General features: G+C 44.1%; 152 protein-coding genes and 7 pseudogenes (1 of these 159 only partly in view). 113 read left to right on the plus strand and 46 right to left on the minus strand.

All coding sequences use genetic code 11. The features are described from left to right. From C400_RS0109295 to C400_RS0109310, 4 genes are all read left to right on the plus strand, one after another. On the plus strand, positions 1 to 110 hold the 3' portion of the coding sequence (locus C400_RS0109295; protein ID WP_017426761.1) for an RDD family protein. Its footprint begins 403 nt before the window's first position; the window shows 110 of its 513 coding nt (coding positions 404-513); its start codon lies off the left edge, out of view; the stop codon is at positions 108 to 110. Between the two features lie 58 nt (positions 111 to 168). Further along, positions 169 to 324: a hypothetical protein gene (locus tag C400_RS27600; RefSeq protein ID WP_017426762.1), complete on the plus strand. Its 156-nt coding sequence runs from the start codon at positions 169 to 171 to the stop codon at positions 322 to 324. A gap of 17 nt (positions 325 to 341) precedes the next feature. Next, a complete protein-coding gene (locus C400_RS0109305) occupies positions 342 to 1,118 on the plus strand; it encodes a hypothetical protein (protein ID WP_017426763.1) in 777 nt (258 codons plus the stop codon). A 579-nt stretch (positions 1,119 to 1,697) separates the two neighbouring features. Beyond that, positions 1,698 to 2,630: a DUF2167 domain-containing protein gene (locus C400_RS0109310; protein ID WP_017426764.1), complete on the plus strand. Its 933-nt coding sequence runs from the start codon at positions 1,698 to 1,700 to the stop codon at positions 2,628 to 2,630. Positions 2,631 to 2,775: 145 nt separating this feature from the next. Here the strand turns inward: C400_RS0109310 and C400_RS0109315 are convergent, their stop codons facing one another. Continuing rightward, positions 2,776 to 3,807: a PocR ligand-binding domain-containing protein gene (locus C400_RS0109315; protein WP_026065407.1), complete on the minus strand. Its 1,032-nt coding sequence runs from the start codon at positions 3,805 to 3,807 to the stop codon at positions 2,776 to 2,778. A gap of 189 nt (positions 3,808 to 3,996) precedes the next feature. Between C400_RS0109315 and C400_RS0109320 the strand changes: the two genes are divergently transcribed. The 4 genes from C400_RS0109320 (at position 3,997) to C400_RS0109335 (ending at position 9,369) form a co-directional block, all read left to right on the plus strand. Next, positions 3,997 to 5,130 carry a glycerol dehydrogenase gene (locus C400_RS0109320; RefSeq protein ID WP_016818681.1) on the plus strand — a complete coding sequence of 378 codons (1,134 nt, stop codon included), beginning with the start codon at positions 3,997 to 3,999 and terminating at the stop codon, positions 5,128 to 5,130. Position 5,131: 1 nt separating this feature from the next. Next, complete coding sequence (dhaK, locus tag C400_RS26435) at positions 5,132 to 6,892, plus strand: dihydroxyacetone kinase subunit DhaK (protein ID WP_017426766.1); 1,761 nt, start codon at positions 5,132 to 5,134, stop codon at positions 6,890 to 6,892. Positions 6,893 to 7,056: 164 nt separating this feature from the next. Further along, positions 7,057 to 7,308: a hypothetical protein gene (locus tag C400_RS0109330; protein ID WP_013372537.1), complete on the plus strand. Its 252-nt coding sequence runs from the start codon at positions 7,057 to 7,059 to the stop codon at positions 7,306 to 7,308. A 441-nt stretch (positions 7,309 to 7,749) separates the two neighbouring features. Further along, entirely contained in the window at positions 7,750 to 9,369 is a 1,620-nt protein-coding gene (locus tag C400_RS0109335) for a cellulase family glycosylhydrolase (protein WP_026065408.1), read from the plus strand. A 279-nt stretch (positions 9,370 to 9,648) separates the two neighbouring features. Here C400_RS0109335 and C400_RS0109340 read toward each other — a convergent pair whose 3' ends face one another. Then, positions 9,649 to 10,653, minus strand: a complete 1,005-nt coding sequence (locus tag C400_RS0109340; RefSeq protein ID WP_016818684.1) for an LLM class flavin-dependent oxidoreductase — start codon at positions 10,651 to 10,653, stop codon at positions 9,649 to 9,651. A 153-nt stretch (positions 10,654 to 10,806) separates the two neighbouring features. Between C400_RS0109340 and C400_RS0109345 the strand changes: the two genes are divergently transcribed. Then, the gene (locus C400_RS0109345; RefSeq protein ID WP_016818685.1) at positions 10,807 to 11,130 is read left to right on the plus strand and encodes a DUF3817 domain-containing protein; all 324 of its coding nucleotides are present in this window, start codon (positions 10,807 to 10,809) and stop codon (positions 11,128 to 11,130) included. 140 nt (positions 11,131 to 11,270) lie between these two features. On the opposite strand, the gene C400_RS0109350 is transcribed toward C400_RS0109345, so the two are convergent. Together C400_RS0109350 and C400_RS27605 are read right to left on the minus strand one after the other, a co-directional pair. After that, positions 11,271 to 12,227, minus strand: a complete 957-nt coding sequence (locus tag C400_RS0109350) for an acetylxylan esterase (RefSeq protein WP_016818686.1) — start codon at positions 12,225 to 12,227, stop codon at positions 11,271 to 11,273. A gap of 35 nt (positions 12,228 to 12,262) precedes the next feature. Then, entirely contained in the window at positions 12,263 to 12,526 is a 264-nt protein-coding gene (locus tag C400_RS27605) for a YkgJ family cysteine cluster protein (protein ID WP_200879844.1), read from the minus strand. 297 nt (positions 12,527 to 12,823) lie between these two features. Here C400_RS27605 and C400_RS0109355 point away from each other — a divergent pair, with 297 nt between their 5' ends. Beyond that, positions 12,824 to 13,081, plus strand: a complete 258-nt coding sequence (locus C400_RS0109355; protein ID WP_013372531.1) for a GlsB/YeaQ/YmgE family stress response membrane protein — start codon at positions 12,824 to 12,826, stop codon at positions 13,079 to 13,081. 128 nt (positions 13,082 to 13,209) lie between these two features. Here C400_RS0109355 and C400_RS0109360 read toward each other — a convergent pair whose 3' ends face one another. Then, a complete protein-coding gene (locus C400_RS0109360; protein WP_017426768.1) occupies positions 13,210 to 14,502 on the minus strand; it encodes an MFS transporter in 1,293 nt (430 codons plus the stop codon). A gap of 280 nt (positions 14,503 to 14,782) precedes the next feature. On the opposite strand from C400_RS0109360, the gene C400_RS0109365 reads away from it, so the two are divergent. From C400_RS0109365 to C400_RS0109375, 3 genes are read left to right on the plus strand one after another with little or no spacing between them, the layout of a single operon-like run. Beyond that, positions 14,783 to 15,634: an amino acid ABC transporter substrate-binding protein gene (locus C400_RS0109365; protein ID WP_017426769.1), complete on the plus strand. Its 852-nt coding sequence runs from the start codon at positions 14,783 to 14,785 to the stop codon at positions 15,632 to 15,634. A gap of 17 nt (positions 15,635 to 15,651) precedes the next feature. Continuing rightward, positions 15,652 to 16,320 (plus strand): amino acid ABC transporter permease, encoded by a 669-nt coding sequence (locus C400_RS0109370; protein WP_016818689.1) that lies wholly within the window; start codon positions 15,652 to 15,654, stop codon positions 16,318 to 16,320. Positions 16,321 to 16,334: 14 nt separating this feature from the next. Beyond that, positions 16,335 to 17,087, plus strand: a complete 753-nt coding sequence (locus C400_RS0109375; protein WP_017426770.1) for an amino acid ABC transporter ATP-binding protein — start codon at positions 16,335 to 16,337, stop codon at positions 17,085 to 17,087. Positions 17,088 to 17,170: 83 nt separating this feature from the next. Here the strand turns inward: C400_RS0109375 and C400_RS0109380 are convergent, their stop codons facing one another. The 3 genes from C400_RS0109380 to C400_RS0109390 all read right to left on the minus strand — a co-directional run bounded on the left by C400_RS0109380 (position 17,171) and on the right by C400_RS0109390 (position 21,333). After that, positions 17,171 to 18,334 carry an MFS transporter gene (locus C400_RS0109380; RefSeq protein ID WP_017426771.1) on the minus strand — a complete coding sequence of 388 codons (1,164 nt, stop codon included), beginning with the start codon at positions 18,332 to 18,334 and terminating at the stop codon, positions 17,171 to 17,173. Between the two features lie 258 nt (positions 18,335 to 18,592). After that, positions 18,593 to 19,876, minus strand: a complete 1,284-nt coding sequence (locus C400_RS0109385; protein WP_017426772.1) for an AAA family ATPase — start codon at positions 19,874 to 19,876, stop codon at positions 18,593 to 18,595. Then, positions 19,876 to 21,333, minus strand: a complete 1,458-nt coding sequence (locus tag C400_RS0109390; protein ID WP_017426773.1) for an RtcB family protein — start codon at positions 21,331 to 21,333, stop codon at positions 19,876 to 19,878. The genes C400_RS0109385 and C400_RS0109390 overlap by 1 nt, the downstream gene beginning before the upstream one ends. Positions 21,334 to 21,890: 557 nt before the next feature. Here C400_RS0109390 and C400_RS0109395 point away from each other — a divergent pair. The 5 genes from C400_RS0109395 to C400_RS0109415 all read left to right on the plus strand — a co-directional run bounded on the left by C400_RS0109395 (position 21,891) and on the right by C400_RS0109415 (position 32,759). After that, entirely contained in the window at positions 21,891 to 22,220 is a 330-nt protein-coding gene (locus C400_RS0109395) for an ArsR/SmtB family transcription factor (protein ID WP_016818694.1), read from the plus strand. Positions 22,221 to 22,249: 29 nt separating this feature from the next. Continuing rightward, positions 22,250 to 24,031, plus strand: coding sequence for a SulP family inorganic anion transporter (locus C400_RS0109400; protein ID WP_017426774.1), 1,782 nt, complete (start codon positions 22,250 to 22,252; stop codon positions 24,029 to 24,031). A gap of 514 nt (positions 24,032 to 24,545) precedes the next feature. Further along, positions 24,546 to 26,171 carry a S8 family serine peptidase gene (locus C400_RS0109405; RefSeq protein WP_017426775.1) on the plus strand — a complete coding sequence of 542 codons (1,626 nt, stop codon included), beginning with the start codon at positions 24,546 to 24,548 and terminating at the stop codon, positions 26,169 to 26,171. A 529-nt stretch (positions 26,172 to 26,700) separates the two neighbouring features. Continuing rightward, positions 26,701 to 32,223, plus strand: a complete 5,523-nt coding sequence (locus tag C400_RS0109410) for a S8 family serine peptidase (protein ID WP_017426776.1) — start codon at positions 26,701 to 26,703, stop codon at positions 32,221 to 32,223. 185 nt (positions 32,224 to 32,408) lie between these two features. Beyond that, a complete protein-coding gene (locus C400_RS0109415) occupies positions 32,409 to 32,759 on the plus strand; it encodes a prenylated flavin chaperone LpdD (RefSeq protein ID WP_017426777.1) in 351 nt (116 codons plus the stop codon). Between the two features lie 8 nt (positions 32,760 to 32,767). Here C400_RS0109415 and C400_RS0109420 read toward each other — a convergent pair whose 3' ends face one another. After that, positions 32,768 to 33,355, minus strand: coding sequence for a hypothetical protein (locus C400_RS0109420; protein WP_016818699.1), 588 nt, complete (start codon positions 33,353 to 33,355; stop codon positions 32,768 to 32,770). Between the two features lie 220 nt (positions 33,356 to 33,575). On the opposite strand from C400_RS0109420, the gene C400_RS0109425 reads away from it, so the two are divergent. Continuing rightward, positions 33,576 to 33,947, plus strand: coding sequence for a DUF4190 domain-containing protein (locus C400_RS0109425; RefSeq protein WP_017426778.1), 372 nt, complete (start codon positions 33,576 to 33,578; stop codon positions 33,945 to 33,947). A gap of 93 nt (positions 33,948 to 34,040) precedes the next feature. After that, a pseudogene (locus C400_RS26165) lies at positions 34,041 to 34,235 on the plus strand (hypothetical protein); the annotation flags it as partial. A gap of 144 nt (positions 34,236 to 34,379) precedes the next feature. Here the strand turns inward: C400_RS26165 and C400_RS26695 are convergent. Both C400_RS26695 and fabV read right to left on the minus strand, forming a co-directional pair. Then, entirely contained in the window at positions 34,380 to 34,532 is a 153-nt protein-coding gene (locus tag C400_RS26695; RefSeq protein WP_017426780.1) for a DUF1540 domain-containing protein, read from the minus strand. Positions 34,533 to 34,829: 297 nt separating this feature from the next. Next, positions 34,830 to 36,017, minus strand: a complete 1,188-nt coding sequence (gene fabV, locus C400_RS0109440; RefSeq protein ID WP_017426781.1) for an enoyl-ACP reductase FabV — start codon at positions 36,015 to 36,017, stop codon at positions 34,830 to 34,832. 189 nt (positions 36,018 to 36,206) lie between these two features. On the opposite strand from fabV, the gene C400_RS0109445 reads away from it, so the two are divergent. The 6 genes and pseudogenes from C400_RS0109445 to C400_RS0109465 all read left to right on the plus strand — a co-directional run bounded on the left by C400_RS0109445 (position 36,207) and on the right by C400_RS0109465 (position 47,217). Further along, positions 36,207 to 41,969, plus strand: a complete 5,763-nt coding sequence (locus C400_RS0109445; RefSeq protein ID WP_017426782.1) for a hypothetical protein — start codon at positions 36,207 to 36,209, stop codon at positions 41,967 to 41,969. Further along, on the plus strand, positions 41,855 to 42,982 hold the full coding sequence (locus C400_RS27610) for a WIAG-tail domain (protein WP_232795337.1): 1,128 nt from the start codon (positions 41,855 to 41,857) through the stop codon (positions 42,980 to 42,982). Before C400_RS0109445 ends, C400_RS27610 begins: the two co-directional genes overlap by 115 nt. Before the next feature lie 157 nt (positions 42,983 to 43,139). Beyond that, positions 43,140 to 43,639, plus strand: a pseudogene (locus C400_RS0109450) (hypothetical protein). A 205-nt stretch (positions 43,640 to 43,844) separates the two neighbouring features. Then, a pseudogene (locus C400_RS0109455) lies at positions 43,845 to 44,554 on the plus strand (response regulator transcription factor). 2 nt (positions 44,555 to 44,556) lie between these two features. Then, positions 44,557 to 45,936: a sensor histidine kinase gene (locus C400_RS0109460; protein WP_016821907.1), complete on the plus strand. Its 1,380-nt coding sequence runs from the start codon at positions 44,557 to 44,559 to the stop codon at positions 45,934 to 45,936. A 213-nt stretch (positions 45,937 to 46,149) separates the two neighbouring features. Beyond that, positions 46,150 to 47,217 (plus strand): ABC transporter ATP-binding protein, encoded by a 1,068-nt coding sequence (locus tag C400_RS0109465; protein WP_016821906.1) that lies wholly within the window; start codon positions 46,150 to 46,152, stop codon positions 47,215 to 47,217. A 147-nt stretch (positions 47,218 to 47,364) separates the two neighbouring features. On the opposite strand, the gene C400_RS0109470 is transcribed toward C400_RS0109465, so the two are convergent. Continuing rightward, positions 47,365 to 48,648, minus strand: a complete 1,284-nt coding sequence (locus C400_RS0109470; protein ID WP_016821905.1) for a pectate lyase family protein — start codon at positions 48,646 to 48,648, stop codon at positions 47,365 to 47,367. A 399-nt stretch (positions 48,649 to 49,047) separates the two neighbouring features. On the opposite strand from C400_RS0109470, the gene C400_RS0109480 reads away from it, so the two are divergent. Then, entirely contained in the window at positions 49,048 to 49,785 is a 738-nt protein-coding gene (locus C400_RS0109480) for a cyclase family protein (protein WP_017426786.1), read from the plus strand. Positions 49,786 to 49,908: 123 nt separating this feature from the next. Here C400_RS0109480 and C400_RS0109485 read toward each other — a convergent pair whose 3' ends face one another. Then, a complete protein-coding gene (locus C400_RS0109485; RefSeq protein WP_017426787.1) occupies positions 49,909 to 50,322 on the minus strand; it encodes a DUF4183 domain-containing protein in 414 nt (137 codons plus the stop codon). Between the two features lie 449 nt (positions 50,323 to 50,771). Between C400_RS0109485 and C400_RS28420 the strand changes: the two genes are divergently transcribed. After that, positions 50,772 to 51,359 carry a DUF4183 domain-containing protein gene (locus C400_RS28420; protein WP_017426788.1) on the plus strand — a complete coding sequence of 196 codons (588 nt, stop codon included), beginning with the start codon at positions 50,772 to 50,774 and terminating at the stop codon, positions 51,357 to 51,359. A 39-nt stretch (positions 51,360 to 51,398) separates the two neighbouring features. Here the strand turns inward: C400_RS28420 and C400_RS0109495 are convergent, their stop codons facing one another. After that, positions 51,399 to 52,070, minus strand: coding sequence for an oxidoreductase (locus tag C400_RS0109495; protein WP_081338582.1), 672 nt, complete (start codon positions 52,068 to 52,070; stop codon positions 51,399 to 51,401). Positions 52,071 to 52,315: 245 nt separating this feature from the next. On the opposite strand from C400_RS0109495, the gene C400_RS0109500 reads away from it, so the two are divergent. The 3 genes from C400_RS0109500 (at position 52,316) to nfi (ending at position 54,343) form a co-directional block, all read left to right on the plus strand. Next, entirely contained in the window at positions 52,316 to 52,900 is a 585-nt protein-coding gene (locus tag C400_RS0109500; protein WP_019688249.1) for a TetR/AcrR family transcriptional regulator, read from the plus strand. Positions 52,901 to 52,974: 74 nt separating this feature from the next. Continuing rightward, complete coding sequence (locus C400_RS0109505; protein WP_017426791.1) at positions 52,975 to 53,556, plus strand: NAD(P)H-dependent oxidoreductase; 582 nt, start codon at positions 52,975 to 52,977, stop codon at positions 53,554 to 53,556. Positions 53,557 to 53,638: 82 nt separating this feature from the next. After that, positions 53,639 to 54,343: a deoxyribonuclease V gene (nfi, locus tag C400_RS0109510; RefSeq protein ID WP_017426792.1), complete on the plus strand. Its 705-nt coding sequence runs from the start codon at positions 53,639 to 53,641 to the stop codon at positions 54,341 to 54,343. Positions 54,344 to 54,433: 90 nt separating this feature from the next. On the opposite strand, the gene C400_RS0109515 is transcribed toward nfi, so the two are convergent. Together C400_RS0109515 and C400_RS0109520 are read right to left on the minus strand one after the other, a co-directional pair. After that, positions 54,434 to 54,763 (minus strand): hypothetical protein, encoded by a 330-nt coding sequence (locus tag C400_RS0109515; protein WP_013372497.1) that lies wholly within the window; start codon positions 54,761 to 54,763, stop codon positions 54,434 to 54,436. Positions 54,764 to 55,014: 251 nt separating this feature from the next. Continuing rightward, complete coding sequence (locus tag C400_RS0109520) at positions 55,015 to 56,208, minus strand: glycoside hydrolase family 5 protein (protein ID WP_017426793.1); 1,194 nt, start codon at positions 56,206 to 56,208, stop codon at positions 55,015 to 55,017. A gap of 187 nt (positions 56,209 to 56,395) precedes the next feature. Here C400_RS0109520 and C400_RS26170 point away from each other — a divergent pair, with 187 nt between their 5' ends. The 9 genes from C400_RS26170 (at position 56,396) to C400_RS0109560 (ending at position 64,474) form a co-directional block, all read left to right on the plus strand. After that, a complete protein-coding gene (locus tag C400_RS26170) occupies positions 56,396 to 57,295 on the plus strand; it encodes a PTS transporter subunit IIC (protein ID WP_017426794.1) in 900 nt (299 codons plus the stop codon). Positions 57,296 to 57,370: 75 nt separating this feature from the next. Then, positions 57,371 to 57,511 carry a hypothetical protein gene (locus tag C400_RS27620; protein WP_017426795.1) on the plus strand — a complete coding sequence of 47 codons (141 nt, stop codon included), beginning with the start codon at positions 57,371 to 57,373 and terminating at the stop codon, positions 57,509 to 57,511. Next, positions 57,504 to 57,713, plus strand: a complete 210-nt coding sequence (locus C400_RS27625) for a cupin domain-containing protein (RefSeq protein WP_017426796.1) — start codon at positions 57,504 to 57,506, stop codon at positions 57,711 to 57,713. The genes C400_RS27620 and C400_RS27625 overlap by 8 nt, the downstream gene beginning before the upstream one ends. A gap of 153 nt (positions 57,714 to 57,866) precedes the next feature. Beyond that, positions 57,867 to 58,310, plus strand: a complete 444-nt coding sequence (locus tag C400_RS0109535; RefSeq protein ID WP_016821892.1) for a HEAT repeat domain-containing protein — start codon at positions 57,867 to 57,869, stop codon at positions 58,308 to 58,310. 274 nt (positions 58,311 to 58,584) lie between these two features. After that, positions 58,585 to 60,345 carry a cache domain-containing sensor histidine kinase gene (locus C400_RS0109540; protein ID WP_017426797.1) on the plus strand — a complete coding sequence of 587 codons (1,761 nt, stop codon included), beginning with the start codon at positions 58,585 to 58,587 and terminating at the stop codon, positions 60,343 to 60,345. 2 nt (positions 60,346 to 60,347) lie between these two features. Next, positions 60,348 to 61,148: a response regulator gene (locus C400_RS0109545; protein ID WP_017426798.1), complete on the plus strand. Its 801-nt coding sequence runs from the start codon at positions 60,348 to 60,350 to the stop codon at positions 61,146 to 61,148. Positions 61,149 to 61,284: 136 nt separating this feature from the next. Next, positions 61,285 to 62,628 carry an extracellular solute-binding protein gene (locus C400_RS0109550; protein WP_017426799.1) on the plus strand — a complete coding sequence of 448 codons (1,344 nt, stop codon included), beginning with the start codon at positions 61,285 to 61,287 and terminating at the stop codon, positions 62,626 to 62,628. 26 nt (positions 62,629 to 62,654) lie between these two features. Further along, positions 62,655 to 63,536, plus strand: a complete 882-nt coding sequence (locus C400_RS0109555) for a carbohydrate ABC transporter permease (RefSeq protein WP_017426800.1) — start codon at positions 62,655 to 62,657, stop codon at positions 63,534 to 63,536. Between the two features lie 56 nt (positions 63,537 to 63,592). Further along, positions 63,593 to 64,474, plus strand: coding sequence for a carbohydrate ABC transporter permease (locus C400_RS0109560; RefSeq protein ID WP_017426801.1), 882 nt, complete (start codon positions 63,593 to 63,595; stop codon positions 64,472 to 64,474). Between the two features lie 192 nt (positions 64,475 to 64,666). Here the strand turns inward: C400_RS0109560 and C400_RS0109565 are convergent, their stop codons facing one another. From C400_RS0109565 to C400_RS27630, 3 genes are all read right to left on the minus strand, one after another. Further along, positions 64,667 to 65,089 (minus strand): hypothetical protein, encoded by a 423-nt coding sequence (locus C400_RS0109565; RefSeq protein ID WP_017426802.1) that lies wholly within the window; start codon positions 65,087 to 65,089, stop codon positions 64,667 to 64,669. A gap of 408 nt (positions 65,090 to 65,497) precedes the next feature. Further along, positions 65,498 to 65,863, minus strand: coding sequence for a hypothetical protein (locus C400_RS0109570; RefSeq protein WP_017426803.1), 366 nt, complete (start codon positions 65,861 to 65,863; stop codon positions 65,498 to 65,500). A gap of 15 nt (positions 65,864 to 65,878) precedes the next feature. Then, positions 65,879 to 68,947, minus strand: coding sequence for a contractile injection system protein, VgrG/Pvc8 family (locus C400_RS27630; RefSeq protein WP_017426804.1), 3,069 nt, complete (start codon positions 68,945 to 68,947; stop codon positions 65,879 to 65,881). Positions 68,948 to 69,271: 324 nt separating this feature from the next. Here C400_RS27630 and C400_RS0109580 point away from each other — a divergent pair, with 324 nt between their 5' ends. The 6 genes from C400_RS0109580 to C400_RS0109600 all read left to right on the plus strand — a co-directional run bounded on the left by C400_RS0109580 (position 69,272) and on the right by C400_RS0109600 (position 74,066). Continuing rightward, on the plus strand, positions 69,272 to 70,234 hold the full coding sequence (locus tag C400_RS0109580) for a helix-turn-helix transcriptional regulator (protein WP_017426805.1): 963 nt from the start codon (positions 69,272 to 69,274) through the stop codon (positions 70,232 to 70,234). A gap of 109 nt (positions 70,235 to 70,343) precedes the next feature. Beyond that, a complete protein-coding gene (locus tag C400_RS0109585) occupies positions 70,344 to 70,970 on the plus strand; it encodes a type 1 glutamine amidotransferase family protein (RefSeq protein WP_017426806.1) in 627 nt (208 codons plus the stop codon). A 50-nt stretch (positions 70,971 to 71,020) separates the two neighbouring features. After that, positions 71,021 to 71,545, plus strand: coding sequence for a VOC family protein (locus C400_RS0109590; protein ID WP_017426807.1), 525 nt, complete (start codon positions 71,021 to 71,023; stop codon positions 71,543 to 71,545). A 67-nt stretch (positions 71,546 to 71,612) separates the two neighbouring features. Continuing rightward, entirely contained in the window at positions 71,613 to 72,125 is a 513-nt protein-coding gene (locus C400_RS0109595) for a stalk domain-containing protein (RefSeq protein ID WP_017426808.1), read from the plus strand. Next, complete coding sequence (locus tag C400_RS26700) at positions 72,106 to 72,357, plus strand: hypothetical protein (protein ID WP_128574131.1); 252 nt, start codon at positions 72,106 to 72,108, stop codon at positions 72,355 to 72,357. Before C400_RS0109595 ends, C400_RS26700 begins: the two co-directional genes overlap by 20 nt. Positions 72,358 to 72,560: 203 nt before the next feature. Then, on the plus strand, positions 72,561 to 74,066 hold the full coding sequence (locus C400_RS0109600; protein WP_017426809.1) for an alpha/beta hydrolase family protein: 1,506 nt from the start codon (positions 72,561 to 72,563) through the stop codon (positions 74,064 to 74,066). Positions 74,067 to 74,340: 274 nt separating this feature from the next. Here C400_RS0109600 and C400_RS27635 read toward each other — a convergent pair whose 3' ends face one another. The 8 genes from C400_RS27635 to C400_RS27645 form a co-directional block, all read right to left on the minus strand. Beyond that, complete coding sequence (locus C400_RS27635; protein ID WP_232795340.1) at positions 74,341 to 75,105, minus strand: pyridoxal phosphate-dependent decarboxylase family protein; 765 nt, start codon at positions 75,103 to 75,105, stop codon at positions 74,341 to 74,343. A gap of 1 nt (position 75,106) precedes the next feature. Next, entirely contained in the window at positions 75,107 to 75,769 is a 663-nt protein-coding gene (locus tag C400_RS27640; protein ID WP_232795341.1) for a pyridoxal phosphate-dependent decarboxylase family protein, read from the minus strand. Between the two features lie 620 nt (positions 75,770 to 76,389). Then, a complete protein-coding gene (locus C400_RS0109610; RefSeq protein ID WP_013311396.1) occupies positions 76,390 to 76,749 on the minus strand; it encodes a putative zinc-binding protein in 360 nt (119 codons plus the stop codon). A 258-nt stretch (positions 76,750 to 77,007) separates the two neighbouring features. Then, positions 77,008 to 77,802, minus strand: a complete 795-nt coding sequence (locus C400_RS0109615; protein WP_017426810.1) for a hypothetical protein — start codon at positions 77,800 to 77,802, stop codon at positions 77,008 to 77,010. Positions 77,803 to 78,068: 266 nt separating this feature from the next. Beyond that, complete coding sequence (locus tag C400_RS0109620; protein WP_017426811.1) at positions 78,069 to 78,581, minus strand: hypothetical protein; 513 nt, start codon at positions 78,579 to 78,581, stop codon at positions 78,069 to 78,071. A gap of 268 nt (positions 78,582 to 78,849) precedes the next feature. Then, the gene (locus C400_RS0109625) at positions 78,850 to 79,365 is read right to left on the minus strand and encodes a hypothetical protein (protein ID WP_017426812.1); all 516 of its coding nucleotides are present in this window, start codon (positions 79,363 to 79,365) and stop codon (positions 78,850 to 78,852) included. 356 nt (positions 79,366 to 79,721) lie between these two features. After that, complete coding sequence (locus C400_RS0109630) at positions 79,722 to 80,207, minus strand: hypothetical protein (protein ID WP_017426813.1); 486 nt, start codon at positions 80,205 to 80,207, stop codon at positions 79,722 to 79,724. Positions 80,208 to 80,209: 2 nt separating this feature from the next. Then, complete coding sequence (locus C400_RS27645; protein ID WP_017426814.1) at positions 80,210 to 83,449, minus strand: contractile injection system protein, VgrG/Pvc8 family; 3,240 nt, start codon at positions 83,447 to 83,449, stop codon at positions 80,210 to 80,212. A gap of 459 nt (positions 83,450 to 83,908) precedes the next feature. Here C400_RS27645 and C400_RS28425 point away from each other — a divergent pair, with 459 nt between their 5' ends. Both C400_RS28425 and C400_RS27170 read left to right on the plus strand, forming a co-directional pair. Beyond that, the gene (locus tag C400_RS28425; protein WP_017426815.1) at positions 83,909 to 84,040 is read left to right on the plus strand and encodes a hypothetical protein; all 132 of its coding nucleotides are present in this window, start codon (positions 83,909 to 83,911) and stop codon (positions 84,038 to 84,040) included. A 1-nt stretch (position 84,041) separates the two neighbouring features. Next, positions 84,042 to 84,209, plus strand: a complete 168-nt coding sequence (locus C400_RS27170; RefSeq protein WP_017426816.1) for a hypothetical protein — start codon at positions 84,042 to 84,044, stop codon at positions 84,207 to 84,209. Between the two features lie 173 nt (positions 84,210 to 84,382). On the opposite strand, the pseudogene C400_RS26175 reads toward C400_RS27170, so the two are convergent. Beyond that, positions 84,383 to 84,634: pseudogene (locus tag C400_RS26175) on the minus strand (phenolic acid decarboxylase); the annotation flags it as partial. 200 nt (positions 84,635 to 84,834) lie between these two features. On the opposite strand from C400_RS26175, the gene C400_RS0109655 reads away from it, so the two are divergent. The 3 genes from C400_RS0109655 to C400_RS27655 all read left to right on the plus strand — a co-directional run bounded on the left by C400_RS0109655 (position 84,835) and on the right by C400_RS27655 (position 87,881). Beyond that, positions 84,835 to 87,075 (plus strand): carbohydrate binding domain-containing protein, encoded by a 2,241-nt coding sequence (locus tag C400_RS0109655; protein WP_017426818.1) that lies wholly within the window; start codon positions 84,835 to 84,837, stop codon positions 87,073 to 87,075. Between the two features lie 385 nt (positions 87,076 to 87,460). Then, on the plus strand, positions 87,461 to 87,694 hold the full coding sequence (locus C400_RS27650) for a zinc ribbon domain-containing protein (RefSeq protein WP_226888889.1): 234 nt from the start codon (positions 87,461 to 87,463) through the stop codon (positions 87,692 to 87,694). A gap of 46 nt (positions 87,695 to 87,740) precedes the next feature. Beyond that, positions 87,741 to 87,881: a hypothetical protein gene (locus tag C400_RS27655; RefSeq protein WP_226888888.1), complete on the plus strand. Its 141-nt coding sequence runs from the start codon at positions 87,741 to 87,743 to the stop codon at positions 87,879 to 87,881. Between the two features lie 99 nt (positions 87,882 to 87,980). Here the strand turns inward: C400_RS27655 and C400_RS27660 are convergent, their stop codons facing one another. The 6 genes from C400_RS27660 to C400_RS0109685 form a co-directional block, all read right to left on the minus strand. Continuing rightward, on the minus strand, positions 87,981 to 88,268 hold the full coding sequence (locus C400_RS27660; RefSeq protein ID WP_017426819.1) for a hypothetical protein: 288 nt from the start codon (positions 88,266 to 88,268) through the stop codon (positions 87,981 to 87,983). A gap of 519 nt (positions 88,269 to 88,787) precedes the next feature. Then, positions 88,788 to 89,186 carry a ribonuclease toxin immunity protein CdiI gene (gene cdiI / locus C400_RS0109670; RefSeq protein WP_017426820.1) on the minus strand — a complete coding sequence of 133 codons (399 nt, stop codon included), beginning with the start codon at positions 89,184 to 89,186 and terminating at the stop codon, positions 88,788 to 88,790. Positions 89,187 to 89,198: 12 nt separating this feature from the next. Next, positions 89,199 to 90,146, minus strand: a complete 948-nt coding sequence (locus C400_RS26440; protein ID WP_017426821.1) for a CdiA family toxin C-terminal domain-containing protein — start codon at positions 90,144 to 90,146, stop codon at positions 89,199 to 89,201. After that, the gene (locus C400_RS26190) at positions 90,133 to 92,520 is read right to left on the minus strand and encodes a contractile injection system protein, VgrG/Pvc8 family (protein WP_232795342.1); all 2,388 of its coding nucleotides are present in this window, start codon (positions 92,518 to 92,520) and stop codon (positions 90,133 to 90,135) included. The genes C400_RS26440 and C400_RS26190 overlap by 14 nt, the downstream gene beginning before the upstream one ends. Positions 92,521 to 93,239: 719 nt before the next feature. Further along, on the minus strand, positions 93,240 to 94,091 hold the full coding sequence (locus C400_RS0109680; protein WP_017426822.1) for a copper amine oxidase N-terminal domain-containing protein: 852 nt from the start codon (positions 94,089 to 94,091) through the stop codon (positions 93,240 to 93,242). Positions 94,092 to 94,225: 134 nt separating this feature from the next. Continuing rightward, positions 94,226 to 95,368 carry a hypothetical protein gene (locus tag C400_RS0109685; RefSeq protein WP_017426823.1) on the minus strand — a complete coding sequence of 381 codons (1,143 nt, stop codon included), beginning with the start codon at positions 95,366 to 95,368 and terminating at the stop codon, positions 94,226 to 94,228. Positions 95,369 to 96,226: 858 nt separating this feature from the next. Here C400_RS0109685 and C400_RS0109690 point away from each other — a divergent pair. The 16 genes from C400_RS0109690 (at position 96,227) to C400_RS0109755 (ending at position 111,878) form a co-directional block, all read left to right on the plus strand. Continuing rightward, complete coding sequence (locus C400_RS0109690; protein ID WP_017426824.1) at positions 96,227 to 97,270, plus strand: ankyrin repeat domain-containing protein; 1,044 nt, start codon at positions 96,227 to 96,229, stop codon at positions 97,268 to 97,270. Between the two features lie 48 nt (positions 97,271 to 97,318). Then, complete coding sequence (locus C400_RS0109695) at positions 97,319 to 97,534, plus strand: hypothetical protein (RefSeq protein ID WP_017426825.1); 216 nt, start codon at positions 97,319 to 97,321, stop codon at positions 97,532 to 97,534. A gap of 264 nt (positions 97,535 to 97,798) precedes the next feature. Continuing rightward, positions 97,799 to 98,485 carry a restriction endonuclease gene (locus C400_RS0109700; RefSeq protein WP_017426826.1) on the plus strand — a complete coding sequence of 229 codons (687 nt, stop codon included), beginning with the start codon at positions 97,799 to 97,801 and terminating at the stop codon, positions 98,483 to 98,485. 223 nt (positions 98,486 to 98,708) lie between these two features. Then, the gene (locus tag C400_RS0109705) at positions 98,709 to 99,692 is read left to right on the plus strand and encodes an ABC-three component system protein (RefSeq protein WP_017426827.1); all 984 of its coding nucleotides are present in this window, start codon (positions 98,709 to 98,711) and stop codon (positions 99,690 to 99,692) included. After that, positions 99,679 to 99,906, plus strand: a complete 228-nt coding sequence (locus tag C400_RS0109710) for an ABC-three component system middle component 6 (protein WP_017426828.1) — start codon at positions 99,679 to 99,681, stop codon at positions 99,904 to 99,906. The genes C400_RS0109705 and C400_RS0109710 overlap by 14 nt, the downstream gene beginning before the upstream one ends. Then, positions 99,897 to 100,256 (plus strand): hypothetical protein, encoded by a 360-nt coding sequence (locus C400_RS27665; protein ID WP_049885682.1) that lies wholly within the window; start codon positions 99,897 to 99,899, stop codon positions 100,254 to 100,256. The genes C400_RS0109710 and C400_RS27665 overlap by 10 nt, the downstream gene beginning before the upstream one ends. Next, positions 100,246 to 100,779: a hypothetical protein gene (locus C400_RS27670; protein WP_049885683.1), complete on the plus strand. Its 534-nt coding sequence runs from the start codon at positions 100,246 to 100,248 to the stop codon at positions 100,777 to 100,779. Before C400_RS27665 ends, C400_RS27670 begins: the two co-directional genes overlap by 11 nt. Beyond that, positions 100,772 to 101,536 carry a DUF2326 domain-containing protein gene (locus tag C400_RS27675; RefSeq protein ID WP_049885684.1) on the plus strand — a complete coding sequence of 255 codons (765 nt, stop codon included), beginning with the start codon at positions 100,772 to 100,774 and terminating at the stop codon, positions 101,534 to 101,536. The genes C400_RS27670 and C400_RS27675 overlap by 8 nt, the downstream gene beginning before the upstream one ends. A gap of 241 nt (positions 101,537 to 101,777) precedes the next feature. After that, complete coding sequence (locus C400_RS27680) at positions 101,778 to 103,133, plus strand: hypothetical protein (RefSeq protein ID WP_017426829.1); 1,356 nt, start codon at positions 101,778 to 101,780, stop codon at positions 103,131 to 103,133. Between the two features lie 510 nt (positions 103,134 to 103,643). Then, positions 103,644 to 103,949 carry a hypothetical protein gene (locus tag C400_RS0109725; RefSeq protein ID WP_017426830.1) on the plus strand — a complete coding sequence of 102 codons (306 nt, stop codon included), beginning with the start codon at positions 103,644 to 103,646 and terminating at the stop codon, positions 103,947 to 103,949. A 405-nt stretch (positions 103,950 to 104,354) separates the two neighbouring features. Further along, positions 104,355 to 105,749 carry a TldD/PmbA family protein gene (locus C400_RS0109730; RefSeq protein ID WP_017426831.1) on the plus strand — a complete coding sequence of 465 codons (1,395 nt, stop codon included), beginning with the start codon at positions 104,355 to 104,357 and terminating at the stop codon, positions 105,747 to 105,749. A gap of 3 nt (positions 105,750 to 105,752) precedes the next feature. Then, entirely contained in the window at positions 105,753 to 107,096 is a 1,344-nt protein-coding gene (locus C400_RS0109735) for a TldD/PmbA family protein (protein WP_017426832.1), read from the plus strand. 215 nt (positions 107,097 to 107,311) lie between these two features. After that, positions 107,312 to 108,703: a threonine synthase gene (gene thrC / locus C400_RS0109740; RefSeq protein WP_017426833.1), complete on the plus strand. Its 1,392-nt coding sequence runs from the start codon at positions 107,312 to 107,314 to the stop codon at positions 108,701 to 108,703. Positions 108,704 to 109,121: 418 nt separating this feature from the next. Beyond that, positions 109,122 to 110,498, plus strand: coding sequence for an NADP-specific glutamate dehydrogenase (gene gdhA, locus C400_RS0109745; RefSeq protein ID WP_017426834.1), 1,377 nt, complete (start codon positions 109,122 to 109,124; stop codon positions 110,496 to 110,498). Positions 110,499 to 110,781: 283 nt separating this feature from the next. Continuing rightward, a complete protein-coding gene (locus C400_RS0109750; protein WP_026065410.1) occupies positions 110,782 to 111,174 on the plus strand; it encodes a MarR family winged helix-turn-helix transcriptional regulator in 393 nt (130 codons plus the stop codon). A 50-nt stretch (positions 111,175 to 111,224) separates the two neighbouring features. After that, complete coding sequence (locus C400_RS0109755; RefSeq protein WP_016821829.1) at positions 111,225 to 111,878, plus strand: nitroreductase family protein; 654 nt, start codon at positions 111,225 to 111,227, stop codon at positions 111,876 to 111,878. A gap of 119 nt (positions 111,879 to 111,997) precedes the next feature. Here the strand turns inward: C400_RS0109755 and C400_RS0109760 are convergent, their stop codons facing one another. Both C400_RS0109760 and C400_RS0109765 read right to left on the minus strand, forming a co-directional pair. Continuing rightward, positions 111,998 to 113,161: a VanZ family protein gene (locus C400_RS0109760; RefSeq protein ID WP_017426835.1), complete on the minus strand. Its 1,164-nt coding sequence runs from the start codon at positions 113,159 to 113,161 to the stop codon at positions 111,998 to 112,000. A gap of 7 nt (positions 113,162 to 113,168) precedes the next feature. Further along, positions 113,169 to 114,511 (minus strand): annotated as a pseudogene (locus C400_RS0109765) (amino acid permease). Positions 114,512 to 114,843: 332 nt separating this feature from the next. Here C400_RS0109765 and C400_RS26725 point away from each other — a divergent pair. After that, on the plus strand, positions 114,844 to 116,838 hold the full coding sequence (locus C400_RS26725) for an AraC family transcriptional regulator (RefSeq protein ID WP_017426836.1): 1,995 nt from the start codon (positions 114,844 to 114,846) through the stop codon (positions 116,836 to 116,838). A 170-nt stretch (positions 116,839 to 117,008) separates the two neighbouring features. Here the strand turns inward: C400_RS26725 and C400_RS0109775 are convergent, their stop codons facing one another. After that, complete coding sequence (locus C400_RS0109775; RefSeq protein ID WP_016821825.1) at positions 117,009 to 118,061, minus strand: 2,3-butanediol dehydrogenase; 1,053 nt, start codon at positions 118,059 to 118,061, stop codon at positions 117,009 to 117,011. Between the two features lie 341 nt (positions 118,062 to 118,402). Between C400_RS0109775 and C400_RS0109780 the strand changes: the two genes are divergently transcribed. Next, positions 118,403 to 119,440 (plus strand): LacI family DNA-binding transcriptional regulator, encoded by a 1,038-nt coding sequence (locus C400_RS0109780; RefSeq protein WP_016821824.1) that lies wholly within the window; start codon positions 118,403 to 118,405, stop codon positions 119,438 to 119,440. A gap of 85 nt (positions 119,441 to 119,525) precedes the next feature. Further along, positions 119,526 to 120,170, plus strand: a complete 645-nt coding sequence (locus tag C400_RS0109785; protein WP_016821823.1) for a hypothetical protein — start codon at positions 119,526 to 119,528, stop codon at positions 120,168 to 120,170. 97 nt (positions 120,171 to 120,267) lie between these two features. Here C400_RS0109785 and C400_RS0109790 read toward each other — a convergent pair whose 3' ends face one another. Continuing rightward, entirely contained in the window at positions 120,268 to 121,197 is a 930-nt protein-coding gene (locus C400_RS0109790; protein WP_017426837.1) for an AraC family transcriptional regulator, read from the minus strand. A gap of 258 nt (positions 121,198 to 121,455) precedes the next feature. On the opposite strand from C400_RS0109790, the gene C400_RS0109795 reads away from it, so the two are divergent. The 3 genes from C400_RS0109795 to C400_RS0109805 all read left to right on the plus strand — a co-directional run bounded on the left by C400_RS0109795 (position 121,456) and on the right by C400_RS0109805 (position 123,893). Then, positions 121,456 to 122,193, plus strand: coding sequence for an SDR family oxidoreductase (locus tag C400_RS0109795; protein WP_017426838.1), 738 nt, complete (start codon positions 121,456 to 121,458; stop codon positions 122,191 to 122,193). A gap of 171 nt (positions 122,194 to 122,364) precedes the next feature. After that, complete coding sequence (locus C400_RS0109800; RefSeq protein WP_016821820.1) at positions 122,365 to 122,643, plus strand: ArsR/SmtB family transcription factor; 279 nt, start codon at positions 122,365 to 122,367, stop codon at positions 122,641 to 122,643. A gap of 77 nt (positions 122,644 to 122,720) precedes the next feature. Then, positions 122,721 to 123,893, plus strand: a complete 1,173-nt coding sequence (locus C400_RS0109805) for an MFS transporter (protein WP_017426839.1) — start codon at positions 122,721 to 122,723, stop codon at positions 123,891 to 123,893. A gap of 93 nt (positions 123,894 to 123,986) precedes the next feature. Here C400_RS0109805 and C400_RS0109810 read toward each other — a convergent pair whose 3' ends face one another. Further along, positions 123,987 to 124,796, minus strand: a complete 810-nt coding sequence (locus tag C400_RS0109810; protein WP_017426840.1) for a GNAT family N-acetyltransferase — start codon at positions 124,794 to 124,796, stop codon at positions 123,987 to 123,989. Between the two features lie 90 nt (positions 124,797 to 124,886). Then, the gene (locus tag C400_RS0109815) at positions 124,887 to 125,066 is read right to left on the minus strand and encodes a hypothetical protein (RefSeq protein WP_013311365.1); all 180 of its coding nucleotides are present in this window, start codon (positions 125,064 to 125,066) and stop codon (positions 124,887 to 124,889) included. A gap of 183 nt (positions 125,067 to 125,249) precedes the next feature. Between C400_RS0109815 and C400_RS0109820 the strand changes: the two genes are divergently transcribed. The 6 genes from C400_RS0109820 to C400_RS0109845 all read left to right on the plus strand — a co-directional run bounded on the left by C400_RS0109820 (position 125,250) and on the right by C400_RS0109845 (position 128,554). Next, positions 125,250 to 125,621: a hypothetical protein gene (locus C400_RS0109820; RefSeq protein ID WP_016821817.1), complete on the plus strand. Its 372-nt coding sequence runs from the start codon at positions 125,250 to 125,252 to the stop codon at positions 125,619 to 125,621. 290 nt (positions 125,622 to 125,911) lie between these two features. Next, complete coding sequence (locus C400_RS0109825) at positions 125,912 to 126,151, plus strand: hypothetical protein (RefSeq protein WP_017426841.1); 240 nt, start codon at positions 125,912 to 125,914, stop codon at positions 126,149 to 126,151. Between the two features lie 110 nt (positions 126,152 to 126,261). Next, positions 126,262 to 127,047, plus strand: coding sequence for an isocitrate lyase/PEP mutase family protein (locus C400_RS0109830; protein ID WP_017426842.1), 786 nt, complete (start codon positions 126,262 to 126,264; stop codon positions 127,045 to 127,047). A 137-nt stretch (positions 127,048 to 127,184) separates the two neighbouring features. After that, positions 127,185 to 127,745, plus strand: a complete 561-nt coding sequence (locus C400_RS0109835; protein ID WP_026065412.1) for a bifunctional transcriptional activator/DNA repair enzyme AdaA — start codon at positions 127,185 to 127,187, stop codon at positions 127,743 to 127,745. 22 nt (positions 127,746 to 127,767) lie between these two features. Next, entirely contained in the window at positions 127,768 to 128,253 is a 486-nt protein-coding gene (locus C400_RS0109840) for a methylated-DNA--[protein]-cysteine S-methyltransferase (protein WP_017426844.1), read from the plus strand. A 13-nt stretch (positions 128,254 to 128,266) separates the two neighbouring features. Further along, positions 128,267 to 128,554 carry an antitoxin Xre/MbcA/ParS toxin-binding domain-containing protein gene (locus tag C400_RS0109845; protein ID WP_017426845.1) on the plus strand — a complete coding sequence of 96 codons (288 nt, stop codon included), beginning with the start codon at positions 128,267 to 128,269 and terminating at the stop codon, positions 128,552 to 128,554. Between the two features lie 148 nt (positions 128,555 to 128,702). On the opposite strand, the gene C400_RS0109850 is transcribed toward C400_RS0109845, so the two are convergent. Beyond that, positions 128,703 to 129,260 (minus strand): YdhK family protein, encoded by a 558-nt coding sequence (locus C400_RS0109850; protein WP_017426846.1) that lies wholly within the window; start codon positions 129,258 to 129,260, stop codon positions 128,703 to 128,705. A 271-nt stretch (positions 129,261 to 129,531) separates the two neighbouring features. On the opposite strand from C400_RS0109850, the gene C400_RS0109855 reads away from it, so the two are divergent. After that, positions 129,532 to 130,371, plus strand: coding sequence for a MetQ/NlpA family ABC transporter substrate-binding protein (locus C400_RS0109855; protein ID WP_016821810.1), 840 nt, complete (start codon positions 129,532 to 129,534; stop codon positions 130,369 to 130,371). 68 nt (positions 130,372 to 130,439) lie between these two features. Beyond that, a complete protein-coding gene (locus C400_RS0109860) occupies positions 130,440 to 131,615 on the plus strand; it encodes an aminotransferase class I/II-fold pyridoxal phosphate-dependent enzyme (RefSeq protein ID WP_016821809.1) in 1,176 nt (391 codons plus the stop codon). A 44-nt stretch (positions 131,616 to 131,659) separates the two neighbouring features. Here the strand turns inward: C400_RS0109860 and C400_RS0109865 are convergent, their stop codons facing one another. The 4 genes and pseudogenes from C400_RS0109865 to C400_RS0109880 form a co-directional block, all read right to left on the minus strand. Next, positions 131,660 to 132,145, minus strand: coding sequence for a DUF5381 family protein (locus tag C400_RS0109865; RefSeq protein ID WP_016821808.1), 486 nt, complete (start codon positions 132,143 to 132,145; stop codon positions 131,660 to 131,662). Further along, positions 132,138 to 132,974, minus strand: a complete 837-nt coding sequence (locus tag C400_RS0109870) for a hypothetical protein (protein WP_016821807.1) — start codon at positions 132,972 to 132,974, stop codon at positions 132,138 to 132,140. Before C400_RS0109870 ends, C400_RS0109865 begins: the two co-directional genes overlap by 8 nt. 33 nt (positions 132,975 to 133,007) lie before the next feature. Continuing rightward, positions 133,008 to 134,094 (minus strand): annotated as a pseudogene (locus C400_RS28695) (WXG100 family type VII secretion target). 276 nt (positions 134,095 to 134,370) lie between these two features. Then, positions 134,371 to 135,117 (minus strand): hypothetical protein, encoded by a 747-nt coding sequence (locus C400_RS0109880; protein WP_017426849.1) that lies wholly within the window; start codon positions 135,115 to 135,117, stop codon positions 134,371 to 134,373. A gap of 159 nt (positions 135,118 to 135,276) precedes the next feature. Here C400_RS0109880 and C400_RS0109885 point away from each other — a divergent pair, with 159 nt between their 5' ends. Together C400_RS0109885 and C400_RS0109890 are read left to right on the plus strand one after the other, a co-directional pair. Next, positions 135,277 to 136,203 (plus strand): cell division protein ZipA C-terminal FtsZ-binding domain-containing protein, encoded by a 927-nt coding sequence (locus C400_RS0109885; RefSeq protein WP_017426850.1) that lies wholly within the window; start codon positions 135,277 to 135,279, stop codon positions 136,201 to 136,203. A gap of 20 nt (positions 136,204 to 136,223) precedes the next feature. After that, a complete protein-coding gene (locus C400_RS0109890; RefSeq protein ID WP_017426851.1) occupies positions 136,224 to 136,925 on the plus strand; it encodes a DUF1963 domain-containing protein in 702 nt (233 codons plus the stop codon). 5 nt (positions 136,926 to 136,930) lie between these two features. Here C400_RS0109890 and C400_RS0109895 read toward each other — a convergent pair whose 3' ends face one another. Further along, the gene (locus C400_RS0109895; protein ID WP_017426852.1) at positions 136,931 to 137,662 is read right to left on the minus strand and encodes a hypothetical protein; all 732 of its coding nucleotides are present in this window, start codon (positions 137,660 to 137,662) and stop codon (positions 136,931 to 136,933) included. A gap of 132 nt (positions 137,663 to 137,794) precedes the next feature. On the opposite strand from C400_RS0109895, the gene C400_RS0109900 reads away from it, so the two are divergent. The 30 genes and pseudogenes from C400_RS0109900 to C400_RS0110045 all read left to right on the plus strand — a co-directional run bounded on the left by C400_RS0109900 (position 137,795) and on the right by C400_RS0110045 (position 168,454). Beyond that, complete coding sequence (locus C400_RS0109900) at positions 137,795 to 138,271, plus strand: DUF6097 family protein (RefSeq protein ID WP_017426853.1); 477 nt, start codon at positions 137,795 to 137,797, stop codon at positions 138,269 to 138,271. Between the two features lie 46 nt (positions 138,272 to 138,317). Further along, a complete protein-coding gene (locus tag C400_RS0109905) occupies positions 138,318 to 138,785 on the plus strand; it encodes a hypothetical protein (protein WP_017426854.1) in 468 nt (155 codons plus the stop codon). A 44-nt stretch (positions 138,786 to 138,829) separates the two neighbouring features. Next, the gene (locus C400_RS0109910; protein ID WP_017426855.1) at positions 138,830 to 139,624 is read left to right on the plus strand and encodes a hypothetical protein; all 795 of its coding nucleotides are present in this window, start codon (positions 138,830 to 138,832) and stop codon (positions 139,622 to 139,624) included. Between the two features lie 123 nt (positions 139,625 to 139,747). Beyond that, positions 139,748 to 140,536 (plus strand): YwiC-like family protein, encoded by a 789-nt coding sequence (locus C400_RS0109915; protein ID WP_017426856.1) that lies wholly within the window; start codon positions 139,748 to 139,750, stop codon positions 140,534 to 140,536. A 15-nt stretch (positions 140,537 to 140,551) separates the two neighbouring features. Beyond that, positions 140,552 to 141,658, plus strand: a complete 1,107-nt coding sequence (locus C400_RS0109920; protein ID WP_017426857.1) for a TIGR04053 family radical SAM/SPASM domain-containing protein — start codon at positions 140,552 to 140,554, stop codon at positions 141,656 to 141,658. Continuing rightward, positions 141,651 to 143,084: a protoporphyrinogen oxidase gene (gene hemG / locus C400_RS0109925; RefSeq protein WP_017426858.1), complete on the plus strand. Its 1,434-nt coding sequence runs from the start codon at positions 141,651 to 141,653 to the stop codon at positions 143,082 to 143,084. Before C400_RS0109920 ends, hemG begins: the two co-directional genes overlap by 8 nt. 108 nt (positions 143,085 to 143,192) lie before the next feature. Then, complete coding sequence (locus C400_RS0109930) at positions 143,193 to 143,900, plus strand: DUF542 domain-containing protein (protein WP_017426859.1); 708 nt, start codon at positions 143,193 to 143,195, stop codon at positions 143,898 to 143,900. A gap of 48 nt (positions 143,901 to 143,948) precedes the next feature. Next, entirely contained in the window at positions 143,949 to 144,800 is an 852-nt protein-coding gene (gene modA / locus C400_RS0109935; RefSeq protein WP_017426860.1) for a molybdate ABC transporter substrate-binding protein, read from the plus strand. Then, positions 144,797 to 145,474 carry a molybdate ABC transporter permease subunit gene (gene modB, locus C400_RS0109940; protein WP_016821794.1) on the plus strand — a complete coding sequence of 226 codons (678 nt, stop codon included), beginning with the start codon at positions 144,797 to 144,799 and terminating at the stop codon, positions 145,472 to 145,474. Before modA ends, modB begins: the two co-directional genes overlap by 4 nt. A gap of 199 nt (positions 145,475 to 145,673) precedes the next feature. Further along, positions 145,674 to 149,348, plus strand: a complete 3,675-nt coding sequence (locus tag C400_RS0109945) for a nitrate reductase subunit alpha (RefSeq protein WP_017426861.1) — start codon at positions 145,674 to 145,676, stop codon at positions 149,346 to 149,348. Continuing rightward, positions 149,338 to 150,927: a nitrate reductase subunit beta gene (narH, locus tag C400_RS0109950; protein ID WP_017426862.1), complete on the plus strand. Its 1,590-nt coding sequence runs from the start codon at positions 149,338 to 149,340 to the stop codon at positions 150,925 to 150,927. The genes C400_RS0109945 and narH overlap by 11 nt, the downstream gene beginning before the upstream one ends. Next, positions 150,920 to 151,487: pseudogene (gene narJ, locus C400_RS0109955) on the plus strand (nitrate reductase molybdenum cofactor assembly chaperone). The gene narH and the pseudogene narJ overlap by 8 nt, the downstream one beginning before the upstream one ends. After that, complete coding sequence (gene narI, locus C400_RS0109960; protein ID WP_013372381.1) at positions 151,484 to 152,167, plus strand: respiratory nitrate reductase subunit gamma; 684 nt, start codon at positions 151,484 to 151,486, stop codon at positions 152,165 to 152,167. The pseudogene narJ and the gene narI overlap by 4 nt, the downstream one beginning before the upstream one ends. Positions 152,168 to 152,212: 45 nt before the next feature. Next, positions 152,213 to 152,665: a GAF domain-containing protein gene (locus tag C400_RS0109965; RefSeq protein WP_016821790.1), complete on the plus strand. Its 453-nt coding sequence runs from the start codon at positions 152,213 to 152,215 to the stop codon at positions 152,663 to 152,665. A 1-nt stretch (position 152,666) separates the two neighbouring features. After that, positions 152,667 to 153,731: a PAS domain-containing sensor histidine kinase gene (locus C400_RS0109970; RefSeq protein WP_017426863.1), complete on the plus strand. Its 1,065-nt coding sequence runs from the start codon at positions 152,667 to 152,669 to the stop codon at positions 153,729 to 153,731. A 7-nt stretch (positions 153,732 to 153,738) separates the two neighbouring features. Next, entirely contained in the window at positions 153,739 to 154,386 is a 648-nt protein-coding gene (locus tag C400_RS0109975) for a response regulator transcription factor (protein WP_038978085.1), read from the plus strand. Between the two features lie 207 nt (positions 154,387 to 154,593). Next, entirely contained in the window at positions 154,594 to 155,790 is a 1,197-nt protein-coding gene (locus C400_RS0109980; RefSeq protein ID WP_017426864.1) for a nitrate/nitrite transporter, read from the plus strand. A 108-nt stretch (positions 155,791 to 155,898) separates the two neighbouring features. Further along, the gene (locus tag C400_RS0109985) at positions 155,899 to 156,918 is read left to right on the plus strand and encodes a ThiF family adenylyltransferase (RefSeq protein ID WP_017426865.1); all 1,020 of its coding nucleotides are present in this window, start codon (positions 155,899 to 155,901) and stop codon (positions 156,916 to 156,918) included. Positions 156,919 to 157,004: 86 nt separating this feature from the next. Then, positions 157,005 to 157,448, plus strand: a complete 444-nt coding sequence (locus tag C400_RS0109990; protein ID WP_026065414.1) for a molybdenum cofactor biosynthesis protein MoaE — start codon at positions 157,005 to 157,007, stop codon at positions 157,446 to 157,448. Continuing rightward, positions 157,441 to 157,674, plus strand: coding sequence for a MoaD/ThiS family protein (locus tag C400_RS0109995; RefSeq protein ID WP_016821782.1), 234 nt, complete (start codon positions 157,441 to 157,443; stop codon positions 157,672 to 157,674). Before C400_RS0109990 ends, C400_RS0109995 begins: the two co-directional genes overlap by 8 nt. A gap of 69 nt (positions 157,675 to 157,743) precedes the next feature. Then, complete coding sequence (gene moaA / locus C400_RS0110000; protein WP_017426866.1) at positions 157,744 to 158,760, plus strand: GTP 3',8-cyclase MoaA; 1,017 nt, start codon at positions 157,744 to 157,746, stop codon at positions 158,758 to 158,760. 397 nt (positions 158,761 to 159,157) lie between these two features. Continuing rightward, positions 159,158 to 159,985 (plus strand): BglG family transcription antiterminator LicT, encoded by an 828-nt coding sequence (gene licT, locus C400_RS0110005; protein WP_016821780.1) that lies wholly within the window; start codon positions 159,158 to 159,160, stop codon positions 159,983 to 159,985. Positions 159,986 to 160,101: 116 nt separating this feature from the next. Next, a complete protein-coding gene (locus C400_RS0110010; protein WP_017426867.1) occupies positions 160,102 to 162,018 on the plus strand; it encodes a beta-glucoside-specific PTS transporter subunit IIABC in 1,917 nt (638 codons plus the stop codon). A 28-nt stretch (positions 162,019 to 162,046) separates the two neighbouring features. Beyond that, positions 162,047 to 163,504 (plus strand): glycoside hydrolase family 1 protein, encoded by a 1,458-nt coding sequence (locus tag C400_RS0110015; protein WP_017426868.1) that lies wholly within the window; start codon positions 162,047 to 162,049, stop codon positions 163,502 to 163,504. 227 nt (positions 163,505 to 163,731) lie between these two features. After that, entirely contained in the window at positions 163,732 to 164,568 is an 837-nt protein-coding gene (locus C400_RS0110020) for a methyl-accepting chemotaxis protein (RefSeq protein WP_017426869.1), read from the plus strand. Positions 164,569 to 164,674: 106 nt separating this feature from the next. Further along, the gene (locus tag C400_RS0110025; RefSeq protein WP_206704146.1) at positions 164,675 to 165,025 is read left to right on the plus strand and encodes a hypothetical protein; all 351 of its coding nucleotides are present in this window, start codon (positions 164,675 to 164,677) and stop codon (positions 165,023 to 165,025) included. An 86-nt stretch (positions 165,026 to 165,111) separates the two neighbouring features. Beyond that, entirely contained in the window at positions 165,112 to 165,918 is an 807-nt protein-coding gene (locus C400_RS0110030; protein WP_017426871.1) for an alpha/beta fold hydrolase, read from the plus strand. 24 nt (positions 165,919 to 165,942) lie between these two features. After that, entirely contained in the window at positions 165,943 to 166,926 is a 984-nt protein-coding gene (locus tag C400_RS0110035) for a sensor domain-containing diguanylate cyclase (RefSeq protein WP_017426872.1), read from the plus strand. A 39-nt stretch (positions 166,927 to 166,965) separates the two neighbouring features. Beyond that, the gene (locus tag C400_RS0110040; protein WP_017426873.1) at positions 166,966 to 167,361 is read left to right on the plus strand and encodes a hypothetical protein; all 396 of its coding nucleotides are present in this window, start codon (positions 166,966 to 166,968) and stop codon (positions 167,359 to 167,361) included. Positions 167,362 to 167,491: 130 nt separating this feature from the next. Further along, positions 167,492 to 168,454: a helix-turn-helix domain-containing protein gene (locus tag C400_RS0110045; protein ID WP_017426874.1), complete on the plus strand. Its 963-nt coding sequence runs from the start codon at positions 167,492 to 167,494 to the stop codon at positions 168,452 to 168,454. Positions 168,455 to 168,529 lie beyond the last annotated feature (75 nt).

Here is a 168,529-nt window from a genome sequence, read left to right on the forward strand (position 1 = left end):
CAGCTAGAAAACAGGCTCTTCACGATCTGATTGCACGTACCTATGTTGTGGACAAGCGCGAGTTGAATTATATACTGCGCGAGCAGGCTGGGCGCGGAGCCGGGATGTAAAGTATAAATAGATTCTAAGATGATAATGAATCGTAGTCTTCAATCAGGGGGGAGCATGATGAATATACGCAAATTTTTAGAAAAGAATTTTCGTCGATTTTCTGCATTACTTGGAGTAAGTAAAGCTCCACCCACCACCGATGATGGAGTTATTGTTCCGCCTCCTGCGCCTGGTGTGAATCGGCTATCTGTTCCCTTAAATAAAGAAGAATAGAGAAAGGAGGAAACCCCATGTTAACGCATATCGTTCCAAAGTTTGAAAAAGGTCGCATTCTCAAAACCGAGATGCTGGAAAATCTGCGGGATTACCCCCGTAGCTTTCTGGATATCCGGTATCAGGATTATTCGGATGGTATTATTACCGGAATGAATGTGACCGTCGGGGAACATGCGCTGACCGTAGGCAGAGGCATTGTAAAGCATAAAAATAGATTATACCTGCTGGAGCAAGAGCAGGAAGTTTCATATGTGGCTACGGGGCAGCTATCGGTGTTGAAGCTGCTCTTTTTGGAACAAACCGATCGCCCGGATTTCACCGTGCATCATGCAGATATTGTGCTAGAGGCCGAGGCTGAGATCGGATTGGATGAACTGGAGTTGGGCCGATTCAAACTCAAAGATGGAGCCGTGCTTCGCTCCAATTATCAGGATTTTGCCGATATGGCTACTGAGTTCAATACATGGAGTGATATTCATGTCCCGTTTGCGGGGTTGTATCAAAGTACGTTGCGCCCAGAAACGCTGCGCTATTTTGCATCCGAGCTGCTCAAAAGCGGTACAACCGATCCGATGGATTGTATGTTTGCTATGATGTGCCTGAACCTGGAGGCTGTAGACAGAGAATCTATCCAGCATTATATTGCAAACCGAAGTGGTGTGGAATATAAGGAATATTCACATGCTCAGCTCCATAGGCAGCTAGTGCTGATTTTGGAAGGAGCCGGACGGGGGAAGCGCACAACAGGCCGCTGGCAGGGTGGTGGTGCTGGACGGATGATTGTGGATTAGAACATCAGATAGAGGAGTGGAGTGTTCATCCCCTCTATCTTTACTTCTGTGCTCCAGCATTTGTTAAATCAATCCGGTGTAAGCCTATACATTTTTTAAAATAAAAAAGATGACATATGTATAAAAAACAGGCATAAAGTCACTAAGACTATAGTCGCTTGTTTGGTGAAGTATGCATTCCTTAATCTGCTGAAATTCGACATTTTATAGGCTAGATGGATGTGCTTGAGACTAAGCTTGAGGTCAACAAAGTTGTCATATCAAGGAATACGTCTTTTAAGAAATTATAAGTGAGAGAGACTTGAACGGATAAGTTGCAGCGATTGCGCAATTGTGCTTGTCCATGATGAGTCTTTTTATATCGCTCCTCCATACCTTGTAAAACCAGTCCGATTAGAGTAGAAAATTTGCATACATATGTATAAAAATGAGTATTAAGTCGTGGAAACGCCCTTTGCTACGGTGAATTGACAAAATATAAAGCAGTGGCTAATATGGTTGGGAACACGGGAGATATTGGAATTTATAAAGGGGCAATGAGTTTTGAATAAGAGACTAGATAACAGATGTAACTACAACATGAGATGGGGCCAAACGATTTTGGGAGTGCTGTTGGCGCTTAGTCTGGTGTTACTCAGTGGAGGAAATGCGTGGGCTTCATCCAGTGAACAGTTAAAATGGATTGAGGGTGGCCGAAAGGTAGACCTGGGAAATGTAGCTGCGGTTGATTTAGACTCATCTCTTCTTTTTTTGGATGCGGCTAACACTGCGAAGGTAAGCGAGATGAATCACGAGAAGCCATCTGGCAAGGAAATTGGGAGTATATTTCCGAAGGATGAAAATCAAAATTGGGAAGTTGTTTTTGAATACTATGAACTTGGACATATCAAGGATGATGAAAAAGAAGACATCGATGCAGATGCCATTCTAGATAGTTATAAAGAGGGTACGGAAGAGAGTAACAAGGAAAAAGCGGAAAGTGATCGTCTGTATGTTACAGGCTGGGATGTGGAGCCTTTTTATAATGAAACGACCCATAATTTAACCTGGTCTATGCTGGCGGAGGATGGGAACAAGGAAAAGCTGATTAATTATAATGTTCGTGTGCTCACTCGTCAGGGTTATATCTCTGCCATATTAGTGTCCGATCCTGCACATTTGGACGCGGATAAGAAGTTCTTGAATGAGAAAATATTACCCAAGCTGACAGTCAAATCAGGTGAGCGATACGAAGATTTTAATGCTTCAACGGACAAAATTTCTGAATATGGCCTGACCGGACTGATTTTGGGAGGGGCCGGCTTGGCAGTAGCTAAAAAGGTAGGCTTGTTGGCATTAATCCTTGCTTTTATTAAGGGCGCGGGAGTTAAGGTGCTTGTCCTTATTGGTGCTGCTTGTGTAGGTGTGTTTGGTGTGATAGGCAAGTTTTTTGCCAAATTATTTCGCAAGAAAAAGTCAGAATCTATGCACAATGAAACGAATGCTCAGGATCAGTCAGAAACATTACAGTAGCTCTAAAGAAACACACCATAATATAATTACTAACAAAAAGGTCAGGCAGCCTGATCAGTACACACTGAAGAGGTAGCATGGGCAAGAACATTATGAACAGATGATCATGGTAATGATAGACCTATGAATCATCTGTTTTTTATATTTATCCCTTGTAATACTTTCGGTATACCGCGGGTGTTGTGCCTTCATATTTTTTGAATATTTTAATAAAATACCCTGGCTCATTAAAGCCGAGCTCACTACTGATCTGGGATACAGGGATATCTGTAGCTTCGAGCAGCTGCTTCGCCCATTTCATCTTTAAGCGGGCAAGATAGCTGGAAAAGTTCTCACCCGTTTCCTTCGCAAACAGCCGACTAAAATAACTCGGACTAATGTGACACAAGTCAGCCATGGCTTTTAGAGAGAAAGTTTCACCCTTGTGCTCATAAATATATTCAAAAGCGGGTTTGAGTACAGGATTTCCGCACGGAATATCCTCATCCCCTGAGGAGTTCAGATAGGCATCTGCTAAGATATTATTCATTTCTTTCTTAAGGCTTTCGATATGCTTCAGCGAGTAGCCAGGAAGGATATTAGACAATTGCGGACTGGACTCTATGGCCGAAGCCTTTTCGAACATTTCCGCGAGAAGATTTTTGTTCATCGCTTCTTCAACAATATAATTACACAATAAGGATAACATGTTGGAGATCATCTGAATTTCCTGATAAGTCATCGTCGGCAGATCGGCGTAGTAGTCCTTAAGTTCCTCCCATTTGGAACTGTACAGTTTTTCATTTTTTGACGTGAGGATTTGTTCCAGCTGTAAAGCGTTCGAAGGATCGGCTAGGCGAACCTGACCTGCCATGACGGCGCCAATGTACTTATCGTCGATAATGATTGGTACCGCGATGTCAACGATGTCATAATGACAGAGATAAATATAAGGTTTGTTGGAACGCACCGCTTCAAGTCCACCACGAGAGTCACATTTCTGGCAGTAGGGAAGGAGATTCTCATCTTGGCGAACCTTCTTGCAGAACGATTGACATTGGCTGTGACTAGTTACGGGATTCCCTCTATAATCGACGGTGAGAATGGCTAATTTGGTAACGGATGCTAATGAATCCTGCAACTGCTCCCACTTTTTCAAATCAAAGATTTTCTGGATGCTCAAATGTTCACGTATCAAGATTCCCATCCCTTAATAGTAAATTATCCTGTAAGCAACAACAAAAAAGTACAATTCACATGCTTCAGTGCAAAAAAATACGATTGCAAATTATAATATATTCCTTGATTCCTCCAATGTAAAGTTCACATGGTTCGTTTATAGTTTTAATCAGAACGAAACCAACACCATTAAAGGGAGGAATTATAGATGAGAAAAGCTTTTATCAGCCCAAGCAAATATGTACAAGGTGAAAACGAATTGTTGAATTTGGGTTACTATGTGAGTACCTTTGGCAAATCTGCTTTACTGATCGCGCATCCAGCCGATGTGGAGCGGGTGAAAGATAAGCTTGATTCCACTACGGAAAAGTATAACGTAACCTTTATTGAAAGCGGTTTTATGGGTGAGTGCTCCAGACAAGAAGTGTCTAGACTCCAAGAAATCGCCACTGCGAATGGATGTGATTGCATCGTTGGTCTCGGCGGCGGCAAAGCGATTGACGCGGCGAAATGTGTGGCACAAGGGGAAGCGCTTATCATCTGTCCGACGATTGCTGCGACGGATGCGCCGACAAGTCACTCGGCCGTTCTTTATACTCCAGAAGGCGCATTCGACGATTACGCCTATTTTAAACAAAGCCCGAGTGTCGTATTAGTTGACACCACTGTAATTGCCAATGCACCAACCCGATTCCTCGTATCAGGTATGGGTGATGCACTATCGACATACTTTGAAGCCCGTGCGACCTCTCGCTCTTACTCCAGGGTCAACGCTGGACTGCCTAATGGAGTACGCGAGGGACAGTGTGCGCCAGCCGTAGGTACGAATGCGGCGTTGGCACTTGCAACGTTATGCTATGAAATGCTCTTAAAAGACGGTGCCAAAGCAAAAGCGGCATGCGATGAAAATCATGTTACACAAGCACTCGAAAATATCATTGAAACTAATATTTTACTCTCAGGTCTTGGCTTCGAAAGCGGCGGACTTGCTGCGGCCCATGCGATTCATGATGGACTCACCATTCTGGAAGGCACGCATCACTATTACCATGGAGAAAAAGTCGCGTTCGGTACGATCGCACAGCTGGTGCTCGAAAACGCACCGACGGAAGAATTACATCAGGTACTGGATTTCTGTTTAACCATCGGTTTGCCGGTCTGCTTGGCCGATATCGGTGTCGATCATATCAGCCAGGAAGAACTCATGGAAGTAGCTGCTAAAGCCTGCATTGAGGAGGAATCGATTCATGCCATGCCGTTTCCGATCACGGTAGAGCAGGTTGCAGCGGCAATTGCTGCGGCCGACCGGATCGGCAGCCAGTACAAAGCGGAGGTAAAATAGCATGAAAAAGGTCATCAACCGTACGGAAAATTTGGTTCTTGAGATGTGCAGTGGTATCGCGCTCGCGCATCCCGAGTTGGAATTTCTACCAAAATATAAAGTGCTCAAGAAAAAGGAACTGAACACGGAGAAAGTAACGCTCATCAGCGGTGGTGGCAGCGGACACGAGCCCGCTCACGCCGGCTTTGTCGGCAAGGGGATGCTCGATGCGGCGGTCTGCGGTGATGTTTTTGCCTCTCCTTCGCAAATTCAAGTGTATCAGGCCATCCGAGCAACAGCTGGGAAAAAAGGCACACTGCTGATTATCAAAAACTACAGCGGCGATATCATGAACTTTAGAAACGGCGCTCATCTGGCTGCTGAAGATGGTTTGGAAGTGGACTATGTAAAGATCGAAGACGACATCGCTGTAGAAGACAGTCTATATACGGTCGGACGGCGCGGTGTAGCGGGCACGGTACTTGTGCATAAGATCGCGGGTGCAGCGGCAGAAGAGGGGCGTAGTTTGGCAGAAGTCAAAGCAGTGGCGGAGAAAGCCGCTGCGAATGTACGCAGTATCGGATTTGCATTGACGTCGTGCACCGTGCCGGCGAAGGGCTCGCCAACGTTTGAGCTCGGGCCTGATGAAATCGAATACGGCGTTGGCATTCACGGCGAGCCTGGAATCAGACGCGAGAAGCTGACAGATGCGGATACGCTGGCACGCAGAATGGTAACCGACCTCCTTCGAGACATGCAGATCGAAAACGGATTCAGCGGAGAAATTGCACTGCTAATCAATGGTTTTGGCGGTACGCCTCTGCAAGAACTGTATCTTTTCAATTATGCGGTCACTCGCGAACTAGCAGCGAAGGGAATCAAGATCAATCGATCTTTCGTCAACAATTATATGACAAGTATCGATATGGCGGGCATCTCAGTTTCAATCATGAAGCTGGACGACGAACTGCAAACCTTACTTTCCCATGAAAGCAACACGCCTGCGTTCAAGGTGTCTGGACCTGCTGATCAAGTCGTGTTCACAGATCTATCAACTGTAGCAGACGAAAATCGGCAAGTATCTTTCGAGGTGGAAACCGCCCCTGCTTTTGCAGTTATTGAGGATAACAAGATTACGTTGAACAACCTGATATACCTGGTTGACAAAATGAGCGAGGTTATCATCAAGAATGAGGTGCCTTTCTGCGATCTTGATTCTCATGCAGGCGATGGCGACTTTGGCATGAGTGTTGCCAAGGGGTTCCGTCAGCTGAAACGGGAATGGAGCGACATCCTACACCAAGATTCCTTGACGATGGGAAGCTTTCTCCATTCATGCTCGCTCGTCATCATGGAATACTGCGGTGGGGCTTCGGGTCCGATCTGGGGCTCAGCATTTCGCGCGGCAGCACGATCTGCGGGTGAACGAAGCGAACTGACCATTGCCGAATTCGCGGATATGATGCAGGCTGCGGTGCAAGGCATACAGTCGACAGGTGAACGTTCTTTCGGCAGAGGAGCCGTCGTGGGTGATAAAACGCTTATTGATGCATTAGTGCCATGTGCGGATAGCTGGGTAGAGAGCGCGAAATCAAATGTTGACGTGAAGGAAGCCTTTGTGCGAGGAGCTCAAGCCGCTGTCCTAGGGGCCAAAAAGACAGAAAACATCGTGGCGCGTATGGGACGTGCCGGAGCGGTCGGAGAGAGAAGCCTTGGTTATCCAGACGCGGGGGCTTATGCGCTTGGAGTGATTTTTACGGAGCTTGCTGAATGTTTGAACTAATTCGCTAATTCTTAAAAATTCAAGGTTTGTTCATTGCAATTGGGATGCATTAGGTTTATAATTTCAGACGGATTCAAAAGGCTTATCCCTGGATCCGTGGGAGTTCATCCCATCTGAGCAAGCATACTTGCATGCTCAAATAAGAATTAAGCGAGGGATTTACAATGAAAACCTGCTGCACCATCCAAGTTGACGAAGACAGTTTAGTTATTGATTTGCCAGAAGAAGGAACCACGCTAGAGTCCCTGCTCGGTGATATTGAGAGCTGTGGAGGCAGTGAAGAACCTTGGCTACAACTTATAGACAAGGTGATGGGTAACTCATCTGAGACTGTACTGACAGATCAAGCGACGGATGGCGGCGATATGAACGAAGATCAGGCAACCCAAGAACCTCAAGCTGCCGCTAAGGGGTAATAAGGACATCATACGTTAAGACGATATTGTTAACATTATCCGATCATATACAAGATCATGATAAGACTGCTGTACCGAGCCTAGGCATCGGGAAGCAGTCTTTTTTTAAGTTAAAGAGTTGCAATTGAGACTCTTTTTAACCTGTTAACCAGCCAAAATTGGCCAAATTTTCCAATAGCTAAATGAGACTTTTGTCCCTTCAGTACTCTACAGTAGCCAACTAAGGGGTACATATCCCAAAACCGTGACTTCTTATTCATTTTCTAGCATAAAGTCGAAATGTAACATGTAACTAACTATAATAGTAGTAACATCCATATACAGGTAAGTGACATCGAAGGTTGGACCTGATCCTTTTATTGTATGAAGGAAGGGGCGAAAAAGCGGAGAACAACGTACTGATAAGTCTCATCTACTTTATTAAAAGGAAGGAATGTGTAAATAATGAACAGGCAATGGATCCTGCCAAGGATCGCAAAAAAAGTAGCAGTACTGCTAACAGCAGTGTTGCTATTAACGTTAACGAATGGGTTTAACTGGAATGCGTCAACAGCAGAGGCGGCCGGGACGACCCCTGTGGAACGTTACGGACAACTTTCAGTAAAGAGCGGTAAACTGGTGGATAAAAATGGACAGCCTGTACAGCTCAAGGGCATTAGTTCTCATGGCGTCCAATGGTTTGGAGATCTGGTGAATCAGGACACTATGAAATGGTTGCGGGACGATTGGGGCATTTCCGTGTTTCGAGTTGCGTTGTACACTGAAGAAAACGGTTATATTGCCAATCCTTCATTGAAAAATAAAGTGAAGGAAGCCATTGAGGCAGCACAGAAATTGGGCCTGTACGTCATTATTGACTGGCACATTCTCTCAGATGGCGATCCGAACATTCATAAAAATGAAGCCAAAGCTTTCTTTAATGAATTTTCCACTAAGTATGGTCATTTGCCTAACGTAATCTATGAACTTGCTAATGAGCCGAATGGGAATGTGAACTGGAACAATCAAATTCGACCTTATGCATCCGAGGTATCTCAGGTTATTCGAGCTAAGGACCCGGATAATATTATTATTGTAGGAACAGGTACCTGGAGTCAGGATGTACATGATGCAGCAGACCATCCACTTCCAGACAAAAATACAATGTATACCGTGCATTTCTATGCGGGAACACATGGACAATATTTGCGCGATCGGGTTGATTATGCACTGAACAAGGGTGTAGGCATTTTTGCTACCGAGTGGGGGACAAGCGACGCTTCGGGTAACGGTGGCCCTTTCCTGAATGAATCCAAAGTATGGACTGACTTTCTGGCTAGCCGTAAAATCAGTTGGGCCAATTGGTCGCTTGCTGACAAAAATGAGACCTCGGCTGCGCTGTTGCCTGGCGCCGATCGCAAGGGTGGATGGCCTGATTCACAATTAACAGCTTCCGGCAAATTCGTAAAACAGGCAATTCTGGAAGGCTCCAGCAGTTATGGTGGAGGAGGAAGCAACGGCGGAAATACCGGCGGAAACGGCAACAATGGCGGTAGTAACGATGGTGGAAATAGCGGTGGAAACAATGGTAACGATCACAGTGGAAGTACACCAGGCGGTAATAATGAAGGGATCGTGCTTCAATATCGCACCGATGATACGAATGCCAAGGATAATGCGATCCGACCTCAATTTAATATCAAAAATACGGGTAAAACAGCTGTGAAGCTGAGTGATCTGAAAATTCGCTACTATTATACAGATGAGAGCAAACAAGCTCAGCAGTTTTTTGTAGACTGGGCCAAGATTGGCAACGAAAAGGTAAAAGCGACTTTTGTAACATTGCCAAAGCCGAAGGTCAAGGCAGATAAATATGTAGAAATTTCTTTCACAGATGGAGCAGGAACGATTCAGCCCGGCGGCGAAACCGGGGAAATTCAATCCCGTATTCATGCTGCAAATTGGAGCAACTTTGATGAGACCAACGATTACTCCTATGGTGCTACCCAAACAGCATTCGCGGACTGGGACCATGGCACCGTATATCAGCAAGGTAAGCTGGTATGGGGTATAGAACCCTAGAAATTCAGCCATGACAAACTTGGCTGGAGTGAGTAAAGAGATGGGACTTTTGGTTGCACTCTTTTGAAGAAATGAAGTATAGCTTATGCGCCTTTGGTATATGGATGATGGAACTTTAGAAGTAAACAACTTATACTTCAGTTCCGATGGATATACTACTAAAGTACCATATGACATTCGACTTTTGTGGTATCTATATTACAACAAACCCCCGCTGTTGCCTTTATAGGCAGGCGGGGGTTTTAATGTTAATGAAAATGAGCATCTGTTCATCTGTGTTTATACCAAATTAAAAGCTTTGGCCAGCAGACGGTAGGACTGAACACGTTTATTGAAGTCATGAATGGAAGAAACGACCAGTAATTCATCGGTACGATACTGCTCAGCCAGTCTTAGCAGCTGTTCCTTGCACTGCTCAGGAGTACCAACAACACGCCATGCTGCAGACTGGCGCAGCCGTTCACGATCAAATTCTGTATAGGGATAGGACATGGCTGTTTTCACCGATGGAAGAGAATTCATTTCTTTACCCTGCATGAGTAAAAGGAAATACAAACTAGCACTGGATGCCAGCTGCTCAGCTTCCTCTTCAGTTTCAGCGCAGGCTACCGTAACTGCCGCCATGGAGTGAGGCTTATCTCCTAAAATCGAAGGCATGAATTGCTCGTGGTAACGCGCGGTAGCTTCTACGCCGCCCGGAGTACCGAAAAATTGGGCAAAGGCGTAGGAGGCACCCATCATCGCGGCCAATCTGGCGCTCTCCCCGCTGGAGCCAAGCAACCATAATTCAGGAACGGTTGATATCATCGGGGAGGCATGAAGGCCAGCAAACCGATGATTGTCAGGCACCGAATCATGGAAATAGTCGATTAAATCTAGAATCTGCTGTGGATATTGTTCGACAGCTTGGTATTTCCCTTCCTGCAATGCGCGAGTAGCCAGCGGCAAGCCGCCTGGAGCACGTCCTATTCCCAAGTCAATGCGTCCAGGGTGGAGCGCCTCCAGTAACCGGAAGTTTTCAGCTACTTTATAGGCGCTATAGTGCGGCAGCATAATGCCGCCTGAACCCACACGAATCCGCGATGTGTGAGCAGCCAAATGGGCAATCAATACCTCGGGACTGGAGTGTGCTAGTGTTTTGGACGCATGATGCTCGGATACCCAATAACGGCTGTACCCCAGTTGATCAGCTTCACGCGCTAAATCTGTTGTATTAGACAATGCATCTTGAGCAGAACCGCCTTCAGGAATATGAGACTGGTCCAGTATACCCAGTTTAAGCATTTTACAATCACCTCTTACACAACTGTATCAAACACAACCCATTTGGTCAAAATTCAAAACTGGATAGGTTGGAGTTTGGGCATCTTTTCGTTATAATAAAGGATGCATAAGGGATGAGAGAACATCTCTGCTCATGGAGAGGGGATTACATTTGTGTTAAGAACACCTTTAGGGCGTGTCCGGCTCATGCTCTGGATTCAAGCTATAGCGTATTTGGCGATACTATTCACCCACCAGCCGCTGCAAGCTGCGGGCATGACCCAGGCGGTTATGGTGATTGGTAACATATACCGGGTGAGCTTTCTGTTGCTCCTCGTCGCTTTAATCTATGGAAAAACTGCACTGCATTGGCCTTTACGGCGGCCTCTTTTCATTATGTTTGCATCCTTCATTCCGTTTGGTCTAATGATTATGGATTTTGTTTGGGTGCGAAAATGGACAGGGGATTCGACAGCAGAACAGAGAACTGCATCGTAAACTTTACAGGAGAGGTGCTTCGCTGTGAACTGTCGAGGAGCTTGTCTATGGAAGCGAGATTGGCTCCGATGCAGTAGAAAGAACATTGCGCAGATGGATGCGTGGTGTTCTTTTTTTATGCACCGGAGGAAACCGTTAACTCAATGTAATGCTAAGGTTTGAACTAAAAATTCAGCCGTCTTGCGTCTGTGGAAACCTTCAACCCAATGTCCCGTGAATGGATAAATTTCAATCGTCTTTGGTGATTCAATGCGGTTGTAAGCAGCGAAAATCGTCTCTGGCATACACACTGTATCCTTCAACCCTACAGATACCATGACAGGGATACCAATGCGATGAGCTAGATTCATCACGTCAAAATAACTCAATGTATGTAGTACCTGCTCCAAATGCTCGGGGAAGCGGTTTGCGAATTCGGCAGCTTCTGTCAGTGAACTGGTAGAATTCATCATGCCAAAATCCATATGACACATATTGGGAATATCCGCTACCGTCGTAGCAACTTTATCGCTGAGCGCAGCCACCATTAATGCAAGTCCACCGCCCTGGCTGGCGCCACTGATTGCGATTTTAGCCGAATCGACGTCGGCTTGCTCCGCCGCCCAGTCTACGGCTCTAAGGGCATCGGTTGTAATCGTTTTGTAGTAGCAGGTATCCTTGTCCAATATTCCTTTCGTGACCCAGCCTTTAACGGTTCCGTGAGGGTCATTCCGACGGTCCCCCGTTTCTCCTCCCTGACCACGAACATCTACCGCCAATACAGCAAAACCAAGCATTAGCCAAGATGAATAATCTTCAGGATAGCCCTTTCCGCCTGTGTAGCCATGAAACAGAACGATGCATGGCAGCTTCTGATCTCCTGCAAATCGGGGACGTACATACCAGGCATGCAGAGGCGTATCATCGATCCCCTCAAAAGTGACCCGATAGGCCATCATATGAGGATACGGTGTTTCTACGGGCGTTTTGAATGCACGTACAGGTTTGGCGTGAACTTCTTTCAGTGTTTTGTCCCAAAATAAATTCATATCTTTAGGGGTGGTAAGATCGGGAACGTACTGCTTCAATTCGGCAATTCTTTTTTCAATAACATTCATAATCAAAAATTCTCCTTCATATAGAATGAGTTCTCTTAGGCATTACTCGGTAAAGTGGATTTCTCCAGCTCGCTCAGCAGTTCAAATGCTCTTTCATTAGTGTCTCCGCATGTATCCTTATCCGCATGAAAGCCACTGCATACAGCAGGACGCTCAGATTTTCCAAATAATTGGCAGCGGTAATCAGGCGTGAGTTGAGGGCAAGGAACACCAGCGGGTTTTCCGTCTGGCATGCCGGGAATAGGGGAAGAAATCGTAATGGCAATGCAACATGCAGCACATCCTACTCGACACTCCAGAGGGGGTCACTCCTTAATAATCTGTTATTTTTGTAACCTATGCATGAAGTGACTTCAGTGAAGCCATAATGTGAGGATGGCACAAAAAAAGCAGGAATACAAGGATAAACGGATAGGAGACACACTTTTCACACAAAGAGCATAAATAATCTGGGAGGCACGTAGGATGGTATCAAGCCCCCAAATCAGCGTACCATTGAGTGGTAATATTAACCATTTGGTCTCTGTGTGTTCAAAAGGAGTTCGAGTGGTTAATAATAGAACACAACGATAAAAACTAAAACGAGGTGACGCAAAATGAGTTGGTTATGGGCATTGATTGTTGGTGGTATTATTGGTTGGTTGGCAGGAATTATCGCAGGTCGTGATGTTCCGGGTGGTGTGATTGGTAACATCATCGCTGGTTTTATCGGTGGATGGTTGGGTAGCTTGATTCTGGGAGACTGGGGTCCTGAAATCGGATCGTTCTACATCGTTCCTGCATTAATTGGTGCGATTGTGCTAGTCGTGATTGTGAGCTTGATCTTCCGTTCCGTTGGACGGAGCAGAGGCTAACTTTACGAATTATTGAATAGACCCGTCCCGATGGGGCGCGAGTTAAAAATGGAAAAAAGCTGCTTCCGCAAGGTTCACAAATGAACCTGTGGGAGCAGCTTTTTTTTTGAGATAAAGTTACATAGTTTCTATTGAAATCGTCTGATATGAGGAACAATTAGCACGCCCAGCACGATACACATGCCGATGGTTGCAAACATACCAATGGTGAGGATACCGCCAAGCTTGTCCGCCACGGCACCTACGGCCAGATAGCCGACAGGAAGCAGTGCGAAGGAAAACATCAAATCCAGACTGGCTACACGTCCAAAGGATTCAGCGGGAACTAATTCCTGCAGGCTTGTCTCCCAGATGATCGCAAAAATCATAATACCAAATCCTTCGAGCATCATGCTCATAATCAATCCTGGCATCCAGGTGACTATGGACAACAGCAGTAAGGCAAGACCGCTGACAAAAGCTCCTAAGTAAGCGAGCAGACCGCGGTGTTTCCAATGCTTGCGTGATCCATACACAAAGGCTCCCAACATGGCACCAATGCCACTACTTGCCATTGCGATGCCGTATACGACTGGATTATAGCCATGATGCACCTTGAACAGCCATGGGATGAGCACAGCGATAATACCTGAATAACAGATATTAATGAAAGAAAAGGCGAGTATCGTAATCCATAGCCAAGGATGGCTTTTAAGAATAGCAAAACCTGCTATAAAATCCTTGAGAAAATGTTGTCCACCCTGATCTACCTGTTCTGAACTGGTCTGACGTTTGCCGATGATGGAGGCCAAATGAGCACTTAGCATCCAAAAACAGGCAAATGATACCAGGTAAGCGATAGAATCCAGTCCAAAGCCGACACCGGGAGAGGAAAAGGATACAATAAAGCCTCCTAGCGGAGGACCGAGTAGACGAACAGCTTGTATGCTGATTTGACTTAGCGCATTGGCAGCATTGCGGATGTCCGGTGTAAACACTTGTGCACGTAAGGCTGAATAAGCCGGATTAAAGATACCATCCATCAATCCGTACAACGCAAGCCCAACGAATAGGAACGGCAACTTCATCCCGTCCGTAAACATCAGCACCGAAGCAACGAACATCAGACCAAAGCGGGCGACATTCGTGAACAGAAGGAGGCGAATTCGGTCGATTCTGTCCACGATCATTCCTGCGAAAGGAAGAATAAGTACATTTGGCAGCATATAAACCGTCATCGCCAATCCCATGATGGTGGTGGAGCCTGTCAGAGAATAGATAACCAGTGGCAAAATGACTGTCGTGACGGAGCTTCCTAACATCGCGATCCAATGTCCAAGCCATAAGAGGGTGAACGCTTTGGATTGTTTTAAAGGTGAAGTAAAGGTAGCCCAGGCCGAGTGCCTTCCTTCAGGGGATAAAGTTGTATTTTGGGTATCCATGATCACACTCCGGTAAATATTTCTAATCTGTATATTAAAATCTATTATACGAAATCTCTTATGTAATGGTACACAAAAAAGTTGCTGCGAGGGCAGTGAAGATGAATAGCCAGCCTATGATGGAGTCAACCTAGAATAGCATTAGATGATAAAAAAATATAACTTACCTTTTGGATAGGGATTATTGGATAAAAGCATTGACGTGCGAAAATGAATGATGTACTATTCAATGACCAGCCTGTGCTAGGTTATCAAGAAAAAGGGAAAGAGTGTGGATAACATGAAAAAATTTAGTTTTTTACCGATTGTACTCATCGTGATGGCATTGCTGGTTTCGGCTTGCGGCAACAATGATAAAGGCGCTAGCACGAATGATGCATCTACCGGAGGGAACGGTTCTAATAATGGAAAAGCAGATACAACGGCTGCAGCTACCCTTGAATCTGTAAAAGCGAGTGGCAAGCTGAGAATTGGTACGGAAGGTACCTATGCTCCGTTTACGTACCATGATGCTGCTGGCAAATTGACAGGCTTTGACGTCGATATTGCAACCGAAGTAAGTAAGCGGCTGGGTGTGCAACCAGAATTTATCGAGACACAATGGGACGGAATATTTGCAGGCTTGAACTCCAAGCGGTTTGACGCAGTATTCAATGAAGTGTCCATTACAGATGAGCGTAAGCAAAAATATGATTTCTCCGATCCATATATTGTCTCCAAGGCGGTTCTGATCGTGAGTGATGATAATACGGACATCCAAAAATTTGCTGATTTAAAAGGTAAAAAGGCAGGGCAATCCCTGACTAGCAACCTGACTCAAATCGCAAAAAGCAACGGGGCGGAAATTGTAGCAACCGAAGGATTCAACCAAGCTATTGACCTCCTCACTTCCAAACGTGTAGATGCGACCGTTAACGACGGATTATCCTATCTGGATCTGAAAAAGCAAAAGCCTGATGCTCCAATCAAAAAGGTGGACGAATCTTCGGATGCTTCACACAGCGCAGCAGTATTTAATAAAGGGAGCGAAGATTTGATCAAGGAAGTCAACAAAGCGTTGGCTGATATGAAGGCTGACGGTACGTATCTGAAAATTTCTGAAAAATATTTTGGAGCCGATGTGTCCAAATAATAAAGGATGTCTGTACAATGGATGATCGCCAAATACAAATTATTATGGATTCATTATTGCCTCTGCTAAAAGCAGGGGTTTCTTTTACGATTCCGCTCACACTGATCTCATTTGCTCTGGGACTTGTGCTGGCGCTAATCACTGCACTCGCCCGGTTGTCCAAATGGAGAATACTCAAGCTGATCTTCGGCTTCTATGTATGGGTGATTCGAGGAACTCCATTGCTGGTGCAATTGTATATTATTTTCTACGGTTTACCTTCTGTTGGTATTACACTGGACCCGTTTATTGCTTCAGTGATCGGCTTTACGCTTAGCGTGGGGGCCTATAGCTCTGAAATTATGCGTGCCGCTATTATTTCCATTCAAGAGGGTCAATGGGAGGCGGGATATTCCTTGGGGATGACACGCTGGCAAGTGCTGCGGCGGATTGTGCTTCCTCAAGCTTCCCGTGTATCCGTACCCCCGCTTGCCAACTCATTCATCAGCTTGGTAAAGGATACCTCACTGGCTGCCACCATCACCTATGTGGAAATGTTCAGAACGGCTAATCAGATTGTAGCTACCACCTACGAACCGCTATTAGTATATACCGAGGCTGGAGTTATTTACCTGCTATTTAGCACGATATTGACTGTGCTGCAAAATGATTTGGAAAAGCGTCTCAGCCGTTTTTCCATTAGATAAAGGAGATTGTACCGGTGATCCAAATTCAAAATATACACAAGTCGTTCGGCTCGCTGGAAGTGCTTAAGGGGATTGACGTGACGCTCGATAAGGGAAAAGTGCTTGTGATTATCGGTCCTTCCGGTTCGGGTAAAACAACGCTTTTACGCTGCTTGAATTTGCTAGAGATTCCCGATCAGGGAGAAATTCAGGTAGGTGATATTGTCCTGAATTTTGCGAAAGGAACGAAGCTTCGACAAGAAAACATTTTGGCGCTGCGTAAGCGGACAGGGATGGTATTTCAATCCTACAACCTCTTCCCGCATATGACTGTCGTACAAAATGTGATGGAGGGGCAAGTCACGGTTCAGAAAAAAAGCAAGGACGAAGCGCGCAAACGTGCATTGGAGCTGCTGAAGAAGGTGGGACTGGCTGATAAAGCAGAATCCTATCCGCATCAATTGTCGGGAGGACAGCAACAACGGGTCGGTATTGCCCGGGCAATGGCGGTCGAACCTGAGGTGCTTTTGTTCGACGAGCCCACCTCTGCTCTTGATCCCGAGTTGGTAGGTGAGGTGCTCAAGGTCATAAAGCAATTGGCTGCCGAAGGAATGACGATGGTTATTGTCACCCATGAAATGAAATTTGCGGCAGAGGTTGCGGATCATGTAATCCTGATGGATCAGGGCGTAATCATTGAGCAGGGTACGCCACATCAGGTGCTGGAGCAGCCGACCAGTCCACGGGCCATCCAGTTTTTGAATCGACTGAGTGGGGAAACGGAATAAACTGAATAGAAAGGCAGCTGGAGCCGGGGGTTAAAAATAACGCCCAGGCCAGTAGCTGCCTTTTATCCATCAGTAGTCCTCTTTTATTTCACTTTAATTTTTAATGTAATCAGAAAGGTAATCAAAAGAATACAACAGCCTGTTAGGAATGGAGCGAACATATTCACATCAAATAAAAATCCCGCTAGAGTAGGACCCAAAATATTCCCCACACTCATATAGGCATTATTCATACCAGCTACATATCCTTGCTCATTGCCTGCCATCTTCGACAATTGTGTATTAAGAGCTGGACGAAGCATAGCTGTGGCAAAGAAAATAAGGGAAGTCACAAGAAAGATACTCCAAAAGTCTTTGGCGAAGAGAAATAAAATATAAGCAGCAGAGGTGAAGAGAAGCGAGCCTTTGATCAACCTTTTTTCACCAAACTGCTTGATCATTTTAGCAACAACCAATGCCTGCATACCGACGCCGATCACAGCACCTACAGTTAGAAGGACTGAAATATGTTGCGGTGAGAATTGGAAGCGATTCGTTACATATAAACCAAGAACGGATTCAAAATTAGCGAGTCCAAAAGTCATCACCAGGACAATGACAAAGAACATCGCATATTTTGAATTTAATGATCTTGCATACTGTTTGAAAATAGACTCTCTTTGATGATGAATGGTTGCTCGTGCTGCCTTCATTTGTTCTTTCGATAAACTTTCAGGTAAACAAACGATTGAAAAAATAACTGCAATCATAGCTGCACCTGTTGCTGTATACAGCGGCACTCTCGTTCCATATCCTGCAAGAAGGCCGCCAAGTCCTGGACCAATGACAAATCCAAATGACATCGCTGCCGCTAGCAGGCTATTTCCTTTGGCACGTTCTTCGGTTGTTGTAATATCAGCTACATATGCCATCATGGGTGGAATAATCAGGGCTGCTGCAACTCCTTCCAGAAGTCTTGAGGTGTACAGCATCCACAGCTCATCCCCAATAGCAAACATAAATTTAGCTACAGCAAAAATAATAACACCTACGACGATAAAAACTTTTCTCCCATATCGATCAGACAGCTGTCCAGTTATGGGAGAGAGCAAGAATTGCGTTATGCCATAGGCTGCTACCAATAAACCGATTGCTCGCCCACTGGCACCAAATTCAATGATCAATTCCGGAAGAATAGGGGTAATCAAACCAACGCCTACCATCACAATGAATATATTAATCATGAGAATTACGAGTATTCTTTTCATACAAAAAAACCTCCTTATCCATTAGTTCTGGATAGGAGGCAGACATACGAACAAGAAGATACACTGCTCCCGTCAAAGAAGCAATGCTCTTATCGTTAATACCCAAAAGCCTACACTAATCCTATCCAGAAAATTCGTAAGATTACGTTTTTTCTTTGGAAATAGGATTAGTAGATCATTGGCTTAAGGTCACCCTTTCGGTACTTTATTGTTTATCATCGTAACATAAATTTCATAATGAGGCAATAAAAGGATGGATTAGAAAAACCCAACTCTTCCTTCGGAGACATTTTTTAGCCAGTCCTGCTTGCGGCTTTTATCAAGCTCGCCTCGCATGCCTTTAATAATCAGCTCAATATCGGCTTTTCCTTGCTCATGCCATTCCAGAGCGGTACTGACATACAGTTCTCCGAGCTGAGCTAGGGAGAAGCCGTCCGTCATCGCTGCCGCCTTCTGTGTACCTGTCTCACCTGCAAAAACAAGGAAGTTACGCAGTTTAAGATACGCCAGTCGCAGCGCTTCATCAGGCAAACTGATTTCATAAGCTCGATCGAAGCGGCCTGCCCGGTTCATCAGACCCGGATCGATTTTCTCGGGATAATTGGTCGTTCCGATCAGGAAGATGCCCTCCTTGGATGTAGCGCCGTCGAGCGTATTCAGGAAAAAGGAACGAACCTCCTGAGGCATAGAATCAATGTCCTCAATGACCAGCACCATCGGAGCCAGGCGAGTAGCTGCCTCGAACACCTCTTTGACCGATTCGCTGGTTGTATATTCTGTAATTTGCCAGTAAGCAGCCGGACCCGGTACACTGCTGGCAATTGATTTCACTAGAGTTGTTTTACCGTTGCCCGGATGGCCGTATAGCAGAATCCCACGCTTGTAAGGAATGTTATAAGTCTGATAGAAGGTACGATCTGCTTCAAAAAACTGATCAAGTGATCGGAAGATATCCCGCTTGATTTCCGCCTTCAAAATCACGTCATCCCGTGTAATGGCGCGGGTTATCGGTTCTGCTTGCCGAGAGAGTCCACGGCTTGTATCAGTAAAGACAGTGACACGCTTCATATTTTGCTTGCGTTCACGACCGCGTACGCCTGCGAGGAAGCTTTGCAGCTCCTGATCGCCTATGGCAAATACGTAATCTTCATTGTATACGCCATTTTCACGGAAAAAGGGAACTCGTGCCAGTGCGATCCCCCACTTGGGATAGGCAAATACATTATTACGCATCGACAGATGCACACCATATTCAGGCGTTGGCCCGTCATCGTCATATTGAATGGTGCGTTCCTCCAAACGATCGAAGACCCGTGCCACATGCTCCAGATCAGGGCTGCCTGAACGAATATCCTCCTCCAGCAGATCCCAATATTCAATATTGGGATCATCACTGGCATACAGCTCGTATTTTACGCCATAGCGGTTATAGAGTGCTTCACTAATACCGTCGATCAGACGGGCATAAGCGGCATAACCGGTAATGCGTCCATCTGTTCGTTCGTCAAATTCATAAATAGCTGGGATGTCTATACTCAACATTATTTTGCTCCTTTCAGGGCGGCCAGCGGTCTACATTTGGCTACAACGGCTGCGAGTCCTGCCCCGGTAACACTTTCAATAATATCATCTACATTTTTGTAGGCTTGTGGAGATTCGTCGATAATACTTTCCAGAGATGCCTGGTTGACCACAATTTCGTCGTCTGTCCCTACACCCAGGGCACCTGCAAAATCGTCTACACTTACAAGCCGCTTGGTCGCAGAACGCGAGCGAATACGGCCCGCTCCATGACAAATGGAGTGAAAGTTATCCTGACCGCCCGGTAAACCTACCATAATATAAGAGGCAGTCCCCATTGAGCCGGGGATCAGGGCTGGATGCCCTGTCGCCTGATAAGGCCGCGGATTGTCAGGGTGTCCTGCTGGAAGAGCGCGCGTCGCACCCTTACGATGCACAAATACGCTGCCGTGATCCGGATGTGATTCCTCCCAAGCATAATTGTGCATCAGATCGTACAGCGTACGCAACTCGCACTTTGTACCAAAGACATCGCGGAAGGCTTCTCGCACGGAGTATGCAATCAGATGTCGGTTCACCACAGCATAATTCAGCGCTGAATACATCATATCCACATAATGTGCTGCCTCGGGATGATCCAGCGGTGCGAATACGAGTCTCGGGTCGGAGGTGCCGAGACCGAGACGGCTCATCGCTTTTGCGATGGCAGATGAACTGGACTGACTGACTGCTCCACCCCAAGCACGTGATCCGGAATGAATCATCACAGCCACCTGACCGTCGAACATCCCCCAAGCTTCAGCGACTTCTCTATTTTCTTCCGCAATTTCAATCGCCTGAATTTCGACAAAATGATTGCCTCCACCCAACGTGCCGAGCTGTCGATGAGCCCGGTGCCAAGTACGGTCTTCGACGAGATTCAGCACTTCCTCGTCAAAGGAGAACTTACTGTGCTCTACATGAGTCAGTGAGGTGGATTTCTTAGGAGTGTAGCTATCTGGAATATATTTATTAGGTAAGCCATGCAAACCCTTACGTACAATATGCTCCAGTCGTATATCCGAATAATGTCCGCGTTGGTGGGCTTCCATCGGCAAGTATTTGTCAATTGTCTTAACCAGCTTGCGGCGCAGCTTAATTTCCTTCAAAGCATCCTTGTGCAGATTGGTCAGGTGTACGCGCATGCCGCAGCCAATATCGCTGCCAACGATGGAGGGAGATACATAGCCGTCTTCCATTCCCCATACCGCAGTTGTACCGATGCAGGTTCCGACGCCTACATGTACATCTGGTGTATATCCCATATAGCGGATACCTGGAATTTGTAAATTGTTATTAGCCATCTCGAACACTTTGTAATCCAGTGAGGAGAAGAGTTGCTGCGAAGCGTACACGGTCAGATCCCCTGCCGGAAGCTTCATCAGGTGGCTGTATGGTCCTTCATGAAAAGATGAGTTGGTCGTAGGTTGTATATTCATAATAAATGGGTAGTTCCCTTCTTCATGTAAATTTATAACATCGTATAAAAAGATTCGAAAAAAAACAAAAAAAGCCGCAGACTTGTCGTCTACGGCTTCGTGCACCGAAAGTGTCATTACATTTTATGATCAGTACATCATACAGTACATCATAAAAACATAAATAACCTGTTCTTTCAATAGCATATAAAAATAAAAAAAGCCTGGTTCATCACGCCGTCAGACAGCGTGACATACCCATCATGTCGCCCGAACGGGGCCGATGAGACGAAATTTCGAATATGTGATTGTATCATGCTGACTGATTGTCATTATCGTGTAAAGCTTGGTCATGTCTGTCGGCCCCCTTTTCTTAAAGTTAATTGTTATGTTAATGGAAACCTGTGGAAGCTGTCAACCCTGAAAGATAAAAGTGTGGAAAAATGTGACTATACGCATGGTGAAGTGTGAGTAACATCATAGTTCAATTGACCCAAAACTGTTATTGTACTGAATATTCAAATATTCAGATATTGTTGATCGTTATGAAAACAATCTGTGAGGAGGACGGCGCAGGCATGGAAGGAGATCTCCAGAAGTTTAAGGCTGACTTTTTCAAAGCATTGGCTCACCCTCTGCGCATCCGCATTTTGGAGGTGCTGAGTGAAGGGGAACGGAATGTGAACGAGTTGCAGACTGCGCTCGGTTCCGAAGGTTCTGCCGTATCGCAGCAATTGGCTGTCTTACGGGCTAAAAATTTGGTGAACAGCTTTAAGGAAGGCACAACGGTCGTGTATTCACTACGTGATCCGCTCTTAACGGAGCTGCTAGCGGTGGCGCGGCAGATTTTTGACAATCATTTAGTCGAAGCTATCTCGTTGCTGGAAGGAATACGTAACGAGAAGTAATGCTACTACAGAAAAGAAGGGTTACAGGAATGAAGTGGATAGGAAGGTTCGAAGGCTATAACGCAGGGGCTTTACGAAAGGATCTAATTTCTGGAAGCATTGTAGCGATTGTGGCCATCCCGCTCGGTATGGCGTTCGCCATTGCATCGGGGGTCAAGCCGGAATATGGTCTGTACACAACCATTGTAGCGGGGATTTTGATTTCACTGCTGGGTGGGTCCAAATTTCAGATCGGAGGACCTACAGGTGCGTTTATTCCAATTTTGCTGGCTATTGTCATGCAATACGGCTATGAGAATTTGCTTATAGCAGGGTTTATGGCAGGCATCATACTCATTTTAATGGGTGTTTTAAGGCTGGGGGCATTGATCAAGTTCATTCCTAAGCCCGTAACCATTGGCTTTACAGCCGGGATTGCCGTGACGATCTTCAGTGGTCAGATTGCTAACTTTCTCGGTTTGCGTGGGGTAGAGCGACATGAAACTTTTCTGCCTTCGATGGCAGAGCTCGTCCATCGACTTCCTTCACTCAATGTGTATAGTATCCTGACAGCTTGTATCTGTCTTGCTGCGCTTATTGTGGTGCCCAAAAAATGGCCCAAGATACCTGGATCACTGGTCGGCCTGCTCTTGTCAACGTTGGTGGCAGCTTTGCTTTTTCCAGGGCAGGTGGCTACGATTGGCTCTGCTTATGGCGCAATTCCGGCATCATTGCCTGAGCTGCATATTCCTGTGATGACGTGGGAATTGATCGTGAAGCTGTTGCCGCCAGCACTTGTTATAGCGATGCTGGGTGCTATTGAATCGCTGCTTTCAGCGGTAGTAGCTGACGGGATGACGGGAACCCGGCATAACAGCAATCGCGAATTGGTTGGACAAGGGATTGCTAATTTGCTGACCCCACTGTTTGGCGGCATTCCTGCGACAGGTGCCATTGCCCGTACGGCCACCAATATCCGCAACAACGCGGTTTCTCCTATGTCAGGTATTGTGCATGGGATCGTGGTGCTCCTCATTCTGGTGCTTTTTGCACCTTATGCATCTAATATTCCGTTGGCTAGTATGGCACCGGTATTGATGGTAGTCGCCTGGAATATGAGTGAGCGCAAGCATTTTGCGCACATTCTCAAAACACGGACAGCGGATTCTATTGTGCTGGTCGTCACCTTTTTGCTGACGGTTTTTACGACACTGACAACGGCTGTAGAGGTAGGTCTGATTCTGGCAGTTGTATTGTTCGTCAAACGTATGAGCAGTACACTTTCAGTCGATAAGGTGCTACCTGACCCTTCTGTGAAGCATGAAAAAGTAGGCGCACATATGGTTACAGAGCAGCATGATTGCCCACAGGTGGCTATTTACAATGTGGAAGGCCCCTTATTTTTTGGTGCAGCTTCGACGTTGGAGAACTCAGGTGTAGGGGGACAGACTGGCCACCTGCAAGGGATTTTGTTATTGCGAATGGGAAAGGTCCCTTTTATGGATATGACGGGAGAAGCTAACTTTACCGCATTAATTCACAAGTACCGGAAGTCTGGTGGGACAGTGCTTGTGTCCGGACTCCAGCCCCAACCGCTGGAGTTACTGCGGAAAACCGGATGCTACGACATGATCGGACAAAAGAATTTTTTCGAACATACAGGAGAGGCCCTTACGGCAGCTCTTTCAATGGTGGATCAGGATCGGTGCAAGGGGTGCAGGCAAATGGCTTTTAGAGAATGTACGAGCCTGTGTCGCAGAACCCAGGAAACCAAATCTTCCTTTCCAGAGGGAGCCGTTTCGGTTCCCATACCTGTAAATAGCGGCAGATAGCGCTCTTCTACTTATGCTGCTGAATGCCGAAAAACCTCTTTTATTTTCGGAACAAATGCGAGTTTTCTCGGTGCATTTGGTTGCGGATTATAGAAGAGGTTTTTCACTTCTTCAAGAAAAAAAGGAATAAAATTCAAAAAAAATGCTTGAATATCTGTTTTTATGACACTATACTAGATTCAAAAGATACCAAATGATTCATTCTTTTGTTTTAAATTGTATTTTAATAATATGCTTATCAACCTCCTCGATCACTTCTAGTATCTTACCCTACCCTTTTCTTCATTTTTTTCACTTACTTTCTTCGAGACTTGTCCACAGTTCTGAATTGAATGTCGTTCCTTGCGGTCTGCACCAAAGGTTATTCACCTTAGAATATGACCTATGGATTTCACCCCAGAATCTATATTTTTAAAGGAGGTGAGTACCAGAGGCTATTTGTGAGCTTTTGACGCTGCTGTCGGAAGGTTGTCTTTGAGAATCAAAAAAACCAAGTAAAGGGAGATGAAAAGTATTGATTAAGTCGAAAAATATCAAAAAGACACTGTCGGTCGGTTTTACCGCTATTCTTGCTTTTTCTCTGATTTCTCCGGTGTATGCAGATTCCAGCACAACCTCCTCAGCAGGAGCATCGTCGATTTCCGCCAAGGTTTCAGCCAAGCTGAACCAGCAATTCAGCGCCAGCGAGTATGTCACCTATCTGGTTAAATTAAAAGATCAGGTAGATACGGAGTCTGTTGCCAAGCACGCTTTTCAGAAGGCTTCTGCCGAGCAGATTTCCCCCGCTGCTGCTAAGCTATCTGTACGTACAACGGTTGTAAACTCTCTCATGGATACCGCAGAAAAAACTCAACAATCCGTGGAAGAATACTTAAAGAAGGAAGTCAATAACGGAAACGTCAAAAAATACAAGAGTTACTTTATCGTAAACGCATTTGCGGTAACCAGTACCAAAGAGGTCATGGATAATCTCGCCACCCTACCTGAGATCGACAAAATTTTACCAGATGAAAAGCGCGAGTTGCAAAAGGTAGAAATCGATAAGGATACCCAGCCGATAGGGGAGCAATCAACAGCAGGCCAAACAGTGGCAGATCAAACTACTGTTGACCCGGCTGTGACGGAAGAAAATGCACAAAAATCGGTGCAAGAATCCGTGTATAAAGATGCAGTAACGCCAAGTCGTGTGGAGTGGAATATTTCTAAGATTAAAGCACCACAGGTGTGGGCCAAAGGTATTGATGGCAAAGGCATTGTCGTTGCTAATTTGGATACAGGTGTTGAATATACTCACCCGGCATTGAAAAGAAAATGGCGCGGGCTGAATGCTTCCGGTCAAGTCGTCAATCCAGAGCTGAGCTGGTATGATGCGGTTAATGGAGCATCGCTGCCAACAGATTCCCATGGACATGGTACACATACGATGGGGACAAGCGTTGGCTCAGACAGCAACGGTACGAATCAAATCGGTGTTGCTCCAGGGGCCAAGTGGATTGCCGTACGAGTATTCAATCCAGATACCACAGATTCCATCTTGCTGGATGGTGGGCAGTGGATTCTTGCACCTGTAGATAAAAACGGCAAAAAGCACCCTGAGCTTGCACCGGATGTGGTGAATAATTCTTGGGGCGGTGGACCTGGCCTGGACGAATGGTATCGCCCAGTGACCAAGGCGTGGAGAGCGGCACAAATTTTTCCTGGGTTCTCCGCAGGCAATACAACACTATCAAATCCCGGCGGACCTGGGTCTGTGGCCAATCCGGCAAATCTGCCTGAAGCCTATGCCACAGGAGCCACCGATATCAATAACAAGCTGGCCAGCTTCTCGTTGCGTGGTCCTTCTCCTTATGGCGAAGTGAAGCCAGAAATTTCGGCTCCTGGTGTAAACATTCGTTCCTCTGTACCGGGCGGGGTTTATGAAGGAGGCTGGAATGGCACCTCTATGGCAGGTCCGCATACGGCTGGATTAGCGGCATTGCTGCTTCAGGCTAAACCATCATTAACTGTGGATCAATTGGAGGATGTTATTTCGAAAACCGCAACACCGCTGACAGACAGTCAGTATCCGACTTCACCAAACAACGGCTATGGAAATGGTCTGATCGATGCGCTTGCTGCAGTGAACTCCGTACTTAACTAAAAATAATCAGACAGGTTTAAAAAAAAGATCCCCGAAAATCCCTTTGGGCGGCTCGTACAAGGATGCATGCACCTGCTAACCGTGTGTTGCACTAAGGCGTAGCTGCTAAAAAAGGGTTTTCCTACATAAATGAATATAAAAGTCATAGAATTTCAAGAAAATTGCAAAAAAATGACTTGTATATCTGTTTTGATAACTTTATACTATCCATAATATATGATTATATATCAATTTTTAATATAAAATGTAATGATATAACATGTTTTTTTCCTTCGAAATGCTTCTGCTTTTTCTCCTAGGTATCTACTAATTTCATCGCTTCTCTATTGGGATTGTAAACTCACCTATGAAGTACTGCCATCTATGAACAGCCAAATATCTTTTTGAGCCTCTCTATAATCTATGAAGGAGGTGGTGGCTAACACATCGTATTGCGCAACCCGCGTGTTTGATGTGCAAGGCATGAGGTCTGACTCTTGTACAGGTTATTCCAGAATCATTAAACCTAGTAAAAGGAGTGGAGAAGTAATTGATTAAACTTAGACGTTTCAAGAAACCGTTATCTATTGGACTCTCTTTGCTTATGGCCTTTTCATTTGTTCAACCCGCTTTAGCGAAAAACACACCGGATGGCTCCAAGCTAGAGCTGAAATCAGCCTCGCATAAGGTCACGACCGCGAAGGTATCCGCAAAGCTGACCAAACAGTTTGAGGAGAACAACTATGTTACCTATTTGGTCAAATTAAAAGAACAGGTAGATACGAACAAGGTTTCCAAAAATGCTCTTCAAAAGGCTTCACTTGAGAAAATAACACCTTCCGCTGCCAAAATGGCTGTGCGCAGCCATGTGATCAGCTCTCTACGTGAAACGGCTTCCAGAACCCAATACGGGCTTGAAAGTTATTTGGATAAGGAATCGGAGAGCGGCGGAGTAAAGGAATATAAAAGCTATTTTATAGTCAATGCTTTGGCTGTCACGAGCACCAAGGAGGTGCTGGATCATATCTCGAAGCTGCCTGAGGTCGATAAAATTGTACCGAATGAAACACGTTATCTGCAAAAGGTAACGGTTGATAAGCAGCCAGAGGACACAGGCACCCAAGCGGCTGGAACCGCAACGGCAGCAACAGCAGCAACAGCAGGAACGGCAAAGTCTGACACAGCCCAGAAAGCTGTAGAACCGGAAAAGGGCGATGGCAAAACATCGGCATTGCCCGGTAATACAGGCAAGAACGCTGTGGACCCGTCCACAGTGGAATGGAACATATCCCATATTAACGCACCACAAGTGTGGGAAAAAGGAATCGACGGAACCGGAATCGTGGTCGCCAACCTCGATACAGGCGTTGACTACACGCATCCGGCCCTGCATCGCAAATGGCGTGGTCTGGATGCGGCAGGCAATGTCGTGAATCCAGAGCTGAGCTGGTATGATCCGCATAGTCATGCGGCGCTTCCGGTCGATCAGGAAGACGATTCCCATGGTACGCATACGATGGGCACGATGGTTGGCTCCGAGGAAAATGGAACAAACCGAGTGGGCGTTGCCCCCGGTGCGAAGTGGATTGCGGTGCGGATTTTTAATCCGGAAACGACGGATGCGATTATACTGGACGGCGGTCAATGGCTGCTTGCTCCAAAAGATGCCCAAGGTAATCTTCATCCCGAGCTTGCTCCAGACGTAGTGAACAACTCGTGGGGAGGCGGACCGGGTCTTGATGAATGGTTCCGGCCTGTAGTTCAGGCCTGGCGGGATGCTCAAATCTTCCCCGAATTCTCCGCAGGGAATACCTCCCTCTCCAATCCGGGCGGACCTGGATCGGTAGCCAATCCGGCCAACTACCCAGAATCCTTTGCCACGGGGGCAACCGATATCAATGATAAACTGGGAAGCTTTTCATTGCTGGGACCCTCACCTTACGGTGAGATCAAGCCCGAAGTCTCCGCACCGGGAGTAAATATCCGATCATCTGTAGCCGGTGGCGGTTATAAAGGTGGATATAACGGTACTTCTATGGCGGGTCCTCATGTTGCGGGTCTTGCTGCTCTATTGCTGCAAGCGAATCATTCTCTTACCGTGGATCAGCTGGAGGAAATTCTGGAAAACACAGCTACCCCTCGGACAGATAGTACATATCCTACTTCGCCAAACAATGGGTATGGACATGGCGTCATTAATGCGCTTGATGCAGTCGGATCTGTCATGCAGGGTCTGGGCTCTGTATCCGGTAAAGTCGTAACGGGTGGCGACGATCTGGAAGCGCCTGTTCTTGAGCATACACCGCCTGCAGCTGCATTTGAGGGTATTGATATCCCTTTGACTGCACATGTAACGGACGATGTCGGCGTAACAGCCGTTGAGGCCTTTGCCAAAACAGCGGGTTCGTCAAACTATGTATATATTCCGTTGGAGCGGACCTCTGGAGACAGCAAAGATGGTACATATCAAGCGTCCATTCCAACCTTTTTGGTAGATAGCAAAGGTTTGGAATACTATATCCGTGTAAATGATTTCGGTAATAATGGTTTTGAAACGGAAGTATATAAGGTGAATGTCTCCAAAGGTGTTAAACCAGGCTACACACAAGACTTTGAAAAAGACATTGCTGGTATTAATATCGGGGGTCAGGGTAGTGTTTGGAAATGGGGAACCCCGACAAGCGGCCCTAAAGGCGCACATTCGGGTACAAAGGTCATCGCGACCAATCTCGAAGGCCAATACCAGACCAACTCCAACAGTTATTTTGTGGCCCCTCCAATTGATCTGACTGAGAGTTCCAAAGGGGCACTGGTCAGCTTCAAGCATTGGTACGATCTTGAAAACAATTCTGATTTCGGCAAAGTGTATGTAGCGACCACAAACAATCAGAATGCGTTTGAGCAGGTATTATCGTTTACTGGCACCAGCAATGGCTGGAAAACACAATATCTTGATTTGCGAGCGTTTGCGGGTCAAAAGGTATACCTCCTGTTCAACTTTACTAGTGACAATACAATCGTGAAAGATGGCTGGTATATTGACGATCTCTCCATTCAGGAACCAGACAGCGTTGCCCCTGCTGCCCCTGGTCATTTGACTGCTGAAGCAGATACTGTGGGCAACGTTACACTCGCCTGGGGTGCTTCCTCTGATGAAGATGTGAAGCAGTACAAGGTGTATCGTTCAACCCAGTCCGGTAAAAATTATACTTCCATCGGTACAACCTCTGGGCTGACCTACACGGATACGATCACTGTCGGTGGTGCGACCTATCATTATGCAGTGGCGGCCGAGGATTATAGCGGTAACGAAGGTGTCAAGTCGAACGAGGCTTCACTAAGAGTGGACGTGCCGGATACGCTGTATAGCGATCATTTTGATGGCAGTTCAGACAATGGTTGGACTCATTCCGGGACCAAGGATGAGTGGGAACGCGGCATTCCTAAGGAAGTAGGACCGGAAAGCGCAGTGTCCAAACCGAATGTGTGGGCCACCGATCTCGATAGCAACTATGAGAACGGTGCTGATTTTTCACTGGTTTCTCCAAAAATTAATTTGAATGGTATACGCAACGCTACACTGACCTTCAACCACTGGTTTGAAATTGAAGGCGGCTATGATTACGGATATGTAGAAGTGTCCAAAAACAATGGCGACACGTGGAGTGAGCTGGGTAAGTTCTCGCATAATACAAGTGGTAAAAAATGGGCACCTGTTTATTACAATCTGGACAGCTATACCGGCAATGAGATTCAAGTTCGCTTCCGCTTGAAATCGGATAACAGTGTGAACAAGAATGGCTGGTATATTGACGATTTCCGTGTGCTAGGTGTTCCAGCTTCGACAGTGACCAAGGATATCGTACCTGAGTCCAATATCAAGCTGGAAAAAGCAGAAGAACAATTCCCACTGTACAAAATTACAAGCACTGAAAAGAGTGAATTTCAGGAAAAAGTGAAGCCGGCAGAAGCATCAGTGGATCGTGGACGTGTCGGTCTCGACAGTCTTCCAGCTAGTGCTACGGTTACGGTACTGGAAACCGGACGTTCGGTGAAAACAGACCCAACCACGGGCAAATACAGCTTCACTCATGTAGCGGGTGACTATACGCTGAAGGCCGAAGCCTACGGTTACGTGCCTCAGACGAAAGCAGTTACGATTGAAAATAACAAAGTCATCAGAGCAAACTTTAGTCTCGAGGCTGTCCCACACGGTACGATTCACGGGGTCATCACCGACAAGCAATCTGGTGAACCGATCCAAAAAGCGAAAGTATTGGTGCTGGAGGATGCACGTATTGCTCCTGTAGAGACGAATGAGGCTGGAGAATTTACGCTGGACGTGCTGGAAGGAACATACACATTGTCCATCGCAGCCGAAAATTACTATAGTGACAGTATTTCCGTTACGGCTCCTCCAAACGGCAGTGTAGAAGCGAATGTCACGTTGAAGCCTTTCATCGGTTTTCAAGGAGGCATCGCCTATGATGACGGTACAGGAGAAAATGCCAGAGCCTTTAACGCGGCAGGCAATTCATGGGCAGTGAGAATGACACCTGAGTCGGAAGTGGCACAGGTGACAGGAGCATCACTGTTGTTCTGGAACTCTGCTTTCCCGAATCCGGGAGGAACAGCATTCCAATATTCTGTCTATGACGCCTCCGGTGCAGCAGGAGCACCTGGACGTCTATTGGCTGGTCCATTCGACGGAACAGCTGTACGGGATGAGACACAATGGACGACGGTACAGCTTCCAGAGCCAGTGACGGTTCAAGGCGATTTCTATATTGTATATACACAGTCTGCGGTAGGCACACAGTCGCCGGGCCTTGCTACAGATGAAAACAGCCCCAATGCGCTTCGTAGCTGGCAAGGTGTAAGCGGCACATGGAGCCAATCCCCTGAAGAGGAAGGGAACTACATGATCCGGGCGATCGTCAGATATCCGGTCAACGCTCCAACGATTACAACTCCTACGAAGGCAACGTATACGCAGGAGGATACGATTACCGTAACAGGAACTTCTCCGGCAGAAGGGGCTGATATTCAGCTCTTTAACGGCAAAGAGTTGGCTGGCACAACGAAAGTGAAGGATCGTCAATTCAGTTTGGCGGTCGATCTTCAGCCAGGTGCTAATCCGCTAAGTGTTCAAGCAGCGGTATACGGCAAAGTAACGGATCGTTCCGAGCCGGTGGTTGTAACGCTCGATCAGACTAAACCGGGTCTGATCCTGACTTCGCCTGGTGAGGGAGCACGTACGAACGCAGGTGTGGTCAGTGTAACCGGTACGGTGTATGACGAGTTCCTCAGTGAATTGACGATTAACGGCGAGCCTGCTGAATTCGGAAGCGACGGCAGCTTTAACAAACGTTTGCTTATCAACGAAGGTGAAAACCAAATTACGGTAACGGCCAAAGATCTTGCCGAAAACGAAACGAGTGTTACACGCTCGGTGTATGTCGATACAGCGCTGCCGAAACTTGAAAATATTAGTCCTGCTGAGGATGTACGTATCACTCCAGGGCAGCCGGTACGGGTATCTTTTGACAGTGCATCTGGTTTGGAGGCATCCTTCCATGTGGAGTTGCCCTTTAACCTGTCCACTTTGGCCCGTAATGAAATTCCATTAAATGAAACTTCATCAGGTCACTATGAAGGTATTTATCTCACTTCATCTTCTCTGAACCTGGAAGGCGGAGTCATCGTGATCCGGGTAAGGGATGCGGCGGGGAATGAAGTGGAAACGGAGGCGCCGGGAAGATTGTATGTAACCCATGGTGGAGGAGAGGGGCCTGGTCCGAATCCACCTACATCGAATGAAAAGCCGGTAGCTATTATCCAGGCGAACGACTCAGCCAAGAAGAACAAAAATGTACAATTTACCGCCAAAGCCTCCCGTGATGCAGATGGTGAGATCGTCAGCTACAGTTGGAATTTTGGTGATGGCGATACGGCGGTTGGTTCAAAGGTGAAGCATAAATTCACCACAGCCGGAACGTATACAGTGGAGCTAACAGTGACGGATAATGACGGCGCAAACGGTAAGGCAGTGCATACCATCACGATCCGTTAACAGCAAGTAAGAGTAGGGGATAGAAGATTTTTTAGAATGCATTGCAGGCCCACAGCAAGCCACTGTTAATAGAGGCTGCTGTGGGCCTTTTTGAATTTGTCCAACAGTTCAGGAAGCGATACAATGAATAGTACTCTATAAAGTGAATCGTTTCACAATAATATTTTTTAGCAGGAGAGGATCATATGATTCATTTGAAAAAAGAAAGCGGACGTATCCGTCTTGTACTCGATGCCTATTTTATGGGAGAAGATATCGTTGTGCTCATATCAGGCGGTGATCAGCCTCACTTGGGGACGATTACAGCAGGGGCTAGGCTTGAGCCGATTCAAACCGTGCAATTGCAAAACCACAAGGAATTTTATATTACTGAAGAAATTGCAGTTCGCTTGCGTAAAGAGTTTGCGGGTAACTTCGCCATTTGCTGCGGGACGCATTTGGATCATGCAACCAAGGACGAAATCCGAATGTTGACAGACATGGCTATACAAATGGGAAAAGAGCTCATTGAAGAACTTAAGCAAGTACGCTTGTAGGGACCTTTTTAAGTGAACTCCTGAAAGAGTAGATTGCGATAGGGATATTTACTAAAGGGATACTTAAAGAGCAATGCAAATCCATTATCCTCAATGTCTACAGATTTTAGCGCAGAGGATGGAATTAAACTACGGATCATTACCTGAACTGCACGCTGGTCTTGCCTGTTGATCGCTTTGGCTAAGGCAGAAGCAAAGCATTCATTGCGTGCCAATTCGCGATACAGCGGAAAAACGGCTTTGGCAATGGCGCGATGAACCTTCGGTTCAAATGTAAACTGCACCATACCGGGTGGAATCGTCGTACCGTTCGTATAGTAAAGCATTGGTGGCTGAGCTAAAAAGGAAACAAAGTAGCCGATCCCATTTGTGCCTAAGCCTTGCTTGGCGGCAAATGGCGCTACTGAGCAGAGAAGGGATTTCATCCGATCCAAATTACCCTGAACGACAGCTCGTGACCATTGGACGGCAAAAGCACGTCGGGTCGCAATAGCTTTGTAAAATGGCAGCATGGCGGCGGATATTTTCCGAAGTGTCTCTGCATGTAAACGTTGGTGAGGCGAGCCCTTTCTGCGGGATGTTCCACGATATAACATAGCTCCGTCCTCCTTGGCAGGATGCTCTCATGGAGCGCAATTTATCTGTAATAGGTACAATACTGTATGCCCGGTTATCTCAAAAAGTGCTAAGATGCTATGCTGCTACTTTTTAACGTTCTAATTTGAAAATTGAAATAAGTACTGTCCTGATTTGTAAGATTGTGGTACCCTAGAACTTATATATTGTTATTATAATTATTGGAGTTGAATTAAACAGATGAGTGACTTGTACAAGGAGCCTCGATCTTCCGATCCCTTTCAGGAGTCGAACGATTATAACGCCCCATTTAACCAGCCCCCAGTAGTTCCACCTACAAATAGTAAAGCTGTTGCGTCGATGGTGCTCGGGATTTTATCTGTTGTCATTCCCTATCTTGGGTTGATCATCGGAATTGTAGGTATTATTTTGTCCAGTCTTTCCCTGAAGGAAATTAATCGTCATGGTGAGCAAGGCAGAGGCATGGCTATTGCTGGACTGGTATGTAGTATTATCGGCACACTAATTTATGCACTGATTATCATTTTCTTGGTTATTGTTTTTGTTGTGGCGGCTTCCAGTGGCGACTCGGATATTTTTTCAGACATTTAATGAATTAAAGAATGCTTGAGTCAGACTAACCATTCACGATTTGCCTATTGGATGCTATGATAGAGGGAGTCCAATCAAGGAGAGTGAAGCTGTATGGCACGTACTCAAACACAAAAAGCGTTAAGCAAGGCGAAACGCGCCGGGATCTATTGCGCGGCACAGAGCCGCAAAACGAATGATCATTATGGCGAGATTTCACAGCACACGCGAATGAAGCCGACCAAGCAGGAACAATTACAAAAGGTCAAGCACAAGAAGCGACTCGTTCAGGGTGACGCTTCTTTTTTTTGTCTTAAGCGAAGTCGAAAAACTTCAAGGAAGCTCAAAAAGAACTTGATAATAATTATCATTCTTGTTAGAATCATAAGAAAGAAGGAACCCTGGCAGGGGCTCCTTCATGATAAAGCTATGGTTTGGCTTGAAAACTAAGGACTACTTTGCTTCAAAGGTTTTGCAGTCTGTTTCTTCGGACGTGTGAGTGTTCGCAGGCTTGTTGCTTACAATATAAATGGAGCTTGCGCTGCATTTATTATCCTGAGCCCAGTACGTACATGAGTTGACTTCGCACAGAACGTCTTTTGCCATATTGTTCACCTCCTTATAGGAATGTGATGGGCTGAGCAAATACAATCACAGTCAGTCAAGGTAGGACTTGTCCAGCTGTGTGTACCCTCTTGGTAAGAAGAGGGATTTTGCTATGCCTACTTGTACAATATCAAAACAATTTTAAAATTGCAATGTTTGCGTCATGTTGCAGAGCCAAATAGACACAAGAGTTCCTTTTAATTAAAAAACAAAAGCTGTCCCTATGCAGAACGAAATGTTCTTCTGCCGGAGACAGCTTTTTTATGTTTTTCTAAACGAATGGCGGCACTAAAAGACTTAGCGCACGTTGGGAATATTTACGATGGGATCAATATCAGCATCATAGTCTACACCTTCGAACTCAAAGCCGAACAGCTGGAAAAATTCGCGACGATATCCTTCAAGATCGGATAATTCATAGATATTTTGGGTCGTCAGTTCCTCCCATATGTTTGCAACTTCTGCCTGCACATCCTCGCGCAATTCCCAATCATCAATGCGAATACGACCCTCTTCATCTACAGCAGTTTCTGGGGCGTAAAGACGCTCGGCAAATAGGCGATAGCTCTGTTCTATGCACCCCTCATGCAGCCCTTTCTCCTTCATCACCTTATACAAAGCGGAAATATACAGAGGAACGACAGGGATGGCCGAGCTGGATTGGGTAACGAGTCCTTTGGTGACTGCGACGAAGGCGCGTCCACCTGTGGCTTTCAGCTGGTCGTTCAGTTGGCGTGCTGTCGCCTCCAGATGATCTTTTGCGCTTCCGATACTGCCTTCTCTGTAGATGGCTTGGGTAATATCTGAACCGATATACGAAAAAGAGAAGGTAGTGGCGTTATCAGCGAGTACACCGCCTGCACGCAAAGCGTCAATCCACAATTTCCAATCTTCACCACCCATAACCTCTACAGTCCCCTGTACTTCTTCTTCTGTAGCCGGTTCGAGCGTCACGCTGCTGACTTCACCGGTGTGAAAGTTAACGGTCTTATTCGTATAGGGCTCACCAATAGGTTTGAGCACGGAATTAGACGTTTCGCCTGTGCGGGGATGGGTACGGCGACCTGAAGCAACACTGTAAACCACCAGATCGACTTGTCCCAGTTCTTCACGAATGGCTTCCACCGTTTTGGCTTTGACTTCATCCGAGAAGGCGTCTCCTGTCACGCTTAAAGATTTAAGCCCAGCTTCCTGAGCAGCTTTTTCAAATGCAGCAGAATTGTACCAGCCTGCTGATGCTGTGCGTGTAGCCGTAGCATTGCTAGGACGATATACACCAATTGTATTGGCACGCGCACCGAAAGCGGCCGTAATTCGAGAAGCCAACCCATATCCGGCAGATGCCCCGATCACAAGCACATTACGAGGTCCGTGGATAGCAGGACGGGCTTGTACATAGTCAATTTGCTCCTGAACATGTTGGGCACAGCCCACCGGATGAGCCGTGGTGCAGATAAAGCCACGTGTTCTTGGTTTGATAATCATGTTATTGTAATTCCTCTCTTCTTGTAGCAATCTTCACCCTTACTATTTTAACTTTTAACAATTTTTTTTCAAACGTGGATTTCAGTAAGTATCCTTTTTACCCAAAAGTGTATCCCTGTACAGGGTGGCAAGTGCCTAAGAGTCTGCATATGATGCTGTAACGATAAACATGAGAAGGGAGAGAGCTGCTTGAAGAACAAGAGCCGCAAAACCAACAGAAACAAAAAGCCGCTCTATCGTGTAATTGACCCGGATATGAATGAGTTAAGTATGATACAACGCTCAAAGCCACTGCCTGCGGAGAGGGAGACAGAAGCAAGACTTCATCAAGTTGCTTCTCCGCCTCCCCCAACTACAGAGGAGTCGGAGCTACAGACAGTTGTCGAGCCTGAAGTCGAGGCTCTGCAAGAGAAAGAGATTGAGGTTGCAGAGGTAGAGGAGACTCCAGCTTTGATGGAAGAACCTCCACTGCCAGAGCTAGAACCAGAGCTAGAACTAGATCCAGAACCGGAGCCGGAACCTGAACCAGAGCCAGAACCAGAACCAGATCCAATTGATGTGGAAGAAATTTTGAACAATAAGAAGGCTCCACATGTAAACAATGCTTTCATCTATACAGACGATTTGAGTGATCTCGCTGTGACGGGTGAGAAGATCGCTCCTGCTTCCATAGATTCCAGCAAGCTGAAACAAGAGAGTATTCAAACGGAATCTTTAGCAGATTATGCTGTTCATACCATTAAAATAGCTGACGGTGCTGTGACTGCTTCGAAGATTGCTCCCGACTCCATTACGGTCGAGCATCTGTCGGACGCATCAGTGGCTGGCAGTAAATTGCAGGATCGCTCTATTAGTGGTGAAAAACTTCGGGATGGCAGCATCACTCCAGAAAAGTTGGCGGATAAAATTATTAGCGGCGATCATATTGCCAATGGCTCGATTGAGAGTCGTCACTTCAAGCAATGGATCGTGTCTTCAGATATGCTTCAAGATCAGTCGGTCACCTCAGATAAAATTCGCAGCGGTACGATTCAATCGAACAATTTGGCGAATGAAGCTGTTGATAGCTCCAAGCTGGGTGATCAGTCTGTGACTACCTCCAAACTGCGGGATGGGGCTGTGGATGGAGCTAAAATCCAGGCAGGCAGCATTGAGAGCGCACACCTGACCGAGCATGCCGTTCTTGCCCGGCATCTAGCTCCGGGTTCGATTAATCGCAAGCAGCTATCCAACGGTATTGTAGGCCGAGAACAATTGGAGGAAGGCGTTGTCAGCGGACGTCATCTGGAGTCTGAGGCAGTCACCAGTACGCACATTCAGGCAGGAGCGATTGAAAGAAAGCATCTCAGTCCTGGCTCCATCGGGGAAGAGCAGCTTGGAACGGGCCAAGTGACAGCACGGCATATCGCGGATCGGAGTATTCAATCCAATAAACTGGCAGATCAGTCTGTAGGCTCATTGCAAATTGTCGATCAATCCGTCACTTCATCCAAAATATCGGATCAGAGCATTCTCCCACACAAAATTGCCGATGAGGCGGTACTTACCAGACATATTGCAACAGCAGCCATACAAGGACCCCAAATTTCTCCAGAGGCAGTTTCTTCCGTGCATCTTCAATCCGAAATTATTCGGAAGGATCATATCGCATCAGAGGCGGTTACGGAGCAACATTTGCATTCCGGGGCTGTGACAAGCGAGAAAATAGGGAAGGGTGCAGTTCTGGATCACCATGTGGCGAATCAGGCTATCAAGGAAAATCACATTGCTTCGAGCGCTATTAAGTCTGACAAAATCGCTGACGAGGCGGTTATAGAAACTAAAATTAGCACAGGGGCGGTAACCGGAAATAAAATTGCGTCTCAAGCCGTTACCCACGTACACATTGCAACGGGAGTCATCCGTGAAAACCACCTTGCCGACAATAGTGTGGGCGGAAAGGCGTTACAGGCTCAAGCGGTGGACTCAACTCATTTGGCCCAGAGCTCTGTACAGAGCAAGCATCTTGGGGAAGATAGTGTCGGAACCGCGGCGTTGCAAGAACAGTCCGTTACCGCAGACATACTAGGCGAAGGCGCTGTTCAAACCGCGCATTTGGCCAGCGGTGCGGTATACTCCCACCATTTGCAGGATCATGCCGTTACTTCGTTGAAACTATCGCCGGAAAGTGTGGCTACGGATAAAATTAATGATTTGGCAATTACTGCGCCTAAGTTAGCTGAGGGCAGTGTCACTTCCTCCAAGCTGTCTGCTCGTTCTGTGCAGCCATGGCATATTACAGATAAAGCGGTGCTAAGCAACCATCTGGCTGTTGAGGCAGTGGAGGCGAATCATCTTGCTCCGGAATCCGTCACCTCCAACCATTTGCAGTCTGCTTCGATCCAAACCAAACATCTCGCCCCGGATAGTGTGTCCGGCCATGCCCTTCAGTCGGAAAGCGTCACTTCCGAGAAGTTAGCGGCTCGGGCTGTGCAGGCTTCCAATCTGGCGGAAAACAGCGTGGGACCCGGACATTTGGCTGCACAGGCCGTACACACCAGACATTTGGCCGCAGGAGCAGTAGAGGACACGATATTAGCCCAGAATGCTGTCAAGTCTGAGCATCTTGCAGCAGAATCCATCCAATCCGAGCACTTGCAAAGCGGGATCATTCAGGGAGAACATATTGCATTGCAAGCTATAGCGACTCCGGCCATACAGGATGAAGCGGTTACCTCTGCTAAACTGTCAGAGGAAAGTGTAACCTCCACTAAGCTGTCAGCCCATGCAGTGCAGTCCGGGCATATTATGGATGAAGCTGTACAAAGCAACCACTTGGCTGTGGCAGTTGTGGACTCGACCCACCTGGCATCTGGAGCGGTCACCTCGGTGCACCTACAGGCCTCCTCGGTGCTTACGAGACATTTGGCCCCGGATAGTGTGTCCGGTCGTGCGCTTCAAGCGGAAAGTGTGACCTCGGAAAAGCTGGCAGCCCGCTCGGTACAAGGAATGAACCTTGCAGAAGGCAGTATCGGCCCTTCACATCTATCTGTGCAGTCCGTACACACGCGGCATTTGGCAGCTGGAGCGGTACAGGATAGAGTGCTGGCAGAGGGAGCAGTGAAGTCCGTGCACATTGCCCCGGAATCGATCCAGCCGCACCATCTGCACACTGAAGCCATTCAGGGCGAGCATATCGCATCCCAGGCCATATCGACCGATGCTTTGCAGGATGCGTCCGTTACGTCTGATAAATTGGCGGATGAGGGTGTGACTGCCGCCAAACTGTCGGCCCACTCGGTACAGTCGTGGCACATTACAGACGAAGCGGTGCAAGGAAATCATTTGGCAGAAGAGTCCATCCAGTCGAACCATCTAGCGCCGGAAAGTGTAACCTCAGCCCACTTGCAGTCTTCGTCAGTGCTCACGAGCCATCTGGCCCCGGATAGTGTGTCCGGCCGTGCGCTACAAGCGGAAAGCGTCACCTCGGATAAGTTGGCAGCCCACTCAGTGCAAGGAACGAATCTTGCGGAAGACAGCGTCGGCCCGTCACATTTGTCTGCACAGTCGGTACACGCCCGGCACCTGGCAACAGGTGCAGTACAGGATACAACGCTGGCAAAGGGAGCAGTGAAGTCGGTACACATTACCCCGGGGTCCATCCAGCCGCATCACCTGCACACTGGAAGCATTCAGGGCGAGCATATCGCATCCCAGGCCATATCGACCGATGCTTTGCAGGATGAGTCCGTTACGTCTGATAAATTGGCGGATGAGGGTGTGACTGCCGCCAAGTTGTCGGTCAACTCGGTACAGCCGTGGCACATTACAGATGAAGCGGTGCAAGGAAATCATTTGGCGACAGAAGCCATCCAGTCAAGCCATCTGGCCTCGGAATCCGTTACCTCTCGCCATTTGCAGGCTTCCTCAGTGCTTACGAGCCATTTGGCGCCAGATAGTGTATCCGGTCGTGCACTACAGGCGGAAAGCGTCACCTCAGAAAAGCTGGCAGCACGCTCGGTACAAGGGACGAATCTTGCGGAAGGCAGCATCGGCCCGTCACATTTGTCGGCACAGTCCGTACACAGCCGGCATCTGGTAGCCGGAGCGGTACAGGATAGAGCGTTGGCAGAGGGAGCAGTGAAATCTGTGCATATCGCTCCAGAATCGATCCAGTCGCACCATTTGCACACTGGAAGCATTCAGGGCGAGCATATCGCATCCCAGTCGATATCGACTGATGTTTTACAGGATGAGTCCGTTACGTCTGATAAATTGGCGGATGAGGGTGTGACTGCCGCCAAGCTGTCGGCTCACTCCGTACAGCCGTGGCACATTACAGATGAAGCGGTGCAAGCTAATCATTTGGCAGAAGAGGCCGTTCAGTCGAGCCATCTGGCGCCGGAATCTGTCACCTCAGCTCACTTACAACCTTCGGTGATACTTGCGAGCCATTTGGCACCAGAAAGTGTATCCGGTCTTGCGCTACAAGCGGAAAGCGTCACTTCGGAAAAGCTGGCAGCGCGCTCGGTGCAAGGGACGAATCTTGCGGAAGATAGCGTCGGTCCTTCGCATTTGTCCGCACAGTCGGTACACACTCAGCATTTGGCAGTCGGCGCAGTCCAGGATACAGCGCTAGCCGAGGGGGCAGTGAAGTCGGTACACATTGTCCCGGAATCGATCCAGCGGCATCATCTGCAAACTGGAACCATTCAGAGCGAGCATTTGGCATCCCAGTCGATATCGACCGATGCCTTACAGGATCAGTCCGTTACGTCTGATAAATTGGCGGATGAGGGTGTGACTGCCGCCAAGCTGTCGGCTCACTCGGTACAGCCGTGGCACATTGCGGACGAAGCCGTGCAAGCCAATCATTTGGCACAAGAGACCATCCAGTCGAGCCATCTGTCACCGGAATCTGTTACCTCAGCCCACTTGCAGTCTTCGGCGGTGCTTGCGAGCCATCTGGCTCCGGATAGTGTGTCTAGTCGTGCGCTACAAGCGGAAAGCGTCACCTCAGAGAAGCTGGCAGCCCACTCGGTGCAAGGAACGAATCTTGCGGAAGGCAGCGTCGGCCCGTCACATCTGTCTGCACATTCGGTACACACCCAGCATCTGGCAGACGGTGCAGTCCAGGATACAGCGCTAGCCGAGGGGGCAGTGAAGTCGGTACACATCGCCCCGGAATCGGTCCAGTCGCACCATCTGCCTACTGGAACCATTCGGGGAGAGCATCTGGCATCTCAGTCGATATCGACCGATGCCTTACAGGATGAGTCCGTTACGTCTGATAAATTGGCAGATGAGGTCGTGACAGCTGCCAAAATATCTCCACATTCCGTCCAGCCATGGCACATTACGGATGAAGCCGTGCAAGCCAATCATTTGGCAGAAGAGATCGTTCAGTCGAGCCATCTGGCGCCAGAGTCCGTCACCTCAGCCCACTTGCAGTCTTCGACTGTGCTTGCGAGCCATCTGGCCTCGGATAGTGTGTCTAGTCGTGCGCTACAAGCGGAAAGCGTCACCTCGGAGAAGTTGGCGGTCCACTCGGTACAAGGGGCGAATCTTGCGGAAGGCAGCGTGGGTCCTTCGCATTTGTCCGCACAGTCGGTACACACCCTGCATTTGGCAACTGGCGCAGTACAGGATACAGCGCTGGCAAAAGGTGCAGTGAAGTCCGTGCATATTGCCCCGGAATCGATCCAGTCGCACCATCTGCACACTGGAACCATTCAGGGCGAGCATCTGGCGTCCCAGTCGATATCGACGGATGCCTTACAGGATGAGTCCGTTACGTCCGACAAACTGGCAGATGAAGTTGTGACAGCTGCCAAAATATCTCCACATTCCGTACAGCCATGGCACATTACGGACGAAGCCGTGCAAGCCCATCATTTGGCAGAAGAGACTATCCAGTCGAGCCATCTGGCGCCGGAATCTATCACCTCAGCCACTTGCAGCCTTCGGCAGTGACGATCCAGCATATTGCGCCAGGGAGTGTATCTGTTCACGCGCTCCAGGCAGGTAGCGTGAACGCTGAGAAGCTTGCGCTTCGCGCGGTGCGTGCTTCGAATCTGGCGGAAGCTAGCGTAAGCTCCGTACATTTGACAGAGCATGCCGTGCACTCCCAGCATTTGTCCGATGGGGCGATTCAAGAGTCAGCACTGGCAGAGGGGGCTGTGCAGTCCCGTCACATTTCACCGGATTCTGTTCAATCTGAGCATTTGCAAGCAGGAGCTATTCAGTCACAGCATATCGGCTGGCAGGCGGTGTCAGAGCAAGCTATACAGGATGGAGCAGTGACGTCCGGCAAACTCGCAGATGGAACGGTGGAGTCCCGCCATGTGGCTGAGGAGGCAATTGAAGGTCAGCATATTGCAAAGGAAGTCATTGATTCGCACCACATAAAGCCCGGCTCGGTGACACTGGATCAATTATCCACAGATATTCATCTCTCGGGGCTTTTACCGGAGGAAGGGATCAGTGGCGACAAACTTCAGGCAAACAGTATATCCCGCGGCCATCTGCAGGATCAGGTCGTCAACAGTGAGGTGCTAAGCCCAGAAGCTGTAGGTCCAGAGCATCTACAGGCTGCTGCGGTACAAAGTCATCATGTGGCAGAGCAGAGCATCGAAGGTCATCATCTGGCAGAAGGTTCCGTTGGCTCACGTGAGCTGGAACTGAATGCAGTGACACCGGAACATTTGAGCATCACCCCGGTTCGTACTTGTGCGAACCAGCCTGCATTACAGCAGTTTGGCAGAGCGCCGTTTCTTTTAAAAGGAAGCGAAGGAGAGACGGAAGTAACCATTGTATTTGGGGAGCCATTTGTGAACCCGGACTACACGTTGGTAGCGATGACGAACCATCCTCTCTTTCATGCAACACTGAAATCCCAGACGACTAATGGAGCGGTGATCGTTGTAACCAAGTGGAGTGAAACCGCGCATAACTACGGTATTATTTCCTGGATTGCCATCGGTTAGTGGAGATGATGGTTGCAACACTTATAGCGTGCAGACTCATGTGTTTTCCAGATACAGAGCTGCACGCTTTTTCATATACTTTTCACATATTTGCTCCACAATTATCCCGAATTCTCCTGATAAGCTAAAGATACTTTAAAGGAGAGGTGATTCAATCATGAAAAAATGGACTAAAAATGCAGCAGCCGTATTGACCGTAGTAAGCGTACTGGGAGGAGCAAGCAGCGCATTCGCCGCTACAGCAACCACAACTCCAGCCACCACTGCACCAGCCATCAAAACTCCTGCGGTTACGACTCCTGCTAGCAAAGCACCGTCAAAAGCGCCTGCAACGAAAACACCTGTGGTGAAAGCACCTGTTAAAAAAGCTGCAACAGCTCATAAAGCAACAACCAAAGCAAAAAAAAGCTCCTGCCAAAAAAGCCATTGCGAAAAAAGTGGCAAGCCACAAAGCAAAAGCAGTGAAAGCAAAACACCGCACAGTTAAACATCATGTGAAAAAACATAACGCTGTTCAACACAAGGTAGCAACACATAAAACTCGTGCACAACATGTCGTAGCTAAAAAAGTAACCCATAAAGTTCCAGTAAAAAAAAGCAGTCCCAGCCAAAACTGCTCCAAAGGCAGCAGCTAAAGTAGTAACAACTAAGAAATAAGGTAGAAAATAAGGTAGAAAATAAGGTAGAAAATAAGGTAGAAGTGTAGTTAGCTTTCAGTTCACCTGGCATATACAGCAGCGATTCATGATAAGAAAAGACGGGACCGGGAACGGTATACCCGTCTTTTGTCTATTCTGCTGGGCTTCTGTTAAGCTTAAAGAAAGGATGCTAGCATCCAGAACAACGGCAAGGGGTTAAGGCCATGACAAAAATAGTAGTAGTGGATGACGATGTGTTCATTTTGCAATTAATATCTGAATATTTGAAAAAAGAGTCCTACGAGGTAACTTCCTTTTCCAGTGGGAAAACATTGGTAGAGCATATCCGAACAAACCGTCCAGATTGCCTCGTGCTTGATATTATGATGCCGGGCATTGACGGGCTTTCTCTATTGACTCAGCTTCGTGAGTTTACAGAAATGCCGATCATTATGATCTCCGCGCGCGGAGAGGAAAGTGACCGTATCCACGGGCTGGAATTGGGATGCAGTGATTTTTTGACCAAGCCCTTTAATCCAAGAGAGCTGGTGGGAAGGGTCAAAGCGATGCTGAGACTGAGCAAGCGGGCACGTCTGCATCCGATGACAAGCAAGCAGCAGAGAGCACAAATCTTTGCCATGCAGGCAATCTGTGCATTTTTGCTGACTTTCGTAAAGTTACAGTAGACGGACAAACGTTAAATTTGACCTCACGTGAATTCGACCTGTTGCTGTTTCTTGCGAATCATCTGGAACGGCCTTTTGGTAGAGAGCATTTGATTCAGCAGGTGTGGAGCTATGACTTTATAGGTGATGTGAGAGTCGTAGATGATCTGGTCAAACGTATTCGCAAAAAGTTGGCAGAATACCACTCTACGCTTGTCATTAACACGGTATGGGGATTTGGATATAAAGCAACGGTTCAGGAGATGTAGCCATGCGTACGATGAGAGCCAAAATTCTGCTGTCCCTGTCCATTGCCATGCTGATTACTGTCTGTATTACGGTGGTCTTATTTATTAGGCTCATCGATGACATTCTGGTGAATCAGGCCAAATCCAAGCTTCATGAGCAGGCACGCAAAGCCGTCCACATTATGAGTGACGGAGGCTTTGATCGACTGGATAATGCCGAATTTAACTATGTTATCAAGGGTGTGCTTTTATCTGCCGATTACTTTATTTTAAGCACGGATAACCGCATCATCGACTCCAGCGTCTCTGGGATGGAAGGCAAAAAGATCGAGCATTTGCTTTTGACCCGCCAAGGATTTTTTGCATCGGTTCATCCGTCTGCCCACGATCTGGTTACTACACATGAAGGCGTTGCGGTGCTTCAAGGTAAAAAGGTGTTGTTTACGAATGAAGAACTGCCCGGACAACCTTTCCGCATCTTTGTATACTCACCCTTATCTTCTTTGAGAGCCCTCTATGTACCGTTAATGAGAACTACGTTACTATCGATCGTAGCGAGTTTTCTGGTGATTCTCGTTATTGGTCTGATGATTGTTTCACGTCTGGTGCGTCCACTCAAACGATTGAAAGAGGCGGTAGGCAACTATGAGCCGAATCAGCCACAGGATAGTGAGTTTCCGCAGGCGGACAAAAGCGAAATTGGCGAACTAATAGGCACCTTTCATTCCATGTCCGCCCGCATTCAGCAGCACCACCACAGCCAAATTGAATTTCTGCAAAATGTATCACACGAGCTAAGGACACCGTTAATGTCCATTCAAGGTTATGTATATGCTATTCAGGATCAAGTGGTATCCCAGGACGAGGGACTGAGCATTATTAAAGTGCAATCCCAGCGATTAATTGATATGGTGGAAAAGTTGCTTCAGCTATCGAGGCTGGAGGCGCTGAATGAGGAATGGCCTGTCTCTCTGATTGATCTGAGAAGTATGGCGGAGGACGCTGTTCATCTATTGATGCCGATGGCCAGTGAACGCTCTATCTCGCTTCGAGTGGAGGGAGAGGGTCTGCATGTGGCCGTTCCGGCTGAGCAATTATTTCGCATGATATTGAATTTGCTGCAAAATGCAGTTCGACACACCTCAACGGAGGTTGTCATTCATTTGGAGACGGGGACAACGGCGGAGGTTGTGTGGGTTATGCATGTAGATGATGATGGGAGAGGACTAACCGAGTCTGAAGCAGCCGAGGTGTTTGGAAGATTCTATACAGGATCAAATGGCGTCACGGGACTAGGATTGGCCATCTGCCGTCAAATAGCCTCCCGACTGAATGGAGAACTACTTTGTACACGATCGCCATTAGGTGGTGCACGCTTCAGTTACATTCAACACATGTTATAAATGAGGCAAAAATGGTTAAAAATAATCATTTTTTCGCTTATATATACCACTAACATGACATACCATGAAAGGTTTTTGGTGATATTTTAGATATTGCTTGACTGGCAGGTACTAAAATGAGTAAAATTATTCGTATATACCTTGACTCATGAACGTCGTTTTTTTAGATAGTGGTCAATAATAGTGATGAATAATAAATGAAAGAGTGATGAGATGAACCGCCTTTTGGAAGTGAAGGACTTAACGATATCTTTCAAGACCCGTCAGGGACTAGTGCAGGCCATTCGTGGCGTAAACTTTCATGTCAATAAAGGAGAGACGCTGGCGATTGTCGGTGAATCCGGCTCAGGCAAAAGCGTAACCTCACAAGCTGTTATGAAGCTGATCCCGACCCCTCCAGGTATTTATCAAAAGGGTCAAATTATGTTTGACGGACAAGAGCTGATTAATAAAACGGAAAAGCAGATGCAAAAAATTCGTGGTAAGGAAATTGGCCTGATTTCTCAGGACCCAATGACTTCACTTAACCCGACGATGAAAGTCGGTAAGCAGATCACGGAAGTGCTTTTCAAGCATGAAAAGATATCCAAGGACGCTGCTCGCAAGCGGGGTATTGAGTTGCTGAATCTGGTAGGTATTCCGCATCCTGAACAGCGTTTTAACCAATATCCGCATGAATTTAGTGGCGGTATGCGTCAACGTGTCGTCATTGCGATGGCATTGGCTGCTAATCCGAAACTTCTGATTGCCGATGAGCCGACGACTGCGCTGGACGTAACGATTCAAGCTCAAATTTTGGAACTGATGAAGGATCTTCAGAAAAAGATTGATACTTCTATCATCTTTATTACTCATGACCTCGGTGTTGTGGCGAAGATGGCGGATCGCGTTGCTGTTATGTATGCAGGGCAAATCGTGGAAACAGGTACGGTTAATGAAATTTTCTATAACCCAAAACATCCATATACATGGGGACTCCTTGCTTCCATGCCTAGTTTGGACAGCCATGGTCAGAAGCTGGCTGCCATCCCGGGAACACCACCGGATCTGCTTCACCCACCTGTAGGGGATGCGTTTGCAGCCCGCAGTTCTTATGCCATGAAAATTGACTTTGAGAAAGAGCCTCCGCTCTATCAATTGTCTGATACACACTTTGTGAAATCATGGTTGCTTCATCCAGATGCACCTGCAGTTGAGCCACCAGAAGCGGTGAAGGCTAAACTTCGCAAGCTGGATAACGCATTTGAAAAGCCGGTTTTAGTTGAACAATACGGCAGTTAAAGCAATATATAATTTATAAATAAACAGATGATAAATAAAAAAAAGGCTGTTTCCTCCGTATGGAATAATATTACGGAGGAAACAGCCTTTTTGGTGTAACACCACAGGTTGCATGAGTCTGTGGTGATTTGTATTATGCGGTAGCGCTTACAGCTTGCCGGAACCGGCTTGGGAAGTGACCTCTGCCTTCACGCTGGCGGATGGGGAAATTTTATCGTTCAAGGATGGCTTCCAGCCTACAGAGGAGCTAAGACCCGCGCTGGAGCCTGCGTTTACGGCCTGTCCATTCAGAAGTGTGCCAGTATCTGACAAGGCAGTCCCACCAAAAACAGTCACAATTTTGGCTGCGGATAGTCCCGCAACGTCAATGACATTGTTTTCAGCAAAGATTTTGGAGGATTTGCCTGCGCCCCATATATACAGCGTAGGGTATTCAGAGCGTTTTACATCACCTGTATAGTAATTGTTATAGAGATGGACTTGTCCATAACGTACGCGCGGTGTGCGTTGTACTGTATTCTCATAATAATTGTGATGCAGGGTTACACGTAAAGCCCCTTCATCTGCTGTTTTGCTGTCGCTGTTGCCGATAATGGATGTTTTGTCATGATCGTAAAAGTGATTGTATGAAACGGTAACCAGATCACCCTGGTTAATCACATCGAGCAGTCCATCATGATGTTGGTATTCTTGACCGTAGAAGGTGCCGTTTCCGCTATCGGGGTGAGCCCCGTCATTGAACGTATTGTGATCCACCCATACATGCGTAGCTCCGTTAATGGTAATGCTGTCATATTCTGAATTCCAGTTGCCTGTACTGCCGTCAGTTGGGTCCCACTGCGGGAAATAATCGTAGGCATCCTGAAACTCAATATTACGGATAATGACGTTGTCTGTACCCTTTTTCAGTTGGAAGTTTGCACCATTAATGATAGCATTGTTGCCCAGACCGACAATCGTTGTATTGGATGGGATTTCAATAACGATACGACTAGCTTGATTCTTCTGTGATGCCTTACGTGCGTCTTCCAATGTACCAGAAGGAACCTTTTTACCCCATGTAGACGGATCATACGCCTTGAGATACGCATTGAAATCATACTTAGGGTCTTTGTAATCGTTCAATCCTAGCGCTTTATTATTGTCATCGACATTGGCATTGATTGTACCTTTGACATAAATAATTTTAGGTGTAGTGTTGCTGCTTTTGCCTAACGCATCGACAAGTTGTTTGCGGTTCGTTACGGTGAAAGTATTGGAGGAAGTAGCAGTAGCTCCACCTGTCGTGCCTGTAGAAAAGGCGGCCCAACCGTTTTTGCTGCCAAGTGTCTCCTTGCCAATATCGCTTGCTGCATGAGCAGGTGCACCCATAGGAGCCAGAGTAGCGAACAATAACACGGCTGCGATTCCGAGTGAACATCTCTTTTTCATAAAATACCTCCGTATATTGGATAAATGGAGTAGACGAACGAGGGAGTCCCGGGTGCTCCTGTAGTTTCTACATGTTCTATCATACTTTGTGTACCAGTATTTGTTAATATAATAAAAGTTACATACTAAAATTTTTGTCGAATTTTTAAATAATTCAATAGAGACCTTCTTTTTCCAATCAAAGTGCATATATAAAAATGAAAACGTTAACAATCATAGGAAATGGAAATTGTATATATGATTATATGGAGTTATTTCAGTGAATAAAGATAAAATGGTTTTTCTGATAATGTTAACGATTCCAAGTCAAAAAATGATGAAAAATGACAGGAGAATTATGGATTTTTGTAGTATCCTCAGGTACAATGCTTGTAATAAAGCTGAGGAGGAATCGGCATCATGGCAGAGGATTTAGCAAATGTATTGAAGTTGTTGAAGCAAAAAGAGTGGGTGGACTTGTCCCATGCCTTTTATCCTGAAATTCCCCATTTTCCGGTTTTCGATAACGTTCAGGTGGATACCTTGTTTACCCACGACGATGGCTTTTTTGTAAAACAATACTGCTTTCCAGGGCAGTATGGAACTCATATTGACGCTCCCGTTCATTTTGTGAAGGGGAAACGTTATTTACATGAGCTTTCGTTGAAGGAACTGGTTTTACCGCTGGTTGTCATTGACCGTTCAGCAGCCGTTGCAGCCAATTCCGACTATGAGCTTACGGTCGCGGATATTCTGGATTTTGAAAAAGAGCACGGACGTATTGCCGAACAGTCCTTTGCCGCCTTTCGCAGTGATTGGAGCAAGCGCTGGCCTAATCCAGATGCCTTCTCGAACAAGGACAATGCCGGAGATGCACACTGCCCAGGCTGGTCGCTGGATGCGCTGCGCTTTTTGGTAGAAGAACGGAATGTTGCTGCTATCGGGCATGAAACACTGGATACGGACTCATCTGTAGCTTATCGAAAAGCGGGCAAACTGGTAGGGGAATATTACATATTGGAGCAGGATCGATATCAAGTTGAGGTGCTGACAAATTTGGACAAGCTGCCTCCGACGGGCGCAATCATTTATAATATTGTTCCGAGCATTCAGGATTCACCCGGTTTTCCGGTGCGCTCCTTTGCTATTTTGCCTTAATCTTGAGCTTAAAAGACCGACTCAGATATCGACATCTGAATCGGTCTTTTTCTAGCATATACGGGGTAGTGTACAGCGTGAATGACCATTCAGTCCGGCTTGGTTCAAAATCATTGAAACGCCTTATGTGATAATCGTTACAGTAGGGGCCGAGATGGTAGGCTGAGTGGTGATAGTAGAGGTTGTACCGCTAAAATCTGCTATTTCTATAACAACCGGGACACCGGGTGTAATATCTACGGAGGCAATGACCAGACTTGCTGTGGAGAGGGTGAATAAGGAGCTCTGCTGAATGACTCCGTTAATATAATAATTAGAAGAATCTGTGGCTGTTAATGCCGGTAAAGCAACCACGGGAGCATCGGCGTCATCTACGAAGCTGGCAGCAGGAACAGTTGTTTCTGTTGCTCCGATCATCCCGGCTGTAATGGTTGCAAAAAAACGGGTAGTTGCTGGGGTTATGGTCGTGGTTATAGCACCCCCCGTTGACACTGGAGCCGTGGCTACTGCTGTAAATACAGGTTTTATGATTGGCATAGTTCTCATCTCCTTTCTTTACTGGTATGTGGTATGAGCCATTCGCTGGCTCTTAATCAATAAATGATTTTTCAACCTATTCGGAAACGGCATATGAACCTTTCTATTAATAATAGGGTAAATGGAGAAGGCCCTATTTTACTGCACAAAAAATGAAAGCGAATACTTGAAATCTGCATATTACAAATGCCTAAGACTCTAATGAGAGATGTGCATACAATATATAAGCATGAGAGGAGGAGGTGTATACGGCTGGTATGAGGAGACGCGATGCATCACTAAGAAGGCAAGGAAAGAGAACAGTACATTGCAAGATCAACAAACGAAAAAAGTGTAAGCCCAGGTATCCATTCAAAGGTAAAACAAAAACGGGGTTGCATGCCCAAAAGCATCCAAAGCTAATTATTATACAACGTCGCTTCAGAAATACTCCTGCTAAACGGAAGAGGATGGAGCATACAGGAAAGCAAGGTATGCCCTGTTCAGCAGGTCTTCCAGGTGAAGCCGGGGTGCCAGGAACGCCAGGAGTGCCAGGAGTGCCGGGAGTGCCAGGAGTACCAGGAATACAGGGCCCTGCAGGAACACAGGGAGCACCGGGAGTGCCCGGTCCAACTGGAGCTCAAGGTAGTGCAGGCGCAACAGGTGCACCCGGTCCTACCGGAGCACAGGGCGTAACCGGTCCTACTGGAGCCCAAGGTATAACGGGTCCAACCGGTCCGGCACCTGACATCTCCAATATTGAAATTGTCCCTATGGCTGAGCGGTATTTTTATTTTACTCCTGATCTGATTGAATCTTCAGTCACGATTATGGCGGATCAATTTTCTGTAGATGGTGTGCAAGGAGCTTCTCAGAGGTTTCATGTCGGAAGCAATAGTTATGCTAATCTGTATATTAACGGAATGTTACAAGAAAGAACGTTGTTCAGCTTGACACCTTCATCGCTGACGATTCACCTCGGCGAAGGGGAGACAATTTCCTCCGGCACACCTATTATTGTGGAAATTGTTCAATTTAGTGTGCGATACAGTGCATGACATCGCTCGCGATAAATACTTCAAGTGATGGGCATTATTTTAAAACCAAAAATGGTTATAGGGTGCAGGTCCTTCAATACGAACACCGAGTTGTTCGGCTGCCTGTCTGGGCCAGAATGGATTACGCAGCAGTGCCCGGCCTACCGCAACCAGATCCGCCCGACCATTACGCAAAATTTCCTTGGCTTGAATACCGTGAGTAATCAAGCCTACGGCTGCGGTAGCTATACCAGCAGTCTGACGAAATTCAATGACATCTATTCCAGCTTGCGAAGCCCGTACAGCGGCATCTCTGAAGGCAAGCACAAGATTATGGATTTCTTCTAAAGACAGTGCGGAGGTCGCCCGTTCGCGGTGAGGCAAACCAGAGGCGGATACAGCTGTTTCTTGAGGCAACGAGCCCTTGCGTCCGACATGCCAAAGCTGGAGACCGACTTTAGAGCCTTGGTCATGAATGGCTTGCACCACTTTTTGCAGCGGGGAAATGTGCTCGTCGCTCCATATGCCAAGGCTGCCTGAATCTTTTCCCTGCTGGGTGACTGCATGCACTTCAAGCATGATTAGCCCCACTTGTCCTAGCGCCCGAGCGCCGTAATGCAGCGTATGCCAACCGGTTGCTTTTCCGTCTTCTGCCGCTGAGACGGTACCCATGGGAGACATCATAATCCGATTTTTTAGCTCTACATCGCGTATTTGAAGTGGTTGAAACAGTAAGCTCTATTGGGTTCACTCCTTTTTATTAACGATTCTAACGCCCGCCTTATTTCGGTTACATATGTATTTTATAGGAATAAAATGAGGCAATACACGTATCATTTAACATATTCATGAACATTCACTTATAAAAACATGGTATTTTAGGTTTATTACAATGGATTTTAAATTAAGCACTTAGACAGGATGAGCATGCATAAATATGACTTGCGTTTTAGTTAGTTTTCACTTACTATAATTTTATGAACAAGAAAACACATGTAGACAGCAAAAAGAAAGATATTCTGCAGGCAGCGATGTGCTTATTTGCAACCAAAGGGATTGACGGGATTTCAGTCAAAGAAATTGGAGAGGCTGCCGGTGTGACGGATGCCGCGATTTATAAGCATTTTAAGAGTAAAGATGCAATGGCCTTGGAGGTATTCGGGCAATATTGTAATAGCTACACCACCTTAATTGACTTCTATCGCAAGCAGAGTGGGAGCTTCGTCAGCCGTTTCCATCAACTGGTGGATGAAGTGCTGAATATGCATGATGAGGACCAGTATGGATTGCTTCTACTATCACAGCATCATGAGCTGTATGTTGAAGCAAGCCAGAGCCAGAATGTGCGTCAGCCGCTGGAGGCGTTGACTGAATTCATCGAACAGGGGATTCAACAAGGTGAACTGCCGAAGCAGGATGTTCAGCTATCCGGTGTGCTCATCATTGGAGCCATTACACGCTTGTCCGTGTCCAGCCTGGAAGGGGAACTTCCACAGCTACTGGCTCCATTGGCAGCAGAGGTCAAACAACGTTTAACTGCTTTATTAAGTAAAGGTCAGTAATGACCTTTTCTTTTTAAATATAAAGTTAGTGTTTTCTAACTAAAGTCATAATATGAAGGTAGGAAGTGGCTTATATGTCTAAAAAAATATTGGTGATTCAAGGGAATCCGGTCGATGGTAGTTATGGAGAAGCGCTGGCTCAATCCTATGTAAAAGGAGCGAAGGCTGCAGGAGCAGAGGTTCGTTTGTTGCAGCTATCCGCGTTGGACTTTAATCCAAATCTATTAGGTGGATATCGTAATAAATTGCCGTTGGAACCTGATTTGATCCAAGCACAGGAGTCGATTAAATGGGCAGAACATCTCGTTTTTGTCTTTCCAATCTGGTGGGGCAGCTTGCCTGCATTAATGAAAGGATTCATTGACCGTACCTTTATGCCGGGGTTTGCGTTTAAGTATCAAAAAGGAAAACCCCTGCCTGACAAGCTTCTAAAAGGAAGAACAGCCCGCCTCATTACAACGATGGACGGTCCGCACTGGTACTATCGATTTTTCCAGGGACAGCCTGGGCACCGGATGATGAAGGATTCCACGTTACATTTATGCGGTGTCAAGCCAGTGCGTTCTACGACCATTGATCTTATGAATAAGAGGACAGATCAACAGCGTAACGAATGGCTGAGCAAGGTTGAGCAGCTAGGACGAAGCATGAGCTAGGTTTTCGCCATCTCAATAGCAAACACGCTGATCCATTAACATATAGAGGACATTCGGAAAATTACATTCTAAGAGGATAGAAATGAGGCACAGAAAAATGGAACCAATCATAAATCATGAATGGGATCTAGATGAAAAAGAAGCGGTGAAATTACAGCAGGAGTTATCTTTAAAAGTTACAAAAGAAGATCGATTCCCTGAAATTCAATATGTTGCTGGGGTAGACGTGGCATACAGTGAACAAAGTGATCTCTTAGTTGCGGCCATCGTGATTTTAGATGCTAGCTCATTACAAGTAGTGGAATCCATAGTGGTTGAAGATGCTGTCTATTTTCCCTACATCCCCGGATTGTTTTCATTCAGGGAGCTGCCGCCTATAGTAAAAGCATTGAAGCAAATCAAGACCTCTCCCCAGCTGGTGGTCTGTGATGGACAAGGAATTGCCCATCCTAGACGATTCGGATTAGCCAGTCATTTAGGTGTTATATTTGATATTCCTACAATTGGATGTGGTAAAACGAGGCTATGGGGTGAATTCGAAGAGCCATCTCGAGAACGAGGGGCATGTTCGTTATTAATGGATCATGAGGAGATTATCGGCGGGGCGTTAAGAACCCAGGACAACATTAAACCTTTGTTTGTATCTGTAGGGCATCGTATTTCATTAGAAACGGCCTGCAACTGGATATTAAAGCTTTGTCCACAATATCGCTTACCTGAGACCACTCGACAAGCTGATCAGCTTGTGAGAAAAGCTTTATCACAAATAAACCAGGGGAGTATCTGATCATAATCGCTCTACATAAGGGAAAACACCACAGTGGAGCAACTAGCTCGCATTGTGGTGTTTGGAATAGCTCATGTTTTGCAATCCACGTTATATAAATATCGATGCAACGATTAAAATAAATCCGATCGCTAGACCGGCAGGGCCCCAATAATGCATAGGGATAAAAAACAGACTGTGCTGGGTCCCCATTCGATAGCGTTGTCCTGTTTCCATATCAACGAGCACCTTGTCCGAGTCGGCGTTAAGTGCTTTACCCAAATACCAGATAATAACTCCCGACACAATGAACACAAAAGCCATCGGCAGCCGGGAATCTATGGAGTCAAGCCCAAGAGCGGATACTAAACTGCCGACAATAACGAATAAAATTCCTGGAATAATGATATTTAAAATACCAAAGCCCTTCCAAATAATCACATGAAAACTTCCTTCCTAATTATGTTTACGTTCATGGTGAGTCTCTCGTCGAAATGATTTTCACATCCAACATATGTATTTATCGGTTAAAAGAGAGATTTAGTTTACAATATGACCCATTCATTAGGGAATTTACAATGTGTAAAACTGGAAAATGGAAAAAGCCGTTTCTCCACCTTTTCGTAGTCCCAGCACAAGCTGGACTGAAGGAGGAAAAATCGGCTTTTAATAAATGGATTGAAGTTCTGTGCCTATTCGGCGCTTGCTTTCGCTTGCTCTGCTATGAAATTTACAGGCTTCATAATCCGGCTCAGCATGTCCTGCTTCGGACGATTCCAGGTAACCCAGTCATCTAGCAGCAGACCGCCTGTGTCGCCGCTATTCGGATTCAGGGACCAATACGTAAAGTACAGGTTGTTGGCACCAATATAGTCTACGAGTGCATTTTGCCATTTACCCTCAGGGGAAGACGAATCGACATTGCGACCGCCGAATTCACCAACCAGCACTGGAGCTATGTTTTGCTTACTGATGTAGCCCCAGGTTTGATCCCAAATTGCTGGCAGGTTGGACGGGAAGGTCGAGTCGTTGAACCATGGCTGCGAAGACACACCAGGACCATAGTCATGTGGTGAATATACGACACGGTTCGGCACGTCCAGTACGACAGGATAATTAGCCACACCTGTCAGGTTGCCGCCCCACCAATATTGGCTGTTGTTGCCTTGTACATTATGGTCCACACCTTCTACGAGAATCAGCCAATTTGGATTCACGGACAGAATGGCATTCCCTGCACGCTGCGCCGCGAGACGCCAGTCTGTGGAGACATCGCCTGTTCCCCAGCTTGCCTGACCGTGTGGCTCGTTGTGTAAATCTGCACCGATGACGGTAGGATTGTTTTTATAACGTTCAGCTAACATCTTCCAGTCGCTGATCCAGCGGGACTCAGGATACTGAGAGGTATACCATAGCTCGGATTGTCCACCTGAGCCTGGGCGGTGACGGTCAAGGATAATCTGAATACCGCGTTGTCCAGCTTTTTCGATCAGCTTGTCCATAATTTGAATCGGAGTCAATCCGACCAGATCAGGATTTTTGTAGTAATCAATACTGTCAGCACGGGAGCTGGAATCAAATAACTGATTGCTGTAAGGCAGACGGATGAGATTATAGCCTTCCTTTTTCACCTGATCCAGCATGTCGTCCATTGAGCGGCTCCACAGTCCATGCAAGGTGTAATTAGGGGTTTCCAGGCCGAACCAGTTCAGACCGTTAAATGCGGCCTCTTTCCCGGATTCATCTACAATCTTGTTTCCTTGGGTGTGATAATATCCTTTCACGCTGGCTGCATCTGCCGAAGGTGGAGTGTACCCATACAGTGTAAGGCCCATAACGAGGGAGGCAATGACGAAAAATGTTTTTTTGAACCCTTTTTTCTTCATGATTCTTGCTTCCTCCTTTATATAAATGATATTGTAACCGATTACATTTTCATTTTATGTTCAAATCTTCCATCAAACAAGTTCATAAAATTCGTATATTTTTAAGATTTTGTTCGAAATTATTAGATTTGCAACAAGGTATATTTAGGTTAGGAGTCCAGCATTTATGGGGTAGGGGTATATTTATTTGTCTCTTCACTTGATTCTGTTCATGAGCTTTGCCGCTACAGCCGTTATGAAAGGTCTGGGTCTCAGTTCGCTGACTACAATCATCGTTGGTTCTTTGGTCATTGGGAGCTACATGGCGGTGTTTCCTTACCTGCTCCGGAATGCCAGCAAAAATATTATTAAATCGGATGAATATACAATTGCTCATGCTTCCATGACTTCTTACATTCTCGGTACCTATCTAGGAAAAGTTTTAGGCAATCGTGAACATGACACCGAAAATGTAAAAATAAATGACCGCATCAGTTTTTTGCGTGATCCCAATGTGGCAACGACCTTGACGATGCTGGTGCTTTTGTTGGTATCTGCACTGGTTGCTGGTTCTGATTATGTCAGCAAATTATCTGACGGCAAAGAATACCTCGTCTTTATCCTCGAACAATCAGCTATTTTTGCTGCCGGCTTGTATATCGCAAAAGCAGGTGTTAAGCTGTTCACGGCTGAAATTGTACCCGCTTTCAAAGGCTTCTCCCAAGTGTTTGCACCTGGAGCAATCCCTGGGGTAGATGTTCTGGTACTGTTCGACAAATCACCCAATTCCGCGTTGGTAGGCTTCTTGGTCAGCTTTTTCACAGGTGTTGCCTGCGTCTTTCTTTTCCCGCTTATCGGACTGCCTGTTATTGTACCGGGGATCATGGCCTGTTTTCTCGCTGGCGGTGCAGCCGCGATATTTGGCAATTCTAGCGGTGGTTTTAGAGGGGCAGTCATTTCCAGTTGTCTTAATGGATTTTTGCTCTGTCTGCTGCCGGCTCTCACCTTGCCGCTCTTTTCTTTTTTGGGTGCCGAAGGAGTGACATTCGCCGATCCCGACTTTACTACCCTTTCCGGATTACTTTGGCTTATTTTCCGCTGGTTTTAAACTAAACCGATTTATGAATCTTTAAAAAATAACTCATCTTAAATAGATTGGGTTCTAAATGAGGAGGAATGATTCATGTTTTTTAACGACCAAGATATTCTAATGGATACAGTAGACAGTAATACAACCCGGAAAGTGCTGGCACACAGTGACCAGCTTATGTATGTCAAAGTGATGTTTGCTAAAAGCTCAAACTGGGGAGATCCTGTTGCATAAGCATGTCCATGAACAGGTCACTTATGTATTGAAGGGAAGCTTTAAGTTCATAATCGATCATGGCGAAACCAAGGATGTGCAGATTGTTAAAGAAGGAGACAGCATTCATTTTCCATCTGACACTCTTCATGGCTGCATCCCGCTGGAGGATGACGGAATTCTGCTAGATGCATTTACACCAGCACGTGCGGACTTCTTATAAATCTCCTTACTAAGCAAGGCTCTTATTAAATTGGAATCCGCTACATTTCATTCTGATCTTTTTTAGAAGAAGACCTGCAAGTATGTTATATTTAACAAACGGCAATCGTGATAAACAGCAGTGTAGTGATTTTTAGAAAAGGATGAGATTATTTTGGAAAACAACGAAACTCAGCAGGAATTTGCAGAAGTATATGAGCAGCTTAAGGTGGCTGCAAACCGAACCTCCGATTGGAAAGCGCGTCTAGCTGCGGTGAATGATCTGGGTGCATGGAAGAACCAGCAGACAATTGACTTGCTGACGCACCGAATGAATAATGATATGGTATATGCTGTTCAGGAAGCCGCTTACCACAAGCTTCAGGAATGGGGAGAAAACGTACAGCCGCCTGTGCGCAAAGAGGGTGAGCTTGTTAAGGGGCTGACGAAGATTCTGGTGCGGATTAAAAAAAGCCTGCCAGCCGACCATACCTATAACGATTTTCGCGAGAAGCTGCACAAGATGAGAGTTGATATTTATGACGCATATGAAGGTGACAAGGGTGCTGAATTTGATCAGTGGCTGGAGCAAAAATGGGCTTCGTTATCCACAAGATAATGTCTGAACCCTGTCATTGAATGTAATGCTGAGGATTATTATTGGTAATGCAAACGAAGTCTTAACAAGGATAAGGTGTTATCTTTGTTAAGGCTTTTTTAATATACATCGTTATTACGTGTTATTATCAAACGTAATGATTTCAAAGAGTGCTGGTCGTTTTCATTAATCTCTGCTAAAAAGATGCCAACAAAGGGGAACGATGCGCTAGAATAGAAAATAGAAAGCGCTATCATTATCAACTTTTCTGCAATGATTCAGGGGGAGAAGGCTTATGCGTTCAAGGTTCCAACCATTAAACACGTTGCGTAATCAGATTTTTATCGGCTTTATATTGGTGATGCTCATTATGATGAGTGTGGCGGGGGCGTTCATTTACCTCAATGTCTCTCACCTGCTAAAAGACAGCGCCGAGCGGCATATTGGTCAGACCGCAGTGCAAGCAAGCGGCAGACTGGATGCATTAATCGGCCAGATGGACAGCCTGACGGAACAAGTGGCGAATCATCCATCTGTTCAGCATATTTTGCTGGAGGAGCGCAATGGGGGCAAGGTGACTTTCGGCCAGCGTCAATCGCTACTGCAAGTGATGCATAGCTATCAGGCTTATATGCCGAGCGTTGGCTCGCTGGAGCTGTATACCGCCGAAGGGAAGATGTTGTTTCCAATTAGAGAAGGCAGTCTGGAGGACCGTATCGGACAGGCGGACATTCGGGAAGCAAATGAGATGAAAGGCAGGCTGGTCTGGATCGGCATAGATCCTGAAAACCCCCAGTCGCTGCTGGCGATTCGGCAGGTGAGCCTGGTAGATCGCTGGTTTTCACGCGGAGGATATCTGATTACCCGCATGGACCGAAGTTATTTTGGGCTAAATGGTACGTCAGCGACCAATGAAGAAGCAAATGAGACCATGCTGCTTGTAGATCGTGGAGGCGAGTTGCTATCGGGTGAACCTATGAATCAGACTAATTTGTTAGATGTATTGCACAGCAAGACACAGACGGTTCATATTGGAGAGCGCGAGTATGTGAAGGCAGTTCAGCAATCGGAACGGACAGGATGGTCGCTGCTGATCCTCATTCCAGTTAGCGTCGTCACAGACGGAATTACGGTTTTACGGACGACACTTATTATTTCGGCGTCTCTTGGTGCCGTATTGTTCCTGTTCATGTCTTTTATGTTGTCAACATTGATTACCAGACCGATAGGTCACTTGATTCAGGCCATGCGTCGTTCACGGGAAGGGGCATTGGCCCTGAATCCAGAACCGGCAGCAGCGGTTGAACTACGGGAATTAAATGCAGAGTACAACACGATGATTGTCGATATCAATGAATTGATCCATGTCATTTGCGAGAAGGAGGCTTTACAAAGTCAGACCGAGCTTAAAGCACTGCAAGCGCAGATCAACCCGCATTTTCTTTTTAACACGCTGGATGCTTTTAACTGGTCGCTACAGGAGAAGGGAGAGGAAGAACTTGCCGGGCTGATGGTGTCCATGTCGCGGCTGTTTCGTTATGTGATCGAACCGGCTCACCATGACTCTTGGGTGACACTTGGAGAAGAAATAGCCCAAGTCCGTCGTTATTTGGAACTGATGGAGATGCGTCTGGGCGAACGCCTAAGCTGGCAAATTCATATGCCACCAGAGGCAGCAAGAATTCCGCTTCCTAAGCTGCTGATCCAGCCCATTTTAGAAAATGCAATCTTACATGGTGTCGAAAATCGCATCGGCAATGGCCGTGTTGAAATTCGAATCACTCCTTCGGCGAGGTTGGGCTGGACTAAGATCGAGGTTGTAGATAACGGACCTGGAATGACACAGGAGGAACTTGCAGCTGTGCGTACAGCGTTGATGGAGGGATCTGCTTGTCAGAGCAAGGGAACTGGTATGGGACTGGTTAATGTGCAGCGCAGGCTTGCTCTCTATTATGATAGCGCATCTTATCGAACGGACGGCGTGCTGATCCACAGTGCTGTGCAGGAAGGAACTGTGGTCGCTTTTGAAATTCCTGATGAATACGGGGGGCGGTAGGAATGAGTTTTTCATCCAAGACTATTGTTATTGTGGACGATGAACAAAGAACACGTCAGGGGATACATCAGACACTGGAGCAGTGGGCCTCCGGGAAATACCGAATTATGACATCGGGGAATGGCCTGGAGGCATTACATATGCTGCAAGCGGAGAGGGTTCATCTGCTGATTACAGATGTCCGTTTGCCGGAATTCAGCGGGCTGGATTTAATTCGTTCTCTGGAACGGGAGTCATATCGTCCGGCGATCATTGTGATCTCGGGATATGCGGAATTTGATTATGTCCAGCAGGCGCTTCGTCTCGGAGCCGTTAATTACTTGCTCAAGCCGATTGATAAGCAGGAGCTGCTGAATGCGGTAAATGAGGCGCTTCAGCTGGAAGAGGAGCGGCAGCGCTACAAGAAGCTGGACAAGCTGGCTGACCCTGTTCTGCTGGAGCTTGACCTCCAAACGGCTACGCTTAGCGATCCGGTACGGCAAGCCTTCGCCTATATGGCGGAGCATCTACACGAGCCCATTACGATGGCGCAGACTGCGGCGCATTCACACCTGAATGCGAGCTATTTTAGTGTTTTATTTAAGGAGCAAAGTGGTTTGTCCTTCAGCGAATATCTGCACCGGTTGCGGATTCAACGGGCCAAGGAGTTGCTGCTGCATACCCAGTTGACGATTGCCCAGATCGGTGAGCGCTCAGGCTACCGGACAGATAAATATTTTATTAAAGTATTCAAAGCGACCGAGGGGGTAAGTCCCAGCCGCTATAGGCAGCAGATGCGTAAAGGACCGGAGAATATCGACTGACATATAGGCTGCTCACAACCCAATAAAAGTGGAATTATACCCAATGAGCGTACCCTGTTGGAAGCAGGAATAGAGTGCTAAACTTACAAATGATAACGGTTACAAAAAATATAATTACAATAACGGAGGTCTAACGATGTCCAACAAGTATTCAGTTCGTAAGCGCTCACATCGAAAATGGGTTGCTGGGTTGACCCTGCTGCTGTCATTCATGCTAGTGCTGTCCGGTTGTGGTGTTGGTAAGGATGGTCAAGGCGGTTCCAGTGGAGCAGGGGGCAAGGTTACGCTCAAAATGATGCACCTGTGGCCAGAGGGAAGCTCGGCACAGCAAAGCAAGCTTGTAACTCAGATTATAGATCAATACCAAAAGGATCATCCGAATGTCGTCATTCAGCAGGAAGTGCTGGAAAATGAACAATACAAAAACAAACTCAAAGTGCTATCAGCTTCCAATGAATTGCCAGATATCGGTATCACCTGGGCAGCGGGCTTCATGGAGCCTTACGTTAAAGGCGGATTATTTACGCCGATGGATGACCTGCTGCAAGGTTCCAAGCTGAAGGACAAATTCGTACCGGGAACGACCGATGCCTATGCGCTGGATGGCAAAACGTATGCGCTTCCGATCGAATTGAACATAACACCCATTTATTACAACAAAGCCATATTCCAAAAATACAACTTGAAGGTACCTGCGACATTTGATGAATTTAAGCAGGTGGTGAAAACACTCGTAGATCATGGAGTTGCACCGATTGCATTGGGCAATAAAGATCGCTGGACGGGCTCGCTTTGGTACATGTATCTGGCAGACCGTATAGCAGGTAGCGAAACGCTGAAAAAAGCAATTGACGGCTCAGGATCGTTCGATGATCCTGGTTTAATTCAGGCGGCCTCCGAAATTCAGACGCTGGTGGATATGAATGCCTTTAACAAAGGATTTAACGGCTTGTCCAATGATGAAGGAAAATCCGAGTTTATGAACGACAAAGCGGCGATGTATTTGATGGCTACCTGGGAGTTGCCGAATTTTACGACTAATCCCGAAATTCCACAAGCGTTTAAAGATCAAATTGGCTTCTTTAAATTCCCGATGGTTGCAGGCGGCAAGGGCGACGAGAACAGCTGGGTAGGAGGTCCGGGAGTAGGCTTGTTCGTTTCGGAAAATTCCAAAGTGAAAGAAGAAGCCAAAGCATTCGTTGAATACTTCGTAGAAAAATGGGGAGAGCAATCGGTCACACAGGCAGGCGTTATTCCAGCGACAAAAGTGGATACCTCCAAAGAAAAATTGCCCAAGCTGTATGTCGATCTGCTGAATGGGCTGAACGAAGCCAGCAACATTACATTATTCGCTGATGTTCAGATGAAGCCGAATGCGGCACAGGTGCATTTGAATATGATTCAGGCGTTGTTTGGTAAAGCGGTGACACCGCAGCAATTTGCCGACCAGCATAAGGCTGCCATTGAGAAAGGAAATTGAAATTGACCACCTAAGGAGGTCTGACCGTGGAAAAGGTCATGTCCAATAAGCTCGTCATTGCTCTCTATGTGTTGCCTTCCCTGCTGTTGTTATTCGCCGTGATTTATGTGCCCATCGTACTGACCGGCTATTACGGTCTGAATCAGTGGAATGGAATCGGCGCTATGACTTTCGTAGGGCTGGATAACTATCAACATTTGTTCACAGACGCGGCGTTTTGGCAAAGTGCTTGGCATTCGCTGTTGCTGGCCTTGTTTTCAGGTATCAGTCTGATCGGTTATCTGGTCGTTGCGATGATTTTGTCAGGAAAAATCAAGGGAGCGAACCTGCTGCGGAAAATTTATCTGATTCCCATGCTGCTGTCTTCTGTAGCGATCGCTCAATTGTGGCTCAAAATGTATCACCCGACCAACGGAGTGCTGAATTCTTTGCTGGCGTCAGTCGGAGTTCACAACCCACCCGAGTGGTTAGCTAATCCGTCTCTGGTGCTGCTTGCCTTGTTCATTCCGATTATTTGGCAATATGCAGGCTTTTATATCCTGATCTATTATGCCGGACTGAAAAACATTCCCGAAACGCTGATGGAAGCTGCACGGATCGACGGAGCCAGTGCCTGGCAGATTGCAACTCGTATCAAATTGCCTCTGCTGCGCGAGGTAATTAATGTGACGATCATATTGTCGATTGTCGGCTCGCTCAAATATTTTGACCTGATCTACGTCATGACGGACGGTGGGCCAAACGGAGCCAGTGAAGTGATGGCTTCGTACATGTACCACCAGGCGTTCCGCAGCTTCGATTTCGGATATGGTAGCGCTACAGCCTTTGCTTTGCTGCTCATCTGTCTGGTTGCTACGTGGGTGATTCGCAAGGTGACCGCTACTAGTGATACCATCCAGTATTCATAGGACACTCATGCAATTAGATCAGGGGTAACAAAGGACAGGAAGAGGGAGGAACGGATATGAAAACCCAGGCAGCCGCCAACTATCCGCTTGGAGTCGCTACCCGCGACAAAATGTTAACTCGGGTCGGTTATGCCGCTTTGTATATACTGTTGATCATCTTGGCGGTGACGCAGCTTTTACCACTGGTGTGGCTGATGCTATTCTCGCTTAAAAATAATCAGGAAGTGTTTAATCTTCCACCGTTCGCGTTCCCGTCCCAGCCGCATTGGGAAAACTATATGAATGTGTGGACCAGCGGCAATATCGGGCGGTATTTCTTTAATAGTGTGTGGATTACGGTCATATCTGTGGTGCTGACCGTACTGCTGGCCAGCTTTGTTACGTTTGCCATTACACGTATGCGGTGGAAAGGGAGTCAGCTGGTCCTCGGGCTCTTTATGGTCGGACTCATGATTCCGGTCCATTCCACCTTGATCCCGCTGTTCAGTATGTTTCTCAAACTGCACTTAACAGACACTTCAGTATCCATCATCCTGTCGTATGTCGCTTTTAATCTACCGACCACGATGATGATTTTGCTGGGCTTCTATTACGCCCTGCCCCGTGAAGTGGAAGAAGCGGCCGTTATGGACGGCTGCTCTGTAAACCGGATGTTCTTCCGAATTGTGCTGCCCATGACCACCCCAGTCATGGCAACGACGTCTATTATTAACATGATCTACAACTGGAATGAGTTTATTTTCGTCAATACGTTCATCAGCTCAGACGAAAATAAAACACTGACCGTCGGCGTTCAAAACTTTATCGGACAATATACGACCGATTGGGGAGCTATCGGAGCCACGTTGATGATCAGCATTTTGCCCATTTTGCTCGTGTTCCTCATCATGAGTGACCGGATTGTGGAAGGAATCGCAGCCGGGTCGGTTAAAGGGTAAAGCAAATTCCCCTGATTAGAAGAGCACCCCCTAGTGTGACATTGGAACAAGCCTCTTGGTTTGTCCAATGAATGCTAGAGGGTGCATTTTTGTTGAGTTTAGTTGAGTTGAAGGAAAATGAAGTAGAAAACCCATAATGTTAAGCCTTTTCAGAAAAATTATCCGAATTTATCGACAAACTATTGACATGGCTTATTTGAATCTTTCTAAACTATGATATGGATTCGAAATATTTCCACCAACTTCATCAATTGTTTCTATAATTTCTTTTAAAATTAATTCGTCTATATCCTTATCTTGATTTATTGAATCTTTAATTTTTTGAAAGCAATTTTTTAGTCCGAGGTTTACAGCAATTGAAAGAATGATATCTACATCATCATAAGAGTCAGTATTCCACAACCTGTGAAGCACCTTATCTATACTATTTCCTACCTTGATTTCCAATAATTCGTAGGTCATAACTTGTCTATCTGTTAATTGACTAAGAATTAATAAAAAATCCTTTTTCTCAATTTTACCCGTATCAAATTCATTCAATACGTTTTGAAACATCAACGATAATGTTTCTGTTGGTAATACATCAGGTAAATTCTCAATTTCTTTAAGATTCATTCTTTTGTTTCGCCTCTAATGGAATATGAACTTCATTTAAAGATTAATGTTAGTCCATGTCCTATCGGTTTTTATAAACTTATTTTTGCCCAACTGTCGAATAGATGCTTCATCTTTTGGTAGAATGTATCCTTTTGTTCACCGGAAAATCTTTGATAAAATCATTTCACCACACTTCGAGAAACCAATCTGACATTACACATCTCCCTCCCGTGGTTGGTGTATATTAACTCTGAGGGGAGGAATGGCAAATCATTTAACCTGTGTAAAAAGGCTTATTCCTACAGTCAAGTTGTAAAGAGCATTGAAAGTTTATCAAGTATTGAACTACTAGTGTTTGATTTATTAGTTGTATTGTATGATTCTGCTCTTGGTTTGTTAAACTACAACAGCTAATTATATTGCGTACTACTCATCAGCAATCCACACAGTTTCGTTTAATCTCCAAGAATCAGACAATAATTTGCAAAGCTCTATAAGCAGTTCCTTTGTCTCCACATTTAATTGCTCTGTTTTTATTTCTTGTAGTTGTTTTAAGGCAATTGCTATATCTGGGATCTGCCATGGTCTTTCCCACCAAGGCTCTTCAACATTGTAGTAATATGCCAGATCTGTCCAACCGCTTTCTTCTGGCTTTATTCCCCTCATTATTTCATCAAAGTAACCATCCCAGATTCTTATTACATACTTATCACCATTAGAGAGATGCCTTATAAATTGTATCTCTCCTTCGCCCTCATAACCTTCATAGTATTTACTATTTATTATTTCCATGACTCCATCTCCTTGTTATGGTGCTGGCCAGTGTCCATTTTCCAACATCTTATTTTGTTCTGCTGTCGCAGTACCATTCTTTCTAGCGTTAATAGCAGTTTGCCATTCATGTCTTGGAGTCCATTGATTATCACCAGTTAAAATATGATACGTCCTCTGCTGTCCAGTAGTATTTCCTGGTGTGGTTCGTTCAATAACCCAAGTATTTCCTTGATTTTGAGGCGCTCCAGGTGTTCGCGTATGCCAACGTCCTTCATACTTGTAATAACCGTCTGACCATTTAAACTGTATCTGCTCATACCCAGTCTTTGACTGTATTTTTACTGATGCAGTAGGAGGAATACTTATTGGGGAAGATTGAGAGAGATTTGAGCGTATTCTCGCTTCTCTATCCTGCGCTTTCCAATCTTCTCGTGTTGTCGTTCTTTCATCGGGTTGCGGCTTATAGCCTCTGTTTTCAAGACCTTGTCCGGTCCCCTCCATTTTAGGAGGTTTCTCCTTGGGTTTGCCTGCTTTTGAAGGCATAACTTCTGATGCATTCTCAATAGGCTCGGACGCATTTTTTGTAGTAATGCTTTTTTGATCTATTCGCTGTTGAATTCTCCTCACATTTACTCTTGCGAGCCTAGCGTTCTCAGATGCCTCTTCTTTGCTCATTTTGGAGAATTCATTTTTAAAGGCTCTACCTTCACCACCTCGACCGTCGAGTGCAAACGGCTCTGCTGTTAGGTTTGCATAGCTCATCCATCGTTGTTCTTCTGGTGTGATGCCCTCTTGATTAGATAGAACCAAAAAATCTCCTGGATAGTTTTGTTTCCAGTCATCGTAGTATTTAAAATCTGGATCTCCATTCGCTATACGAACCACCCCGTCCTCAGCACGGTAGCTTCCTAGCGGAATTTCAGGTCTGCGATCACCTTCTAATGAAGCCCAATAGACATAATCACTATAAATTCTCTCATACTCTTCATCTGTAAGCTCTGGTGGCGCAGCTTCTTTTTTCGCTTTAAGGGCTTTAGCTCTAGCTTCTTTTTCTGCTTTGAGAGCAGCTTCAGCCCTTGCTTTTTCTTGTTCTTTATATTCCCTCAGCATTCTATCTTTAACACTTTTAGGTACCTGTTGATAGGCATGAACCATGGTTTTCGATGTTGTCAACAAGTTTTGGATCAACTCTAATCGGCTGCCGGAATGTACTATTTGACGTGCGCTTGTATACACTTTCCCCAGAATCCATTTGCTATAGTAGGCATGTCTCGCTTGCTCATGTTCATACTCAGTAATTAACCCTTGTAATGCTAGACCAGCCAAGTGTTTCAACGGATGAATGCCGTTCCCCTTACCGCCTCCTCCAACGGTAGGGGTCCCTTTGCTCCGAACTGGGATCGCTGCGGTTGCTCTCAGAATCACACCTCCTGCAGGTCCACTTAGCGCTCCTGCAACAACGCCAGCCACTTTTCCCATCACTGGAATGGAGCCTAATAGCTTGGACACCGTACCCATCAAGGCATTCGCCTGTTTAAGCTCTGCTGGACTGGTGACTTTTGCTTTAGGGGTAGAGGCTTGGCTGCTAGATGAATCCTTGGCTGATGCTGCTTCATAGGCTTTGATGCTCATGAGTGGCGGCTCGGGCACAGGAGGGAGGTCAGCCACGAAAACAGGAGCTTTCACCGTACCTTCCTGATAAATCACTGGAGCCTTGGTATCTGTCTCACCATCCAGCACCATGCTGCTGGCTCCGCCTTTTAGATACAGGGCCGTTCCAGCCTCGAGCGAAAGCTCCTGCCCAGCATCAAGCTTCACGTGACCACCCTGAATCTGTACATTCCCGGGACTGTCGATGGTAACGCCGTTACCTTCATGCAGTGTAATGGAAAATTCGCCGGGGGTGGATAGGATCAGTTCATGCTCAGACATTTCTAGGCCACTACCTTGCACATGTTGCCATATCTTCACATTTGGCTGTCCATTGGTGTGGCGTTGTTGTCGCAGTGAATCCGTTACATAGGCATCTTGTTCGCGGTGTGTAGGCAGATACAGTTCCACCTGTTCCCCAACCTCAGGCATATCGTACCAGCCACTATGTTCTTCCGCGACATAACGGGTGGTAACGGGAAACCAGTAGGCTTTGGCAGGATCTTGCTTCGGGTCAATATCCAGTTGCAGCTGTACAAAATCCTGTTGTACCTTCAGTACCGTTCCTGTCAGCGAAATTCCAGTAGCCTGATTGTTTTCATACCGCGCATAGCGGATATCTTGTTCGGCTTGAAGATCATAACGGGTGTGCAGTAAGCCATCTGCTAAGGTTGTCACTGCTCGAACCACGACCAGTTCTTTGCCTTGTCCAATAGGTAACGTGATAAGGTCGCCTAGTGCATAGTATTGCAGGCTTTCGATCATATAGGTGACATACGAGCCAGCACGTTCTCCCGGCTTTTCCGCATCCAACTCATGAAACGTTTTCCGTACTCGATAAAATACATCCCGCTCCACCTTATGCTGCTTGCCTTCTGGCATACCGAAGAAAACCTTGGGCGAGGCTGCGGTTACCTCTGGCACAAGTACGGAACCAAAGCGAGAAGCGAGACGTTTTAAAAACGCCCAATCCGTCTCCTCATATTGTAAAACAAATGTCTCCAGTGTGGCATGGTTGCTTACTGTATCAATGGCATCCCCGTACTGATATTTTCGAACCAGCGCTGTGACCAGATCATCATAAGTACGGTGAATATCTTGATAGGAGCGTCTTTTACGTTTGATATCCATTTGATACGAATGGGAAGCGGCCTCCAGTTCAAATGTATACACGCCTCGCACACAGTGTACGGACATACGTGTAACAATCCCATGGAACAGCCTTCTTAGCGATTGTCCCTGATCATTCAACTGACGAATCACAATCGGCTCTTGATCCATATTTTGACCAATACAAGCTGCTCCCTGTTCTTCAGAGAGCAACCCACTGATATGTAAATAGGCATGATCGTTAATGGCACGTGTTATTTGAAGTTGTTCGATGTGTAATGGCTGAAAGGGACCATAAAAGCGTAGGCTTTCATATCCAATCCCATCTAATAATACGCTCAAGTGAGTTCATGACTCCTTTCTAGATGCGATGGGTATTTCCAAGTAAAGCACGTCATCTATGTAATGTATTACGGGGGTTGTTTGGTATTAAGAAACGAGAGGTGATATTTAATAAACAACCCAGCATATGTATTTATCGGTTAAAAGAGAGAGTTAGTTTACAGAATGACCCATTCATTATGGTATTTACTATGTGTAAATCTGGAATTAGAAGATATGAGAGTGAAGTATAAGATGGAAAAAAGCATATAATAGGTGGTATGAGGGAGTATAAAGTGATATTTATAAAAGATTGAGCTTTAATGAGAGAGGAGGGTTCATATTATGCCAAAAAACGATAATATGCTGGCCATTTTATGGATGCTGAATTCAGGTGTAAAAATGACGGCGAAACAAATATCCGAAAAGTTAGAAATAAATATAAGAACAGTTTATCGGTATATTGATGCTCTATGTGCCAGTGGAGTGCCTATCATATCCGACACGGGTCATCATGGCGGGTATAGCTTGCTGAATAATTTTATTAGAGCACCCTTACTATTTGATATGGAGGAAAAAAAGGCACTCCTTCATGCTGCTGTTTTTGCAAAAGAAGCTGGATCTCCTTTAAGTGAGGCATTAAGCAGTGCGACCTCAAAATTAAAAATGTATTCGAATCAAGAGCAGGAAAGTATACTTAGCCGTCATTTAGCCGGATTTGAAGTGATAAATCGCATGGGAGATCCTTCTCTTCAGCCGATATTGGTAGAATTGGAGCAGGCTGTAGCCAACCAATTCTCTGTCGAAATGGATTATCGCACGAGCCATGAAGAACAACCCAAGAATAGAGTGATCGACCCCTATGGAATGGTGTACTGGAACAACAAATGGTATACTGTTGCATTTTGTCACCTAAGGAATGAGATCCGTAGCTTTCGGGCAGAGCGGATTTTACAGATCAAGCGTACTCCAAGCCTATTTAAGCGTCCTGAGGCTTTTTCGGCTCGTGAGTTTTTTATGCAAAATCTGTTACCTGATTTAGTGGGCAAGGGCGGTTTAATTTCTTTAATGATCGAAGGCAGGTCAGAGGCATTGGATGACTTATGTCTACATTGGTTTTTGGGGCACCATCTGAAAGAGCGAACCGCTAATCAAGCCATCTTTTTGCTTGAGGAAAAATCACTTCATACATATGTCCCTCATTTACTCCTACCCTACGGGAAATCCATTCAGATCATCGAACCACAGAGCTTGAAGGAAAAACTTGTTGCGGTTGCGTCGGAGTTAATGGAATATTATCAACGTTAAAAGCTTCACTGACAGCAGATGTCAGTGAAGCTTTTTTATAATGAGAATAATCATGGATCACTGAGGGTTGGTATCACTTGATCAATTATAAAATAAGGAGAACCTGTGAATGAATAGTACGGTATATCTTTATGTATTTGACACCATGGCAGACTGGGAAATCGGTTACTTAACTGCCGAACTGAACTCAGGAAGATATTATAAAAAGGGGCTGGGCCCATCCAAAATAGTTACCGTGGGAATGGAAAAGACTCCTGTCACTACCATGGGCGGATTGACAATCCTGCCTGACATCAAACTGGATGAGTGCAGCATTAAGAGCACAGATGCATTGATTTTACCTGGTGGAAATACATGGACAGAAACCATTCACCAACCCATCTTAAAAATCGCTGAGAGGTGTTTAGAGGAAGGTATATGGGTTGCTGCGATTTGTGGTGCTACCATCGGACTTGCCCAGGCAGGATTGCTGAATTCACGTTCGCATACAAGCAATGATATGGAATACCTCCAAATGACCTGTCCCACCTACACAGGCGAAAAGTATTACAAAATGGAGTCTGCTGTAACGGATGGAAAACTGATCACTGCATCTGGAACGGCTCCGTTGGAATTCACCGTACATGTTTTGAAAGCTCTGGGTGTGTTTTCTTCTAAAACATTAGAAGCCTGGTATAGTCTAAATAAGACTCGTGCATCCAAACATTACTATGAATTGATGGATTCAATCCAATAAGGTATGAGCATTATATTGAACGGTTAAGAGCATTTAAAGGAGGAGTTAAAATGACTGAAAGCAGAGAATATGTGGGAGTGTCAGGCAAATATACAAAGAATGGAATGCCCAACGGCTTTACATCTATTACCCCGTTTATTACCGTGAAGAATCCTTCGGAAGCGATAGAGTTTTATAAAACAGTTTTCAATGCGAGGGTTAAGGACATTACTGAATATCCTGATGAGAATGGCAATACAATCATTGTTCATGCGGAATTAGATTTTGGAAATGGTTTTTTGCAGCTGGGAGCAGCGAATCCGACATATCAATTGGTCTTGCCTCCAGATGGAGATAATGCGTGTTATTCTTTCGGAATTTACGTTATGAATGTGGATCAGGTCATTGAAAAGGCGGTAGCAAGAGGAGCGAAAGTAAGGGAACCCGTTACAAACTTTGTTTCAGGGGATCGATTCGCAAGTATATTGGATCCTTGTGGAGTAAGGTGGTCTATTATGACCAGAATCGAGGATTTGTCCGAAGAAGAAAGCAGTCGTAGGGTTGCTGAATGGGCCAAAAGCTTTAGTGGAGAATAATAGGATGCTCGGTGTTTTAGCTCCTCAATGAGGGTCTAGTTGATAAAATAGAGAGAGGTAATAAACCATGTTAAAATGCATAATTTTGCCCTTAGCTGTTATCTTTGTGTTCGTTTCTTCTGTCTCAGTTGAGAGCGCGCAGGCGGGATATAAATTTAGTTATAATGTTGAAGTTGCTGTAAATAACAGCGCTTTGACATTAGATCCATTTGGAGAGAAATCCACAAACGAAAATAATAGCATTTTGACAACAGACATCAATCCGTATATAGAGAAATCCACAAACATCGTATATGTCCCTATTAAATTCATATCTGAGGGCTTGGGAGAGTCTGTAACATGGAACAGACCTACACAAAAAGTTACAATTAAATCGAAGAATGGTACAATTGTTCGATTAACCGTGGGTAGCAGAGTTGCGTACGTGAACGATGAAGAAAAGATGATGCCAAGTGCTCCCGTTATGCCAGAATATCCGAATCGGGTTATGGTTCCTCTTAGATTTGTTTCGGAAGTTGTGGGAGCTACAGTAAATACAACGACAGTCAATGGAACACTACATGTTGACATTAAGAAATAGCGGAAGTGATGCTGACCGAGGTAACAGCTTGTACAAAGCTCCTGGATCGTCGCCGGAAAACCAAGCGATTGATCTGGTTCATCCTTCGCAGACGGCCATGGAGCAAATCGCGCAGAGATTGTATGCTGCGATTTCCGTTCATCCTCACCATTCCGACACCGCACAGCGAACAGACCCCGTCGCCGGGGTCTGTTCGCTGTCTCGGTCAATTTCGCCTTTGAATCTTCCATAAACGAAGCAAGAAGCCGAGTTCTGAAAATCATTGTATCGGAGATTGGAGGGATGCAGTCATTTGGATAATTCTTGGCGTTTCTGCGCCATCGTCACGCGACCTTACAAGAGTGTTAGGCAATTGTCATCTAGATCAATGGTATCAACCTAGCTGCTCCTCTATACTAATCCATTGATAGGATTATTTGTTAAGGGGGAGTTGGCGTGAGGTTTTTTGAAATGCTGCTATTCTTTTCAAGTGCTTGTTTGTTGGCACTCCTGTTTATTACCAATCAACGTATCCGAAGATCAGCTTTGCTCCTGGCAAGCGGAGCAAGCTCCATTTTTTTAGTGATACATTTGCTTGTCGAAGGATACAGGGTTCAGCTTTTATTTTTATACGGATTTACGATCCTGATGCTTATGCTTTCGCTTATAGGCGTTTTCTTAAAGCCGAAAGTCGTTCGGACTGCCTCGCGAATCCGTAGGGTGCTGGGCCGCCTTTTCATCGTGATTGGGCTAATCGGAACAGGGTGCTTCCTCTATGTGTTTCCTGTATTCAACTTTCCAGCGCCAACCGGCGAGTTGAAGGTAGGCACGCAAGTCTTTCATTTCATCGATCCAAGCCGGGAGGAGACATTTGGCAAAACTGAGACAGGTAAGAGGGAATTGATGGTTCAGGTCTGGTATCCGACTCAAGCTAGCACCGGCAAGTACGCTCCCTTTATTCCCGATACCAAGCTTTTACGTTATATGGCTGCGAACTATGGCCTTCCTGGATTCACGTTTCAACACCTGAAGTACGTATCCAGTCATGCATATTCGGGAGCCGAAGTCTCTTCGGCACAGACTTCATACCCGCTGATCCTTGCGAATCCCGGCAACGGCTCGTCCAGGTTCCTCCACACGTCGCAAGCCGAAAATCTCGCGAGTCACGGATATATCGTGGCAGTGATCGACCACACCTACAATACATTTGCAACCGAGTTTCCAGACGGTCGAATCACGACCAACACAACCAACGACTTATTCTCACCCGACCATGATTACCGGACGGAAAGCGGAAATCGTGACAAGTTGGGAAAAGTTTTAACCGGCGATGTAGCGTTTACGCTGGACCAATTCGAGCTCATCCAATCGGGGCAGGTTCCAAGTCCCCTAAAAGGGAAGATTGATCTCGGTCATGTCGGGGTGTTCGGCCATTCCATCGGCGGAGCGACGGCCTATGACGCTTCTTACGATCCGCGAATCGCGGTTGGAATAGACTTTGATGGAGGGCTTTATCGACTGCGTGACAGAGAGGGTCTGCGAAAGCCGTTTTTGTTTATCAACTCGGAAAGCTATTTCGAAAAATTAAAAATGGTGATGGATAACCGGGTCTACACGGATGCAGAGCTTAAGCGTAGGGGATCAACAAGAGAGTGGGAGGATCAAGTAACGGAAGATAAAAAGTTGGAGCTTGAACGGATGCGCGAAACGGTCGACGAAGGGGGACGAGTCCTCTATATCGAAAATACGGAGCATTTGAATTTTACCGACGTACAGTTCATTTCTCCGATTTTTAAAATGCTGGGCATTACAGGAAAGATTGCGCCTGAAAGAGCGAACTCCGTTATCAATGCCTATATGCTGGATTTCTTTGATATGTATCTGAAAAATCAAGGCGGAATCTTAATGAAAGGACCGGATAGCCGCTTTCCAGAGGTGAAGTTCGTAACCTCGCTATTATAAATTACGAAACAGGCAACCGATTTTGATGTGCTCCCCTTCAAGTAGACAGGTTTAATAAATAAACTGCTACTTGAAGGGGAGTTTTCCTTTGTCTAAGAAGAACGAATACAATACGATTGAGAAACTAGCCATCATACACATAAAATTTTAAAAATATCTTTTGACCTGCTTCAAAGAGTGACCAAAGAGGGGCGGCGTGCCCCTCTTATTTGTGTGATGCTGAATATTTTTATCTATTTACAGAAAGTGTAGCATTTCATTTCATAATTTTTCATCACAAAAAGGCTTTTGTCTCATTCAATGAGCGTGCTATATTCGATAAAAGCTGAATTGTATTCCTGATTTCATGTTCCGTAGTATCTGGGTGAATTGCACAGATTCGGAGAACCGTTTTTCCATTAAGTTGTGTCGTAAGCACTGTGGCGTACCCGTTCGTCACCATTTCTTGGGAGATCCTTTTATTGAGTGAATCTAATTCCTGGTCGGATAGCCCAGGTGGTGCATATCGAAAATTAACAATCGCTAATTGCGCGGGACATACAATTTCCCAATGATTATGTTTTTTGATTTCATCTTCAGCCCATTCTGCGAGTTGAACTCCATGCTCTATAACTTCACTGACAGCATTCGTGCCTAAAGCTTGCAGTGTCACCCATAGTTTCAGACTTCGAGCAGGCCGGGTTAACTCTGGACCCAAATCCCAATAATTAATATGTTCTTCATCAGTCTCGGCATCCTTCAAATATTCTGGGCGTGTGCTGAAGCAGTTTTTGAGTTGCTGCTTATCTTTGGTTAAAACCACGCTACAGGAATAGGTCTGCATTAACCATTTGTGTGCATCCCAGGTGATACTATCTGAACGCGATATCCCGCTCAAAAGAGACTTATATTTCGAAGAGGCCAAAATCGACGCACCGTAAGCTCCATCCACGTGTAACCAAATATTATGTTTTTCACACAGGTCAGCAATTTCGTTTAACGGATCAATGCTTCCCGTATTGGTTGTACCTCCCGTGGCAATGATCGCAAAAGGCTTCATATCAGCCGCCTGATCCTCCATTACTTTTTTTTTCTAAGGCTGAAACATCCATACGAAAATTTGTATCACTTGGAATCTTTCTGATTTGATCACCACGGAATCCAAGAATGCGTAAACCTTTGGCGACCGATGAATGAGTTTGGTCTGAAACATAAGCAGTTCCAAGGGCATATTCCTGCTCAGATAACTTTGCATTGCGTGCAGCTGCCAAAGCGGTCAAATTGGACAACGATCCGCCGGACAGAAATAAGCCTCCAGCCGTATCGGGATATCCTGCTTGGTCACACATCCACCGGATTACTTCCCCCTCTAGAAGGCTTGCGCTCGAACTCAGCATCCAGCTTCCGGCGTGGGTATTATAAGCGCTGGTCATGATATCTCCTAGCCAAGAGTAAAGAGACATTGGACTAGGAACCAATGCGAAAAAGCGAGGGTGTTGCATAAACGTTTGATAAGAATAGACGTTTTTCCTCATTTCATTGACAACTTCTTTTATCGGTCTTCCTTTTTTGGGAAAACCAATTCCCCTTAAATGAGCTATGGTATCCTCATCTGCAGTGTTGATTACTTTTTGAGAGCGGATATTGTTATTTTCTGCCATGTATGAATGTATGAACTGCTCAATAATTTCACCTAATTGCTGATTTGGTTCTTGATTCATCATAAGCATCTCCATCTCCTTTGTTTAACTTCAACCAAAGTATAATATAACATCTGTTGTCATATTGTGATATTCACCGATTTCATCATTACGTTTATTTTTAGGCTCTTCGCTATTACGCAAAGTAATTCTCAAAGGCAAAGAGGGCTATTCAAAATCCCCGTTCAGTGCAAATGCTGGAAAATGTGATGTTGGGAATGAGATAGTGCTCCAGCTCAAGGCTGGTAAGCAGCTACATAGTTGCTGTGTGCTTGGATGGTAACGACGAGTAATTTTACAAGGCAGCTAAGGAGGCGGGGAGCTTGTAATATAGGAGGGGAACCTTAGTTATCTGAAAATAATTAAAAAAGAGAATAAATGTATAGTCACTTGTAAGTAAAGTGCTCGAAACGCTTTGCCAAATGTTGCAACTGGGCTACTTAAGATTTGAAAAATGACCCCAATTAGAGCTCCAAATTGTTTAGGATTTTTTATCCAAGGATTCAACGGGGAGTAAAAAAATACTGGTGGCCCTTAAAGATGTGCTAGGGGCCACCAGTACAAACTATTTTACGATATTGTTACATAATAAGAGCCAGCATACTTTTACTATATATACACAACATCTTAACTTTGATGGGGAATTATTGTCCAATTTGTTCTAAGATTTGTGTGTAAGCATTCCTATAATGATCGGGGTTAGGATCTTCTCCTATTATTTTGGGTACATCAAAGTCAGACAGCAGGAAATGGTGTTTGGGTTGAACTTCATGTCTTGCTAAGCAACTCTTGCAACAGGACAAGGGGCAGCCGTCAATTGCAATGATGTCACGTCCCGATTTTGCTGTTCTGACAAGTGGTTTGACATCACCGCCAACACCAGCTATGCAGGACATTTCAGCGACTTTTTCTCGATCCATTTGTATAGCGATCATGTTAGCGGTTTGTGCTGCGGAGGAACATCCAGAACAAGAATAGACAAGAGGTAAATCCGTTCTTTTCATCTTTGTACACTTCCTTGTTTTTTCTTTGTGATCCATCAGAGTATCTTTGGTTTTAGATAAAATAAATTTTAAATTGTTTGTATTTTAACTTAAATTTACAGTCTAAACCGTGATCGTAATCACGACAATATTTTTGTGAAATCTGTTATAGGGCTAATTGTGTGTGTGTATAAAATCAGCTAGATCTTTAGAAAAAAGCTTATCCCAACTCATAGATTGAAGTTGGAATAAGCTTTTGATTTTTTACCAATTTTATATCTACTTTGGCAAAATGTAAATAACATCAAATGGGTTCTTATCTTCAAAAAACTCGGTGTAGAGCTTTGTAATTTCGTTTGAATTCAAGTCTATATTATTATTTCGTAATAAGCCCCCTAATTTCACCAATATGTCAGCTTCTCTTGAGGTTACTATTTTCTTTTGTACTATATGTTCTGTATTTTTTGGAGTTACCCACGCCCAATCGCTCGTAGCCGCTTCAGTATATGGATATCCAAAAGATAACGAACTGACATGGGCGTATTCTGAGCACAGAGGATGAACAATTAATAAAAAGGCCGCAATTATTCCTGAACGATATCTTATCCTTTGTGTTTTTTGAACCTCTTGAGCGAATGATTCTAGGTAATGAGGGATTTCTCCCCAATTAGAACGTCCCATTGAAACTAGTATTTCAACGGCAAATTTATGATTTAATTTATTGGCCAATTGTATGAATATTTGATTGTTTGTAGAGCCGGAAGCAGTAAATGCACCTAAACATCTTGTAGCTTCCTGAACGTTAGTCGCACCTTCGGATATAAGTTTCACATATTCGTCCAGTATCGTATCGTCGGAAACGAATTCTGGAGATTCCACAATTGTTTCGATTAAAAGTGCCTTTGTACTCTGTTCTTTAACCAGAGGAATCATACTAACAAGTTGAGCAAAATAGTCACCCTCTAATTCTTCTAAATTGCAATCACTTTTTAATAACTTTAGAGCAGCTACTATAACACGATCATCTTTATCTAAAGTAGCATTTGTTATTAGAGATATGATTCTATCAACCATACATTTCTTCCTCTCAGGCTTAGATTAAAAGTCATCTTAATCTTTTAATTTGTTCTTTTGGTAGGCTAATGATAGGGAGGGATGAAAATTATTTTTTTGCGTGGAAAAAAGGCTCATTCCTCCTCAACGTTTCAGATAAGAATTAGCCATTAGATGATCTTTTTATTTAAAATCTGAACTACTCACTCTTAATAGCTCTTCTCCCAGATCCAAAATACTCTTGGAAAAATTCAAAATCAAACAACTTCCCATGAGATTTCATGTGTTTAGACTCTACTTTTTTTTAAATTTGCTTGCTTTATGCTGCTGCTATTCATAAAATCAAAAGGAACTGTTTTTTTAATATCAAATGTTAATGTTATTTTAGGCTTATTTTCAGTAACAATCATTAATGCTACGTAGCAATCCTCTAAGAAAGATAACTTTCCCCCGCATTTACATACAATATCACCGCTATCAATTGTATATGGCCAACTATAATATTGCTCACGTCCTGCAAGGAGGTTACCTTCAATTAGTTTGAAATCAGCACCCTTGACCCCCTCAATTCGAACTTTCATTTTTCCAAATACAAAAAGTGAATTATCTTTTACATGAAGTCCCTGATTTTGTATTTGATCTTTAAAATTATAAATATCTATCACTGTATTTATGAGTTCAAATTCGTATATTCCTCTAATATCACTTGGAAAATTCAAAAAAATAGTTGGTGTAAATTCTCCATCACCATCTATAATTCCATCAAATTCTTCATTACTTATATCAAGAGTAAGTATCATCCACTATAACCTCACTTTCTTATAAAGGTATACTGATCTAGCATTGGCGATTTAATATTTTCCCCATCTGTAGTTAAATAGCTGCCATCATTGGGTATTTCTCGTCTTTCACCCTTTACCTTTAACCCTTTATCCTCTAATGTTCTCACCAGCTTGTTCATATTACCAAACGGCATTAGGACCAAGAGGAAAGTAAAAAAACAAGTCAATCATGGTAGTATCCGACCATAATCGACTCGTTCGACGTAATAAAAACGTTCCTTCTATATCAGCTATCTTTAAAAAAATCCTCTTCCAAATAAGGATAATTCAGTAGCTCTAGAATTTCTTTAGTGATATACCTGGCTTGATATTCATCTAGATTATTATTGATAAATAAACGCCCTTTAATTCTTTTTAATAGTGGGTATGAGGAATCATCTTCAACAACCAAATCTTGATCGTTTAAACGTAATAGTTTTCCAATAACTTCGAGTAGCTTTAACCATCCAATGTCAAAAGTACGCGATACAAATTGAATACTAATAAGAACATTTGTATCTAGGCCGTGATCTTCGAGATTCATTTCTCGGAAACGTTCTAAATAGTCATCCTCATCATCTAAATTAATGCTTATAGAAAAATAAGTACAACTAATACTCACCTGTCGAGCATCAGACCAATCTTTTACTTCTACTTCATAAAAATTTATTTCCATTACTAACACTTCACATATCGTATTGTAAAGCAACTTCCCCAAGGCTTCTCTAGACAAATTAGAGCCAATAGATAATCTAAAGTCCATTTTACTCAAACCTCCCGTACGCTCTAGTCTAGAGTTAATGCGGTGAGGTCATATTCCTCCACCTAATCTGCTCTGGGCTTCCCATTCCTCCCTTATACCATCCAGTTAGTGCGTCAGCAATATTTCTTTTAAAAGTAAATGTGCAGTTTTCGTCAAGCTTGTTTTGTATGCTTGCTATCTATATCTGTTTTGACATTATTTTCGTCTTCTTTTGATCTTGAGTATAAAAAAAGCTCACCCCTACTCATAGATTCAAGTCGAAATAAGCCTTTGAGAGTTTACTGATTTTATGTCTTTTTTAATGTCTGGATTGTTAGTTGCATTGTACGATCTTGTTGTCACATTTTACTCATAGGTTAGTCTTTGGGATTCTTATAGCACCAATCTTGATCATACGGTAATGATTTTAATTTTTGAATGTCTTCCCAACTGTAAACCCAATCATAATCTGCAATCCAAAAATAATCATCAGGATTTAGCTTGAGGTATTCGTAAATAAAATTGAATATCAATTCTTGATTACCATAGATATCCTCAATATGACCGACTTGACACAGCAATAAATTTGTATCTAATCCTAAATCTTCGTGATAGTAAAAATCAATACTTGAACTATTAATACTATGAATATAAAAGATTAATGAAGATTCGTTGTTTCCCGCAAATGATCTATTATTAATATTCAGCGTTGTATATGAAAACTTCCCCTCATTTGAGTAATTTTTATTATTGTGGAAATAGAGCGATGCATCCGAATGAAAGGCTGCAACTATACTATCTGCTAACAACTTCTCAGGAGAATATCTCTCTTTATTCGTTAAAATAACTGCCGGAGTCCCCATCTTTACTTTAATACCCCCTTGAGTTCATCTATAGAGTTTACAATAGTAACACCTTTAGATTTAATGATTTCCAATTTTATTAGATCGTTCTGATGTAAATTAGTCAATGGTTTGTCAATATATAAAATGACTTTCTTCTGGTCATGGTTAAAGTAACTGTCATGATTTATATTAACGTATTTATCGAACTGTTCAACATCTGTGACAGCTTTTAATGACTTTTTAACTTCAATAATTTCATTCTTAGTTACTACGTCAAAATCACCCGCTGGATTACCATCGGCCCTTTGAATTTTCTGGCCAAATGCTGTTACCTCCTTATTTTCTCTAACAGCGGAAGCTACTTTCGCCTCAGTAGCTTTTCCTGGGTCTTTACTGTTTAAAAGATTATCAATATCGCGATTAATATTTTTCGGATGTTGATCATCCCAATTTAACTCATTACCAGCCGAATTCGTATATTTCGTTTTATTTCCACTCTTGACTACACTGCCAACATTAGAAGCTTTTAGAGTATCTTCAGGAGGCTTGCTCGAATTTGGTAGTTTAGGTGACTCCTTAGGTCTACTTGAATTTGCCCCATTATAAATCGCCGAATCATTGAACTCATCAATGGGCCTGTTTACACCTGGACCACCCTTTGAATTGGGTTTTGCAGGCGGATTTTCTGCAATAGGTGGCTGGCTGGACCTAGCAGGAGAACTTCCAGCACTCCCCATACCGACTCGGGTAGCCACAATCCCATAGGTCGTATCTTCGACTAAATCGCTTAAGCCTGTCCTTTCCATGTAATCTCCAGATTTTTGTCCAATGAAGCCTTGATTGTATCGAGAAATGAGTGCATCCATTTTCTCTTTGTCCAACTCAATAGCATTTGAAGAATCCACACCCATCGATACCAAACCATCTTCAATGGCATTGAGAGTTCCTTCATCCCATACTTGCGTTCGTTTTGCGTTGACGATACGCTGGATGGCGGCCAATTTATTAGGATCTTTAATATCATACAGTGATAGTTTGCGCTTCATTGTAATTTCAGTGCGCAGTGCTTGCTCTGCTTGTTTTAGCTTATTTTCATCCTGCCACCAGTTGGCTGTAAAATAATCAGTTTGATTCCAATATGCAGTATATTCATTAGTTTTTCTTTCTCTCCATAATGCAAGTTTTGGATTCTCGTGTTTCTGCGTTTGTGCTGCTTGAAGGCGTTGTTTTTCCTCATAATCTCGGAGCCATTTCTCCTGAATATTTTTAGGAACCTGCTGATATGCATGAGCCATGGCATTTGACTCTTTTAACAGGTTTTGGACCAGTTCCAGTGGACCACCCGAAAGCGCTATGTGACGTGCACTCGTATACACTTTGCCTAAAATCCACTTGCTATAATAGGCTTCCTTAGCCCGTTCATGCTCGTATTGGCTTATTAGCCCTTGGAGCGCTAAACTAGCCAGATGCTTCAGCGGATGCAAACCACCTTTAGGAGCACCGCCTCCAGCACGACTTGTTCCCGTGCTACGAACGGGAATAGCTGCGGTTGCTAGCAGCACTGAGCCTGCAACAATCGCCGCAGGTCCACCTAAAGCTCCCGCTACAACACCAGCCACTTTTCCCATCACTGGAATGGAGCCTAACAGTTTTGATACTGTACCCAATAGAGCATCAGCCTGTTTTTGTGCCGCCGGAGTCGTAATCTTTGCAGTAGGTGCAGAAGCTGCGCTGCTGGATGAAGCCTTGGCTGCTGCTGATTGAGCTGCTTCATAGGCTTTGATACTCATCAAAGGCGGTTCTGGAACAGGAGGGAGGTCAGCTACGAAAACAGGTGCCTTCACCGTACCTTCCTGATAAATCACTGGAGCTTTGGTATCCGTCTCACCATCCAGTACCATGCTGCTGGCTCCGCCCTTCAGATATAGCGCTGTTCCAGCTTCGAGCGAAAGCTCCTGCCCAGCATCAAGCTTGACGTGCCCCCCCTGAATCTGCACATTCCCAGGACTGTCGATGGTAATTCCGCTACTTTCATGCAGCGTAATGGAAAATTCACCAGAGGTGGATAGAGTCAGCTCATGTTCAGACATTTCGACGGCGCTACCTTGCACATGTTGCCATATCTTCACATTTGGCTGTCCATTGGTGTGGCGTTGTTGTCGCACTGAATCCGTGACATAGGCATCTTGTTCGCGGTGGGTAGGCAGATACAATTCCACCTGTTCCCCGATCTCAGGCATATCGTACCAGCCACTATGTTCTTCCGCGACATAACGGGTGGCGATGGGAAACCAGCACGCTTTGGCAGGATCTTGTTTCGGGTCAATGTCCAGTTGCAGCTGTACAAAATCCTGCTGTACCTTGAGCACCGTTCCTGTCAGCGAGATTCCAGTAGCCTGATCGTTTTCATACCGGGCATAGCGGATATCTTGTTCGGTTTGAAGATCATAACGGGTGCGCAGTAGGCCATCCGCTAGCGTAGTCACTGCATGAACCACGACCAGTTCTTTGCCTTGTCCAATAGGTAACGTGATAAGGTCGCCTAGTGCATAGTATTGCAGGCTTTCAATCATATAGGTGACATACGAGCCAGCACGTTCTCCCGGCTTTTCCGCATCCAACTCATGAAACGTTTTTCGTACTCGATAAAATACATCCCGCTCCACCTTATGCTGCTTGCCTTCTGGCATCCCGAAGAAAACCTTGGGCGAGGCTGCGGTTACCTCTGGCACAAGTACGGAACCAAAGCGAGAAGCAAGACGTTTTAAAAACGCCCAATCCGTCTCCTCATATTGTAAAACAAATGTCTCCAATTTGGCATGGTTGCTTACCGTGTCAATGGCATCACCATACTGATACTTTCGAACCAGCGCAGTGACCAGATCATCATAGGTACGGTGAATATCTTGATAGGAGCGCCTTTTACGCTTAATATCCATCTGGTATGAATGGGAAGCAGCCTCCAGTTCAAACGTATATACGCCTCGCACACAATGTACGGACATACGCGTGACAATCCCATGGAACAGCCTTCTCAGCGATTGTCCCTGATCATTCAACTGACGAATCACAATCGGCTCTTGCTCCATATTTTGACCGATACAAGCTGCTCCCTGTTCTTCGGAGAGCATGCCACTGATATGTAAATAGGCATGAGCGTTAATGGTACGTGTTATTTGAAGTTGTTCGATGTGTAGGGGCTGAAAGGGACCATAAAAGCGTAGGCTTTCATAGCCAATCCCATCTGATAATACGCTCAAGTGAGTTCATAACTCCTTTCTATATGTGATGGGTATTTCCAAGTAAAGCACGTCATCTTGCATTCACTTCTGATTAAAGAAGCAGCAGATGAGTACAACAGTGAGTCCATATAGATATGTATAACAAGGTTGGTACGCTAAAAAGGAACGAGAGGTGATATTTAATAAACAACCCAGCATATGTATTTATCGGTTAAAAGAAAGATTTAGTTTACAGAATGACCCATTGGTTGGGGGATTTACTATGTTTATTTTTGAAAGTAGGAGGATAAGAGGGAAGTGTAACATGAGTTAATATAGGAATATGGTAATATGCAAGTGCCGAGATCGGATACCATTTTTGAACGTAAGGATTTGGAGTTGAACAAAATAAGGTTATTCCCTTCTGTGACGTGCAATCAACTTGCTGTGGTTCAATTATTTTAATAAAACAGATGCAGGGAAGGTCAACGTATACCAATGATGTATGTATTTGCGGGGAATAATGGAAGCGATAAAAGTACGATTGAGAACCTGGTTGTTGACCGACTGGGAATTAGCGTAAATATTGATCCTGATGCCCTGCCCAGAGGAACCGAAGAGACTTTCTGAGATGGATATTGTGAACAGACCTGAATTCTCGGAATGGGAGGATAAGCATCATTACAAGCAAGCATTGGAGAATGAAGCTTTGTACTGGCAGGGCATGAAGGACGGAGCACAGTTTGTATATGTTGTATTAGAGATGATGCTTCATGATGAAAAAGAGAAAGAAGAATAGCCAATGGAGATTAGATGGTTATAGAGAACTTTAAAAAAGATGCTGGGCACCTACCAATCTGGTCATACCCCTGTCAAGTAGACAGGGTATGACCAGATTGGTAGGTGTTTTAATTTGTCTTACGTTATGAGGCACAGGCTCAGGCTCTTTTCAGTTCAATTCGTCTTGATTGACTATGCTTGCAACTTACCCGCACGAATATCATCTGTCATGCCCGCGTAAGGTGCCTGGGCAATCAACTTCTCGTTGTTCACACCTGCATTTTCAATGAAAGTAATATATGCGAATTCAGGAACTACATGCTTCGGATAAGTCTCATACTTTTCACGCGATTCTTCCATTAGAGGGATGAAATCATTTTGATAGCGTACTTTAATCTCTGGATGCTCATGCACCCATTTCGGAAAGAAAATAATACCATGCATGGTCAATGAAATGGCTGGATGGGTTCAGTATCGGAGAAGCTTCGCCGAAAGAATCATAAACTTTAAGTCGGTATAAGTCGATTAAATAATTAAGGGCTTATATATACACAAATTTCTATATTAGAACATACCTAGCAGTGAACTTAAGTCCAGGCGTAGAAGCCGTATCTGAAAATAGAATTCATTCCAGGAGGTAAGCTATGAATAAGAGAACAGGCATTAGATTTTTAGTTGTAATTATGATGATTTATGTATTTACTTTTAATCTGGGTGTGGGAACTGTAAAGGCAAATCCCGTATATTATGTTTCTACAACGGGGAATGACATCACTGGAACCGGTACACTATCAAATCCATGGAAAACCATACAAAAGGCAGCAGATACCATGAAAGCCGGAGATACCTGCATCATACGAGGTGGTACATACCGGGAAACAGTAACACTTCATACTTCCGGAACTTCTGCAGAACCCATAAACTTTAAGGCTTATACAGGAGAGAACGTAACGGTATCCGGTGCCGATCCGGTTACTGGCTGGAAAAATTACTCCGGATCCATCTATTATGCGGAAATGACGGGTTCCCTTGGAACAAAAAATCAGATATTTGTTAATAAGCAAATGCAATTTGAAGCCAGATGGCCCAATTCACCAACACTTGATCCCTTAAATTTAACATATGCAACAGTTGATTCCGGTTCCACTACAACCATCAAGGATGGAAACTTAACTCAGGCACCTGGATACTGGGTTGGCAAAACGGTTTGGAGTGTTCCGGGAACAGGCTACAAATCTTATAAAAGTACCATTACCAGCTCAAGTGACGGCTCCATTACCTTTGATCAAATAGATACTGCAGCGACAGGCGGTAACAGCTATTATATTACTGGTAATCTTAAAGATCTTGACAGTGCGGGAGAATGGTATTATGACAGCATTACTGGCAGACTTTATTTATGGGCACCTGGTGGAGTTGATCCGAATACTTTGACAGTAGAAGCAAAGAAGCGGACTTATGCATTTGATTTAAGTTCCCGCTCTTACATAAATATTACCGGAATTAATATCTTTGCCTCCAGCATTAAAATGTCTAATTCTAATTACTGTAAAGTTTCTAATATGATTGCGGAATATGTCAGTCATGATTCGGATGTTACCAGACAATACAGTACAGGGATATTTATGTCCGGTACCAATAATGAGCTTAGAGACAGTACTTTGACCTACAGTTCCGGTAATCTGGTGAGTATAGAGGGAACGGGAAATAAGGTAATTAATAATCTTATTCATGAAGCAAATTATTCGGCAGCGGATATTCCGGCAATCTATCTATTGGGGGCAAACCATCTAATCAGTCATAATACGGTATATAACGCTGGGCGTCATCTGATATTTATGCCTACCCAAAACAGCCAGATACAATATAATAATCTGTACAATGCAGGAAAGCTGACAAAAGACTGCGGAATACTCTATGAATTTGCCTGGGATGGGCAAGGGACGGTAATTCATCATAATTACATCCATGATAATCTGGCAAAGAATTATTCCGGCACTGGTATCTATCTGGATAACGGTAGCAAGGGCTATACTGTGCATCATAATGTTGTATGGGGAAACTATACAGGGATAAGATTGAATACACCCAGTAATTTTAACCTGATTTATAACAATACCACCTACAGTAACGGAAATGTAGGATATTGGGGAAGTAATTTTCAGTCGGATATGTACGGCGACAGGATTTTCAACAATATCTTTACTACAGCCTTTACACTGCCTGGTACTCATATAGAGGGAAATAATATTACCTCAGAAACCAATCCGTTATTTGTGAATCCCACAGCATATGATTTCAGGTTGCAGTCTACTTCTCCAGCTATTAATGCAGGGGTTGTAATATCTGGAATCACCAATGATTATGTTGGTGCGGCACCGGATATTGGAGCATATGAGTTCGGTGGAACTGACTGGACTGCCGGGCATGATTTTTCTTCACCTCCGGACCCGGTTTTTGAGAGTGTCAGCTTACTTTATGTTAATAACGTAAGGCAATCTGATTTCGAGAAAGGGATAATCTCACCATGGGCAGCAACATATTCAGATACTGCTGCAAGTGTATCGGTACCAAGAAGCGGCTCTAAGAGTGTTAGATTGGGACCCGGAGAAGATGGTATCGAGCAGGTACTTACGGGGCTAAGTCCTAATACCAGCTATATGTGTACCGCCTGGGTTAAGGCAGACATAGGAGAGCGGATTCAGATTGGTGTTAATGGCTTTGAAGGAACGGATGCATCTGCAACATCTGACAGTACATCCTGGACAATGGTAAACATTCCTTTTACAACCGGAGCAGGCGCTACCAGGGCAACAGTGTATGCTTACAAGAATCCTGGTACAGGATATGTTTATGTGGATGATTTTGGGGTAGTTGAGCAATAAATTATTTTACTGGTTTTATGTTTGACAGGATTGTCAGAAAGTCAGAAAAACCAAGACTGCCTTGGGGCAGATGGATCAGGAGGGCCACTTTCAGTAGAAAATAAAAAAAGAAAGACATAAAGACATAAAGACTCTGATCTAAAAACGATAGATTTTCCGCCAAGGGGCGACCAGGCCTTAGGGTCATCATTTTTGTACACTCAAGGCATGTGGAGTGCGTGGTAGTAATATATTGAGATAAGAAGCAGTGATGAACGAGGGTTAAGAGCAATGTGAATATGTTCCTGCATTCAAAAAATTGCTTTAGGGTTGAGTGCGGGAATATATTTTATTTACATACATAAGGCACATGTGTAAGCTGTTTGTTCCTTGATTTGTAAGGGGTTTGAGTGATTCCAGCAAATATGCACTGAGCAGTAAAGTATATTGTGGATGCTGTGGAGCCATTTTTAAACGCCGAACCTGGAACAGCAATAATCCATCCAAAAAAGTAGTATGGCAATGCAAAACGTATGTCAATGAAGGTAAAGCAGTTTGTGATGCCAAATCGGTTGATGAACAAATTTTACATTCCGCGTTTGTACGATTGTTCAACCGGATGTATAAGGATAAGAGATGAAGAAACGAACAGACTTTCCAGTGAGCTCAACGAGCTACGGCAATAGATGCTGATACTGGAGCAGGAGAAAGAGCAGCAAGCAAAAATTAAGGAACGTGTGGATGAAATTATTCAAGTACTAAGCTTACGGGAAGATATACTGGAACAATTTGATGATAGCCTATTTAATGCGTTGTGGAGAAGATAACCATTCTCTCACCAGCGCATTTTGTTTTTACCTTGAAAAGTGGAATGAGCATAGATGAAATATTGGACTAATAGAATCATGGGCTAAAGTGATCAAAAGCTAACGAGTAACTGTGGGTTGTATGATGGGAAGGATCAATCGAATCCCGACTTTAACTCCTTTCATATAGGTAGATTGTTTGTCCTGACTTAGTTGATAGCCTACTGCTTCTTCCCATTCCGATAGCAGACGTTGAATATCTTCGTTTTGGTTGGTTTTGAATTCATCCATTTGAGTGAATAGATTTTTGTCCTCAGATAAACATGAAGCCTGTCGTTCACTGGCTAGTTCAAATTGATAAAAACGTTGGCGTAATGCTTCTTGAAACCAATCTGGCCAATTTGACATTGTGTATTTTCCCTCCCGTGGTTTGAGTGTGTGTATGTTAACTCTGATGGGGAGGGATGGCAAGTCATTGTTTTGTGTGGAGGGATGTTGAATTATCTTTAAAAATATATTTTGCATTTGGATTTGTATGTAGATTTAATTATTGAAAAAAATACCCTATTTAAGTAATAAGGATAACAAAAAACAGGTCAATCATGGTGGCATCTGACCATAATCGACCTGTCAATGTAACGGAAAACCGTTATTTAGGTGATGAAATTCAAGCATTGATGTGTGCGTACAAACTAAATGACGAAATCTTTATACACGTATTATATGGGTTAAATGTGTTATTGCTTGAATGATGGGTTCATTCGGCACTGGGTGGTGTCTACTCATCAACAAACCTCAATAGGATAAAAGACCACACGGGTGGCTATCTCGTATTGTGGCAATGTTGTATTGTACGATCTTGTTGTTGGAGTTCTAAATTAGTTTAACAATATGGTGCAGCCCTCCACTAATCGCCATACCCAACCACTATTCTTCAATACCATATTTGGATTTAATTCTTAACAAATATTCGTTTATCTCATCTTTTTTATCTGAGTTCTTTTCAATATAGAAATTACACGCTACCTGCAAATAATCATATAGTTCTTTATAACTGACAATATCATAATTATCATCTACTCCATAATAAAACAAAACCCTATTCTCGCCAAAATAACCTTCATCCCCAACATCGTATTCATCTGAATAGATTACTCCCATATAATCTCGTCTCTCAATATACTCGTTTAAAAAACCCTCTAATACCTTAACAATATCATGTTCCAACACAAAATCACCAAGAACATCAATGACTGAGCCTTTTTCAAATCCTTTTTCTTCATACATGAGAATCAACTTATTTTTATCATTGTAAACAGTGTTCATCATGTTATCTCCTTAATTTTCTCCAAATTTCAATACCGGATAAAAGTTCTCGATTTCTCCAGTATCAATATTTTTTATCCCTTCAAACTTCAATCCATTACTTGAAACTCCTCGGATTATTTGCTTATTTGCTTGGCTTTTCAATTGATTTACTCTTTGCGATTTTATACCTTCTTCCATAGCCTCTTTTCCTAATCGAACAATATCATCACTGGAGATTACATTAGGGTCATATATGGTTTTCTTAAGAGGTGGCTTATCTTCTTTTGGAATAACTTTATATTCGCCTGTTCTTTTTCCTTGGTAGTTCTTTACTTCAACCTTTAATCTGTATTCAATATCAGATATTCCTGAGATATCCGGATGATTTGTTCTTCCTACTTCTTCATATCCATATTTCCCATTTATGTCAAAGAATTTCTTAAACTCCTCATAATTATGCCCACCACTGACACCTTTCCAATCCGTACATTTTTTAACTTCTCCGGTTAAATGTTCAATATGGTAACCTTCTTTATACTTAAGATTACCCGTCCCCTCAGTTTCAGGCAGTTGCGATTTAACAATTTCTTTTTCCTTTTTTAAATATTCTTTTATATTTGAGGCTTTTCTTGTATTTGTACTCTTAGCTACATTATATATGACCTTCTTTTGAATTTGACTATTTTCTTCTCTAGCTGCCTTGGAGGCAGCTTCCCGTAATGTTTTCCTTGCCTGTTGATCCTGTTGTTTATATTGGTTTTTCGTTGTTAACCTTTCATTTGGCTGTGGCTTGTAGCCTTTGGTTTCGAGAGTCTGGTTAATTTTTTGGGAAGCTATGTTTTCTCTAGCTTCTATTTGTTGTCTCGCTAATAATTCCTGGACTCTTACTTTTGCACTTACTCCAGAAGAAATATTAAAGAACCCTTTCCCTCTACCCAGTTTTGAAAGTATCCCCTCTAATTCTTTAGTATTGTCCATACCCCCTCGACCACCAACCATAAGAGGGTTTTCTATGGAAATAGCATAGAACATCCACTTTTTTTTCTTCTTCGGTTATACCTTGCTTCCTAGTTTGCATGAAGAAATCATCATCTTCGGGATAATTATGTTTCCATTCACTATAGTATTGGACATCGGGTTTACCGTCACGAGTACGTACAACACCATCTTCTCCTCGATAACTCCCCGGTTTAAGTTTGGGCCTACGGTCTTCGGTATATATGTTCCTTCGATAATCCTGCCAGATCTTTTCGTAGTCTTCTTCTGTAAGCTCTGGTGGTGCAGCTTCTTTTTCTGCTTTAAGAGCAGCTTCAGCCCTAGCTTTTTCTTGTTCTTTATATTCCCTCAGCATTCTATCTTTAACACTTTTAGGTACCTGATGATAGGCATGAACCATGGTTTTCGATGTTGTCAGCAAGTTTTGGATCAGCTCTAATCGGCTGCCGGAATGTACTATTTGACGTGCGCTTGTATACACTTTCCCCAGAATCCATTTGCTATAGTAGGCATGTCTCGCTTGCTCATGTTCATACTGAGTAATTAACCCTTGTAATGCTAGACCAGCCAAGTGTTTCAACGGATGAATGCCGTTCCCCTTACTGCCTCCAACGGTAGGGGTTCCTTTGCTCCGAACAGGGATCGCTGCGGTTGCTCTCAGAATCACACCTCCTGCAGGTCCACTTAGCGCTCCTGCAACAACGCCAGCCACTTTTCCCATCACTGGAATAGAACCCAATAGCTTGGACACCGTACCCATCAAGGCATTCGCCTGTTTAAGCTCTGCTGGACTGGTGACTTTTGCTTTAGGGGTAGAGGCTTGGCTGCTGGATGAAGCCTTGGCTGCTGCTGCGGATTGTGCCGCCTCATATGCCTTTATGTTCATCAATGGCGGTTCTGGAACAGGAGGGAGGTCAGCTACGAAAACAGGTGCCTTCACCGTACCTTCCTGATAAATCACCGGAGCCTTGGTATCGGTCTCACCGTCCAGTACCATGCTGCTGACTCCGCCTTTTAAGTATAGCGCCGTGCCAGCTTCGAGCGAAAGTTCCTGCCCAGCATCAAGCTTCACGTGACCACCCTGAATTTGCACATTCCCCGGACTGTTGATGGTAATTCCGCTACTTTCATGCAGTGTAATGGAAAATTCACCGGAGGTGGATAGGGTCAGCTCGTGCTCAGACATTTCGACGGAGCTACCTTGCACATGTTGCCATACCTTCACATTTGGCTGTCCATGGGTGTGGCGTTGTTGTCGCACTGAATCCGTGACATAGGCATCTTGTTCGCGGTGTGTAGGCAGATACAATTCCACCAGTTCTCCTACTTCAGGCATATCGTACCAGCCACTATGTTCTTCGGCGACATAACGGGTGGCTACGGGAAACCAGCACGCTTTGGCAGGATCTTGCTTCGGGTCGATATCCAGTTGCAGCTGTACAAAATCCTGCTGTACCTTGAGCACCGTTCCTGTCAGCGAAATTCCAGTAGCCTGATCGTTTTCATACCGCGCATAGCGGATATCTTGTTCGGCTTGAAGATCATAACGGGTGTGCAGTAAGCCATCTGCTAAGGTTGTCACTGCTCGAACCACGACCAGTTCTTTGCCTTGTCCAATAGGTAACGTGATAAGGTCGCCTAGTGCATAGTATTGCAGGCTTTCGATCATATAGGTGACATACGAGCCAGCACGTTCTCCCGGCTTTTCCGCATCCAATTCATGAAACGTTTTCCGTACCCGATAAAATACATCCCGCTCTACCTTATGCTGCTTGCCTTCTGGCATTCCGAAGAAAATTTTGGGCGAGGCTGCGGTTACCTCTGGCACGAGTATGGAACCAAAGCGGGAGGCGAGACGTTTTAAAAACGCCCAATCGGTCTCCTCATATTGTAAAACAAATGCCTCCAGTTTGGCATAGTGACTTACCGTATCAATGGCATCTCCGTACTGATACTTTCGAACCAGTGCTGTGACCAGATCATCATAGGTGCGGTGAATATCTTGATAGGAGCGTCTTTTACGTTTAATATCCGTCTGGTACGAATGGGAAGCGGCCTCCAATTCAAACGTATACACGCCTCGTACGCAGTGTACGGACATACGTGTAACAATCCCATGGAACAGCCTTCTCAGCGATTGTCCCTGATCATTCAACTGACGAATCACAATCGGCTCTTGCTCCATATTTTGACCAATACAAGCCGCTCCCTGTTCTTCGGAGAGCATGCCACTGATATGTAAAAAGGCATGATCATTAATGGTACGTATTATTTGAAGTTGTTCGATATGTTGTGGCTGAAAGGGACCATAAAAGCGTAGGCTTTCATATCCGATCCCATCTGATAATACGCTCAAGTGAGTTCATAACTCCTTTCTAGATGCGATGGGTATTTTCAAGTGAAGCACGTCATCTTGCATTTGCTTCTGAATTATCGAAGCCGCAGATGAGTACAACAGTGAGTCAAAATAGATATGTATTACAAGGTTTGTACGCTATAAAGGGACGAGAGGTGATATTTAATAAACAACCCAGCATATGTATTTATCGGTTAAAAGAGAGATTTAGTTTACAGAATGACCCATTGGTTGGGAGATTTACTATGTTTATTTTTGGAAGTAGAGAGGTGAAATAGGAGGGGATTGAGCGTTTATTCTTTCTATCATCTCGACATATAATAGAAAGGGTGAGGCAGCATACCTAGTGTACTGGTGTTGATAGGGTCGCAGAGGTCGGTTTTGAAAGTGTTGTTTCATAGCAAATTTCGGCAGGGTGGTATCCTGGTTTTTCATACTAAGGTTCACCAATGTTGAGGTTACATTGGATGCCAATCCTTATATTGAACGAGCGACCAATGCTACTTATGCCCCCATTAGATCTGTAAGATATAGCCTACAAATACTTTAAACATTAAACAAATAGCGCCCGATAAAGTGTGGGCGCTCTCGCTTACATAAAGTCCTTTGTATAGAATTAAAATCGTTTATTTTAACGTATTAGTATGCCCTGTTTGGAAAATACTGAGCATTGATGTTCCTATAATACTAAACATGCCTAGGGGGCTAGATACACTAATTTAATCTTTAGTATTCCCGACAGCTACAATATATTTAAGAGGGTTGGATTGAAAATTGTTGGAAGAACTTGTAGACGAAAGATCTATTTTGTTCCAGGTACGCGTAAAAGTTGCTCCTGCTTGCACTGCAGGTCGATCTCTATCCTGCTTATCGTATTGGTAGCTTATATCTGTAATGAAAGTGGGCCGAAGGTCTTCGCTACCTAATTTCAAATCCTTACTAGATATATTTCGAGCGGTTATAGATAATGTTGCCATTTTTGAACTGCTACCATCTCCCGGTAAGGTTAGCTCATAAGATAGCGGGCGAATTTTATTGGTATCTATGTCCGTGCTTAAGGGGATTGTATTTGGATCGTAGCCGCCCTCTAAATAGGAAATCACTTTACTTTTTTTGAATTTATTATCTTTAATCGTTAACAATTGATCCTCCCAGCTGCCCTTAATGTTTAAGCCGTCAAGTAGTACCTTGGCAGGAATAAAAACTTGTTTTTGTTTAAGAACAGGTACAGTATCAATTTTTGTGTTTTTTCCATTATACGTTACATTGTTAGAGTTAATTGTAACTTCTATATTCTTGTGATCCCAAGAAATTGTGGCTGTTTTTTTAGGCACATCGTAATTTACTGTCGCTCCAAGCAACTCGCTTACTGCACGTAATGGAATCATAAAGCGCTGTTGTTTGTCGATGTATGGCGCGTCAGGTGATGTGTATAAGATGTAATATTGGTTGATTTTAAGAATCACTGGTGCCTTAATGACAGTCGCTTTCGCATCTACGTTCCCCATGTTTAACGAAAACAATAATAAGGCCGCCAAAGAAAATAAAACAATACTTTTACACAACTTCATATAATATTGCCCTCCATTCATTTATACTGCACTAGATATTTTACTCCAATAATTACAATTAGTTGCGAAAAAAAGGAAAAAAGAACGCATCAAAGGAAACTCTCCTTAATACGTTCTCTTTTAGAGATTAACTTTTAAATATCTATATTATCTATTTCTTCACCTGCATTTATATAATTTACTCTTACAACATCAGTTGTAAAAGAACATGTGCCACTGGCATTGGTATCGGCTGCAGACCAAGTATGGTAATTCATTGAGCTATTTCCAATTAGACTGTTGTACCAGTGGGCATTATGAAGATAAGAACCGCTGTGAAAATTTTGCGGCTTTTGCCCAATTGTAGTTAATCGTTTTAATATATTCCCACCTCCAGGAACGAAACCTGGTGCTTGGCGTCCTATGGTTATTGTTGTGTTCTGGTTGGTAGTATAATCAATTCCGCTAACGGTAAGAGCTATATTGTTAGTTGAAGGAATAGAAAACTTCATATTTACATTTTGCTTGCTCTTAAAACGGTGTGAGTAACCTATAGGGTCACTATCTACACTGATCAGCATTCCCCAATTATCATACAATGTACTATGAATGAGTCCAGCATCTACACCACCACCATTAGCACCTTGTCCTCCGACATATACATAGCCTGCATCACCATTATAGCTGGAAGATGCTTTATTGTTGTTATCTCGGATCTCTGATCCTCCAGGTAAGTAGACATAATGAGATTGCCATGAATAATTAGCATTAGAAGTTACCCTTCTATAGGGACCTGTACTCCCTGTGCATGGATGTTGTGTAGCCTGTGTACCAATTTCTCCTTGTGATTTTGAAGTGGCCGCACAAGAAGAATCTTTATAAACACTATTACTAACAGAAGTTTTGTTGTAATCCTGTTTAGATTGTTCGTTATGAAGAACAATTTGGGTTGGTAAATTATCAACTGGTAGAGCATATCCCTCTTTGCCATCAGGGGTTTCGATTATATTGTCAGAAGTTTTTTTGTATTTAAATACTTTTTCGAGTAACTCAGGTTTGTTCGCATACAGCTTTCCATTAGCATCTTCATAGACTACATTTTCACGTGCGTTTGGCTCCAAATCTACCATAAAGTTTAGGAGGACATTTCGATCCTTCCCTTGAACAGATGAATCGATGAAAATGTCCGCATGGGATGCGGTAGAATTAACCTCTGGTTGGGCAAATACACTAGAAAAAGAGCTCAAGATTAAAGTAGATGCCAATGAGCCTACCATCAAAACTTTATTCATTTTCATGACTTTCCTCCTATGGAACCTGAATGTGTTCAATAGCATGACGTGTAGAAAAATGATTAGGCTGATTAAGAGGAATCTAGAAGCTGTTTTCTATGTAACCATGTCCTTTGATCGAACTAAATCAGTTTCCTATCTTCCCTACTGGCCAATAGAGAAATCATACATAAATGGGATTCGAATCCTATTTGATACATATTGTATCTATATTTATCTTTTATGTAAGTAATTCAACTTTTGCAACTCAATTTCTTAAATAAATTCTTGACATAGCTGGGTAAACCGGAAATTACCACTAAATCTCGGAAGAATAGAGCACTAGTTAAGATATGGGTGCGGCTGATGGGTTCAAGAGCGAGCCTAAACCTGCCATTAATTGAGTGTGAGGGTGTCCAAGAGAGGGTTACCTTTATTGAAATTTCAGAGGTAAGAGGAAGAATATGCTTTCCATCGTCTCGGTATATGTGGAGTGCATGGTAGTAATATATCGAGATGAGAAGCATTGATGTACAAGGAATGGAAGGCAATTTGAATATGTTCCTGCATTCAAAAAAACGCTTTAGGGTTGAGTGCTGGAACATATTGTTTTTATTCAAAAGGCACACGGAGTGGTGTGTGTTTCTGTGAAGTATTAATAAATTAAGTAACATATTTATCTTTGTGGATTACATAAAACGCAGACTCAACCTTCACAGGATGGAAGCACGGCATTAAATGGCTTCAATTTCAAGAAGGCTAAAACTCCAGATTCACACAATTTAATTGAATGGGCTCAAAATCAGTTTGATTTTTTTACTGGCGCAGGAATTTCATGCTAATATAACTGAAACAGAGAAGGTATAATCATGGAGGCATGAATGTATGAAAAGTGTAGAAAATTTAGTTAACAGCATTGTCGATGAATCTGTGGTTAAAGGGAAAACATATATTTATTTAATATCAGGCACAGAGAATTCGTTTACCAGTGGGTATTATAGGATTGTTGAAAATGAAGTCTCATATGTTAGTGAAGTAACTATTTTTCTTTTTAAAAAATATACAAATGAGATTGAGAGGATAATGATCGGAAAGGGAATCCTTTGTATCAAAGTGGAAGCTGGGAAATTAATAGAATATAGTATTATCAACGATATGAATCCAGAACTTTTTGATAGTGATGTCTTTGAATTGATTATCTACCAGAGATATGATTTGGAACCGGAGGGAGAGGAAAGTAAAAGAACCTTACGGAAATCATTAAAGGCCGAAAAAATCAAAAAAACCCTAGTGTTTGCATGCTATATGAATAATATGGAAAGAATCAAGGAACTCGTTGCGAACGCAAGTAAATCTAATTTAGAAAAGGTTCTGGAATATTGCGGTACAGCTTTGCAGTTTTGCTGTAAACACAATAATTTAGAGGCATTTAGACTTTTAGCAGAAAAAGGAGCAAATGTAGGAAAGCGTGCGTTGGCTGAAACACCGCTTGAAATTGCATTTAGATATTCAAGTGATATTGTGAATTATATACATACGGAATATGCGGATATCTATCAAAAAGAGGTAGAAAAGAAGGGGTTCGGGATCGCTCTTCATTGTAAAGATGAAGCCCTGTTAAATGATATTTTAGAGCTGGGCTGCGATGTGAATTGCGAAAAGAAACTGTTTCCCCCTTTACATAATTTTGCGGATTGTAATAACGTTTTGGGTATTCAATTCCTGTTGGATCATGGGGCTAATATTGAATGTAGGAACCAGTATAAACAATCAGCCTTGCATAGAGCTGTCAGCAATGGAAATGCAGCAGCGGCTGAAATCCTATTAAGATATGGGGCTGACATTCAGGCTAAAGATGATAATGGAAAAACACCTTTGGAATTGGCTCGGTCACGTGAAGACAAAACAATATTTAATATGATGAAATGATGTAACTGTTAATATGATTTAAGGAATTTCTTTAGTAGCCGATCTAGGATGAGTAAAGAGTGGGATTTCTCAGAGATATTTGAGAGAGATATAGAAAGTTTCTTTGAGGTTGTAAAAAGATTAATTTATAAAACCGTATTGCATGAGAATAATAATCGAGTGGTTGAGAAAATTCCTCCATCATGGTCGGAATGGTTTGAGAAACATGTGATGATGTTGTGGGAAACTGTATGGTTTGAAAAAATAGAGAAGCATATTAGATAAATAAGGTTACAGAAGGCTCTGTCAAGCCTCATTAATCGGGATTAAAATGGAATTTAGCAAAAATTATATAAATACTCTAAATTAGGTCCTTAGTATTAACTAAGGGCTTTTTTTTTGTTCCATATATCCCCATGAATATGCTATAGTGTAAGAAATAAAGAAGATTTATGCAGAATTTAGTAGAGATTTGGCTTTTTTATTTCCTTGGTCGTGGGTATATAGTCCTTTGATATAAATTGAGATATTCTAATGAGGTGAAAGTAAGTGGCAAGAACTTATTATGCAGAAGGCAGGCAAGCTGCTTATGTATTGAGAGGGTTATTTATTATAGTCGGTCTTACTATTTATTTTAAAATACCTGGTCTACATTGGGGGTACCTTTTTGGCATCTTACTTGGCTCTGTGATTATTGGAGAAATATTTGGATCGATGTGGACACGAAAGCAACGACAGAAAAAGAAAAGTAAGGTCGCTGGTACGAAAAAAACTGGTAGGAGTAGAACTGCTAGCACGAACAATGGGGTAAGCAAGGCAAAAGGGAAAATAACGAGTAAAAAACTAACTGATGCACAGATTCTCCAAGCTAATGTAGATACACTATCAGGAACAGATTTTGAACGATTAATGGAGCTTTATTATACAGATCAAGGTTATTCAGTACAGCGAGTTGGTGGATCAGGTGATCATGAAGTCGATTTGATTCTCAAAGGTAAAGAGGGTTATAAAATCGCCGTTCAGTGCAAACGCTGGAAGCGTGATGTCGGGAATGATATAGTACTCCGGCTCAAGGCTGGTAAGCAGGTACACGGTTGTTATGATGCTTGGATTGTGACGACGAGTAATTTTACAAGGGCTGCTAAAGAGGCGGCGGAGAGGTTGAACATTAAGTTGATTAATGGGGTGGCGCTTGCTGATAGGCTAAAAAGGTGGAAAAAGAATCATGTAATATAGGAAGGCGGGCGAACCTTTGTTATCCGAAAATATCAGTAAACAAGATATTGATGATCTTTTTTGGGAGAATGTTATGTCTATGATGACAGTAAAGAATGCTTCAGTCGTAGTTCCTTGATTGATCTTGAATTGGACAACCGCGATCTTCTCTCCATCATGGAAGACTAAAATTATTTATTAGAATACTTTCTTTTGAATTAGCCAAAGAGGTGAACTAGTATAAATGAAAAGACAGAGGTACTATAATGAAATCTCTGAAAGATTAGAAATATTAGCTAGCAGAATTAAAACTAACGGCAAGTTAAATGTTTTAGACTTAAATATTCATGCCGAAACATTTTATAGAGATTTGCTGAATTGCATTTATGGCTACAAACTGGAATCAGCCAATATATCAAGTGCTAATATGGCAGCAATAGACTTAATTGATAATGAAAATAAACTAGTTATTCAAGTATCCTCAACAGCAACTAGGCAAAAAATCGAGAATACCTTAAACAAAGGAAAAATAGTTGAATATGCTACTGATAATTATAAAATTAAATTCCTTTTCATTGCAGAAGAAGCACAAAATTTAAGAAGTAACAAGTATTCTAATCCTTATGATATTAATTTTATTCCTCAAGAAGATATTTTGGATAAAGCTAGCTTATTAACATCAATATCACAATTAGCTATCGGATCATATAGTCTAGTGCATGACTTGTTTATTAGAGAATTTGGGGGAGCACCAAATCCAAGCAAGATTACTTCCAATTTGGCTTCTATTGTAAACTTGTTAGCTATAGAAGATTTGGATGAGGGAGATGTTTCTACTAATTTAAATTTGTATAACATTGATGAGAAGATTGAATTTAATGAACTAGAGGTTATTAAAGAAACAACTATAAATGAATATATTCCTTTCTATACAAAATTGGATAGAATATATAAGGAATTTGAGCATGAAGGCAAAAACAAAAGAGTTTCTGTTTTTCGGAAGCTAACATCATTTTATGAAAAGGAACTATGCAAAAAAGATATTAGTAGTGTTGAAAAATTCTTTAATATTGTTAATAATGTCGAAGAGTATATAATAAATAGCAATAACCTTGATGATTTTGAAGAAGATGTAGTTGAAATGTGTGTAAAGATCATTACAGTTGATGCATTTATCAGATGTAAAATTTTTAAAAATCCTAAGGGGTATAATCATGTTGCTTCCTAATGATATAAAACCGGAATCAAGCATATTTTATTATGCATCTTTGCTTTTAAAAGAAGTTAATAATAATAGCGATATCAATATAGTTGAACTTTTCCAATCTTTAAAGGAACAATACAATATTTCATTAAAAATATTTTCATATTGTTTAGATTGGTTGTATCTAATTGAAGCAGTGAAAGTAAATGAGGAGGGACAAGTTTCTATATGTACTTAAAAGAATTGGTCATCTCTTCTCATTCAGAAATAATTCGAAAGATAGATTTTAATTTAGGTGCTAATTTAATCATCGATGAAACAATTGGGAAAAGTGATGTGGAGACTGGTAATAACATTGGAAAAACTACTGTATTAGCTTTGATAGATTACTGTTTAGGAGGAGATTCAGAGCAGATTTATATAGATCCTGAAACCAAAAAAGAAGTGGAATTTGTAAAGAGTTATCTGATAAGAAGAGAAGTATCTATCACTCTAACACTTATAGAAAATTTAGAAGAGAAAGATTCTAAAGAGATAATAATAAAACGAAATTTTTTGCAAAGAAATAAAAAAAGTTATGTCTATTAATGGAGAAAATCTTCCTAAAAATCAAGGGAAAGATTTCGAAAAAAAACTAGATCAATTATTAATAGGAGAAAGAGAAGTTCTTAAGCCTTCCTTTCGTCAATTAATAGCGCATTATATTCGATATCAAAATAATAAAATAAATAACACTTTAAAAGTATTAAATAACTTTTCAACTAATATTGAGTATGAAACTTTACATCTATTTATGTTTGGATTGCCTGTTTCAGATAGATCACATCTAAATAGTAAGCTAAAGGGAGAACGAGAATACAAAAAGCGTCTAGAAAAACAACATTCAAAAACTGAGTTGGAATTACAATTAGATATTGTCAAAAATAATATTGATGCTTTAGAAAAAAGGAAGAATAACCTGAATATCAACGAAAATTATAAGCAAGAATTAGAAGAAATGAATGATTTAAAATATAGAATAAGCATTATTAGTTCTAGAATAAGCGAGTTGAGTTTACGGGAACAACTTTTATTAGAAACAGAAACAGAATTAAAAAAAAGATATGTCTGAGATAAACTTACCAGAATTACGCGAAATCTATTCAATAGCTAAAAAAAATGTAAGCAACATTCAAATTACTTTTGAACAACTGGTGAACTATCACAATAATATGGTAATAGAAAAAATCAGATATATAACACAGGATATACCTAAAATACGTCACAACATAGAAGAACAAGAGAAAGTTCTTGAAGAATTTTTGAATACAGAAAAACAATTGTCAAAAAAAATAGCTACTAGTGATACTTTTCAAGATTTAGAAAATATCATTAGTGAATTGACAAAATCATATCAACGTGTTGGAGAATTAGAAAGTGGAATTGAACAGCTGAACTCTGTAGAGAAAAATATAAAGAATTTAAATGAAGAAATTAAAGTTTTAGATGGAGATAGATTTTCTAGAGAATTCCAAGAAAGATTAAAAAATAAGTTAAAGAATTTTAATATTATTTTTGCTAAAGTTTCTAATGAATTATATGGTGAGCAATATGGTATATCATTTACAATTAAGGAAGATAAAAAAACGAAACAACGCTATTACTATTTTGAAAGTTTTAATGCAAATACAAGTTCGGGAAAGAAGCAAGGAGAAATAATTTGCTTTGATATTGCTTATATTTTGTTTGCTAGAAAAGAAGGATTGCCTTTCTTGAATTTTATTCTAAATGATAAAAAAGAGTTAATGCATGGAAACCAACTAAAGAAGGTAAGTAAGTATGCAAAAGAAAAAAAAAATTCAGTTGGTATTTTCAATTTTAAAAGATAAATTACCTGATGAATTAAATAACCGTGAGCACATTGTTCTTCACCTTTCCGATCAAGATAAGTTATTTAAAATAGAACAAGACCTTTGATATTATTTGAGAAATGCTGCTAAACTGATTTGTTATATAGAAAAAAATCCTTTCCAAAGTTATTAACAATAACAGTTTACCTTGGGAAGAGATAATGTTGCCTCGGTAGCCTAACATTGTTAGGAGGAACGTATCATTCTTTATACGATTATTGTGTATGTTTATAATTTTATTATTAATATATTTACAGCAATTGATCTTGAAATTGATAATTTTTATCTGAAGTTGCCTATGTTTTATTATTCAATTTTTATTATAGGATTAGTAATAATTATTTTTTATGATGTTGTGATAATCAGTCGACTTTCTTATTGCTTAGATTTCTTATATGAAATTTCTAAAAATAATAAATCAGTTTCTGTTATTCGCATTATATCTGAATGGTATTATTTAATAGATAAGTTGTTGTATCATATATCACCTCATTTTTTTACTTATCGCATAAATGAAAATAATGTTTTAGATAAATCAAATATAATTAGTCCAATAATTATTTATCGTACAGTAAAAATTATTTTTTTGAATATGTTTACAATAAATATATATAATATAATAATATGGACATTGATATTATCATATTTTCATCCAATGTTATTTCACAATTCGATTCAATTTATAAGAAATATAAATTTGGCTGAATTTTTCTCAGGGGTTGCCGAATTCGATTATAAAAATATTAATAATTTCCTGAGTTTTTCTTCTATTTTTTTATCGGCTGTCATAATCTTTTCACTAACGGCTTCTGCATATAAATGGAAGGCTATGAGAAAGATTAAAGAAGAAAAATATGAGAAGGTTGTTAGAATACAAGAAGAAATAGAAACATTATTTGGTACTATATTAAACTCCTCTAAGAAAAATATTAATAGACTTAATACAATGAGGAAGTACTTACCTGACAAATTTAGCCAATTAATAACTCGCACAGATAGATATTCAATAAATAAAGACGGTCAGTTTGAAGCTCAAGATTCTATGAATTTTGTTAATATTAATATAGATGATTTAACAAGCGGGTATAAATCTTTTAATGTACAAATTGATAGAATAAATAAAATTTTTGATGAAATTAGATCGTCCAGCTTAGGTTATGTTTACTATCAAGCTAATAAGTCTGTTCGGTATGAAAGGTTAAAACTAGATCTTTCTAATTTAATCGAGGAAAAAAACTTCAAAGAAATTATTGCGAAAAGGAAAGATCGCCTTTCATCTTTGATTGAAAAATTTGAAAAAATAAATAAAGTAAATGTTAAAAGATTAAAAAAAGAGGAATTAGAATATGAATATAATAAATACAATAATAATTGGATATCCTCTTATAAGGAGATAGTCAGATCTGCAGAACGAGAACTAGAGAGGAATATGGTTGATTTTAAGAAGTTCATCAACCGAAAGTTAGAAAATGCAATACTTTGTCACATTATTCTCGAAGAGTATCTTAATATTTCATTTAATAGTAATAGATTTAATTTTATTAGGATTATACTTAGCATATTCGGTTTCAAATAATATAATCTCTTTGTGTTAACTATAAAAATGCCTCTGTATATAAAATAAGTGGAAAGGCTTAGCAATAGATGCTGGGTCTTTTCGTCACACCCATTTACATAGTCTTCTAAACATGAACTGTCAGTTCTTTAAAAACAATGTTACTCTTTAAATGGGAATATATATTCGTTACAAAGTATGTGAACGTTTGTTTCAGTATTTTACAAAGAGACACGACCCATTAGGATGGAACGTTCTCAACCATACCACTCAAACTAACAAACAGGAGGTCAAAATTTGGACCAAGCAACGTGAATATTTCAAAGTGAAGAAAGGATTGACGCCTCAAAGGAACAATTACATAAATTAGATCGTATACAGAATAAAAATAATCCCGTGTAATAGTCATACTTTTCTTCCACATTGAACTTTTCTAGGTTGCTCCCTACTATTCTCTCATTGCTACGTATCTACGTACCACATCCGTCATCATCCTTTGCTACACTTTGAAATAAAAAGGAGATGATAACTTTGGATACCCAACCCAAGATACCAAAGAACGTGGAACATACAAACTTATCTGAAAATATTGCTGAGCAATACGAAAGTTTGGTACAGCAGGAAGACGAACACATAGAGAGACTTAAAACATGCACAAAGCTCATTTGGGATGCGCTGGCTATTATTTCTCAAAAGGCAAGTGTACTGCACATGGAAACCGTCAAAGAAGCAGCAGACCATCTTCATATCATGGAACTAGATTTACGAAGAGAACTGTTTAAGGTTCGTTTGAAAAAAAGTATTTTGGCAAACAAGATGAAGCAAGCCCAAGCATAACAGCGGAGGGGACGGAATTGTTCTGAAGAAGCGGAGCGTTCGCCTTTGAACTCGGATTTTTACCGTTAAAATATAATCAAAAAAGTCTGGGGGCAACAGCGATCGGAAGAATGATCCGTGCACGTAGCGGCCTTACATGCACGTACTTGCTCAATCCGCCCAGTAATCAAAACGCCCAAATAACCCGACATGACCCTTCACGGTCTAATCGGGTTTTCTCATTTCAATCCCTCCATCCCCGCGCATAAGTCTTCACACCCCCCAAAAACAAACCGCTGCCCAGATAGTTACACCCACTCCCAACATCATGTATAGTAAAGTTATGGGAAATAAACATGAGCCTGCATATGATCTTGATCGCTTAGACGTACAATATGAAACATGGCAAAAACGAGGAGGAACGTGATGATACATCCAACACAGATTCAGGATATGCTGCAAGCCGCGCTGGAGACGGGCGGAGATTTTGCAGAGGTGTTTGTCGAGGACCGCACCAATGGACAACTGGGCATGACCGGGGGCGTCGTGGATACGGCGCTGTCAGGCCGGGATTTTGGGATTGGTATTCGGATCATGAAGGAGCATTTTTCGGTGTATGCCTACACCAGTGATATGAGCGAACAGAGCCTGATTCGACTGGCCAAATCGGCTGCCAAGGCCATTCGCGGAGGTGGAGTGCCAGGTACACACACCATTACACTCCATCCCCATGCCATCCCTAACCAACATCCGATTGCGATCATTCCTGACGGTTCACAGAAACGCGCCAAGATTGACATGATGAGACGGGCACATGAGGCGGCAAGCCAATATGATCCTTCCATTACGCAAACCTCCATTGGCATTAGCAACTCGATCCAGAACGTGCTGATCGCCAATAGCAACGGGCTGCTGGTGGAGGATACCCGTACGTATACCCGCATGAGAATAAGCGCGATTGCGACTCACGGGGAGCATAGACAATCCGGATTCCGTGGGCCGGGAGCGTATGCTGGGACTGAATTCCTGGAGAATCTGAATATCGAAGAAAATGCGAGACACGCCGCTCGGATTGCGTCCACGATGGTCAAAGCGGGATATGCTCCTAGTGGTAGACTGCCTGTCGTGATTGAGAATGGCTTCGGCGGCGTTCTTTTCCACGAGGCGTGTGGACATGGGCTGGAATCTACGGCGGTGGCGCATGGAACTTCAGTGTTTGCCAATAAAATCGGGCAGCAGGTGGCTTCACCGCTCGTCACGGCTATAGATGATGGAACGATTCCGAATGCGTGGGGCTCGCTCAATATCGATGACGAAGGGGCGCCAACACAGCGCAACGTATTGATCGAGAACGGTATTTTAAAAGGATATCTAATCGACCGCATGGGCTCACGTCAGATGGGTGTACCTGCGACAGGATCAGGACGAAGACAATCCTATAAATTCGCGCCTGCATCCCGTATGAACAATACGTTTATTGCGAATGGCGAGTCTACCCGTGAAGAGATCATTGCCAATACGGAGTACGGGATCTATGCCAAATCGCTGGGCGGTGGTTCGGTGAATACTTCGACGAGTGAGTTTAATTTTGCAGTGGAAGAGGCGTACATGATTCGCAACGGTAAAATTGCCGAGCCGGTCAAAGGCGCGACGCTGATCGGCAAAGGCATTGAAACCTTGCAAAATATTGATATGGTCGGCAACAATCTGGATCATGGTCAGGGGATGTGCGGCTCGGTCAGCGGAAGTCTTCCGGTCAACTGCGGACAGCCGACGATTCGAGTATCCGAAATGACCGTCGGCGGACGAAAGGGGGAATAGGCGATGAATATTCAGCAATTTCAGGAAGCGTTGTTCGCGAAAGGTCGGGAAATAGGCTATGCGGATATGGAAATCTACTATGTAAATGGACGTTCTACCTCCGTAAAGGTGCTAAAGGGAGAGATTGACCAATATACCATCGTTGAGAATGGCGGACTTTCCTTCCGTGGTGTCATTAACGGCAAAATGGGCTATGCCTCTACGGAGAAGCTGGAGCCGGATGTGATCGACTTTTTATTGGAAGAAGCTCGCAGCAACGCGTATATATTGGAGAGCGAAGAGCAGGATGAGCTGTTTGCAGGCTCTGAGAGCTACCCTGAACAGCCTGCTTATGCCTCAACGCTTGCCGACACAGCTCCTGAGATTCTGATCGAAGCGGCGCTGGAAATGGAACGTACAGCGCTTGCCGCAGATCCACGGATCGTGATGGCTCGACATTGCTCGGTCAGCGTTCGTGAGAATGAGGTCCTGATTGTGAATACCAAAGGACTGTACTGCCATCGACACAAAAGTCTGGCGACCGCTTATGTGTATGTGATTGCAGCCGAACATGGCGAGACCGTTACCGGGGGCTGGCATGATTATTCGCTGCGGAGCGTGGAAGAGATCGATATTGCGGATGTGGCGCATAAAGCTGTGAAAGAGGCTGTTTCCAAGCTGGGGGCGCACACGATCCAATCGGATAACTATCCGGTCATTTTCCGTCATGATGCAGCCGCGCAATTGCTGGCTGCGTACACGTCGGTATTTTCTGCGGAGTCGGTGGATAAAGGCTTTTCACGCTTGGCTGGGAAGCTGGGTCAGAAGGTGGCAAGCGAACATATCACGCTGATTGACGATCCGCTAATGGAGAACGTTCCGGCAGGCAGTACGTTTGATGCGGAAGGCAGTGCGACACGCCGCAATGAGATTATCAAGGATGGCGAATTGCGGACGTATTTCCATAACCGCAAGACGGCCCGCAAGGCCGGGGTACAGAGTACCTCTCATGCTTCCAAAGGCAGCTATAACGGTAAAATCGGGGTGTCGTATCATAATCTGTACGTGTCTCCAGGCACGTGTACGTTGGAAGACATGATTCACAAGACGGATCGCGGGTTGATGATTGTCGAGCTGCAGGGGCTGCATGCAGGTACGAATACGGCGTCTGGTAACTTTTCGCTGGCTTGTCTGGGCTACTGGATTGAGCAAGGGCAAGTGGTCAGAGCGGTCAATCAGATTACGGTATCAGGCAACTTCTTTGACGTGCTACAGCAGATAGAGGAAGTTGGCAACGATTTGCGTTTTACAGGAAGCTGCACATCTCCTTCGCTCAAGCTGGCTGCACTTTCGATTTCAGGCTCCTAATGGCTGGAGCAGCCTTCTTTTTTCAGACTTACGACCTGTTCCTGACGTTCTGATTGTCTAGCAATGACAGATGCCTGATGCATCGGGGTATGGTAAAGTAGGAGAAAGTCTTTAAAATATGAAAAAAAGGCTTGGTTACAGCACCGCGACAGGGTATTATAGACAATAATATATTCGAAAAAAGGTTCGAATTGAATTTTTATTGGGGGATGTATATGAGATATATAAGCACTAGAGGTCGAGTAGAAGCCAAGGGATTTATTGATACTGTGCTCATGGGGTTAGCTGACGATGGAGGACTAATGGTGCCGGAGCAGATTCCGACCGTGTCGGCAGCTACGCTGGAGCAGTGGGCTACATTGAGCTACAGAGAGCTGCTGCTGGAAGTTTTTGCGCTGTATATCAATGATGAGATTCCTCGTGAGGATTTGGAGCAGTTGGTGGAGCGCAGTTATGCAAGCTTCCGTCATCCGGAAGTTACGCCAGTGAAGAAGATCAACGATTCCCTGTCTATTTTGGAGCTATTCCATGGGCCTACATTTGCGTTCAAGGATGTGGCGCTGCAATTTATGGGTGAATTTTATTCCTACGTGTCCAAAAAGCAGAATGAGATCATTCATATTTTGGGTGCAACCTCGGGCGATACAGGAGCAGCAGCCATTCAAGGCGTGCGTGGCAAGGAAGGCATCAAAATCTGTATTTTGCATCCGCATCAAAAGGTGAGCAAGGTACAAGAGCTGCAAATGACGACAGTAGACGATGAAAATGTACTGAATCTGTCCGTAAAAGGGAACTTTGACGATTGTCAAAAAGTAATTAAGGACCTGTTCGCAGATCTGGACTTCAAAGCCAAACATCATCTGCGGGCGATTAATTCGATTAACTTTGTGCGTATTTTGGCGCAGACAGTATATTACTTCTATGCTTATTTCCGGGCGCAGGAGTCTGCGGGTACGAAGAAGATCAATGTCAGCGTGCCATCCGGCAACTTTGGCAATATCTTTTCCGGCTTTCTTGCGAAGAAAATGGGTCTGCCCATCCACAAGCTGATCATTGCCACGAACGAAAATAACATTTTGGAGCGCTTCGTGAAGACAGGCGAATACCAACCGGGCGATTTCAAAAGCACATACAGTCCTTCCATGGACATTCAGGTGGCAAGTAATTTCGAAAGATACCTGTACTACTTCCTCGGAGAGGATGCAGCCAAGGTATCTGAATACATGAATAACCTCAAAACAGAGGGACGGATTGTGATCGGGGCAGAGGATTTGAAACGTGTCCAGCAGGATTTTGAAGCGCTGGGTGCTTCGAATGAGCAGTGTCTGGAGCTGATCAAAAAGTACAAAGCCGAATACGATTATTTGCTCGATCCGCATACGGCTTGCGGTATTGCTGCGTATGAGGCGTATAATGGCGCGGACGAAGTCTGTGTGACCTTCGCGACAGCGCATCCAGCCAAATTCGATGAGGCGATCCGTCTGGTGGACATTAAGCAAGAGTTCCCGGCGCAAATTGAACAATTGTTCTCCAAGCCGCAACACCAGCAGGTGGTAGAGCATGACGAGGCCGAAATTGTGCGTCAGCTTGAAGCCTTTTATATGTAACAGAATATTTCCGTAACGGTGAGTTGTTACATTCTTACGGATGGGAAAGAGGCTGCGCCCTGGGTGCTAGCCTCCTTTTTTATATCCATATTTTCCAGATATGATGTATGTTTTAGTTTCAATTTGTTCACATTATAATGCCATACAAAGTAAGGTGTGAAAGCCTTAGAAATCGTGAAAAAAGCCCGTAAATTAAGGGATTTGGCTTTAGGAATATAACAGGCAGTGGTAGGTTCATAGAGTTATTTAATGAAGGATACAAAAATCTTTTATAGGGAAATTGGATGTATTTATATAAAAAATCATGTATAGTTAACTAAATTTTATGAATACATAAAGTTCCACTCTCGAAGGTGCAGAATAAAAGTCATTCCGTCATTTAACAGAGGGGCTAATTATAAAAGGGGTGTATTAAATAATGACCATGATCCGTCCAGAGCAGAGTCAACAAGCAGCAGCCGAATATGTGCAGTCCGTTTTTGAGAAGGTTATCGCGCGCAATCCTCATGAGAATGAATTCCATCAGGCCGTCAAAGAAATTTTGGATTCGCTAATTCCGGTATTGGCTAAGCATCCTAAGTATATGCAGCAGGGGCTTTTGGAACGGCTGGTGGAGCCAGAACGTGTCATTACCTTCCGTGTACCTTGGGTAGACGATGCAGGCAATGTACAGGTCAACCGTGGCTTCCGCGTACAGTTTAACAGTGCGATTGGTCCTTATAAAGGTGGACTTCGCTTCCATCCATCTGTGTACCTGGGTATCGTCAAATTTTTGGGCTTTGAGCAAATTTTCAAAAATGCGTTGACGGGTCTTCCAATCGGTGGTGGCAAAGGCGGTTCGGATTTTGACCCCAAAGGTAAATCAGATAACGAAGTGATGCGTTTTACACAAAGCTTCATGACGGAGCTGTATAAATATATCGGCCCAGATGCCGACGTTCCGGCAGGGGATATTGGCGTAGGCGGCCGTGAGATCGGATACATGTTCGGGCAATACAAGCGTATTCGCGGAGGACATGAAGGCGGCGTCCTGACAGGTAAAGGGATTCATTACGGAGGCAGTCTCACACGTACGGAAGCAACTGGCTACGGTTGTGTGTATTTTGTAAACGAGATGCTGCAAGCTCAAGGTTTGTCCTTTGAAGGACAACGTGTTGTTGTGTCGGGCTCGGGGAACGTATCCATTTATGCGATTGAAAAAGCACAGCAGCTCGGTGCTACAGTCGTGGCATGTAGTGACTCGAATGGTTATATCTATGATGCAGACGGTATTGATCTCAAGCTGGTGAAGCAGCTTAAAGAAGTGAATCGTCTGCGGATTAGCGAGTATACGAAAGAGCGTCCAGGCGCAATCTATACAGAGGGCTGCTCAGGTATCTGGTCAATCCCATGCGACATCGCACTGCCATGTGCGACACAGAATGAAATCGACGAGCAAGCAGCACAGTTGCTGGTAAGTAATGGCGTAAAAGCTATCGGTGAAGGTGCGAATATGCCGTCCTCGTTACAGGCTATTGAAGTGTTTTTGGAGAACGGGGTTCTGTTTGGACCAGCCAAAGCTGCCAATGCAGGTGGAGTAGCGGTTTCGGCGCTCGAAATGTCGCAGAACAGCATGCGCCTGTCATGGACCTTTGAGGAAGTGGATGCCAAGCTGCATGATATTATGAAAAATATCTATGCTAACAGCGTTAAGGCGGCTGAGGAATACGGCGTGCCAGGCAATCTGGTGGTCGGAGCGAACATCGCCGGATTTGTGCGTGTGGCTGATGCTATGCTGTCTCACGGGATTATCTAACTCAACGTCACAATTCCTTTTCTCCATTGTACAATGATTGAATAAACTAGCTAATAAAAGCAAAATTGAAGCTGAGCGGCTCCGTGTGAGTCGCTCAGCTTTTATTTGGCATGAGGCACTTTATTTTTCTCAGGGACTTGATTTATTGCTAAAGAGGATGTATATTACTTGATAGATCAATAATTGATGGATCAAAGGTTGGATCACGAGGCCCAGCGATATGCTAAAGGGAGGAGAGATTGATATCACCCAGACACCATCCGAGGCTGAGTATATTTTTGATATGCTGCTGCTACTGAACAAGCAGATTAGCTCCAAGTTCGAGCGGTGTGCAGGAGTCAGCGCATCCAGATTGCAGCTATTATGCAAGCTGTATCAAGTGGAGGAGATCAGTCAAACGCTGCTGCAAAAAGAGGTTGGCATTGACGCTGCAGCCGTTACGCGTCATTTGAAGCAACTAGAAGCGACAGGAATGGTCACACGACGCACGAAGCCAGAGGACAACAGGGTTACCTTGGTAAGCCTAACCGATTATGGGCGTGCGCGTATTGTCATCTTTAAGCAGGAGCGCTCGCAGTTTGTAGCTCAGCTGCTACAGAGCTTCGACGAGACCCAGCGGCAGCAGCTAGCTGATATGCTGCAAGTGATGAATAGTCATATATCCAGTATGGACTGACAACATTGTAATTTTACATTTACCCACAGAGGAACAAAGGAGAGATTGGAATGAGTAATACGAATACATCCAATATTGTAAAAACGAATGATTTTAAAGAAATCGCATTGGGACGCCGTTCGGTAAAAGTATACGATCCGTCCGTGAAGATCAGCCGCGAGGAAATGACAGAGATTCTAACGGAAGCTACACGTGCACCATCATCCATTAATCTGCAACCTTGGCGTTTCCTTGTGATTGACAGCCCGGAAGGTAAAGCAACCCTGGCACCATTGGCTCGTTTCAACCAACGTCAAGTGGAGACCTCTTCGGCCGTGATCGCTGTGTTTGGGGATCTGAACAACTTTGATAATTTCGAACAAATCTTCGGAGAAGCTGTAGAACTGGGCTATATGCCACAAGACATTAAAGAAATGCAACAGGAAAAAGTAACAGCCCATTTTGCTGCCCTTGATCCCGTTGTGAACAGAGAAACGGTCCTGATCGACGGTGGTTTGGTATCTATGCAGCTTATGCTGGTGGCACGCGCTCATGGCTACGATACCAACGCTATCGGTGGTTATGAAAAGGATCAAATTGCCGAGGCCTTTGGTATGGACAAAGATCGTTATGTTCCTGTTATGCTCATTTCGATGGGTAAAGGAATCAACGAGGGGCACCCGTCCACACGTTTGCCGATTGATCAAATTGCACAGTGGAAATAAGTTAAGTTATATCTATACGCGACATAAAAAAACAGGCGGAGCAAAGGACATCCTTTGCTCCGCCTGTTTTTATTTGCACGATGTAACGCTGATTCGGAAATTGATGACGTCCTTTAGTCTTAGGGTGATCCTTGACCTATATTCGCTCCCGACGTCTGTCCATAGTCAGCAGTGTCATTCTGAGGTGGATGATCGCGCTTGGGCCATATAATCTGGTGAGAAGTATGGCTAAGCTCCTCATAAAATAACGGTGCTTTCTTGAACAGGCGTATGACCAGATGGAGAAAGAACCATCCGTTCAACACCAATAGCACAAGACCGATCAGCACACTTACCCAAGGGGACACTTGAGACCGCAGCACAGGTCCACCCAGTACGTAATTCAGTCCAAAATACAACCAGTACAAGAGACTGTAGCGCTTGATGAGCTCCCACAGGGAAACTCGTTTTCCTCTCCCTGTAAGATGAATACGTACCAGCCATTTCCCTGGAGTCCGTCCATTCGTCAGGTAAGGAACCACCATAAAGTATATCCCGCTGGAAATCCAGAAAGCAGCAGATACATGCAGGGACTCCATCATGCCGAGTAACCCTGTCCAAAGGATAGAATCCACTAAGAAGGCTACTCCTCGTCTCGTATAGGACACCCGTTTGGTTGTAATGTCCACATGCTTGTCCAGATGCTCCAAGCGGGGAAGAAAGCGTGAAAACCATTCGCCGAGCAGAAAGCCCAGCATACCGCCCAAAGTATTGGCCATCAGATCGTCCACGTCAAATACACGATACGCATGGTCAAAAAATCCATACAATCCTGTCAGCTGTGTCACCTCAAAGAAGAGAGACAAGGCGAAGGACAGAATCAGACACCAGCCCCATCGTGCACGGAAGTAATAACGTAAGAACATACCGAAAGGCATGGTCATCATTACGTTAAAAACCACTTGCAGAAAAGCACGCTCCTTCAGCAGATGCAAATAACTGGAAGGATGAGCAGGTGAAACGGATGTTTCTCTTATGATGTCTTGCACGAACTGCAAGGGCATCCACTGCAAAGCTCCCCCGGCCAAAGCAGCATTATGACGCGATGCCGGAAGCGGTAGTATGACTAAAAAGAAGGTGTTCATCAAGTATAAAAGCATCAAGTAAAGCAGCCACGCTCTAGCCTTGTGAATATAGCCATGTCTGCGATATTGCACGATAAGGAACGGAAGTGTAAACAATAACGCAGCAACAGGGAAGGCCAGAAAAGCATATGAAACGGGAAACAGATAAGATTGAATCATGAGCTGTTTAAGCCTGCTTTCTCCGGAACTTCACCAAAGACCAGATGACCAAAAATGCCATGAAAGCCACGCATACGCTGATGCTAATCCGATTTTGCGGGTCAATCAAGAACAGGAAGGCAATGACCCATAGGCATCCGACCGTAACCGCCGTCACATAAGGGAATCCCCATATCTTGAAGGTAGGCTCCACTGGATAAGATTTGCGCAGTTTCAATTGGGACAGGCAGATGCAGCTCCAGACGAGCAGCACGACAAAGCCAGGTACAGCCATTAAAATACGGAACAGCCCGTCCTGAGCGACGTATGCGACCATGGAGCCAACAATCAGGATGACCGCGCACAGTTTGAGACTGTTCACCGGAACTCCATTTGAAGACAGGCGAGCGAGTGACTTGGGACCTTCTCCATTAATCGCCAGCGAATGGAGCATGCGTGTAGCCCCGTAAATTCCCGAATTGGCGGCTGACAGTACAGCAGTGATCAGAATAAAGTTCATGACATGAGCTGAGCCTTGAAGCCCTACAGAAGACAATACCTGTACAAACGGGCTGGTACTTGCATCCAGTTGGTTCCAGGGAATCAAGCCACAAATAATGAGAATAGGCAGCGTATAGAACAAAACAACGCGAAGAATAAAGCTTTTAACCACTTTAGGCAGTACCTTTTCTGGATTTTCAGTCTCCGTCAACGTCAATCCGATCAGCTCAGAACCTCCGTAAGAAAAGGTAACGACCAGCAATGCCGAAAAGATTGCCAGCCAGCCATTGGGGAAAAACCCGCCGTGCTGAGCGTAGTTGCTTAAATAAGGTGGAGTTTCAGTGGGGATAATCCCAAACAGTATACAGCCACCCAAGGCAATGAAGATAATAATCATGGCAATTTTAATGCCTGCCAGCCAAAACTCCAGCTCCCCTAAACCGCCGACACTCAGCATGTTGACGACAATAATGAAAGCCGCACTCGCTAAACTGAGGAGCCATAGAGGGACATCTGGCAGCCAATATTGCAGGAAGCTTCCCGCGGCAATGACCTCAATGACACAAACAGCCAGCCACATGAAGCAATACAACCAGCCGATAATAAAAGAAAGTCGTTCTCCAAAAGCCTTGCGAATAAAATCCTTCATATTCATGTTGGGGTAGACGGTAGCCATCTCGCAATCGCACCCATAACGACCAAGAGCAGCAGTCCTGCGAAGACATAGGATAAAATAACTCCAGGTCCTGCCAAGCTAATCGTTTCGGTGCTACCCTTAAAAATACCCGTCCCGATGACTCCACCCATAGCCATAAAGGTAATATGCCGTGGTCGAAGCTTTTTGTGTAAAGTTGCTTCATTTGATTTCAATATGAAATCCTCCTTCATCATAGTGTACAGCTTCAGCATAGCCCAAGCAGGGTTACTTCAATTAGACTTATACTACATGAAAATATCCAATTAGGAAATGAAAGAAATAGGATCTGGTAGGGAGATTAAAATAGATAGAGGAAAAAATGTAGAAACAGAGGCAGAATGATATTGTTGACGATTGTTGTAATATCGATATCATTCTGTCTTTATGTTATATTCACCTTGTTTCGCGCGGGAATAATTGTTTCATGGTAGCCAAAGTAAAGGATGATATATAATGAGGTTGGTTTGGAAAAAAGTATGAATTTATGAAGCGGAGGCTTTGATACGTGAAGCAGGATCGGCAAAAGCAGACAGGTTCTCAATCCGGGATGAGCAAGGGGCATGAAGCTGATGAACTGAACAAGCTGCTGTCCGTATGGCTTCATTCGTCGATCCGTGTCATGGATGTCCGGCACATTCGATTGGAAGCGGAAGAGCTGGTTCAATTATATCGTCTTCCAGCGCACGCTTTTGTGTTCATGCTACAGGGTAGCGTGCACTTGGATGATGATTGGAAGGATGCATCCCATTCAGGCTATGTACTACATGGTGGCAAGGGCTTTGAACTGAATATAAAGCCTTCATCATGCGGGATCGAATATATTCTTGTACTATATAAAGCAACTTCTTTATCAGGACGCACAGTTTATCATCAACCTTCGGCAGCTTATGGTTTCATACCGCCCTATCCGGCTATACTATATCAAAAGCTGCAGCTACTGGCGAACACATGGCAGGATCAAGAGGCGTTATCCAAAGTTCAGGCGCAGGGTCGGTTCTATGATTTTGCATATGAATGTATGCGCCAATCGCAGGAACCGCAGACTCGGACTTCTACGCGAGATGTGGTGGCACAGGCGATTCGGTTTATACAGGCTCATTATGCGGAGTCCATCACGCTGGAACGTTTGGCCGGATTATTGGAATGTAGTCCGCGACACCTGACCCGGTTATTTAAAAAACAAACGGATAGTAGCCCGATTACGTACTTGATTCAATTACGGATGGACAAGGCGAAGGAGCTTTTGCGGAAGACGGATGCTACTTTGCAGGATATTGCTGCGAGTGTGGGGTATTCAGATGTCTATTTCTTTAGCCGGGCATTCAAAAAATATACTGGCGTATCCCCGGTTCATTATCGGGACAGCTTATATTCATCTGCTTTTGTTAGTGATATGCGTCTGGATAATCCATCAAGCCTGTCTGAATGTTCCATTGATTCAACAGGTGGTGCCCTGCATACTGGTATTGAGGATAATAATCATTATCAAAACCATGACGAAGGGATTTTACAAATGAATAGAAACACAAAGCATTCCATGGCATTTATTGTATTGCTTAGTTTTACCCTGCTGCTGAGCGCGTGCTCAGGCACATCCAGTCCTACGGCAACCGATGGCGCTTCGCAAGGGAACAATAATACATCAGCAGAACCAGCATCACAGGAAAGGGTACTGAAGGATGCACTTGGGCATGAGGTGAAGGTTCCGGCTCAGCCTCAGCGTGTGCTCGCTTCTTATCTGGAGGATCATCTGGTGGCGTTGGGTGTTAAACCGGTAGCCCAATGGTCGGTGGGTAAAAATTCAGTTCAAGCTTACCTGCAAAAAGAACTGAAAGATGTTCCTGCCATCGCTTCAGATCTTCCGTTCGAGGCGGTTCTGAATTTCAAGCCTGACTTGATCATGATGGACAGTGCGAGCATGGTGGAAGGCGACAAATATGATCAATACTCCAAAATTGCTCCAACCTACGTTGTGGGCAGTAATATGAATAATGATTGGCGCCAAGAGCTGCTGACCGTGGGTGAGGTGCTGAATAAGAGCAGTGAAGCGAAGCAGGCATTAAGCAATTACGACAAAAAAGCAGCAGAGGCGAAAGCCAAGCTCAGTCAGACGGTAGGACAAAAAACGGCTGCGGCATTGTGGGTAACGGATAAAAATGTATATGTGGTGAACCAGAATTTATCCAGCGGTGATGTATTGTACAAGGATTTGGGATTCAAGATTCCACAGGTCGTACAGGAAATTTCCAAAACGGCCAAGGCGAACTGGAGCAATTTATCCCTGGAAAAATTGGCTGAGCTGAACGCTGATTATATCTTTATCGTGAACAGCAAAATTGTGAGCAAGGATAAGATTATTAAAGATCCAGTCTGGGCAGGAATTCCGGCAGTCAAAGAAGGCCATGTATACGACTTTGGCAAGGATTCCAGCTGGCTGTATACAGGTACAATTGCAAACAGTCAAATGATTGATGATGTTCTGAAAAATGTAATGAAATAATGTAACTCAATCATCTAGATTATAATAAAACAGCGCTATTCTTACTTCACGGCAGAGACCATAGTAGGAGAGCGCTGTTTTGTCTTTTCATTTACATGGACGCTTGCCGTGCAACCTGGTTTTATAATAAAAGATGCCTGCACAGGGCAGACATCTTGTTTTTTTCGATATTAGGCTTTCGGAGATACCAGGATTTTAACCTGATTTTTTTCTTTCAGGAGACCTTCAAAACCTTGTTCGATTACTTCTTCGAGCTTAATACGTTTGGTCACAAGCTTGTCAGCAGGGAAATACCCTTTTTCCATCAAGCTGATGACAGCCGGGAATACATCACGGTAGCCGATAATACCAGTCAGATTGCGTTCCTTCATAACGATATTGTTCGGTTTGATTGGAGCTTCTTTTTCAAAAATGCTGACGATCATGATTTGTCCGCTAATTTTAGTGGATTCAATAGCTTGAGTCAGCACAGGAGGTACTCCAGTGACTTCATAGGCTACATCTACGCCACCGTTAGTCCGTTTGTGCAGCTCTTCCACAACATCGTAAGTCTTAGGATCAAGCACAATAGCACCCAGCTCTTCAGCTTTAGCTTTACGCTCTTCGGAAAGTTCTACTGCATAAATCTCAGAGGCGCCCGAAGCTTTCAACGCTTCAATAACCAGCAATCCGATAGGACCAGCGCCAAATACGACAGCTTTGTCGCCGACTTTCAGTTGGCTTTGACGTACAGCATACAAAGCAACGGCCGAAGGCTCTACCAAAGCGCCTTGCTCGAAGGATACGCTTTCTGGAATTTTGTGAACCATGTGCTCGTCAGCTGCGACATATTCAGAAAATCCACCGCCGCCGCCTGCCAAACCGAGGAAGCCCATTTTATCGCAAAGGTTATATTTGCCTTGTCTACATGCATCACATTCTCCACATGCAAAAACCGGTTCTACGACTACACGGTCGCCAACCTGAATTTTAGTTACACCTTCACCGATTTCAACGACTTGTCCAGAAAATTCATGTCCCATCACAATCGGAGCTTTTTCGCCAGTCAGTGGATGCTGAGCGTTTTCAGGAATGAAGATCGGTCCTGCTACATATTCGTGAAGATCACTTCCGCAAATGCCACACCATTCTACTTTGATTTTTACTTTTCCTGGAAGAGCAGCGGGTTGCTCAATGTTTTCCAAACGTAAATCTTTTACTCCATGCCATCTCAATGCTTGCATGTCTTGTCATCTCCTTGATGAATATATGATCATTGCTGCTATAAAAGTGAATGAATAAGGAAACGTTTCCGAAAAATAATATGTCACAATTTTTACACATTGTCAAACCAAATTAATGCAAAAAGCACTTGATTTTTTTGTGAATATAATCACTTGTGACTATGGCGCTATATTTGACTTGTTGCTCTGTACAAAAGAGTTTTTATGAATTATTCAGGTGAGGAAGAGACTAGAAGAAAACGAATTCAATTTTTAGAGACTCATTCTGTGGTATAATATCTATATTAGAGAGTTTATGTGCATAGAGAGAAAACGATTCCGAGCGTGAAAGGATTTTGGGTGTGTCAGAGCAAAAGAAAGTAACCATAGAGGATGTAGCCAAGCGGGCAGGGGTCGGTATTGCGACTGTCTCCAGGGCTATTAACGATAGCGAGGGTATCAGCCCCAAGACGAAGGCATTTATTTTGCAAGTGATTGAAGAAATGGGCTTTACGCCTAACACTTCAGCTCAGAGTCTAAAGGTGCGGCAGACACGCCAAATTGCGCTGGCTGTACCAGATATCCGGAACGCCATCATTCCAGAGATTGCTTGGTCCGTAGAACAGGCTGCCAAGCAGCACGGTTATCGTGTCGTGCAGATCAATACGGCCGGGAATGCCAGAATGGAGCTTGAAACGGTGCGTGAGGTTAAGAAGCTGCATGTAGACGGGCTCATCATTATGCCGCTGGCGTATCCCAAAATGTTGGTTGATCTGATTAACAAAGCGAACGTTCCCGTGTCTATTATTAACTATGGCAAGAAGCTGGGTGAAGACGTCAAAGCGGATATCGTCAGTCTGGCCCGGCAAGAGGGAAGACTTGTGATGGAGCATTTGCTTAAAATCGGAAGAACGAGAATTGCTTATGCAGGTGCGGCGAAGGACAAAATCGAAGAGAGATACTTTGCTTATGAGCAGTCTCTCCAGCATGTGGACCCTTCACTGGTGTATTTTGGCGATGACTTTTCCTTCGAGACCGGGCTACGGGCAGCCGATTATTTTTACAGCTTGAAAAATATGCCGGATGCGATTTATGCAGTTAATGATATGGTGGCCATAGGAATCGTAAACCGCTTTAAGGATTTGGGTGTAAAAGTACCGCAAGAGGTTGCAGTGGTCGGTATTGATAACAATTTGTGGGCTACGGTAACGACCCCGCAGATCAGCTCAGTTTCTATCATGGGGGAAGAGGTGGCACGCCTGGCTGCGGAACTGCTGCTTAAGCGAATTCAGGAACAGACCGTGGGGGATTATGAGCGTATACAGTTTGAGCCTCGCCTGATTGTCAGGGAATCCAGCGTCTCCGTGATCCGTAAGCCTACGGTTGGACATGACGAGTAAAGTAAGTCTAGCTCTGAACCCTATTCCGTTATAACCATGGATGAATGGCTGCAGGCGTAATAGATATGGATAGGAGAGTGGATTCATGTCAAAAGGTAGCGTGTTCGTTTCTGGAGCTTGTACTACATTATTGCTGGCTGTAATCCTAGGATGTACTCCCCATGCTGACCCTGCGTCGCCGTCTGGAGCAAGCAATGAGGAGCCCAAGCAAAGTGCGGCCAGTGCAACCAGTACGCAGCATACCCAGCAAAGTAAAGAGGAACTTGTACTGTCCTTTTATAAGGATTCATCCCTCAGTGATGAAGCAAAAGTACGTCATATTACGGACCATTTGGCAGGTATCCATTGGGGGAAGATGAACGAAATTAGTGAACATCAAAGCATGGAAATCATTGATTATCTCTATAAACAGCGCGCTTTGGTTCCTTCGGAAAGTTTCCCGAATGTGATCAAGGGCACTGCTGGCTTGGATGGAGCGCTAACTGAAGAATACGATAATCTTATGGAAGATTTGTTTACAAGGGACAAAACTACGATGATCCGAGCATTGGCAGATATGGACAAAACCAACCGCGTACAAGGTATAGGGGGCATCGGGTATGCTCTCAGCTATAGAGACCCGAAGGAAGTCAAGAAAGAGATTCAACAATGGCAGGCAGGACAACAGCTTACTACGGCAGAGAAGGATGTTATTCGTGCTCTGTTCGCCAAGCTGGATAATCCGTACTGATGCTGAATGAGCGATGAGCTTTGCCTCGAAGTATATAAAATGAAAAGCTGCTTCTCTACCCGAGGCAGCTTTTTTGTGCTGTTTGTACATCCTACGATTATGATTGGAGGTAATCCTGATCTACACGCAAGCGCTTGATATCACGAATTGGAGGGAGGCCGAACAAACGAGCGTATTCACGACTGAATTGAGAGGGACTCTCGTAGCCTACCTGAAAACCGACATCTGCCGCATCTGCTGATTCAGATAACAACAGGCGACGGGCTTCTTGCAGACGTAATTGTTTTTGATATTGCATTGGGCTCATAGCTGTAACCTCTTTAAAATGACGATGTAGCGACGAAGGACTCATATTAGCTAGTTGGGACAATTCATCAATTCGCAACGGCTTATCATAATCTTGTTTAATTCGCTTTATGACTTCTGCGATCCGGTTTGAATGGCTACCAGTCATGACCAGTTGTTTTAAGGACTCTCCCTGCTTCCCCTGTAAAATCCTATACAATATCTCACGTATAACTAATGGAGCCAACACCGGAATATCCTGCGGTCTTTCCAAAAGACGTACGAGCCTTACCACGGCATCCAGCAGTAGGGAGTTGGTTTGACTTACATACAAGCCTCGCCTGGAATCAGGTATTGAGGTAGTAGGAAAAGTAGACTCCTTGATGAGATCCAAAACCTGATACGGATCAAAATTGAGCCGGAAGCACAAATACGGGGCTTCTGCTGAGGCTTGTATCACCTGCCCGGAAATTGGTAAATCTACCGAAACCACAAGGTAGTCGGATGTGCCGTAATAGTAACTTTCCTCTGCGAGTATCACGACTTTTTTTCCCTGAGCCACAATGCATAAGGCGGGTTCATGGACCTGATAAATTGGAACGGTGGTAGTCGAACTTCGGACGAAGTGAAGTGAAGGGATATCTGTAGCGTGAACTCCGTCGTGACTTGTAAATTGTTCTATGAGACTGGTCAATTCGGCTTGCTTTTCCGTGGTAGAACTCTCAATTTCGGTTGCTTTCACTATGCCCCTCCCTTTTTTACACCGTAGTAATCTTCACTCTTCAGTGGACAAATTTACTTTGAGATGCGCTTTGTTTTTCGATATGGATTTGAATTCATATTAAGTGTCTTTGGAGGATTAGGCAATAATTTGCTCTGATTCTTCTACCATCTCCAATCACCATCGTCTCATAATAAAGATGTAGAAACAATGCTCAATAAACATGTGAAAAGGGAAAGCATCTACTTCATTAATTTCTTAACTAAAGGAGGAATAAGCATGTTAGATATTAAAGGGAAAGTTGCAGCTATTACAGGAGCAAGCAGTGGAATCGGTGAAGCAACTGCTCGTTTACTTGCTCAACATGGGGCTCATGTTGTATTAGGGGCCAGACGAACAGAACGACTGGAGGCTCTTACCTCCGAAATTCGTTCAAAAGGGGGATCGGCTGATTATATGCAACTGGATGTGACCCAAAGGGAGCAGATGGAAGCGTTCATTAAGTACGCTGAAAAACGGTTTGGACGTGTGGATGTCATTGTGAACAATGCAGGAGTGATGCCACTTTCAAAATTAGAAGCCTTAAAAGTAGAAGAATGGGACCGCATGATCGATGTTAATATACGAGGCGTTTTGCATGGGATCGCGGCCGGGCTCCCCATTATGAAAAAGCAAGGTTTTGGTCAGTTTATCAATATTGCTTCTATTGGCGCGTATAGTGTAACCCCGACTGCAGCAGTATACTGCGCAACAAAGTATGCAGTTCGGGCGATTTCTGAGGGGTTGCGCATGGAGGTTGGTGGGGGTATTCGTGTAACGCTGGTATCACCGGGAGTAACCGAATCCGAGCTTGCCGACAGTATTTCAGATGAAGAGGCTCGGCAGGGAATGAAAGAATACCGCCGTATTTCGATTTCGCCGGATGCCATTGCTCGTTCCATTGTGTATGCCATGGAGCAGCCTGCGGATGTAGATGTGAATGAAATCATTGTCAGACCCACGGCAAGCACAAATTAACTCCATGCAATAAAATCCGTGGTTCCATCTCTGCATTCAGATTGTTTTGTCCCCTATCCTTCTTTGCCGATGGGGGATTATTTTATGTGGGTTTACTTTTACCAATGTTTGTGTTAAGTTAATTTCGACAAACATCGAAATTAAGACTGGAACTGAAGGGAGACGAACAGGGTGAAAGAGACAACAGAGATGCAGCAAGCTGTAAAAATATATAAAGCACTTGGAGAACCGACTCGTCTCAAGATAGCACTTCTGCTAAAAGAGGAAAGTGATCAATGCTGCTCTGTACTGGGCGAGAAGCTGAACAGTGTAGCGATTTCAACGCTATCACACCATTTGAAGCAAATGGCAGAATCGGGACTGCTCACATACCGCAAAGAGGGGACGTTTATTTATTACAGCTTGGATGTGGAAGCAGCACAGAAATATGCCCCGTTCCTGTTGACATAATTTTTTTTTAGTCTTAATTTCGATATTTGTAAAAATACAAAAATATAAAAAACTAAAGAAAAGAGGCGTTTTTTAAAATGCAGAGCACGTGGAAGGTGTACATTTTGGCCATTGTCAGTTTTTTGGTAGGTACATCTGAGTACATTATCTCAGGTATTTTGGATCAGATTGCGACAACCATGGGGATTACGGTGTCCGCAGCGGGCCAGCTGATTACCGTCTTTTCTCTTGCTTACGCGATAGGCACGCCGATTCTGATGGCAGTAACCGCTAAATGGGACAGACGCAACCTGCTCTTGAGTTCCTTAGGATTATTTGCAGTAGCCAATATGCTCTCCTTTGTCTTGCCTGGTTTTGGTATGTTTATTGCCGCACGTATTCTGATGGCCCTCGGGGCGGGGATGGTCGTGGTTACTGCACTGAGCATTGCTGCAAAAATAGCCCCAGTTGGCAAGCAGGCCAGTTCTATTGCTACAGTCACTATGGGTTTTACAGCCTCGCTGATTATAGGGGTGCCGCTTGGGAGAATGATCTCTTCTGCATATGGCTGGAAAACCGTATTTCTCGGCATCGCTTTAGCGGGGATTATTGCCTTGATCGTTATCGCTATGACAATCCCTCGCTTGAAAGGAGATCAACCGATCCCTTTACTGCAGCAGTTTGCACTTCTGAAAAAGCCTGAAGTTGCCTTGGGATTAGGCATTACCTTTTTTTGGCTAGGAGGTTATTCACTCGCGTATACTTACATCTCACCGTACTTGCTGAATGTATCAGGTGTAGGAGAGGATATGCTAAGCTCAGTATTACTCGCCTTCGGAATTGCCAGTCTAATCGGGTCAAAAATCGGTGGATACAGCGCGGATAAAAAGGGCATACCCTTTACATTATTAGGGGGCATGATGTTGCACGGTATTTCCTTACTCTTACTTCCTTTTGCCGCTCATTCTTTGATGGCAGTATTTGCTTTATTGATTCTATGGTCGTTCGCAGCCTGGACAACCGGACCTACTCAACAATATAACTTGGTCACTCTCGTACCGGAATCTTCCGGTGTGATGCTGAGTCTCAACCAGTCTACCATGCAGCTTGCTATGGCAGCGGGAGCCGGAATTGGCGGTGTAGTTGTTGGTCAGGTTACGCTGGCCTCCATCCCTTGGTTTGGAGCAGCTGGTGTCGCTATCGCCATGGTAGCTGTATATTTACTTTCACGAAGATCTTCGGTTCACACGGAATTGGGTGTAACAGAATAAAGAATTATAGAAAAATGAGCTCAGCGGTAGATGGCATCGCTGGGCTTGTTTGTTTTGAATGAGCAATCATATGCTCTCTGACAGCAGGAGGGTCTATCCAAACGCAATATCAGTAATTTTGCCGCCTTCTTTAAAACCGATATTTTTATAAACTTGATTGGAAACTGAATTTTTTACATCTGCGTAAAGCATGGGGGTTAGCTGCTCATTTTTTAAAATGGAACATAACCCCGATACAATTGCGCTGGCACAACCTTTTTTTCGCCAGGTAGGGGGAGTATAAACAGCATTAATACGGCCATGCCTTGGAGAACGATGAGCAATGTTAGCCATGGACACGGGCATACTATTTACAATCCAAAGATATAAATTCCCTGTCTCGATCGCTGCCTTCGCAGCTGATATTTGACTAGTCGGATCAACTGAACGGTCTAAAGCATCTTTTGAAAAACCAGCTAGAAGCTGGGCAACTACCTGTACGTCCTCTGAAGTGGCTTGTCGTATGATCCCCTCAACGCCGGAAGGTTTGTTGTACTCAGGACAGAAATAAGATTCCATAACCATATGAGTATGTACCTGAGCAGTATGCCGCTCGGCGTAAGCATGTGCGAAATTCTCGGCTGTTTCGACATCACCACATACACCTGATAGGTTGGTTCCTTCTAAATAATGTAAGAGTTCTTCGATATAGGTTAACTTATGGTTGCCGATGATTTGCTGCGAAATCCATAGCCAAGCCTTATGTCCGGGTGATTGAGCGAAAATCATATTTCCATCAGACGTTTTAAGGCATGTTGATTCTTCTGACTCACATATTCGATGAAGCAAATTATATCGAACCTCATCAATCAAAAATGGATTGTGATTTAATAGATCATCGAATGGGACTAGCTGCTCAATCATGGCTTTGCCTCCCTAAAAAATGAGGTTTGATCTAATGTACTTGTATATGCTATGAAAATAAACTGCTACGAAGAGCTGTTGTTATATCTACTAGGATTTAAACTTCCGCGCTATAAGCTTCTTATTCTTTTGTCGCCAAATCCATCTTTCGATAAAGTTTTTTTCTTTTCTTTCCTGAAGCGTTTCCTTCATCCCTTTAATGAGAAATTCGGATCTTCGCTTGTCGTTCCTGCTAATTTCACGTAGTTCCTCAATAAATTTATCGTCCATGTCTGCATCTCCGTTAGTTCAGGATTTTCCAAATTACTAAGATAAATTATACAGAACGTATGTTCCTTTTTCAAGTCTGCGTCTACTCTATTCAACACATAACCATTTTTAGATGAATGCTGTGAGGCCCGCGCCAATTGAATAGGGAAGCATATGCTAAAGTTGAAAGGAGGAATTTACAACATGACTAATAAAGCATACGTATCTCAAACGTATCCACGCCTTACAGTCTACAATGAAGAAAATTTTCGGGGTTCTAGCAGAGTATTCAGAGGAAACCTAGGTATCCGCAACACCGATAATATTCTCGATGGCATCGAAAGTCTGCGTTTCTTTTCTACCAGCAGCAATGCTACACTTGTACTCTTTACTGGCACGCGGTTTAGAGGTAACTTCCGTGTGTATAGAGGCAATCGCAGCATCGCCGACCTGGATGATCTGATTCGCGGGAATGATGTGGAATCTATTATCTCTACCAATCAACGTTTGACGTTGCAGCAAATCCGTAATATCCGCAGTACTGGCAGACTGCCATCCGGCTATCGGATCATCTAACGGTCTTTAGTTTATAAATACGCTATTTTACTAGACTGTTTCAGAAGCTTGCAGGTTTGGGGCTTCTGGAACGGTCTTTGTATGATAGAACTGGAAAATATGAGTAATACTTTAAAAGTAAAACAAAATCATGGACAAGTCAACGATGTACACTCATGTCGGCGATGAAAACAATCGCATTTTACTTATAATGTGAAATAATACATTTTAAGCGTATGGCATACTTCTTTAAAATGAAATTTAAATTTTAAATATAGTATGGAAAGAAAGAAAGGAAGGAAGGCTAGTCTATGAATTGGTTTACCAAGTATCCTTTTTTCTGGAGAATGTTAATGCGGATTATGGCTTTGATCGCAGGCTTAGTGAACCCCTATCTTGATATAAAATGGAAGATTGTTGTCTTTATTTTGGTTTGTATGGTAGCTATTTTGGACTTGGATTCAGAAAATCGGCCAAAGTGGCTTAACGTCTCAACCGCTTTTATTGTGGGACTGCTTGTAAGCTACATCATATATCCTTTTTTCCAATAGCTTCGTTAACATAAAAAGCAATTTCACAGACCATATGTGCAAGAATGAGGACGAAACAAATACAGCCTCTTGATAGAATGAGAAACATCACCTATTAGGAGGCTATATTTATGAACAAAATCCAGCAATTTCATGCACTTCATACTTCAAAGGAACCTTTATTTTTGGGGAATGCTTGGGATTTGCTATCTGCCGTGGCTCTGGAGAAGGCAGGCTTTAAGGCGATAGGTACAACGAGTTGGGGGATTGCCAATACACTTGGGTTTGCAGATGGAGAGCTTATTGATTTTGACCAGCATATAAGCATCATTCGCACTATTGCAGAGCATGTTCAAGTTCCTGTGTCGGCAGATATTGAAGCAGGATATGGGGAGGATGCGGCAACGATTGTCGAGCATGTATTAAGGACAGCCGATGTCGGAGTGGCGGGGATTAATATTGAGGATTCATTAAAACAGCAAAAGGGACTTCGAGAAGTGAGGGCGCACAGTGACCTGCTGTCCAAAATAAGAGCTGCCTTGGATGTTCATGGGTTTAAAGAGTTTTTTATAAATGCAAGAACGGATACATTTTTGCAGATGGAGACTCCACTTTCGGAGACCATAGAAAGGGCCAAAGCGTATGTGGATAGTGGTGCGGATGGAATTTTTGTTCCAGGTTTAAAGAGTGATGAAGAGATCAGAGAGGTTGTATTTCATATACATGCTCCGCTTAATGTTTTATCTTTGCCAGGTCTGACGAATGTCCGCCAGCTTCAGCAGTTAGGAGTCAAACGGTTTAGCTTTGGAAATGCGTTTTCTGATAAGATAATAGTTGCTTTGCAAAAGAATGCGGAACAGTTGATCAACCTTCAAGATACTTCAGATTTATATGAGGATTTTGCAAAAATCCCATAAGCGACTTCCAATGAACAATATATAGATCGAAATGGTTTAGTTCGTCTATATATTGCACTTCGGAGCGACTGGAATCGAATTTTACAAAGTCCTGAACTATATGAGTATGAACTAGAGAAAGGACGGATTCTTTGATCATGGCTAAACCTAGTCTTTCTTTTGAAGAAATGTGGGAGAAAATTATAGCATGTGATCGTAAATATGACGGGGTGTTTTTTACCGCTGTGAAAACAACCCGTATATATTGCCGACCTTCCTGTCGATCCCGAAAGCCGAAAAAAATCAATGTCGAGTTTTACTTTGATGTGGACACCGTGGAAAAAGCGGGTTTTCGCGCTTGCAAAAGATGCCAGCCTCATACAGATCTTTCGCCGTATATCAGGCTTGTCCAGAATGTGATAGCTTTTTTAATCAATCATTATAAAGAAAAACTAGTATTGCAGGATATTGCGGATCATGTTGGAATAAGCACTTTTTATTTGGATCGGATCTTTAAACAAGAAACCTCGGAAACCCCGCGTATGTATTTGGAAAAAATAAGAGTAGATAAGGCAGCTTATCTTCTTAAAAATACAGATCTTACGAATCTTGAAATTTGCTATGAGACAGGCTTCCAAAGTCCCTCCAATTTCTATAAGTCGTTTCGCAGCTTGAACCAATGTTCTCCTAGTGAGTATAGAAATTTGAATAAGGATTAGAAAAGGAAGGTGGATATCCTTAATGAGCAAGTTATACGTATTAAATTATGTATCGCCGATTGGAGAGATAGAGATACGGGGCACCAGTGAGGCTGTCTATTCCATTATGTTCTCTAATCGGAATGAGCCTTTAACGATGCTTACAGAAGAAGCTCCAATCCAAGTATTAGAGGAATGCGCCAGCCAGCTTGACGAGTATTTTAAAGGTGAGCGCTTTGAATTTTCGTTTCCTTATGCTTTTGAAGGTACGGACTTCCAGCAAAAAGTATGGAATGCGCTGGTGACCGTGGGTTACGGTACAATGACAGCTTATAAAGATATTGCTCTCGCTATTGGAAACGAAAAAGCAATCCGAGCCGTTGGCAGTGCGAATGGCAAAAATAAGCTGAGCATTGTGATTCCATGTCACCGAATTATCGGATCAAATCAGAAACTAACTGGCTATGCAGGTGGCCTATGGAGAAAAGAATGGTTGCTCCAGCATGAGAAGCGTTGTCTGAGATCATAAGGAGGGTTCATGGATGAGAGAGACATATTTAAAAGAGTTTAAGCCGGAAAGCTGGGCCAACATGGTTCAGATCTATCAGGAGCGATATGATCAGGTAGATCCGGTGATAAGGACAAAGGTGGCCAAAAGTAAAATTCCAAAGGAAATTCAGATCGTGCTGCTGCCCGACATGGGCGAGTATTTGCTGACTTGGATGGATCGAAAGGTTCCCGCACTTGGTCACGAAACACCGTCGGATTATTTAAAAAGCGAAGAAGGGACCAAGGCACTGAAGGCAGCCATTCTGCGTATGCCGCGTTAAATCAACTGACTCTAGCAGATACATATGAACATTGAACATTGGCTAGAAGTGAAGCCAACTAGGTTTGTCCAAACCCAATAAAGCTGTACAAAGGGAGCCGTTGCCCGGCTCCCTTTGGCGATCACAAGCAACCTATGATAAAAGAGTTCTACTTGGTTGAAAGCTCACTCTCCGTCACCCATTTATGATTTTTGACAGGCTCTCCTCCAGTAGTCGGCGTATAGTCTACCATATATACGGTCGTTGGCTCAGCGGAATCTATGATAGCCTTAGCCCCATCCATCCCCTTCATATGATCTGCCGCCAGAATAACTTCTGTGCCAGCTGCATAGGGCTCGCTGCCCGCATCCTTAATCTCTTCATGAATAACCCACTTATGATTATTCACTTTTTCTCCTCCAGTGGTTGGTGTATAGGAGACTGTATAAGCAGTAGTCGTATAAGCACCTACAACCGTGGCCGTAGCGCCCTTCATGCCTGCCATATGATCGGCTTGAATGGTCGCTTGGCTGCCAATTTTGAAGGCTGGGTTTTCAGCTTCTTTTAGTCCAGCAGGAAGCTCACTGGAGGTGGAATGGTTCATATCTGATGCATCATGCTGTTGACTGCTGCTTGTCGTGTGCTCCTGGGTCGGCGTATTACTGTTCCCGCACCCACTCAAAATAATCATAATTGTACCAGCGAGCAAAGCCCATTGTTTTTTCATATTTATAACTCCTTTTGGGTTTTATTCTATATTCAAATATACCCCATAGGGGTATATTTGAAACGGATTTATATGACAAATTGGTGAAGTGATCGCCCGAAGCGATCCCCTTTTTAGTTTTGCGGAAGATACGTAATTTAAATGTTGTTGACAGTGAGTAAAAAATCATTGTAATATCTACAAAACATATCAAATTACTATGTTTTAAAAGCTTTAAATATTTTAAATCACCAAAACTAGACCATATCAAGGAGCAGGGGGAGACATCAAAATGAAGAAACAATGGATTTCATTTATAGTGCTGCTGGGAGTAGTTATGCTTTTTATTTCAGGCTGTGGCAGCAAAAATACGTCGGGCAGCGCTGCGGACGAAGAAAAGAAAACACTGCATATCGGCTTTAATCCCGGTCCATATAGCGATCAGTTTAAGAATGGTGTGGCTCCATATTTGGAGAAGAAGGGATATAAGATTACATATAAAGAGTTTACAGACGGGGTTCAGCCTAATGTAGCCGTAGCTAATGGAGATATTGATGCCAATGTGTTCCAGCACTCGCTCTATCTGGATTCAATGAATAAGCGGGAGAATATTGATCTGGTTGGTGCTGTGCAAGTTCCGACTCCTCCAATGGGATTGTACTCCAGCAAGCATACCAGCCTTGACGAAGTCAGCGCTGGAGCCCAAATCAACCTGCCCAACGAGCCAGTCAATATGCTGCGTGCGCTGAACATTTTGAAGGAAGTAGGTTGGATTACCTTAAAGGACAATATCGATCCATTGCAAACTTCGGTGAACGATATCACCTCTAATCCGCATCATCTGCAATTTGTTGCTACCGACCCGGCACAGGGGCCACGTGCACTGGAGGATGTTGATTTTGCGGCTATACAAGGGAACTTTGCTGTATCGAATGGAATGAAGTTGACCTCGGCATTAAAGCTTGAAAATATGACAGACCCGTTCACAAATGTGGTAGCTGTGGACCGCAAGAATAAGGACAAGCCCTTCGTCAAAGACATTATTGAGGGATATCATTCGGATGAATTCCAAAAGTACATCCAATCGAATCCTGTGTATGAAGGCTACAAGCTGCCAAGCTATTTTAAATAACTGAGGTATTATCTTATGTGGGCTGACTTACCTAGTCTGTATCTTATGGATAGAAGGTGGAGATAAACGTGATTTTTTCATCCTCTGATCTCGTCAAGGCTCTGCCTGACAACTATTTTAGCGCAATTGATGACAAAGTGAATCTGTATAAAAGCAAAGGAATAGATGTAATTAATTTGGCAGCCGGCAACCCAGATCAGCCAACACCACCGCATATCATCAACGCTTTGAAGGAAGCGGTCGATCAACCGATCAATCAGGGCTACCCGCCTTTTCATGGGAAAAGAAGCACGCTGGAGGCTGTCGCTGCGTTCTATCAACGGGAGTATCAGGTGGAGCTGGACCCTGACCGGGAAGTTGCTGTATTCAATGGCTCAGCCATAGGTGTAATGGGGATTCCGCAGGCGTTGCTGAATCCCGGTGATTGGTTGTTGACCACCGATCCGGCATATCCCCAATATTATTCCGCTGCTGCGCTGGCAAGAGCTCGTATTCATACGATTCCTCTGGATGAGAAACATGGATTCTTGCCGGACTATACAACCGTACCGGAAGAAATTGCAGAGCAGGTCAAACTGCTCATGATTAATTATCCGAACAATCCGACAGGAGCGGTAGCTTCCGCAGATTTCCTGACGAAGACACTGGATTATGCTGCTCGGCACCAGTTTCCGGTTATGAATGACTTTGCATATGGTGCTCTTGGATTTGGCGGGCATAAGCCGATTAGTCTATTGCAAATCCCTGGCGGCAAGGAATATGGTGTCGAGACGTATACAGCTTCCAAAACGTATAACATGGCTGGATGGCGCTTTGGCTTTGCGGTTGGAAATGCGTCCGTTATTGGTGCGCTCAAGCATTATCATACGCATGCCTACAGCACTGTTTTTGGCGCGGTACAGGATGCAGGAGCTGTCGCATTGCTGGGCACACAGGAGCCAGTACGGAAGCTCGCGGCGTTATATGAGCGGCGACGTGATGTTCTCATTGCAGCGTTACGAAATATTGGCTGGGATGTTGCCGCTCCCCAAGGGTCTTTTTTTGCCTGGTTCAAGGTGCCGGAGGGGTATACATCGGCTTCCTTTGCAAACTTTTTATTGGACGAGGCGCATGTTGCGGTTGCCCCTGGAGAAGGGTTTGGTCGTGCAGGAGCCTCTTATGTGAGGGTCAGCCTGGTGAACAGTAAAGAAAGACTGCTAGAGGCGGTACAGCGCATCGCAGCAACGGGTGTCTTTCAAGCATAAAGAATAAGCTGGAATAAAAGAAATTCATGGAATGAGAGCGCAAATCAAAAACGTTTTTTCTTCGGCTTGCCATACTGGTTAATGAGAGTTCGAAGTTGTTTCCCGGCTTGATTCAGTTCCATATCGTTCAACACATAATCGGTGCTGACTTCCCAGGTGCTGCGGTCATTCAGATGAAAAATAAAGGTGGGGAAACGAGGGCGCAACCATTTGCGGATGGAGGCTCCCTCGAATTCAACTTTAGTGATTGCAGACCACGGGACAGTTCGAATACCGTCGGAAATACTGTGTTCATCAAAGATGAACAGGAAGGTATCCTTACGAAGCGTTCTGTTCAAACAGACCACCAAATAAATACCAAAAAAAGGAAGTCCAATCATAGCAGACGTAATAAAGAAGAAGATTTGCAGAGCAGAGATATCTTCGTCGATAAAAATGAGCAACAGTAAAAACAGACAAATCAGCACAAACATCAAGCTACCAAGGGTTTTCCAAAATGCCAGAGATCTGCGATATACAATTTTATCCACGGAATACCGCCTCGTCGGGTACAAACGCCTGAATGAACTGAGTTATCCGTTCTCTCCAGTCTGATTCAGTCACACTTTCAATGCGCAGACATGGGGTGGCCTGCATATCCAGTTCTGTATTTCTTACGATCCACACATCATTCGTTCCTTTAAGAACAAATAGCAGATTTGTAACGGAAGGCCCCTCTTCATCCGTGTCCGTGTATACCATCTGGCTCAAATTATCGAGGTTGCAGTTATTACGATTAAAATCCTCTCGCCAGTCTTGTATCATTTGCTCAGCCGACTCTTGAAGCTTCCACGTTGCCATTTGCTGCATCGTGAAGTTGGATGAGGTTAACTCATTCCACTGTTCTTCTGTCAGATCGACGTATCGGCAGTGTGCATTGAAGTTTGGGGAAAACAGGTCGAATAATTGATCAATGTCGTGATGCCAGTCTTCTGGGGAAGACCAGCGAAAGAAATGGAGTTCATTGTGGCTGGAGAGGTGATACAAAAAACGGCCATTTCCATGGTGTATCGTTAATGTATTTTGCTTGTCCTGTTGCTCCTTGTATCCACGCAGCATTTGGCGGCTTTGTACCAGATGAGCCAGCATGTCAACAATGAACGTATCAAATTCAAGCTGCTGTTGCCCGTCATCCTGCTGTTCCAACAAGCCCTTGGATACCAGGCTATGTGTTGCAGCATGAAAAAGCAGTTCCCAGCGATCCTCCGTTAGTTCCCCGTAATAGGATTGGAGCAGACCCGAAGCCATATCCTCTGCACCCAGTGCAGTCAAGGCAAAGCCTAGTTCCTCAAGCGTTAAAATTACCGTTTGTTTGTCCATAGTCAGGCTCCTTCTCTCTCTGTTAAGTGTATGTTATTTAAATAGTTTGCTGGCCCAGCGTATCCCTTTTTCGGCGAACTTGGCGACTTTTCCACCTGCCCAGCTTCCCACTGTACCGCCAACGTATGCACCGACGGCTGCACCAACCGGACCGCCGATAGCACCGCCTACGGACCCCAAAAGGACAGCACCACCATAAGTTGCGGCAGTTTTGATCGCTACGTTAGAAGCAGATACAGCGACATCCGTTCCGGTAAGCTTCCCACTTTTCCATTTTCCGGCCAGACTGATGCCCTCGCCCACAATATTCATGGTGGCATTAATAGGATACAGCTTTTTGGCAATCATGCCGGGAATTTGGCGAGTGGCTATGCCATAACGTCCTTTTTCCACCCCGGCGATGACGTTGCGCGTCCACTGAGGAAAGCTATTGGCTTTGTTGAATCCAAGGCCGAGCTTACCCATTTGCAGCTTTCCGGCTAAACGGTCAAAGCCCTTCAAGCCTTTCATGACAATACCTGGTTTAGCGAATTGGCGGTTTATGCTTTTGCCCAAATTACGCATAAAAGCATTGTTACCTTTGCCTTTCACCCATGCCGCATTATGTATAATCGCCCGAGTGGGATTTTTCAGACTTTTTTTTGAATTCTACTGTTTTGGTGAGCACAAGTGTGGAAGCCAGACCGCTATAGATCGCTGTCCCGGCAAAGCCCAGTTGCCCCCGCCATTTATTGGCTTCTGACAGGCTGTTAATGGCTATATCTGCTGGATCGTTTCCTCTTTTTTCGGAAGATGCTCCTTCATTGCTCTTAATCTGCCCGCTCTGATTACCTTGGTTAATCCCTGTGTCTGCTTGGGTATCTGTTTCCTTGAATTTTACTGCAATGGAACGCAGCTCTGTGCTGACAGAACCGACCGTTTGAGTAAAAGCATCCATTTGTCCACGTGCTTTATGAAAATCCTGATAAAAGCGCTGCTGTGTCGTTCCTGCCCAGCTATTCTCTAGCATTTGAATTTGCTGTGACAGTTGTCCGCAAATTTGTGCTCCCAGTTCACGTGCCTGTGCGAACTGCCTGGAAACCGCCTCTAGTTTCTCAGGAGGAACCATAATTTTAGCCATGATGTCCACCTCGGATGATTAAAATAATTACTTAATATTTTAGTGATTCTAGCGGTGGTTAGCAAAAAAAAGGAGGGGGTTTTTGTGAAAAATAAGTCATTTGTATGAGTTCATGAGGGGGTATAAGGGAAAATAGTAGGAGTTGTTATGATTCGAAATTCTTACATGTCACTCATAAAGAAAATGAAAAAAAGCCTCTCTGTTCAAATGGAGCTTTCCATAAGAATGAGAGGCCATCATGCATAGAAGCTACTATATAATGTGCGACACTCTAGCTTATTTTAAAGGAACCTGCTTGGACAGCTTTTCAAACTGCTGTAAGTGAGGGGTGATCTTGGTGGTAATCCCTTTGAGATATTTGATGGCCGCTTGTCTTTGACGTTCTTTGGTTGCGACCTCTTCAGGGAACATGGAGTATTCCTTTTGAACGGAGCCATTTTTATAATTTACGGAGAAAAGCTCTCCTTGCTGCCACCTTTGGACCAGATCCTGATTACTGTGCAAAATATTTAGCACTTCTTTACCATTTTTATAAGTAAAGCTGTAGTCTGGATCGGCTACAGCATGGATCACTTGGTAGCCGTTCTGTAATCCATTGTTCTGAAAAGTACCGACTTGGATTTCATTCGAACGTATCGTTCCGTTCGTTTGCGTCACTTTATCAGTCTGCGTACCCTTGCCACTTATGGTGTCATTGCTCCACGTTCCGCTATATACGACTTTATGATGTTGTCCATCTGCATCCGTGTATTGATTTATATATTTCCCAGTACCTGATCGCTTGCCATTCACAAAATCACCCGAATACTGCTTATATTCGCTCCATTTGATCGTACCGCGCCCGTGTGGCTGACCATTCTCAACCTCTCCATAGTAAGTAGCCTGCCCGGATAACTGAAGCAATTCCTTGGTTGCAGCTGCATTCGCTGCAGGTATATTTACCAACAGCGCTCCAGAAATCAGCGATGCAGACACCATAATAGGCAGGGACAAAGCCTTTCCTTTTTGCCAAAGTTTTTGCATCATGAGTTCTCCCCTTTCGAAGCTTTGAGTTTCTACGAATCATGTTCAACGACCCAGCACCGTTTTTATACTATTTTGTGCTTGGTGATTTATAGTTTAATATAGATTGAGAATTATAGGAAACTGTTAAGTGAAAACAGGTAATAAGGAGGGGAATTCTTGAATTTACCAGAACATGGGAGTGAGGATGTATCTAGCATTCTTGCCGTAGAGTTGGTACAGAAGCCTGTGAAGACCATAAAAGGAATCCATCAAGTGGAGCCAGATGCTAATATCTATTGGCTGATTGATGTGGAATTCAGTGGTTTTACGTTGTCAGATGAAGATATTTTGCAATTGCTTAAGGGGTATATTGTGTATGGGCACGTCCATGATTTGCAGATATGGACTAGTGTGGGACGCAGACCGGCAGGCGAATGCCATTATGATAAAATCTGTATTTGTATGGATATATTCGATAATGTAGAGATGCAGATTCGATTGGAAGAAGCCAAGGTTACTGATTTTATGAACACACTGCCAGCGCGATTTCAGGAGAAGGGTACCGTTCGTGTGCTTCCTCGGGAGAACGCTGCTCATGCACGTGCAAAAGCGGAAAAACTTCAAGCATTTGTAGATCAGGAAGGTGAGAGGGAACACACTGTCATGCTTAGGCTGGTAGCGGATCAAGGTCAATCTTACCGTGGAGTGGACATCTGGGATGTCATGCTCAGCCTTGGAATGGAGTGGGGAGATATGGATATTTTCCATGCACACCATCACGGTCCAGGAGGCTATGATGAACTATTTAGCGTACATACAGGAACTGAGCCCGGCTTCTTTTGGTTGAGTACACTCGCAGAGGATCGCTTTGCAGATTTGATTTTCAGTATGGATGCGGTACGAACGGTGCAGCCGCAAGCTGTGTTTGAGGCGATGTGGAAAGGTGCCGAATATGCGCGCGCCAGACTCGGTGGGACATTAGTGAATGAACAGGAGCTGCCAGCTGTACAGGAAGACTATCTGCGCCAGATCCAAGAGATGGAAGACCGCTTAAGTGAGTTTGGTTGTAGAGCAGGCGAAGATGTTGTGATGTTTCTATTCTAGGTTAGAAAGGAGTAATTTCGTTGTCCAGCAACTCCATTGAGAAGCTAAGAACGATTTTAAGACGTAAAGCTACTATTTTTCATACAGGGGGACGCAGACCGTCGTGTTCCCTTGATCAGAGCTGGATCGGTAGAGTCACAGTAGCTTTACCGACAGAGGAACAGCCGATTGATGTACAGGGAAATGTTATGGCTCCGATCATGCAATTGTATCTGCCTGCTATGCCTTTTGTTCCTCAGGCTATACGTGATATCAAGCTGTTGACAGTCTTCCTGTCTCCCGATGTACTGGATCATGAGGATATGGAAGGATATATGTGTATTCGTGAGTATACGTCGGTAGAGGATTTGGTTGAAAAAGATTTTGGTCCGGCATTTATGCAAATCAAAGCATTTCCGCTGTTCCCCGAGCTCATAGAGAATGATTATCCGGTCTGGGACGGTGAAGATATTCCTGAGGAATACGGCAATGCCCTCAAAGATATGGACGAGGAGGAGCCCGACTATTTCGAGGACATCGTAGAGGACATATATGCGGTTCACAAAATGGGTGGCTATCCCAGCTTTATTCAACAAGGCATCGACTTTGGCGAAGGCTGTGAATTTGTGTTTCAGATTGCGTCAGATGCCAAAGCCGAATTGAATATTGTCGATGGGGGTAGCTTTTATTTTGCCAAGCATCAGAATGAAGGAACCTGGCGAGGTTACTTTGATTTCTATTAATAAGCTCATGTAGGGAAGAGCCTGGAAGCGATCGTTTTGTACAGCATGGTTCGAATACTTTTGAGTCTATCGAAGTTTTCCTGAAAAGTAACTCCGGCATGTTGTTGCAAGCCTTCTTCGAAATCTTTTTTATAATGGAGCATAGCTTCTGGGTAAAGGCCAATGATATGAATTTGATTCCATGTCGGAAAGGCGTCATGATGGTACCACACTTCCAATGTTTCAAGGGCAATCATCATGTAGCACCACTTTTTATGCTCAAGAATGTTTCGCATGGCAGGGCCGTTATTGTGAATCATAATGTGCCGAAATTCATCCAAATATGGGGCTTGCACATCTACATATTCAACAGCAAAAAAGGGTTTGAATGCACGTCGCTGTACATGTTGCGGTGGTGTGGGGTAATTCGATTGGGGCGTGCTGATCATCAATTCGCTGCGTACCTCTATTTCTTTTGGGAAGCCTATCAGCTGTTGCTTTAACTTCACATATTGCTCGGCGACCGATTTGCTTTCAACTTGTAGAAGCAGCAGGAAGTTCCATGAATCGAATTCTCCGCGCTTTTCTGCCGTCAATCTGAATCTGTAGACTTCATAGCCTTGGATCGTATGCTCAACCATACATTGTTCCAAAAATGGTTTGACATTTATATTAAAATATTGAATGTACCGTGACATGGATAATTTAGGAATACAATGGCTTTCAGCCAGATAGAGTTGGTGATCAACAGACTGCATGACCAATCTCCCTTCTGTTTTATATTAGACTATCCTATCTTATCATTTGTTTATAATTTTCCATACATTGTCATGTTCAGTGTGAAACGATATACTCGTAATTTAGAAACTATTGAAATGAGGTAAAAAGATATGAATGTTTTAGGTCAGTTAGGATCTGCTATCCAGAGCAGCCTATTTATTCAATCCGAACTGAAGAAAGCACATGCATTGATTCAAAAGCACGACCTGCCTGTAGAGCAGGTGGAAGATGATTTTCACAAGCAAATTATCTTGCTGGAGCAATATGCTGGCACTCGCATTTTTCAGCAAGGGCTTGCCAGATACAAAATAATCAATGCAATGCTTATGATCCTATCTGTGATTATATTGCTGGCAGCAGTTATCGTTGCAGTGGTGGAATATTTGCAGCCGGAGCGGCATCTGCTGCAAGTGTTGGCGAATGCCATGTTTGACCACTGGGTTCCCTCTATTACGATACTTAGTGTTGTATTTGTGGGTGTGATCGTTCTTGCCATCGTGAGAAATGTTTATGCCAGACGATTACATACGCGTGTGCTGGATCGAGCCTGGCAGGCCATTTTCCATCATGTGGACAAACGAGGATAAAGAGTAGCTGTAGAAGATTGGCATATCAGTTTAAGGAGTGGCAGCAATGAATGACTGGGAATCGGGCATCATTCAAGTTGATAATGAGCACGCGATTTATTCTTCTTTAACAGAAGAGCAGTTGTTAGAGACCGATTTGTACACGAAATATTTTCATTCTGTAAGAAAGCTAGGGAATGATTACATTTGGTATCATTTTGATCAGGTTCCTTTGCTGCACCGGTATTTTTTTGTGTCTGTATGCTTTAAGGATACAAGTCTAGTGGTTGTGGAGATTTCGCTCCAAGGCAATGAATTTCCAACTTCATGGGATAATTGGTCTGAAGAAGGGGAAAGAAAGCGTCAAAGGGAGCATGATCGTTTGTTACAACGACATTTGTCCGTAAAGCCAAGCTATCGTCAAACCAAGCCTTACCCCTATATGGAATATGAACTTGACTGGGGGAAAATCTCTTCTTATTTTGACCCGCGGTCGGGAAATACGGCCGTTGCTTTTAAGTATAAAGGTGAATAGCGATCTTGTAGGTGAGACTGTTGGGATAAGTAAGGAGAAGTGTGATGGATAAAAAAGCAAAGAAAATACTCATGAACACTTTCTGGTCCAGCGGCTGGAAGCAGGAGAGGGAACCTTTTTCGGGTGAGGATTTTGAATATGCCAAAAGCAAGGGCTTGATGTTCGATCCGATCACCATTACACATGATGAGATGATAAAAAGGTTATATGAGCTGCATCAGCAAAAGGCTACAAAAGAGCGAGTGGCAGCGGCGTTTTTGCACAGTCTTTCCACGAAAAAGGTTCATTTGCGAAGCGCCTTATCGAGCTGGGCATTAACCGCAAAACTGCCTATGCATACCTATGGGGAGCGACCTGTCGTCCTGCCCAATTACAGCAGCTGTGGGGATTGTAATTTTCATAAACTAATGTCCGATAAGGAATACGTCAATAAGGATTTGAATGTTCTAAATTTTGAACGGATCAAATGGGGCGGTATTCGGCTGAATCACCTTCTTTACTGCTGGATGGACCTTGAATTGTTTAGTCAAGAAGAGGAGTTCCAGGTTTCGGATGAGGATCTGGCTATCCTTCATAACATGCTGGAAGCCGTTCAGGACTGTGAGGCTCAGAATGGTGCGCGGCAATTGGAGAAGCGCTGGAAGGATGTGTTCCCATCCAGCAAAAATGAACGCGACGTGGTTATGGAGGTATGGGGATATGCTGGCTTGCTGGCACCACGGGACACACCTCGTAGACGCCGCGGCGGCAATGATGATTTTTATTCGGTAGCAGCCTGGCAAGGAGATGACGGATACTCCCAGGAAGCGCTGGACTATTATTTTGGTACGTTTTTATAAAGAAAGTGAAGGTTTATCTTCAGGTTAGGCTATTCCCCCAAACAAAAAAGGGAACTCCCTGATTGGTTCAATTGGACAGAATACTTAGAATTAAAGTAGGGTGAAAAATTGAATTTTGGGGGAATGGATGATGAGTCGATTAACCGAAGCTATAAAGATGTTACACATTGTGAAAAAAGGATCAAGACTTTGAAAGGGATTAGTAGATACATCCCCAATCAGCATGGAGCCTGGGCAATGCTCATTCTTCCATTTTTGTTTGGCTTAGCTGCTTCTCCAAAACAATTCATTCATATACCTCTATTCGTATGCTGGTTTTTTATCTATTTATTTAGTTTTCCTGTTCTCCAATGGATCAAAACGGGAAACAGTAAAAGATACCGTAAACCTGTTGTTATATACGGAGCAATACTCCTTCCTCTTTTGGCTTCTCTAGTATGGGTTAAACCTGCGTTGATCTGGTACGGAGTTCTGCTCCTGTTCTTTTTTATGGCTAATATGTATTACGCCAAAATGAAGAATGAGCGTGCTTTGTTAAATGACATTACCGCGATTCTGCTTTTCTGTTCTTTTATATACCCTGTTGTTCATATTGGAGAAGGTGGAGATTGGACATTAACCACAGAGCTATTTTTGCTGTTGGTATGTTATTTCATAGGAACGGCTCTTTATGTTAAAACGATCATCCGTGAAAGAAAAAATCCACGTTACTATTATGCGTCTATTACCTATCATCTGATCATTGTGCTGTTGGCCGCCTGGATCAAGGTGTTTTTGGTTATTCCATTTTTAATTTTGTTCATACGAGCTATATGGCTTCCTAAATTCGAGTTAAAGGCAAAGCATGTAGGCATGGCTGAAATTGGATTTTCATTGATGCTCTATGTATCTGTGCTGTTTTTATATTTTTAAAAAGGAGAGACATCAATGATATCTTTGCAAACGCCACGAGATTATCGCGTAGACCCGTTTATCGTCATTTGGGAGGTAACGAGAGCTTGCGCATTAAAATGCCTTCACTGTAGAGCGGAAGCCCAATATAAGCCTGACCCTCGTCAGCTGACATTTGAAGAGGGCAAAAAGCTGCTCGATCAAATCGCTGAAATGAATCAACCACTGGTGGTTTTCACAGGTGGAGATCCGTTATCGCGTCCTGATTTATTTGAGTTGGCTCAATATGCAATTGAGGAGAAAAAGCTATCGGTTTCCATGACACCCAGTGCTACCCCAAAAGTGACAAGAGCAGCGGTCGAAAAAGCAAAGCAGGTTGGCTTATCACGATGGGCTTTTAGCCTGGACGGTTCATGCGCGGACATTCATGATCATTTTCGCGGGACTGTGGGTTCTTACAATACGACCATGCGGGGAATTGGATATTTGAAGGAATTGAACATCCCTATCCAAGTGAACACCACCGTGTCCCGATACAATCTTCATGATCTGGAGCGAATTGCAGAAAAGGTAAAGGAAATGCAGGCGGTGTTATGGAGCTTGTTTTTTCTCGTTCCAACCGGGCGTGGGATGGAAAAAGATATGATTACTCCTGATGAGCATGAGGCTGTAATGAAGTGGTTGTATCAGATACAGCAACAGATGCCCTACGGTGTAAAGGCTACCGAAGCACCTCACTATCGAAGGGTTGTCCTACAGGAAAAGCGTAAAGCAGTGAAGAACGGTGCAATGTTCGAACCTAAACGGGCAGATGTTTTGGGACGCGCGCCTAAAGGCGTAAATGATGGAGATGGATTTGTTTTTATCAGTCATATTGGCGAAGTGTACCCGAGTGGTTTCCTGCCGTTAACATGCGGGAATGTACGAAAGGATAGTTTGGCCCATATTTATCGGCACTCTCCGATTATGAACCATCTTCGGGATAAATCTCTGCTTAAAGGCAAATGTGGAGTTTGCGAATTCAATACAGTCTGTGGAGGCTCCAGAGCAAGGGCTTTTGCCATCACAGGAGACTATTTGGAGAGTGACCCTTATTGTGCATATATGCCTGGAGTGGGGAAGGAAACGTGTGCTCATGAATAAAAATGCTAAAAGAGTTGTTATCCTTGGTGGAGGAATAAGCGGTTTAAGTGCTGCCTTTTATGTGAAAAAGTTAGCGGAGGACAGGCAGCTTGAAGTGGAGATTACACTGGTGGAGAAAAGCGACCGTCTGGGAGGAAAGCTGCAAACGGTTCGCCAAAACCATTTTATGATCGAAAAAGGACCGGATGCTTTTCTGGCCAGAAAAACAGCTATACTGGATCTGACTATGGAATTGGGGCTGGAAGCCGATTTGGTGTCAACAAACCCGAAGGCCAAGTCGGCCTCCATTTTGCATAAAGGCAAGCTGTATACTATGCCAATGGGTTTTATTTTAGGCATTCCAACAAAGTTAACGCCCTTCATTCGGACAGGGCTAATCTCTCCACTGGGAAAAGCGCGTGCAGCTCTGGATTTAATCATTCCAGCCAAGCAAGGCGATATGGATGAATCTCTGGGGGATTTTATCAAGCGGCGTCTAGGTAAAGAGGTGTTGGAGCAGATTACTGAGCCTTTGCTATCTGGTATTTACGCTGGCGATACGTATTCTCTTAGCCTCAAGTCAACCTTCCCTCAATTTAAGCAGATGGAACAAAAGCATGGAAGTTTGATTATAGGTATGGCTAAAGGCACGGCTAAAGGAGCGGGGAGAAAGTCGGGTGCACCTAACAAATTGCCGGATATCGCCAAGAAAAGCATGTTTCTTTCCTATCGACATGGATTATCGACCATTGTGGATCGGTTAAAGGAAAAGCTCGACACCGTCCATTTTGTGATGGGACAGCGTGTGGCTGAGGTGAGAAAAGAGGACGGTTATCAAGTAGTGCTAGACCATGGGCAAATCATAGATGCAGATGCAGTGATCTGCGCTGTTCCAGCCTTTGAGGCGGCTACATTATTTTCCGATATCGCAAGTGTGAGCTGGCTCCATAAGATTAACTACGTTTCGGTAGCGAATATTTCCCTGGCGTATAAAAATTCAGACCTTCATCTTGCCTATGAGGGAACTGGATTTTTAGTTCCCCGCAAAGAAGGAAAAATGATTACGGCCTGTACTTGGTCATCGACAAAGTGGAGCCATACCGCACCTGAAGGATATACACTCTTACGGACTTACATTGGGCATGCAGGCGCACAGGGGTGGGTTCAGATGACAGACGATGAACTTGTAGCTGCGGCGCGCAAAGACCTGAAGGATTTAATGGGAATCGATGCTGAACCTGAATTAACTGAAGTCAGTCGGTGTAATCAATCCATGCCACAATATCCGATAGGACACAAAGAGCAGATGGCGAAGGTGAGACATGATTTGTCACAGGATTTTCCGCGTGTATTTTTATGTGGTGCTGGTTATGGAGGGGTTGGCATTCCGGATTGTATCGCTCAAGGCAAAGAAGCAGCTGAACAGCTGGTCTCAGGTTTTTTATAATCAGGCTCTTTCCACGAGTGAAAAAGGGATCGCCCTAATTGGTTCAGCCTTGAGAGAGACATAAAATGAGAGTTAAGTATAAAACTGAAGTAAGATGGGGGAATGAAAATGAGCCAGTTAACGGAAGAAACATGGGTAGCGGACATTGTGAAGGAAGTGCCCAAAACAAGTGACTTGTTCCGTAAACTACGGATTGACTTCTGCTGTGGCGGGAAAATACCGCTCCGTGAAGCAGCAGAGAGCCGAGGTCTGCACGCTGATGAACTGCTGGCGCGGGTGCATGAAGTGGAGGAAAATCAGGCACAGCATAAGCAAATGCAACCCTCCTCACTAGAACCCAAAGAACTGATCGCCTATATTCAGGATGAGTATCATACAAAGTTGTGTGAAGAACTAGCGGCGCTCACACCGTATATTACCAAACTAACGCGGGTTCATGGCGAACGTTATTCGCACCTGAAGCGAGTGAATGAACTTTATACCTTGCTTAAACAGAAGTTAACGGTACATATTCAATTCAAGGAAAGTCTTCTGTTTCCGTTGATTCAAGCGTTTTTTCAGGACTCGACGTTTGAGCGTGTGGACGCACTTCTTTTTCATTTATCCGAGTTGCAAGACGAGCACCAAGCGGTTGTGGATTTACTGCAGGAGCTGCGTTTGATTACCAATGGCTTTGAGCCGTTACAGGAAGCTTGTGGCACACATCGACTTGTATTGAAGCGTTTGGAGGATCTGGAAGCGGACATTTATAATCATATTCTTCTTGAGAATTGTACACTAGTTGAACGTACCAGACAGGCACAACCCCATTCATAATGAAACCTATCACTTCATGACAGGCTAGACGTAAGGAGTCAAACAAAAATGAAAAAAATTATTAAACATAGCCAGGCACTCTTTTTTGCTTTTTGTGTTGTGTTATTACTAGCAGGGTGCGGTGCGGGGCAACAATCAGCTTCAAGTGGTAGCAGCGCGGTCCAGAACGAGGTCTCCGGCCAGGATTCATCGAAAAAGACTGAAACTGTAGAACTGACCATTTCCGCAGCTGCGAGCTTAACAGATGCACTCAAAGAAATCCAGACATTGTACGAATCATCCCATAAAGGTATTCAATTGAATTTCAACTTTGGTGGTTCTGGTGCACTGGAAAAGCAGATTGAGCAAGGAGCTCCATCGGACTTGTTTTTGTCTGCTTCGAAGAAAAACATGAAGTCTCTCGTAGATCAGCATTTAATAGAGAGCAATAAACAAAAAACATGGCTGACGAACGAGTTGGTAGCGGTGATCCCTGCTGACGGGACGACGAGCATCACGAGTGTAAAGGATGTAATGCAAAAAGAAGTGAAAAAGGTAGCAATCGGTATTCCTGAGAGTGTACCTGCAGGCAAATATGCACAGGAAGCACTGACGAACGTTAAGCTTTGGGATGTGTTACAAGACAAGCTCGTTCAGGCAAAAGATGTTAGACAAGTGCTGCAATATGTAGAAACGGGTAACGCAGATGTCGGATTTGTGTATAAGACAGATGCGTTAACTTCGCAAAAGGCGAAAATTGCTTTTGAGGTGGACTCTAAAACTTATTCAACGGTTGAGTACCCTATCGGGATCATCAAAGCTTCCAAACACATCCAAGAAGCCGAAAGCTTCTATGAATACCTTCAATCGCAAGAATCTCTGAACATTATGGCTAAGTATGGATTTACCATACCGAAGTGAGCATGCAGGCTATAGATTGGAGCGAATATTGGCCTCCGATTCGATTATCGTTACAGATTGCACTGTTATCCAGCGTTTTGGTGATCCTATTAGGCTTGTTTGCGGCATGGTCCATGTCGCGGTTAGGATTATTTAAAGGGAAAACACTCGTTGAAACCGTGCTTATGCTGCCTTTGGTGCTCCCGCCGACGGTAGTTGGATTTTTACTGCTAATCTTACTCGGACGAAAAAGTGGATTTGGACGTTTGGTGGAGCATTGGTTTGGCGAGCCTATTGTATTCTCATGGTGGGCTGGGGTCGTGGCCGCGGTGGTTGTGGCTTTTCCCCTAGTCTATCGGACACTGAGAATGGGATTCGCTGCAGTGGATCGTGACTTGGAAAACGCGGGGCGCTCGATGGGGGCAAATGAATGGCAGGTCTTCCGATATATCACCTTTCCTTTGATTTTCCCTTCTTTTAAAGCGGCCTTTATACTTGGTTTTGCCCGTGGGCTGGGAGAATTCGGTGCTACGCTGATGATTGCCGGAAATATTCCGGGTAAAACACAAACGATCCCTACAGCCATCTATATTGCAGTGGATTCTGGTCATCTTCCTATGGCCTGGGCTTGGACATGCTCTATCATATTCATTTCCTTTATAATGCTCCTGTTAACAGGCCAAAAGAACAATTAATCTATTCATACAAGCTTCCCTCTGGTAGAGGGGGGCTTTTTTTGTATCTTTCCTTAGAACGAGGGATTTTCTATAGCGCTATAGGACATTCCCTAATGGGAACGGAGAGGAATGAATTACATAATGAGAGTAAGCGAATGAATCTTCCCCGTGAGTTTGCGATGGGCTGATTCATTCTGAAAAGGAGCGTTGATCACCGATGAAAAAAAAATACAGTCTCAACTTCTTCAAACCAATCGAGAGCTATTCCGGAAATTGGTCAATCCTTGAAGAAAAAAATAGAGAATGGGAAAACGTGTACCGCCAGCGTTGGTCTCACGACAAAGTGATTCGCACGACGCATGGTGTTAACTGTACCGGCTCCTGTAGCTGGAAGGTTTTTGTTAAGAACGGCATCATCACTTGGGAAAATCAGCAAATCGATTATCCCTCCTGCGGTCCAGACATGCCAGAATTTGAGCCGCGTGGATGCCCGCGTGGTGCTTCATTTTCCTGGTATGAATACAGCCCGTTACGTGTGAAATATCCATATATGCGCGGTAAGTTATTGCGACTATGGCAAGCTGCCCTCAAGGAGCATAGCAATCCGGTAGACGCATGGGCCAGCATTGTGGAAGACCCGGAGAAAGCCAAGCTCTACAAATCGGCTCGCGGCAAAGGCGGGCATGTTCGTGTGGCTTGGGATGATGTTCTACACCTGATTTCGGCGCAATTAATTTATACCATTCGTAAGTACGGTCCTGACCGGATCGCAGGCTTCACACCCATTCCAGCGATGTCAATGATAAGCTACGCCTCGGGAGCGCGGTTCATTTCATTGCTTGGTGGGGAAATGTTGAGCTTTTACGACTGGTATGCTGATCTTCCGCCTGCTTCTCCCCAAATTTGGGGTGAGCAAACGGACGTACCTGAATCCTCAGATTGGTACAACGCGGGCTACCTGATCATGTGGGGCTCGAATGTGCCGCTTACCCGGACGCCGGATGCCCACTTTATGACGGAAGTACGCTATAAAGGAACCAAGGTCGTATCCGTGGCTCCGGATTTGGCGGAAAATGTGAAGTTCGCTGACAACTGGCTTGCACCCAATCCGGGTACAGACGCCGCTGTGGCACAGGCGATGACCCATGTCATTCTGGATGAGTTCTACCAGGAACGTCAGGAACCCATGTTCATTAACTATGCCAAGCAATATACAGATATGCCATTCATGATTCTGCTTGATCCCCACGAAGGGGCCTGGAAAGGTGGACGTTTTCTGCGGGCGAGTGATCTGGGAGATGCTTCACAGCACGCAGACTGGAAACCGGTCATATTCGATGAAGTAGCAGGGGAAATGATGGTCCCGAACGGTACAATGGGACAGCGCTGGGAGCAGGATAAGAAATGGAATCTGATCCTGGAACGGGAAGATGGAACCAAGGTTGAGCCTGCGCTCACGGTGGAAGGTCATGACGAGCAATGGGAAGAAATCGTATTCCCTTATTTTGATAACACAGGTAACGGAACATTCAAACGTGTCATTCCGGCGAAAAAAGTACGTCTGGCTGATGGTTCAGAGCGCTTCGTAGCCACCGTATATGACTTGATGATGAGTCAGTATGGTGTCGCTCGCAATGATAGCCCTCATAATGCAAAGGATTATTACGATGCAGCTTCTCATTACACTCCTGCCTGGCAGGAGAAGATCACGGGAGTCAAGGCATCGGTCGTAGTGCAAGTTGCTCGCGAATTTGCTCAGAACGCTATCGACACTCAAGGACGTTCCATGATCATTATGGGGGCGGGGATCAATCACTGGTTCAACAGTGACACCATTTATCGCTCCATCTTGAACCTGGTCGTGCTGACGGCTTCCCAAGGTGTTAACGGTGGAGGCTGGGCGCATTATGTAGGTCAAGAGAAGTGCCGTCCTATTGAAGGCTGGTCAACGATTGCCTTTGCAAAAGACTGGCAGGGACCGGCTCGGTTGCAAAATGCTACTTCATTTTTCTATTTTGCAACAGAACAGTGGCGCTATGAAGAAAGCGGCACCGACACATTGAAATCGCCGACTGGGGGAGAGGTCAGTTACCAACATCCGGCGGACTACAATGTACTTGCTGCACGGTTGGGCTGGATGCCTTCTTACCCGCAGTTTAATAAAAACAGCCTGCTATTCGCCGAAGAGGCGGCGCAATTAGGCAAGAAGTCAAACGAGGAAATCATTAACCACACTGTGGAAGAGATTAAATCGCGTAAGACCCGTTTTGCTATTGAAGATCCAGGGGCAGCGGAGAACTTCCCGCGTTCGCTCTTTATTTGGCGGTCCAACCTCATTTCCAGCTCGGCCAAGGGACAGGAATATTTCATGAAGCATTTGCTCGGAGCCTCCGACGCGCTGCTTGCCCGGCCGAACGAAGATCAGAAGCCTGAGGAAATCGTTTGGCGGGAAGATGTGGAAGGAAAGCTTGATTTGATGGTCGCACTTGATTTCCGGATGACCACAACGCCATTGTACGCGGATGTCGTACTTCCGGCGGCAACCTGGTATGAGAAGACGGATTTGTCCTCGACAGACATGCATCCGTTCGTGCATCCATTTAATCCTGCGGTGAATCCGCTTTGGGAATCACGTTCGGACTGGGATATTTACCGTCAGCTGTCTGAAACCTTCTCGAACATGGCCAAAGAGCATCTACCGGGAATATATAAAGACCTTGTAACTGCACCGCTTGGGCATGATTCCATAGGCGAAATTGCGCAACCGATGGGGCTTATAAAGGACTGGACGAAAGGCGAGGCCGAAGCTGTGCCGGGTAAAACCATGCCTAATTTCAGCATCGTAGAACGCGATTACACCAAAATTTACGATAAATATGTTTCGCTCGGTCCAAATTTGGCTACTGGAAAAACGGGCGCGCATGGCGTTAGCTTCTCGGTAGCGGATGAATATGAGGAATTGAAGAAGCTGAACGGGGTTTATTACGATGAGTCCATTAAAGATGGACTGCCGAAGATCCAGACAGCCCGTCAAGTGGCTGATACGATTCTTCATCTTTCGTCTGCAACGAATGGTCGTGTCTCGCAAAAAGCATACGCAGAGGCGGAAAAGGATCACGGTGTGAAGCTAATGGACATCTCAGCCGACCGCGCCGCCGAAAAGATCACGTTCCAAAGCATTACAGCGCAGCCGCGTGAAGTTATACCGACACCGGTATTCAGTGGCTCTAACAAGCAGGGACGTCGCTACTCGCCATTTACCACGAATATTGAGCGTCTCGTTCCGTTCCGGACTTTGACAGGAAGACAGCATTTCTATATCGATCATGAAATCTTCCAGCAGTTTGGGGAGTCGCTGCCTATCTATAAACCGACTTTGCCACCGATGGTATTCGGTACACGTGATCGGGAAATCAAGGGTGGCCAGGATTCACTTGTGCTTCGTTATCTGACTCCACACGGGAAATGGAATATTCACTCCACTTATCAGGATAACCAGCATATGCTTACGTTGTTCCGTGGAGGCCCAACGGTATGGATCAATAACGAAGATGCAGCAACTCATGCTATTGCCGACAATGACTGGCTGGAGGTGTACAACCGTAACGGTGTCGTAACCGCCCGAGCAGTTGTCAGTCACCGGATGCCAAGAGGAACGATGTTTATGTACCATGCTCAAGATAAGCACATTCAAGTGCCAGGCTCCGAAATCACGGATACACGCGGGGGCAGTCATAATGCGCCAACAAGAATTCATCTCAAACCGACCCAGATGGTTGGCGGATACGCTCAGCTTAGCTACGGGTTCAACTATTACGGTCCAATCGGCAACCAGCGCGATGTGTACGTAGCGGTACGTAAAATGAAGGAGGTTAACTGGCTTGAAGATTAAAGCTCAAATTGCCATGGTCATGAACCTGGATAAATGTATTGGCTGCCATACGTGCAGCGTGACGTGCAAAACAACTTGGACAAACCGCAAAGGTGCGGAATATATGTGGTTCAACAACGTGGAAACGAAGCCCGGTATTGGTTATCCAAAACGCTGGGAAGACCAGGAACAGTATAAGGGGGGCTGGCAGCTTCGCAAAGGGAAACTTGAACTGAAGTCAGGGAACAAGCTGTCCAAGATAGCGCTCGGTAAAATTTTCTACAATCCCGATATGCCTGAAATGAAGGATTATTATGAACCCTGGACTTACAATTATGAACATTTGACCAACGCCAAAGAGCAGAAGCATTCTCCGGTCGCGCGTGCACAATCTGCTGTAACAGGCGAAAAAATGGATCTGAATTGGGGGCCAAACTGGGAGGATGATTTGGCAGGTACCCATGTGACAGGACCTCTCGATCCCAATATTCAGAAAATTGAAGAAGAGATTAAATTCAATTTCGAGAAGTCGTTCATGCTGTATCTTCCTCGGCTTTGCGAACACTGTTTGAATCCAAGCTGTGTCGCATCCTGCCCTTCAGGTGCCATGTACAAACGGGACGAGGATGGCATCGTGCTTGTGGATCAGGAAGCATGTCGCGGCTGGAGATATTGCATGACGGGTTGTCCTTATAAGAAAGTGTACTTCAACTGGCAGACGAACAAAGCAGAGAAATGTACCTTCTGCTTCCCGCGCGTAGAAGCCGGGTTGCCAACCGTCTGCTCCGAGACGTGTACCGGACGAATTCGTTACCTTGGCGTTCTATTGTATGACGCGGATAAGGTGCAGGAGGCTGCTTCTAAAGAGGATGAGAAAGATCTGTATAAAGCACAGTGTGATTTGTTCTTAGACCCAAGTGATCCAGCGGTAATTGCGCAGGCAAAAAAAGATGGGATCTCGCAAGATTGGATTGAGGCTGCGCAGAACTCACCGGTCTACAAGCTTGCTATTGAGTATAAGCTGGCATTCCCGCTTCATCCGGAATACCGCACGCTGCCGATGGTCTGGTATGTACCACCACTTAGTCCGATCATGAATTACTTTGAAGGGAAAGACTCCATCGAGAATCCAGATATGATCTTTCCAGCTATCGAAGAAATGCGCACGCCTATTCAGTATCTTGCCAATATGTTGACGGCGGGCGACACCCAGACGGTGAAAGAATCGCTGCAGCGGATGGCTATGATGCGCTCCTATATGCGTGCCCAGTCCACAGGACAATCTTTCGATGAAAGCCGTCTGGAACGCACCGGCATGACAGCACGTCAGGCCGAGCAGATGTACCGGCTTCTGGCCATTGCCAAATACGAGGACCGTTTCGTTATTCCAACATCGCATAAAGAGGGTTATTCTAATCCATATCGCGCCCAAGGAGCTGCTGGTTACGGTGATACCTTAGGGAATATGGAAGGTTGTGGAGTTGCAGGAGCTGGCTGTAGCGGTTGTAGCCTGGCAAGCTCCACGGGAATGGAAGAGCCTTCGAAATCAGGCAAGCAAATGTATGAAGAAAACTTCTACGGGGGTATTTGGCGTGATTAATGTAGCGAAACTGTATGAATTCAAGCCTTCATTCGGGTTTTTCGCCCAACAACTCATGTACCCGGAAAAGCTGGATTTTCATCCGGCTTTTCTGGAAGCATCATTTGATCCGGATCATCCTGCGTATACGCATGCTCATAAGTACTGGTCTTTGATGCAAGAGTTTAGTATGGAAGAGATCCAGGAACTGTATACAGAAACCTTCGATTTTCAAAAAAAATTGCGCACTATATATGACTTACTTCAAGTTCGAAGATGCAAAAGAAAGAGGACAAATGCTGGTTAAGTTAAAGGTTCTCTATGAAATGTATGGTCTTGAAATGCCAGATGGAGAGCTGCCTGATTATCTGCCGCTCATGTGTGAATTTCTGTATGCCGCCGAATGGGTGCAGGATGCAAAGACGACAGAAAACTTCCGCATGCCCATCGCGATTTTGGAAGATGGCACTTATCATTTGCTTAAAGCGCTGGAAAAAATGGAAAGCCCGTATTTTCATCTGGTCAAGGGACTGCGCGAAACGCTTAAAGCTTGCGTAGAACAGGAGGCAGCCACGTTATGATGATGGAGCAGTTTTTATGGGTCATTTTCCCTTATATGTGCGTGGTTATCTTTATCGTAGGTCATATCTTCCGCTATAGAACGGACCAGTTCAATTGGACGGCAAAATCAAGTGAATTTATTGAAAAGAAACAATTGATGATCGGAAGTCTCTTATTCCACTTGGGGATCATTCCTGTTATATTTGGTCATGTGTCTGGTCTGGGTATACCCAAAACCTGGATGCATGCACTGGGGGTAAACGATCATCTATATCACATTGGAGCGGTCTATATTGGTGGAATATTTGGAGCCATGACGTTCCTTGGGATGTTGATACTTACCTCTCGACGTTTTACAATTCGTAATGTGCGCCGTTTAAGTACAGCTTCTGATTTGATCGTAAACGTATTGCTGTTGGCGCTTGTGTGCATGGGGATGTTTGCCACACTCGTAACGAATGCGGTTCAGCCGGAATTTGATTATCGGGAGACAATCTCGATCTGGTTCCGCGGTTTGTTCATATTCCGTGTTGACCCTACACTGATGAGAGATGTACCGATTTCTTTCAAGCTTCATGTACTTATGGGTTTTGCGATTTTTGCATTCTGGCCGTTTACCCGGCTTGTACATGTGTGGAGTGTTCCGTTGAATTATGTGCGCAGAAGTTATATCCTTTACAGAAGACATAAATCAAACTAGGAAAGCGGGCTCTGCCTTCTTTCCTAGTTTTATTAGGAGAGAGTGATGAATAATAAGATGGATTATCAAAGGGAGCTTGAGCGAATACGCGAACATTTCGGTTATGATTTTATGGCACTTGCTCTGGTTGAACCGGCCGAATATCAATACGTCATTAAATGGAAAAACGCCGCTGGCAATTTGAATGATCGATTTAAGCGGATTGTACTGCAATCTGGAAAGGGTATAGCAGGAGTCGTGTTTAAAACCGGGAAATCTATCTTTATTCCATCTGTTCATCAATTTGTTGGGGCAGACAACCTGTTTAACTATCCAATCGTTCAATCCGAGAAGCTCAAGAGTCTCGGCGCTGTACCCCTGTGGAATGATGCTCGCGTCGCGGGTGTACTGCTGGGTGGATTTCGAGAAGAACAGCTGATGACCGAAGCTATGATGCGTGATTTGGAAACCTTGGCACATAGGGGAATTGGAGAGTTGAACGGGAAGGAAGTGATCTGAATTGACATTGTCTATAGGGACAGACTCTTTGAGTGCGCTAATGGTGAAGATGTTTGAGAACAGTACAGAAGCTATCTTCTTTTTTGATAGGGAAGGGAAAACCCTAGCCATGAACCCGGCGGCTGAGGAGATTGTAGACGATGACGTTCTCATTCAACTCTATGAAGGACAGGACAGGGCCTTATGTGGAACATGCAGAGGCTATACAAGCGACACAGAGCCCCGTACCTGCCTTGACTGTTATTTCAATGTGCCTGAATCCAACAATTTTGCTTCTTTTCAGGTTTATCTGGAGACGAAAAGCAACGGAATGGTTCCCTATGCAGCTTCTTTTCATACGATTGATTCTACAAATGGAATCCGGGTGCTGATGCTGAGAGATTTGACCCCGCAATTTCAGACGCAGGAGAAATTGTATCAGAACAAAATGATGAAACATGTTATTGAAGCACAGGAAAACGAGCGTAAACGGCTTTCCAGAGAGCTGCACGACAGCGTCGCCCAGGAATTGATGAGCGCGGTTGTTGAACTACGGGTATTAAAATACATGACGAATGATGAGCAGCTCATTAAAAACATGAAACAAACAGAAGCATCCATGACACGCTTGCTGGATGATATCCGCAACCTGTCTGTGGATCTTCGTCCTGCTACCCTTGATGATTTTGGACTTGAGGCGGCATTCCGTTCCCACTTTAAGCGGGTCGAGCAAAGTTTTGGTCTAGTGGTTGAGTTCGTATCTGATCTTCCCCAGAAGCGGTATGGAAGCGAAAAAGAAACAGTCATTTATCGCGTCTGTCAGGAGGCTGTGCTCAATGCGTTGAAGTATGCCCAGGTGGATACCGTTAAAGTTACTTTGTCGGAGCACGAACACGCGCTTCGTTTGACTGTAGAGGATAATGGGATTGGCTTTGATAAGGGGGGCAAGCCTATTGGGACAGGACTAGGCTTGTATGGTATGCAGGAGCGAGCAGAACTGGTAGGTGGAAGTTTTGGCGTCCTTTCGAATGTTGGCCAAGGAACCAAAGTCTTTTTACAAATTCCGATTGGACACGAGGAGGAATAGAAACTTGATCAAAATTGTATTAGCGGATGATCATGCCATTGTACGAAGCGGATTTTCCATGATTCTCAACTTCCAATCGGATATGGAGGTTGTCGGAACGGCTGCGGACGGGATTGAAGCGTATACTATGGTAGCCAAACATCAGCCGGATATTCTAATTATGGACCTCAGCATGCCTCCAGGCGAAAGTGGATTGATCGCCACAGGCAAGATTAAAGAGGACCATCCTGATACTAAAATTCTGATTTTGACCATGCATGACGACGAAGAATATCTATTTCATATTTTGAAGAATGGTGCTTCAGGGTACGTTTTGAAAAATGCACCAGATGAGGAGCTATTGCTTGCCATACGAACCATTCATGGGGGCGGGACTTATATCCATCCTAAAATGGCCACTTCTCTCGTGCGTGAGTTCATTAAGAAAGACACAACATCACAAACCGAAGATCCGTATGAGATTCTGTCCAAGCGCGAGCTGGAGATTCTCCCTCTGGTCGCGAAGGGGTACGGTAATAAGGAAGTTGCCGAAAAGCTGTTCATCTCTGTCAAAACCGTGGAAGCGAACAAAGCTAAAATCATGGAGAAATTGAATTTAAAAAGCCGGCCTGAGCTGGTCCAATATGCTTTAAAGAAAAAAATGCTGGATTTCTAGTTTATGAAGAAGATTATTTTTAATCCAATAATATATCTACAATGAATCAAGCAGCTTCTTACGAGAAGCGGCTTTTTTATTTTCAGGGACTCCCCTGACCGGGAAAGGGGAGTCCCCTATATTCGAAAGGAACGGCTAGCGGCTACAATGGGAACAGAAAAATACAAATCAAACATTCGACAGAATAAAGTTGAAAAGGTGAGTTAAATGATTAGAAAAATGCAGTTGCCGCTACAAACATTGAACCTGATTCTTGGATTCATGGTGTGGGTCATCATTTCTTCCCTCATGCCGTTCATTACGGAGGATATTGCGATTCCACCCGGAAAACTGGCCATGGTTACGGCGATTCCGGTCGTGCTTGGATCGATTCTGCGCATTCCGCTTGGTTATTATGCCAATATCTTCGGGGCAAGAATCGTTTTCCTCGTTAGCTTTGTTTTGCTTTTGTTTCCGGTCTACTATATCAGTGAAGCTTCGACGATGACGGATTTAATTATCGGTGGCTTGTTCCTTGGAATCGGGGGAGCGGTGTTCTCGGTTGGAGTGACTTCACTGCCCAAGTATTATCCGAAAGAAAGACATGGCTTTGTCAACGGGATGTATGGTGTGGGCAACCTGGGGACAGCGGTAACGACTTTCTCCGCTCCGATTGTAGCGACACAGGTAGGATGGGCACTTACAGTCAAACTGTACCTTATCCTATTGCTTGTTTTTATCGTTTTGAATTTCTTCTTTGGGGACCGTCATGAAGCTAAAGTCAAGACGCCCATTATGGAGCAAATCAAAGGGGTTTACAAAAATGAAAAGCTTTGGTTTTTCTCGCTCTTTTATTTTATTACGTTTGGCTCATTTGTAGCGTTTACGGTGTATCTACCGAATTTTCTCGTATCGAATTTCGAACTGGATAAAGTGGATGCAGGGATGCGTACAGCAGGCTTTATCGCGATTGCTACATTCTTCCGCCCGATCGGTGGCTGGCTGGCGGATCGTTTTCAGCCCTTGTTCCTGCTGGTAGGTACGTTTGCTGTATATACGGTCGCTGCGATTCTTTTGGCTTTTTCCCCAGACATCACCCTGTATACCGTAGGGTGCTTGGCTATCGCTGTGAGTGCGGGAATCGGGAACGGTGTCATTTTCAAGCTAGTTCCATTTTATTTTAATAAACAGGCAGGCATAGTGAACGGAATTGTATCCATGATGGGTGGCCTGGGTGGCTTTTTCCCTCCGATCTTGTTATCGACGATTCATGCGGCTACTGGCCAATATTCCATTGGGTTCATGTTACTCTCCCAAGTGGCACTGGCTAGCCTGATTCTCGTCATATGGCTATATTATCAAGGACGTTTCCCCGTAACTGCCGAGCAGAACCGCTTTGAGAAACAAAAGGAACTTCAGCAGTAAAGCATTAAGAGTGGAGAAATTATAAAGACACCTTTAACGTTTCTAGCGAGAGCCACAGGAAAAAGCACAAAGTTAACGATCGCTCTTCAACGTTAGGGGGACATTGTGATGAAGGAACGTTATTCAAGACAGATCTTATTTAGACCCATCGGCAGTGAAGGACAACGTAATCTGTCTGAAGCTGTTGTTACCATTATCGGCTGCGGGGCACTAGGCTCCGCCATCGCTGAAACATTAGTAAGAGCGGGCGTCGGAGAGATTCACCTGGTTGACCGTGATTATGTGGAGACGTCGAATCTGCAACGCCAGCAGTTATTCACGGAGCAGGATGCTGCACAAATGCTCCCCAAGGTAACGGCTGCTGAAAAAAGGTTAAAGGCGATACGAGAAGACGTACGCTTGTATACCTATCTCGACAGCTTGGATACCGGGCTTGCTCAAGAGCTTGCTGGTAAAAGCACATTGCTGATGGATGCAACGGATAATTTTGAAACCCGGCTGCTTATAAACGATGCTGCACGAAAGGCTGAAATTCCATGGATTTACGGCGCCTGTGTTGGAAGCACAGGCGTTGTTTTTCCGTTCGTGCCGGGCAAGTCAGCTTGTTTTCGTTGCCTACTGCCATCGCTGCCGGCAATCAATCAGACCTGCGATACGGCTGGAATCATCTCGCCCGCAGTTCAAGTGACGGCTGCTCTCCAAAGTGCAGAAGCCATGAAATGGCTGAGCGGTAAACGTGATAAAATGCGCAGCAAGGTTCATTTATTTGATCTATGGGAAAATACGCAGATGGACATAGGGATTTCCCGCATCCGCAATCAGAATTGTCCGACCTGTGGAGAACATCCTGTGTTTCCTGCACTGACCGCATCCCGTCGCTCGGCGTATGCTTCGCTGTGCGGACGGGATGTAGTGCAGGTTCTTCCAGACCCTCATCGTCCGATTACGTTGGACGATGCAGAGAAAATGGGCAGGCTTATGGCGGAACGTGTAAAAAGGACCCCTTATTTCGTTGAATTTTATGCCTTTGAGCACCGAATGATTTTATTTAAAAACGGAAGGCTCCTCATTCACGGTATTGGAAGTATTGCCAGAGGTCAAAAGCTATACCATCAGTTGTTCGGTTAAACAAGGGATATAGATCCAGGAAATATAAATAGTGAGCAGAGTTTTCATAGCAGAGTAGCTTGCCAGGTGGCTGGAAGGTGGAAAAGATGAGTGTATTTGAAATCGTGACGGAGCCCATTCTTCCGCAGATTTATGCAGATTATGTCTTAAGACCAGAAGCGGGAGCGGTGACCGTGTTTACAGGGCACGTAAGAGAGTGGACCCAAGGCGTACGGACATTATATCTTGCTTACGAGGCCTATGTGCCTATGGCTGAGAAAAAGCTTGCAGAGATTGGCCACGAAATTGAACAGAAATGGGAAGGGACAAGAGTAGCAATTGCACATCGGATTGGTGAGCTTCAGATCGGTGATATTGCCGTTGTCATCGCTGTTTCTTCACCACACCGCTCGGATGCGTATAAGGCGAATGAATACGCAATCGAACGAATCAAGGAAATCGTTCCGATCTGGAAGCGAGAGATATGGGAAAACGGAACACAATGGATCGGACAACAAAAGAAAAAGCCGGAGGAAATCAGTCATGATTAAGCTGTACTATTTTGCGGGACTCCGTGAAGTAACAGGAAAATTCGAAGAAATGGCAGATTTGGCAGGCCAAACTGTAGGGGAATTATACAGTTGGATCACAGATAAATACCCGGATATGCCGATCAATTCTACACGAATTGCAGTAAACGAGGAGTACGCGTTGCTTACAGATGTACTGCAGGATGGAGATATCGCAGCTTTTATTCCGCCTGTCAGCGGCGGCTAGTGAAAGTGCTTGTCATGTGTCCATGTCCGCAACGTCAAATACAGCTAATGAAAAAAAGAAGGTGGTCACATGAGTTCACATCCGCTGAAGGACCCATTGCGGCGTCCGATTCGTGATTTACGTATATCTGTTACGGATCGCTGCAATTTTCGCTGTTCCTACTGTATGCCAAAAGAAATTTTCGGCGACGATTTTGCCTTTCTTCCCAAAAGCGAATGCCTATCGTTTGAAGAGATTCATCGGCTTACGGAGCTCTTTGTAGGCCTTGGGGTCAAAAAAATACGACTCACAGGTGGTGAGCCGTTAATGCGACCGAACCTTCCCGACCTTGTCTCTAGTATTTTGTCTATCAGTGGAGTTGAGGATATAGGGTTGACCACAAATGGTTTGCTACTAGGGCAACAGGCGCAACGCCTCTATGACGCGGGACTGCGACGGCTTAATGTCAGTGTAGACGCTCTGAACCCCGAGCTATTTGGGCAGATGAATGGACGGGGCATTAAGCCTGCGTTTATTTTGAAGCAGATCGATTTTGCAAGAGAAATCGGTTTTGAGATTAAGGTCAATATGGTGGTTCAAAAAGGTGTAAATGATTCTGAGATTTTGCCGATGGCTGCTTATTTTAAGGACCAGAGAATAACTCTTCGTTTTATTGAATTTATGGATGTAGGTAACGATACCGGATGGAGCTTCAAAAAGGTAGTAACAAAAGAAGAAATTATGGAGCGACTTAAGAATGAGTACGAGTTGGAGCCGGTAGATCAGAATTACTTTGGAGAAGTGGCAAAACGTTACCGTTATAAAGACAGCGACGCGCAAGTTGGCTTTATTACTTCGGTTTCGGATTCGTTTTGCTCATCCTGCACGCGTGCCCGTTTATCTTCTGATGGTAAGTTTTATACGTGTTTGTTTGCTTCAGACGGATTTGATTTGCGCCAGATGCTTCGTAACGGGGCGAATGATCAGGAATTACTTGATGCGATTACTTCAGTATGGGAACAACGCATAGATCGGTATTCCGATGAACGTACAGAACAGACTGCAAACAACAGAAAAAAAATTAACATGTCCTACATTGGCGGCTGACATTTTTATACGGGTAATGTGCCGTATTCGATGTGGATATTCCCAAAAAGAAAGCGCAAACATTTTTGTTGGCAAAACTTAAATTCGATGTTATTATGATCTTGGGATTGTTACTGAAAAGGCAAAACCCGGGACATGGAACTGGACTTCCATGTGTTGGGTTTTGCCTTTTCTTTTTGTATACAGATTTGAAATAACGTAGAAAGGTGAGTGATAGTGTAGGGCTTATTCCTCTTTATGAATGCGCTTTCATTTTAATGAGTTTATAAATCTACACATTATAGTTTGGTTTACAGCGAAAGCTTGATCGGCTATTACCGTCTTGTGACCTATCTGAAATATCGCCCAGCATCTAAATCCTTTTTTAGATTATTGCGGGATCAGGGGGGCAGCCAGAATGATCATAACAAAGATATTTAATAATAACGCCATAATAGCCAAAGATTCAAAAAGGCATGAATTTGTTGTTATGGGTCGTGGAATTGCATTCAAAAAGAATGCAGGAGAACAAGTAGAAGAGCATTTAATTGAAAAGGTGTTTGTACTTAAACAAAAAGATGCTTCAGAGAAATTTAAATTACTGTTAGAGGATGTCCCTACAGAATATGTTTCGTTATGCTATGACATCATTGAATATGGAAAGAGCATATTGGAAGCACAGCTGAGCGACTATGTATATGTTTCGCTTACAGATCACATGAACAATGCATTTAAAATGTTTGATGAAGGATTTAAAAATGCAAATCCGCTCATCTGGGAAATTAAAAAATTTTATCCTAAAGAGTTTGGAGTTGGCTTAAAAGCGCTGGAGTTTATTGAAGACGAAACAGGTAAACGATTGTCTGAAGATGAAGCAGGTAATATAGCTCTTCATTTAATCAATGCTCAAGTCAACAGCTCCTACCATAAAGTAGCGGATGTCGCTCAGCAAACTCAAAAAATACAGGATATCCTAAATATTATTAAGTACTCTTACAATATTACCCTGGATGAACACTCGACCAGCTATGAACGATTTATTACACATTTAAGGTTTTTCTTTCAGCGATTAATTCAAAAAGAAAAAAAATTAGCACTGGAAGATGATTTTCTATTAAGGCAAGTAAAAGCAAAGTACAAAAAAGCTTACAACTGTATGCTAAAGATTGAGAAATACTTGGACACGGTATTGTCAGATGAAGAAAAACTGTATATAACGATTCATATTCAGCGCGTAACTCAATGACCAATTGAATAACTCCTTGGATTGTTACTGGTAATGCAGGCGAAACCAACCTAGATCGAATTTGATCTATTTTGGTTTTGCCTTTTTTTATAAATACAAATAAAGGGGCAGTTACAATGAAGTATGAGACATTAGCAAAAGACATCATCAGAAATGTCGGCGGCAAAGAAAATGTAAATAGTCTAACTCATTGTATTACACGCTTGCGCTTCAAGCTAAAGGATGAAAATAAGGCCAATACAGAGGTTCTGAAAAATATGGATGGTGTCGTCACGGTGGTAAAAAGCGGGGGACAATACCAAGTTGTGATCGGTAATCATGTGCCCGAGGTTTATGCGGATGTTGCTGCGATAGGCGGCTTCCAGGCAGGTGATTCAGAAGAAACATCAGGTGAAAAAGTCAGTTTGTTCAATAGGTTTATTGATACCATTTCAGGTGTATTTACACCCACGCTGGGTGTCTTGAGTGCCACGGGTATGATTAAGGGTTTTACGGCCTTGTTTGTAGCTATAGGCTGGCTGACTGTTACATCGGGTACCTATCAAATTCTCAATGCTTTAGGAGACTGCTTGTTCTACTTCTTCCCTATTTTCCTGGGGTATACGTCAGCTAAAAAATTCAATGCCAACATTTTTATAGGTATGGCGATCGGGGCGTCACTTGTTTATCCAACCTTTAGCACGATAACAGCCTCGGGTAAACCGCTATACACTTTATTTAGCGGCACTATATTTGAGTCACCGGTATATATCACCTTCTTAGGTATTCCGGTCATTCTGATGAGCTATGCATCAACGGTTCTTCCGATTATTGTATCCACCTATGTAGGCTCAAAAATAGAAAATTTCTTTAAAAAGGTCATCCCTAGCGTAGTGAGAACATTCTTGGTTCCGTTTTTCACTTTGTTAGTTATTGTACCCTTAGCGCTGATTGTGATTGGACCACTCTCGACTTGGGCAGGTCAACTGCTTGGCGCAGCCACCCTCTTTGTGTATAACTTAAGCCCGATGATTGAAGGTATTATCATGGGGGCTTTCTGGCAGGTATTTGTTATTTTTGGACTGCACTGGGGTCTTGTTCCTATCGCTATGAACAACTTGGCGGTGCTCAAATTCGATCCGATCCTTGCTGCAACGCTGGGAGCCTCCTTTGCTCAAACAGGTGTCGTACTGGCGATTTTGTTCAAAACCAAAAATGTAAAGCTGAGATCCCTTTCCATTCCAGCTGTCATCTCCGGGATCTTTGGTGTAACAGAACCCGCGATTTACGGGATTACATTACCACGTAAGAAACCATTCATTTTAAGCTGTATAGCGTCTGCAGTAGGTGGCGGTATTATCGGAATGATGGGAACGAAAGGCTATATCATTGGCGGCTTAGGCATTTTCGCGATTCCGAGCTATATTAATCCGTCAGGAATAGACAGCGGATTTTATGGGGCTGTTATTGGTATCCTGGTAAGTTTCGTATTAGGCTTCTTGCTTATGTTTTTTGGCGGATTTAAAGATGATGAGGTGAAAGAAACGAAAAAAGAAGTTAGTTCAACGGGAGCAGCAAAAGGAGGAGAAGTATTAATAAGACAGGAGACGGTAATTAGTCCGTTAAAGGGTGATGTAAAACCTTTATCTGAGGTAACTGATGAAGCCTTTTCGACAGGTGCTCTGGGTAAAGGGATTGCCATTGAGCCTTCCGAAGGCAAGGTCGTTTCACCTGTTGATGGTGTCTTAACATCCTTATTTTCGTCAGGTCATGCGATCGGAATTACCAGTGATCAGGGCGTGGAAATTCTCATCCATGTAGGTAAGGATACAGTCAAATTAAAAGGTAAACATTTTTATCCCAAAGTAAAACAAGGGGAAGCCGTCAAAAAGGGACAATTGCTCATGGAGTTTGATCTGGAGGCTATCCAAGAGGCTGGTTATGTTCTGACTACTCCTGTAATTGTTGCCAACACTGCTAGTTACTTGGATGTTATTGAAACGGAGAAGAAGACGATTGGTTATAAAGAGGATTTGTTGACGGTCATGGTCTAAGATACCTATATTTTAGGAGGAATAAACAATGAACAATAATATAACCAAGGAGTTTCCACAAGGATTTTTATGGGGAGGGGCCACGGCTGCTAACCAATTTGAAGGTGGGTATAACGTGGATGGTAAGGGACTAAGCACTGCTGATGTAATAACAGCCGGGACGCATACTATTTCCCGAAGAATTACGCCTGTATTGGAAGAAGGAATGAACTATCCAAGTCATGAGGCTATTGATTTCTACCATCATTATAAAGAGGATATCCGATTATTTGCTGAAATGGGTTTCAAGGTTTTTAGAATGTCCATCGCTTGGTCCAGAATATTTCCTAACGGAGATGATATCGAGCCGAATGAGCAAGGCTTGCAGTTCTATGATCGTGTGTTCGCAGAATTAAAAAAGTACAACATTGAGCCGTTGGTTACGATCTCACATTATGAAGCACCGTTTCATTTAACCCAAAAATATAACGGCTGGTCAGATCGCAGAGTGGTAGATTTTTATGTAAGATATTGTGAAGTTCTTTTTAACAGATACAAAGATGTCGTAAAATACTGGCTCACCTTTAATGAAATCAATATCTTAACCTTGTCTTTTGGGGCGTTCATGGCTGGAGCGATGATGCCAGAGGGGAATGGAGAGCTTGCCCATGCTACAGTGAAGGATGAGCAGGTCCTGTATCAAGCTTTGCATCATCAATTTGTAGCCAGTGCAAAGGCAGTAAAGCTGGGGCATGAAATCAATAAGGATTTTAAAATTGGCTGTATGATTGCTTATATGTGTTCATACCCACTTACCTGTAACCCCGATGATGTTTTGCTCGCTCAACAAAAGGATAACTTGAGTAATTTCCTATGTTCAGATGTTCAAGTAAGAGGTGCTTATCCCGGATTTGCCAAACGATATTTTAAAGAACATAATATCCAAATTACGATGCAGGACAATGATGAGGACGTCTTAAAAGAAGGATGCGTAGATTTTTATACTTTCAGTTATTATTCATCCACTTGTGTCAGTGCAGACCCCAATCAGGAGAAGGTGGGTGGGAATTTATCCATGGGATTAAAGAATCCCTATTTAAAAGCAAGCGCCTGGGACTGGCAAATCGATCCGCAGGGATTGAGATGGTCCCTCAATAACATTTATAATCGATATGAAATCCCGTTAATGGTTGTGGAAAATGGTCTGGGCGCTGTGGATATAGTGGAAGAAGACGGCTCCATTCAAGATGCTTATCGAATTGATTATCTAAAGCAGCATATTGAGCAAATGAAAGAAGCCATTGCTGATGGAGTAGATTTAATAGGTTATACACCTTGGGGATGTATTGATCTAGTAAGTGCGGGAACCGGTGAAATGAAAAAACGCTATGGATTCATATACGTCGATAAGGATAATGAAGGTAAAGGAACACTTGCCAGATCCAGAAAGAAGAGCTTCTATTGGTATAAGAGTGTGATCGAAACTAATGGGGAACAGCTGGACTAAATATTAGTGTGTGTCTTCAAAAAGTGATGCAGTCAGCGCATGCCTATTCAGTAGGTATGCGCTGTTTGGATTTAAAACCAGCTTCCCTTCAGGAAACTACGGTGAATGTATACAGATTAGGAGATCACCATAGTCAATAGTATGTTAATTTTACTAAACACATGGGTTGAAAATGTCGAAATAAAGGGTAGGGTGGATAACAAAATATAAGGAAGTGGATACATATTATGAATCAAGTAGAAGCTGTTTTGTCTGCCATGCCGTTTATTAGAGAAGCTGCACGACATGATGTTTTAATATCTGTAATGGATAAAGAAAAATTTCTATTCTTTCAGTCGGGGAAAAGTTTAGTCTATGATTTCAAGGCAGGCGACCCTCTCCCTGATGTACACAAGAACTTCAAAATGCTAGTAGACGGAGAAAAGACCCGAGTTCGCTATGATGCCGAAGTTTTCGGGTTTGCTGCTGATTCATACTTTCATCCGATAAAGAATGAACAGAATGAGATTGAGGCAGTAATGTGCATCACCTATAGTATGGATAATCAGGATCAACTGAAGAAGTTGATGAGCCAAGCAGAGGATGTTACAAGCAAGCTAGTGGAAGGGATTCAGCATGTAGCAGCCCATTCGGAGGAGCTTAGTGCGACAGCCGAGGAAATTTTAAGCAATACGAAAAAGGCGGTTGAGGACTCTGGTAATGTGACTGAGGTGGCTGGCTACATCAAGGAAATTTCAGAGCAGACAAACTTGCTTGGACTAAATGCAGCCATTGAAGCTGCTCGGGTGGGTGAGGCAGGAGCAGGATTTGGGGTTGTTGCCGCAGAAATCCGCAAGATGTCTACGGGCACCAAGGAAGCCACTGGGCGAATCGAGCAATCCTTGCAAGCTGTCAGACAATCGGTTTATAGTATGGAACAAGAGATTACGCAGATTACTGTATCTTCCCAAGAGCAGGCCAAGCTTGTGTCGGAGTTCATGAATATTATTGATCAATTAAATGATACCAACCAAGGCTTGAGAGGTTTAATAGAGAAAATCACGAATGATGTGGATGTAAAATAAAGATTGGAAGAAGTCTCGGTCTGTGAATTGTGCATTCCGTCATGGAAATGTGATCACAGGGCGAGGCTTTTTTAAGTTTATTAAATCATTTGGAGTGGATACATATATGAATTTGAATGGGTTGAATGAACAGAGTTACACAGAACTAGAGGATTATTGGGTGCGTGTATTTCTAAATTTAGTACAAGATCAGGATAAAGAGAACTGGGTGATTCCTTATTACAACACATCCTTTTCTAATGGTCAGAAAGTTATGGATATGAACCCCATTTTTTCGGCTAAATCGAAAATAAGTCATAAATCCATCAGAATCATTCATGAAACGGTTAATGAGGGGGATGACGTTCACTATTGGTTAGATACGAATGGGAAAAACGAATTAGTTATTATTTGTTCCCCATCACAGCAACATGTGCACAAGGTAAAGGGGATCATTAAACGCTGGATTTATGAATGAGATCCATTATCCATAATCAAATCTTTTCCGATATAATAGGGAAGAGAAGCCATAGAACAGATACTACCTCAGAGAGGTGATTTACAATGACCGTTGATATTCTCCGACGTAATAATGTAAAAGTGTTGGGTACAGGCAGCCAGACGATTGTATTTGCTCACGGCTTTGGATGCGATCAGGATATGTGGCGTTATATCGTCCCTAGCTTTATCGACAACTACCAAATCGTCTTATTTGATTACGTTGGTTCTGGAGATTCCCAAATAAAATACTATGATTCCCAAAAATACAGTGACTTGCAAGGATATGCCCAAGATGTGCTGGATATTATGGAAGCGTTAGAGTTACGGAATATCATATTCGTCGGACACTCCGTTAGCAGCATGATCGGAATGCTCGCATCCATCCGAAGCCCTCAATATTTTGAACGCATTGTCATGCTCGGTCCTTCTCCACGCTATGTGAATGACCTGCCTTTTTATTATGGAGGTTTCGATAAGAGTGATATTGATGAATTACTGGATATGATGCAAATGAACTTTATTGGCTGGGCTAGTTACATGGCGCCCATTGCTATGCAAAATCCCGAGCGAGGGGACTTAACCGAAGAGTTGGAAAAGGCATTTTGCTCCAGAGATCCTCATATTGCACGGCAATTCGCAGAGGTTACATTTTTTTCAGATTGCCGTGTCGATCTTCCGCATGCTTCGGTTCCTACGCTTATTCTCCAGTGCTCAGACGATAGTATTGCTCCAATTGAGGTAGGGGATTATTTGCATACCCATCTTAGAAATAGCAGACTTCAGCAGATGAGAGCAAAGGGGCATTATCCTCATTTAAGCCAACCAGGAGAAACGAGCGATTTAATCAAAGAATATTTAGCCAGTGTGTAATATCGAAAGAAAGGCAGTCATGCAATGGATATTCAATTAGATAAAGCTCCCTGTGGATACTTTTCAATTTCGGACGCTGGGATCATTCAATCGGTAAATCAAACTTTATTGGACATGCTTCTTTATGAACGTGATCAATTGCTCGGGCGGCCGATTGAAACGACAATGTCTGTTACGAACAAGCTATTTTTTCATACTTATTTTTATCCCTACATCCAGTTGTACGGGCATGTTGATGAGATGTACTTCTCGTTTCGCACAAGTGATCGACAGGATGTGCCTGTACTTCTAAACGGAGTTCGGCAGGAACGCAATGGAGAAGCTGTTATTGATTGTGTAGTGCTTATGATGCGTAAGCGGATTGAACATGAGAAAGATATACTACAGACCAAAACCAAGCTTCAGGAATTATATCAGGCGACGAATGAAGCAAACCAGAAGCTTGAACGGTTGCACGAAGAATATGAAATCAAACAGCAGGAACTAGTGCGGATTAATCACCAGCTAGAAACGATGGCGTCAACCGACCCGTTAACTGGGCTTAAAAATAGAAGATATTTTCAAGATCAATTACAAATCAGCCTAGCCTCCTTTCAAGAGACCGGAATACCTTTCTCGTTGCTGATCATTGATATTGATCGTTTCAAAAACATTAACGACACTTATGGTCATCCGGTGGGCGACCTGGTGCTCACTAATCTGGCTGAGTTACTACAATCCATGTCACAGGAGATGGATATTGTCGCTCGTTATGGTGGCGAGGAGTTTGTCATTATTCTTCCGGGCAACGACGCAGAGGAAGCCATTCGTGCAGCAGAAAGATATCGCTCCACGACGGCCTCAAGGGATTGGGGAGATTACAGCATTACTGTGAGTATTGGCGTGGCAACGGTTACGCAAGCGGATACGGAACAATCGATAGTTCATCAAGCAGATTTGGCACTGTATGCTTCCAAGAGTGGCGGGAGAAACCGGGTCACGCATGCAGCAAGTCTTATAAAGAGATAGATAGAGGCTTCATAACTATATGAAGAGCTGGAGGATAAAATGGGCGAAGCGTACAAGCTGGACTGTGATATCTGTGCTTATACTGAGAACATATTTGTGGGGTTTGGTTTATTGTATATGCGTTTGGAATCCATTGCTTCGTTTGTACAGGATGCTGCCCTTAAACGGCGTATTGAGGAATTCATAGGCAACCCTTCGGCGAGATATGATGCTTATGACGCTCTGTATGTGTGCCCGGTCTGTCAGGCCATCCGCAATGAATTGTTTATTGAGATGGAATCGGACTCATCACAGTATAAAATTTCTCATGCTTGTCCTAGATGCGCGAGTGTTATGCAGCAGGAACACATTGAAAACAATGTGCCGGTTCATTTGAGCTGCCCAGCATGTGAGAAGGGTAAATTGAAGGCAACGTTTTATATGGATTGGGATTAATAGATTCCCCGAATATCTCCACAGCATACTCCAATAAGCCTGGTCAAACCAGTCAAATTCAGCTAATATTAATGATAACGATTCTCATTTGTGGTATCAGAATGAATGAAAACCTTTGAGGTGAACGCCTGTGAATTCAAATTCGTTATCATTAATATATCAGCATTATTTAGAAAAAACTCCGTTTAGAAAACAAAACGAGCATACGTATATGATGTTACCGGAAGCGGGCGACGGACATATTTACCGAGTTACGACTTACAGCGGAATCGAGATTGTGTATTCGCATATTCAATATCACGAGCCTTATCCGACGAACTTTGCCTCCAGAGGACAAATGATTGAACTTCAATTTGCACTTTCGGGTCAACGTCATGTAAATATAGCTGGTCTGGACTATACGCTCCCGATAGGGCGGGGTGCTCTTATTTTTTTACAGGATTTCAAAGCATATTTCCATCCTCCCGTTAACGAACAATACCAATCCTTTGCGCTTGGCATTCCTGTCTCGTTGTTTAATTATGCAGCTTCACAGTTGGCAGCTCGTCGACAGGTAGCTATTGAATTTAATCAAATTCTGAAGGGTGCTGCGTTCCATCATCTTAGTTTTGAACTGGATCACAGAAGTATAGTGATGATTGAACATTTGATCAAAGACTTGAAAAGTGTGCATAAATCGCCTTTATTAATGGAAGCAGCGGCACTAGAGATTTTGAATAGGTTTATGATTCAATTATTTGATTTAACTCCCATGCCCGAAGGCTTATCTAAAGAAGATGTCAGAAAGTTGCATATGGCTCGGCAAATCCTTGAATCCAGCATGATTGATCCTCCTTCACTGATCGCATTATCAAAAAAGGTTGGATTAAATGATTTTAAATTAAAAAAAGGATTCAAAGCATGTTTTGGAACAACTGTATTTGAACATTTGCGCCAAATTCGTCTTGAATATGCGATGAAGCTGCTTCGAAGCCAGGAAAGCAATGTAACAGAAGCTGCGATGGCTGTAGGATACAGTAATGTGAGTGCATTTTCAGAGCAATTTTTCCGGGAATACGGAGTGAAGCCATCATCTTTAAAGAAAGTATTTTAAAAAATTCTGTTTTGACCATGTTAAAAAATATTAAGTAAGTAAACAAAAAGCTGGAACCCGTAATAGATAGGATTC

Source organism: Paenibacillus sp. ICGEB2008 (genome assembly GCF_000307675.1).
Taxonomy (GTDB): Bacteria; Bacillota; Bacilli; order Paenibacillales; family Paenibacillaceae; genus Paenibacillus; species Paenibacillus polymyxa.

Excerpts from the sequence above, each read along its gene's own strand:
- C400_RS0109915 (WP_017426856.1), top strand. The coding sequence starts at position 139,748 with ATGGATGATGAGTCGATTAACCGAAGCTATAAAGATGTTACACATTGT.
- C400_RS27635 (WP_232795340.1), bottom strand. The coding sequence starts at position 75,105 with ATGAAGCCTTTTGCGATCATTGCCACGGGAGGTACAACCAATACGGGA.
- C400_RS0110010 (WP_017426867.1), top strand. The coding sequence starts at position 160,102 with ATGAAGTATGAGACATTAGCAAAAGACATCATCAGAAATGTCGGCGGC.
- C400_RS0109305 (WP_017426763.1), top strand. The coding sequence starts at position 342 with ATGTTAACGCATATCGTTCCAAAGTTTGAAAAAGGTCGCATTCTCAAA.
- C400_RS0110040 (WP_017426873.1), top strand. The coding sequence starts at position 166,966 with ATGGGCGAAGCGTACAAGCTGGACTGTGATATCTGTGCTTATACTGAG.
- C400_RS0109785 (WP_016821823.1), top strand. The coding sequence starts at position 119,526 with ATGTCAAAAGGTAGCGTGTTCGTTTCTGGAGCTTGTACTACATTATTG.
- C400_RS0109755 (WP_016821829.1), top strand. The coding sequence starts at position 111,225 with ATGAGTAATACGAATACATCCAATATTGTAAAAACGAATGATTTTAAA.
- C400_RS0109705 (WP_017426827.1), top strand. The coding sequence starts at position 98,709 with ATGAAAAGACAGAGGTACTATAATGAAATCTCTGAAAGATTAGAAATA.
- C400_RS0109895 (WP_017426852.1), bottom strand. The coding sequence starts at position 137,662 with ATGCAGTCTGTTGATCACCAACTCTATCTGGCTGAAAGCCATTGTATT.
- C400_RS0109620 (WP_017426811.1), bottom strand. The coding sequence starts at position 78,581 with ATGATACTTACTCTTGATATAAGTAATGAAGAATTTGATGGAATTATA.
- C400_RS26440 (WP_017426821.1), bottom strand. The coding sequence starts at position 90,146 with ATGGACAATACTAAAGAATTAGAGGGGATACTTTCAAAACTGGGTAGA.
- C400_RS0109545 (WP_017426798.1), top strand. The coding sequence starts at position 60,348 with ATGAGTTTTTCATCCAAGACTATTGTTATTGTGGACGATGAACAAAGA.
- C400_RS0109360 (WP_017426768.1), bottom strand. The coding sequence starts at position 14,502 with ATGGATACCCAAAATACAACTTTATCCCCTGAAGGAAGGCACTCGGCC.
- C400_RS0109540 (WP_017426797.1), top strand. The coding sequence starts at position 58,585 with ATGCGTTCAAGGTTCCAACCATTAAACACGTTGCGTAATCAGATTTTT.
- nfi (WP_017426792.1), top strand. The coding sequence starts at position 53,639 with ATGAGGCACAGAAAAATGGAACCAATCATAAATCATGAATGGGATCTA.
- C400_RS0109465 (WP_016821906.1), top strand. The coding sequence starts at position 46,150 with ATGAACCGCCTTTTGGAAGTGAAGGACTTAACGATATCTTTCAAGACC.
- C400_RS0109355 (WP_013372531.1), top strand. The coding sequence starts at position 12,824 with ATGAGTTGGTTATGGGCATTGATTGTTGGTGGTATTATTGGTTGGTTG.
- C400_RS0109690 (WP_017426824.1), top strand. The coding sequence starts at position 96,227 with ATGAAAAGTGTAGAAAATTTAGTTAACAGCATTGTCGATGAATCTGTG.
- thrC (WP_017426833.1), top strand. The coding sequence starts at position 107,312 with ATGAGATATATAAGCACTAGAGGTCGAGTAGAAGCCAAGGGATTTATT.
- modA (WP_017426860.1), top strand. The coding sequence starts at position 143,949 with ATGAAAAAAATTATTAAACATAGCCAGGCACTCTTTTTTGCTTTTTGT.
- C400_RS27600 (WP_017426762.1), top strand. The coding sequence starts at position 169 with ATGAATATACGCAAATTTTTAGAAAAGAATTTTCGTCGATTTTCTGCA.
- C400_RS0109625 (WP_017426812.1), bottom strand. The coding sequence starts at position 79,365 with ATGGACTTTAGATTATCTATTGGCTCTAATTTGTCTAGAGAAGCCTTG.
- C400_RS27665 (WP_049885682.1), top strand. The coding sequence starts at position 99,897 with ATGTACTTAAAAGAATTGGTCATCTCTTCTCATTCAGAAATAATTCGA.
- C400_RS0109945 (WP_017426861.1), top strand. The coding sequence starts at position 145,674 with ATGAAAAAAAAATACAGTCTCAACTTCTTCAAACCAATCGAGAGCTAT.
- gdhA (WP_017426834.1), top strand. The coding sequence starts at position 109,122 with ATGACCATGATCCGTCCAGAGCAGAGTCAACAAGCAGCAGCCGAATAT.
- C400_RS0109985 (WP_017426865.1), top strand. The coding sequence starts at position 155,899 with ATGAAGGAACGTTATTCAAGACAGATCTTATTTAGACCCATCGGCAGT.
- C400_RS0109855 (WP_016821810.1), top strand. The coding sequence starts at position 129,532 with ATGAAGAAACAATGGATTTCATTTATAGTGCTGCTGGGAGTAGTTATG.
- C400_RS0109815 (WP_013311365.1), bottom strand. The coding sequence starts at position 125,066 with ATGGACGATAAATTTATTGAGGAACTACGTGAAATTAGCAGGAACGAC.
- C400_RS0109655 (WP_017426818.1), top strand. The coding sequence starts at position 84,835 with ATGAATAAGAGAACAGGCATTAGATTTTTAGTTGTAATTATGATGATT.
- C400_RS0109930 (WP_017426859.1), top strand. The coding sequence starts at position 143,193 with ATGAGCCAGTTAACGGAAGAAACATGGGTAGCGGACATTGTGAAGGAA.
- C400_RS0109850 (WP_017426846.1), bottom strand. The coding sequence starts at position 129,260 with ATGAAAAAACAATGGGCTTTGCTCGCTGGTACAATTATGATTATTTTG.
- C400_RS0109585 (WP_017426806.1), top strand. The coding sequence starts at position 70,344 with ATGAATAGTACGGTATATCTTTATGTATTTGACACCATGGCAGACTGG.
- C400_RS0109520 (WP_017426793.1), bottom strand. The coding sequence starts at position 56,208 with ATGAAGAAAAAAGGGTTCAAAAAAACATTTTTCGTCATTGCCTCCCTC.
- C400_RS0109900 (WP_017426853.1), top strand. The coding sequence starts at position 137,795 with ATGAATGTTTTAGGTCAGTTAGGATCTGCTATCCAGAGCAGCCTATTT.
- C400_RS0109570 (WP_017426803.1), bottom strand. The coding sequence starts at position 65,863 with ATGGAAATAATAAATAGTAAATACTATGAAGGTTATGAGGGCGAAGGA.
- C400_RS27655 (WP_226888888.1), top strand. The coding sequence starts at position 87,741 with ATGCTGATACTGGAGCAGGAGAAAGAGCAGCAAGCAAAAATTAAGGAA.
- C400_RS0109695 (WP_017426825.1), top strand. The coding sequence starts at position 97,319 with ATGAGTAAAGAGTGGGATTTCTCAGAGATATTTGAGAGAGATATAGAA.
- C400_RS0109460 (WP_016821907.1), top strand. The coding sequence starts at position 44,557 with ATGCGTACGATGAGAGCCAAAATTCTGCTGTCCCTGTCCATTGCCATG.
- C400_RS0110035 (WP_017426872.1), top strand. The coding sequence starts at position 165,943 with ATGGATATTCAATTAGATAAAGCTCCCTGTGGATACTTTTCAATTTCG.
- fabV (WP_017426781.1), bottom strand. The coding sequence starts at position 36,017 with ATGATTATCAAACCAAGAACACGTGGCTTTATCTGCACCACGGCTCAT.
- C400_RS0109760 (WP_017426835.1), bottom strand. The coding sequence starts at position 113,161 with ATGATTCAATCTTATCTGTTTCCCGTTTCATATGCTTTTCTGGCCTTC.
- C400_RS0109470 (WP_016821905.1), bottom strand. The coding sequence starts at position 48,648 with ATGAAAAAGAGATGTTCACTCGGAATCGCAGCCGTGTTATTGTTCGCT.
- C400_RS0109370 (WP_016818689.1), top strand. The coding sequence starts at position 15,652 with ATGGATGATCGCCAAATACAAATTATTATGGATTCATTATTGCCTCTG.
- C400_RS27620 (WP_017426795.1), top strand. The coding sequence starts at position 57,371 with ATGTTTTTTAACGACCAAGATATTCTAATGGATACAGTAGACAGTAAT.
- C400_RS0109340 (WP_016818684.1), bottom strand. The coding sequence starts at position 10,653 with ATGCTTAAACTGGGTATACTGGACCAGTCTCATATTCCTGAAGGCGGT.
- C400_RS0109425 (WP_017426778.1), top strand. The coding sequence starts at position 33,576 with ATGAGTGACTTGTACAAGGAGCCTCGATCTTCCGATCCCTTTCAGGAG.
- C400_RS0109810 (WP_017426840.1), bottom strand. The coding sequence starts at position 124,796 with ATGATTGAGCAGCTAGTCCCATTCGATGATCTATTAAATCACAATCCA.
- C400_RS0110020 (WP_017426869.1), top strand. The coding sequence starts at position 163,732 with ATGAATCAAGTAGAAGCTGTTTTGTCTGCCATGCCGTTTATTAGAGAA.
- C400_RS0109615 (WP_017426810.1), bottom strand. The coding sequence starts at position 77,802 with ATGGTTGATAGAATCATATCTCTAATAACAAATGCTACTTTAGATAAA.
- C400_RS27660 (WP_017426819.1), bottom strand. The coding sequence starts at position 88,268 with ATGTCAAATTGGCCAGATTGGTTTCAAGAAGCATTACGCCAACGTTTT.
- C400_RS0109550 (WP_017426799.1), top strand. The coding sequence starts at position 61,285 with ATGTCCAACAAGTATTCAGTTCGTAAGCGCTCACATCGAAAATGGGTT.
- C400_RS26700 (WP_128574131.1), top strand. The coding sequence starts at position 72,106 with ATGTTGACATTAAGAAATAGCGGAAGTGATGCTGACCGAGGTAACAGC.
- C400_RS0109385 (WP_017426772.1), bottom strand. The coding sequence starts at position 19,876 with ATGTTGAGTATAGACATCCCAGCTATTTATGAATTTGACGAACGAACA.
- dhaK (WP_017426766.1), top strand. The coding sequence starts at position 5,132 with ATGAAAAAGGTCATCAACCGTACGGAAAATTTGGTTCTTGAGATGTGC.
- C400_RS0109795 (WP_017426838.1), top strand. The coding sequence starts at position 121,456 with ATGTTAGATATTAAAGGGAAAGTTGCAGCTATTACAGGAGCAAGCAGT.
- C400_RS28425 (WP_017426815.1), top strand. The coding sequence starts at position 83,909 with ATGATGTATGTATTTGCGGGGAATAATGGAAGCGATAAAAGTACGATT.
- C400_RS27170 (WP_017426816.1), top strand. The coding sequence starts at position 84,042 with ATGGATATTGTGAACAGACCTGAATTCTCGGAATGGGAGGATAAGCAT.
- C400_RS0109380 (WP_017426771.1), bottom strand. The coding sequence starts at position 18,334 with ATGAAAAGAATACTCGTAATTCTCATGATTAATATATTCATTGTGATG.
- C400_RS27675 (WP_049885684.1), top strand. The coding sequence starts at position 100,772 with ATGTCTGAGATAAACTTACCAGAATTACGCGAAATCTATTCAATAGCT.
- cdiI (WP_017426820.1), bottom strand. The coding sequence starts at position 89,186 with ATGAACACTGTTTACAATGATAAAAATAAGTTGATTCTCATGTATGAA.
- C400_RS0109880 (WP_017426849.1), bottom strand. The coding sequence starts at position 135,117 with ATGCAAAAACTTTGGCAAAAAGGAAAGGCTTTGTCCCTGCCTATTATG.
- C400_RS0109825 (WP_017426841.1), top strand. The coding sequence starts at position 125,912 with ATGAATTGGTTTACCAAGTATCCTTTTTTCTGGAGAATGTTAATGCGG.
- C400_RS26695 (WP_017426780.1), bottom strand. The coding sequence starts at position 34,532 with ATGGCAAAAGACGTTCTGTGCGAAGTCAACTCATGTACGTACTGGGCT.
- C400_RS0109350 (WP_016818686.1), bottom strand. The coding sequence starts at position 12,227 with ATGAATGTTATTGAAAAAAGAATTGCCGAATTGAAGCAGTACGTTCCC.
- narI (WP_013372381.1), top strand. The coding sequence starts at position 151,484 with ATGATGATGGAGCAGTTTTTATGGGTCATTTTCCCTTATATGTGCGTG.
- C400_RS0109820 (WP_016821817.1), top strand. The coding sequence starts at position 125,250 with ATGACTAATAAAGCATACGTATCTCAAACGTATCCACGCCTTACAGTC.
- C400_RS0109735 (WP_017426832.1), top strand. The coding sequence starts at position 105,753 with ATGAATATTCAGCAATTTCAGGAAGCGTTGTTCGCGAAAGGTCGGGAA.
- C400_RS0109910 (WP_017426855.1), top strand. The coding sequence starts at position 138,830 with ATGGATAAAAAAGCAAAGAAAATACTCATGAACACTTTCTGGTCCAGC.
- C400_RS0109420 (WP_016818699.1), bottom strand. The coding sequence starts at position 33,355 with ATGTTATATCGTGGAACATCCCGCAGAAAGGGCTCGCCTCACCAACGT.
- C400_RS0109920 (WP_017426857.1), top strand. The coding sequence starts at position 140,552 with ATGATATCTTTGCAAACGCCACGAGATTATCGCGTAGACCCGTTTATC.
- C400_RS0109610 (WP_013311396.1), bottom strand. The coding sequence starts at position 76,749 with ATGAAAAGAACGGATTTACCTCTTGTCTATTCTTGTTCTGGATGTTCC.
- C400_RS0109830 (WP_017426842.1), top strand. The coding sequence starts at position 126,262 with ATGAACAAAATCCAGCAATTTCATGCACTTCATACTTCAAAGGAACCT.
- C400_RS0109835 (WP_026065412.1), top strand. The coding sequence starts at position 127,185 with ATGGCTAAACCTAGTCTTTCTTTTGAAGAAATGTGGGAGAAAATTATA.
- C400_RS28420 (WP_017426788.1), top strand. The coding sequence starts at position 50,772 with ATGGAGCATACAGGAAAGCAAGGTATGCCCTGTTCAGCAGGTCTTCCA.
- C400_RS0109415 (WP_017426777.1), top strand. The coding sequence starts at position 32,409 with ATGATTCATTTGAAAAAAGAAAGCGGACGTATCCGTCTTGTACTCGAT.
- C400_RS0109750 (WP_026065410.1), top strand. The coding sequence starts at position 110,782 with ATGCTGCTGCTACTGAACAAGCAGATTAGCTCCAAGTTCGAGCGGTGT.
- C400_RS0109995 (WP_016821782.1), top strand. The coding sequence starts at position 157,441 with ATGATTAAGCTGTACTATTTTGCGGGACTCCGTGAAGTAACAGGAAAA.
- C400_RS0109905 (WP_017426854.1), top strand. The coding sequence starts at position 138,318 with ATGAATGACTGGGAATCGGGCATCATTCAAGTTGATAATGAGCACGCG.
- C400_RS0109730 (WP_017426831.1), top strand. The coding sequence starts at position 104,355 with ATGATACATCCAACACAGATTCAGGATATGCTGCAAGCCGCGCTGGAG.
- C400_RS0109775 (WP_016821825.1), bottom strand. The coding sequence starts at position 118,061 with ATGCAAGCATTGAGATGGCATGGAGTAAAAGATTTACGTTTGGAAAAC.
- C400_RS0109680 (WP_017426822.1), bottom strand. The coding sequence starts at position 94,091 with ATGAAGTTGTGTAAAAGTATTGTTTTATTTTCTTTGGCGGCCTTATTA.
- C400_RS0110030 (WP_017426871.1), top strand. The coding sequence starts at position 165,112 with ATGACCGTTGATATTCTCCGACGTAATAATGTAAAAGTGTTGGGTACA.
- C400_RS0109710 (WP_017426828.1), top strand. The coding sequence starts at position 99,679 with ATGTTGCTTCCTAATGATATAAAACCGGAATCAAGCATATTTTATTAT.
- C400_RS0109480 (WP_017426786.1), top strand. The coding sequence starts at position 49,048 with ATGGCAGAGGATTTAGCAAATGTATTGAAGTTGTTGAAGCAAAAAGAG.
- C400_RS0109685 (WP_017426823.1), bottom strand. The coding sequence starts at position 95,368 with ATGAAAATGAATAAAGTTTTGATGGTAGGCTCATTGGCATCTACTTTA.
- C400_RS27610 (WP_232795337.1), top strand. The coding sequence starts at position 41,855 with ATGGCACATTACGGACGAAGCCGTGCAAGCCCATCATTTGGCAGAAGA.
- C400_RS0109845 (WP_017426845.1), top strand. The coding sequence starts at position 128,267 with ATGAGAGAGACATATTTAAAAGAGTTTAAGCCGGAAAGCTGGGCCAAC.
- C400_RS0109980 (WP_017426864.1), top strand. The coding sequence starts at position 154,594 with ATGATTAGAAAAATGCAGTTGCCGCTACAAACATTGAACCTGATTCTT.
- C400_RS0110025 (WP_206704146.1), top strand. The coding sequence starts at position 164,675 with ATGAATTTGAATGGGTTGAATGAACAGAGTTACACAGAACTAGAGGAT.
- C400_RS0109870 (WP_016821807.1), bottom strand. The coding sequence starts at position 132,974 with ATGGACAAACAAACGGTAATTTTAACGCTTGAGGAACTAGGCTTTGCC.
- hemG (WP_017426858.1), top strand. The coding sequence starts at position 141,651 with ATGAATAAAAATGCTAAAAGAGTTGTTATCCTTGGTGGAGGAATAAGC.
- C400_RS0109310 (WP_017426764.1), top strand. The coding sequence starts at position 1,698 with ATGAGATGGGGCCAAACGATTTTGGGAGTGCTGTTGGCGCTTAGTCTG.
- C400_RS0109590 (WP_017426807.1), top strand. The coding sequence starts at position 71,021 with ATGACTGAAAGCAGAGAATATGTGGGAGTGTCAGGCAAATATACAAAG.
- C400_RS0109630 (WP_017426813.1), bottom strand. The coding sequence starts at position 80,207 with ATGGGGACTCCGGCAGTTATTTTAACGAATAAAGAGAGATATTCTCCT.
- C400_RS0109505 (WP_017426791.1), top strand. The coding sequence starts at position 52,975 with ATGTCTAAAAAAATATTGGTGATTCAAGGGAATCCGGTCGATGGTAGT.
- C400_RS0109990 (WP_026065414.1), top strand. The coding sequence starts at position 157,005 with ATGAGTGTATTTGAAATCGTGACGGAGCCCATTCTTCCGCAGATTTAT.
- C400_RS0109485 (WP_017426787.1), bottom strand. The coding sequence starts at position 50,322 with ATGCCAATCATAAAACCTGTATTTACAGCAGTAGCCACGGCTCCAGTG.
- moaA (WP_017426866.1), top strand. The coding sequence starts at position 157,744 with ATGAGTTCACATCCGCTGAAGGACCCATTGCGGCGTCCGATTCGTGAT.
- C400_RS27670 (WP_049885683.1), top strand. The coding sequence starts at position 100,246 with ATGTCTATTAATGGAGAAAATCTTCCTAAAAATCAAGGGAAAGATTTC.
- C400_RS0109330 (WP_013372537.1), top strand. The coding sequence starts at position 7,057 with ATGAAAACCTGCTGCACCATCCAAGTTGACGAAGACAGTTTAGTTATT.
- C400_RS27640 (WP_232795341.1), bottom strand. The coding sequence starts at position 75,769 with ATGATGAATCAAGAACCAAATCAGCAATTAGGTGAAATTATTGAGCAG.
- C400_RS0109580 (WP_017426805.1), top strand. The coding sequence starts at position 69,272 with ATGCCAAAAAACGATAATATGCTGGCCATTTTATGGATGCTGAATTCA.
- C400_RS0109965 (WP_016821790.1), top strand. The coding sequence starts at position 152,213 with ATGAATAATAAGATGGATTATCAAAGGGAGCTTGAGCGAATACGCGAA.
- C400_RS0110015 (WP_017426868.1), top strand. The coding sequence starts at position 162,047 with ATGAACAATAATATAACCAAGGAGTTTCCACAAGGATTTTTATGGGGA.
- licT (WP_016821780.1), top strand. The coding sequence starts at position 159,158 with ATGATCATAACAAAGATATTTAATAATAACGCCATAATAGCCAAAGAT.
- C400_RS0109805 (WP_017426839.1), top strand. The coding sequence starts at position 122,721 with ATGCAGAGCACGTGGAAGGTGTACATTTTGGCCATTGTCAGTTTTTTG.
- C400_RS0109400 (WP_017426774.1), top strand. The coding sequence starts at position 22,250 with ATGAAGTGGATAGGAAGGTTCGAAGGCTATAACGCAGGGGCTTTACGA.
- C400_RS0109560 (WP_017426801.1), top strand. The coding sequence starts at position 63,593 with ATGAAAACCCAGGCAGCCGCCAACTATCCGCTTGGAGTCGCTACCCGC.
- C400_RS0109840 (WP_017426844.1), top strand. The coding sequence starts at position 127,768 with ATGAGCAAGTTATACGTATTAAATTATGTATCGCCGATTGGAGAGATA.
- C400_RS0109390 (WP_017426773.1), bottom strand. The coding sequence starts at position 21,333 with ATGAATATACAACCTACGACCAACTCATCTTTTCATGAAGGACCATAC.
- C400_RS0109500 (WP_019688249.1), top strand. The coding sequence starts at position 52,316 with ATGAACAAGAAAACACATGTAGACAGCAAAAAGAAAGATATTCTGCAG.
- C400_RS0109320 (WP_016818681.1), top strand. The coding sequence starts at position 3,997 with ATGAGAAAAGCTTTTATCAGCCCAAGCAAATATGTACAAGGTGAAAAC.
- C400_RS0109565 (WP_017426802.1), bottom strand. The coding sequence starts at position 65,089 with ATGAATCTTAAAGAAATTGAGAATTTACCTGATGTATTACCAACAGAA.
- C400_RS0109395 (WP_016818694.1), top strand. The coding sequence starts at position 21,891 with ATGGAAGGAGATCTCCAGAAGTTTAAGGCTGACTTTTTCAAAGCATTG.
- C400_RS0109595 (WP_017426808.1), top strand. The coding sequence starts at position 71,613 with ATGTTAAAATGCATAATTTTGCCCTTAGCTGTTATCTTTGTGTTCGTT.
- C400_RS0109365 (WP_017426769.1), top strand. The coding sequence starts at position 14,783 with ATGAAAAAATTTAGTTTTTTACCGATTGTACTCATCGTGATGGCATTG.